The organism is Roseibium algicola, assembly GCF_001999245.1.
Taxonomy (GTDB): domain Bacteria; phylum Pseudomonadota; class Alphaproteobacteria; order Rhizobiales; family Stappiaceae; genus Roseibium; species Roseibium algicola.
The window spans coordinates 5,826,821-6,057,506 of sequence record NZ_CP019630.1; the positions used below are offsets into that span (position 1 = coordinate 5,826,821).

The window sequence follows — 230,686 nt, forward strand, 5'->3', positions numbered from 1 at the left end:
CATCAGCCGGCGGAATGCTGTCCGTCTTCATCCGTGAGCCTGAATTCGTCGGCCAGACCAAAGACAAACTGGCGACCAACGAAGCCACGCGCATTGCGGAGACGGCTGTCCGTGATGCATTTGACCATTGGCTGACAGCCTCCCCCAACCAGGCAAACAAGCTTCTGGAGTGGGTTATCGATCGCGCGGATGAGCGCTTGCGCCGTCGCCAGGAAAAAGACGTCGCCCGCAAGACAGCTGTGCGCAAGCTGCGCCTCCCGGGCAAACTTGCCGACTGCTCGGCAAACCAGTCCGATGGCACCGAACTCTTCATCGTGGAGGGTGACTCGGCAGGTGGCTCGGCCAAACAGGCGCGCAACCGTTCCAACCAGGCCGTCTTGCCGTTGCGCGGCAAGATCCTGAACGTCGCAAACGCCGGCCGCGACAAACTCGTTGCCAACCAGCAGCTCGCCGATCTCATCCAGGCCCTTGGCTGCGGCACGCGCTCCCAATACCGGGAAAGTGACCTGCGGTACGAGAAGATCGTCATCATGACGGATGCTGACGTCGACGGCGCCCACATTGCATCACTTTTGATTACTTTCTTTTACCGCGAAATGCCGGAGCTAATCCGTGGCGGCCATCTCTTCCTGGCCGTGCCACCACTCTATCGTCTCAGCCAGGGAGGGAAGACCCTCTATGCACGCGACGATGCCCATAAAGACGAATTGATGGACACCGTCTTCAAGGGTAAATCCAAGGTGGAAATCGGCCGTTTCAAGGGTTTGGGTGAAATGTTGCCGGCTCAGCTGAAGGAAACGACGATGGATCCGTCCAAGCGGACCATGCTGAAGGTCGTTGTCGAAGAAGAAGCTGTAACAGACACCAACGACACAGTTGAACGGCTGATGGGCAACAAGCCGGAAGCGCGCTTCCGGTTCATTCAGGACAACGCTGAATTCGCTGAGGATCTTGATATTTAGCCGCAACAGCAGGTATTTTGATCTATATCTTTTTTTGAAGAGGTTGGGCGGGCGTATATTTTTGCCCGCGCTGCCTATTTGACCGGTCGGAAACGTAGCATGTTAAACCGGATGTATTCGATACTGGACAGACGGCTTCGCCCCTTGCGAAATCATGTCTTCCTGGCTTTTCCCAAGCACAAGATCGCCTTTGCCCGTATCGCAGAACCTGCTTTTCAACTTCTGCGCCCGGTTCTTCATTGCCTTGCCGGTACCGACAAGCTCAAGGCCCTTTCCGGTTTTGATCTTCGGACCGCCGCCACGGAACGGCTGCTCTTCCATGGGAATGTGGAGCTACTTACAGCACGCGAACTCAAGCGGCGGCATCCCGAAATGAAAGTCGCAGCCTGGGTCCAGGATCCGATGCATCGGTTGGCCTACTGTTATGAGAAAGTCATCCTGAGTGCCGATCCGCTTCCTGCCTATTATGAAGAGCGCCAGTTCAATCAGGACATGACACCTCAGGAGTTCGTGTCACACGTTGCGTCGATCTCGGACCTGGAAGCAGACAATCTGTTTCGCAGCCAGACAGCTGCCCTCACCTACAAAGGTATGTTGACGGCCGATCTGATCTTGCAGCTTGAAGATTTCGACCAGTCATTCGCAACTTTTCTTTCGGAAAGCTCTCTCAGGTTCCGCACGAAATCTCCTGTCGCGTATCACGTGGACAATTTTGTCGGCAGGGACACGCTGTTGTCCTTTACCGAAGACAGCCTGGTTCAGCAGCTGCGGCGGCGCTACAAGTCAGACTACGACCTGTTCTACAAACCGGCGGCTCTTTCTGCCTGACGCTGCGCAATTTTACGTATCGAATACCGGCTGAAGCGATACTTTCGGAAACACATACCTTCGTTTGCGCCTGCATTTTGGGCAACGCATACTGATTTTCCAGCCGATTTCATGAACCAACTTGGTTGCACTATTAACTGAGATGGCAAATCGTACTCGGAATTACTCGATTTTCTTGAGATTTTACCTCTCAAGCGCATTGACACCTGAGCGCATGAATGTAGGGTGTGCGCACATTGGCACCGGCGGTTCCCACGGCGCCGCCGATTAACAATCACAACATTCGGGCAAAGCGCTCCATGGCATTTAATACTCTCGGTCTTAGCGAGAAGGTCCTCGCTGCAGTTGAAGCAGCAGGTTATAAGGAACCCACGGCAATCCAGTCGGGCGCCATTCCGCAGGTGCTTGAGCGCCGCGACATCCTTGGCATTGCCCAGACCGGAACCGGCAAGACCGCAAGTTTCACACTGCCCATGCTGACGTTGCTCGAAAAAGGCCGCGCTCGTGCGCGGATGCCGCGCACGCTCATCCTGGAACCGACGCGCGAACTCGCTGCGCAGGTTGAAGAGAATTTCGCCAAATACGGCACCAACCATAAACTCAATGTCGCCCTGCTGATCGGCGGCGTCTCCTTTTCCGACCAGGACAAGAAGCTCGACCGTGGCACAGATGTTCTGATTGCGACGCCTGGCCGTCTGCTTGATCACTTCGAGCGCGGTAAGCTGTTGTTGCAGGGCGTTGAAATCCTTGTCATCGACGAAGCCGATCGTATGCTCGACATGGGCTTCATTCCGGATATCGAGCGGATCTGCAAACTGATCCCGTTCACCCGTCAGACTCTTTTCTTCTCGGCGACGATGCCACCGGAAATTCAGCGTCTGACCGAAACGTTCCTGCAGAATCCGGCCCGTATCGAAGTCGCTCCGACCTCGTCGACGGCTGAAAACGTCGCTCAGTTTCTGAAGGCAGCCGAGTCCAAGGACTACGAAAAGCGCGCAGCCCTGCGCGAACTGCTGGAAGGTGCCGAAGACCTCAAGAATGCGATTGTCTTCTGCAACCGCAAACGGGACGTGACGACGCTTTACCGGTCTCTGGAGCGTCATGAATACAACGTCGGCGCTCTCCATGGCGACATGGACCAGCGTACACGTATGATGATGCTGGACAATTTCCGGAAGGGAACGATCAAGCTCCTTGTCGCGAGTGACGTTGCCGCGCGTGGCCTCGATATTCCCGAGGTCAGCCACGTCTTCAACTTCGATGTTCCGAGCAATGCCGAAGACTATGTCCACCGGATCGGCCGGACGGGCCGCGCCGGACGCAAGGGCACAGCCTTCACGCTCGTAACCGGTGAAGACCAGAAATACCTCGATGCCATTCAGACATTGATCAAGAAGGACATCGACTGGCTGGGCGATGCGATCGACTTCGAAGCTGCCGCACAGGAACGCAAGGCACGCCGCAAGGCCGGCAAGCCTTCCAGGAACGCACGGTCGAGCAACGACAACGAGGCTGCAGAACAACCCAAGCCTTCCAATCGTCGCCGGTCGCAGAGCAAGCCACGCGAAGTCGTGGAAGAGCAGATGGAGGAACTCCCGGAAATGCTGAACCCGACACCGGTCTCAAACCTGCCGCAACGGCAGACTGGCAAGCGCTCCAGAAACGATAAACTGGAACCTGCCTTCGGTGTTGGCGTTCACATTCCTGCGTTTCTTCTGCGTGAACCGCGGCCTAAAAAGGCCTCGTAACGCCGAATTCTCTCCAGGTTTTGCCTTAAGCTTAACGGCTCCTTAAACCTTCCAGCCGAGTTTAAAACCTAGTTCTTGTGTCCGTGTGGGGCGGATTCGCAAGGCATGGGTGAGAGAAACTTGATGGCGGATGAAGACGACCATAAGCGGACTATCCAGTATGGAGAGTCCGCAATCAGTTACATCAAGAAGAATGTACTGCCAGCCTATCCTCGTTCCTACGAGCTTTGGTACACTTACGCGGCTGGGTACAATCAAGGCCTGAACAGGGCCGTCAATGAATCCATAAAGTCCAACGGCAGGATCAGCACTGACGAGATGCTGACCCTTTACGGTCGTTTCCTGTCGCCGACGAGGCTCGGTGATCGTCTGGATGAAGTTGGCTCCAAGGTTTCCCGGGAAGTTGAAGAACTTGTCGACACGCTAAAACTGAGTGCCGACGCCACGTCCGATTATGGCACCGCGCTCGAGCAGGCAGGCGAAAAGATCAGGTCAGTTTCCGATCCGGAGAAATTACAGAACTACGTCACACATCTGGTGAAATCGACCCAGAATGCAGTTGCGTCCAACCGCAAGCTGGAGAGCCAGCTGCTTGAGTCCAAGAAACACATTGAGAACCTGCAGTCGTCACTGGAAGCGATCCGCTACGAATCCCTCACGGACGAGCTGACAACACTCAACAATCGCAAACACTTCGAGAACTCGATTGAACGTGTCATCGATCAATCAAAGGAGAGCGGTCGTGGCTTCTCCTTGCTGATGACCGATATCGATCACTTCAAGAAGTTCAACGACACCTATGGCCACCAGACTGGCGACCAGGTTCTGCGACTTGTCGCACTTGCGGTTAAACAGAACATCAAGGCACAGGACATCGCCTGCCGGTATGGCGGTGAGGAATTTGCGATCATTCTGCCACATGTCGGGCTCGAAGATGCCGCCGAAATTGGTGAGAACATCCGAAATGCGGTGATGTCCAAAGAACTCGTAAAACGTTCAACGGGAGAAAATCTCGGCCGTGTGACCATCTCTGTCGGCATCGCAACCTACGAGAACATTGATACGGTCCATTCCATCGTTTCGCGCGCGGACGAAGCGCTTTACCTTGCAAAAGATGCCGGTCGAAACCTTGTGAAGACTGAAAAGGATCTAGCAGGGGTGGATCAACGGGAAGACGTTGCCTGATCCAAGGCATCGTCCCTGATCAAGTATCAAGTTTCTAAATTCATTGAAAAAACAGGGGCTGAGCAGAAAACTGTCTCAGTCTTTTGCATTCAGCCCCATTTGCCAGAAATCACTTTCCAGACGGCAGGCCTTCTCAAATATGGACAGGACGCGCGGATAGCGATGCTCCGTCAACGTCTGGCCTGCAGTTCCGTCTAGCCAGGCGATAAAGCCCTTTGCGAGTTCCTGATAGCCTTCACTGGCGTATTCCCGGATCCAGCGTGCGTAGGGATTGCCATCGGTGTCGCAGCCTTCCTCGGCCAGCCTGGCTCCAATTTCCGCATAACCAATCACGCAAGGTGCAAGAGCTGCCTGAAGGTCCAGGAGATCACCAGCCATACCGGCATCGAGCACAAAGCGCGTGTAAGCCATTGTGGGCGTGTCTTCTGGTGCCTGCTCGATCATGTCACGCTCCATGCCCCAACTGCGGCACATCTCGACATGCAGATCGAGTTCATCATCCAGGATCGCCTTTACCCCGTCCAGTGACTGACGCATGTCGGCGACTGACGGGCTTTTGTAGACGCCAAGCGCATAAGCGCGGGCGAACTGGATGAGAAACAGATAGTCCTGAACTAGGTAGTGCTTGAAACAAGATAACGGCAGCGTTCCCGCGCCAAGCTGCTGAACAAATGCATGACGGGTGTAGTCGGACCATTGCGGGCCGGCGTCGGCCTTCAGCCGCTCGAAAAGGCTCATGAAAATCTCATCGAATAGATAGAAAGGCGCGATCAGCGTGCCAGGGCATTCAGGTCCGCAGCCTGAAGCGAAACGGATTCCCCACAGCCACAGGCGGACACTTCATTCGGGTTCTTGAAGATGAAGCCTGAACGGAACTTGGTCACTTCGAAGTCCATTTCCGTGCCGAGCAGAAAGAGCACAGCAGAAGGATCCACAAAGAGTTTCGCCCCCTTGTCTTCAACGGCATCATCACCTGGCCGTGCCGCATCCACCATTTCCATGGTGTATTCCATACCGGCACAGCCGCCTTTCTTGATACCGACACGCAAGCCAATCGCATTCTTGTCGGAGTTATCGACAAGTTCCTTCACGCGCTCGGCGGCGGCGTCAGTCAGGGTCATCACCTGGAATTTAGCGGCGGAAGCCATATGATCCTCGTTCAGTGCAGCGAATGCTAAACCTGATATGGGGTTTCAGCTTATCCGATTAAAGGCTTGAAGCTCAATACCAGTTGAGCGCAACCTTCGCTTCGTCAGACATGCGATCGGGCGTCCAGGGAGGATCGAAGACCATATCGACGTTGACCGGCCCTACCCCTGCGACCGCAGAAACGGCATTTTCCACCCAGCCCGGCATTTCGCCAGCCACAGGGCAGCCAGGGGCCGTCAGGGTCATGTCGATGTTGATCGACCTGTCATCCTCGATATCGACCTTGTAGATCAGGCCAAGCTCATAGATGTCACACGGAATTTCCGGATCGTAGACCGTCTTCAGAGCACCGATGATATCGGTGGTCAGCTGGTCGAGTTCATTTGCCGGAATGGCGCTCTTGGCCGAGACTTCCGTCTGCAACTCTTCGCCGTCCGCGCCGGTATCGATTGTGGTAGCGTTTTCCATGGGGTCCGTCCTTACCCGAAAAAGCTCTGAGCCTTCAACAGGGCTTCATACAGCGCGTCCACTTCCGCACGCGTGTTGTAAAGCCCGAAGCTTGCCCGACATGTAGAGGTCACACCATATCTTGCCAAGAGCGGCTGTGCACAATGGGTCCCTGCCCGGACCGCCACCCCTGCCCGATCGATGATCGTGGCAACGTCATGTGCGTGAGCGCCTTGCAGTTCGAAGGAGACGATTGCGCCCTTGTCCGGTGCATCCCCGAAAATCCGCAGCGAGTTGATCTCGCGCAGCTTCTGGTGGGCATAGTCCTTCAGATCCGCCTCATGGCGGGCAATGTTCTCCCGCCCGAGTGCATCCATATAGTCGAGTGCCGCACCGAGGCCGATTGCCTGGACGATCGGGGGCGTGCCGGCCTCGAAACGATGTGGCGGCTCGTTATAGGTAACAAGGTCCTCGGTCACGTCGAGGATCATCTCGCCGCCGCCATTGAAGGGGCGCAAGGCTTTCAGCCGATCCGGCTTGCCCCACAGGACCCCGATGCCCGACGGCCCATAGACCTTGTGTCCCGTGAAGACATAATAGTCGCAGTCGATGTCCTGTACGTCGACAGGAAGATGCACGGCCGCCTGGCTTCCGTCCACAAGCACCGGGATGCCCCGTTCATGCGCGATCCGGCAAACTTCCTTCACCGGAACGACCGTGCCCAGAACATTCGACATGTGCGTGAGCGCAACAAGTCTTGTCTTGTCCGTCAAGGTATCAGCGAAGGCATCAAGATCGAACGAGCCATCCTCGCGAACATAGACCCATTTCAGCTTCGCACCGTGACGCTCCCGATGGAAATGCCAAGGCACGATGTTGGAGTGGTGCTCCATGATCGACAGAACGATTTCACCGCCATCGGCAAAATAGTCGGGCCCGAGGCCATATGACACCAGGTTGATCGCTTCGGTCGTGGACTTGGTGAAAACCACCTCATCGACGGATCCGGCATTCAGGAAACGGCGCACTTTCTCGCGCGCGGCTTCATAATTGTCCGTTGCGGTATTCGACAGGAAATGCAGGCCACGATGAACGTTGGCGTACTCCTCCGAGTAAGCCTTGGTCACCGCATCGATCACCTGCTGGGGTTTCTGGGCGGAAGCACCGTTATCCAGATAGACCAGCGGCTTGCCGTAAACCTCCCGCGACAGGATCGGAAAATCCCGACGGATGGTTTCGACGTCGTAACCGGTGTTGCCGGTTGTTTCTTCTGCGGTCGCGACCGTCATGCGGCGCTGCTCCTTATTCCCGTTCGCTTCAGATGTCAGTGATTGGCAAGCCAGTCACGCACGCGCGCTTCCAGGCCTTCGGTCACATCGTCCTCGCCGTATTCTTCAATCGCTTCGGACAGGAAAGCGAGTACCAGAAGGGTCTTTGCCTCGTCTTCCGGAATGCCACGGGCACGAAGGTAGAAGAGCAGGTCTTCATCTATCTGTCCGCTGGTCGCACCATGGGCACATAATACGTCGTCCGCAAAAATCTCCAGCTCTGGCTTGTTCGCCATTTCCGCATCCTCGGAAAGGAGCAGAGCCTGGGTCATCATCTCGCCATCGGTTTTCTGCGCATGCTGGGCAACGTTGATGCGACCCTGGTAGACACCCCTGGCCTCGCCGTCCAGCACGGTCTTGAAGAACTCGCGGCTGTTGCAGTGTGGCACAGCATGATCGACGATCAGCGTCTGATCAGCCAGCGATTTACCGCCAGCCATGGTCACGCCGTAGATCTTCGCTTCGGAGTTTTCACCGGTAAAGTTGATGAATTGCTGGTTGCGCGTGAACTGCGGTCCAGCGATGAAGCCAAGCGATTTCAGCTCGGTTTCAGCGCCAAGCGTTGCGATTGTCGTAAACAGCTGCGCGGCGTCCGTCTTGCCGACGATCAATCGCGTGGCAGCAAGCGCTGCCTTGTCGGCGAGATCGTAGTCAAACACCGTGTTCAGTTCGCCTTCACCGGTATCTCCGACAAAGGTTTCCAGAAGACGTAATTTTGCGCCTTCGCCAAGTTCGATGCGGTTGCGGACGGCCTGCGCGCCCGTGGAAGTCGCCACCTGAACCAGCTCGACCGGCTTGGACACTTCCACGCCCGCCGCGACTGTCATGACGACGCCGCCTTGGAGGAAGGCAGTGTTCAAGGCAACGACACCGTCGGACGGTCCCGTCTTTGGCGACGCAATCAGCTGGGTGCCTGTTTCGCCGGCAAGAGCATCGGCAACGTTTGTCAGGGTTACACCTTCGCCTGCGAGCGCTTCCACGTCGGAAAGCGCGGCAAGATAGGACCCATTGGCAACGACGATGCGGTACCGGTCGAGATCTCCGAAACCGTCCTGTGTCTCGATCAGGCTTCTGGCCGCGGCTTCATCAGCCGATCCTGCAAGCGGGGCTGCTGACTTCATGTAGGCGCGCAGGTCGGAATACTTGTATTCCTCTACCCGGCGATGCGGCAGTCCACGGTCCCGAATCTGGCCGAGCGCCGCTTCGCGCAGAGCCTTGACGGCAACCGAGCCGGCCAAACCGTCTTTCGCGTTGTCGAAACGCTCCAGCAGGTCGCTTTCCGCCTGGGTGTGTTTGATGGGTGCGCTGGCGTTCATATCGCTTTGCTCCCTCAGGCGGCCGTGTCGATGTAGTCGGCGTAACCGTTCTTTTCCAGCTCCAGCGCCAAGTCCTTGTCGCCGGTCTTGACGATGCGGCCCTTGGACAGAACGTGGACGACATCCGGAACGATGTGGTCGAGCAGACGCTGATAGTGGGTGATCACCACCATGGCGCGATCGGGACCGCGCAGCTTGTTCACGCCTTCAGAAACGATCCTGAGCGCGTCGATGTCGAGGCCGGAATCGGTCTCGTCGAGAACGCAGAGTTTCGGTTCAAGCAAGGACATCTGCAGAATTTCCGCACGCTTCTTCTCGCCACCGGAGAAGCCCACATTAAGCGGGCGCTTCAGCATGTCCATGGAGACGTTCAGGTGGCCGGCAGCCTCCTTGACGCGCTTCATGAAGTCCGGGATCGACAGCGTGTCCTCACCGCGCGCCTTGCGCTGTGCGTTCATCGCCGTCTTGAGGAATTCCATGGTGGCAACACCTGGAATCTCGATCGGGTACTGGAACGCCAGGAACAGGCCCGCAGCAGCGCGCTCATCCGGCTCCATCTCAAGAAGGTTCTCTCCGTTGAACAGGATCTCGCCGTCGGTAACCTCGTAGTCGTCCTTGCCGGCCAGGATGTAGGACAGCGTCGACTTGCCGGAACCGTTCGGGCCCATGATGGCGTGTACTTCGCCTGCATTGATGGTCAGATCGATGCCGCGCAGGATCTCTGTTTCGTCTTCCGCAATGCGGGCATGCAGGTTTTTGATCTCAAGCATTGAGATTGTTCCTCGTATTTCGGCGGGCATTCAAGGCCCAAATCAATTCGTAACTTTGCAGGCCCTCTAGCCCACGGATCCTTCCAGGCTGATCGAGATCAGCTTCTGTGCCTCGACGGCGAATTCCATCGGCAGCTGCTGGATGACGTCCTTGACGAAACCGTTGACGATCAGCGCCACGGCTTCTTCTTCGGAAAGGCCGCGCTGCAGGCAATAGAACATCTGGTCGTCCGAGATCTTCGAGGTGGTCGCCTCGTGTTCGAACTGGGCCGAGGCATTCTTGCTCTCGATGTAAGGCACGGTGTGAGCACCGCAGTCCTGGCCAATCAACAGTGAGTCACACTGGGTGAAGTTGCGTGCATTCGAGGCCTTTCGGTGAGCGGAAACCAGGCCACGATAAGTGTTCTGGGACTTGCCTGCGGAAATGCCCTTGGAAATGATCCGGCTGGAAGAATTCTTGCCCAGGTGGATCATCTTTGTGCCGCTGTCGACCTGCTGGTAGCCGTTGGAAACCGCGATCGAATAGAACTCACCACGCGAATTTTCGCCGCGCAGGATGCAGGACGGGTATTTCCAGGTAATCGCTGATCCGGTCTCGACCTGCGTCCAGGAGATCTTGGAATTCTTGCCGCGGCAATCGCCACGCTTCGTGACGAAATTATAGATGCCGCCCTTGCCGTCCTTGTCGCCCGGGAACCAGTTCTGGACGGTGGAGTATTTGATCTCCGCATCATCCAGGGCCACCAGTTCAACGACAGCGGCATGAAGCTGGTTCTCGTCGCGCTGAGGTGCCGTACAGCCTTCCAGGTAGGACACGTAGGCGCCCTTCTCGGCAATGATCAGCGTGCGCTCGAACTGACCGGTATTCTGTTCGTTGATACGGAAATAGGTCGACAGTTCCATTGGGCAGCGAACGCCTTCAGGCACATAGACAAAGGATCCATCCGAAAAGACGGCCGAGTTCAGCGTCGCGTAGTAGTTGTCGGTCACCGGAACGACGGAACCGAGATACTTCTTCACCAGATCCGGATATTCGCGCAGTGCTTCGGAAATGGAGCAGAAGATGACGCCGGCTTTCTTCAGCTCTTCCTTGAACGTGGTCACGACGGAAACGGAATCGAACACAGCATCGACCGCAACCCGGTTCTTCGGCTCGACACCGGCCAGGATTTCCTGCTCGCGCAGCGGAATACCGAGCTTTTCGTAGGTCGCCAGCAGTTCCGGATCGACTTCGTCCAGGCTTTTCGGGCCTTCGACGGATTTCGGGGACGCCCAGTAATAGAGGTCGTCGAGATCAATCTTCGGGTAGGAAACGCGCGCCCAGGTCGGCTCTTCCATCTGCTGAAAGCGGCGGAGCGCATCAAGGCGCCATTCGGTCATCCACTCCGGCTCGTTCTTTTTAGCCGACAGAAAGCGAACGGTTTCCTCGGACAGGCCTTTGGCGCCTTTTTCCGACTCGATATCGGTCACAAAGCCGTATTTATACTGGTCGACATCGATGGCTTTCACCGTATCGATGGTTTCCTGTACAGCTGGCATGTCTTGCCTCCATTCAACAGGCCTCGTGCCTGCTTTTGTTATTTCCTGCAGGGACCTTGTCACCTGCGCCATGTCTGGCAGCGAAGCTGCCTAAATCTTGTCGTCAAGCCGCCTGATGACGTGCTTGCGGATTGAGCCTGCCGACGATTTTCGGCCACAGCTCAAGGAACCTGTCGATATCGGCGCCGCTGGTATTCCACCCCATGCTGATACGCAAGGCGCAGCGGGCAAGATCTTCCGGAACGCCCATGGCTGTCAGCACATGAGACACGGACACCTTGCCGGAAGAACAGGCTGAACCGGATGAGACCGAGATATGGTCGAGATCGAAGGCGATCAGCGCGGTTTCTGCCGGAATGCCCGGAACGGCAAAGCAACAGGTGTTGGACAGTCTTTCAGCCTTGTCGCCAAAAATAACTGTCGAAGGACAAATCGCGCACAGCCCGGCTTCGAGCTTCGCCTTCATATCGCTCAGATGGCGCGTATCGGCCGATTCTTCAAGAGCGGCCTTGCTGGCAATGCCGAAGCCGGCGATTGCCGAAACGTTTTCCGTTCCGCCGCGGCGCCAGTTTTCCTGACCACCCCCAACCATGAGTGGCGCAGGTACACGGGCCGTTGAACGCACCACAACCGCGCCAATGCCTTGCGGACCACCGAACTTGTGAGCAGACAGCGTCAGGACATCTGCCTTCCAGCTTTCCAGATCGATCGGCATCCGGCCGGCAGCCTGAACCGCGTCGACGTGAAAGAAGTGGCCGTGTCTTTCGGCAATGGCACCGATTTCGGCCAGAGGCTGGATGACACCGGTTTCATTGTTGGCAGCCATCACGGAAATGAGGCTTGGCCCGGCGTCCTTGACAGCCAGTTCGAGGGCACCGAGCTCAACACGGCCATCGCTGTCGACAGGTATGACCACTTGATCGGAAACCGCAAAGCGTCCGCCAGTCATCACGGAAGGATGCTCGATAGCGCTCCTGAACAACTTGTCGAGGTAAACGGGCGCTCCCTGGTCTTGCCAGGCCGGTGATAGCGCCGTCATGTTCGCTTCCGTTCCGCCGGACACAAATGTCACTGCACGGTTCCTGGCGTTGCAAAGACGGGCGACCTGTTCGCGTGCAGTTTCAATGCGTCCACGCGCCTTGCGGCCGTGAGCATGAACGGAGGATGCGTTGCCTGCATCATTCAGCACCTCGACCATGACCTCACGCGCGGTTTCGCGCAAAGGCGCGCCGGCGTTGTGGTCCAGATAGATCGGGGCTGACTGCTGCTGCATAGCGCCTCTTACGCTTGAACTCGAGTTTCGCAAAGAATCGAATTTTCGCTTTACTATCAGCTACATGTGCGAAAAACCTTGAATTTTTCCGCCATGATGACGATAACTGCCCCCAACCGGTCGAACCGAGCATCGTCTGCCTGTTGAGGGATGGTGCGAACTTTCGAATAATTCTAAACAGGGTTCTAGAAACTCGGAGACAAAGAGTCAAGTTTAGACTTACGGGAAACCACGTATCGTGAGCCCAAATTACCGCGCGATCTTCTTCTGCGCGACAAAATGACAAGGACATAGCGTTTCATGCCTGAGGTGATCTTCAACGGTCCCGCCGGCCGGCTTGAGGGCCGGTTCCATCCCGCCAGAAAACGCAACGCGCCCATTGCCCTGGTTCTGCATCTGCATCCGCAATTCGGCGGCACGATGAACAACCAGATCGTCTACCAGATGTACTATATGTTCGCCCGGCGCGGATTTGCAGTGCTGCGTTTCAACTTCCGCGGCGTCGGCCGGTCGCAAGGCTCCTTCGACCATGGCCAGGGCGAACTGTCCGATGCAGCGGCGGCTCTCGACTGGGTGCAGACCGTACACACCGACGCCCGCGCCTGCTGGATTGCCGGTTTCTCGTTCGGTGCCTGGATCGGCATGCAGTTGCTGATGCGCCGCCCTGAAGTCGAAGGCTTCATCTCGGTCGCCCCACCGGCAAACCTGCACGACTTCTCGTTCCTGGCCCCCTGCCCGTCCTCCGGCCTGATCATTCATGGTGATAACGACAAGGTCGTTCCGCAGAAGGATGTGCAGACGCTAGTCGATAAGCTGAAAACCCAGAAGGGCATCGTGATCGATCACGAAACCATTCCGGGAGCCAACCATTTCTTCGAAAACGATATGGACGAGCTCATGCAGCGTTGCGGCACCTATGTGGATGGGCGGCTTGGGCTGACGCCATCCGATTACGTCGACATCGACTGACACGACACCGAAGCCCGCCACCCGGCGGGCTTTTCATTTGTCCGAACGCCTGCAGTTCTCATGCCCGCCTCAACAGACAGTCTCGTCATCCGCTCAGCAAAGTCCGAAGATTTCCAGGGACTTTGCGCGCTCTATGCCCAACTGATTTCCAACGACATTGCCGCTGATGATGATTTTCGCCTCGAAACTTTTCACCAGATCCTGACGCAACAAGGTGTCGATTTGCTTGTCGGAGAACTGGCAGGCACATTGGTTGCGACCTGCATGTTGATTGTCGTGCCTAATCTGACGCGTGGCTGCGCACCATTCGCCCTTGTTGAAAATGTCGTTACACATGCCGACTGGCGGGGCAGCGGAATTGGAAAGGCACTACTTCGTGTTGCCACCGACAAGGCGTTTTCGGCCGGATGTTTCAAGGTGATGTTGCTGTCGGGTTCAGCCAACAAGGACGCTCATCGGTTCTACGAGAACCTCGGGTTCACCACCTCCAAGACTGGCTTTGAATTGCGCGCTCCAGGGTACCCTGCACGCAATTGAGAGCAACCGCCAAGTCCCTGTAACAATTAGCAGACTGGACAGACCGGTATTTGCCTGCCTTGATTTCCCAGATTGAGAACCGGGAGGCGTGAACACGATGGCCGGCTATTTCGGGACAGAACAGCAAATCAAGCTCCAGCAACGAGCGGAAGAACGTTACGGCTGGACCATGAAGACGCCCGGAGCCTGCTGCAATGTACGCACGCTCGGTACGGACGACCCTGATGCCCTGGGGCTCGACACCATCTTCGAAGTACTGGCAGAAGATGGCGTGTTCGGGTTTCGTCTGCTTGAGAAAGCCCGTCAGCCCGACCTGGAAAACGCTCTGACAGAAAACGGCTACCGGCTGGACACCTGGGATGTCTTCGTGGGCGACACAAATGCGATCCGCGACGCAACAAGGCCGACCCTTTCAACCGCCCTTCCAGGCGGCATTCGCGCATTTTCAGAGCTTGACGGCGCAGAGGGTCCGCTGACGCGTTCGTTCCAGGAATTCATGGCAGCGGCTGGAATCGCTCCGTTCTCAGGATCGTTCCTGAATGGCGATCATGGTGCGGTTGTTTCCGTCGGCTTGATGGATGACGCAGGTTGCCTTGCCGCTTGTGCCCACGCCTATCTGCCGCACAATCATCACAGCCCCTATCACAATTATGCCTGGGGTGGTCTCGTTGCCGTTGCGCCTGAACATCGCGGTAAAGGGCTCGGCACTTACGTCAATGCGCTGATGGCGGACGCAGCACTGACACGACTTTCAGCGACACATGTCTATGAACTGGTCGCGGCAACGAACACAACATCACGCCGAATGGTCGAAGGTTGCGGGCTGTCTTTGTCGCAAGAACTCTATTCCGCGCTCGCGACAAGGGGGGCTGAACGGTTTACGCGATAAGACCCAAAGCCGTTTTCCGACTTCTGCCTACCCCTGGAAGGGTTTCGGACGCGGCACGCCTGGACCAGTATCCAGGCCGTCGTCAGGTCCAGCCAATGGGTCTTCGCCCTCTGCAACGGTGCCTTTAATCGGAGGACCGGCATAATCTTCTGGCGGCGGAACGCTAGAGGCAAGTTTACAATCGGTCAGCCAGATATCGTACACGGGGTGCTCAACCGCGTGGAGGCCCGGGCTGGCTGCAAACATCCAGCCGGAATATATCCGCCGCACTTCGTTGTTGAGCGTGATTTCATCGACCTGAACAAAACCGGTCGTGAGAGGCGATTCTGTCTGAGGGCGCGTGTGACAGACCCTTGGCGTGACCTGCAGCGCACCGAACTGGACGGTTTCACCAATGTAAACATCGAAGGAGATGATACGTCCGGTGATCTTGTCGAGGCCCGAAAAGACGGCGACCGGGTTTTCGATCTTTTGAGCGTGTGCAGAAACCAGGGGCATGACCATCGCCATCGCCGCGATTCCAAGGCCTGCGCCCAGGCGATTTACCGCTTTCATCGTGTCAAACTGGTCCGCCATCAGCTTCAATTCGATTCCTCAGGTGCTAAGCATACGTGTGTTCTTTTATGCGGCGCTAGCACCGAATTGCGGCCCGGAAAAGACAAAGCTCGTTCCGGGCCGAGAAATGATCTAGCCGATTTCCGCCAGACGACCGAGCGCCGTCTGGACCTTCTCCAGCTTTTCCTTGGATTCGGCAACTTTTTCGCGTTCGCCGTCAACAACCTCTTCGGGGGCCTTGGCAACGAATGCCGGGTTGGAAAGCTTCTTCTCGATCTTCGAGATCTCACCTTCCAGCTTGCCGGCTTCCTTCTGAAGTCGGGTCTTTTCTGCACCAAGGTCGATGACCCCGGCGAGTGGCAGACAGACCGTGGCTTCGCCAACAATAATCTGGGCCGCTCCGGAGGGAGCTGCATCAGCCAGGGAAACGGTCTCTGCCCTTGCCAGACGAAGAATGGCAGATTCGTGGGTCTTGAGCCGAGCCTTGGTCTGTTCGCTGGCCCCTGTGACGACCACGGAGACCTTCGCACCTGCCGGAATGTTCATTTCCGCGCGAACCGATCTGATTTCGGAAATCAGATCCACGAGCCAGTTGATCTCACCAGCCGCAGCCTCATCGGAAACCTTGGGCTCCGGCCAGGCAGTCAGCATCAGCAAGCCATCATGCGCGTTGCCTTCGTTTCCGAGACGCTCCCACAGTTCTTCCGTCAGGAACGGCATGATCGGATGCAGGACCTTCAAGATTTCGTCCAACGCCCATGCTGCCGTTGCCCGGGTTTCAGCCTTGGCAGCTTCATCATCACCGTTGAAGATCGGCTTTGCGAGTTCCAGGTACCAGTCGCAGAACGTGTTCCAGGTGAACCGATAGGCAGCACCGGATGCATCGTTGAACCGGAAGTCCTCGAGTGCCGTGGTCACCTCGGCGATACAGCGGCTTGCTTCCGTTGCGATCCAACGGTTGAGCGTGTGCTTGGTTGCTGCCGGGTCGAACCCTTCCATCCGGGCACAGCCGTTCATTTCGGCGAACCGGGCAGCGTTCCAGAGTTTGGTGGCAAAGCGCTGACCGCCTTCGGCTGCCTGGTCGGACATCCGAAGCATCCTGCGGGCCTGAACCTCCTGGCTCGCAAGCGCAAACCGGGTGGCATCGGCGCCGAAACGGCCGATCAGATCGAGAGGATCGATCACGTTTCCGGTCGACTTGGACATTTTCTTGCCCTTGCCGTCAACAACGATCGAGTTGAAGTAAACCGTGTGGAACGGCACTTCGTCCATGAAATGAATGCCCTGCATCATCATCCGGGCAACCCAGAAGAAGATGATGTCGAGACCCGTGATGAGCACGTCCGTCTTGTAGTAGCGCTCGAGTTCCGGCGTCTTGTGTGGCCAACCAAGCGTCGAAAACGGCCAGAGCGCCGAGGAGAACCACGTGTCCAGGACGTCCTCGTCGCGCGTCAGCGCCTTGCCGCCCGCCATTGCAACGGCCTCGTCCTCGGAATGCGCGCAGTATTCCTTGCCATCTTCATCATACCAGACAGGGATCTGATGGCCCCACCAGAGCTGGCGGGAAATACACCAGGGCTGAATGTCGTTGAGCCAGTTGAAATAGACCTTGTCGGCGTTGCCGGGAATAAGCTTGGTCGTGCCGTCCTGAACGGCTTTCAAGGCGGGAGCCGCCAGTGTCTTGGCATCGACAAACCATTGGTCCGTCAGCATAGGCTCAATGACGACCTTGGAGCGGTCTCCGAACGGCTGCATGATCTTCTTGGATTCAACCAGCGGCAACCGCTCCGGTGCTTCCGCGCCTTCCTCCAGCGGACGAACGACGGCCCGGCCAAGCGTGTTCCATTCAGGGGCCTGCCCCTTCATCCAGGCGACGTCCGGATGATCCGCCGGCGCCGTAACTGCCAGACCTTCCGCCGTGATCTGTTCGATAACGCGTTTGCGCGCCTCGAACCGGTCAAGTCCACGCAGATCGTCCGGAACGATGTTGATGAGATCGACCTCTTGAATGGTCATCTCTGCGCCATCGATGATCGCCTGGGCCTTGGCGGCCTCTTCGACATAAGGCGCACCATCGGCGCGCATCGCACCCTTGGTGTCCATCAAGCGGTACATCGGAATCTTGTTGCGCTGAGCGACACCATAGTCGTTGAAGTCATGTGCACCGGTGATCTTGACCGCCCCCGAGCCGAAATCCGGATCCGGATATTCGTCGGTGATGATCGGGATCAGACGACGATGTTCCTTCGGCCCGACCGGGATTTCGCAGAGTTTGCCGACTATTGGCTTGTAACGCTCATCGTCCGGATGAACGGCAACGGCACCGTCACCCAGCATGGTTTCCGGCCGCGTCGTGGCAATCGAAATATAGTCACGGGTCTCGCGAAGGGTGATGTTCCCCTCTTCGTCTTTCTCGACGTATTCATAGGTCGCGCCACCAGCAAGCGGGTAGCGGAAGTGCCACATGTGTCCATCGGTTTCGATGTTCTCGACCTCGAGATCCGAAATGGCTGTCTCCATCTTCGGATCCCAGTTGACGAGCCGCTTGGACTTGTAGATCAGGCCCTCGTTGTAGAGGTCGACAAAAACCTTGCGGACGGCCTCCGACAGGCCTTCGTCCATGGTGAACCGCTCACGCGACCAGTCGCATGATGCGCCCAGACGCTTGAGCTGAGCGATAATCGCGCTGCCGACTTCTCCCTTGTAGCGCCATGCACGCTGTACGAATGCCTCGCGGCCGATCTCTGTGCGGCTCGGCTCGTTGCGTTCGGCCATCTGTCTTTCGACAGCGATCTGAAGCGCGATCCCCGCATGGTCGGTGCCCGGTTGCCAAAGGGTGTCGAAGCCCTGCATGCGCTTCCAGCGGATCAGGATGTCCTGGAGCGTGTTGTTGAGAGCATGCCCCATGTGCAGCGAACCGTTTACGTTCGGCGGCGGAATTACGATGGAAAAGGAGGCTGCACCCTCTTTGGCACCAGCTCCGGCCTTGAAGGCCTCCGCCTTTTCCCAGGTTTCGTAAATCCGCGGCTCAACGCTGGCCGCATCGTAGGTCTTATCCAGCATCAGGGTCACTCAATGGGAGAATGAATTTCGATTTTCGTGAAGCACCGTGTAAATCGGATGCGCTGCCGCAAGTCAACCGCCTATGCGGGGCAAACCTGCTGCCCGGTAGCGCTTTTGATAGGTGAAGTACCGGTCTGCCGATCAGAACTTGGGTTGAATGACGTTTGCTGCGATAAGCGGGTCATGACCGTTTCAATCCGTCCGCACCACCTGCTTTGCATGCTGACCTATCTGGGCAAAGGCTATACGCCGGCCTTTGTCCAAAATTACAGCACAATCGTTCAGCGCCTGAATGAAGGTGAACCAATTGAGCTGGTAGAAGGTCCAGACACTTTGTGCCAGCCAATGTTGGACGAACCGGGGTGCCATTGTCGAAATGAAAGCGTTCGCGACAGGGACCGGACAGCGGCCGCTGATATTGCACTGGCGCTCGGACGCCCTCTTGAAAAGGGCAATTCCATCGTTTTGGACCGACAGACCCTGTCTTTTCTGAGAGATGCGTTCGCTAACGGCTCAATCCGCAAGGCATGCCAAGGCTGTGAATGGCAGAATATGTGCTCAGCGATTGCCAGAAACGAATTCAGGGGATGCCATCTGACACCCCCTGACTGAAATCTTCGGACAAATCCGGCCTAGCGCCGGCGCGTCACGCGCTGAATTTCCTTTTGAACCATCTGCTCGACCATGCCAGGCAGGTTCTGGTCCAGCCACGCCTTCAGCATCGGCCGCAGCATTTCCTTGACCAGCTCCTCAACCGTCTGCGCCTGCGAGCCAACAAACATGTTCGACAGGTTGTCGAATGCCGCGTGAACGGCTTCACCGGTGTTCTGCGATGTCAGAGGGGCATCGTCCGCCACATTCGGCAAATCGTCAGGCACCGGCCGAGCGGCCATCACAGGCTCAGGGTCGAAGACAGGTTCCGGTTCGGGATCAAATTCAGGAGCAGGTGGAGCCGCGAAGGAAATGTCTCCTTCGTCGCCGTCCAGGTCCTCTGCCATTCCTTCGACAATGTCCATCGCATCATCGTCAGGAATCGCCAGTTCCTCGGTCAGCTCAAGAACGTCTTCGCCTTCGTCTTCTTCGGCATCCGCAGCCATGGCTGCAGCCATGTCATCCGCGTCGTCATCTTCTACCGGAAGGTCGTCTTCATCATCGTCGCTGCTCATGTCGAACAGCTTGTCGAGATCGTCCTGGGACATTTCGGAGGCATTGCCCATATCGTCCGCCGCCTCTTCTTCTACTGGTGTCTCTACGGGTTCGCTGCTGCCGCTTTCGCCGTCTTCGGCTCCCTGGGAGTCCTCATCGGATATGATTCGGCGGATCGACGCGAGGATTTCCTCCATCGACGGCTCATCAGCCTTCTTCGCCTGCGCCATGACTTCCCCCGTACTTACCGGCTACGCTCAGGAACAGTCTGTTCCATCAAAATGATTCGTTAACCGAAATTATGCGGGTCAATAAGAAACGCGCAAAGTGAACGCGCCCCGAAGCATCGCCTTATCCCCTTTTTAGTCGGGAATTACCGATCAAGGGTGGAATTCGGCCAGGCGTTTCACGTCATCCTTCGTAAATTTGTCAGGATGTTCAGCCGAATAACAAAAGCGGCTGAAGATCTTTCGACCGTCAGCCGCCATCGTGAAGAATATAAGTTACCAGTTTCTTACCGGCCATCTGGAGTGCGCAGACCAAACCACTGGTCCCGCACAGCCTCGTAATGCTGCTTCGGATTGTAGCGGGCAACGTTGAGGCCAAGTGATTCAGCGTCCAACCGGCCAATCGAAGCAACCAGCTGATATCCGCTGACAATCCGGTTGCGCTGCGCTGTTACGAGATTGGACTGCTGAATGACCAGTTCGCGCTGAGCGTCAAGAACGTCGAGCGTGGTGCGCTGACCGACGCGCTGCTCTTCAATAACGCCTTCCAGAGCCAGCTGCTGTGCTTCGACGGCGGCCTGGGCTGCAACGATGGAAGCTTCTGCCGCCTGGTAGTTACCCCAGGCGGAAATGACGTTGGCGCGAATCTGATCGCGCGCCACATCCAGCTGCAGACGGGTCTGGCCCAGTTCTTCCTTGGCCTGCCGCACACGCGACGACACGCCACCACCCTGGTAGAGCGGAATGCTGACGTTACCGAAGATCTGCGCATTGTCGCTGTAGTCGGTCGTTGCAGACGGGTTCCACGATCTGGAAATGCTGCCATCCAAGGTGACGGTCGGCAGAAGTTCACCTTCGATCGTCTTGGTGTTGAAAATGGCGGCATCGACAAGGTGTTGTGCCTGACGGATCAATGGCTGATGTGTTTCACTCAGCTGCATCGCCTCGTCAATGGACTTGGGAACGTAGCGGCTGATCGACGTATCGGCCGACAGGCTGCGTGCCTCAACGCCGATCACCTGACGGTAGATGGCGCGGCTTGTATTCAGGTTGGCCATCGCGGTGTTGAGGCTGGCGCGGGCTTCGGCAGCGCGGGCTTCCGCCTGGCTGACGTCCGTCCGGGTGCCCTCACCTACGTCGAACCGGTCACGTGCGGCTCTTACCTGTTCCTGAAGGAAGGCAAGGTCGCTGCGCTGAAGCGATACCAGAGCCGTATCCCTGATCACATCCACGTAGGACGTTGCCGCATCCAACAGCGTGTCCTGCTCCGTCGACATCAGGCTTTCACGCTGAGCACGCACTACAGCTTCTGCCTGACGGGTGGAATTGATCGTCCGGAAGCCACGGAACAGGGTCTGACTGATCGTCAGCGAGATCGACGCGTTGTTGCGATAGTCGATCGCCGAGTCGGCCCCGGCTGCGAGGCGTCCGGCCGCTGCGGATGCTGTAACGGTTGGCCGCCAGCCCGTCAGTGCCTGAGGCACATTCTCATCCACACCACGAAGCTGCGCACGCGCCGCGTTCAAGGTGGGATTGTTCGAATAGGCAAGCGCCAGCGATTCTCTGATGGTTTCAGCATCAGCGGGAGACAGGGAGGCACCGGTCAAGGCGGTGGCGGAAACGCCACCCAACAGGCCAATAGCAATGGTCAAAACTTTTAGAGTTGAACGACCAGACACCCCACACTCCTTCCGGGTCAACCTATTTGATCCTGTTGAGTAAACTGATGGGTGTTATTCTTCAACCGTTTGAGAGCGGATAATTGCGAATTTCCGCGAGTGCGGCTTAATGGCAACAAGTTATCGCTGCGTTAAGCCATTTCTCGGCTTTTAAAGCAAAAACCCGCCATCATTCGGCGGGTTTCTGTCAGTCCGGACCAAATTGATCACTCAGAAAACGAATTCGTCAGCCTTGTCGAAGCCAGGAAGCACGCTAACGGAGGCATTGAAACCGAATCGGCTGCTCACCGCAGAACCCGATTTCTGGTAGAGTTTGGCGACGCCAGCACCACCGCGTCCTTCAATCACTGCCAGACGTCCTGTTGGTTTCAGCTGGTCAGTCAGAGCCTTTGGCAGCACTTCGACGGCTCCGTCCACGAAAATGACGTCGTAAGGGCCTTCGGAAGAATAGCCTGCTGCCAGTGCACCTTCCACGACAACCGCATTTTCGATGCCGAGATCGACCAGAACCTCGGTTGCCGTCTTGGCAAGGTCCGGATTTTCCTCAAGAGCCACGACGGAAGCAGCAAGTTTGGAAACGACTGCAGCGCTGTAACCGGTGCCAGCTCCAATGACCAGAACGACATCGCCTTCCCGGATATCCGCCAGTTGAACCAGCTTTCCGAAAATATGCGGCTTCATCAGCATGCGGCCGGTTTCGACTGCTCCAATCGGCAGATCTTCGTCGATATAGGCAACGGCACGTTTGGATGCCGGAACGAAGCGCTCGCGCGGCACCACTTCCATTGCGTCCAGGATCCGGTGATCGGTCACATCGTTGGTGCGCAGCTGGTTATCCACCATCTTGCGGCGGGACTGATTAAAGTCCGTCATATCGGCCCTCACTTTGACATGCCGGATTACCGGCGCCTCTTGAGAAACGTTCATTAGCGATGCAAAGGCTGCCTGACAAGTATCCGCGCGAGCAGATCCTGCGATGGCACCCGGTTTCTGCCGAAAATAAGCAGCAACTCATGGCTTTCCTCAAATCGATAATCGGCAACGGTGGAAATGTGTACGACGTTGAAAACAGGGCTTGACCAAATCGCGCAACTGTTTGATAAGGCGCGGCACACCACCTAGGGGCCCTGTGGCGGAGTGGTGACGCAGCGGATTGCAAATCCGTGTACACCGGTTCGATTCCGGTCGGGGCCTCCAGACACTTTTTCAGATCATTGCATGTTTTCAGGCGTTCGTTGTCTTGAACGAAGCCGATGCTACATCTTTCCCTAGCGTCATGTTAGTTTCCGTCCAGAAGCCTTGAAAAAGGGGATGTGCCATGAAAACACCAGGTGGAAGTCCGCCAGCGCCAGGCAAACCGGCGCGAGTGATCACGACATCAACCATGAAACGCGTTGAACCGCCCCGACCGCGCAAGACACCGCACGCGGTTTCCGCCAGCGACAATACCGCGGCTCTTGTGGAAGCCTTGCGCCAGCGCATCAATGACCTGGAAAACCGAATAGCTGATCTGGAAAGCGTGATTTCGCTACAGAACCAGGATGTCATCATCAGTGCGCCGAAAAGCGTGCTCATCCAGGGCATGGACACTGTCGAGATCTCGGCCGGAAGCAAATTCAAGGTTTCTGCCAGCATGACCGAGACAAGCACTCCCATCGCCAGGTTTTCCGGCATTCTTGAGTGCGACATCGTCAAGGCGAACACGGTGATGGGTGCTGCCTATACACCTGGCGCGGGTAACATCTGGTAGTTTTTGGCAAGGATCCGGGTGTCGATCATTTCTCAGGTGCTCCATCCGCATTTATCCTGCCTTGACCGAACGCTGTAACAGCACGGAAGCTGCCCAACATGAAGGAACCGAGTTTCAGCATTGGCGTCGAGGAAGAATATCTCCTCGTCGACAGATCGACCCGCATGTTGGCGAGTTCGCCACCACCGGAACTGTTCAAGGCCTGCGAAACCGCCCTTGAAGGACGAGTCAGTCCTGAATTTCTGAAATGTCAGATCGAGGTCGGAACACCGGTATGCTCCAGTCTGCAGGAGGTACGCACGGAACTCGGCTATTTCCGCAAGACCATTGCGCGCGAGGCGGCAATGTTCGACCTGGCGCCGATTGCGTCTTCAACCCACCCGTTCGCCGACTGGACGGACCAGCCGCACACAGACAAGGAACGTTACAACGAGATCGCCAGGACCATGCAGCTCGTGGTCAAGCGCATGGTGATCTGCGGAATGCATGTTCATGTCGGTATTGAAGACGAAGAACTGCGCATCGAGCTGTTCAATCAGCTCGCCTATTTCCTGCCGCACCTGCTCGCACTCAGCACTTCATCCCCGTTCTGGCGTGGTCGGAACACCGGCCTGAAGTCCTATCGTCTATCGGTTTTCAACGAAATGCCGCGGACCGGCCTGCCACCCGGATTCGACAGTTACTTCGACTATCGGCACACGGTCGACATTCTCGTTCGCGCCGGTGTCATCGAAGATGCCACCAAGATCTGGTGGGACCTGCGCCCCTCCGACCGGTTTCCGACACTGGAAATGCGCATTACCGATGTCTGTCCGTTGCTTGACGACGCCGTCGCCATAGCAGCGACTTTCAGATGCCTGTGCCGCATGCTTTACCGCTTGCGCCGCGCCAATCAGGGTTGGCGGCAATATTCACGGTTTCTCCTGGCGGAAAATCGCTGGCAGGCACAACGACACGGCACAAATGCACAACTGATCGATTTCGGCCGCAACAAAACGGCAGCCTTTCCGGACATGATCGAGGAACTGATTGAACTCATTCTTCCGGACGCAGTTCATTTTGACTGCGTGTCCGACGTGAGCCATTTGAGGGAGATCGCCGCCAGAGGCACCTCCGCGGAACGCCAGCTGGAACTGGCTGGTGATATTCCTGAAGACGGTCACCTGCGCCAGGACATTCTCGACAGGATTGTCGACCAGTTGATTTCCGAGACCCAACGAGGGCTTTGATCAATCCAATCGTGGGTCGGCTCTCGCCACGATCAACCGGGTTGTCTTGGCGGCGTTCCGTGGGCGCCTGTGTGAAAAAACTCGGTCGAACCGGTCAGCACAAAGGCAAATTCGTCGATCTCCTCTATCACCGCGGCGGCAGAGCGTGACAGCCCGGACCTTGGGCGCATGCCGCGCTGCGCCTTGATCAAGGCCTGCCGCGCCAGCGCAAGCTGAGCCAGCAGGGCGTCGCGTTCCACGTCCTGCAATGGTGAATGGTGGCTGGTCTTTGCCATCAGGGCGTCCTTCGGTGCACATTGTTCTTCTTTTGTTCTTTTTTCTGCACTTTGACGGATCTGTCAATGCGCCCAAAGTTGCGTCGCTTTACGCCGTACCCGCCTCCCTTGCACCCTAATGACAGAAGTGTAGTACCGAACCCTGATAAATGTTTGAAAAGGCAGGCAACATGCGCATAACAGCTTTTGGGACAGGACGAACCAAAGCGCAGGACGTTCTTGCGGCAACGCATGTCGGGAACCGTCTGTACTTTTGGCCTTCCTACCGGCTAGATGAGTGACGAAAGGCAGATCGGCCGACCTGCCAACTGCAAGAGGCATTTTCATGGAACACGGCGGGGATTTGACCCTTGCGATTGAGCGCTTTGGCGGAACGCATGACGACTGGCTGGATTTATCAACCGGGATAAATCCATACAGCTATCCCGTGCCTGACGACCTGCCGCTGTCCACCTGGACCAGCCTGCCGGCACGCGGCGCCGAAGAACACCTGATTGCAGCTGCTCGCCAAGCTTATCGCATTCCCGACAATCTCGCTGTCTGTGCAGCGCCTGGAACACAGGTCCTGCTGTCGCTTCTACCGACCATCCTTCCTGAAGGGCCGGTCGTTCTCGCCTCGCCCACCTATACCAGCCACAGGGATGCCTGGACGCGGGAAAGCCGAGCACCTATCGAAGTATCCAGCGTCTACTCCCTGCCCGCTGATGCAAAGATCGTGGTTCTGGTCAATCCGAACAATCCGGACGGACGTCTGATAGATGTCAAAAGCTTGATCGAAATCGCGCGGACACTGAGCGCACGCGGCGGTTATCTGGTGGTGGACGAAGCCTTTGCCGATGTCGTACCGGGCGCGACCTTGCTGCCGCACATCGGAACCGAAAACGTTGTCGTTTTGCGGTCCTTTGGAAAGTTCTTCGGTCTTGCGGGACTGCGGATCGGCTTTCTTGCAGGCGAAAAAACCGCCATTTCCAGAATGTCCGGCCTGTTGGACAGCTGGAGCCTCAGCGGACCGGCGCTGGAAATCGGGGCCAGGGCACTGCGTGACAGCACCTGGCAGGATCGGACAACCAGGCTGTTGATCGAAGACATGGCGGACCTGACAGTCGCGCTTTCCGAGGCAGGTCTCAGTGTCTTCGGCGGCACCCCTCTCTATGCGCTTGCCGGTCTGCGCAATCCCAAGGGCCTGCATGAGGCCCTTGCCCGCAGAAGGATCTGGACGCGGATCTTCGACTACGCACCAACCTGGATCCGCTTTGGCCTTCCAGGAGGACCGGAAAATCTCAAACGTCTGACAGACGCTCTTGCAGAAGCGCTAAAAGAGGTCTGACGGACCGGGATGCTGCTTTACGACCACGCTCTCTGGCTGCTTCTCGCCGCGCTGTTGCTGGACGCCCTGATCGGTGATCCCGACTGGATGTGGCAACGCGTGCCGCATCCGGTTGTCTGGATCGGCAAGTTGATCGGCCTGTTTGACCGGCATTTCAACAAAACGGAATTCGCACCGGCGACACGCAAGCTTGGCGGCGTGCTGACACTCCTGGCGCTGCTTGCCGGCGCCGGACTTGCCGGTGTCGTCATTGAGGCAGTTGCGAAGTGGTTGCCATATGGCAGGGTGCTTGAGGCCGTCGTAGCTGCGGTGTTTATCGCTCAAAACAGTCTTTACCGTCACGTGGCAGCCGTGCGTGATGGCCTGTTGAAGGACGGGTTGGAAGGTGGCCGCAAGGCGGTTTCCATGATTGTCGGACGTGACCCGAACCGGCTGGACGAAGCCGGTGTCTCGCGGGCAGCCATCGAATCCTGCGCCGAGAATTATTCCGACGGTATCGTGGCGCCGGTCTTCTGGTTCGCCGTGCTCGGCCTGCCCGGATTGATCGTCTACAAGGCGGTGAATACAGCCGACAGCATGATCGGCCACAAGAACGAGGTTTATGCAGACTTTGGGTGGGCGGCTGCCCGTTTCGACGATCTGGTCAACCTGCCCGCCTCGCGCCTGGCAGGGCTGTTTATCGCCCTGTGTGCGCCCTTGTCCCGGGGCTCGGTCCGAAAGAGCATTGCCTGTATTCTGGACGACGCCCGCAAGCACCGCTCGCCAAATGCCGGTTGGCCGGAGGCGGCCATGGCAGGCGCATTGAACCTGGCTCTTGCAGGACCGCGGATCTATCCGGGTTACACCGTCAATGACCGGTATCTGAATGCGAGTGGACGAAAGGATGCGAGGGCAGAAGATATTTCGCGCGCCTTGAGGATCCTCATTGGCTGCTACGCACTCGAGGCGTTGCTGATTGCAGGTCTGGCGCTATTGCTGGCCTTCTAGGTCAGGCGTTTTAAGCAGCGCCGCGTGCGATCTTCAGGATGGCCTCCACATCGAGGACGCTGTCCAGATGCCCTGCAAGATCATCCAGAATCCGGTCGATGTCCTGATCGTAGCTGAGGTCGGAGCGGACACCGAAGGCATTCAGGTAAGCCGTCCGGAACGCATCGTCGGTGAACAGGCCGTGAATGTAGGTTCCGTACACTCGGCCATCCGCTGAGACCGCACCATCGGACCGACCATCATCAAGGCGCATCATGGGATTGGTACAGTCTGGCCCGGACGTTCGGCCAACATGAATTTCGTAGCCGGAGACAGGGGCTCCGCTGGCAACATGGGTCGCGCGTGCGGCAACGGTCGATTTATCTGCCGTCAGGATGGTCTCGACATCCAGATATCCCAGGCCTTCGACCGTTCCGGGGGATCCCTCGATACCGTCCGGATCCGAGATGACCTTGCCCAGCATCTGATATCCACCGCAGACGCCCAGGATGTGCCCGCCCCGCCGGTGGTGTGCCTTGAGATCTATGTCCCAACCCTGTCTGCGGAAAAAGGCGAGATCACCAACAGTGGACTTCGACCCGGGCAACAGCACGACATCGGCGTCTCCCGGCAAAGGGGTGCCGGGTTGAACAAGCTCAAGCGTTACACCCGGTTCAAGCCGGAGCGGATCCAGGTCGTCGAAGTTCGCGATCCGCGAGATCACGGGAACAACGATCTTGAGCCCCCCGTCACCAAATCCGTCCGCCAGACCGAGCGCATCTTCTGCCGGAAGTTTCGCAGCATCCGCAAACCACGGGACCACACCGAGACCTTGCCATCCGGTGCGCTGCTCGATTTCTCGCAAGCCTTCGTCGAACAGGCTCGGGTCTCCCCGAAACCGGTTGATGAAGAAGCCCTTGATGCGCTGCCGTTCCTTTTCTTCCAGCACAGCACAAGTTCCGACGACTGATGCAATAACCCCGCCGCGATCTATGTCCGCACACAGGATCACTGGCAGATCCGCCGCCTCGGCAAATCCCATGTTGGCGATGTCTCCAGAGCGGAGATTGATTTCCGCAGGGCTTCCTGCTCCCTCGACAATCACCAGATCAACACCTGAGGCGTTTATCGAAAAACTCTCCATAACCTTTGGTAATAATTCAGCTTTCTGCTTTCCATATTCGCGCGCCCGCATCGTGCCATGTCGCTTGCCCTGCACGATTACCTGAGCACCGGTGTCGGTTTCGGGCTTCAACAGAACGGGGTTCATGTGAACACTCAACGGAACGCGGCAGCCCATGGCCTGAAGCGCCTGGGCCCTGCCGATTTCGCCGCCGTCGGCTGTTACGGCAGCGTTGTTTGACATGTTCTGCGGCTTGAAGGGGCGAACGTTCAGGCCGCGGTTGGCAAAGAGACGACACAGACCGGCGACGATCAGGCTTTTGCCAACATTCGAGCCTGTGCCCTGAACCATGATCGCCGGTACCTTGCCGGCCGCTTTTGCCTCAACCATGCAACGTCAATCTTTGCCGAATGGTGCTGCGCCATATGGCCGAAATTCGCTTGGTACCGGAAGATTGGCGAGCCGCAGTTCCAGCATCAAGCGAACCGTCGGCCGAACGGCAAAGAGAACGGATCCGATCACGAACAACCATGTTCCTGCATACATCAGGCTGTCGTAGAAAAAGAAGACGCTGCCGACGAGAAACGTCAATGCAGCCAGAAATTCGACAACGGTTCGGTACAGTTCGTATTTCCGGACCGTTTCAACATGCGCCTGCGAGGCCGTGCGAAGACTGTGGTCGAATAGCTTGCTCATCCTCGATCCCCTTTGATTACCTCTGGGTTTCGTGATCCAAGTGCCCGGGTTTAAAACTCGATGCCTTCCTGTGGTTTCACACCAGACCGGAAGGGGTGTTTTATCTGGGTCATGTCGGTGACAAGATCTGCAATGTCGATCAGCTCGTCCTTGGCATTGCGCCCCGTGATGACGACATGCACATCGTCCGGTTTTTCGTTCTTAAGGAAATCGACCACTTCGGCGATGTCCAGATAATCGTAGCGCAGAACGATGTTGAGCTCGTCGCACAGGATCAGGCGATATTCACCGGATGTGATCATGTCCTTGGCGGCTTGCCAGGCTTCGTTCGCCGCATCGATATCCCGCTGCCGGTCCTGAGTTTCCCACGTGAACCCCTCACCCATCCGTTTGATCGTGACGAGGTCAGAGAACCGTTCCAGAGCCATGCGCTCACCGGTTTCGATCCGTCCCTTCACGAACTGCACCACGCCAACCTTGTGGCCGTGACCGAGAGAACGGAACACCATTCCGAAACCGGCTGTCGACTTGCCTTTGCCCTTGCCCGTGTGGACGATCAGCAAGCCCTTTTCGATGGTCTTGGTCGCCATGATCTTGTCACGTGCGGCCTTTTTCTTGCGCATCTTCTCGGCATGGCGGGCATTGAGTTCTTCTTCGGTCAGTTCCGGCTTGTCCTTGTCGGCGGTCACGATGCGTCCGTCCCTTCCAGTCTTGTTTTCAAATCATTCAGTGCAGCATGGGTCGAATTGCGCCGCGGCGTCCAGAGGCCGCGTTCAATTGCTTCATGAAAGCGGTCCAGCATTTCGTTGAGACCCGCCGGATTGGCATCCTTGAGGAAATCCAGAACTTCTTGGTTATCCACGTAGGCATCATACAGCTGGTCAAAATGGTGATCTCCCACGGCCCGGGTGGTCGCGGCAAATGCGAACAGATAGTCGAGCGTCGCAACCATCTCGAACGCGCCCTTGTAGCCATGCCGCATGACACCTGCGATCCACTTCGGATTTGCCGCACGAGCGCGCACCACGCGGCCGATCTCTTCCGAAAGGGTGCGGACCACCGGACGCTCAGGCCGCGAATGGTCGTTGTGGTAGACCGTCGGTGCTTCGCCTTTCAGTGCTTCGACAGTCGCTGCCAGTCCGCCCTCGAACTGATAATAGTCGTCACTGTCCAGAAGATCGTGTTCGCGGTTGTCCTGATTGTGCAGGACTGCGTCCACGGTTTTCAGCCTCGTTTCGAGATCGTGCCTGGCGAAGGAGCCTTCCGCACCGCCACCGTAGGCGTAACCACCCCATGTCAGAAAGGCATCGGCAAAATCCGAACGTTCCTCCCAAAGCTTCTCGTCAATCAGCGCCTGTAGACCAGCACCATAGGCACCCGGTTTTGAGCCAAAGACACGAAACCCGGCCCTGCGTTTGGCTTCGTTCTTGTCCAGGCCTTCAGCCTGAAGCCGTGCACTTTCCGATCGCATTCGTGCGGCAATCGGATTGGCTTCGTCCGGTTCTTCAAGCGCACCGACCGCACGGGCGGCGCTGTCAAAAAGATCCATTTGATGCGGGAAGGCATCACGGAAAAACCCGGAAACCCGCAAGGTAACGTCGACACGCGGTCGTCCAAGCTCTGAAAGCTTCAGAATTTCGAACCCGGTGACACGGCCCGAACCCTGCTCCCACACCGGACGAGCCCCTATAAGCGCCAGCGCCTGGGCAATGTCGTCACCTCCGGTTCGCATGTTGGCAGTGCCCCAACATGTCAGGACCAGCGATTTCGGCCATTCGCCTTCTTCCTGGAAGTATCGTTCTGCAACGAGAGATGCGGATTGCCAGCCGAGCCGCCACGCGGTTTCGGTCGGCACCGCACGTACATCGACGGAGTAGAAGTTCCGGCCAGTGGGCAGCACATCCGGACGCCCACGCGAAGGCGCGCCGGATGGCCCGGGGGCAACGAACCCACCTTCCAATGCCGTCAGCACCGCGCTTGTTTCTGCGTGTCCGGAGCCGGTTACAGCCGGTCGCAGAACCTGGTTTAGATCATCCAGAACAGCAAGGGTCGATTGCCACGCCTCAGGCACTCCGCGATTACCCGCAACGATTTCGCGGGCAAGAAGCTCGATACGTTCGACCGTATCGCCTTGCGATCTCCAGGGAGCCTCCAGAACATTTGCAAGGAGCTCAGGTCGACCCTGCTGCCAGGGGGCAGCGAAATCGCAATCCAGTGGATCAAATCCTTCAAAACCGAGGTCCGAAGCGATAGCCCTTTGCAGGCTCTGCTGTTCCGGCCTGTTGCCTCGCGGTACCCTTGCCAACGCAACCAGCAGATCCATCAGAAGATCGCCTTCGGGACTTTCGCCAAGAATATGCAGCCCGTCCCTGATCTGCAGTTCCTTCAGGTCGCACAAGTGAGCGTCGAGGCGCGCAAGGCGGGTTTCCTCGTCCATGGTCTCGGTAATACCGATATCCTTGTCCAGACCATGCCGCGCAGCAGTGTCCAGGATGTCCCGCGTCAATGCCTTCAGGCGGCGCGGGTCAACGCCGCTCGCCAGATAATACTCATCAAGCAGCGTCTCCAGCTCTTCGGCGACGCCATGGCTCTCCGCCCGGGCCAAAGGCGGTGTCAGGTGATCGACGATGACGGCCGAGGTCCGTCGCTTGGCCTGCGCCCCCTCGCCTGGATCATTGACGATGAACGGGTAGATGTTCGGAATTGGCCCCAGAACGGCTTCCGGGAAACAGCTTTCAGCCAGGGCCAGTGCCTTGCCGGGCAGCCATTCCAGATTGCCGTGTTTGCCGAGGTGAATGACGGCATCGACAGCGAATTGTTCCCGCAGCCAGATGTAGAAGGCGAAATAGTGGTGCGGCGGTACCAATGCCGGATCGTGGTAGGTTTCCTTCGGATCGATGTTGTAGCCACGCGCCGGCTGAATACCGACCACCTGATTGCCGAACCGGTGCAGGGCCAGGCGGAAATGGCCATCCGTTACATGAGGATCGTCCGACGGTGCTCCCCAACGATCAACAACTGCTGACCGAACAACGTCGGGCAACGTGTCGAAGGAGCGCTCGTAGTCCTGAAGCGACAAAGCCTGATATTCTTCCCTGGCTGACCGGCCCTCCAGGGCATTGGTTACGCCCGAAGTCAGGATTTCCATCAGATCGGCGGAGCTTGCTGGAACCTTGCCGGCGTCATAGCCCGCGGCGGCCATTACCTTGAGCAAATGAACACATGACGCAGGCGTGTCGAGCCCTACGCCGTTGGCAAGACGCCCGTCCCGGTTCGGATAGTTTGCCAGGATAAGGGCCGACTTCTTGGCTGCAGCCGGTTTCCGACCGAGTTTCCCCCAGGCAGCCGCAAGCGCCGCGGTAAACATGATCCGATCCGGAACAGGCGTAAAGGCAACCGGCGTCGACTGGGTGGCCTCATCGAAGACCCCTTCTTCCTTGAAGGAGACAGCACGGGTCAAGATCCGGCCGTCAATCTCCGGCAAGACGACATGCATGGCGAGGTCACGTATCGACAAGCCCTGATCACTGTCTTCCCAGCCCTCTTTGGAGGAAGACGAAAAGACGACCTGCAACACGGGTTTGCCGGGTCGATCGAGCGGTGTCGGCTGATGGGCTGCGCCGGCCTTCGAGACGGCGAAGGCAGTACCGTTCAACACGACATCAGGCGGTGCCTCATCGAACAGGCTTTCCAGAACGGCGACGGATTCCGCTTCCTTCAGGCTGGAAACATAGATCGGCAGTGCATTTACGCCGGCTTTGTCGAGAGCAGCGATCAACGCATCCAGTGGTGCGGTTTGGGCACCTTGCACCAGAGCGCGGTAGAAAGTGATCGCTGCAACAGGTCTTTCAGGATCCCGCCAGGAGGCCTTCAGTTGCGCTATATCGGGGGCGGCCTTGCCAGCAAGATAGATACCCGCGCGAGGAAGAGGCACCGGATGCGCGGGCTCTTCTCCCTTTCCGATCAGATGCGCTGCATATCTCAAGGCATTGGCGTAATTCTCCGCGCCGCCTTCCACACAGTATCGCCAAAAGCGATGCACTTCCGCTGGTGATCGGGTGGAGCGAGACGTCAGTTCTTCGTCCCACTTGTCGTCACCCGGAATAACGATCAGATCGATGCCATTCGCGCGGACTTCTTCTTCAAACCTTTCCAGGCCGTAGCGCCAGTACTCCACTCCACCCAGAATTCGCAGAACGATCAGCCGAGAGCCACGGACGGTCTGTTCGGCATAAAGGTCGACCGAATAGGGATGCGACAGGGCCATGAGATTGGCGAGCCGCAGGTCTGCACGGGCTGTTCCAAGCCGTGATTGCGCAGCGGCAAAGCTTCCCAGTTCGGTGTCTGCAGCTGACAGGAACAGAATGTCGGCAGGAGACTGGCCGAGGTCGACCGCGTCCCCACCGTCATCGATCCGGCGCGTCTGGCTGGCGAGAATGTGCATGCTTGGTCTTTATTTCCAGCTTCTATCCAGCGTGTCAGGCAGCAGCCGTCAATTCACCCAGCAGGCCACGAACCGCAGTCAGGTCGAGGCCTTTCAAACCGATCACGACCAGTCTGCCGCTGCTCTCGGCGCCGGCGGCGAACCAGGTTTCGACACGCGGTCCGACAGCTTGAACCATTGCAGGCGCTGCCTTGCCCTCGATTTTTACAGCCCCCTTGATACGCAGGACGCCTTTTTGCGCCATGGCTTCCAGAACCTTTGCCTCTGCATCTTTCAGGCTGGCGAAAGACGAGACTGCCAGCACGTGACTTTCAAAATCGTCGTGATGGTGATGATCGTGATGATGGTCGTCATGGTGATGATCATGATCATCATCATCGTGATCGTGGTCGTGGTCATCATGATGGTGGTGATGCTCGTGCCGATCAGCCATGTCGTCCTCGGCAGCAGAGCCCCTGCCGAGCAGAACTTCAATCGGAAGCGTGCCTTTTTCGGATGTCACCACATGAACCGCCGGACGAACATCGGCGGCGATTTTCTCATGCACCTGCTTCAAGGCGTCTTCAGAGACGAGATCAGCCTTGTTCAGAACGACGAGGTCTGCGCAACGCAATTGGTCGTGGAAGAGTTCTTCAACAGGACTGTCATGATCAAGAGCCTCGTCGGCGGCACGCTGCGCGGCAAGTGCATCTTCATCAAGTGCGATCCGGCCTTCGGCGAGTGCTGCAGCATCCAGCACCGTGACAACACCATCTACCGTTACCTTCGGCTTGACGCTCGGCCAGGAGAAGGCCCGAACGAGCGGCTGCGGCAGAGCCAGGCCGGAGGTTTCGATAACGATATGCTCCGGCGGATTGTCCCGCGCGAGCAGCATTTCCATGGTTGGCAGGAAATCGTCGGCAACGGTGCAACATATGCAGCCATTGGTAAGCTCAACCACTTCTTCCGCGGCGCAATCGGGATCAGCGCATCCATTCACCAGGGAACCGTCGAAGCCCATGTCCCCAAACTCGTTGACGATAAGGGCAATGCGTTTGCCATTGGCATTGGTAAGCAAATTGCGGATCAACGTGGTCTTGCCTGCTCCGAGAAACCCAGTGACGATCGTTGCCGGAATTTTTGCGCCCGGCTGCAGGGATGAAGTGGTCATAATTTGATATCCGGTTGTGATGTGGGTTTCAAAAGTATCGGCAGGCCCGCAGCAACGAAGACGACCTGTTGGCACCTATGCGCCATATCCTGGTTCAGTCGTCCCTGCACATCGCGGAACGACCTCGACAGACGGTTCTCCGGCACGATACCCATACCTACTTCGTTGGAAACGAAGACGCACGGCCCTTGAAGATCCTTCAGAACCGCGCAAAGCCGCGCCGTTTCGGCGGGGATGTCCTTGCTTGCAAACAGCAGGTTCGACAGCCACAGGGTCAGGCAGTCAACAAGAACCACCCGGTCTTGCCTGCATTCGTTTTCAAGCACCGCTGCAAGTTCGAGCTGTTCTTCCACGGTGAGCCAGGACGGGCCGCGTTGATCTTTATGAGCGGCGATCCGGCTGGCCATTTCATCGTCGTGGGCAGCACCAGTCGCGATATAGATTTTTTGCAGACCGGTTTCATGGACAAGCTTTTCCGCGAACCGGCTTTTTCCGGAGCGGGCACCGCCGAGGACCAGCGTTGTCCTCTCGCCGTTTGAATGCGTCATTCCTTCTCCCAGCCGTCCGCCCGACAGCGCCATAGGGTTGACAATGTGACGGCCGGTCTCCTGGCTTGCGGCTCAGCGCGGTCTGTACCCCTTCCCGGCCCCATCAGGACGCCAGTGGTTTTCGTACAGCCACTCACCGCTCACAGTTGCGGGGGCAGCTCCGGATCTGGACTTGAAAAAGACCGCACCGGATTCCCGTTTCATCCGGATCAGGCAAGGCCTTTTCCGGAACCGTCAGTTTCTTCCTAAACGTATCTTGAGGCCGACACAAGCAGCAGAAAGTCGCTGACGGCTAACCTTGAAAATCGGCCAGGCAATCAAGACGGACGCCTTCTTGCGCCAAAGTCAGAAAAAGGCACAGCCGATTTAGCCTGCGCGGGGTGTTCCAATCGTCGCGAAACGTAGGGTTTTCCAAGCTCGACAGAACGCCTAGCCATCTGAAATATATCGAGTTTTCCACACCGAGATCAAAAAAATGACGGCTTGATGAAAAAAACGCCCTCGGGGGCTTGGCAAACGGATCAAGCCTTTGATATACGCATCTCCATCGACGGGGCGGCAACGCGCTGGCCCCGAGCGTGGTGATCCCCAGTAGCTCAGTTGGTAGAGCAAGCGACTGTTAATCGCTGGGTCGCTGGTTCGAGTCCGGCCTGGGGAGCCATCACCACCTCTTATTAATCCTCCCGAATGCTGCATTTCTGAAGACCGGAACGCTGTTCAGTGTTCGGGTTGATCTTATTCTCGGGTGATCTTGCAGCAATCTGCACCGCCTCAATAATCGACAGCCATTTGATGCGAGCGCGTCTTTCGCAGCAGTAACGTTCCGTACCATCTTCCTAAAGAACATTTCCTGGCTACGTATAAAACGAAGATCGCTCCTCCATTGGCTCTGCGTTGTTGAATAGCGCTTCTTGATAAAGCTCCAGGTTGCTCCTATCGTGATTTCTCCTAGGGGAGCATCATGAAGAAACGCAGCTAAATCCAGCGCCCCTGAACCCGCAAATCTTCAAATGCGTGGTACCTTTTATGAGCGGCGACAACACGCACACCATTGCCACCGTAACCGCAGCGCCAGGTTATGCCGAATTTCTTGAAGCCTACTGCGACAAGGAACAGCCCCTGCTGATCAAGGGATTGGCGAAAAACTGGCCCGCGCGGGAAAGGTGGCAATCCGGCCGATTACGAGCAGAGCTTCATACGCTGCCAAAGGTCCGCGACAGAGGTGTCTTTTTCGTCAGCCGCTCACCGGTACTGGAACAAGATATCGAGATGCCGGAATTCCTGAAGGAGATCCTCGCATCCGACCGGATAATGCAAGATTCCGTTGCCTGGAGATTCTGGATCAACAGCAGGAACAACCGGACTGAGTTTCACTACGATACCAACGCCGAGAATGTCATCACCGTTCAGGTGAAGGGTCGTAAGGAATGGGTACTGGTTTCCCCCGAAACACCGTTACCGTGCTACCCGTTCACCAACTTCTCTCTGCTGAAAGACGAACAGCGACTGCTGCGAAACAAGCGATTCTACAAATTCGATCTGGAGGAAGGTGATCTTCTCTATCTGCCTCCCCATTGGTACCACCGGGTGGTTGCCAAGGAAGACGAGAACATCAACATCAATTGGACTTTCACGAAACGCGAAACCTCGGTCATCTCGAAGGAATTCAAGCGTGACATGGAGCGGTGCGGCCTGCTGCATTCATTCAAGAACAGTGATTCCGCGCTGGTTCGGCGCTGTTACGAAACCGCTATCCGCGCCCTTCCAAATGTTGGCGGTATTGGCTGGGGTCTCAAATCGTTCATTTCATCGCCCTACAAGCCAAGCCGCGGAACATTGGTCAGCCGCTTCTTCAAGGAATTGCTGCAAATACCGAATACGCTGCTGACACTTCCAAACGTTCGCTCAACGCTGAAAAAGGTCGACAAGACCTAACCGGCGAACGCGCAGCCACCAATCCCACAAGTTCGGCGCGGTATGTAGACCACCAGCGTATATGCCGGGCTACATATTCGAGAATTGTTCTCCCGCAATCCATACGCCCTCGACCTCATAGGCTTTGCCAAGCTGTACGAAGTCAGCCGGATAGCCTTCTTCGAAACGACCGAGTGGGCGCCCGAGAACGTCCGCAGGATCACTGGTTGCCATTGCAAGAGCAGATTCAACCGGAAGCTCGAGTGTACCGGTGAGAAACTTCAAGGACGCCGGCAAATCTATATCGGCGCCGGCAAGCGTGCCGTCTTCGAGGGTCAATGTGCCATCGCGGCGAAAGATTTCCCGACCTCCGAGAAAGAAGGACGTAACATCGGTGCCCGTCTGAGACATGGCGTCGGTAACGATAAAGATCCTGCCCGGACCGGTCTTTGACTTGAGCGCGACCCGCATCGCGACCGGGTCGACATGGACACCATCAGCAATGATGCCCACGTTGAGCGCGCCCAGATCGAGCGCGGCGCCCACAAGGCCGGGTTCGCGGTGTTGCAACGGGCTCATGGCGTTAAAAAGATGGGTGACCATCGAAGCACCCGCTTCAACCGCTGTCTTGCACTGCCGGTATGTGGCTCCGCTGTGGCCAAGACTGACGTGAATTCCCGCGTCAGCCAATTCCCGCATCTGTTCTGGCGGCACCGTTTCCGGCGCCACAGTCATGATGAGGCTTGGCAATTCCCGCGCCGCGCGCAGGTAAAGCGCCATATCTTCGCGGTTCAAAGGCCGGATCAGATTCGGGTCATGCGCGCCCTTGCGCCCCGCAAACAGATGCGGCCCTTCGAGATGCAGACCATGAAACCCCTTCACGCCCCGCGACCATGCGGCAATTCCCAGATCAACGACTTTGCGCGTCACCTCAGGCGTGTCCGTGATCAAAGTCGGTGTCAGGGCTGTTGTCCCGAGGCTGACATGGGCGGCACAAATACGTTCGATATCGTCGACTGTTTCCGCATCTCCCAGCATCAAGCCACCGCCGCCATTGACCTGCAGATCGATCAATCCCGGTGCGAGAATGCCGTCACCAAGATCGACAGTCTCTACGCCAACGGGCACCTGATCGGCCGAAAGAAGGCCAGCCACCTTGCCATCTTCGACAAGCAGGGCAGCATTCGCATGGATTTTCTCACCATCGAAAACCCGGCTGCAGAGGTAGGCGGTTGTGGAGGTCATACGGTCTGGGTGACTTTCTTCAGGTGCTTGGGAACGTCCGGATTGAAACCGCGCTGCCGTGCAAACCATTCGATGAAGGCGTAGAAAGAAACAATCTGCACCAAGGCGTCGGTCAATGGATGCCCGGTTGCCTGGAACGCCAGCTTTTCCGCCCGCTCCACGTTGTCGGTCGTTGCAAAAACACTTCCGCCCTGGTCCACCATGCGATCCGCAGCCTGGGCAAGCCCCTCTTCGGCTGCATCGCGCACACCAAGTGCCAGGATCGGGTAACCGTTTTCGACGATCGAGACAGGACCGTGCATTACCTCGGCGGAGGAATAAGCCTCCGCATGGATCTGGCAGGTTTCCTTGAATTTCAGCGCAGCTTCATTTGCGATTGCCAGACCAGGTCCACGTCCAATGACATAAAGCGAACCCCGCTGCTCGATCGGCTTGGCAAGCGCGCGCCAGTCCTTGTCGATTGCTTTTTCAAAGTGCTCCGGCAAGGCAGCCAACGCGTCGAGCAATTCCTTGTCAGCTCCGATTTCCGCCAAAAGCAGCAGGCCCGCCAAGACGGAATTGACGAAGGTCTTGGTCGCTGCGACGCTACGCTCAGGACCTGCGCAGATATCGATGGCGGCGCTGGAAAGCTTTGCCAGTTCACTTCCCGACGTGTTGGTAAACCCTACCGTGAAAGCCCCCTGCTCAGTTGCACTTTCCACAACCGAGAGACTGTCCGGGCTGGCACCGGACTGGGAAATTGCAATCACAAGAGCCTGGCCCAGCTTGACCTTGCCACCATAAACCGAGGAAACGGATGGGCCGAGAGAGGCCATGGCAAGACCAAGGTAGATCTCCGAGGCATACTTGAGAAACGTTGCGGCGTGGTCTGAAGAACCCCGAGCGACGCTTGCCAGGAACACCGGCGCGCCTGCCTTCTTTGCAATGTCGCGGATCAACGGGTGTCCATCGGCCAACAGACGGCGCGCAGCGTCCGGGATTTCTTCGATTTCCCGGCGCATGTGCGTCGGCGTGGCCATGGTACTTGCTTCAATCATCAGGATTAGTCTTCCGAAATCTGAAGTTCGGCGATGAAGTCATATGCATCGCCGCGGTAAACGGAACGGGTGAATTCGACGACATTTCCGGACGCGAGATAGGACACACGTTCTATTTTCAGCCCGGCAGACCCGGCCGGCACACCGAGAATGTCGGCATCGATAGGCTCAAGATTGCGGGCTGAAATGCGCTGGATAGCGCGGACAGGCTGCAAGCCGGCCGCGCGCAGGATGGCATAAAGAGACGTGGTGACCCGCTCCGGGTGAGGCAGGACGCTCTCGGAAAGGGAGGCACGCTCGATTGCCATCGGGGTGCCGTCTGCCTTGCGAAGCCTGTCGACGCGGGCAACGCGCTGGCCGGACGTGAGACCGAGCGTGAACATTTCTTCAGGCGAAGCTGGAAACAGTCCGCGGCGCAGCCACTCGCTGCTGGCGGAAAGACCACGGCGTGCCATATCCTCGGAAAAGGACGTCAGGCTGGAAAGGCGCTGTTCAACCTTGTGCACCTTGGGCGCAACGAAGGATCCGCTGCCGCGCTTCTGGACAACGACCTGATCCTCGACAAGACCTGCAACTGCCTTGCGCACCGTCACACGGGACAGATCCGTAATGGAGGCAATCTCGCGTTCAGACGGAAGCGGCTCATTCTCCTTCAGCACGCCGTCGTCAATAGCCTGCTGAATGCGCCGCCGCAGCTGCAGGTATCGGGGACCGCTGGAATTCGCCAACCAGTCACCATTTTCCAGCAAGGAAATGAAGTCAGTCATGAAAAGGGGCGCCTTAGGAGATGAAAATAATACCTTTCAGATACCAATTTAAACTCTATCGAAACCGAAAATCAAGTGTTAAAACAATTTCCGAACCTGCATCACCACCGCTGGAGCACCCAACGGAAACGTTCCCGGAGCGTGATTGCCTTGAGAGACTTAATTCCGCGATACGAAACTTGGTGTGCCTCCGAGTTCCTGAACCATGAATTTGCCGACGACCGAAGACCGCGATCCGATTTCCATTGGCCTGTCCAAAAAGTCTGATGAAGACGTCCTGTCGCTGCTGCTGCAACGGCAGAAAGATGCGCTGAATGCCACCGAAACGGCCATTCCGGAGATCGCAAAAGCCGCCGAAGCACTTCAGACAGTCACTGTTTCAGGTGGAAAAATCGGTTATGCCGGTGCCGGCAGTGCCGGACTGACAGCCCTGGCGGATTGCCTGGAATTGCCGGGAACGTTCGGCTTTCCCGTTGAGCGCATGCGCATGCTCTATGCCGGGGGGGCTGCAAACCTGCTTCACCTTGCCGGCACATATGAGGACGACGAGGAAGCCGGCTTCGCTGACTTTCAAAAATCAGGCCTTGGAGAAGGAGATATCCTGATTGCAGTTTCTGCAAGTGGATCAACTCCTTATACTCTTGGCACGTTCAGAGGTGCACAGTCGGCAGGCACAAAAACCGTTGCATTGGCAAACAATCCTGACACTCCCCTCCTCCGTCAGGCGGATTTTCCTATCTTCCTGAAAACGCCTCCTGAAATCATCGCAGGCTCTACACGTCTCGGAGCGGCAAGCGCCCAAAAAGCCGCACTCAACATGATCTCTACATTGGTGGCACTGAGGCTTGGACACGCAGTTCGTGGTCACATGGTCAACCTAGTTGCGGACAATGAAAAACTGCGCCAGCGCGCTTATCGCATCCTTCAGGATCTGACGGGCTGTACGGCAGAAACTGCAGCGGAAAAGCTCGAGCAGGCCCAAGGCAGAGTGAAGGTTGCGGTTCTCATGATTCGAGAAGGCCTCGACGCGGAAAGCGCCGAAATGTCGCTCAACGAACACAGCGGAAACTTGCGTCCTTTCCTTTGACACGTGCCCGCGCTTCCAATAGCCACCGGGCACACTTTCGAACATAATCCCGTCCGCAAATAGCAAGCTGAGCCTTCTCACGGCACTATTGAGCTTGAGCGATGTAGCCGTTGTTTTTGACAGGTGTCAGCGGCCCAATTCCTTTAAAAAATGATGCCAATTTCTTTTTTTGGTTTACTACCAATGCGATTGGTTGCATATTGGTATTATAACTGGACGTTAACAAATATAACCCAGAGGCGTTTGAACAGGCGATGACCACCTGTTTTGATATTGGCGGCTCCTTCATCCGACATGGAGAGCTCCAAGCGGATGGAACCGTTGCGGAAAAAGGCCGGGTAGCGACACCCGGAACTGACTGGCAGGCGTTTGTAGACGCGATTGCCGACTGCTCCGGGTCGGATGGATCTCCTATCTCGATTTCGCTTGCAGGCGCCTTTGATACCCGCAGCGGCATCGCGGATGTGGCCAACATCCCTTGCCTGCATAAACGACCCGTGCGATCGGATCTGGAAACCGCCCTCAAACGTCCCGTCGCCATTACAAATGACGCCAATGCTTTTGCGCTTGCCGAAGCCGTCGACGGCACCGGACGGGGCAAGCCGGTCGTTTTCGGTATTATTCTCGGGTCTGGTGTCGGCGGCGGGCTCGTCGTCAATGGCACGCTTGTTACTGGTTATGGCGGCATCGCGGGTGAATGGGGTCACGGCCCCATCATGGACCCGACAGCTGGCGGGCAGTTGAAAGGTATTGAGCACTATCCCTGCGGCTGCGGCCAGACAGGATGCATCGACGCGATCTGCTCGGCCCGTGGCATGGAGAAGATCCACCGGTCACTGCATGGGCTGGATCTGGCAAGCAAGGATATTACTGCTGCCTGGCACGCCGGTGATGCAGCAGCCACACAAACGCTCGACGCCTTCACCACTCTGCTTTCGCGAGCGCTTTCCGCTTTCGTCAACACACTTGGTCCGGATGTCATACCGGTGAGTGGTGGCCTTTCGAACGATCTTGTTCTTCTCGACGTGATCGATCGAAAGACACGTGACCTTGTTCTTGCCGACTATAGCGAGCCACTCGTCATCAAGGGCGAATTTGCCGCCAATGGCGGCCTGCATGGTGCCGGCATCGTGGCCCGTACGCTCATCAAGGAGGCGGCCCGGTGACCAGGATCCCCCTCGAGGTATGTGTAGACACCCTCGAAGGCGCCTGGACGGCAGCCGAAAACGGCGCTGACCGAATTGAATTATGCGCAGCTCTGTCCGAAGGCGGCCTGACCCCTTCCCAGGGGTTCATGGTGGCCGCGGCCAGACTACCGGTTCCCGTCTACGCGATGATCCGCCCCCGATCCGGTAATTTTGAGTACTCGGACCTGGAAAAGGCCTTGATGCTGCGCGACATCCACGCGGCTGAAAAAGCAGGTCTTGCGGGAATCGTGATCGGGGCAGTCGACAGCCAGCACAATCTCGATCGAGACTTTCTGGCGGCATCCATTAAAGGCACCAGACTGCCGGCAACTTTGCACCGGGCCATCGACACCGCACGCGACTACGAAAAAGCGATTGAAGACGCGATCACGCTCGGTTTCGAACGCGTGCTGACCTCTGGACAGGCCAGCAAAGCAGAACATGGCCTTTCACTGCTTCAGCAGGCGGTCAATGTCGCTGCAGGGCGGATTTCCATTATGGCAGGATCGGGTGTCACCGCCGCCAATGCTTCCCAAATTCTCAAACGATCCGGCGTGCAGGAACTGCATGCGTCCTGTTCTTCCGTGAAGCCCTTGCTGGATCCGCAGGACCTGGAAACGCGCCTCGGCTTCGTTTCCGAGGCAGGCATCAAGGACACCGATGGAAACGTCGTCCAGGCACTTCGCCGTGCCATGGACCAATTTACGGAGGCCGCAGCATGAAGACCGGCTATGTCGGACTGGGCGCGAGAATTGCCAATGTCAGCAACTGCCTGCAGGAGGTTTCAGGAGATCTTGATCCCTGCGCTTACGTCGACCCGACACCCGCCGGCCTCAAGCATGTCGAAGGCAAGTGCGGCCACAGTCTAACCGCCTACACTGATCTCGACAGGATGATCCGGCAGGAGAAACTAGACCTCCTGATGATCGGGTCTCCCAATTTCATGCACCTCGATCATCTGCGAACCGCGCTCAAATCCGATGTTCGCTACATCTTCTGTGAAAAGCCGGTTGTCGTCAGCGAAGAGGAAACCTTCGAACTCCTGTCCCTGATGAAGGAACATGGCGGATCGAAACGTGTCCTTGTCGGACTGGTGCTGCGATATTCGCCGCTCTACACCGAACTTCAGAAAAGTCTCAAGTCCGGCCAGATCGGCAAAGTGGTCTCGATAGAGGCGTCCGAGCACATCGGTCCGTACCACGGGTCATTCTTCATGCGCGACTGGCGCCGCTATGACCGGAATTCCGGCGGCTTCATGCTGGAGAAGTGCTGCCACGATCTGGATCTCTACCAGGGTATCACAGGTTGTCGGCCACGTTTCGTTTCCAGCTTCGGCGGACGGAAGAGCTTTGTTCCGGAGAACCGGCCGGATCAGGACCATACCTTTCCGACACCGAAAATCGAAGGCAGGGTCGATCCGTTCACACCACGCTGGGGTGGGGGTAACGCCGACTTCGACAGTGATGGCGACATCATCGACTACCAGACAGCGCTGATCGAATACGAGGACGGCGCGAACCTCTGCTTTCACACCAACATGTATGTACCAGACGAATTCCGGCGCTTTGCCGTCATGGGGACCAAGGGCATGGCGGAAGGAGACTTCATTCGGAATTACTACCGGGTGCATGACGCCCTGACATCCGCCTGCCTGATGGACAAGCCGCAGGTCGTTGATGCCAGCCGGCACGGCCACTATGGCGCCGATGAAGCCATGGCGCGTGACCTCGACCATTACTTCCGCAACGGCGGACATCTGCCGGTCAGCGTTCTGGATGCACTTGAGGCCGGTCTGACGGCGATCAAGCTGGACGAAGCGCGCCGGACGCGCAGCGTCATCGACCTTGCCGAAACCTGGCAGCAATTCGACAGCTACGGCGTGGCATAGGGGGCATCATGGCGCACTCGCCAAAGAAGACCGACTATTTTCCTTATCTGCTTCTGGTGCCGGCGTCCCTCGTCATGCTGGCTATCGTCGCCTATCCGCTTTTTGAAACATTCCGGCTTTCCTTCACCAACACGAGCATGAGCCCGAACTACGAATACGTAGGGCTGGAAAACTACGAGAAGCTCATGTCGCGCCGCTTTCCGGAAGTGATTGCGCGCACCTTCTACTGGATGGCTCTCTCTGTAGCGCTGAAAATGCTGATCGGAACCCTGGGAGCCGTGCTTCTCAACGCGATGGTGCCGGGTCGCACCCTGTTTCGCGTGCTGGTCATGCCGCCGTGGGTGATCCCGATTGCCATTGGCGTCTTCATCTGGGGATGGATGTACAACGGTCAGTTCGGAATGATTTCCGGAATGGCCCAACGGCTCGGCATTCTGAGCGGGCCGTTCGAATTCCTCGCCTACAAGAACTCCGCCTTCATGTCGACCATCGTGACGGACGTGTGGATCGGTGTTCCAATGGTGACGCTTTATCTGCTGGCTGCCATGCAGTCCATTTCGAAGGACCTTTATGAAGCGGCCTGGGTGGACGGGGCCTCTCGGCTCTACAGGTTCCGCCGCATTACCTTGCCACTGATCATTCCCTCGATCGCGACGATGGCGCTTCTGTCGGCCATCGCGACCTTCAACTCCTTCGACATCATCTGGATCCTGACAGAAGGCGGTCCGCGCGGCGCAACCACCACGATGATCATCGACACCTACAAGACCGCGATCAGCCGCTTCAAATACGGCGAAGGCGCCGCCAGAACGGTGATGATCGTGGTGTTCTTGGGCTCGTTCATGCTGGTCTATTTCATGCTGCTGTCGCGCCTTGCCAAAAGGAGCCCGCACAATGCTGCATAAGTATCGCTGGTACGAATATGTGCTGATCTATCTCGGTCTCGCGGTGTTCCTGACCTTCGTCCTGGCTCCCTTCGTCGAAGCCTTCGTGGTGTCGCTGAGGCCGCTCAGCAGCCTGTTCTCGATCCCCTACAAGTTCATCACCGACAAGATGAGCTTCGATGCCTACATCACCATGTGGCAGAACGTGCCGCTGTTGTGGGTCTACATGCTCAACTCGTTCTTCATCGCCACGGTGGTGACGGTCCTCGGCCTGTTCTGCATCATCCCGGCTGCCTATGCCTTCGCCCGGTTCGAGTTTCCAGCGCGAAACTCGCTGCTCGGCATCTTCATAGCGGTGAACATGTTCTCCGGTGCGGTGCTGATCATTCCGCTGTTCAAGCTGATGCAGCAATACGGGCTGCTGAACACCTACTTCGCGATGATTGCGCCAGGAACGGCCTTCGTCATTCCGACAGGTATCTGGCTTCTGCGCTCCTATCTGATCCGGATCCCCAAGGAGCTTGAGGAAGCAGCCTGGGTGGATGGCGCCGGCAAGATCTACACGCTCTGGCGCGTGATCATTCCCGTGGCGTTGCCGGGCATCGTGGTAGTCACGATCACCGCTTTCATCACCGCTTATGCGCAGCAATTCATCTATGCGCTGACCTTCAACTCCGTGAACGAACTGAACCCGCTTCCTGTGGGGCTGTTCCAGTTCTTCGGACGCCAGACCGTGGTCTGGAACGAACTCATGGCCGCCAGCCTCGTGGGCATCCTCCCTGTGCTGTTCGTCTATGTGTTCCTGCAACGTTTCATCGTCGCCGGTCTCACGGCAGGCGCCGTCAAAGAATAACAAAAAGAAGAAACCAACCAGAAAAGGGAAAACAGATGACACTTAAATCAGTGCTATTGGGAGGGGTCTTCGCGCTCTCTCTCGTCGGAGCCTCCCAGGCCGAAGACAAGGTCATTCACATGATCAACTGCGGCGACAACACCGGCGCCGGAATTCCATTGCAGGATGAGTTGATCAAGGGTTGGGAAGGCGAAAATCCTGGTTACAAGGTCCAGCTTGAGTTCGTTCCCTGGGGCCAGTGCCAGGAAAAATCCACGACGCTCGCGTCCGCCGGGAACCCGCCGGCTGTTGCCTACATGGGCTCGCGCACGCTGAAGCAGCTCGCGGCCAATGACCTGATCATTCCGGTCAACATGACAGAAGAAGAAAAGGCCACCTACGCGGCCCCGATCCTGGCAACGATCACTGCGAACGGTCAGCAGTGGGGTCTGCCGCGCGCCTTCTCCACCAAGGCACTCTACTGGAACAAGGATCTCTACGAGGCTGCAGGCCTGGATCCGGATACGCCGCCGAAGACCTGGGACGAAATGTACGATTTCGCCAAGGCTATCAAGGACAAGACCGACTCTGACGGTTTCGGTCTCGCGGCCGCGTCCTTCGACAACACCATGCACCAGTTCATGAACTACGTTTATACGAACGGTGGTCAGGTCATCAACGAAGACGGCGAAATCGTCTTCAATTCCCCGAACAACGTTGAAGCCCTCGCCTTCTACGGCAAGATGGCCGAAGTCTCGCAGCCGGGCCCGATCGCCTATGACCGCGCGAAGCTGCGTCCGCTGTTCTCCGAAGGTAAAATCGGCATGTTCATCTCCGGTCCGTGGGAGCGCACCCGCGTGACCGACGTGAACTGGGGTGTCGCACCGATCCCGGTCGGTCCGTCCGGCACTCCGGGCACTTTGCTGATCACAGACTCCCTGGCCGTTTTCAAGGGGTCCGGCGTTGAAGAGCAGGCGCTTTCGCTCGCAAAGCTTCTGACCAACCCGGAGAACCAGATGGCCTTCGAATTGGCTGAAGGGTTCACGCCGCTGCGCGATCTGCCGGAAGTGCGTGCGCTGGTTGAGAAGGACCCGACCTGGTCTGCTTTCCTCGATGCGATCCCGACCGGTGGTCCGGAGCCGTTCGTCACCGATTACGTCGGCCTTCAGGATTCGATCAACGAAGCCGTTCAGGGTGTTGTCCTTGGTGAAGTCGATCCGGCTGAAGCCGTCGAAATCGCCGCGGAACAGCTTGAGGACTTCAAGTAACACCTTGAGCACTGTCCGGGCCCCCTCTCCCACTTTCGGGGGCCCGGTCACCTCTTCAAAAAAGGAATGACCATGGGCGAGTTGCAGCTGCGCGACGTACGCAAAAGCTATGGCCATATGGAAGTCATCAAGGGTGTCAATCTTGATGTGGACCATGGCGAATTCATTGTTTTTGTCGGTCCGTCCGGATGCGGAAAATCGACCTTGCTGCGCATGATTGCAGGGTTGGAGGAAATCACGGGCGGCGATATCACGATCGAGAACAAGGTCGTCAACGATCTGCCGCCGGTCAAACGCGGCATCGCCATGGTATTTCAGTCGTATGCGCTCTATCCGCATATGTCTGTCTACGAGAACATCGCCTTCCCCTTGCGCGTCGAACGCCTTTCCAAGGACAAGGTGGAGGAGAAGGTTCTAGCCGCTGCCGGCATTCTTCAACTGAAGGAAAGACTGCAGCACAAACCGGGCGAGCTCTCCGGCGGGCAACGCCAGCGCGTCGCCATCGGCAGGGCCATCGTGCGCGAGCCTTCCGTTTTCCTGTTCGACGAACCCCTGTCCAATCTGGATGCGGCACTACGAGCGGAAATGCGTGTTGAACTTGCCAAGCTGCACACGGAACTTGACGCGACCATGATCTACGTCACCCACGACCAGGTTGAAGCCATGACCATGGCGGACCGGATCGTGGTGCTGGATCACGGTATCATCTCCCAGGTCGGTTCGCCGCTGGAGCTTTATCACAAACCGCAGAACACCTTCGTTGCCGGCTTTATCGGCAACCCCAAAATGAACTTCATCGAGGTGTCCGGAAAAAGTTCCGGTCCTGAAGGCGTTGTCGTCACCTTGCCATCAGGCAAGGACCTGACAGTCAAGGTAGATGCCGCGGAAGAAGTTGCAGGAAAGAGCCTTACCCTTGGCATTCGCCCGGAACATCTGACACTAGGCGCTGCCGATGCCTCCATAGAGATTGTTCCGACCGTCGTTGAACATCTCGGCATTCACACCGTCACCTACAGCACGGTTGCCGGTGCCAAGTCCACTTTTTGCAGCGTCTTGCCCGGATCCGCCCCGGCGAAAGTTGGTGTGCCGGTTTCCATGGGACTGAAGGGTGTGGATTGCCACCTGTTCGACGGTAACGGAAACGCTTTTGACCGCCAGCTTTCGCTTGAAGAACTGGATGCTGCGGACATGCATATCTGACACTTGGCATCAAATGCCCCAAATGAAAACGGCCGCCCGAAAGGCGGCCGTTTGAAATTTCGGGAAACGGCGGGCAAGCCGTCTGGAGGACTAGACGACTTGCCCACGGGCGGCGACCGTCTCGATGCGGGTCACCACGCCGTCTCTGTGAAACACCAGGCGGTCGAAAAGGTTTGAAACGACGCACGTATGGTTGGGAATGATCCGGACCCGTTCGCCGATCTGCGGTTTTTTGCCGGACTTCGTCAGATCGACGACGGCATGCTCCTCGCTGAGCGCGGCAATGGACGCCTCCGGATAATCGATCAGCAGGCCGTGGTCGGAAAACCCCAACAAATCGGACGTCAACGCTTTCGATCCCGCATCCAGAACCGCCCGGTTTTCGGTCGGCCTGGAGACGACTGTGGCCAGCACATGCATGGCGCAATCGTCAAAATCGCACATACCGGCACGCACCATCGAGCGGTCGTTGAAGATATAGGTTCCGGCCCGGTGCTCCGTCGCGCTAGGCACAAGATCACTGTCGAACAGGCTCGGTGAACCTCCATGCGAGACGACGGGGCACTCAAGAGCTGCCTGTTTCAGAAGTGACAGTGTTTCGGAAAAAAAAGTCTCAACCGCCGTTTCGGAGGATGCCTTCGGATAGGTAAGCAGACCATGGAATACCAGCCCGGGCGACGCATCGATGCGCTTGGCCAGCGCGACCGCAGCATCCGGACTTTGCACGCCGTTGCGTCCGGCCCCTGTATCGCATTCGACCAGAACCTTCAGCGGTTGATCCCCCGAAAACGCGCTCGCCAGACCGTCGACGACAACTTCATTGTCGGCAACAACCTGCAGATCCACCTTGGTATTCAACAACTTCAACCTGTCGAGCCGCGATTTGCCGAGCATATTGAAGGTGATCAGGATATCGGTGAAGCCTGCGTCGGCGAACACTTCCGCTTCGCTTATTTTCTGGCAGTTGATACCGCGTGCACCATAGGCCAGCTGCAATGCGGCCAGCGCCGGGATCTTGTGTGTCTTGATATGAGGCCGGAAGTTCCGGCCAATACGGTCGAAATACTCCTGTGCAACCTTGATGTTAGTCTCCATGACCGTTTCATCGATCACGGCGACAGGGGTCAGAAGATCCTGCACTGACAGCCCGACACTCATCGCTTAGCCTCCCTTGCGGCCGGCGGTGCCGGCACTGGTATCGGTTTCATGCCCACTCGCAGTGGCTGCCTCGTTGATTGGCCAGATATCCCTCGGTGCTTTCTTGTAAGGGGTTACCCTCGGGTCGTTGGGATACGGACGTCCGGCGGCGCAATAGAGGATCAACGGACTGATGCGGGCAAACGATTGATGAAAATGGTTCGTCGACTTGACCACCAGGATCTTCCTTTTGGTCGGATCGATACCGAAGTTGGAAAACAGGCTCGTGTCGAAGCATTGGGCGCGGGTCGAATTCAGGATCACTTCGATTCCGCCAATCCGGATCAGACTTGCGTCACCGATGGGAACGATGCTTTGGCCAAAAAACTGCTCTGCATTCCGGATGTTGCGGAGAATTTCAACTTCGGCGTCGATCGGGTCACCGGTTTCCGGTGCTGATTTAGCTCCGAACCGCAGCATCATCCGAGCCCCCTCGCCCGCTGCATGACAGAGCTGGACTGCTACCGGATCCCAGATTGAACCGAAGGCAATATTCTCGAGCTTGCCGGCAATGGCTTCTGCCAGCAGGACGGTCGCATCCCCGGCCGTTCCCCCGCCGGGATTGTCCCACATATCAGCGATCGTGACCGGACCACCTTCACAGGACAATGCCTTGGCGTAGGCTTCGGCCGGAGCAAGTTCAGCACTTCGAACCTTGCCGCGCAGCTTGAACAGGGCTTCTCCAAGGTCACGGGCAACTTCGAACCCAAGTGCCGGATCGTTGTTTGTCACTGCCAGCAACTTGGTCCCCATTTCGGGGACGTCGCCCGCCATGAAGCCATGGATGACCGAGAGAGACAAAAGGCCCGGCGTTTCCTGCTCCCGGCGGATCATGTCATCGACAAACCGGCGCATAGGCTCGGATGTTGTCGGGAAGACGTCAATCATCTTGGGATAATAAACGCTCATTACAGGTTTGACTTCGCCTGCAACCGCTTGCCCCGCAATACGCCATGCATCCTCGGCCCGATCGACGAAATCGATGTGGGGAAATTCCTTGAAGGCGATGAGCGCATCAGCCGCGGCAACACGTTTTGCAGTCAGATGACTGTGCGGGTCGAACGTTGCAATAACAGGGACATCCGGGCCGACCACGGATCGAATTCGGCTCAGTAGATCCCCTTCCGGATCATCATACCCGTCAGCCACCATCGCACCATGCAGGCCAATGACGACAACGTCAAAAGGTCCACCTGCCACGATCTGATCCAGAATTTCGTCACGCAAGCCCTCAAAGGTCTGCCGCGAAACCAATCCGGCCGGATCTGCCCACGCCGCGGTACCTTCAACCAGTTCCCAGTCGTTTTCACAAGCAAACCGGCGCCCAACGGTGACGACGGCAGAACACAGGGTCGGGGTTTCCGGATGCTCCCCCGGCCTCGCCAGCAGCGACGCCCTGAATGCGTTGATATCAATCCGGATCGGTGAAAACGTGTTGGTTTCTGTTGCCAGAGCTGCCGTAAAAGCGCGGGGCTTCGTCATGATCAGGACGCGGCTCCGAGAGGATTGGGCAAATATCCGGCAAAGCCGCAGATCTTCCAGCGCCCCTCCCTTCGGACACAGAAATAGAGCGTCTGCCACAACAAGCGATCCTCGCCGCCATCTGCTTTCCGGATGCGGCCGTCGAATTTCTTGTGCGCGATCGCCCGGTTTCCGTTGATGTCGATCTCGGTCAGGCAAGTAGCGTCGAAAATGGCGGCACGCGCGTCTTCGGCGAATTCCGTCGCTTTGAAAAGTTCCGCCTGGCTCAACCAGCGTTCCTTGTAGGAGCCGAGATCCGGAAACCCGAGTTTCCAGTCGTCGGGATTAGGTACCTTTCCACCGTCTACGCCAAAAAAGGCAGGTTCGTCGAAATCATCGGCCACCTGCTCCCAGTCTGCTGCGACGAAGGCATTGATGTCCCGCATGACAAGCATGTCCCAGATCTCGGAGCGATCTTCGTCTTTTCCTGCAAATGGATTTGTTTGGCTGTCTGAAAGGGCCTGCATATCGGAAACCATTTTCATTTTGACGGTTGATTTTTGAAAAATATAAGGGTGAAATAAAACCAATGTCAAACCACTATGTAAATCATTTTCATTTTGGAGCCAAATATGTCTATCAAACGCTATGGTGCTGAAAAATCAGGTGCCGGCGGCCAGAATCTGCCCTTCGCTCGAGCCGTTGAAGCTGACGGCTGGCTTTATGTCTCCGGCCAGGTACCGATGAAGGATGGTGAGATTGTCGGCACGGGGATTGTCGAACAGACTCACCTGACCATCAAGAATGTTGTCGCGATCCTGGAAGAGGCCGGGTACGGCCTTGAACATGTTGTCCGCGTCGGTGTCTGGCTCGATGATCCGCGCGATTTCTGGTCGTTTAACGGCGTCTATAAAAGCTATTTCGGTGAACACCCACCGGCACGCGCCTGTGTCCAGTCAACCATGATGGTGGACTGCAAGGTCGAGATTGATTGCGTCGCTTACAAGAAGCCGGCCTGACCCCATGCGGGATATCCTGTCCGTTCTGCAACAGATCGAGCCGGAGCTGTCCAAGTCGGAACGGATCCTGGCTGCATTGTTGCGCAACGATGCCGAGTTCATCGTCAATGCCGGCATTACCGATGTTGCCGAACGTGCAGGTGTTTCGCCGCCGACCGTTACCCGTTTTTGCCGTCGGCTTGGCTGCGAAAGTTACACCGCCTTCAAGGTGCAGGTTGCCCAGGTCACCTTCGCCGGCACCAGGTACCTGACCGCTAATGCGGCTTCTGACGCGCCACGCGATATTGCCGACAGTCTTCTGGCCCAGTTTCAGGATGCAGCGACCAGTACGCGCAAAGCGCTGGACATGGAGTCGGTGCTTGCGGCTGCAGATGCGATCTCGACCGCCAACCTGCTGGCAGCGTTCGGCGCGGGCGGGACCTCCTCGATGATTTCGGACGAAATGCAGAACCGGTTTTTCCGCCTGGGTCTGCGTACGGTGAGCGTGACGGATCATGCCATGCAGCTGATGCAGGCAGCCACCATGAGGACCGGCGATGTCATCATTGCGTCGTCTGTCTCTGGCCGGAACCTGCAGATGGCACGTGCGCTGGAGGCAGCGAAGACCTACGGGGCAATCGTAATCGCCCTCACCCGCCCGGGTCGGCCCGTCGCCGATCTGGCGGATATCACGATTGCCATCGATCTGCCCGAAGGTGACAACATCCTGCGGCCAAGTACCAGCCGCTACGCCTTTCTGTTTGTGACAGATCTCTTGGCAACGCTTGTCGCCATGCGGCGAGGCGACGAGGCTCGAGAAAACCTCAGACGCGTCAAATACCAGCTCAGCAACACGCGCGATCCGGACGACAAGGAAGCCCTCGGTGACTGATCAAACTCCGAAACCCGTTGCGGTGGTAACGGGCGCAGCCGGCGACATCGGCATGGCCATTGCTGCCCAGCTGTTAGCAACCCACATCATCGCCGCTGTCGACATCGACATGATTGCCCTCGAAGGCGCGGTGGAAAGTCTTGAAAACCACGGTGCTGATATTGCTGCGATCCAATGCGACCTGACCAAGGCTGACGACCTAGCCCGGCTTGCCAAGGAAGCTGCCAGACTGGGGCAGGTCAATACAATCATCAACAACGCGGGCGCCGCTGCGGCACTTACGTTGCATCAGATGACTGCCGAAACGCTGTCCAGGGATCTCGCCCTCAATCTGGAAGCCGCGCTCAACTGCTTCAAGGCCTTTGAACAAGCCTTGATTTCAAGCGGTGCCGGCAACGTGGTCAATATTGCCTCTGTCAACGGACTGTCTGTCTTCGGTCACCCAGCCTACAGCGCTGCAAAGGCCGGCCTGATCCATGCAACAAGGTCCATCGCAGTCGAATATGGGAAGTATGGCATTAGATCGAATGCCATCGCGCCTGGTACTGTTAAGACCCAGGCCTGGAAAATACGGCAGGCTGCCAATCCGGACGTCTTTGACGAGGCCCTTTCCTGGTATCCGTTCAAATCCCTGCCTGAACCGAACGACATTGCCTCGGCCGTCTCATTCCTGATCAGTCCGGCGGCGCGTTGCATCACGGGTGTTTGCCTGCCTGTCGACAGTGGGCTCACTGCCGGGTCACCTGCCCTTGCCCGAACCTTCACTCAATCTCCCGACTTCGACGGATTTTAAGTCATGACCAAGTTTGTGCTCGATTGTTTCTACCGCCCTGCGGAGGATCTTGCTGCGTCTCGTCAGGAGTTTGCACTGACCAATACAAGCTCCAGGCCCCTGAAGGATTTCACGCTGGCCTACACGGCGGTCAACCGGGCCACGGCAAATGCCAAGCTTGAAAACGCAGCGAGTTTCAGCCGGATTGCGAATTTTCACGAAATCACGCCAAACACTGGCGAAACGATCGAACCAGGCGAAACCTGGACCTTTGCCATCACCGGCCTGGCGAACGTGGCAAGACACCGGCTTGATGGTCCTAAGTCCGCCTATGTCAGCACCGGTGGCAGCGTCATCGAGGTGCTGTGCAATGATCTTGAAGCGCCGGAAGAGCTGGACAGCGGAGAACGCCGCAGCATACCGGCTGGACACCTTTCTGAACCGCTGCATATCGTTCCCTGGCCCCAGAAAGTGGAAGTAACGGCCTTTGCGGACGACAAGACAAGCTTCCTAGTTGCCCAGGGCTCTGCAGAGGAAAAGGCGGCGGCGGCCAAGATCAACGCGCTCGCAGCAAGGCTTTTTCCAGGAGCGCCACATCCATTCCGGTTTACTCAATCGCATCATCAAATCGCGATTGAGTTCCAGCAGGACGATAGCCTTGCAGCTGACGGTTACCGGCTCGAATTTGACCAGGCGAAAGCAGCCTTGCGCTACAGCGGCCCCGTCGGCCGTGACTATGGCCTGACTGTACTCGCCCAGATGGCCTACGGCACCTATGAGGCACCCGGTACATTCAAGTATCCTGCACAGGGCGTGATTGAAGACGCGCCAAGATTTTCCTGGCGTGGAACGCATCTGGATGTGTCACGACATTTCCGTGGCCCCAAAGACATCATGCGCCTGCTCGACGTTCTCGCCTGGGGTCGGATGAACGTCTTCCAATGGCATCTGACAGACGATGAAGGCTGGCGACTTGAAATCAAGGCCTATCCCGAACTGACCGTGGGCGGCGCGCGGCGTGGCCCTGGGTGCCAGCAGGTGCCCCAGCTTGGCTTTGCCGCTGAAGTCTACGAAGGAGCCTATTCGCAGGACGAGGTTCGCGAGATTGTGGCCCATGCCACCAGCCTGAACATAGATATCCTGCCGGAAATCGATGTTCCGGGGCATTCAACCGCCGTTTTGAAGACCTACCCGCGCTTCACCGATCAGGCGGAGACCCCGGAGAGCTACCATTCCATTCAGGGCTATCCGAACAACGCGCTTAACCCGGCGATGGATGAAACCTACGAGTTTCTGGAAAAGGTCTTTGCGGAAGTTGCAAGCCTGTTTCCATTCGACTTCATCCATATCGGCGGCGACGAAGTCGACGTCAATTCATGGCTTGCCTCGCCGAAGACCCAACGCCTCATGGAGGAAAAGGGTCTTGCGGATACAATGGAAGTGCAAGCCTATTTCATGGGCCGCGTGCGCGACATCCTGAGAAAACTCAACCGGAAACTTGCCGGCTGGGACGAAGTCTCACACGGTGGTGGCATCGACCCGGATGGCGTGCTTCTGATGGCCTGGCAAAGACAGGAAGTCACCAAGGACCTGATCGATCAGGGCTACGACGTCATCTGCACCCCGGGACAGCACTATTACATGGATATGGTCCAGGCATCTGGCTGGCATGAGCCGGGTGCGGGTTGGGCCGGCGTTTCGACACCGGAAGACTGTTACGGCTACGAAGCAGCTGCCGGTCTCAGCACCGGCAGTGAAGAGCGCCTCAAAGGGGTGCAGGCCTGCATCTGGTGCGAGCACATGACCGACAACGTCATCTTCAATCATATGGTCTTTCCTCGGCTTTATGCGGTCGCTGAAGCCGGCTGGACCGATCCCGCCAGCAAGGCCTGGCTGCGATTTGCAGCACAGGCCCCTTTCTTCCCCCAGCTTTGAATGCGTGACGAGGCAGGAAGATGAAAATTGCAGTTGGCGGCATTCATACCGAATGCAGCACCTATTCACCGGTCCAGCAAACCGCATCAGACTTCACGGTCACCCGTGGCAAGGACTTGCTGGTACAGGCAGGCGTCGACGGCGGCAGATTTCCTGACGTCACCTTTTGTCCATTGTTTCACGCCAGATCCATTCCGGGCGGACCGGTGTCTGCGGATTGCTATGCGAGCTTCAAGTCTGCCTTTCTTGCCGAACTTGAAGCCGAGAAGCCATGTGACGGTGTTCTCTTGATTATGCATGGCGCCATGCATGTGATCGGTCTGAGCGATGCGGAAGGGGACTGGATCTCTGCCGTTCGCCAACTTGTCGGGCCGCAAGTGCCAATCGCTGTCAGTTACGATCTGCACGGCAATGTCACGCAAACCATTGTCGATCAGATCGACATCTTCTGTGCTTATCGCACTGCCCCTCATATCGATGTGACCGAAACCCACCGACGTGCCGCGGCAAATCTTGTCGATCAACTGGGTGGCGGTCCCAAGAGGTACGTGGCCTGGGCTCCTGTACCGGTTCTCCTGCCCGGGGAACGAACCAGCACGGAAGATGAACCGACAAAATCGCTTTATGCAAGGTTGCCGGTATTCGATCAGAGATCCGGGGTGACCGATGCCAATCTTATGGTGGGGTATGTCTGGGCTGATACGGCAAGAGCCACCGCAGCTGCCGTGGTGACGGGAACAGACCTGGATGCCATTCAACAGGCGGCTTCCGAAATTGCTGCGCAGTACTGGTCCGCAAGGCAAGACTTCGAGTTTGGTGTCCCCACGAAGCCGCTCGAACTGTGCCTGGGCGATGCTGCAACAGAAAGCTCGTCTCCCCTCATCCTTGCCGACAGTGGCGACAATCCGACAGGTGGTGGTGTTGGTGACAGATCCGATGTCCTGGCGGCCTGGTTGGAGCGAGGCTTGACTGGAGGTGTATTTGCAGGGATCGCTGATCCGGTTTCGGTCGATAAACTCTGGGCATTGCCGGAGGGCTCTTCGTCCCGCCTCACAATTGGTGGTGCATTGGGCAGCGATTGCAAGGTCGTTAGCACGGAAGCTGTCTTGCTGTCTAAACTAGGCAGAGAACAGGATCATAATCGGGAAGTGTTGACCAGGATCGCAGGTAATTTGGTGATCCTGACGGAACACAGACGCCCCTTCCATCAATTGGAGGATTTTCGGCGCTTTGCCATTGAACCATCCACTGCAAGGTTCTTGATCGTGAAATCCGGATACCTTTCGCCAGAGCTGGCCCCAATCGCCAATCCCGCCCGCATGGCCCTCACAGATGGTGCGGTTAACCAGGACATTGAGGCGCTCACAAACCAACACCGCCCTGTGCCGAGCTACCCTTTTCAGCGGGTCTTCGATTGGAAACCGGTTACAAGTCTATCTCGCAGGGCGCCCTCTTGAGTATTGCGCGCTCTTTCGAGCGGCATGAGTAACTGACGAATCCAGCCGACTAAAAGGGGTGCATTGCTTACCAAGCGCGTCCTGAATGCACGGATAATTGGCATTATGCTTGCAAATACAAGCACTCGCAAAGTTTTATTTCTATTATTTTCAGTACCGAATTTAAAATCGGTCATCCGCCTGCATTTGCATTTCTCAAATCAATCATAGTCTTACATGGGATCTTGAGCTCAGCAGCGCCCCTTCAAACACACTAATTGTTATTTTTACCAAGGTTGAATGTGAATGGTCGGTCAGTATCAATTTATGAGACGATCGAAACCCAGCCTTCAGGACCTGCGCCGATCTGCAGATCCAACGGCAAACTAAAACGGCCTGATCGCTGCAAGGATTTGATCTGTAGGGAGATTTGCACGTACCCCATCAACTGTGCCGATCCCATAAAGCTCCGCCGGACCTCTGCCGGTGGAGCTTTTTAATTGGAACTTCTGTCAGGTAGTTACTTCTAGCCGCGTTGAGCAAACCGGCTTTCTGACCTCGAGTTTAAGGCAAGTGCACAGGCGATAGCGGAAACCGATCAAAATCATCGAAAAACATCGACAAAATTACCACAGTCAACAAACTTACTCTACGTTCATTGTTAGTTATGACGATGGCTTTGCGTTCACGAACTGGTGATTGGCCTTGAACTTCGTAGTTCAACCCACATTTATTACCGAAATATAACTGAAAAAGCCCGGATTTGTGATCTTTGTTACACGCATTCGGGAGATTGTGGTGCGATAATGGCAAAATCGTGACCGCACGAACGGGGCGCAAAAGCGCGGAAGACCTGAAAAGTCCTACAATGGACCTCCGTTTACAGACCCCACGCGCGGTAAATTAAGTTGTATTAGCCTTGGGAGGCGTACATGCAACGGAATACCAGAGCAGGAACTCTTGCGCTTGGCCTCATCCTTGCCTTGGCGGGAAGCGCTGCTGCGGCCCCACTGCCTCAGGAAACGATAACGTTGCCTGAGGATCGTTTGGCGGTCACAGTCGCGTCAGCGTCACAGGATCAGGCCGATCCGCTGGAAAGTGAGCTCACGATATGGGTGGGCGAAATCGAGCTTGAAGGCCGGAAAGCGATCTGGGTAGAACTGATCGATTCCTTCGGCGAAGTTATCTATGACAGTGAAGTGAACACCAACGAAACCCATCTGCTTCCAGATGGCCGGGCCGTTGTCGTTCGCGCCATGGATCAGGATACGGTTGTCGCCGGCAAGGATGAATCAAGACTGGTCAATGAAGGCACCCTTACGGTCACGCGTCGTGTGGTCAATGAAGGTGTTGATGCGACCACAATTGAACTTATCGAAACCGGCCAGCAACCCTCGCAGAAACGCGGCACCATGCTGCAGGTCGCAGATTTTGGCGAATTGGTATGGCAGAAGGTCGTTGCCTTCTTCGATGCCGCACGCACACGCGTCGAAATCGCATGGAACTGGATTGTCGACACGATCCAGGCCTGAGGCTTGTTTTGGCGCAATTGCCTTGCAGACTTGCGACACGCCATTCGCTTGCCCGGCTTTTTTGCCGGGCAGCGGCGACGCGCGTGTGAGACTTTCCGCTCTTCCGAGGTCGCAAAACCTCGGATGGCGCTGGCTGAAGTCGCGCCAATGGGTTTGCGTCAAAAATAATCCATAAAATTCATCGCCCTATGTGATCCGCCCTCCAAGGCGAGGCGTAACCGCTGCACATCAACTGGAAAACTTGGCGTCCGACCAGGTTTCCCGCGGTAACACCGACGCCCCGAAGGATATGATATGCGGATTGCCGTAATCGGCTCCGGAATTTCCGGAAACAGTGCAGCCTGGGCCCTTAATGATCTTCATGACGTTGTTCTCTACGAGCGGCGCGAACGGCCAGGTGGTCACAGCGCCACGGCGGATATCGACTATGATGGCGCCCGGATTTCGGTGGACACCGGTTTCATCGTCTACAACGAGCTCAATTACCCGAATTTTACTGCGCTGCTTGACCATCTGGGGGTCGCCAACGAGATAAGTGACATGAGTTTTGCCTTGTCGGCGGACAACGGCAAGCTTGAATGGTCAGGCCATTCTCTGAACGCGGTCTTCGCACAACGGCGTAATCTGGTCTCACCGCGGTTCCTGCGCATGTTGCGGGATATCTTCCGCTTCAATGGCAAAGCCGTTGAAGATCTGAAGGCCGGACGCCTCAGCGGACAAACGCTCGGTGGCTACCTGGAGCGTGAACACTACTCTTCCGGTTTCATAAACGACTATCTGCTGGCGATGGGCGCTGCCATCTGGTCGACGCCGATCAACGAAATGCGGGACTATCCTGCGGAAAGCTTCGTGGCTTTCTTCGAAAATCATCGCCTGCTTTCATTCGATCGGCCGCTGTGGCGTACCATTTCCGGTGGCAGCCGCAACTACGTGGAAAAGCTGCTGGCGCCGCTTCAGGGAAAGATCAGGCTTGGCAAGCCGGTCACAGAAGTTCTTCGGCAAAACGGTCAGGTCATCGTGCGCGACGCATCCGGCCACCAGGACGTCTTCGATCATGTGATCCTTGCCAGCCACACGGACCAGACCCTTGCCATGTTGGGTGATCCATCCCCACAGGAGCGCGATATTCTTGGATCCATCCGGTATCGTCCAAACGAGGTTTACCTCCACCGCGACGAGGCCCTGATGCCGAAACGCAAAAACGTCTGGGCTTCCTGGAATTACATGTCCGATCGCGAAGCCGGCGAAACACGGGACGTAACCGTCAGCTACTGGATGAACCGGTTGCAGAACTTCGATCACTCCAAACCGGTCTTCGTTACATTGAACCCCTATGCACCACCTCAGGAAGACAAGACCTTCGCAAAGTATGTTTATGATCATCCCCAGTTTGATGCCATGGCTCAGCAGGCCAAGAACCGGCTTGGGGAAATTCAAGGCGTGAACAACACATGGTATTGTGGTGCGTGGCGCGGTCACGGCTTCCACGAAGACGGACTTTCGTCCGGACTTGATGTTGCCCGTTCGCTCGGTGCCCGGCTGCCATGGGAAAAAGACGTGGCTGGCGATACCTATCTGGAGGCTGCCGAATGAAGGCAAGGCCGAGCAATTGTATGCATGACAATGGACCGCCCCCTGATCTGGCGGCATCCCTGTTCATGGGCTCGGTCATGCATCACCGCATGAAACCCCGTGAGCACAGGTTTTCCTATAAGGTCTTTTCCGTGCTGCTCGATCTGGATCGGCTTGAAGAAGCTGCGCAGTCCAGCCTGTTCTTCTCCGTCAACCGGTTCAATTTGCTGTCGTTTCATCAGAAGGACCACGGCCCAAGGGACGGGTCTGACTTGCGGCTCCATGTCGACCGATTGCTCGCCAAGGAAGGACTAGAGGCACCTGCTCGGGTCCTGCTGCTCGCATATCCGCGGATGCTGGGGTACGGCTTCAACCCTCTCAGCGTTTATTATGCCTATGACCGGTCGAACCAACTGATTGCGCTCGTTTACGAGGTGCGCAACACATTTGGCGGCATCCACACCTACGTCGCACCTGTAAGAGCCGGCCAGTGCAGTGATGCAGGCATACGCCAGGATCAGAAGAAGCTATTCTACGTGTCGCCCTTCGTCAGCATGGAACAACACTATTTCTTCCGCATGATGCCGCCGGGAAAAACCGTCCGCGTTCGCATTCTGGAAAAGGATTGCGAAGGCCCGCTTTTGTCGGCGACATTTTCCGGCACACAACGCCCCCTGTCCAACGGCTCGATTCTGCAGGCCTGCCTTCAGGTGCCGCTGCTGACGTTCAAGGTCATCGGCGCCATCCATTGGGAAGCCTTTAAAATCTGGCGCAAGCGTGTACCATTTCACGCTCGACCCGCAGAAGATGCAGGGAATGACGGGTTGCCTGGGCAGACAGGTTCTGTCTTGCCAGTTTCAAACAACTGACGTTTCAAGAGGTTCTGCTATGAGTGAGCCGATTGTTCTGACCAAGGAAAACTTCCGCGCGGAGTTGAAGGGTACTCCACGCCTCGCCAAAATGGCGGCCGGCCTTGCCCTCAAAATCCGCTACGGGTCTCTTGAAGTTCAATTTCCAGACGGTCGAAGGTTCCATATCAAAGGGCAGGAAGATGGCCCACACGGTGTTCTCAAGATCCATAACTGGGCGTTTTTCCGGATGGTCGTCCAAGCAGGCGACGTTGGTGTCGGAGAAGCCTTCATGGCGGGGTACTGGTCGTCGCCCGACGTGACCACATTTCTGGAAGTTTTCTGCATAAACCAGGAATCGACGCTGGAAGCTCTCCAGGGGAAGCCGTTTACACGTTTTTTGATGTCGGTACGCCACTGGCTGAACTCCAACACCAAACGCGGGTCGAAGCGTAACATCTCGGCGCACTATGACCTCGGAAATGCATTTTACCGGGAATGGCTCGATCCTTCGATGACCTATTCCTCGGCGATCTACAGCAACGAAACCAACAATCTGGAACAGGCCCAAACCGAGAAATACGCTTCTCTGGTACGGCAGACGGGCATTACTCCCGATCACAAGGTTCTGGAAATCGGGTGTGGCTGGGGCGGTTTTGCGGAATATGTCGCAAAATCGGTTGGTGCCAACGTGCGAGCATTGACCATCTCGCAGGAACAATTCGATTACGCGCGCGAGCGGATCTACAAGGCCGGCCTCAACGACAAGGTTGAAGTGGTCTTCCAAGACTATCGCGACGAAAATGGCGTGTTCGACAGGATAGCCTCCATCGAGATGTTCGAGGCCGTCGGTGAAAAATACTGGCCGACCTACTTCCGGCAATTGTCGAAGTGCCTCAAGCCGGGTGGCAAGGCGGGCCTGCAGATCATCACGATCCAGGACAAGATGTTCGAGGACTATCGCAGAGGCACAGACTTCATCCAGCGTTATATCTTTCCAGGTGGAATGCTGCCTCCGCCCGGTCGTCTGGCGGAAATCGGCAAGTCCCTGGGCCTAGACCTTATGGATCAGAAGATCTTCGGCCAGGACTATGCGAGAACGCTTGCAGAATGGCGGCAGAGCTTCCGACAGGCCTGGCCAAGGATCAGTCCGCTGGGTTTTGACGAGCGCTTCAAGCGCCTCTGGGAGTTTTACCTGCATTATTGCGAGGCAGGCTTCCGGTCCGGCAATATCGATGTTCGCCAGATGGTCTACGTCAAATCTGCCTGAGCAAGGCACTGACCTTGAAGACACATTTCAAAGGCCGGGTCACCCGGCCTTTTTCTTGTTCCAACCCGTGGACCGGGCGACCAGCGCGAAATAGGCACTGTACGGCAACCAGCGCAAGAGCTTCAGTTGCCGAACAAATTTACGCGGAAATGCAATCTCGAAACGGGCTGGATGGGACAGGCCTTTCCTGATTTCCTCGACAGCCTCTTCCGGAGACATCAGATAAGGCATTGGAAACGGATTGGACTTTGTTGCCGGCGTATCGACAAAACCGGGACTGATGATCTGAATTCGGATCCCGGCAAGGTCCAGATCGAATTTCAAGGATTCAACAAGGTTGATCAGCCCCGCCTTGGTGGCACCGTATGCAGCTGACGTCGGCAAACCGCCATAACCTGCCACAGACGACACCACTGCGATCTGCCCCCTGCCCGCCGCCTTCATGGCTGTGATTGCCGGCAGAAGCACATTGACCGTCCCCATGAGGTTCACATCAAAGCTTTTGCGAAATGCGTCTGCTTCGGCATCGAGGCCATCCTGCGGCAGATAAATGCCCGCATTTGCCACGAGCAGGCTCAAACCGCCGAAGTCCTGCTGAATCTTTTTCACGTGGTCGGACATGAGGTCCGTCTTCGTGACATCCCCTGGCAGCGCATGAATTGAACCGGCAAGCGTCTTGGACTGGTTCTCCAGCTCCGCCAACTCCTGCTCAGAGCGGGCAGTTACAATGACCTTCCAGCCCGAACGGGCGAGGTCAAGTGCAAGCTCCCGACCGATACCGGAACTTGCTCCCGTGATCCAGGCGCAACCGTGATCAGCTTGGGCAATATAATTTGTCTTGGGCAATTCATTCTCCCGGTTCGTTTGCCTCTTTACGCAAACAGACCGGGTGTCGGATTGAATTTTAGCGGATAAAGGGTGCGAACCAGCGGCCAACAGGGCCGGTCAACTGCAGGCGTCCTGCTGTCACCGCAAAGCAAATGCAGTCTTCGCCCTCGTCAGCTATAGGTTTGTGGTCCACATCGCCATCGGCAAAGGCAACATCACCAGCCACATAGTGGCCGTCTTCGTCCTTGAACCCGCCCGTCAATACGAGCGTAAGCTCAGTGCCGTGGTGCGTATGGGACGGCATCGCTCGACCTGCCCGCACCCAAAGAAGACTGCTTGCGCAGCCGTCAATTTCACCGAACTTGCATTCCTTGACGCCAGGAAGGAGCGTTTTCCAGGGGAGCTGATCCATCGAGGAACCGATAATCGACTGCAGCGATTCGGGAACGGCCGGTCCGCCTTTCTCAGACAGTTCGGCGGCAGGCGCGTTATCGTTCAGGTCATCAACGTCGCCACTGAATATCGATCCGAGAAATTCGTCCCGATTGGAAATGGAGACCGGTTCGGCGTCTTCCAGTTCAAAGCCGGCAAGAGTTTCAAGTGAGTTTACATATGACCTGTTGCAGTCGCTCATTTCGAGATGAGCACCGACCAATGCCTGCGCCGGATAGGTCAAGGTCCCGGCCGCATATCCGGCCAGTAACTCGTCCATTCCGGTCACGTTTTTTTCCATTACCGCTCTCATTTGGCTATAGAATCCCAAGTTGCCTTACCGGCGATACGACAGGCAACAAAAATCGGATCAACAATTACACCAGAATTGTTAGAAATAGAATTTCAGTGAGCTGATTTCACGGAACAACTGATGGCGTGTTTTTGACACCAGAGGGAAAAAGGAACCTGATTGGCCTCAGGTGCTGGCATTCCCCATTTGAAGCCTTACATTGCGACCTTGATCAAGGCCCTTCAGACCTTTAGCGTCCGGGGCTTATCAGATTTCATCTGGCCGGTCAGCGCCACCGGACCAGATCAGCCGGGAAAGAATAAATGTCTGTGTCCGCTTCTGTTGTCGATGCGATCGGTAACACGCCCCTCATCCGTCTGAAAGCTCTGTCCGAGGAAACGGGTTGCGAAATTCTCGGCAAGGCCGAGTTCATGAACCCCGGTCAATCCGTCAAGGACCGCCCTGCCCGGCAGATGATTCTTGAAGCCGAAGCCCGCGGTGATCTCAAGCCCGGTGGTGTGATTGTCGAAGGCACAGCCGGAAACACCGGTATCGGACTGGCGCTGGTAGCCAGTGCGCGCGGTTACCGGACCGTGATCGTTATCCCGGAAACGCAAAGCCAGGAAAAGAAGGACATGTTGCGCCTGTGTGGTGCTGAACTTGTCGAAGTTCCGGCCAAGCCTTTTTCCGACCCCAACAATTACCAGCACGTCGCCCGCCGTCTTGCAGAAGAGATGGCACGGACTGAACCTAATGGCGTTATCTTTGCCGATCAGTGGAACAACCTCGACAACCGCAAGGCTCATTTCGTAACCACAGGTCCTGAAATCATGGCCCAAACGGGTGGCCGTGTTGACGGTTTCATCTGTGCGGTCGGTTCCGGCGGCACGCTGGCTGGCGTTTCAACCTATCTTCAGGAGAACAAACCGGGTGTCGTCATCGGCTGCGCCGACCCGCGTGGCGCTGCGATGCAATCGCTGTTCACCACCGGCAAGGCTGTCGCCTCCGAAGGTGGATCGGTTTCCGAAGGCATCGGCCTTGGCCGCAGTACCGCGATTGTCGGCGATCTTAAAATCGATCACGCCTACACAATTCCGGACGAAGAAGCCTTGCCGTTGGTGTTCGATCTCGCAGAAAAGGAAGGGCTACTGCTGGGTGGCTCGACCGCTATCAACCTGGCCGGCGCCCGGCGCCTCGCACGCGAGCTTGGGCCAGGCAAGACGATCGTCACGATCCTGTGCGACCACGGCACCCGCTACCAGTCCAAACTCTACAATCCGGACTTCCTCAGATCAAAAAATTTGCCGGTTCCGGAGTGGCTGGAGCGAAAAGTCACGATCCAGCCGCCCTTCGCCTGATCGATTGACACCGGGGGGCATTACATGAGTTCAGCGGATCAAGCATTGGCGCAAGGCGGTGACGCGGCCGAAGCGGTGATCCGCGATGCCGTCACAGATGCCGGCGTTCTGGATGTCATGGCAAACAATCTCGGACTGGTCGCGGCATTTGTCGCGATCATGTACGTGACGGCAGGCATCTGCGCCGTTCGTGAGGTGATGAATTCAAGAACTTCCCAGGGGTCTGTCGCATGGCTGCTGTCCCTGTTTTTTCTGCCTTATCTCACGGTGCCGCTCTATTTCGTTTTCGGCTGGCGATCGTTTTCCGACTACGAGAAGATTCAAGCGACCCTTGGCCGGGCAGAACGGGCAAGGCGTGCAGACGAACTTGGCCTGACCGATCACGAGGAAACCAGAGACTGGCCGGTTCTTTCCCGCGTTGCCGGGGTTCCCTTCATGGCCGGTAACAAGGCAGACCTTCTCATCGATGGTGATGCGACGTTCACAGCCATCAAGAATGAAATCGCAAAGGCCAGAAACGTCATATTCTTCCAGTTCTTCGCAATCCATGACGACGAACTGGGACGTGACATGGCTGACGCCCTGATCGCCCGTGCCAAGGATGGCATAACGGTTTATTTCCTCTACGACGATGTCGGCAGCCATTCTCTGTCAAAAGACTATCTGACCCGCTTGAAGAGCGCCGGTGTCAAGGTTTGCGGTTTCAACGAAAACCACAAGTTCCTGCGACTGCTTGGACCGATGCGTCTCAACTATCGCAATCATCGCAAACTGGTCGTGATCGACTACCGCGTCACATTTGTCGGCGGCCACAATGTTGCGGACCAGTATGTCGGCCGGGACAACTGGTTTGGCCACTGGCGCGACACCCATGTCCGTGTCGAAGGGCCTGCTGCCGTTGCTTGCGCACTCTCCTTTGTCGAAGACTGGCTCTGGGCGAGCGGTGAGCGTATCGAACTGCCTCAGGTTGGCGAAATACCGATGCCTGGTGACGAAGCCGTTCTGGTGATGCCGACAGGGCCAGCAGACAAGCTGGAAGAATGCGCACTGGCATTTGTCGAAACGGCAGCCCGGGCACGAAAGAGGCTATGGATCACCACACCGTACCTGGTGCCGTCTCTCGACATTCAGACAGCACTTTGCTCGGCAGCAATGCGCGGTGTGGACGTACGCGTTCTGATGCCGGAAAAACGTGATCATTGGACTGTCTGGCTCGCAAGCCACGCCTATGAAGACACCCTCGTGCAGCGCGGGGTGAAGGTTTACCGCTATATCGACGGTTTTCTGCACCAGAAGGTTACACTGATGGACGACGAACTCGTTTCCATCGGCACGGTCAACTTCGACAACAGATCATTCCAGATCAATTTTGAACTGACCCTCTGGTTCACCCATCCGCGCATGATCGACAATGTCGAAAGCATGCTGGAAACCGATTTCCAGAACTCCCGCCTGACCTGGCCGGACGCGTTCCAGTCCCGCAGTTATGTTTTTCGTGTCCTGGCTCAAGGCGCCCGGTTGCTGTCTCCTATTCTTTGATCAGTGTTCGGGACATATTCAGTCCCTGACTGCGCGGCCATGCAGAGCGCCTCGTGCAGCTTGAAGGCAAAATCCAGCATCTGTTTTCTGAAACCGATGGAAGAGTGCCCCCTTCCGGACTGGTGCCGTCGAGGCGAATGATCTAAACCTCTATCAGACCAACTTCTCCGGCATCTGCAAACCATGGCTTACATACCCGACTACGCGACCCTGCTTGCCTTTACGGCCGCAGCACTGGTGCTGACCGTTACGCCAGGACCAGACATGACACTGTTCATGAGCAAGACGCTGACACAAGGCCGACGCGCCGGGCTTGCTGCTGTGTTTGGGGCAACCTGTGGTCTGGTCCTGCACACCGTGCTTGCTGCGATCGGTGTTTCCGCCCTTCTTTCAGCATCGGCACTTGCATTTACAGTTCTGAAGATTGTCGGCGCCGCCTATCTGATTTATCTCGCAGTTCAAGCCGTCAGGAACGGGTCCAGCCTTGCGCTGGAAGCAGCCTCCGTGAAGAAGCAACCTATTCACCGGGTCTGGCTACAGGCGCTTGGGATCAACATCCTCAATCCCAAGATCGTCTTGTTCTTCGTGACCTTCCTGCCTCAGTTTGTCAGCGCGGCGGATCCGAACGCGACAGGAAAACTGATGTTCCTCGGGTTTTACTTCGTCGTTCTGGGAATGCCCATCTGCGCTGCGATGGTTCTGGGAGCCAGTGCGTTTGCCCGTTTCCTGAAGTCCTCGCCGAAATTCATGCGTGCCTTCGACTGGGCTTTTGCGGGCATCATGGGCACCTTCGCCCTAAAGCTTCTGGTGGCCAAGGCAAACAGCTGAACCGGTTCCTTTGGCTGCCGGTGACCCGTGGTGACTGAGCGTCCAAAACCAGTCTAGCGTGCCAGCAGCTCTCTCAGGCCGGCGGGGGTAACTTGGGCCATCTTGCGAAAGTCCCGGCTCATATGGTGGCGGTCCGAATAGGACGCCTGGTAGGCAATCTCATCGAGACAGCAGTCGCCCGACGCCATCATACGCGTCGCCTTTCGCAAACGGACGAAACGAGCGAGCCTGGCGTAGCCCAAACCCGCCTCCGATAGTCGCCGGGAAAGACTTCTCGGCGATAAACCGAGTCCCGCCGCTGTTGACGACAAGCCAGGATGCTCCCCCACTGAAAGTTCGAGAACGCCGACGACCCGCGCAAGAAGTCGGTTCGTACCCGGCCCCTGCGGCCTGTTCAGCAGGTGATGAAAAGACAGGCTTGAAGCAGAAGACATCATTCTGATTTCGGATTTGAACCCGGAAGTTTCTTCTGCAGGAATAATCAGGATATCGCTGTCGAAGTCCAAGTTGCCGTCGACGAAATTGCCAAACCGATAGATCGGCCGGGAAGCACTGCCGCGGCTAACCGCCCAGATGTCCTGAATGTGTATCCCTGCGCTTTCAAGCGTTCCGGTCACGACACCGGCCAGCATTGCCGGTCCGAATGGTTTCTGGTTCGCGGGACGTACTTTGTAGGGAGACAGGACCAGTGAATTGCGCTGGACGGAGGAAATAAAATCCTTTCCTTGACCGTTCTCGTGAAACCGAAAGGACGCCTGCAGTGCCAGGACACCCGACCATCTGTTCACCAGGTCAGGCATGCTCGGCGCACTCGTCAGGAGATGACTGATCACATCGAAACCGGCTGGGCGACCTAGAGCACGCGCCAGATTGAAAACCGCTCCGCATCCTCGTGAAGCGTAGAGCATTCCGATACGGGACAGCGGATCCCTCGCCTCAGCGCCATGCAAAACGGAATTCCCATAAATTGCGGGAAACCGTGCCTCGGCCTGCTTCGCAAAATGCCTCAACCACCAGTTCCAATACGCCGAATAGGCTTCTCCGAGCGGCTCGTTGACACGCACGTTCTCCGCACCGTGTTGCGGCTCAATGGAAATTTTGGCGTCGATATTCACAGGTCTTCTTTCGACCGTGCTGCAGGATGAAGTGTGCCCTGGAACGAAACCAAGGGTTTAGCGCAAATGCAAGCATCGAAATCGAGGGGAACATGCGCAACTTGAAATCTCAGCTACGACTTCTTGCACTGACGTCGCTGGCAACACTGACGGGCAGCTTTTACGCACTGGCTGATCCGGCCAACCTGACGGCAGACGAGATCAACGACATGATGTCGGGAAACTCCATCCATGGTTTCTTTCCCGACGGCGTGACGGAGTACAAGCAGAACAACCACGCCGACGGCTTCGCCGTTGTCGTGGTCAAGGGCGACAAGATCCGGAACATTCCGTGGGAAGCCGTCGAAATTAACGGGACTGGTCAATATTGCGAAGACTGGAGCGGCGATGGCTGGGGCAAACTCTGTTTCACGGTGACGCGCGAAAACCCCGCCAAGCCGATCTTCACAAATGCAAAAGGCAAGGCAAATGCACAGAACTGGTCTGAAGGTTTTGTGGATCTGAATTTCGCCGACTGAACTTGGTCCACATCATTGTTATCGCCCGCGGTCCGGCCGGATTGCGGGCGTTTGTTTTTCATGACCCCAGTTTCCTGCAAATAGGGCCTTGCACCGCATGCTGTTCGTTGGTCAATTCGACGCTATTCGTTTCAGGGAGTTCCGGATGACCACGCCTTTGTTTCGCGACGATGCCTACCTCAGAACATGTGAAGCCGAAGTGACCGGCATCAACGAGCGTGGCGGCATCGTGCTTGATAGAACGGTTTTTTACGCGACCGGTGGCGGTCAACCGGGCGACAGCGGCACATTGGAGCTGGAAGACGGCACGAAGATCGAGATTGCCACCACGGTCTATGATGACGACAAGAAAACCATCGTCCATGTTCCTTCAGAAGGACAAAACCTGCCTGCCGCCGGCACAAAAGTGACCGCCCATCTGGACTGGGCAAGACGGTACCGGTTGATGCGCATGCACACGGCCTTGCATCTATTGTCCGTGGCCCTGCCCTTTCCCGTTACAGGTGGTCAAATAGGGGATCCCGAAGGACGGCTTGATTTCGATATGGGCGAAGAAACAATCGACCGGGATGCGCTTCTGGAGAAGCTCAATGCGCTGGCTTCTGGTGATCATGAAGTAACCACGCAATGGATCACGGACGAAGAACTCGATGCCAACCCGGGTCTGGTCAAGACCATGTCCGTCAAGCCGCCACGCGGGTCTGGCAGGGTAAGACTGGTCAGGATCGGCGACGATATGGACTTGCAGCCTTGCGGCGGTACGCATGTAACGAGAACCTCTGAAATCGGCCTGCTTGAACTCGGCAAGATCGAAAAGAAGGGCAAGCAGAACAGGCGCGTGCGGATCCGCCTGACCGACTGACAAGCAAACGGGGGAAGTTGAAATGAAACTGTCAGGTGGCTGCCGGTGTGGAGCTGTTTCCTTCGAAGTGGAAAGCAGAACCCCCTACCCCTACATGCGCTGTTACTGTTCCATCTGCCGTAAGACAGGTGGCAGCGGCGGTTATGCAGTCAATCTGATGGGAGACGCCGGCAGCCTTGAGGTATCGGGTGCGGAGACGAAGTCGGTCTACAACGCTGTCATTGATGGAAAGACCAGTCCTGCGGAACGTCATTTCTGCAAGGCTTGCGGATCTCACCTGTGGCTTTGGGATCCGCGTTGGCCTGAACTGGTGCATCCACATGCGGGAGCGGTCGATAGCCCCTTGCCAACACCGCCGGAGATTGTCCATATCATGCTGGCGTTCAAGCCTGACTGGATCGAGGTGCCGAGCGGTCCCGGACACGTTCATTTCCAGAACTATCCGGACCTCTCCATCGAGGACTGGCACAAGTCCAAAGGCTTGCTGGAGACCTAAGGAGCCGTAATGACCGACCATCCCCTCGTATCGACCCAATGGCTGGACGATCATCTCTCCTCGCCTGATCTGATTGTCATCAATGCCTGGATGCCGCCGGTCACGCATCCAGATGCTCCGCCTGTCTATCCGAACGCGCACATTCCGGGTGCCGTCTTCTTTGACGTCAACGAGGTCTGTGACAAGACCAGCGATCTGCCTCACATGCTGCCAGCTCCACATGTGTTTTCCTCAACCATGAGGAAAATGGGGATAGGCGACGGTCAGACACTGGTGGTCTACGATGATTTTGGTTTCTACTCCGCGCCACGCGTCTGGTGGACGCTGCGCAGCATGGGCGCGGAACGAGTTTATGTTCTGGATGGTGGTTTTCCGAAGTGGCGGGCAGAAGGCCGTGCCTTTGACGACGATACGCCCCGCAGAGTTCAAAGCCACTTCTCGTCCCGTTTGAACCATGGCGCCGTTGCCGACCTCGACCAAATCCGCTCCACAATCGCAAATGGTTCACGGCAAATACTGGATGCAAGGTCTGCCGAACGATTTGCCGGAGAAGCACCAGAGCCGCGTGCCGGACTGAAGTCGGGTCACATGCCGACCGCGCTCAACCTGCCCTTCACCCAACTCATCGCGGAAGACGGCACATTCTTGCAGAAGGAAGACCTGGCAAAGGCTTTTCAGGATGCTGGAGTGGATCTCGACAAGCCCGTCACGACCTCTTGCGGCTCCGGTGTCACAGCGGCGATCCTGACCCTTGGCCTTACCGTGCTCGGTGCTCGGGATCTTTCGCTTTACGACGGGTCCTGGTCGGAATGGGGAAGCCGGGACGACACGGACGTCGTCACCGGCCCAGCTTGAGAGATCAAATAGCGCCTTGATCAGGTGCCAGTCTTCAAGGTTTCAAAGAAATCCCGGATCTCATCCGAGATCGAACTGGTGCTTGAAGACATTCTGCTGGACGCAGCCAACAGACTGTCGGCCGCCTGATCGGTTGCGGTGATTGCCTGTTCGACACCGCCAATGTTCTCATCGAGGGTCTGCGTTCCCGAAGCAACCGTCTGGATGCTGTGGGAAATTTCCTGCGTTGCAGCACCCTGCTCTTCAATCGCCGCTGCAATTGATGACGTCATTTCGTCAAGTTGCTTGACCACTTCGGAAATCGACTGGATGGAGGCCACGGCATTGTCCGTCGAACTCTGGATTTCGGTGACTTGCTGGCTGATTTCCTCGGTGGCCTTCGCAGTCTGTTCTGCGAGGGTTTTCACTTCGCTTGCGACCACCGCAAAGCCTTTGCCGGCATCACCGGCGCGGGCGGCCTCGATCGTTGCGTTCAGAGCCAGCAAATTGGTTTGTTCGGCAATCGCCTGAATGAGACCGATCACATCCCCAATTTTCTGGGCTGCACCTGCCAGGCTCGCCACCTGAAGACTTGATTGTTCTGTGCCGCCTGCCGCCTGGCTGGCAATACGGGATGCACCGGAGATCTGCTTCGAAATTTCCTGGATCGAACTGGAGAGCTCTTCCGTTGCAGAGGCTACGGTCTGGACGCTGACGCTGGAGTCTTTTGAAACATGACCGGCGTTCTCAACCTGGCTTCTCGCGGTCTGCGATACACTCGTCAAATGCTCGGCTTCACCCGCAACGCTGCGAGCACCGGCCTCAACGTCGGCCAGCGGTTGCTTGACGCTGCTCTGGAACTTTTCGATAGCCTTGTTCAACCGTTCCGTCTGCGCTGCGCGCTCCAGAAGAAGTTCTTCTTCGTAGGTTGATATGGCAAGGTCCATGTCAAGGAAGACGGCCGCCGTGACATCGTTCAACAAGACGGCAAGGTTTTGAAAAGACCGTCTGTATTTACGGGTCAGATGGGCATGCAGATGGCGCAGGACATAAAGATACCCGGCAATGTACCAACGCGGTTCCAGCCCGATGCGGCAATGCACATGACCGATCTGGTTGATGCTCTGCTGGTAGCTCTGGTCGAAGCCCGACGTGAACAGCTTCTTCCAATGGCCCTTTTGAGCTGAAACAAGTCGGGGCTGATGCGAGCCGACGAGTGCAGCCAGATTTGGCTGGGTGTTGATGTGAACGTAAAAACCCGCCAGCACATCGTCCAACACGGGCTCGATTACCGGCCAGAGCTTTCTGAGATTTTCGATTGTGGAATGATCAATTTGGGCGAATTTCAAACGGGATTGGAAGTCGTATTCCTGATCGCTCATGGCAGGTCACCTTGATAAAAACTGACCCTACGTGACCCGACAATTCTAAATAAACCATAAATTGTATTTTTACGTACGACATAGTGACAATGGCGCGTTGAGCCACAACGAAAACGAAATAGGAATAATTACCAATCCCCCGGTTTTTGGCCGTTTTTTAGGCAATAAAAACGCGACATCCGATTCTTTCCGATGGGAGTGGCGAACACAACCTGAAAACGAAGGTAGCGATACTTTGGTCGTATTCCGGTTGTCCAACACAAGGCTCACTCTCCCGGCTGGGGTCTTGCCTTCAACCCATCCGGTTTCTTGCGTGAAGGCTCCAGACTGATCAGAAAGTCGGCACGTGTGCCGGCAAGATGATGGCCTGGCCAGATCTCCAGAGCATCGTTCAGTTTCCCTTTCGGGTATCGAGCGAAGATGTCCTTGCGAACGTTCTGCGCGATCCTGCGCTGCCCCATTCCGAACACGTCACACATTGCTCCTCGCGAAATAAGATGTGCTTCTGCACCATATCTTCTGGCAGACACATACCCGTTAAGGTGCAGTCCGATGGCATCGGCAATCCGATGTACCTTTGCCCGGTCATGTCCCTGGCCGACAAGGTGGTGCTGGCAGCGTTCCGCGCCATGGACCACGAAACAGCAATCCCGCGGCTCGCTGGTCCGGCCTGACGCCAGGCCTACGTCATGCAATATGGCTGCACAGAAGAGGATTTCCTTGTCTACAGTGAGCTTACGATAGCCACCTAACAACAGGCCAAAGTAATAGGTGCGCCAACTGTGCCGCATCAGGTCCAAATTCTGGACTTCGTCGGCAAAGTCCAACGCATCCCGGACCAATGCGGTCTCCGGTGGCTGCAGTCCTTCAAGGTCTGCACCGAAGGTGTTGATCAGGCCCAGCTTTCCTCTGAAAGCGTCCAGCGCTTCAAGCATCCCCATACGGCCAAGATTTGTAAGCACCTTCAGCTTTTCAGTTCTTGTCAGTCGCCCATTGCCAAACTGACCAGACCTTCGTCCCCAAGCCACCGTTCCCATGTCTGCAGTGTTTTCCGGCATCTCCCAAAACGTCTCCATTGATTGCTCCATTTTTATGTACCGTATCGCATAAAAATAGACATGTCGATATTTATGTGCGAATTGGTATAAAATGAAAGCCGAAAGCAAACGCGGCCGTCCGCGCAAATTCGACGAAGACATCACGCTCGACCGCATCATGCTGGTGTTCTGGCAGCACGGCTATGCTGCTACCAGTCTCGACCAGATAGCAGAAGCAACCGGCCTGAACAGACCCAGCCTCTACGCTGCATTCGGCAGCAAGAAAGACATGTATCTGAAGGTGATTTCAAGGTTCGCGGACCAGATGCAGGCCCACCTGAAGGCGGCAGGACAGACAAAAGCAGGGCTGAAACCCCGGCTCAAGGCCATCATGACAGCTGCTATCGATCTTTATTGCGGCAGGTCGACATTTGGTGATGCGGCCTATGGTTGCCTGGCCATCTCCACACTGACGACTGAAGCTGCTGATGATCCTGACTTCAGATCAATGCTGGCGCATGTCGTTGAGCGAATGGATCGAGGGTTCGCCGGTCTGATTTACGCGGAGATGAAAGACTCGGTTCCGGAAGCAAGCGTCCAGTTCGCCGCCCAGCATCTGTCTTTGATGCTGCACGGTCTTTCGGTTCGCGCCCGCGCTGGGGAATCTCGCGATATCCTGGTGGAACTGGCAGAGGCTGCTGTTGACCGGCTTGTACCGGACCCTGCTTCAGCGCCCGTTATGTAGATCCAGCGACCAGTCAAGCGTCAGAGGCAGCGGCGTCCACATGCCGGTCTTCACCCCTGCCCGCCTCAACATGTCGGCCGTCCACGTGTTGCAGCCCATCATCGCGTTGAAGCCGCCAACTGCCGGAAAGAAAATGTCGTGTGCGTCGTACGCCACGCCGGGAATTGCCGTCGGAGGCGCTGTGCCATCTGACTGGAAACTGGTCCTGATATCATTGACCAGTTCCTCAAATTCCATCTGGCTCAGTTCAACTACGCGGACGCTTTCCTGTTCAAGCGGAATATCGCCGGTGCGACGGACATGCATGACCGAGGCATCCCAGGTCAACGCGTCTATTACCGGACCCGGTTTCAAATCGCCCCACGTTGGCGTTTCGATATAGAAGGACCGCCCACCCCAGCCGAAAGCAATCCAGAAAACACCCGGATAATCCAGCTCCAGCCCGCCATCCGATACGAATCCGAACGCCTCCAGCACGTCCGGATCGGCCGGGAGAGCGATATCAGTATGGATGGGATTGTTGAGTATCAGAATACGCCGTTTCTCTGCGAAACTTTGCGCAACTTCCATAACCGGGTTGGAATCGAACAAAGGCCTCGGAACGAGTGCTCCGAGGCCCAGTGCTACAACAGCAGTGAAGACAACAAGGCAAATTCCAATCAGGAACCTGCGCAGCAGTTTCATCATCCGCAGTCTTTAGCCGATCAGTGGTGCAGGATCTGGCTCAGGAAAAGCTTGGTACGTTCATGCTGCGGATTGGTGAAGAACTCTTCCGGCTCGTTCTGCTCCACGATCTGCCCCGCATCCATGAAGATAACGCGGTTTGCAACCTTGCGGGCAAAGCCCATTTCGTGAGTGACGCACAGCATGGTCATGCCTTCTTCGGCAAGTCCGACCATCACGTCCAGAACTTCCTTGATCATTTCCGGGTCGAGTGCCGAGGTCGGCTCATCGAACAGCATGATTTTCGGGTTCATGCACAAAGACCGTGCAATAGCAACGCGCTGCTGCTGACCACCGGACAGCTGCCCCGGATATTTGTTGGCCTGCTCCGGGATCTTGACGCGCTCGAGATAGTGCATCGCGATGTCTTCGGCTTCCTTCTTGGGCATCTTGCGAACCCAGATTGGAGCCAGAGTGCAGTTTTCCAGAATCGTCAGATGCGGGAACAGGTTGAAGTGCTGGAAGCACATGCCGACTTCGCGGCGAATTTCGTCGATCTTTTTCAGATCGTCCGTCAACTCGATGCCATCCACAAGGATCTGTCCAGCCTGATGTTCTTCCAGACGGTTGATACAACGGATCATCGTGGATTTGCCGGAACCTGACGGTCCGCAGATAACGATACGTTCTCCGCGCATGACCTTCAGGTTGATGTCGCGCAGAACGTGGAAATCCCCGTACCACTTGTTCATGTTCTTGATTTCAATAGCCACGTCCGTATCGGAGATGGTCATTCTGGAACGGTCGGCTGCGAGTTCCTCGTCGCGTACAGCGTTTTCAGACATAGTTTTTAACTCCAAGAGTGTCCTGTGGCCGGGGCGCTGCGGTTCATCGCGCGCCCCGGAAGCGGTTTGCTAGCGTTTGTGTCCTGTATGAAGCTTCTTCTCCATGAAGATGGAGTAGCGCGACATGCCGAAGCAGAAGGTCCAGAACACCACTGCAGCGAACAGGTAACCCGTGTGACCGGTGCTGGGCGTCGACCATGTCGGATCCGTGAAGGACGACTGGATCTGGCCGAGAAGGTCGAACATGCCGACGATCAGAACCAGAGTCGTATCCTTGAACAATCCGATGAAGGTGTTGACGATCCCGGGGATCACGAGCTTCAGAGCCTGCGGCAAAATGATGAGATACATCATCGGCCAGAACCGGAGCCCGAGCGCCATGGCACCTTCATATTGCCCCTTCGGAATGGCCTGCAGGCCACCACGGACCACTTCTGCCATATAGGCGGCAGAGAACAGGGTCACGCCGATCAGAACGCGCAGCAGCTTGTCGAAGGTCACGCCTTCCGGCAGGAACAACGGCAGCATCACCGACGACATGAACAGAACCGTGATCAGCGGAACACCGCGCCAGAACTCAATGAAGATAACCGAGACAAGCTTGATGATCGGCATTCTTGATCGACGTCCAAGCGCCAGCGCGATACCTAGCGGTAGCGAGGCCACAATACCCGTGACCGCGATGACAAGCGTAACAAGCAAACCGCCCCAAACCGCTGTTTCAACGATCGGCAGGATTACCGCATCTCCGATGACCAGGCCGGTCAGCAGGAAGTATGCGATGATCGGGAAGACGACCAGAAACAGGATTGCGTTGATTTTCTTGAACGGCGCGCTGGGGATTGCCAGCGGCACGAGCAACACCGCGAACAGGAAATAGACGATGTTCACCCGCCAGATTTCCTCGGTCGGATACCGGCCATAGATGAACTGCGGGAAGTATGCTTCCACGTAAGCCCAGCAGGCACCGCTATGGCCGCCGTCCTGCGGCAGACACGCTTCACGATTGTCGCCGCTCCAGACAGCATCGATAAATGCGAACTGGATCAAAGGCGCGATAAGTGAGTAGGCGATCAGAATGCCGATTACAGTCAGAACGGTGTTGCCGATGGACGAAAACAGGTTCTGACGCATCCAGCCGATGACGCCGGTGGTCGAGATCGGCGCCGGCAGTCGCGGCGCCTCCTCGGTTCTGATTTGGAACATATCAGTGTTAGCCATTTTGCGCTCCTTACCGTTCCACGAGCGCCATGCGCTGGTTGTACCAGTTCATGAAGGCCGATGTGATGAGGCTGAGCGACAGATAGACAACCATCCAGATACCGATGATTTCAATCGCCTGGCCGGTCTGGTTGAGCACCGTTCCACCCATCGAGACGAGGTCCGGATAGGCAATGGCAACTGCCAGTGAAGAATTCTTGGTAAGGTTCAGGTACTGACTCGTCAGCGGCGGAATGATCACGCGCATCGCCTGGGGAATGACCACCAGTCTCAACGTCGGTCCGTTCCTCAAACCTAGTGCATGCGCAGCTTCGGTCTGACCATGGCTCACCGCCTGAATACCAGCACGTACGATCTCTGCGATGAACGATGCGGTATAGATTGCCAGGGCTGCGGTAAGAGCCAGGAATTCAGGAATAATATTGAGCCCGACATTGAGTTCGAACCCCTGACGCAGGATTGGCCCGGTTTCGACGAAGTTCGGATGTTCAAGGGTGATCGGCATTCCGGTTGCAAAGTACGTCAGCAAAGGCAGGCCAAAAATAAATCCGACCCCCGTCAGGAATGACGGGAACGGTTGCCCTGTGGCCTCCTGACGCTTGCGCGCCCAACGTGCCACGAGGAACGCTGCTGCTATCCCGATCAGGAACGCATAGCCGATCCATTCCGATCCGGTCCCCATGATGGGTTTGGGAAGCCGAAGACCGCCAATGTTCAGGTGGAATGTGTCGAACAACGACCATTTTTCACGCTTGCCGGGGATCGATCGCAGCACCGCGAAGTACCAGAAAAAGATCTGCAGCAGCAGCGGGATATTTCGGACCAGCTCGACGTAGCAATACGCCAGACGGCTGATGACCCAGTTGTTCGACAAGCGGGCGATACCGATGATGAACCCAAAGATCGTGGCGAAGAAGATACCTACGCCCGCCACAAGCAGAGTGTTCAGGAAGCCGACATAGATCGCTCTTCCGTAACTTGATGTCTCAGAGTAGGAAACCAGTGACTGGTTGGTTCCAAACCCGGCTGTATTTTCTAGAAAGCTCCAACCGGAGGCGATGTTCTGCCTCTCCAGGTTGGCTATCGTGTTCGAAACGATGACATATCCCAAAGTCACCAGCGCGACGACCAGCAGCAGCTGGTAAAAGATGCCGCGCGCTTTGGGATCGTTCAACAGCGAAGCACGCGCCGGCGCCCCCGCCGAGTCCTGCTCCATTACTGACATAGAACCTCGCCCAAGTTTTCACGAAAGAGCCCGGCACGCAGCCTCTCCTCAATCGTGTCTGACCTGCTTCCCTGGCCGAACTTCGTCGGCACTCCCCTATCGACGGAAGCAGTCTGTTCCCCCACGCGGTTGCCGGGTATGTTGTCCGGTTTTTATTGCGTGGAATTTATTGAGGGTTCCGGCAGAACAACCGCCGGAACCCCTTCAATCCTCAATCAAAGAAGAGGATTAGCGGACCGGCGGTGCGTACATGAAGCCGCCGTCGTTCCACAGAGCGTTTACGCCACGGGAGATGCCGAGCGGAGTGTCCGGACCAACGTTGGCGTTGAAGGACTCTTCGTAGTTACCGACGTTTTTGATGATCGCATAGGCCCAGTCGTTCGGCAGGCCGATAGCTTCACCAAATGCGCCCTCAACGCCCAGAAGACGCTTGATGGACGGGTTGTCGGAAGACTTCATCTCGTCAACGTTTTCAGAGGTCACGCCGAGCTCTTCTGCGTTGAGCATCGCGTTCAGCGTCCACTTTGCAATGTTGAACCACTCATCGTCGCCCTGACGGACAACCGGACCCAGAGGCTCCTTGGAGATGATTTCCGGCAGGACCATGTGGTCGCCCGGGTTGGTCAGCTTCAGGCGCTGTGCGTACAGGCCGGATGCGTCAGTGGTGTAAACGTCGCAACGGCCGGCGTCGTATGCAGCCACAACTTCGTCGGCCTTTTCGAAGGCGACGATTTCGTACGGCATGTTGTTGGCGCGGAAGTAGTCGGCAACGTTAAGCTCAGTGGTCGTACCGGTGTTGGTGCAGACCGAAGCGCCGGACAGTTCCAGTGCGGAAGTCACGCCCAAGTCCTTGCGAACCATGAAGCCCTGACCGTCATAGTAGTTCACACCAGCAAAGTTCAGACCCAGCTGAGTGTCGCGGGACATGGTCCAGGTGGTGTTACGGGACAGAACATCAACTTCGCCGGACTGAAGCGCGGTGAAACGCTCTTTTGCGGACAGCGGAGTGTATTTCACAGCGGACGCATCGCCGAACACTGCTGCAGCCATAGCGCGGCAGTAGTCAACGTCGATACCGGTCCAGTTCCCCTGAGCATCCGGGTTCGAGAAACCCGGCAGACCCTGGCTCACGCCACACTGAATGAAGCCCTTTGCCTTGACGTCTTCCAGCGTCGTTGCACCAGCAGCCGTCGTCGCGGCGACTCCCATAGCAGCGCCGATTACGAGCGGAAGGAATTTATTGGACATGGATATGCAGCCTTTATTTGTTACCCATACTTTTATTATGCCGGGTTTGTTCGAAAGACATCTTCTCCGTCTCTTGTAACCGGACGGATGCCAGCCTTGACGGCTGCTTCCTCCAGATATCTTTCGTCCCACCCAACGGTTCCATACGATGGCATTTAGCTGTTCGGGTCAAGTACTTGCTGCAGATATCTCGTCAAATTTCTCGAGCTATCCGCCATTTGCCATCAGGTTGGATGCACAAACAGCGAACATGTCTAAATCGAATTCATTCAATGCCTAAAAAGGGTTCAATGCATTTAGCGGAGACCTTGCGAAGGTTAACGCTAATCGAAAAATTCTCCACACAAAGACCCGCGCACAACACGTGAAATGGCGGTTGCGACCATGACGCGAATGACTAAAGTGAGCGCTCGGCGCTCGGCAGTTCAATGTCGCGCCGCCTCTCGCAAAACACACACCCAAGAGCCTTCATGTCTTCCACCAATTCCAAGCCGCCGTTGAGGCAGGATACCAAACTGGCGCATGCTGGGCGTGACCCGCTTGCATTTCACGGTTTCGTCAATCCGCCTGTCGTGCATGCTTCGACTGTTCTCTACCCCGACACCAAAACCATGGTGACGGGTGCCCAGACCTATTCCTACGCCCGCAGGGGCAACCCGACCACGGACTCCCTTGAAGGTGCCATGAAGGAGATCGAAGGGGCAGCCGGGGTCAAGATCGCGAATTCGGGTTTGAATGCCATTGCATTGGCCATCCTGTCCTGCGTGAAATCCGGTGACCACATCCTGATTGTCGATACGGCTTACGGACCGACCCGCCATTTCGCCGACACTGTTCTGCCAGGCATCGGGGTTTCCGTGACCTTCTACGATCCGAAGATCGGCGCCGATATCAAGTCACTGTTCCAGGAAAACACGACAGCCGTGTTCACCGAAGCACCCGGCTCCCTCACCTTCGAGATGCAGGATGTTCCGGCGATTGCCGCCGAGGCCCGTGCCATCGGCGCGACCGTTCTGATGGACAATACCTGGGCGAGCCCGATTTACTGCCAGCCACTGTCCATGGGGGTCGATCTGTCGATCCAGGCGGGCACCAAATATCTTGTCGGACACTCCGACGCTATGCTCGGTACGGTCGCTGCCAGCGAACGCGCCTGGGAAAAACTGGATGCGTTCTGCGGTGCCATGGGGTGTCACGTCGCGCCGGATGACATCTACCTCGGCCTGCGGGGTCTCAGAACTTTGTCCGTGCGCCTTGAACGGCACCAGCGCAACACGCTAGCCGTTCTTGGGTGGCTGAAGGACCAGCCCAACATCGATCGCATCCGCTATCCAGGCCTTGAATCGGATCCTGGTCATGCTCTCTGGAAACGAGATTTTTCGGGAGCCTCAGGCCTGTGCGCCTTCGACTTCAGTGAAAGCACGACACAGGAACAGGCCTACGCCTTCCTGGATGCGCTCACGCTTTATGGTCTCGGGTATTCGTGGGGTGGTTTTGAAAGCCTTGCCATTCCGGTTCGCCTCAAGGGCAGCCGCACAGCAACCCCGGTAAACCTGGATCGCCAGTCGGTTCGCCTCCACATCGGCCTGGAAGACCCGGAAGATCTGATTGCCGATCTGGATCAGGCACTGGCGAAGGCATTCGGCTGACAGACTGTCGAGCGAACGGCGGAACGGCTCAAATCGTAGGGTCGTTCCGCTTTTCCTTGAAAATCAGCCACAGGTTCCGGAAATAGATTAGCAGACCCAGTCCCTGACCGGCGATGAAGACCGGATCCTGTCGTTGAATGGCATAGATCAGCAGCAGCGACCCACCCGCAACGGAAAAGAACCAGAAAGCGACCGGCACGATTGAGCGGCCAACGCGCTCGGATGCGATCCATTGAATGACGAAGCGCATCATGAACATGGCCTGGGCGAAGAAACCCAGAATGATCCAGAAGTCCAATTGCGCGATGAAAACCGCATGGATCCATTCGTATAGAGCGCTCATGTCTCAGGTCCAGTCAGTGTTTTTGAAAGGTCGGCGGGCTTCTCCACCCGGATTGGGGCATTAATCAGGTCAGTGGCCGAACATCCGGAATTTTTTTACGGCGGCGGCGCAGCCACCACACTCCGAACAGATCCAGCACACCGACCAGCGCCCTGTCAAAGATCCCGTATTTAGACGTTCCATGGCGCCGCTGCCGGTCCTGAACGTCGATATGGGTGACACCGTAACCCTCGCGGATCACGAGTGCGGGCAAGAACCGGTGCCAGCTGTCGAAGTATGGCAGTTGCAGGAACACTTCCCGGCGCAGGGCCTTCAGGCCGCAACCGCTGTCACGAGTGTTATCCCGCAGGATCGCGCCGCGCAGCTTGTTGGCAAACTTCGACGCATAGCGCTTGGCCAGGCTGGCCTTGCGGCCGAGTCTTTGCCCGGCGGCAAGAGCAACTGCCGGGCCGGCAGCGTCGAGAGCGTCCAGAAGCGCCGGAATATAGGCGGGGTTGTTTTCGCCATCGCCGTCTATGGTCGCGACGACGTCGCCCCTCGCATTCAAAAGACCAGTGCGCACCGCGCAGCTCTGGCCACAGGACTTCTCGTGCCTGACCGGCCGCAGCCAGTCATGGGTTGCCGCGTAATCCTGCAACACGATATCCGTGCCGTCGGACGAGCCATCGTCGATGACGATGACCTCGAAACGCCTGCCCTGCAATGCTGCCTCGATTTCATCCAGCAGGATGGGCAGGTTTTCCGCTTCGTCCTTCGCGGGAACCACGACCGTGACGGCGAGCGCGCCCTTGCTGGCCGCAACAGCTTCCAGATAGCTTTGTGTCATGCGCTTGTCCGTTCTGTCGTGTCTGCCGCAGGGGCCTCGGCTTCCACACGGTCGGCGCCACGCTGGCCGCGCAGAACCTGCCAGACAGCCCGCACACAGGCCTTGGCAGACAGGACATTCATGTTGGGTACAATCTTTCCGGAGGAAGACAGGTGAAAGCCGATCCGCCGCCGGGCCATGGCACGAACCGTGAAAAAGGTGAACGTCATCCCCAATAGCGTACCTGCGATGACGTCGCTGGGGTAATGCGCCCCGACCATGACGCGGCTGAACGCAAGCCAGAAGCCCGCAACAATGATCAGCCACCGGTAGGCCGGGAAAATAAAGGCCAGCGCAGTTGCAAGCGCAGCGACAGTGGTCGAATGACCAGAGGGGAAACTGGTGAAGGTGCCGTCGAAGGCCAGAAAGTCGAAGCGGACCGGACCAACTTCCTCGTAAAGCTTGGGACGCGCCCGGCCGAGCGACCACTTGAATGCTATGGCCAGAAGCCCCGTCGCGGCGACTGAATAAAAGATGAAGGCCGCATAAGTGAACACTGCGCCGATTGCCATGCGCAGGCGGAATGCGTAGCGCCCGGCATCCAGCGCCAGCAGAAACAAGCAGCACAGACCGGTAGAAACGAGGATCCAGTCGGCCTTGCCGATATCGGTAAAGGTTCGGAAGGCGGCCCGGTATTCGCCCGGGAGGGAGCGCAGCCACGGATAGGTCGGAACATCGAACGCAACGACTGCAATGCCAACCGTCAACAAGAGGACTGCAAGGATATCCTGCGGCCGCTGCCCGGGAGGAAGCGGATCCCTGTTGTGGCGCGCACGTTCCCTGCGACCGGAAAACAGTATTGCAGCCCGCCGAGAATTCCCGCGCATGCGCGCCAGAACATGCCAGACAAATTTACTGCTGTTGCTCATTGCCGTCTTCTGAAACCGTCGTCGGCACGGACTTCTCATAAAGCCCGATATCGACATCGTCCCCGCCATTGATATTGAGGCCGTCTACCCTTTTTACAGCCTCCGGCACAAGACCAATCTCCTTTGCGGCGGCCAAAAACGCGGCTTCTTCCCGGCTTTCTATTGCCGCGATACGGCAGGTAGCTGGATTCGCGGCTTCATCGGCAGCAAGAAAGGCGGCGGCATCCTGCGCGGAAACGATCTTTGTCGTCGTGCCTTCAAGGAATATGAAACTGGGTTCGTGAAAGCCGGTGGTCACGACCAGACGGTTCGACTTGTCTGCACAACCGGGGATTTCGTCCATGGCCGCGACAAGGCGCGGACTGACCCAGATCGGCGTAAGAGCTGGGCCGACAAAGCCCCAAAACCCGATGCTGACGCAAATCGCTGTCAGGCAGATGGCGGGGAAAGCATAGAGCGCCGGTCCACGCAGAACCCGGGATGCTGCCGCAATCGCAAAAACAGCTCCCACTGCAAGCAGAACGGATCCGGGAGGTGACGGCCAGACACCCAGGGCAAAAGGACCGGCAAACGCGGCGACGGCCAACCCCAACGCAGGCACCGCCAGCAGCACTGCCGCTACCCAACGCAGCCACGTTCTCGTCGTGGCGCCAGCCCCCTCCATCAGCGCAGCAGCAACAGGAAGTGCTAGGGCAGGCAGCAGCGGCATTGTGTAATGCGGAAGCTTCGTTGCAACCAGTTCGAACACGATCCAGCTTGGGACGAACCAGGCGACGGCAAACGTCACCAGCGGACTTTTTCGTTCATGCCAGATGAGCGGCAAGGCAATCACGAAGAATGCAGGCAAAGGCCAGAATATGCCGAACATCGCCCCAAGATGGGTAAGCGGGGGTGCTCCATGACCTTCCTGCCCCTGCCCGACCTTGCCAAGCAGATCCTTGCCGATGGCTTCAGTAAAGAACGTTCCGTCCGTCGCGATCCAGATTGCCACGAACCAGGGTGAGACGAGCAGCACGAACCACAGCAGACCCGCGATTGGCGCCGTTCCCTTGAACCATGCAGCTTTCCGTTTCATGGCCATGAGGCCAACAACCGTAAGGCCAATCACCATGGGTCCAACCGGCCCCTTGATGAGCACACTGCCCGCAAGTGCAGTCCAGAACAGGAACCCAAGACCCCATAGCCGCTTGTCCGGATCCTTCAACCAGACCCGCGCCAGGGCACCTTGCGCTATTATGATCATTGCAAACAGCGCGGCATCAGTTTTTGCCAGTCGCGCCTCGACGCCGACAATGATCGCCAGCGCCACGAAACCTGCCGCCAACAGCGCACCGGCAGGCCCCATGAATGCCCGTGCAAGCCAGAAGGTTGCCAGAACGCTGATTATCGAGGCTATGACGGAAGGCAGTCGATAAGCCCAAAGCGGAGCGTCCGCCCCCTGCCCTGTCAGCTTTACGGCAGCTGCCTGAAGCCAATAGATCCCGACTGGCTTTTTGTGACGTGCCTGATCCTGAAAACGAATGTCGATGTAATCGTTCGTTTCCAGCATCTGCTTGGTTGCCTGGGTAAAACGCGGTTCGTCCCTGTCCAGCGGAGGTACCGTCCATTGACCTGGTACGAACAAGGCAAGCGACAGGAGCAACAGAAGGAACGGTGCAGTGATGTCGTGGCCGAAGATATGCAACCAGACCGGTTTTCGAACCGGGGCAGCCGACGGGCTATCCACCTTGTCCTTGCGTTCGGATTTCTCGGTTGCCTTGCCTGCCGCCTCGGGCTTCTGATCGTCGCGCGTGTCCGACATCAACTTTCTGTCCAGTTCCTGCGTCCGGTGTCCTGCGCCCGGTGTCCTGCGTCTGGGCGGTCGCCCCTGCCCGCCCGTTTCTGAACGCTTCTCCTACATGAGCTTTTCAAAAAGGGAAACTAGTGCTTGCCCTCTTCGAACGCACGGTTATCGTCCGGGCAGATGATCCACCTGACGAGTCACAAGGTTTTCCATGACATTGATTGCTCATATGACGGACCTGCATTTGCGTCCGCGAGGTTTGCCCTGCTATCGCGTTTCGGACACCAATATGCTCGCCGAGCGCGCGATCAAGTCGCTGAAGAGTCTCACGCCGAAACCTGATGCTCTCGTTATAACCGGCGATATAACCGACAGAAACGATCCAAGGGAATACGCGCTCGCCCGCTCCATCCTCTCGCGCGTCGACATGCCTGTCTATCTTGTGCCCGGGAACCACGACGGCACAGAAGTCATGCGCCGCGAGCTCGGCAGCTTTCCAGGTCTTTCAGGCAGCCTTGAAGACAAGATCTGCTATACGGCGGACATCGGCGACATCCGCCTGATTGCGCTGGATACCCATATTCCGGGTGATCCGCGTGGTCGGCTCGGTCAGGCACAGCTTGACTGGCTCGACAGCCGGCTGCGCGAAAGCGCCAAGACAACGCTGATCGCCCTCCACCACCCGCCTGCACTTTCCGGGATCCGACACATGGACGACATCGGACTTGTGGATGCCGATGCGCTTGCAGAAGTTGTTTCGCCGCACCGGCATGTTGCGCGCTTCCTGTGCGGTCATCTTCACCGTCCGATCATCGCGAGCTTTGCCGGAAAGGTGATGACGCTTGCTCCCAGCACCGGACACCAGGTCGTCCTCGACCTGACGGAAGACGGTCCCGCCATGTTCAACTTCGAACCCGCAGCCTATTTTCTCCACTATCATTCGCCGAAAACCGGAGTGGTGTCACATATGGCCTACGTGGAAGCGTATCCTGGCCCGTACCATTTCTTCGCCGATGAAGGCGTCGTCTGGCCGGGAGATGAAACCTGATGTCCGTAATCGCCCTGCCCAAACGCCTCCTGGCGCTGTTGCTGCTTGGCCTTTTCGCGGCCTCCCTCAGCGCCTGCGGCGCTTTGCCGGGAAAAAGCGACCTTGAAGACAAGACAGTGCTGACGGACCAGCCGGTCGACAAGGCGCAGATGCTGTCGATGATAAACGCCTACCGGCAGCAAAAAGGCCTGCCCGCATTGCGCCACGACCCGGAACTGGATGTCGTTTCCCAAAAGATGGCACGCCATATCGCCGAGCGCGACAGTATGGACACCTGGGCTCACAGTGCCTTCGGTCTGTCACAACGGCTCGACAAGGCAGGGTACGCAAATTACGCAGGCGCGGAAAACCTGGGGGCGGGATACGCTGATCTGGCAGCAGCCTTCCGTGGCTGGCAAGGCTCAGAAGGCCACAACAAGAACCTTCTCAACCCCTACGTGACACGGGTAGGTATTGCCAGAACCAACCGCAACAATGGCAAATGGCGCAATTTCTGGGTGATGACACTGTCCCGCCCTTATGCGGACGGCCGACCGACCGTCCGATAACAAGGCACCTGGAAAAAGGGCGGAGCCAAGCTCCGCCAAAAGGCTTCTTCCAGAGATCGAATGACCCAGTTGTCATCCGGACGCCTCGCAAACAAAACATGAATGCTTGGCTCATATTTTATTAAGGCCGGCGCATCAGCCTGTCAATCGTTCAAAAGGGAAATGGTCGGACGGCAAATTCGGCTTCGGACGCGGGGACGTCTCGCAAACCACGCTCTACTACCCCGTCGAACAACCTTTTTTTGCCGAACTTTGGCTCCCAACTGCATAGCTCAGGGGACAACAGCTTGACGCAGGGAATTGCAAGGTCTTGGCGGGTCGCATCAAACTCCCAGAGGCTGATCCCGCGGTCGAAACAACCCTGAAGCAGGGTTTCAAAAGTCGAGGTCTTCTCCAGAACCTCAAGACGGGCGGCAACCGCCCCCCGCAAAGGCAGATCCTCGAATATCACGCGCTCTCTGGCATACGCCAGCTGCCTGGGTAGCGACCTCAGTGCTTCTTTTGTGCCGTGACTGGCGGGATAGGATTTGTCCATCAGAGACAGCGCGTTTTCCGATTGCAACATTTCCTGAATTGCACTGGTGCAGGCCTGTGCGGTGTCCCAACCGGCGGATGATCCAAACGCACACCCCCGGCCGTAACCGTCATGAGAGACACAAATCACCACCTGGACCGGCAGGTCCGTGTCGACGTGCAAGAGCTCCCATTCCCGAGGCTGGTCATCGAGATATTGGACCAGATCAGGAGGGAGCATTTCCCTCACATAGCCTTCAGGTAGAGAAGTTATCCCCAGGCGGTTGTACCAGGCCTGCGCAACTGCATCACGCTCTACAAGCTCAAGAAGCGCGCGCGCGCGCGCTCCCTCAAGATCATGCCAGACAGCGCATCCTGCGCTCGAAGCAAAGGGCAAACGCAAGCCGGTAACGTCATCGGCTTCGTTAAACAAAATTCCCAAACTAAGGCACTGCGCCTCTTCATCAGTCTGCAGATTTCGCAACCGGACACGCCTGGCTGAAAGAGAAGACCAGTCTGAAGAGTTGACGCGTGAAAGATCCCGTCCGAGACGGAGCCTGCCGAGAGCGACACTTGCCTGGGCTTCACTCAATCCAAGCAATCGACCAAAATCTACCTGAGGTTGTTTTTTGTCGTAATTGAAAATCCTATTGTCACTAATCCCGATACTACAAAGGGTTAGCCTTTCGGAAAGCTCCCCAATACAACTAATAGCTGCAATTGATGCGATATCCCCCTGTCCACCGGCAGGAATTGGTGCCCCTGCAGCAGGTACTTCATTTGCATCAGTTTCAGATGACTTGAGCAACCCGGTGCAAAAATGCACCGGGCATCCGGGGCGTGTCATCGGGACCAGTCTTGGGGAGAATGACGAAAGCAGCTTCAGGAAAAGACGAAGGTCCGGCTCCAGCAAGCGCACACGATCTCCCTCAACGCCCGGCTCCACCGCTATCAGGCCCAAACGCGACAGGTCCGCAAGTACGTCGTCCGCAAATCCACTTTCAACGATCATAGAAGAGACACCGCCGCCAACAGTGAGGATGCGGGACGGCTGCTTATGTTTTGATATGGCAATTTACTTCGCCTCACCCTGCAATTGCACACAACGTAGATTAACAAAACTGCCATTGAGCGAGTTCATTTCCTCGTTCTACATTCTATTCGAAAGCAGTCGATCAGTAGTAAACAGTCTCAATACATAACTATTTACTAAAGTTTGACCGAATTTCAAAAAGCCAGGTGACCATCCCACCACCAGGCAGGACACATTGCAACTCAACCTATCGGAGGCTCATAATGCACGCTGACACAACTTCCCGGACTGAACTGGAAATTGGCGCGAAACTTGGCGCGATCATTCAGAACGCCACAGCACGTGAGCGGCTGGTTGCCAACCCGGCTGAAGTCCTGGCTGAAGTTGGCATCAACTCCGATGCCGCAATCTTCGCCGACACTGCTGACCTCGTCCATCTCGTGATTCCTGCACAAATCGACGCTGAACGCGTTGCAGCCGGCGATGAAAGCTATTTCGAAGAACTCGGTAAAGCAGCTCTCGGCAATTGCTTTTACGAAGACGTCCCGGAGTAAGCCGGTAAGGTCGTCACGATACGTCTCCGGCCTTCTTGCTTCGCGCAGGAAGGCCGTCGTTCTTTCCGATTGGGGTAACGATGGCCAGATTTCCCTACTACCAGAGCAACGTCAAAGACCTTGGCAAACTTATCGCCAGGGCAGCGATCGACGAAAACTTCCGACGCGAGCTCGAGCGAGACCCATTAGCTGCAATTTCCAATATTGGCCTGCCGAAAGAGACGGTGGCGCTCATGCGGTTCAAGATCGTCGATCAGAAAAACAATCCGAACGCCGTAGCTCTTCCTTTTCGTCTGAACGAAGAAAAGCTGAACAGCGCCAACGAGGAGTATCTGAAAGCTCTGTCTTCGACGTTCGCGCTAAATTGAACCGGAACCGTCGAACAGGAACCGCTGCACCAAGGCTGCGCCCTTGTCGAAATCGTTTCGCACTTTCTCGTTCTGGAAGAAATTGATCTTCTTTCTCCAGCTTTTGGGGTCCTGCGCAAGCTCGGGAGAGTTTTTCAGCAAGGCAGCACGGTTTTCACCAAAGCGTTCAAGCGTGTGCATGGCTTCTTCTTCTCGCCCGGCACAGACCAAAGCGGCCACACGAGTGGTCAAGCCACTGATACCAACCCCGGCGCCCCGCTCTATCTGCTTTATCGCGCTGTCGTAGTCTTCCGCGGCAAAATAGATGTTCGCCAGGTACTCGTAGAAAACGCGGGGCACAAACGCGAAGAGAGAAAAAGCTCTTTCGGCCGTAACGCGCGCTTCGTTGATGTCGCCGGAAAAAGCCAGGCCCTCGGCAACGGACATCAGGTTGGCTGGATCAGCCGAGCTCAGACGTCCGGCGTTCTGGAACGCTCTTCGCGCCTCGTCAGGCATATTAGACAGAATAAGTGCCCAACCATAAACACGCTGATTGACCGCCTGCCAGGGGTCAAGCCTGATCGATTTTTCAGCAAGGTTCAGAAGATTGTTTTCTTCACCGGAAAACGTCTTGTCCATGAGCGGGAAATGCAGTTCCTGCTTCATGATGATCGACGCCTTGCCAGCATACGTCATCGAGAACGAACGATTTGTGCGCTCCAGATCATCCAGCAAGCGCATCGCTTTTTCGTCGGATTGCGGCGTGAAATCCCACAACAGGGCTTCAGCCTGACACCAACGGGCGAAAACGGATGTTTTCGCGGGGTTTCTTAGTCTGCTGGTCGCGTGGTTATGGATGCGGCTCACAATCTGGCTCGCAGCCGGCACCAGACCGTCCCAGTATTGCAGGTCAATTATCTCGTTAAAGACAATCTGACCGTTGCCCCTGTCCTCGAACTGGACAACCACTTTGCCCGATCGCTCGTCATGCCGGAACCTGAGCAGATAACAGCCAAGTTCGTGACCTTCCATCAAGGTTGGACGTGGCACGTTTTCTTCGCCGAAATACTCAGATTCAAACAGCTCGAACGACCGAAACGAAGAAAGGCCGGAGACGATTTCCTCTCTCAGATGGATCGCGTCGTTCAGCCCCTTTTTCAACAGGGATGACGAGACAATGGAAATTTCTGGCAAGGGAACGAAGTCATCGTAATTTGGCAGGAACCCTCGGTTTCCACCGCTGTTGCCATCACTTCTTCCAACCGGCACCGGAGAAGGTTCGACCTCCGATACGATCAGCAGCTTCCGCGTCTCTTCATCAGGCTCAGCATCCAGATGGAGCCGCATTTCCCTTTCGCAGGATCTGAGCTGCTGTTCGGCGCGCTCGGGCTGACCCAGATTCATGTAGAGACGAATAAGAACGCGATGGGCCGCCTCAAACGCAGGATCGAGCTTCAGGACAAAACGCGCCCCGGCCTCTGCCTGCACACCCCCGTCTTCCGTGGATATCCTGTTCAGATGCTTGAAGGCGGCGCTGATGAGTTCTGAGCGCACCCGTTCACGCTCGACCGTCAGCCACTCGGAAAATTCAGAATCGATATCGTCGTAGCCGGTCAGGAACTCGCCGCGCCACAGTTCCCCCGCATTGCGGAAATCCGCTGCCTGCCCACGTTCCAGAAGCGTATTCATGGCCATGAGATCAGACGCAAACGCCGATGGGTCGAGTTGAATGTGACCTGGCGCTGAGCGCACTACATCGATACCGGCCGTTTCTTCGGCGCTCTTCAACTGGCGCAATGCCTGACGCAAGGATTGCATTGCCTTGTGGCGGTCTGTCCCGCTCCAAAGCAAATCCGCCAGTGCTTCCCGGGGCGACGCCATACCGCTCATGCGGCTCAGATAGCCCATGATCGCCAGAGCCTTGCGGGTCTTGACCGCCACAGGTTCCTGGTCGCTATCAAGGAGCAAAGGCCGCCCAAGGCATGCAAAGCAGGACGCGATTGCCATCAATTCCCCGTATTTGAAATGCACGCTTCAGCCGTCGCCTTCGCGCAACCGCGAATATCACGCAACCTGAAACACAACAGCACCTTATCACGCTCATTTCACGCTGCAACAGCATGCTTTAATCGGATGGTCACAGCAGCGACGCTGCAATCGGCAAATCAAATACTGGTGGGTAGTAAAATGTCTAAGACCGTTAGCAAATCGGACCGCACTGAACTCGAGCAGGAGCCTGCAATCGAGGCGATCAAGCGCATGATCCGCTACACGAAAAAAGAATCGGACAAGGACGGCCGTACGTTCTGTTCCTATTTCCTGGATATGGCTCTTCAGTCCCTGGAAGATGGTTCCGAGGACGTGGACATGATCCTCAAAACAAAGATCACGCCGCTCATGGTTGGCCAGAAGGTGGAATCGGGAAAGTCCGAGACGCTCTGACCTTCAGGCGAATCGCGGTCTAGAAACACCGCCGTGCTCCTATATTGCAGGGGCCGGCGGTTTTTGTTTTTTGCAGGCTTTTTCCAAGTACCTGACTTGAACATCCAGTTTAGGACATCTGCACGGCAGGAAGCCTTTCCACGCATGGTAGAGGCATCGAAGCTCAGGACTTATTCAAAAAAATCAGGGAGATGGCGACTCCGGCAGGATTCGAACCTGCGACCATTCGCTTAGAAGGCGAGTGCTCTATCCAGCTGAGCTACGGAGCCAATTTCTCAGGAACGCAAACCGTTCCCAGATGAGACTATCAGGCAGTATCTCTGAGGCCTGCCAGACGTTCATGCAAACTTGGATCGAGACCAAACGTCCGGAGGCAACCCGATCCGGCGATCGCCTCCACTGCCCTAATGCGTCAAAAACTCGGCTCGTGTCGATTCGAAATCGGCGCTTTCAACAGACAATCCGATCTCTTGCCGAACAGGGCAGAAGAGCCGAACGTTCTTGTTCAGTGGGTCCAGGGCGCAGACCGGTTGAATTTGAAATTGTCCGCATAGGCAGACCCGCGCACTTTGCGTTCCTGGGCTTTCTCAACCCTGTGCGGAATGCCATGGCGCTTCGCATATGCGACAGCTTCTTCAGAAGTCTCGAAATAGAGCCGGATTTGCTGCTTCATGTCGGAAGACGACGTGTAGCCCATCAAAGGTTCGACGGACTTGGCGACCTCCGGCTCGTAATCCAGCACCCATCTCTGGGTTTTCGCCTTGCCTGACTGCATGGCGGTTTTCGCCGGACGGTAGATACGCGCAACCATGTGACAGTGCCCTCAAGTCTGAATATGTGAGATGCAATTCCTTACAGCAGCTTTTTCCCGCCTTTGCCGCCGGTGTCAACACCGATATTGGCCGCAACCCGCAATCTTCGGTTCGTCGGCGACTCATTTAACAGCACAAGTATGTATTAACGGTGTTGGTGGAGAGGCGAATTATGACATTCACGTAACATGACATGGAGGCGCAACTCATGCTATTAACTACCCTAACGTGAACTTGTCTGGAAGACGCCGATTTTCGGAACGCAGTGCAGGTTCAAAAAATACAGAATCGCAGGGCCGGACAGCCTGAAAGGGCCGATCCAAAGATCAAAACGATAAGGCTTTGACATGCATTACGAATTTCTGAAAAGACTGGAAGGGTATGTTCCGGAACATGTTCGGCCGGTTACCAGAGCGCCGGAAAAAATTGCGCCGGTCGAACTGAAAGCGGCGATCGACGACGCCAATCTCACTGAAATGTGGGACATGATCCTGACGCTGGACTATTCGGTATCCGACCCCACCGATCTGTCACCGGAAAAACGCGACGAATTCCTGAATGTCATGTCGCTGTTGTTGAAAGCCTTCGACCGGTAGAAATGGTTATTGGCAAACGGCGAAAGATTTGCGGTGTCGCTGGTCGTTTTTTGCCGGATGGAACAAATCAAAACATGAGAGAGGACCGTGCTAACACGCCCTGATACTCATTTTTCGGAACTCGGCACACAGGCCATTGAAAAAGGGCTTGCCGACCCGGCTGTGTCTGCGTTCTACGACAGCATCATGTCGACCGATGCGGTTCAGATCCAGCAATGCCTGAAACCGTTCCTGCCTCATTTGAGCCTTTGCTCGGACAAGATGCCCGGCAACGCTCCTCCTCCGATCTTCTATGTCGGTAAGGAAAGTGGGCAGCGACACCTGTTCGGCGAAGACTGGGCAAGCCCGGCGACACCCGCTTGCGGTCTGCGCACACCTGATCCGGACCTGGAGAAGGCTTCGGCGGAAGGTTATCGCAAGGCATTGGAAGGCACGCCTTATTACGGCTACGCCCACACGAAAATTCAGGTCAATGGCGAATTCTATGAAGTTGCGTTCGAGCGGTTGATCGTCGCCGTGCGACCTTCGTTGCAATCCGATCTTCGCTTCTGCGCCTACCTGGGTGTCATTCAGGATCTTCAGCGGACGTCCTGAGGATAAGTTTTACAAGGCCGTGTAGATCGCTTCTGGTGGCATAGACCAGCCAGTCATCCGGCCTGATATGTCCAGGCGCAATCTCCCAATGCGTTCCGCGTGGCACGAACCTGCGGTAACCGACCCGGATGCCAAAGCCTTTTTCTGCGCTTTTTGCAGCCATCAGGCCATAGAGATAATCCGGCGACCACTTCAATAGTGAGAGCAGAAACCCCAACTGGGTCAAAGGCTCGGCAAGGCCCTGCCCCCGGATGTCCCGTCTCAGCCAGAGATTGCCGTGATAGACGATACGCCCGCGCATGAAATAGGCGTCATGCGCGTGCTCTGTCCCGAAGCGAACCTGAGGGTTTGGATCGACAAAGATCCTGCGTTGCTGCTGGTGCCAGTGCTCGGCAAGGCTCCTGTCTTTCAGGTCTTCCACCTTTGCAGCTTGCACAGACACGACGTTACCATGGCTGTTGACGGCCCCTACCCAGAACGCAGTCGTCCCGTGCAGGTCGAAAAACCGCGGTGAAAAATCTTCCATCAGGTATTTGTCTTCGGTGCTCCGGACGGTCTTTTCGAAAAGCGCAAAATCCGCGCTTTCCTTCAGAGAAAGCCCGGCCTTTTCAATTCTGGACTGCAGCACGGCTATCGCCGCCGATACATCCAGCGTCGCCTGGTCGTCAGGATCCGGTATCATCAGCCCCATCCGGCGCGGCCTGCATGCCGTCGCAAGCGGCGTCACTCCCAAAGGCATTGGAAACGCCCGTCTGACCAGTCTGTTATGCGGCGATAAGTTGCACAAGACACCAGCGTAGCTTGGCCCTAGTTATCCCGGCCTTTAGGCACGGAACCACAGCAAGCGCATGGATTTGCATTGCAAAGTCCCAAGTCACGCGCACCGCATCACATCGATTTTCAGGAGAATGAATGGTCGGGGCAGCAAGATTCGAACTTGCGACCCTCTGGTCCCAAACCAGATGCGCTACCAGGCTGCGCTATACCCCGAACAGTTGATGCGCTCGGATTTATAGGCCACAGACTCTATCGTCAAGCTAGAACAAACCAAGAATATCCGAGTTTTGTGGGCAAAACCTGACAAACATGTCCCGTACTTTGTTCTCAGTTTGCACACAAAAGCAAAACGGCACGCCCGATGACCGCGAACGAGCCTCGTAAACGCGACGGCCAAGGCATCGTGCCGTCACGGTCTTTGAAAGTGCAAACTGAACTTCAGTATATTTGCTTGATCAACCAGATTACTGGCGGCATTCTCCCGCATGAAAAGTATCCAAGCAATTGAATGAAATACCAAAACGTTTACATCAGCCAAATTACAATTTTTGATATAGATTTCAGGAAAAGAAATAGATGATCACCAAAGATGACTTCACAAAGGCATTAAAAGATTTCGGTGGATCCGAGTCCCAGAAAATACTTCAGGATCCACAAGCATACCAAGCTACCTTTGACCTGCTGATCACCGTCGCAGAAGATTCGTCAATCTTCCAAAAAAAGCTGTCGATCGCCAATACAGCAGCGGGTGTAGCCAATATGGCCGTTGGACACTCCTCTGCCGACCGTCGGACAAAGAATGCCGTTCGCGCGGGATCTTTTGCTTTGAGCCAATTCCAGCAGACAGCGAATCTAGCAAGTGTCACCAAGTTATCGCCAGGAGCCGCGATGGTTGCTGTCAGTGCCACAGTCGTCAACAAGACAGGTATTATCGTGTCCTTTGCAGGCGGAGACAAAAAGAAGGCTCAGTGCATCGGTGCGGTGATGGAGCTTTCTGCTTCCGCGGTAATCACCGCCGTGTCTGCACCAACAGGCGTCCTGCTGGTCCTGTCGGTCGCCAGTCTGGCCGCCTCATCGGTCAACGCATATAATTCATGTTTTTAGAATTTTCGGGCAGGCTGGAATAGGTGCAATTCGGTTTCATTTCAGCCCCATGGACGGGCTGCTGACCTTGTCTCCGGCCGAGATATCGAGTTTTTCCGACAGACCGGCGTTTATTTCGAACACGTACTTCGCCGGACCAAGCGAGGGAATGACGTCTTCGGAAAAAGGCGTGGTGTTGTCGGCGATGCTGACGATGGCCCCCTTCGCGTCAATGAAAATGATGTCGAGCGGCAGAGGTGTATTTTTCATCCAGAAGTAACGGTCGCCCTCCCCTTCGAAGAGGAACAGCATGCCGCGTTCCGCCGGCATCTCTTTGCGGAACATCAATCCCATCGACCGTTGCCGGTCCGTTGCCGCAACCTCCGCCTTGAACTGGTGTTCCTTGTCTCCAGACCGAATGAGAAGATCTTCCACCGGCAGGTTCAACTGCGGGTCCTGCGCCAGCGCCTGTCCTGGCGAACCCGCGAGCGAAATCCAGAGTGTTGCAGCAAAAAGCGAGAGGCACAGAAAGAAAGGACGCATTCTGAAAACTTCCTGAAAGGCCCGGCAGAACCGGTTTGGGAAACTGGCAGTCAAAGGCAAGACCGGAATATCACTTCCCGTCTGCCGAAGAAGATTGCCTGAAGGTCGGCAAACAAAAAGGCCGGAACATGTCCGGCCGAGTCAATGTGCAGAATGACGGAAAGTGGGGTCAGTGAGAGGCAGGTATATGGGTGCCTGTCCCGACCGGCCGGATTTCAGCGGCCATGCGGCCTTTCGGGCCTTCGCCGAAGCGCACCAGCACATCCTGGCCGGGACGCAATTCAGTGATGCCGAAGCGTCGCAGCGTCTCCATGTGAATGAAGATGTCTTCTGAACCTTCACCCTGGGTCAGAAACCCGAAGCCCTTGACGCGGTTGAACCATTTCACGGTCGCTTTTTCGAAACCGCTTTCGGGGACAACCTGAACATGGGTGCGCGACGGAGGCAGCTGCGACGGATGGGTCGCGGTGCTTTCGTCCATCGACAGGATGCGGAAGGCCTGAAGACCGCGCGGCCTGTCGAGTACTTCGCAAACAACCCGCGCGCCTTCATAAGCAGTCTGGTACCCGTCTCGCCTGAGGCAGGTGACGTGCAAAAGGATATCACCGTCGCCGTCGTCCGGGACGATGAAGCCATATCCTTTCCCGACGTCGAACCACTTAATCGTTCCGGCAATCTCGAGAACATCAACGGCGACTTCGTCCGTCAATGTTTCGAGTGCGCGGGGCTCCCGTGCGGTTTTAACCCCCATAGCCTTTTGTCCCGTCTCTGGTCCGCATCATTAAGCTGAAGGCAAAATTCGACTCACCAGCCAGCTGATTCCTAACAAAAGGATAACATTGTGCTTTCTGGCGAGAAGGGAAATTGTCGGACTAACCACAGACCATTTACGGAAATCAGGCCGGTTATTCGCCAAATCTCGCAAATGTTTGAGCTAAAGGCGTTCGAATGACTGTTGACGCATAAGAATCGAGCGGCGTTTCCTGGCCGTTTAGAATCACTAGGTCTGCACCGCCACGAACGGCGATGGCCGGCAGTTGTGCAGCTGGATGCACGACAAGTGACGAGCCCAACACCAGAAACAGATCGCAAGCAGCAGCAGCCTCCGCTGCCCGCTCCAGTTCCATTTCCGGCATCTGCTGCCCGAAACTTATGACCGCCGCCTTCAACAGTCCGTTGCAATCTGGACATCTCGGACTTTGCCCGGCGTCAACAATCGGCTTCTGAGCTTCCAGTTCAGCCCGCGCCCCGCAGGAAAGACAGGTTGCGAATGTGGAATTGCCATGGATCTCGACAAGCAGGTCTTCCGGAAACCCTGCTCGCTGGTGCAGGCCATCGACATTTTGTGTGATGAGGCAATGAAGCTTGCCGGCCTGCGCCAGGCTCGTCATTGCCAGATGTGCTGCATTCGGCTCCGCTCTTGCGAAATAGTCCATCATTTCGAACCGGCGTTCCCAGTCTTCCAGGCGGCAATCCTCATCGGCGACAAAGTCCTGGTATTGAACAGGCTGACGTTTGGACCATATCCCGCCAGGTGAACGGAAATCCGGAATTCCGGAGTCCGTCGATATCCCCGCCCCGGTCAGGGCAACGATCTGCCGGTAGGAACCTTCCTTGAACTGTGCCACAAAGCGCTGAGCTTCGGGCAAGGTATCAATGCACTTCATCGGCCGGTCCGGTGCCCGTTTGGAAAATCCCTCGATTGAGGAAAAGGATAGGACATGCGTTATTTGCACACGATGGTCCGCGTGACCAACATTGAAGACTCACTTGATTTTTATTGCAACAAGATGGGCATGACGGAAGTCCGTCGCTACGAAAACGAAAAAGGCCGGTTCACCCTGATCTTCCTCGCCGGATCCGATGATGTCGAAGCCGGAAAGGCAAACGCTGCGCCGCTTCTAGAGCTGACCTACAATTGGGATCCGGAAACCTACACCGGCGGCCGCAACTTCGGCCATCTCGCCTATGAGGTCGATAACATCTACGAATTCTGCGAGAACCTGCAGAACAAAGGTGTCACCATCAACCGTCCTCCACGTGACGGCCGCATGGCCTTCGTTCGTTCGCCGGACAACATCTCCTTCGAGCTGCTTCAAAAGGGTGAAGCGCTTGAAATCAAAGAACCCTGGGCCTCCATGCCCAATACCGGCGAATGGTAAAACCGGACAGTTTTCAACAGGCGCAGGCCCGGGATTCCGGGCTTGCAAAAAATTGTCGCAAAGGCTCTTGCGGGCTGCTCCAATCCCGCCTATAAGCCTCCCCACGACGCAGCCGCGTCGACCGCGCGCCCATCGTCTAGCGGTCTAGGACGCCGCCCTTTCACGGCGGAAACACGGGTTCGAGTCCCGTTGGGCGTGCCAACTTCTTCCCTTCCGGTTCAGAAGCAGGCACCTGGCATTGGCGTAAGCTACTGGTCAAAGTGCACCTGGCGATACGTAACTGCCTTTTATATCCAGGGCAGGTTCGTCCTTGCGGAACAATGTCCGCCCCGGAAATTCCTTTTTGTAGTATGCTTCGATATCTGCGGCTGCAGGGCCGGCATACTCTATCCGTCCGCTTGGGAAGAATATGTCCAGGTCGTCATCCTTGTGCTCCGTCGCATAGGTTTCCTGCGATCCGTGCAAGACCATGGCAATGCCGAGCCGGTTGTTGACGAAATGCTGCACGTCAAAAAACTTTGGCGAGCGCGTGTGCTTCTGACCCAGGCGATCCTCTCTGACGCGGATCAACTGGTCAGGAGCGTCCATATCGACGATGCCGTAGAGATCGAAGTCTCCGTGTACACACTTGGCCGCGGTGATAAGCGAACTGGACGAGAACTTCACACAGCCGAAATAGGGGTCTTCTGGATTGCGTTCGACGAAATAAACGCCTCCACGCGGAATGTAGGTCAGTTTCCGTTGCTGTTCGAAGGTTGCCATTTCAGGTCGCAACTGTTTTTGAAATTCCATCCATTCCTCGATCACCTTTGCCATCTTGCTCGCCTTGAAGGCCTTTTCGCCAACGATTTTTGGATCGACTACCAGGCCCGCAAAGTTCTTGCGCTGCGCGTCCGGACACTTGCTTCCGACGGGCTTAACATCGAAATCCGCAGTCTTGGCCTTGCAATCCAGGCGCTTGGGCGTGGCGTAGGGTTCGCCAACGTGCTCAAGGGATGCTGTGTTTGTCCGTCGTACCAGAATCGCAACGTTGTAGAGCCGGGCTGCGGACTGAAATACGCCGACATGCTTGGCTCTCATATGTTTGAGAATATCTGCTCTTCCGGCCATAATGTGTTCTCCGCTGAGTGCAGGCTTCAACCGGGCCTGCGAAAACGCGCATTTGCAATGAAACCAGATTACCAGACAGTCTCCCAAACTCGGTGATTCAAGTCACAAAGCGTTTTTTCAGGTCGAAAAACCCGGTCCGTTTTCAAGTTGTGGCCGGCAAAAAATCCGCTACCACCTTCCCTAACGTCCTTTCGTGTTAACGTAACTCGAAAAATGGCAGCAACTGTCTGTTGAAAAGTGGTTTTTAAAAAAAGGATTGGCTATAGTCTGCAACTGATTTTAGTGGGGTCATCAACGGACCGTTGCGGTCCGGATTCAGTTGGTTGCAGGGACAGCTTCTTCTATTTGACGTTCCTGTGACGCGTATTACAGAAACATAGTGCCATCCGGGGTACCTGTTCCTCTCAAGAGGACAAAGACCTCGTGTAAAGATCGGTTCAACCGACAGGCAACCATGATCTACGAGAGGACAGGATATGTTCAAACGAATGATCGCCGTGCTGGCAATAATTCTCGCAGGGACGGCTCCGGCACTGGCTAAGCGCGTTGCCCTCGTACTCGGCAACGGCGCTTACGAGCACACAGTACAACTTCCTAATCCGGCAAATGACGCCGAGCAGATGGCCGCCAAACTCAAGGCCCTCGGCTTCGAAGTCGTCGCCGGGCAGGACCAGACTTATGGCGAAATGCGCAGATCCGTCATGGATTTTGCGAAAAAGGCATATGGCGCGGATATCGCCATTCTCTTCTACGCCGGCCACGGCCTTCAGGTCGCCGGTCAGAATCACCTGGTACCTATCGACGCCACGATCGAGGATGAAACCTCGCTCGACTTCGAAACCATTACCGTTGATTTCATCATGCGCCAGATGTCCAAGGACGTGAAGGTTCAGATGGTGTTCCTGGATGCCTGCCGCGACAATCCGCTGGCCCGCACCCTCGCACGCCGCATGGGACCGAGCCGCTCCGGCAGCATTGGTGCAGGTCTTGCTGAAATCAAGATTCAGGAAACCGGCGGAGAAGGCTCCGTGATTGCATTCGCGACCAGCCCGGGAGATGTTGCCCTGGACGGCGACGGTGCGAACTCGCCCTTCACCTCTGCGTTGATCAGACATATCGACACGCCGAACGCTTCCATCCAGACAGTCATGACTCGCGTTACCGGTGAAGTCTATGAAGAGACGGAAAAGAAGCAGCGCCCGTGGGTGAATGCATCTCTGATCGGCGAAGTGTTCCTGAACAAGCAGGCCGCACCGGCCGCGACGACCACTGTTGCCTCCCTTGGCGACACCGCGACGTCCGCTCCGCAGCAGCCGGTTGTCAACAATGCAGCAACGACCTCCCCCAGCCAGTCGGCAATTGCATGGGAACGTGAGAAGCTCATCTGGGAAACTGCCAAGTCCAGCAACACCGTTGCTGACTACAAGGCTTACCTGGATGCCTACCCGTCAGGCCTCTTCGCGGACTTTGCGCGCAATTCCATCAAGCGGCTCGAAGCCGGCAGCCAGGTTGCTTCGGTCAATCCGACCGTCGTCCCAGGTGCAGCAACGGCTCCTGCCGCCAGCACCACGGGCGTTGTGGCGACCCTGCCGGACCCGCAAAAGGCCGTTCCGGGTAATGAGGCGACCGAAGCATCACTCGGCTGGAACCGTACTGCCCGCCGCGAAGTTCAGACCCGTCTGAACCTGGCTGGTCAGGATGTCGGCCGCCCGGATGGTGCCTTCGGTCCGAAGACCCGCGCCGGTGTGAGTGCATGGCAGGCTGCCAACGGCATCGTCGCCACGGGTTACTTCACCGCCGCCCAATACGCCTTGCTGACTGCACAGACGGCGACGCAGTATTCGGTCTACCAGGCTGAAGTGAACCGCAAGCAGCAGGCTGCCGCGAGCGCCTCTCGCAGTGCGACTTCCACGCGCCGCACCAACAACACCACCACTCACCGTGCGAACAACAACAACAACAACGGTGGTAACTTCAACCCGGCTGGAGCCGCTTTCATCGGTGGCGTTGTGGGTGGCATCATCGGCGGTGCAATCGGTCGCTGATCAACCGACCTGTAGTCACATGTCAAACCAGAACGGGCCGGTTCTGGCAACGGACCGGCCCGTTTTTGTAGCCACAGACGGGGTTTTGCGTACGAACGGTTCGTTTGCATTGCAGGAACGCCTTGTGTTCCTGTCAATCGAGATGCAGCCGAACGCTTGTCAACTTTGACGTTCGGGCTTCGTCCAAAATCCGCACGACCTGCTGAAAATCGGTTCCCTTGTCAGGTAAAAGAACAGCGTCCCTGGCACCAGCTTCTGCCAATCGGTTCAGTTCCTGTGCCAACCCTGCAAGTGGCAGTGCATTTCCATTAACAGTCACGGCGGACAGATCTTCACCGGAAACAGACTTCACGACGATCAGGACTGCGGGAACGCTGGCGTTCGAGTGTGCCTCTGCCCCCCCTGCCGGCGCACCACCACCAAGCGCAACTTCCATCGGCCGCCAGACACCAAATGTGGAAGACAAAAGAAAGAACATGATCAGGATAAAGATCACATCGATCAGCGGTGTCAGCGGAATGCGCTTTCGCCTTGCAAGCGGTGTTTCGATGGAGATCATGGCTCAGGCCATCCCGGCTCTTCAGGTCATTTCGAAAATCGAGTTTCGCCGAAATAGGACTTCAGCTCAATCGACTTTCCTAAATTGACCGCGGGTTCGCAATTCCTTAGCGTATTTAGCAGGTTGGCAAACTGGAAACACGAGCATGAAAACGGACCGCGACAGCGGCAAGGTTAGGCAAGGACGCCGGATCGGGTTACGCGGGATCGCGTTATTCGGGGCGGTGGCGCTGTCTGGAATTTTGTCGACCTCTGCTGCTCACGCGGGCCTGCGTGTTTGCAACGGGTCCGTTGATCTCGTGAACGTCGCGATCGGCTATGAAACCGACGAAGGCATGCGGACTGAAGGCTGGTGGACAATCACTGCCAACGCCTGCAGCCAGGTGCTGCAGGAACCTCTCGAGAAAGCACGCTACTATTTGCACGTGGCAGACGGGTTTGGCGAAAGCCGTCTTGGAGGCGATATCACGCTTTGTATTCGCGAGGAAAAATTCGTTCTTTTCGATGGCGATCAGTGCTGGCAACGCGGGCTGATCGAAGCAGATTTCTTTCAGGTCGAAACCGAGGGAAAACAGGATTGGACGGTCCTATTGTCTTACGATTAGGAACGGCAAAGACCGGCATTCACAATCCTTTCCAACATTCATTGACGCATTAACCGGGGGAACAAGATGCGGATATTGGTTCAAAGAGTTTTTATAGCGATTGCAGTTGCCATTTTGGCGGCACCCGCACAGGCACAGCAAGTGACGGGTAAAATCAGCCTCGAACTCAACCAGTTGCAACCGACAGCGGACGGCGGCTGCCGCCTTTCGATCATCGCGACCAATGGCCTTGAACGCCCCATGGACAAGCTCGGCCTGGAAATGGTTGCCTTCAACAAGGACGGCCTGGTGGATCAGTTTCTGCGTCTTCAGTTCTCCCGCATATCCGCCGGTAAAACCAAGATCCTGCAATTCGACCTTGCCGGGAAGGCTTGCGACAGCCTTTCGCGGCTTCACATCAACGACGTCATGAATTGTGTGCCTTCCAGCATTACCGATGTCTATTGCCCGGATCTGCTGGACCTGAGCAATCGTACACCCATCGAATTCGGCGATTGACCCTACCCTTGAACGTCTGATGGAGCGTCTTTCGCATGGTCGAGACATCTTCCTCCCTTCTGGAGCTTGGCGGGCCGGTCGTGCTCATCCTGCTCGCAATTTCCGTTGCAGCGCTTGCAGTCATCCTCGCCAAGACCGTTCAATTCTCCACGGCCCGTGTTGGCCGTCACGGACTTGTTCGTCAGGCTGTCACCCAATGGCGAAGTGGTGAACGCACCAAAGCCGCGCAAAACCTTTTGAAGGACAGATCCTTGTCGGGTGCACTGGTGCGCAGCGCCATGGACGCCATCCAGATGCTGGATCAGCAGCCCCTGTCCTCTCAAGTGCGCGACATCAGGGAAGAACGACTACGTGAGGAAATTTCTGCCAGGGCTGCCGACCGTCTCTTCGGCCTCGCCAGTTGGCTGAAGGCGCTTGATCTGGTGACGCAGATTTCGCCCTTGCTCGGCCTGTTCGGCACGGTTCTCGGGATGATCGAAACGTTCCAGACCCTTCAGGAATCGGGTGCGTCCGCCAATCCTGCCACGCTTGCCGGTGGCATCTGGGTAGCGCTCCTGACAACTGCCTGCGGCCTTGCCGTTGCAATGCCGGTATCCATTGCCGTCACCTGGTTCGAAACGAGGCTGGAAAAGGAACGGGCCGCGCTGGAAGTTCTCCTCACCGGCGTCTTCACTGCCGGTGCTTCATCATCGCAACCCTCAGCGTGACACCTTGAACGCCGTCAGCGAATAGACCCCAGGCTCTGCCAGTATCTCGGCCACCCGTTCGGAAGGAAGCCGTCCGAATCGAGAAGGCTGCCGCTCTGAAGGGCGGTTCCAGATTGCGAGCACGAGCGCTGTCTCGTCACTCTTGTCGCTGGCAATCATCGTCACCGGCACCTTGAAGCGCCAGCCGCCTGCCGTCTGACTGTTCGATGCAGGCAGAAGAAACTCCCGGCCGTCATGGATCTGCCCGGCATCATCGATCAGGTACAGTTCAGGTGGCCCCTTGCCGCTGAGATCCAGTCCCGACTGTTCCGCGCTTGCGATCCGCTCAATCGGCAAGTCACGCTGAATCACTCCTGAAACAGGGGTTCCGCTGCGCACGACCGTCCGGTCCAGTTCGACCAGACCGGCAGCTTCAATGCCTTCAGAAACGCCAAGGGCATCCAGCAAGGCGCATTGCCTGCGCGTCACCAGTCGGACTTCGATCTTTGCCTCGAAACCCTGATCAGCCTTGAAGCGCTGATCGAAGATAGCGAAAGGCGCTATGCCTGCGCCAAAGGCCGTAACTTCCGCGGTATCCGCACCAGCTGCAAGAACAGACATATGTGTGCATTCACCGAACTTGTAACTGGCAACATAGTCCGACACCTTTGCCAGTGGATCTATGGAAGCGACCGCGACGGGCGGCACGTTTTCTGTCAACTCCCCTTGAGGCTGCATTGCGGGGACCGTTGAAGAGACCGGGACATTGGGCGCTAGCTCGGGCGTTTCCGTTTCTGTGGGCTGCAGGGCAGCAACCTGTTGTTCCGCTGGCAATACCGCATCCACCTCCGCAGTAACCACCGGATCGACAGTAACGCTGGTATCGGGTGCAACAATGCCCGGGCTTTCAACGGAAGGCTGCGTTTGTGGAACAAAGACCTCAGACACGACTTCGTTGCCAGTGGGTTCGGCAGGTGTCTGATCGACTGCGAGCGGAGCCAGAACAGGACTTTCCTGCACAGCCGAAACGAATGTCTGCGTCTCACCTGCGGCGGCAACCTCACCGATATCCGTTGCAACCGCTACCGAAGGCACCACTTCCACCGTGGCAGGGACTTCGGCACCGGAAAGAGTGACTTCAGATCCGGCAACAACGCTTGGCGCGACGGGCGTCACAGCGACAACGGCATCCGGTACAGGCGTGGCGGCGACAACGGTGGAGGCGGTTTGCGGAACAACAGAAGGCTGAGTCACCTGAAGCTGCTCCGGTGGCGTTGCGGTGACCGGGTTTGTTTCGACAGGGCTGACTTCTAGCGCTTCAATGATAGGCGTGTCGTCCGAAAGCGATTGATCCAGAACCGTTACCGGAACGGCTTCAACCAGTGTATTAATTGGGCTTTCGGTGACCACCGGCTCAGACAATACCGGCTCCAGGATCTCCGCAGTCTCGGAATTGACAACCGTTTCCACTGGCACAGAAGTCTCGACGGGCAAGGGAGTGTCCGGTTCGAGCGGTTGTGTGATTTCAGTTTCGACACTTGCCAGATCCTCAAATGGCAGACCACCACTTTCCAGGATCACTTCGGTCTCGACCGGTGGCACGGGGGCTTCTTCCGTCCAAGGCAACGCTGGCAGGCCGTAGATCAGCGCGGAAACATGCAAGGCAACCGAAACGCCCAGAACAGCCGGCCAGACGTACCCCGGGATATCCCATTGCCGGTCCTGGTTATAGGCGACAACGGTCAAGGTGCACCTGCCTCAACAGTCATCAGCGTCAGGCGTTTCACACCGCCAGCTTTCAATCTGTCGGCAAGCGCAGAAACGGCTTCCATTCTGGTTCGCTTGTCGACCTGAACCACCATGTGGGGCCTGTCGGATTGCCGAGCTTCAAGAAATGGGCCCAGATCGTCGTAAGCCAGAACTTCACCGTCGAACCAGACAGTCCCTGCCCTGTCCAGCACAAGACTGCCTTCCAGTTTGCCGCTGCCATCGTTCTGTTGCGTTTCCGCCCAGTCGAACCCTTCAGGCAAGGGTGGTCGCAGCGTTCCGGATACCAGTAGAAACAGCAGCAGCAGGAACACCACGTTGATCAATGCAAGGGAGCTGTCCGCACGCCGGTGCGGTTTCAGCTCCTGCAAATGGATCGGTTTGGTGTAGCGTTTCATGGTTGGCCAGAATATCCGCTGCGCCAGGTCTCTTCCCGGTCAGGGCACCACTTTGACCGTGGTTGCCGTTGCCCGCAAGACCGGACCATCCTGCATCAGCTTTTCGAAATAGTCTTCCGGATCGTTTTCGCGGCGCTCAGAAAGCGTCTTGGTTATGTCCGGGCCCACCATGGCAATGATCAGGCCGGTTTCTTCAGTAGACGTTTTCAAGGTCAGCGGCACAACGAAACCGGCGCCCCGGTCGTCCGTCTGCAGATATGGGGACAGATTGACCGTCTCCCCCTTGCTGTTGACGAATATAAGCCCGAGCCCACCCGTTGATGGTTCATAACCGGAAATGCGTCCGGCCATGTTGCTACCGTTCGGCACGACCGTCCGCTGCATGTCGAGACGCAGTTCGGTCTTGGCGTTTCCCTGTGGTGTTCCTCTCAGAAAAGCTATAGCCGGACATTGCGCATCGCTCACCAGGTTGACCTGGATCTTCGCTTCAAACCCCTGTGACTGGGTGAAGTCGCTGTCGAAACTGATGAATGGCGGCGTCCTGGAAGCAAATCCCTCAATCTCTGCGGAACGGCTCGCGATCTCTATCGGCTGCAAGTACATGCAATCGCCCGCCTGGTAACTGCTCACGAAGTTCCGGATCCGGTCTTCAGGGGTCACGTTTTCAGGCGTCTCTTGCGGATCGGTTGCCACCGGTGGCCGGGTAACGGTTTCGGTCGGTTCCGGTTTCGTGTCGACGGTCTCCTCTGGAGGCGTGGTCGGAATTGTCGGCACGGTGTTGTCCGGCGTCGTCGGCGCCTGCGTTTCCGGCGTTTGTGTTGAAGGCGACTGAAGTGCAGTTGTTTGCGTTTCAGTTGGCTGCTGGGACACTGGTTGCTGCGTTGCCGGTTGCTGGGTCGTTGGCGTCTGCGTTTGTTGTGTCACATTCGTCTGCTGCGACGGTGCGTCCGGCGCATTCGGTCGTGGCGGTGCCACGAGCACAGGTTTCTGGTCCTGCTCGGGCACGGATTGACCGACCAGGAAATAGACACCCCCGGCACCGACACCGGCGAATCCGAGCAGCGACAAGGCGACCAGAATGCGCTTGCCCCAGTTTGCCTGAGGCGGCGGTTGATCCAGTGCGGATTGTTCCGGCGGTGGCGCAGAAGATGGCCGAATGATCGTGCGGTCCTGGTCCTGCCGCCCCATCGGAGCACCTAGCGTCCAGTCCGCAATTTCCTTCATGCTGGCCGGACGGTTTGCCGGGTCGGGCTGTAACATGGCCTCCAGCAACGGACGGAAACGATTGTCGATACCTTCCAAGGGAGGCGTCTGCCGTCGTTTGTCGACGATCTGCACCTGCGTGCCGCCCATGTCGATCTGTTTGCCGGTCAGGGCTTCCGCAATGACCAGGCCAAGCGAATAGATGTCGCTGCGCGCAGTCACCTTGGCATCGAAAATGCCGACCTGTTCTGGCGAAACATAATTGACCTTGCCTGCAAAGCCGTCACCGATAATGGTCGGCCCGCCCGTGTTTGCCCGCGAAATACCGAAATCGATGATTTTAGCCTGCGCGACATCGCCGTTCTGGAGAATGACGTTGTCCGGCGAAAGATCCCGGTGGATCACTTCCCGGTCGTGAACGGCCTGCAGGGCTTCAGCCAGACGTTTGATCAACCGTGCCACCGCCTCCGGCTCAAGCGGACCGGATTCAAGGCGCGTGCTCAATGACGGGCCACTGACGAACTCCATCGCCAGGTAATAAATCCCGAGCGTAGGCTCCTTCGCGAACACGTAGTACTGGGTCAGTGCGTCGTGTTTGAGTTTGCGAAGGATCTTTGCTTCCCGCTTGAACAGATCCAGGATCATCGGGTCGCGCGAGAAGGTCGCGAGAAGGACCTTTACGGCAACCGGATCCCCGCTTTCCACGTCCCTTGCCTTGTAAACCGTCCCGATACCGCCATCGGCAATATGTTCTTCAATCTCATAGAGATTGTTGAGCCGGGTTCCGGCAGGCAGCAGGTGGGCACCAACGTTCATCAGTTGCGAACTCCTTCGCGCGCAGACATTGCATCGATATCGACAATCACGACAGTCACGTTATCCGAGCCGCCCTCTTCGAGCGCTCCATTGATAAGACATTGTGCCGTCGGCTTCGGCGCGCCGTTCATCAGGAAAGTACCAATCACACTATCGTCCAGATGTCCGGTCAAGCCGTCCGAACACAAAAGAAACCGATCGCCCTGACGCAGATTTCCTGAAACCAGTTCTAGTTCAAGCTCGATCCCGGATCCGATCGCCCTGGTGATGACATGCCTGCGGGCGAACGTCCTTGCTTCTTCAGGCGTCAGCACGTTCTGGTCCACCAGTTCCTGCGCCTCGGTATGATCTGTCGTCAATTGTTCGAGACGGCCATTGCGCAGACGGTAGACACGGCTGTCGCCTGCCCAAAGGCACGCAAAGTTTGATCCGGAAATCAGAAGCGCGGCGATCGTTGTGCCCATGGCGGCACCGTTCGCCTTGGCCGCGGCCTGTTCGATCCGGTCCTTTGCAGTAATCAACCTGCTTTCGAACTGCTCCAGAAGGTCTTCCGCGCTGCGCGGTTGAGCGATACTGGCAAGGGCCTCACGCACGAGACTGGATGCCATCGCACCGTCATGCATGCCTCCCGCTCCGTCCATCACTGCGAAAACGCCCTTGCTCTCGTCAACGTAGAACGTGTCCTCATTGTGCTGCCGAACCCGGCCAACATGGGTCAGTCCAATCGCAAAGCCACGCATAGAGGCTTCCATTTGTTCGATCATGTTCGATGATCCTCCGGATGAAATCGCCCATGACTATTCCCTGCCACGTCCTGTCGAGCTTCCGAACCGGCGTAGGTTTCCGGGAGCAGCAGCCATTGAAAGGCGCTTGCGTCCGGCAGGCCTGCACACGAAAACTCAAAACCCACTTCTCCTGCACGGCACCAGAATTCGGATGACAGAACATCCGTTCCTGGCATCGTCGGTAACTCGGCATCCCTGCCCTTCTTGCCGCTTGCCTCCACCGCAATTGGCGTTTCCAGACTTGCGACAGCCTGTTGAAAGTCTTCCAGGCTGGCATCTTCCTGCAAGGTGTCACGCAAGATTATCTCGGCACGGTCATACCAGGTCTCCTCCGGTCGACCATTCTGCGTTTCCAGTCGGATGTCGCAGGCAAGTGTCAATGGAAAGGTCCGGCCGACCTTGTCGACATTTGGCATGAAAGCACCGGCGACGGCCTGAACAGGTTCGCCCCCCTCTGAAGCGTGCAATAGCCAGAATCGCCACACCGGCATTGTCATGAAGGCTTCCTCCCACCCCGCGCCCAGATCCAGACGGGATTGAGCCAGTCCGGTCATCAGGAAGGCCTCCCAGCTTTTCAGAAAGCCGGCTGGGCACTGCCCGATGACAAAATCCGCTCGTGCCGGCAGTTTGCCGAAATAACCGGTTCCCATTCTAGAAGCTCGTAGGGCAACTGAAATCGCCGACTGCAGACAGGAAGAACGGGTTCGGATTCGTTCTAAGCGTCACCGTGAAGGCAACCTGTCTGCCGCCAAGCGTTTCGCGCACGACGAACTTGTTCTGACCGGAACTGACCCTGTTATCGCGAACGAAGCGATAGAAGGCCCAATCTCCATGGATTTCACGACGAGATCTGTAGCCAGGCACTTCCGGCTGAATCACCAGTACAACGCGCGGGGTAGCCGTGTTGCTGGGCCAATCAAAATTGGCCGGCAACGGTTCGATTTCCGCATTGAAGCCGGGACCACGCGTCACCAGTACGAGATTGCCGTTCACTTCAAGGCTGGCCGCGTCAGCCTGCTGAGACAGGGCGCGCGGAACCACCTGAAGTCCGACGGACGGAAACGCGTTTCCTGTCGGGAAGAAGGCCTGCTTGATCAGGTCTGCACGTTCGAACTGCCGAAGCGTTGCGTTCGACAGACGGTCCGCCTGAGACACTTCAGGCTTCCAGTTCCAGGGGCGCGTCGAGGTATCGACAAGCGGCTTCAGGTTTTCATCGAAAAACCGCTGCATGATTCCCGTCGGTGCGAACAGTTTGGCAAATTCCGTCATCGGCACTTCGGAGCGACCGTTTTCAAACGGGTAGTTCCGGGCGACGATCCTGCGGCATTCACCAACAACCTGGGTGCTCAGCTTCTCGTTCAGCTGCGTGATCGAGGTTTCCTTGAACTCCTCGTCAAATTCCTTCGCAGCCTGGATAATCAGTTTATCGAAAGGCGGCGGGAAACGCGTCGCGTTGCTTCTCAGCAGAGACGCCTGAATTTGCACGTTGGAATTTGCAGTTTCGCTCTGCAGCGGGTTGTTGGCCACGATCAGAAGGTTGTCGAGGATGTTCTTGAAGTTCAGCAGCAAGGCATCGATCTTGCGGCTGTTCTCGCCTTCCACAAGTACATGGTAAGGACGGAAGTGATCCTCGATCGCCTTGCCCGGAATAATGGTTGGACCTCCGCCACCAGCGGCAGTTCCAAGCGCATTGGACAAACCTCCCGGCGCGATTGCCTGAAGTCCGGCTTCAAGGCCGATACGTTTCAATCCACCGGACGAATCCAGCACGTAGCGCTGGAAGATCTTCTGTGCAGCGTCAGTGCCGGCATCTTGCGCATTGCCGCCTGTCAGGTTTCCGGCAAGGCCTTCACTCGACAGATCCTGGGTGAGCAGGGTTTCGCGCCGAATGCTCTCAAGAAGCTGCACGACGGGTGATGTTGGTGCCGAGACGGCCTGAAGCGTCGTGTAAAGCGGCTTGTCGTTGCGCATCGACTTGAATTTCAAGTTGCCGAGCGCCTCTTCCCAGGCTTCGATGAAATCCTTGGTGTAAAGCGCCAGGATCTCGCCGGGAAGCGACTGATATTGGTCGGAAAAGGCATCGGCTTCCCCGACGTCTCCAAACACCCACTTGTCCCGTTCCAGTTCTTCACGAATGCCGGCAAGGTTCGGCAGAACGGAAAGGTGGAAGCCCGGATAGGTGAAGAACTTGTCGACCGCGACCGTGTCCAACGTGTCGCCATTCTCCGTTTCGAAAACGGTCTCCATGTCGGAGCCGCCACGTTGTTCAGCAATCCAGTCTTCGCTGGCAAGACCCTTGGCACGAGACTTGAGAAGTGCATACCCACGCTCGGCGAGGCTGACACGTCCGAGCTCTCGCTGGACCTCTGCAACCAGAATGCCGTCAAGCTGATCGGTCAGGACGTTGCCACCGAAATCGAGATCGAGCATCGCGGCAACGTGGTTGTTGAGCTCGTTGCGCAAGATCTCGCCCTGAGGACCAGGGAAGCTTTGCAGGAAGTCGGCGCGGAACGAATTCTTGATCTGCTCCTTGTCGATTTCCGGCGCATCCCCCGCCACCATGCGGTACAGCTTTGCCAGATTATAGAGCGTATCGACGTCCTGTCCGCCCGGACCGGTGCGATTGTCGAGCACCTCGGTCATCTGCTCTTCGATCCTCAAGAGCAAACGCGGCCGCAACAACCTTTCCAGACCACTTCTGTAGGACGTCACGCCAGCTGCTTCCAGACGATCGCGTTGGCTTAGGCCGAACTGTTCCATGACAGGCGTTGGCGTATCGCGGCTGTCGTAACCGGCCGGCAAGCCCCGCAACATCGACAGGATGTAGGCGGTATCCGCCAGATTGTCGTCGCGTACAACCCGCTCCGCCAGAACGGTTTCGCCGTTTACGCGCACCGTGTCCACAGCCTTGGCGGTTTCGTCAATCAAGGCCTTGTTGTTGAGATAACTGATCCCCCACAAGCTGCCGAGGCCCAGGGTCACGAGGGCAATGGCTGCGTAAGCCGCAATGCGGGTTGCGGTCGCAACTCTGACGGCCTGCCGGTTATGGGTTACCCAGCCGGCTTCTCCGATAATCACCTTGGAAAGAAGATCACGCAGGAAGTAGCTCTTGCCCTGACCGGATAGAGCGGCCGCCTGATAGGCTGTCCCGAAGGCCTGGCTCATTGAGCCGATGACCCTGTCGATGGCCGTGCCTTTTTGGGTGCCGGAGGTAAAATAGAAACCGCGCAGAACAGCATTCGGATAATACCGGCTCGGTTCGAAAATCGCATTCAGGAAACCGGTCAGACGATCCTTCAGAGCAGCGACCTGTGTCGGGAAGCCATAGAGCATCAGCCGGGCGCGCGGATCCGGTTCTTCCTGAAGACGATCCGCCATCTCCTCGTTGAGACGCTCCACCAGAAGATCAAACTCGGCGGGCGCTTCCGACACCATGTTCTTGGTTTTTTCGCGGGTCTGGAAGGTCGCTCCCCAGACCAGGTTGCGACGGGTTTCGGGATAGGAGCCGAAAAACTCCATGAAGCCCGCAACCGTGTCGGCCTTGGTGAAGATCACATAGACCGGGAAATCGATTTTCAAGGTCTTGTAAAGTTCGATCAAGCGCGTGCGGATCGCATCGGAATGCTGTTTCAACTCATCGTCAGACAGCGTCATCAGGTCTTCAAGACTGATTGACACCATGACGCCGTTGATTGGCTGACGCGGTCGGGCTTTGCGCAGAATATTGAGGAACCCGTGCCAAGCTTCGCGATCATGCTCTTCGTCGGAATCCTGCGTGGTGTAACGCCCTGCCGTATCGATCAGCACAGCCGTTTCAGCAAACCACCAGTCGCAATACCGGGTTCCGCCGAGGCCCTCCAGCTTCTGGGCCTCTCCCTTTGCGCGCGAACCGGCAAACTTCAAACCGGAGTGCATCAAAGCCGTGGTCTTGCCGGCGCCCGGAGGGCCGATCATCAGGTACCAGGGCAAGTCGTAAAGATAAGTGCTCGCGTTTCCGCTGGACGTCTTGAGCGTCTTCAGAGCGTCCTTCATGCGCTCCGACATGATCTGCAGGTCGGCATCACTTGCCTTGGGCTGCAGGATCTCACTCTCGAGTTCCCGGTTGGCCTTGACGCGTTTGTAGATCCGGTAGCCGGTCCAGCCGCCAACGATCAGAAGGACAAGCGCAACCAGCGACAACCTTACCCAGAGAGGTTCGAAGGGCCTCACACCGGCGATCGACAGGAACGGCCCGCCAAACCAGATCAGACCGATCAGGGCGAGTATGCCGATGACGATTGCCGTTATTCCGAGCCAGAATTTCATAGATACAGCCTTGTTCTGCGGTTGCCCCGGATATCAGTTGTTTATCACCAGCCCTTTGGCCGGTGGCTTCAGGAAGACTTCCACACGTCTGTTGAGCGCCTTGCCTTCCCTGCTTGTATTGGGAGCGATCGGCTCGTCGGCGCCACGTCCTTCCACCTGCACCCGCCCCGGTGTCTGGAGGACTGATTCCATGACGGCAGCAACTGCCTTTGCCCTTTCAACGGACAGGTGCCAGTTGGTCGGGAACCGCGGATTATTGCGGATCGGGTCGCTGTCCGTATGGCCGACGACCAGAATTTCACCTTCCACCTGATCGAGGGTCTGGCTGACCTGCTCGACAAGAAGCTGGAATTCAGGGCGCAGCGTGGCAGCTGCGACGTCGAACTGCGCGCGCATGCGCAACATGATCGCTGGTCCCGCCTGCGAAATTTCCAGGCCATCGATACCTGCCAGCTGTGCGGAGACAGTATCGATTGCCGCATCTTCCGGCGGTGGTGGCGCGGGTGGCGGTTTGGGTTGGTAGCCCTCGCGCGCCAGTTCAATCGGGCCTAACGGGTAAAGCGCACTTGCGCGTCCAGCGACAACTTCGCTTCCGCTCGACAGAAGAAGCATCAAGGTGACGTAGCCCCCAAGAAGCAATGCGCCTGCAACGGCCGCGACCGACCAGATCGGTACCGAGAACCCTGCCCGCTTTTGCAGGAGTTCCAGTCCGCGCCAATGGGGAGAGAGATCGTCTCCAGGCCGCGGACGAACACGACGCAGAATTTCATGCAGGTCGCGTCGTTCGCGCTCCAGGCCCTGCTGGCCACCCTGGATCGCACGGTACTTGCCGTAAAAGCCGAGTGACAGACAGGAATGCATGACCTCCAGAACACCGTAGTTACGACCGGGATCCTGCTTTGCCTTTTCCAGTAGCTGATAGAACTCGACACCGCCGGTTGCCTGACCGAAGAACTGGGTCAGCATGGAGTATTGCGTCCATTGGTGACGTCCGGCAGACGGCAGGTTCTGAACGATATCGTCTGATGTCGCACAGAGCGCATAGGCGGCGGAACGGATCTGGTCGTCCGTGATTCCGGCGCTCCGCAATTCTTTCTCGAACGTCTTGATGGCGCTGTAGACATCGCGCATCAACTGGTCGAACTGGGCGTCCGTCATTGTCAGGTGAAGCCGGCCCAGAAGCAGAAGCAACGGGGCAGCCGCACGGGAAATCGGATTTCGATTGGCAACGCGGATCTGGTTGATGTCCGGCATATGCGCCAGTTTACCGGCACCTTGTGCAGGTGCGGCCGCCGGCTGTGGCGCAGCGCCTTGCGGTGCCTGGTAGCCGCCTGGCGGGGTTCTGAGATCCGGTGCCTGCTGCTGGCCATACTCATACCCGGCTGGCGTCGGAGCGTAAGGATCACGTCCTCCGCCGCCTCCCCCGCTTTGCCACGGATCCGAGCCACCGGAAGGCGGATTGTGTGGCGGTGGCGGAGCTGCCTGTCCAGGAGGCGGCTGCCCGGGTTGTCCTGGCTGGCCTTCGCTCCATCGCCCGCCCGGATTGGGCATTACAATTGTCTTTCCCTTGCGTTTGGAAACGCCAAAGGGATCGTCATTGTCCGACATCAGCGACCCTCCCGGACGGCATAGAACTCAAGCTGCAGATCCGGCCAGTTGCCTGAGAATTGCAGCCCGATCGCCGAGTCCTGGCTAAATTCGCGCCAAAGCGGGGTCGTCTTGTCCAGCCGGAAGTAGACCCGGTCCGTGAGAGCCCGGATCTGTGCCGGTGGTACCGGCATGTGGATCAGCGGAATACCCGGCAGGTTGGAGTAGACGATCTGGCGCATCTGACCGAAGGGGCCAACCTTGAAGAGCCTTGGAAACTCGTTCTGAATTTCCGTCAAAGGCCTGCGGGCAGCCACTTCGATGACAAAGCCCGCCTGCGAGAACAGGTTGCGATCGACGATGGTCGACTTGAACGCATTCGGCGCCAGCTGTTCCAGAGGCAAGCGGATTGCCCGCCGGTCATAACCGGCCGACAGGAACGCCTGTATGTCGGCCAGGACCGGCTTGAAGATATCATGCAGCTTGTCGTGGTCATAAACGGGATAGTTGCGCGCTCGGCGCTCTTCCGTTGCGAACGTTGCAAGCTCCCCCGCCAGCTGCAGGAACAGGATGTACAGCCGCTCCGGATGCACATAAGCCGATTTGCGCAAGTGCATCAGCAAAGGATAAGTGCGGTTGAGCAGCTGCAACGTCAGATAATCGAAATTCTGCAGCCCGCCCCCCGCGGACGTATCGGCGGCGTAACGCGCCAGTTCGCTCAGTTTTCGCTCCACCCAGCCAATGACGGAGTCAATCCAGCCGGTGATGACCGGATGCACATGACAGGCAAGTACCGGTGGTGCAAAGGAACCATCGGTTATGACAATGCGATCCTTGATTTCCGTGATACGGGCGACCGGCAGGCAGACCTGACCGGGATGGGGTGTCGAGCGGATCGAATACTGCAGGCGCGGATGCGCAACATCGATCTCCTCCTCCTGGCGGATGGTGGAGGTGGAATCGATGATCGTCTCCCTGCCCTGAATATATCTCGTGGCGGCATCGTCGCGGCCATTGGCGACTTCCACCGCATTGACGGTCGTCTCGGGAATTCCCAGCCAGACGATTTGTCCTGCCGCGTCCTCCGGAACGTCGATTGCAGGCGGCGGCGTGCCGTCGGCCGGGAAGTTGAACACCGTTCCGTCGGAGAATATGCCTCGGCCATAGCGAAGCGCGAACCGGCATTGCTGTCCTACGTCCTGATCTATTTCCAGCTCGGAAAAGCCCCAGGGATAGGGAGAGGCAAAACGGACCCGTTCGTCCAGCATATGCTCCGCGTACCGGTCGCTCTGCTGGAGATGATGAGGCCGCAGAAACAAGCCTTCGGTCCATGCAACCTTGCTATACCACGACATAAAGGTACTGCTCCCTTAACACTTTCGCGCCTTCGCGCTCTTAAAACTGGCAAATGTCTTAATTCATCAGTCCGGAGCTCTGCTCCGGATCGTCACTGCTCAATTCTTCATAACCTTCGGTAAAGTATTGCGTGAAAAGCCCGACCACGCCATCGTCGTACGAACCGGACAAGGAACTCCAGCGTTCCTGAATCCGCTCCCATAGCTTGGCCTTCTGGTTACCGAATGTACTCTTGGCGATCTGGCCTTCTGCTTCGATCGCCTTGGGGGAAAGCTTTTCTTCAAATCTTCCTGCAGCCTTCTGCATGGCTGCATAAGTCCAGACATGATGTTTCTGGATGTCCTTGAAAGCAGCCTGCATGGCCTTTGAAATCGGCAAATACCCGTTTTCTTCCGCTCCTGGGGCCAGCATCGTCTGCAATGCCATTTGCGGTGTCGGCGAAAACTTCAGGGCATTGTTCCCGCTGCGCATGATCAGCGTGCGGTTGGCGTTCCGGGTCATGGCTTTCACCTGACTGCGTGCCTGCAAAAGACCCATCAAGTCGCCGGTGATGCCTTGCAATATGGCCCCGACTTCCCGGGCAAATTCTTCCGGATCGCGGCCGGCAAGCGTTGCAGCCGGGATACCGGCTCCTTCGGCGAAAGCCTTGATAAAATCAACAGTGGCCGCCGGAATATTAGCCGGCTCAACATCAACCTTTGCAACCGCCGCTGTGTCTGCCTTCGCTGGTTCTTGCGGGGCAACAACAGGCATGGCCGCAGGTGCAGCTTGCTCCACAGGAGCCGGTTGTTTAGGCTGTGGTTCCTGGACCGTTGCCGGCTGTGTTTCCTCTGCCTCCGGCGCGCTCCAGACAGGCGCTTCGGGAAACGGCGACGCTGTGGGCTCTCCTGCAGGTGGCGGAGCAGATTCGGCCGCCGGTTGCTGGGTTGGTGCCTCTGGTTGAAGATCCGGCATCTGGAAAAGCGGCTCAGCACTTTCCTGCGCCGGGTTTTCAGACAGCGCCGGAAACGGAGATTGAGCTACAGGTTCCGGAAATCCAAAAAGCGGCTCTGCGGGTGCGGCTCCGGCAGATTGAAGATGCGGTTGCTGGGCAAGATGATCCAGCGGGTCCGCCTGGGCCGGTCGAGGCGCTTCCCGTTCGCCGATGTGCGCATTCGGATCGTACAGCGAAGGATCCGCCGTACCCCAGCCGTGTCCTTGCTGGCTCCAGACATCATCTGCCGGCGTGCCTATGCCTGGATTGGAGGAAGGCGGAGCGTGTCGCCCTTCCATGCCCGCTCCCGGTGTAGCCCAGGGCCCACCCTGATTTTCCATTGGATAGTGACCGGGTGCCGCGCCCGCCGGACCAGGCCCCGTAGGCCAGGAGGAGCCACCGGGTGTAGACGAGGTTTGCGGTGCGTCCCAGGGCTGAGGAGCAGCGGCGGCGACTGGTGCTGCGGACATGGCTGGCTGCCCGGATCCGGCTTCCAGCGATACGACGATGATGTAATCGCCAATCATCAGCCGATCGCCGGAGCGCAGCACATGTGCCTTGTCCATGCGGGTCTGGCTGCCATTAAGGAAAGTGCCGTTTGTCGAATAGTCGTAAAGAACGAAATTCCCGCTTTCAAAGCGCACTTCGCAATGTTTACCGGAAATCATCCGCTGGGGATCGGGCAGACTCCAGTCCAGATGTTCGTGCCGACCAATGTCGAAGCCTCGGTCGGCACAGCTGTAGGACAGCTGACCGCCGGTCTCCAACCGGTCAACATTTTCAATCTGGAGCGTTATGCGCATTCCCACGTTTCCTCTTTGCGCTTAGGAAAAGGCTGACGAAGAGCTGCTGACGGTCACCGCGGGCATCGCCCCACCTCCGGCGAAGGACAGCCCGGCAGACAGGCAAGATTTCAGGGCCTCATCCCGTTTGGCAGGCTCAAGTGTTCCAAGCGCAATCAACACAGCTGTATTTACGGCCTTGGCCGTCAGGTCGTCCGGCATGTCCACCCGGTGCTCGGGGCTCGGCGAGAGGGATCCGCCAGACCAGCCTGCAGCAAGACCGATCCAGACGGACGCGCTATCCTTCTTGGCGGCCTCAGCCGCCGCGTGAACCGCAACACGGGCATCTTCATCCCCCTCGCGGACCCAGGTCTCGCTGAGTTTAAGAACCTGCCGGTCATCCTCGTTCTTGGCCTGATCCAGACCGGCAACGCAGTTCATGCCCCACCAGACCGATTCCCGTTTCGGCAGGATATGAGCGAAATAGGCGATCGCCGACAGCGGTGCCTCGCTTTTCTGCAATTCCAGAGTATAGGCGTCCGGAGCGATATCCGTGGCCGGTTCGCTTACCGTTTCCGACAACTCCGGAAAAGTTTCAAATACCTGTCTAGCCTTTGTAAAGCGGATACGTGATCCCATCTGCTCTACTCCGTTTTTTCTCTTGGCCGCATTCGTTCAAGAACCGCAGCATCAATTGATCAGTACAAGGCCGCCCTTGAGTTTCAGCAACGCACTGCCTGTCACATTGGTCATTGTACCCTTGGCGTTGAGCATGCCCGAAGCCACGATATCGATTTTCACCGACTCGATCTTGATCGAGGCAGGCGTCATGGTGATTTTGCTGGCGCCGCAAATAAACTCGATCTTCGCTCCGGCAGTTACCTTCCAGTTCATGCCGATATCTTCAGTCGTGTTTCGGCCAACCGATTCCGTTCGGTCAACGTCGATCTGGGTCTCGCGGCAGTTTTTTACATGCAGCATTTCGTTATTCTCGATAACGGTCTCCATGTCTTTTTGGGCATGAACCCCAACAAGCTCATTCCCTTTGGTGTCGTCGAGCACGAACTCGTTGTAACCGCCGCCGCCTACCGTTGAATCCGACTTGATGCCAGCTTTGTTTTTCTCGCCTGGCAAAGAGTAAGGCGGCATGTTTTCCGCATTGTAGACTGTGCCGACGATGATCGGTTGATCCGGATCGCCTTCCAGAAACTGAACAATCACTTCCTGGCCGACACGAGGGATATAGATGCCACCCCAGTTCTTGCCTGACCACACTTGCGCCACACGAACCCGCCGAGACGCTGTCTTGTCGCGGTCCCAGTGAAAGGCGACCAGGATCTGACCGTATTCGTCCACATCGATTTCGCCTTGCCCCACGACTTTTGCCGTTTGCGGGCCGGGTATTCGAGGTTTGCGGGTGATGGCCGGTGTGCGGAACGTTATACTGGAAGGCAGAACGTCATATGTCCCGGTATAGGCTTCTCCCTGGGCCCCACCACCACCGGATCGATATGCCTCGGTGATGATCCGATGGCTTGCACGCACGATCAGGTGCTCCACGTTCTGCGGTTTGTGGGGATGGTTGAATAACGTGAACAACCCACCTGCAAAGAACCGCGGCACTTCGCCGGCTGTTTCAATTCGCTTGTCCGCAGCCTGTTCGGCTTCCATACGAATCTTGCTGAAGGTGCTGCCCTTGTCTTTTTCGGTGTACCTTCCCGGATAGTCATAGTTTTCCAGAGACCCAGCCCGATATTTAGTACCTGCATCACGCTCTGCTTCCAGCAGCGCACTCGGTTTCTCGAAATCATAATCATTGACTGCAAACTTGCCGGTCCGAAACTTGCGCGTCGGAATCCAATGGTAAAGATGCTCCTTATCCCTTTGACTGTCGCCGCCAAGAGCAATGTAGGGAATGGAGCTGTCACCAACGATCGGGCTGTAGGACGATTTGGCGTCCGCCAGAATCATGATGTGCTTGCCGTCCTTGTGTTCGAAGAAATAGGAAATTCCGAATTCTTCCATCAACCGGCAGCAGAAATCGTAATCCGATTCCCTGTACTGGACGCAGTAATGAATCGGATCATAGGATTCAGTCAGCTTGATCTGGAAATCGGCGAAGTCATGCTCATTCAGGACGTTCTGAATGATTTCAGGCGCGGACATGTCCTTGAAAATTCGACAATTTGAGTTCTTGGTGAGCAGCCAGAACCAGGGGCGTAGCGTCAATTTGTAGATGTAATAGGAATCGCGATAGCCCATCCATTTCGCATCGGTCAGAAGACCGTCGAAATGCCGCGTATCACCATTGTTGGTGACAACCTTCACCGTCATGGAAGTCGCTATGGCCTGGTCGAAATCCAGATCCTCTTTCTGACTCAGAACCTCAAGCCTGATCTCAAAATCTTCGCTGAGACCCTCGTCGCACTCGATGGTGACAACGGAAAGCTCATCCTTGCCAAAGACCGATGTCAGCTCGGCCATTCGGTTAGCTTGTTTAAGTTGTCCTACGGCCACGAAAGATCTCCTCGGAAATAACGCGGTTTTCTGCAAAAAGGCAGCCTGGCGGCTACCACGTTTCAGACACTAAGGCGTTTCCGGCAAAAATAGTGTGCTCAAGAACACACTTGATGCAAATACTTTGAACTTCAAACTCTTTTGTGAAGGAGGCGGCACTTGCCCCTTCCCCAAGTGCGGCTAAAAAACACCGCCTGCTGCTTTTAAATACCAACCCTGCTCACCGACGTCACCCCAACAGCTCTCCTCTTGCTTATTGCCGATAAAACGACATACTGACATCAAATCGCACTTTAGTGACTTTCGCCACACTATTATTCTTATCCATATGGCACGATCCATTTCGAAGCCCAAAGCGACATCGCTTTTGAACACTCCACAAGGGAGGATTGAAATCGTGACCCCTACTGTATTTTCGCTCGACCGGAACAATGCCGCTCGGACCGGCCTTCGCCGCGCTCTCCTGGTTGCTTCCGTTTCTCTCGCCATTGCCTTGCCGGCACTTGGAACCGCTCCGGCTTTTGCCCAGGACGCCACCTATTCGGCCGATGAAGTCAGCAAGCACTTCAAGCAGCTCAAAACGCGTTCACTGAAGCCGGCTGGCGGAACACGAGCTCTTTGTATCGGTACTCGCGACGAATGTAATCCGAACGCCAAACCGGAAGAAGGCGGTCAGGTCGCAGTCTCCCAGGACGGTGCAAAGACCGAAGGTGGTGAAACGGAACAGACCCTTGTGGTCGATCCGGAAACCAACGCCATCGACGCTGCCTTCAACCTGCTGGTTTCGTTCGAATATGCTTCGGCCAAGCTCAGCACGTCCGCACAGGCCAACCTTCGTGAGTTTGCCAAGGGCATCAATGATCCCGATCTGGCCAAAGCCACATTCGTGATCGAAGGCCATACCGACGGAATTGGCTCGACCAACTACAACCAGCGTCTTTCCGAAGACCGTGCGCAAGCGGTTACCCAGTATCTTGTCAACCTCGGCGTCAGCCGGGACCGCCTGAAAACTGTTGCCTACGGCGAATCCCGACCAAAGGTTGCTGATGTAAACGATCCGGCAAACCGCCGCGTTGAAAGCAAGCTGGTACTCGAGCAATAAAAATACACACACCAGACATGCCGGACCGGAGCTTTTCCCGGTCCGGGTCTCCTGAACAATAACCGGGACCGATCCCGGACATACCACCGGAATGCATACCGGGCTGGGGAGCACGAATGAATTTCGATCCGGAAACCTACGGCACTGAAGTAGCGCCGGGTGCTGGCTGCGGGCCGGACCTCTATGATACCGAACCCGCATTTGCCGCGCTTCTGGATTCGTGTGAGGAATTGCTGCCGGAGCGGTTCAGCGAATTCGACCGATCCGAGATCGACTTTACCGACCTCTTCAAGCAGATGGACGGCTTCCTGAAGCAGTCCAGAGACTTGAGACTGCTTGTCATTCTCGCGCAGTTCGGTCTGCTGAGCGGTCAAGTCCATACGTTTGCGAACTCGATTCGCATCATTCGCAAACTTTTGGAGAACCATTGGGACGACGTCCATCCAAGCGATGCCGACTTCGGCCACATGGAACGAATCGGAGCGCTCGAATCCCTCAACAACAGGCCCACGGTCGTTCTACCGCTGGAAGCAGCGCCCCTGCTCAAAACCAGACGGACAGGGCCCATCAGCTATCGCGCCATCCAGATTGCGGCCGGCGATGCCACGGCACGTCCGGATGAGCATACAATCTCACTTGGCGCGATTGAGGCGGCACTGACATCGGGCGAACTCGAGCAGGACGCTATCGACGAGATCCTCAAGGACCTTGGAGACCTGCCGGACGAACTTCAGACCATAGCCGAGTTGTGCACCGAAAAGCTCAAGGAGAGCGGTGCGAAAGCAGCTCCTCCCAATTATGAGGCCTTGTCCACTCTCCTGAAGGAGATGAATGCCGAACTGAACAAGCGGCTCGGACGCCTCTCCCCTGAAGAGACGGAGGCCTCTTCGTCTGAAGATACTGCAGCAGAGGCAGCAGTAGCCGACACGTCGCAGGCGTCTCAGTCAGAAATCAAGAATGCCGCCCAGGCAAAACTGATTCTGGACGCTGTCGAAGACTATTTCGCCAGCCGCGAACCGTCGCATCCGGCGCTGTTTCTGGTGCGTGAGGCTCGCGGCCTCGTCGGCAAGTCCTACCTGGATGCCTTGAAAATACTGATGCCACGCAGGTTCGACGACGTAGCGCTGATTCTGGGTGCCAGCGGTTTACAGCTTTCCAACGATCGGCTGATCGACCTGAACGACGGTGGTGACCGGGAACTGGGCGAAATTGACGATTTCGCAGTGATGGTGATCGAAAGCCGAAGTGACGCAATGAAGGGTATTGCGGCGGTCAAGGGTTACTATTCTTCCAATGAACCCACCAGCCCGATCCCCCTTTTGCTGGATGAGGCGCAGAATATGAGTTCCGGTTCATTCACCGGTCTTCTCAACCTCTTCCTGAGGCCAGAGGAGGACTGATTCAACTGCCATTACAACCCCTATGTTACCTAGGGTTTTCAGCTTCTTACTTGACACCAATGGCCAACGGGTCCTCAATATTTCGAGAAAAAATAAACCATCGATCATGTGACCGTGATCACTTCCCGTTCCCCAGAAACGCAGTACATAGATATCAACGAAACGCAGCGCCGACCTAAGTACAGCAATTAGCAAACAAGAGTTACGCGCTAGTATTTGACTAAAATTGACCTTTATTCTTCTGGGTCATGAAAATGAAAGGCAAGTACAATGGCATCGAACAGTGGGCAAGGCTTTATCAAGCGCAACAGACCTCCGCGGGTCCACATTTTCTATGAAGATCCGTTTGACGCGGAACAGAAGGTGGAACTGCCATTCGTCATGGGCATCATGGCCGATCTTTCCGGCGACAACCCTGGCGTGGAAAAAGCCGATATCGATGACCGCAAGTTCCTCGACATCGACATGGACAACTTTTCCAAGCGCATGGAAGCAATTGAACCTGGCACTTCCTTCACCGTGAAGGACAAGCTGTCCGGCGAAGAAAACTCCAAAATGAGCGTCCAGCTGCGTTTCAAGAGCATGGACGACTTCACCCCGGGACGCGTTGCCGAACAGGTTCCGGCACTCAAGAAGCTGCTCGATGCACGCCGCAGCCTGGCTGCATTGCGCACCATGATGGACGGACGTGTCCAGGCGATCTCCCAGCTCGAGGAGCTGACCCGGGACCCGGCCCTGATGCAGGCACTTGCTCAGAAAATCGAAGCCGACAAGGCATCGTCCGCCGACAAGCAGGCAGACGGCGACGGCACGGAGGAGGCATAAATGAGCAGCACCGATACCAGCGCCCAGGCAAGTGGCGCAGCAGCCGGCGAAGTTGCGGTTGAGAAGAGCCCCGAGGAGTTCGCTTCGATCCTGAAACAGAATTTCCGGATCAAGAACGAAAACGATACGGCCAATCAGCTGGTTGACAACGCCATGTCGACCTTCCTCGCCGAAGCCCTGTCCGATCAGGCGCTTATCAAGGAAGACGTCTACGACACGATCGATGAGATGATCGCGAAGCTGGACGAAAAACTGACGGCTCAGGTGAACGAGATCATTCACGCCGAGGAGTTCCAGACACTTGAAAGTGCCTGGCGCGGGATCGATTACCTCGTGCACCAGTCTGAAACCGACGCTTCGCTCAAGCTTCAGTTCCTGAACATCTCCAAGAAAGAACTTGCAGGCGTGTTCAAGAGCTACCGCGGCGCCAAGTGGGATCAGAGCCCGCTGTTCAAGCAGATCTATGAAGCCGAATTCGGCCAACTGGGTGGTCAGCCCTACGGCTGTCTCGTGGGTGACTATGAATTCTCCTACGACCCGCAGGACATCACCGTGCTGCGCGGCATGGCAAAGATCGCTTCGGCAGCCCATGCACCGTTCCTGGCAGCGGCCAATCCGCAACTGATGCAGATGGATAGCTGGACGGAACTGCCGGCCAAGCGTGATCTGTCCAAGATCTTCGATACGGAGATCCATGCCCAGTGGCGGACGCTGCGGGAATCCGAGGACTCCCGTTACCTTGGTCTGACAATGCCCCGCGTGCTGGCTCGCCAGCCCTACGGTGCGAAGTCCGACCCGGTGGAAGAATTCGCCTTCGAAGAAGAGTTCGGCGAAGACAGCCACGAGAATTACGCCTGGATGAGCTCGGCTTATGCCATGGCAACCAACGTCAACCGTGCCTACAAGGAATTCGGTTGGACTGTGCGCATCCGCGGCGTCGAAAGCGGTGGTCTGGTGGAAAACCTGCCGACCCACGTCTTTGAAACCGACGATGGCGGTGTGGACCAGAAGTGCCCTGCGGAAATCGCGATTTCCGACCGGCGCGAACACGAGATCTCCCGTCTGGGCCTGATCCCGCTGATCCACCGCAAGAATACGGACCAGGCAGCCTTCCTTGGAGCTCAGTCCGTCTTCAAACCGCGCCAGTTCTCCGGACCGGACGGCAAGGATGCAACGGCATCGGACAACCTGTCTGCCCGCCTGCCCTACATGTTCGCGACCACTCGTTTCGCCCACTACCTGAAAGTGATGGTGCGCAACAAGATCGGTTCGACCAAGGAATCGGCGCAGCTGCAGCGTTGGCTGAATGACTGGATCATGGACTACGTCGATGGTGATCCGGACAACTCGACCGAGGAAACCAAAGCGCGCAAGCCGCTGCGGGAAGCCAAGGTCACTATCGTGCCCGACGAGGAAAACCCCGGATATTACCGGGCTCAGTTCTTCCTTCGTCCGCACTATCAGCTGGAAGGCATGGACATCGGCATGAGCCTGGCGTCCCGCATTCCGCAAGACGGTAATTGATTTCACAAATTGCCGGCGGGGCGGCAGCCTGCCCCCCGGCATGCATCCCACGGGATGCAGCCCGGTTTTCCCGGGCGGAGGTACAAACAAGGTGCGCAAGCGCCTAGGGGTTTGGACCGCGAGGTCCGAGGTAGTTGTCAGGAATAGCAGAGTTTGAGCCAGGAACATTTACCTGGCCCTCAACAACCAAGAGGATCTATTAAAATGGCCGTCGATTTTTATCTGGAACTTGAAGGTATCAAAGGCGAAGCACAGGACAAGACCCATAAGGACAAGATTGACGTCCTTTCCTGGTCCTGGGGCGCTTCCCAGTCCGGCACCACCCACATGGGTTCGGGCTCCGGCTCCGGCAAGGCACACTTCCAGGATCTGAGCATCACCAAGTTCGTCGACAAATCCACCCCTGTGCTTCTGCAGCACGTGTCGACTGGCAAGCATATCACCAAAGGCACTCTCTTTGTTCGCAAGGCTGCCGGTGATAACCCGCTGGAATACATCAAGCTCGAAATGAAGGACATTATCGTGACCAACGTTTCGACCGGCGGCAGTGGCTCCGACGATCGCATCACGGAGAGCGTCACGCTGAACTTCGGTGAGTACAAATACATCTACACCGAACAGAAGCCGGACGGCTCCAAGGGCGCAGCCCCCGAGTTTGCCTGGGACATTGCAGCAAACGAAAAGAAATAAGGCTTCGGCCTGCAGGGCTGCCGCGCTTCGGCGCGGCAGCCTTCTTTGGTTTGGACCGGCGATGCAGACTTTCAACTTTTGAAGCGGCACCGCCACGGTCATACTTAGGAATTTCCGGGGCAGCAGTCAGCGTGGGCTTGGCCGATGGCTAAATCAAATGTGAAAATGCACTCCCCGCTGATGTGGGCCTTCCGTGCAATGGACGACCCAGACTACAAGGCCGCTCAGGACAGGCAAAAAGAAGCACAGAACGGCGCCAACCTCAGATCCGGTCGGCGGCTTTCCAGATCCTACGGGGTCTCTGAACACACCCTGCTTTCCGAAGTACGGCAAGACCTGCAGGCGCTCCTCAATACGGTCAACCTCAATTCCACTCAGGACCTTTCCGATTTTCCGGAAGTTGAGAGCTCGATCATCAATTACGGATTGCCGGACCTTTCTGTCCATATTGTTGACAGCGTTCGCATTGACCGACTTGCCGAAGACATCCGACAGGCCCTCATCCATTTCGAACCGCGCATGGACCCGCGCACGCTCAAGGTCGAGCGCGACGACAAGGTCGAAAGCGATACCTTCAAGGTAAGATTTCTCATCAAGGCAGAAATACGCTGCGATCCGATCCGGGTCGCGAGTGAATTCGTAGCCGACGTCGACCCTGCTTTCGGCCGTATCAAGATCATCGGGGCAACTGCATGAACCGGGAATTTCTCGACCTCTATAATCAGGAACTCACCTACCTGCGAGAACAAGGGGCGTCATTCGCTGAGGCCTATCCTGCTGTAGCAGAACGCCTGGGTGGGCTTCTGGAAGACCGTTCCGACCCCATGCTGTCCGGATTGCTTGAAGGTACTGCCTTCCTGTCAGCTCGCGTGCAGCTGAAAATGAAGCATGAGTTCGCCGAATTCACTTCCAACCTGTTCGAACAACTATATCCAACCGCGCTGGCGCCCATTCCCTCTCTGGTACTTGCCCGCGTGACGCCGAAATATGGCGACGCGAATTTGCGCAACGGCATAAAGGTCGATCGCCATGCTCCCATGGAGGCCGTCTTCCGTGAACGCCAGGGAGAGGTTCGCTGCAGGTTCACTCTCACCTCTCCTATTACGTTGACACCCCTGGAGCTGACAGCTGCAAAGTACCTGAGCTCAGCTGCGCAGGTCTCCGGTCTCGGTGCGGAGATGGCTGAAGACAGACGCACGCGCGCAGGTCTGTCCATCACGTTCACACACCGCATGTCCGAGGATCCGGAAAACGAGGTTTCAGCCGAAGAAGCCTTGAAGAAACCAGAATACCAGGTGGCCGGCTGTCGGATCGATTCACTTCCCGTCCGATTGATCGGACCTCTGGATCTGGCTGCGAAGGTCTATGAACAGATCTTCGGACATACAATCGCGCTCTACATCCGTACCGAAGACGCCTTCGGTCAGGCCAGCCTGCAGCGCCTGCCCGTCGATGCCATAGAGCAGCTGGGTTTCGATGAAGAAGATTCCCTCTTGCACAACGACTTGCGCCTGTTCACCGGCTTTGATCACTTGCGCGACTATTTCAACTTTCCGCGCAGCTTCCTCGGGATCCGTCTGACGGGCTTGCGCCGTTACCTGGATAGGGTCAAGGCAAAAGCATTCGATCTGGTCTTCGTGTTCGATGAAGCAGAAAACCGGTTGCCTGCTCACGTTGAACGCAAGATTTTCGCGCTTCACTCAGCGCCGGCCGTCAACTTGTTCGAAAGGCAGACTGACCGGGTGCCGATCAAGAAAGGGCAGCACGAGTTTGCTGTCATCACGGATCGGACACGGCCACTGGATTATGAAGTGCATGCCGTCACTGAAGTTTCCGCCCACTTCTCAGGAGGCGAGAAACGACCGGTTGAACCGCTCTACAGCGTTGCACCAGACACTGAAAAAGCCGGTCACGAGTGGTTTTATACCATTCGCCGTTTGCCGCGACGCCAGTCGTCTTCTGAAATCCGGCGCATGCAGCCGAGCCACTACATAGGCACAGAAACCTTCATCTCTATCTCAAGCGGAGCACAGGCTGCCGCCCTGCTGCAAACCGGCAAGAAACGTCTTTCGGAATTATCACTGAAAGTATTGGCATCCAACCGGTCGCTGGCCGCAGACCTCCCCGTGGGAACCAACCCGGACAAGTCCGAGATTGGGGATTTCCGCATACTGGAGGATATCGGCCTCAAGGTAGATTGTGTTGCCGGCCCGACATCGCCAAGGCCGCCGCTTCTTTCCTACAATGAAAGACTAGGCGAACAGGGTCACGCCGGCGCCATTGCCTGGCGGCTCATTAACATACTGGCCTTGAACCATACCGGCCTTGTACACGATGCGGCAGGTCAGGACGGTCGGTCTTTCCGCGATGTGTTGAGCGTCTTCGCGCCACTTTCCGACAGTTCAGCAGACCGGCAGGCCCAGTCTGTTCGGTCGGTTTCGACAAGGCCAGTTGTACGCCGCCTGCAACAGAAGTCCGGCACAGGTGTCGCCAGAGGTCTCGAAATCACGATCACGCTCGATGACAAGGCTTTTGAAGGGGCGAGTGCCTTTCTGATGGGGGCTGTCCTCGACCGGTTTGTCGCCGAATACGCTTCCATCAATCACTTCACGCAGTGTGTGATCGCAACGACAGAGCGCGGCGTTATCATGAAGTGGCCTCCGCGGATCGGCGCGAAAGGAATTCTATGAGCGGTCCGGCAGACAAGGATCTGACGAAAACCCGTGTTGCACGGGACAAGACCGTTGTGCCTTCATCCTCCCGGAAGGCCCCGGCATGGCCGACCAAAGAGGAGACGGAGACTGCAATCGAGTCTGATGAGAAGGCCGACGCTGACGATATCTGGACCGTAAAACCGCAGGACAACAACACACCTGAGGACGAGACAGAAGCGCTCGCGGTCAAGTCGCCCGCGATTGAATCTGCCGCGATCACATCGCCCGAACACGCCACTCCCTCGCCTGCCGGATCCCAATCAGAAACGCCTGCACAACAAATCGATCCTCCAGCGGAAACCTCTGTCGAGGGAACGGAAGAGGTGATTGAAGCGCAGACCGAAGAGACTGCGTCTGATCCAGCAGCTGAGGAAGCAGTTCCGGAAACCCCGCGTATCGAGGTGCCGGTCCAGCAGCAATACGCGTCGTTGCTTGCAGCCCTCGGAGACCGCATCGAGAAGCATCCAGGTGGACATGATCTGCTGGCGGTGCTGAGAATGCTCGAAGGCCAGACCGCTCCGGGAATTTCCGAAACCGGAATAAAGCCGAAGAACGCCGATGAGCCCGCTCCACCCAGGATCGGCAAAAGCCGGCGCATGATGGAAGACATCGTTCGCTTCGGTCAGGACCCGTCCAGCGAATTCGCTACATCGACAATTGAGCGTGCGACAAAAGACGGTGACGGCGGCCTGGTCTTGCTGGAACGCTTCCTTGGTTTGCTTGGGCCGCAAGGCGCTCTGCCTTCCGCCTATACCGACGAAGCGATCATGCGCGGGCTCAGAGGCGATGACAGTTTTCCGAGATTCCTTGACCTGTTCAACAACCGCTTCGTGCAGTTGTTCTACCGCGCGTGGGCCGATGCCAGACCGATCGTTCAACATGACCGGCCGGACGACGACCGGTTTCTCGCCTATCTCGGGTCGGCGATCGGCATCGGCACCCCGTTTTACCGGGACCTCGACAGGATCGATGATCGGCTCAAGCTGCTCTATGCGGGCCTTATGGCCCCCAAGACAAAGAGCGCCGCTCGTTTGAAGGCCCTCATCACGGGCGTTTTCGATGTCCGGGTAGAGATTGATCAATGTGTCGGGACGTGGCTGCATCTGGACAAGGACGATCAGCTCAAGCTTGGTGGTTTCGGGCCAAGCGGAGCCGGGCAACTTGGCGCCGACACGATCGTTGGATCAAAGGTCTACAGTGTGAGTGACAAGATCCGGATCAGGATTTTCACGAGCAGTCTGGAGGAATATCGGCAGTTTCTCCCGCCAACCCGGGCAAGACCCAATCCCTGGACAGAGAAGCTTTTCGACCTCATCGATTTTTATCTGGGTCTGGAAATTGAATATGAAATTGAACTTGCGCTGCCGAAGAGATGCGCATCCGCTGTCCGGATGGATGCCAACAACTCCGCAACGCTTGGACATATCGGCTGGCTGAAGCCGGCCGCTTCCGGCCCCGACGTCGATACTGACCTGGAGGCCGAAGAAGAAGAAATGCTTACCGACACCCGTTTCCGGCCTGTGCGTCGCCACACCACAGTCTACCAATAGGTCTCAAGTCTGAAGGACCGATATTATGAATGACATTACGGTTGAAAAAGTTGTCAACAAGACCAACTCAACTGCCTACGACAGCCTGGACAAGGCCATGAGGCTTACGAAGGATGCCGGCCACCGGCATCTCGAGCTGGTCCACTGGTTTTACTATCTGATCCGCAACGAAAATTCTGATGTATTTCATATTCTGCGGCATTTCGACGTCGATCTCAGCACCCTGGACAAGGACCTGCAGGCCGCGCTTGCAGAGTTCAAGATCAACCAGACCGAACTTCCGTCCATGTCCAAGCCTTTCCGTGAAGCGCTGGAAGGAGCCTGGTTCGTTGGCACGCTGACATACGGCGACTACAAGATCCGCACAGCCTATGTCCTTCTTTTCATGCTTGGCGAAGAGAGCACCCGGACGCAGCTTTTCCAGCTTTCGAAGGCTCTCAACAAGCTCAAGCACGATGAAATCGCGAACAACCTGGACGCCATCGCCGGATCATCCGGTGAAGTGCGAGCGAGACCCATCGACGGTTCAAGTCCAGCCTCCGGTAGCGCAGCAGGTGAACCGGGCGCAGAGCCGCTCGCGGCAGGCGGCCCCGGGGAAGATGCACTCAGCCAGTTCACGGTAGATTTCACAGCTCGTGCGCGGGCAAAGGAATTCGATCCGATCGTCGGTCGGGACGAAGAAATCCGGCAAGTCATCGACGTTCTGATGCGCCGCCGCCAGAACAACCCGATCCTGACCGGCGAAGCCGGGGTCGGCAAAACGGCTATCGTCGAAGGCTTTGCGCAGAAAATCGTTGCCGGTGATGTTCCGCCCGCGCTTCTGGGCACGCGCCTTTGTGCGCTGGATCTCGGCTTGCTTCAGGCCGGCGCATCGATGAAAGGCGAATTCGAGAAACGTCTGCGCGCGGTCATTGATGCCGTCCATGGTTCCATCGTGCCGACGATCCTGTTTATTGATGAAGCCCATACGTTGATCGGAGCCGGCGGCGCTGCCGGAACGGGCGATGCGGCTAACCTTCTGAAGCCTGCCCTTGCCCGCGGCACACTCAGGACCGTCGCGGCTACGACGTGGTCGGAATACCGCCAGCATTTTGAAAAAGACCCGGCCCTGACACGGCGCTTCCAGCCCGTGCAAGTTGACGAACCGGATGAGGAAAAGTGCTTTGCCATGGTGCGCGGCCTGCTTGGCCCGATGGAAGATCATCACCAGGTTCGCATCCTCGATAGCGCTGTGCGGTCGGCGGTATCTTTGTCACATCGCTACATTCCAGCGCGCCAGCTGCCGGACAAGGCGGTCAGCGTTCTCGACACCGCCTCGGCACGCGTCAACATCTCGCAAGCAGCACAGCCAGCCCGGTTGCTGGACCTGGTTGCCCGAAAAGGTTTTCTGGAGACAGAGAAAAAGGCCCTGACCAACGATGCCGAACTGGGCATGGAGCATCAGGAACAGCTCGAGGCACTGTCCAAAGCGATTACAGAAACCGAAAGCGACATTGAGACTGTCCGCAATCAGTGGGAAAACGAGCGGAAACTGGTAGCCGGAATCCGGCGTTTGAATGCCGCTCTTGCAAAGCTTCGCGGTGTTGAACCTGCGCCTCATCCGGAAAGCGAGGCGATCGAAGATCCGCAGCACGACAAGCCCGCTCTAGTTCCGATCGATGAGATCGAGCTTGAACTTGACGTGGACCTGACCAACGAAGACGCCATTCGCGAAGCGCTCCAGGCGATGCGCACGGAGCTTTCCGAGATCCCTGAAGACGATCGCATGGTCTATGCCTATGTCGACGATGAGGCTGTTGCCAGCATCATTTCCGACTGGACCGGCATTCCGGTCGGCCGGATGGTGCAGGACGAAATGCAGACGATCCTGACGCTGACCGACAGCCTCAACAAGCGCGTGATCGGTCAGGCCCATGGCCTGGCAATGATCTCGAAGCGCATCGAGACCAGCCGCGCCCAGTTGGGCAATCCGGACAAGCCCATCGGCGTGTTCATGCTGTGCGGCCCCTCCGGTGTCGGTAAAACCGAAACCGCTCTGGCCCTTGCCGAGACCCTTTATGGTGGTGAGGAAAGCCTGATCACCATCAATATGTCCGAATTCCAAGAAGCGCATTCCGTTTCCGGTCTCAAAGGCGCTCCTCCGGGATATGTAGGCTATGGCGAAGGCGGCCGGTTGACCGAAGCCGTGCGGCGCAAGCCTTACTCGGTCGTCCTTCTGGACGAAGTCGAAAAGGCTCATCCGGATGTTCACGAAATCTTCTTCCAGGTCTTCGACAAGGGTTGGATGGAAGACGGCATGGGTCGGAAGATCGACTTCCGCAACACGTTGATACTGCTGACCTCGAATGTCGGCACCGACATCATCATGAATGCAGCAAGTCACATGCTGGATGCGCCGGTTTCCAGTGATCCGGATCTTGCGGCAACTGACCCGAACGCACCGGATCCGGAGAAGCTCGCGGAAACCTTGAGACCAGCATTGCTCGACGTGTTCCCGCCGGCCCTGCTCGGCCGTATCGTGACCATCCCCTACTATCCGCTGTCGCCATCCATGCTCGGGTTCATCGTCCGGCTTCAGCTCAACCGTATTGTCAAACGGGTCAAGCAGAACCGGGATGCCGTGCTGAGTTATGGCGACGACGTGGTGAGCCATATCGTTTCACTCTGCCGCGACCCGGACAGCGGTGGCCGCATGATCGACAACATCCTGACCAACGACCTTCTGCCGAAGCTGTCGCGTGCGTTCCTCACGGCGCAAATGAACGGCGAAGAACTGAAGGGTGTGACCTTGAAAGCGACGGAAACCGGTATCGAAATCGAGCCGGCCAGCTGACATCAACCAACAAAAAAACGCCGGACAGGTTCTCCCACCTGTCCGGCGTTTCGAGTCCTACCGGAAATCCGGCTGATTGTTGCAAGTCCTGGTTCAGCCCCCGATAAGAACGGTAAATTCCCCTGTCGTGATCGCGCCACCCTTGGCTGTCGGATCGCCAATGCGGGCCGCGGGCAAACTTCCGATAAGAACAGTCAGCGACCCCATGATAATGGGGTCGACATTTGCCGGCGGAGGCCCGACACACACGCAAAGGTCCGTCATTCTGGCTGCAGGACGCTTGCCGATCAGGACGTTGATCTTGCATGGCGGCGCAATTGGCAACCCCGGTGGAATGGGTGTCATCGGGCACATATGAAAATCGCCCAGGCGGGCAGCTGGTCTGGTCATGGCAGCCTCGTGCGTTGTTACACTCTTGCCAGAATGAACGTTCCTGCGACAAATACTGGGACCTGGATCACAGTCTGGCGTATTTCAGCGCTTCCGCAAGTCCTGTTTCACTGCACGCTCAAAATGTCGGCAATCACCGTCCGGTATTCCTGCAGATCCTTGCCCCCGACAGACTGCGGTGCTTCCGCTCCCGTCTCCATTTCAAAGGCCAGCGGGTCTGTCGGCTCTCCCCTGTGCCTGATTTCGAAATGAAGGTGCGGTCCGGTGGAAAGCCCCGTAGTTCCGACGTAACCAATCAGATCACCCGCCTGAACCACAGACCCTAGCTGGATGCCATCGGCGTATTCATGCATATGCGCGTAGCGGCTGGTAATTCCGTCCTTGTGGGTGAGTTCAATGAAATTGCCATACCCGCCTCGAACATCGCGATAGGTGACCTTTCCGGAAAAGGCCGCGTGGATCGCGGTTCCAGTGGGGGCCGCCCAATCGACACCGGCATGCAGGCGTTCCGTTTTCTTGATCGGATGAAATCTCATGCCGAACTTCGATGTCAGAACACCTTTGACCGGGACAAGCATGGCGCCGGACAAGCTGACCTTGCCGCCTTCGTTCACACAGGCAAAACCGCGATTCCCCGGCGCTTTGAGCACGTAGCAGCGAACGGACCAGTCGTCCCCGCGCCGAACACCGGCAAAGAGCACCCTGCCACCGCCACGCTTCTCGTCTCGAGCACTGTCCGTGAATACCAGAGTAACTCTCTCATCTGGTTTGATTGACCGCTTCAGGTCGGTCATGGGCGCCAAATATGCGATTGCCTCGCCCACGATAGAAGCGGGCACGGCATTGCGGACTGCAGTGGCATAAACACCGTCGATCAAGCGATGCGAGTTGGCAGGTTGAGTTGCCTCCTCACCCGCGATCTTCTGTTCCACGATCGTCTTGCCAAACCAGGGATCGGCGCCGGCTACGTACCCGTCTCCGTCTCTCCCAACCGAATAGGCGGCTGTACCGATATACCCTTCACGGCCGTAGATCGAAATCTGGACAGGCCGATAATAATCGCCAATCCGGCCTACCTTGTTCGGCATGCGAACACCACGCACCGCGATCTTGTCGCCTGCGATCAAATCGCTTTTGTCAAAGTTGTCCTTGACGAATTCCACCAGCGAATCCAGGACTTCCTCGTCGAAGCCTTTGCCTTTCAGGAAATCCTTGAGCGGAGCCGCTTTTGCTACCTCCTCGCGTACTTCGACCCGGCTGGGCCCCTGACCGATGGGACGCTCGGTGAGATAGAGGTTCAACGTGTCCGTTGACGGTTTCAGAAACACCGGCAAATCGGGAGAACCATCGTCCCCGGGCCGCGCATCTTCTTCAACGACTATGCCCTCGGCCTCATCCCCGCCCCCGAAATTGCCGAACTGAAAGTCCGCCTCACTACCTGGTGCGCGTATAACAAGGTTGCCGTCATCGTCCAGCATCTGGCTGTCCAGCACGTAAGCGGCAACAGACGGTACCGACGCAGCACCGTCCCCGATCGCAGCGGCTGGCACTGGACGCTCCGACAAGTCTATCCGCCGATTGGCGGCACCATCCTTCAAAAGGACCGGGTCGCCCGCCAACGGAATGACAGCAGAGAGGGCCATGTCGAAAAAAGGATCGGCCGGAACATCGAGATCCTCTTCGTTGGTCAACGCAGTGTCATCAACATCCTGTTCCAGGGCTTGGTCATTGGCGGCGGTTTCGTCGGGATCTTGCTGCGGAGCATTTTCCGGAGAGGCGCTGTCCGACACCGCTTCGGCGATATCCTGTAAGCCGATTTCCTCGGGAGGTGACAAGGATATCGCGCCGGAGGAGATCAGATGGGCAATGCCGCCAGCAGCACCACCCAGCACCAGGAACCCGATGGCCATTGCAGCATAAAGCACAATGGGTGACCGTTTCGGAGCTGCCACCTTGGCCGGCGCAGCTCCTGGGTTTGGCGGTGATGTAGCGGTAGGGCCAGCTTGTGGCGCCTTTTGCGACGGACGGATCACGGTCCTGTCAAACTCTGGGCGATGAGCACCCGGATTTTGGTTGTCAGGCCATTGGACCATTGTGAGACCTTAAGCGCAGCGTCGCAGCTGCTCAGGCTGCTGAAAATCAATACCCCGATCATGCCGGATGATTGGGAAAGATGCAAAAAATGCTGTGTTTGAAAGCGCTTCGTCAGGAGCGCGGAAACGTGACCAGCTTACTCCTGTCCTGTTCCTGCCGCGCGATCGTCCGTTTTTCTTCCGGTTCCATGTACATTTCAGGTAGATCCAGAGTGTAAACGATGATGTCGGAACTGAGACCGCGCAATTGTCCCTTCCAGATCTCAGCAACCGGATAGGACGAAGGCAGTTTCTCGGCGACCGATTGACTGACTGCGAGACGAACCTTGTGGTCCTTGGCAACGGATTCGACCCGGCTTGCCGTGTTGACGGTGGTGCCCATGACTGTGAAGGAACGGCGATGCTCACCACCGATGTCGCCGACCAGAACCGGTCCGGCGTTAAGGGCTATGCGCAGGTCCAGCGGCGGTTGTCCGGTGATTTCGCGCAATCTGTCTAGCAGGTTAATGATTTCTGTTGCGGCATCGACAGCCGATTTTTCGGGATGCTCAACCGTATTGGGTGCGTTCCAGACCGCCATGATCGCATCGCCGATATACTTGTCGATATACCCTTGGTGAGCAGTGATCACCTGTCCGATTCTGTCAAAACAGGAATTGACCACGCGTACCACATCCTTATCGGCGAGCTTTTCCGACATCTTGGTGAAGCCCACGATATCGATGAAGGCCACGACGACATGCCGGGTTTCCCCACCAAGCGCCGGCAACTGTTCAGAACTCGCCATCAGCTTGATGACATCCGGGGCAAGGTAGTGACCGAAGAGCCTCACCAGAGACCTCTGCCGGCGCTGCAGGATGCCAACCTTCCCGACAGCCGCGATGATTGTCGCGGTGACGAAGGCAACCGGAGCAACGCCTGGCGAAGGAAACATGCCGAGCTCCATACTGCCAAGGCTCACCCCCAGTCCGCAAAGCACTCCGCCGACAGCCACAACCGGTAAGACGACCAGCGGAAGCGACAGACCTGCGAGCGCGCCAACCACGGCAAAGATGACTGCAAATGCGGGGACAAGGCCAGCGGGGGGCTCGGTCACGATCCTTCCGGCGATAGGCGAGCCGATGAAATCGGCCAGTACAAATACACCGGCGGTTTGCGGCTGTACGCGTGGTCGCCCGCTTGGCCCCGTTTCCGCTAGTTCTTCCGGCAGATGAGGCAGGAAACGGTCTGAAAAAAGATGCTCGTCTTCATAGGGCAACAGCCCGCCGAACAGTACGATGCGGCCTTCTGCAAAACGGGCAAGCTCTTGCCTGCCCTCTTCACTTTCCAGAAGCTGTAGAACGTCGATAAGCGAAAGATACGGAACGGACGTCGCGAGGCGGGCGGATGGCACCGGAATGTAGGTTTCAGCTAACTCGACACCTGCGATACCCAAAAGCGCATCGATCAGATGTGGAGAAGCGGTGAGAGGTGAATGCGGCTCGTGTCGTCGCACCACACCGTCGCTGTCAGTTGAAACGATAACCGACCTGACACCGCCCTCACCGGCTGCAGCGGAAAACATGCGTTGAGGGACGCCTATTTCGGTGTGAGCAATGAACACCTTGCCGCGGTTCTGATAGAGGAATCGCTGAAATGCCAGGTCAAAGCCTTTCAATCTGGCTTCGCCGGTGCTGGGATCCACAAAGCCGTCCGCACTATAGGCAAATACAAAGTCATAGCCCAGCGCCACCGCGCCGGCATTCAACATGGCTTGTCCGGCCTCTGCCAGAACCGGGGTCATCAGAACCCGCGGTATTGGTGCCAACCGGTCGGAGTTAAGCGCTTTTTGATCAAGACCGACCACGACAACAGGTGCAGGACCTGCCTGCTCCTTGTTGTCCATGAGGGCCTTGATCTGGAACAGGCGGTCTGTCACCCACCCTTCCCAGATGGCCTTTTGAGCGGATAAACCGATGGCGATCCCAGCCCCTACCGCAACGAGTGCGATGAGCAAGATGAGCTGTTTTCGTCCAATGGCTGCGTCCGCGAACCGGCCGCCAAATATCATTTCACGATGACGACAGCGGTTTTCCGTCCAACCTGGACCGGGTCAATGGTGATCGTGCGCATGACGACACCATAGTCTGGCGCCTTGCCTTGCAGGAACAGCTCAACCTCAACGGCCTCGTCTTCCGGCTCACGGTTCGGCATGTCGGTCAGAATATTGTCGAGCATGTCGAAGCGCTTGGGTTCACCGCCCCCAAAGGAAACAAACACCGTGTCGTATTGATCGCGCAGCTTGTTGTCGAACCGCAGCATCAATGACGCAGCTTTCTTGTTTTCCAGTGTAAGGCCACGCAGCGTGACGGTCAGACCTTTGTCAGCCTTTTCGCTGTCGGTTCCGCTGTCTGCCTGCAAGCAGTTTCCCGCTCTCAGAACTTTCTGTTCAGAACCCTCTGCTGTGTATCCCTCGGAAGATACCTTGAGCACACCGGCCTGAATCCTGACTTCCTGACACGCGGAATAGTCCAGCAGGTCAACATGTCCGGTAGCGCCGAGATCGACTACGTCACCAGGCATTAGCTCGGTAAACGCGGACACATCAACACCTTCCGACTTGTCCAGCACCAGCGCAATCGGATCCGCTAGTGCAGATCCGGCGGACAGCGCAAACATCAGACCAGCGATAGCACTCGTGGCCTGCAAACTTCGCCTTGAACAGGCATGCTTCAAAATCCGTTTCATGAAGGGCTCCTGATTCCCTGGTCATTCCAAATACGCCCGGCCTTTTCGACGCAGCCCAGCGCTGACTATGGTTCGATATTACCAGAGGATGGCGAAATGAGTGTGGCCATGGTCACAAAAATTCTTTTCAAGCGCAACAAGATAGAAGGAGACCTCGCGTGTCAGCCGGCAGGCTCCGTGTAGACACCGGCAATACCCACGGCATCTGCATACTGGCCAATCAACTCAAGCAATTTTGGTGTCAGCTCGGCGCTCAGAGGTTTGCCATCGAGTGCAGCCAATACGCCGACCAATTGAGGCATCGGTTTGGCCGCCCGTACCATAACGATATGGTCCGCACCGAACGGCAGGGCAGCCCTCAAGTTCAACACGTAAGGCTTGGCTGCCTGAACCGTGGTGTCCTTGCCAAGCGGATCCGCTTTCTTGTTGGGGGCAAGCAGACGAAGCGTGCCGTCTGCTTCCAGCGCGAACACGGCCATATTGCCTGACTGGTCCGATTTAAGACCAACCTTGAACGCATCTCCTTCAGGGATATGCCCGACTGACGGCTGGAGTGTTCCTTCAATAGGCTGGCGCTCACGCGACAAGGCATAAAGATCGGTCAGAAAACCCCATTTGGTCACAACATCGGAAAACCGGTCGATGTTGGTCGCCTTGCCGCGCAGCACCACGTCGCCAAATTTGGTCAGGACGTCGCCTTCTTCCACATCCCAGAACAGATCCGCGGTCCCATCTTCAACGACCTTGAGGCGGCCCTCCTGTTTGCCGGCCAGCTGCTGCAATACCGGTGTGGCAGCATTGGTGCTCGCAGACAGGGTCAAGACGCCGTTTTCATGTGCGAATATCTGCTCGTTGACACGCGGCAGGACAGCGGCGCGGCTGTCACCGCTCATGGTCAGGCTGGGCGACTGGCGTCCCTCCGTTGCGACCCGCACGGTTTCCTTGAGAAACAGGCTGAGCTCCTCCATTGAGATACCGCCATCGCGATCCAGATCCGCCCTTCCCTCGACACCGCGCGCAAAGGCCCAGCTCAAGGCACCGCGCGGTTCACCGGCAATCATAAGCTCCGGGATGACCTGTCCATCGACAGTAGCGCCTACGTAGATAACGTTGGGAAGGTCCTGGACATCGCCTGACTGCTGCGCGTTTCTGGCCAGCATGGGCGGAAGAGGTTGAGAGCGAAGGGCGTCGTTCTCGAACGGTGGTAAACCAACCAGCCGCGTCCCCAGCCGCGTGATACGCGGGTCCACGGATCGGGTCATTGTGCCTGAGTGGCAGCTATCTGCCAGAACCAGAACACTGCGTCCACCAGCAGCCCGGAGCATTGCGGCGATGTCATCGTCTCGCAGTCTCTCGCCATTACCCGGAGCTGCAATATCGAAACCGGCCAGAAGGAAGACTTCGTCCATGCCGTCTTCTTCCGAACCCTTTACCCACTCGGGCTCCTGCGCCCCGTGCCCAGCATAGGACAAAACAAGAACATCATCAGCGTCCGCGCGGGAAATGAGATCCTGCCACGACGAAAGGATTGCCTGCCTTGACGCATCGGCATCGTATAGCGTGGTCAGGTCGGTAACACCGGCAGCTGTCAGTGTTTCGGCGATGTCTCGCGCATCATTGACCGCCCCCTTCAAGGGAGAAACGTGCTGATAGGCGTCGACGCCCACAACGAGTGCTCGCCACTGTCCGGCTTCCGCTGTCGAGCCAAAGCTCACCGCAATAAGAAACAGGCCGCACATTCTGGCCCAGAAATATCGTCCGGACGCCAGGCCAAATGGAACATTCATCGGTGTTACCTTTTCTGTGCGAGGTTAGCCCCAGCTACCGCCGCCGCCGCCACTTGGGCCACCGCCGCCGCCACCTCCACCATTATCCCGATCCCGTAAACTAGGATCATTGATGGGATCGTACACAGGCGAAGAAGCTGGGCTTGTTGTCGTCTTTGTCCGTGTTACTGGTTTTGCACTTTGTGGGGGTGAGACTGCTTGCGGAGCCGGATTTTGCTGTGTCTGGCATCCTGCCACCATCAGCGTCAGCAGTCCTGTGACTGGCAATAAGTACAAGAACGATTTCATCTGAATATCTCCCTCAACGATTAAAACAGATCATATCTGGGACGGTTCTGTTCCCACTGATGCTTTACCAGTGCAATCAGGGCCTCATCGCCTTCGGAAGGCGCCCGTCCAGAGGCTTCAAAGAAGTCGGCCAGGGCTTCACGGGTTTTCCGTCCCGGCTGCCCGTCAACCGGTCCTGGATCGAAACCGAGATCGGTCAGGGTCTGTTGCAACACCTTTGCCTTGAGGTTTTTCCGCGCATCGCCGAGAGCGGTCTTTGCCTGCTCGGCAGCCTGCGAAGACGGTTCAACAGCCACAGCCATGGCAAGCATGCGAACACGGTCCTGGCCTGCGGCATCGCCATCTTGCTGGCCAAGCATCCACGCGGTGTTGAATGCACCCCAGGGATCTCCGCGCTGGGCACTTTCACGGAACCAGCGAGTTGCCTCTTCCGCGTTTTTCTCAACACCCTGGCCATTGTAGTAAAGCAGTCCGATGGCCGTGCCTGCGGCGGGGTGCCCGCCTTCATGTGCTTTCATGAACCAGCCAAGCGCTGCTTCATAGTCCTGCGGCACACCTTTACCATCGCGGTACAGCGTCCCCATGTTCAGGTAGCCATAAATGTCGTTCCGCGATGCCGAGCGATTGTAGTAATAAACGGCGCGGTCGATGTTTTCTTCCACGTGCTGGCCATTCAGGTAGAAGCCACCAATGGCATTGAACGAGAACGTGTGGCCTGCCTCCACCGACTGCAGCAGTTTGTCCAGGCCGTCCTTTTCGTTCTGGGCCGTGCCTTCGCCCTTGATCTCGGCCATACCAAGCGAATGCAGAGCATAGGCGTCTCCCCGCTCCGCAGCCTTGCGGTATAGGTCGACAGCCTTCTCACGGTCACGATCGATCCCGGCACCCAGGAAATACATGCGCCCCAGCACCTGGCCGGCACGAACATGTCCCATCTGGTAGGCTTGTTCAAAGTAACCGACAGCCTGTTGCAGGTTACCGGCGGCAAATGCTCCACGACCGCGCTGGAAGACGAACCGGCCGATCTCCGGGTAGGCAGCCATCGCTTCGGCGCAGGCCGTATCCACAGCCGCCGCATCAAGATCATTGGCGAGCCGTCCTTCCGTAACCGCCTGCAAATCGAAAGGCTGGGTTGCCAGGCGATCGCACTGCGTTACACGGGGTTGAACGATCTGCGTGATGGTTCTGGCGGGCGTTCCTTCGACAGCCGGCAATTCCAGAGCAAATTTCCGCGCTTCGCTTTCGCTGCCGATCTGCGGACGGACGGTCAACGTCGCGAGCGCAGAAACAGGAAAACGGTCGCCGGCCTGCAGCAATCGGTTGTCGGAAGCAAGCTGCAGGTCCGTATCGACAGAGACAACCTTCAGCCAATCGCTTGTTGCCGGCAGATCCTCGACAGGCGCATCCGGATAGACGTTTACGGGGCCGGTGCCGATATCAGCTTCTACCGCTCCCTTTGAGGCCGTGTTGCCCAGCCATGACAGGAGAGCTTCAAGCCGCTTTGTGCGGTTTTCCTCCACCTGCTCGTTTTGCACCGGCGTTTCGGCCTGTGCGACCGTAATTGAGGCGATCGCGGATGCAGAACCACCCCATTGGTCCTCTACCTCGTAGGAGATCAGTTCCACGTCGCCGGGTTGGGTGCCTTCCGGAAAGAACTCGAGACTGGCAAGCTCTGCCGCATCTATCACGTCCCCTTCGGCAACGGCCCGGCCTCCCGGCAGCTTCAAGGTACCTTTTTCAGGTAGCAAGGTGAGCTTCGCCTTCAGCTTTCCACCTTCCGGCTGAACCGGTTCGGGGATGCTGATCGGGACGGATTCAGCCGATGCAGATACACTGACCCTGTGATGAGCAGTCACGATCGGAGCCGGTTTGGGCGGTACGAAATAGAAGCTGGTGACGAGCGTTGAATCCTCATATGGGATCTGCTGGCCGCCGGTCTTGCGAACCACGTCATCGCGAACCTTGGTCATCAGGTCCTTGATCTCGAGCGCCGGATCAAGAGCATTTTCGACCACAGAAGAGGTGAACGGGCTCATCGGCCCCTTGCCGTCGTAGGCAACCTGACCAGGACGTGTGGCATAGGAGATGAATGTGCCGAGCTTGTTCGGAATCCGGCGCAGCCCTCTGGTCTTTCCGAGCGAATATTCTTCCTCGCCCCAAAACAGGCTTGCGATTTCGAACGGGTTGTCCCGGCAGGCGTCAAGCATGACGATCTGCAGGCTGGAAGCGGCCTTCATGTAGTCCAACAGATGGGACACCTTGAGGCTTTCGAATTCCAGGTCGTATTGAGAGGACAGTTTGGCGTCGACAGGAAGAATGAAATTGGATTCGCCAACCTGAAGCGCATGACCGGAATAGTAGAACAGCGCCGTGTCGCCGTCGTTCAGTTCCCGCAGGAACCGGCGTACGACCTGTTCCAGATCCTTCTTGTTGAGGTCCGTGCCGATCGTCACATCAAAATCGGCCTCCCGAAGGATCCTGGCGATTTCCGTCGTGTCCGTAACGGGATTTTCCAGCGGGGTCACATACTGGTATTCCTGGTTGCCGATGACCAGCGCAACCCTGCGCCCGTCCTCGGTCTGTGCCATCGCCTGGGCGGAAGGCAATGCAAGAGCAGCCCCCACCGGCAGGCTCAGAAGGCCCATCCTGACAGCTTTCCTAAACCGGCCAACAGGCTTGGTGGAGGTCATAGATTTGCCAACTCGTGTGGCAAGAGGTCGATAATCCCGTTTCTGCATAACGTCCTCAGCGCTTAAATCCGCGTGTAACTATCGCGCTAGAGCTGCTGCCTGTCTGTGATGGAACTCACACGGAGGCACTTCCGGCTCCAAAGCGTCCGGCGCCCCCGTCGATCAAATACCCTTAGGGAAAGTGATGCACACTTGTGGTTCCGACGCAAGGGAGACGACATCAGCAACCGTCAGCTGTTCAGGCAAAGCCGAGGGAATGCCACCTCAGGCAAGTGTTTCTTTTCATTTCGAGTCATCCTACGCTGCTGCAAAAGCCTGCAAATGCTCGGGAGGTCAGATGACAGACGCGTTCAGGATTCGCCAGCTGAAGGAAAGTGAGATTCACATTCCACTCGAATTGGCGATGGAGGAAGGTTGGAACCCCGGGATTGAAGACGGCCCAGCATTCTTCACAGCCGATCCGAACGGGTATTTTGCCGGCGAAATAGACGGAAAGTTGATCAACGTTATTTCGGCAGTCCGCTACGGCGATACATTCGGCTTCATCGGGCTCTATATCTGCAAGCCCGAATTCCGGACCATGGGATACGGCCACCGGATCTGGGACCATGCAATGGCATATCTGGGGTCTCGGGTCATCGGTCTGGATGCGGTAAATGAGCAGACTGCGAGTTATGCCCAGCACGGGTTCAAATCTGTCTACCGGAACATCCGGCATGCCGGCATCTCAATGTGCGATACGCCCATGGACCCGCGCCTTGCACCACTGGGTCATGGCCTTTTTCCCGGCATACGTGATTATGACCAACGCTTCTTTCCGGCTGAACGCACGCAATTCCTGAAGACCTGGGCCGCCCCCATGCTGGAAACACGTCGCGGCTTTGCCTTTGTCGAAGATGGTCATGTCAGGGGCTACGGCATTATCCGCCAGTGCCATGAAGGCTACAAGATCGGGCCCCTTTTCGCGGATGAGCCGGAAATTGCCGATACCTTGTTCCGCACACTTGCCGGTCAGGTCAAAGGACAGACCATTATCCTCGACACGCCCGAACCCAATGCGGCAGCATTGCTGATGGCGGAAAAATACGAGCTGTCACCGGAATTTGAAACCTTCCGCATGTATCGCGGCCTGGCACCCGATCTGCCTTTGGACCAGCTCTACGGCATCACAACATTCGAATTGGGCTGAGGCGGCAGTCCGCCCCGCGCCCTGTGTGTTTCCAATCAATGCTCGACTGACTGGTAGGCAAGAATGGCGCCGGCAAGGTCTTCCAGCGCTGCCCCCACCGACTTGAACATGGTGATGGCTTCTTCACTCTGCCGGCCAGGATGGTCACCCCGACAAAGCTCATACAGGTCAGCCTTGATTTCGCCTGGCGACAATACCCCGGCCTTGATCGGCTGAACGATATCTCCACCTTCGGAAAGGCACCCATCGCGGGTGTCCACGAAGATCTCTGCCCGCTTGACAAGATCGTCGTCACTCTCGCGCATGCTGGGCTTGAAGGCCCCCACAAGATCCACATGCGTTCCCGGCTTCAACAAGGCACCCTTGATCAAGGGTTCGGAAGAGAGAGTTGCGGCACTGACGATATCCGCTTCCCCAAGCGCTTCCTTCAAACTTGTTGCTGACTTCAGTTTCACCGGGAACTGGTCGGCAAGCGAGCGCACGACTTCTTCCGTCTTTTCCCTGGACCGCCCCCAGATGGTGACTTCGTCAATGGAACGAACGGCCATATGCGCGGCGATCAGATTGGGAGCAAGGCGCCCGGTGCCGAGTACCAGCAGATGCCGCGCGTCGGAGCGAGCCAGGTAGCTGGCCGCAAGTGCGGAGGCCGCTGCGGTGCGCCTGGCTGTCAATTCGCCACCGTCGATAAGCGCGAGCATCTCTCCGGTTCGTGCATCCGACAAAAGGTATTGCGCAGAAATTGCGGGAAGATTGCGCTCCGAATTGCCCGGAACCACATTGACCACCTTTACGCCCGCATATCCGCCCGGCACCCAGGCCGGCATCAGCAGCACAGTCGCATCGGGTTCACCGGGTATTTCCATGTCATGATGGTGGCGGGTTGGCATCACGCAGCCAGACCGGAACATCTTTGCCAAAGCGTCTATCAGATCAGGATATGGCAACGCATCGCGGGTCTGGTCTTCGGTCAAAAGCAGCATGTTGGGCCAATCTGTTAAGTGTTAACTTTATTGATACAAATCATATTCCCCGGAGCAGTCCAAGCATTTGCTCGGACGAAAAACTCCAGGAGAGCGTAATTTTCAGGACAAGTCGAAGATCATCATTACATAGGCGGCGAACAGTGCCAGATGAACCGCGCCCTGGAGATAGTTCGTCGCCCTGCTGCCGAACGTCAACAGGCTTATGAACAGGGTCAGCACGAGCATGATGATGTCGGCAGGTTCCAGGCCGAGCTCAATCTTGAGTCCTGTCACCCAACTTACGAGAAGAACGGCTGGCACTGTCAGACCAATGGTCGCCACCGCGGATCCAAGGCAGATATTTACAGCGCGCTGAAGCTTGTTATCACGTGCAGCCTGCAAAGCGCTGAGCCCCTCGGGCATCAGCACAAGTGCCGCAACAATGAACCCGCTCAAGGCCAGCGGTGCTCCCAGCCCCTCGATACCGAATTCCACATAGAGTGCGAGCTTCTTCGACAGGAGGATGATCGGAAGAAGTGCCCCGAACAGGCCAATGATGTGAAATGGCATCGACCGGACGACCACGCCATGATGCCCTTCATCATGGCCGTCGTCGTCGGGCTGCCGAAAGATATCGCTGTGCGTTACCGTCTGGATCGCCAGAAACACGCCATACAGCAGCAGGCACATGACGACATCGAACGCTGACTGTAGCGGAGACAGCTCTCCGCCAGGAGCCGAGTGGGTGATGCGCGGCAACACGAGTGCAAAGATTGCCAGAGGCACAAGCACCGACAGGAACGCATTCGCGCCTTGCAGATTATAGGTCTGGTTCTTGTGGCGCAGACCGCCTGCCAAAAGACACAGGCCAACCAGCCCGTTCAGGACAATCATCACGACCGAGAACATCGTGTTGCGTGCCATCGTCGGAATGGCGTCGCCCGACAGCATGATCGCAACAATCAGCGCAACTTCGATCCCGATGACCGCCAGTGTCAGGATCAAGGTACCGAAGGGTTCGCCAAGCAGGGTTGCCAGGCATTCCGCGTGCCGGACGACCGAAAAGGCGCACCACATAACCGTGACGAATATGACCGCCAGTAGCAACAGCGACGGGACAATCCCGATCGTTTCCGGTTTCAAGGCATCGCCCGCGAAGGTGAAGGCGGCAAAGACCGCAAATCCAGTGAAGCTCGGCAATTCCGATTTGAGGCTGGTCACAAAGAAACCCGATAAAAAATGAAAACAGTCTGGACAGACTATAGGCCGCCGCCGCCGCCTTCAACCAATGCCGGCAGACAAAAAAAGGCCGGCGCTTGGCACCGGCCTTCAGCTTCTGAAATGTCCGCAGGGTCAGATCGCCAGGTATTCCTGACGTAGCTGCGGATTGTCGAGGACTTCCTGTGCAGATCCGTCGAACACGACCTCTCCCATGTCCAGAATGACCGCCCTGTCGGCAAGGTGAAGCGCCGCGATTGCGTTCTGTTCAACAATGATGGTCGTGATGCCGAGATCCTTCACGCCTTCGAGGATGCGCTCGATCTCCTGAACGATCACCGGTGCGAGGCCTTCATAGGGCTCGTCCAGCAACAGCAGTTTGATGTCGCGCGCGAGGATACGTGCAACAGCCAGCATCTGCTGTTCGCCGCCGGACATGGTGATGGCGTCCTGCGACCGTCGTTCGGCCAACCTCGGGAAATGCTCGTAGATACGCTCGATCGACCATCCGACCGGCTCGGCAATCTGCGAAAGCTCCAGGTTCTCCTGAACCGTCAGTCCCGGAATGATGCGTCTGTCTTCCGGAACGAGGCCGACGCCCTGGCGGGCTGCCTGAAAGCTCTTCATGGTGTGAAGCGGCTTGTGATCGAGCCACACCTCGCCATGTTTCAGCTGCGGATCCTCCATCCGGGCGATTGCACGCAACGTCGATGTCTTGCCTGCGCCATTGCGGCCCAGAAGTGCAAGGATCTCGCCCTCACGAATGTCAAAACTGACACCCTGAACGATATAGCTTTCGCCGTAATAGGCATGCAGGTCCCACGCAGAGAAAAATGCGGGGGCGCCGCCTTGAGATTTGCGCGGCGGGACGCCGGGAGCGGACCGGCCGCTGAACTGATCGTCAAGTAGGGTCACAGATGCGCTCCTCCGAGATAAGCTTCCTGTACGCGCGGGTCGCCCTTGATCTCTTCAGGCTTGCCTTCCGCGATGATCGTTCCCTGTGCGAGCACGGTGACCTTGTCGGCAAGCGAGAACACGACATGCATGTCATGTTCGATAACCACCTTGGTGATACCGCGTCCGGCAATCCGTTTCAGAAGATCGATCGTGTTGTTGGTATCGGCGCGGGACATGCCCGCGGTCGGTTCATCGAGAAGCAGCAGCTTCGGATCCTGCGAGAGGCACATGGCCAGCTCGAGCCGGCGCTTGTCACCACGTGACAGGGAACCGGAAATAACGTCTTTTTTCTCCGCCAGGCCGACGTCCTCCAGCATGTGAAGTGCCTTGTCCTGGATTTCCGCATCCCTATCGAGCCGCTTGAACGGACGCAGTGAGAACTGTCCGTCGCGCTTTGCCATGGTGGGGATGATGACGTTTTCCAGCAGGGTGAGTTCTGCGAAAATTTCAGGGGTCTGGAACACCCGAGAAACGCCGACCTGGTTGATCTCGTAGGGCTTCATGCCTGTGAGCGAGATATCACCGAACTTCACCGTGCCGGTATCCGGGATCAACCGGCCGATCATGCAGTTCAGGAAGGTCGATTTACCCGCTCCGTTCGGCCCGATGATCGCGTGAACAGTGCCCTGCTCCACCGAGAAGTTGACATTGTTGAGGGCTCTCAGACCGCCGAACGACTTGTTGACGCCCTCTACACGTAGGATTTCCATATTCTTGTTCCTTACTCTGCAGGGGCAGTTGCACGGTTCGGTTCGGACTTGCCGGACGACCGCTTGAACAGCTTACCGATCCGGGACACGCCTTCCATGATGCCACCAGGCAGGAAGATAACGATCAGCATGAAGAGAACACCGAGCGTAAGATGCCAGCCTTCACCGACGAACAGGCCGGCAACGGAGATGACGGGGCCTTCGATAAAGTCCGGAAGGAAACCGAAAATCTCATGCAGGGTCTGCTCGTTGAAGGCAGAGAAGATGTTCTCGAAATACTTGATCAGCGCCGCACCGAAGATCGGGCCGAGCAAGGTGCCTGCGCCGCCGAGAATGGTCATGAGAACGACCTCTCCCGACGCAGTCCATTGCATGCGTTCAGCACCCGCCAGCGGATCGGTGATGCACATCAAAGCACCGGCCAGACCTGCATACATTCCCGAGATCACGAACGCCGCCAGTGTGTAGGGACGCGGATTGAGGCCGGTGTAGGTCATACGGTTCTGGTTGGTCTTCACGGCGCGCAACATGATGCCGAAAGGCGACCGGAAGATCCGCTGTGCAACGAAGAAGCCGATCAGAAGGATGACCGCACAGAAGTAGAACCCGCCCCACCCGGTCATTTCAATGCCGAACAGGTTCGCGATCAGCGGGCCTTCCTGACCGCCATTGCCATCGAACAGACGCGGGTCGCTGCGCAGAACACGCAAGCCGGTCTCCCCGTTGGTGATTGGCGTCAGAACCGAATAGGCCAGGTTATAGGACATCTGAGCGAAAGCGAGCGTCAGGATCGAGAAATAGATGCCCGACCGGCGCAGCGACACATAGCCGATGGCAAGTGCGAAGATGCCGGACGCGATGATTGCCATGATCACGGCGGGGATCGGGTTCATGCCAAGCAGCTTGAACGTCCAGACTGCGGTGTAGGAACCGACACCCAGAAACGCGGCATGGCCGAATGACAGGTATCCAGTCAGACCGAACAGAATGTTGAAACCAGTCGCAAAGAGACCAAAGATTGCAAACTTCTGCAGAAGGTCGGGATAACCGGCACCAATCGGCTCAAGCCAGATCGGCATCGTAAGCACCGCGACAGCAAAGATCGCAAAGAAGATGTAGTCGCGTGCAGGAGATGTTTTTGTAGACATTTTTTTAGTTCTCCATGACGCCCTTGCGGCCCATCAGCCCGCGCGGACGCACGAGAAGGATGACCACAGCAACGAGATAGATGATGATCTGGTCGATGCCTGGAAGAATGGCCTTGATTTCATTCATCGATGCGAAGGACTGCAGGATGCCGAGCAGGAAACCTGCCGCGACGGCTCCAGGCAGCGACCCCATGCCGCCAACAACCACCACGACGAAGCTGAGCACGAGGAAGTCCATGCCCATGTGATAGTCGGGCGGCAGGATCGGCGTGTACATGACCCCGGCTAGACCGGCGACCACTGCGGCAATCGCGAAAACGATGGTGAAACGGCGCTCGATGTTGATGCCCAACAGCCCGACCGTATGACGGTCTGCCATGCCGGCCCGGACAACCATGCCGAAGGTGGTGAATTGCAGGAAGGCGAAGACGGCTGCGATGATGGCGCCTGCGAAGGCAAGGTAGACCATGCGCCAGTACGGATAGACGATCACGCCAGGATCCAAGCCGAGGGCAGCTCCGATGTCGGCTGCTCCGCGTACGGCATCTGGCGCGGTTTGCGGGATCGGGTTGGCGCCGAAAATCGACTTGATGATTTCCTGAAGAACGATAGCGAGGCCGAAGGTGACGAGGATCTGATCGGCGTGCGCCCGGTTGTAGAAGTGCTTGATCAGGCCGCGTTCCATGATGAAACCGAAAAGCAGCATGACCGGAATGGCAAGCAGGATGGAAACCGGCACCGAATAGTTGAGCACCCAGTGACCGAAGTCTCCGAGGTATGCCTCGATGTAGGGTGTACGGATTTCGAGGGGAGTTCCCCACGCCGTCGTCTTGGTCGGATCCGTCGTCACGATCTCCAGGCTGAGAAGCTTGTTGAACGACACCGCGCAGAACGCACCAAGCATGAACAAGGCACCATGCGCGAAGTTGACGACCCCAAGGGTCCCGAAAATCAGGGTCAGTCCCAAGGCGATCAGCGCGTATGCTCCGCCCTTGTCCAACCCGTTCAGCAGTTGAAGAATAATCACATCCATGGTCTTGCCGCTATTTGCTGCGTCACTTGCGTCCTGATAAGCAGCAGCCGCCGGCGGAGATCCTCCGGCGGCTGCCGACGTTCAAGAGCTTATGCGCCGTTGTTGCACGCGCCGAGTTCGCCACCCAGCATGTCTGCCGGGTATTCGACCTGCGAACGCGGAGTGACTTCCACCACTTCGAGAAGGTCGAACTGGGAGCTCGGGTTTTCTTTACCCTTCACGACCAGAACGTCCTTGAAGCACTGGTGGTCATCTGCACGATAGAGGGTCGGACCATTGCCCATGCCGTCGAACTCGAAGCCTTCGAGAGCTGCGGCGATCGCGCAAGGATCGAACGTGCCAGCCCGCTGTGCGGCATCGGCATAAAGCAGGGTCTGGACGTAGCAGGTGTGCGCAGCCTGGCTCGGCGGGAAGCCGTATTCCTGACCGAAGGACTTGACGAAAGCCTTGGAGCCTTCGTCCTGCAGCGACCAGTGCCAGTTGGTGGAGCCGAAGATACCCTTCACGTTTTCACCGGCACCCTGCGCCATCAGACGAGAGTACAGCGGAACCACGATCACGAAGTCCTTGCCGTTGACCTGCTTGTCGCGCAGACCGAACTGAACAGCCTGGGTCAGGGAGTTCACCATGTCCTTGCCATAGTGGTTCAGAACAAGAACGTCAGCACCGGAGTTCAGAACCGGCGTGATGTACTGCGAGAAGTCACCAGCGCCAAGCGGCGTACGAACGGCAGCTGTTGTCTCCCAGCCCATGCCTTCGGTGTACTTCTTGATGGATTCTTCCTGAGACCAGCCCCAGGTGTAGTCGGCGGTAAGGTGATAGGCCTTGCGATCGGTGCCGTAGTTGTTCTTCAGAACCGGAGCCAGCGCAGCGCCGGACATTTCGGTGTTGAAGAAGTGACGGAAACCGTTCTTGCGCTTGTCCTTGCCGGTGGTGTCGTTGGAGTGGGTCAGACCCGCCATGAAGATGACGCCTGCTTCCTGGCAGAGCGACTGCACGGCGATCGCCACACCGGAGGAAGAACCACCGGTAATCATGATAGCGCCGTCTTTTTCGATCATGCGCTTTGCGGATGCACGGGCTGCATCAGACTTGGTCTGCGTGTCACCGGTCACGAAGGCGACCTTCTTGCCGTTGACGCCGTTGCCCTTGAGTTCCTTCGACGAGAAGGTGTTCAACAAACCGCCGTCGCCTTCACCGTTCAGGTGCTTGACGGCAAGCTGATAGGCGCGCAGTTCGTCTGCCCCTTCGTCGGCATATGCGCCGGTCTGCGGAACGTTGAAGCCCAGAACGACTTCAGCGCCTGTCGGTTCGTTGAGATAACCGGCAGACCATGCGCGGCTGGTGAAAATGGTCGGCGTTGCCAATGCGGCACCGCCCAATGCGCCAGCGCGCAAAATGGAACGACGATTGAGGGGTTTACGAATTAAGCTCATACTTTCCTCCCAGAAAGGCGTCGCGTACCCACCTCGGGCACGCCTGCAATAGCTGTACAGCTGCAAGCAATTCCGGCTTGTTCCCCGTCCGGGATCCCGGCTCCTCCGCACCAAAACTGCAAGCTGCAACGACTGTAAAAAAATCATCTGCAAAACAGCAATACGACTATCGGATCGCTCACCCTCACCAACTCATTATACTTTCGAAGTAATCACGGCTAATCTTCGAATTTTCTCGCGATTTTTATTGCATTGCGTCATTTTGTTTCTTTTTGATTTTCAGCCACTTACTTCTCACGCATACCGCAACGCGAAATTACCTTGACGTAAAGGTTCAAAAATCCGGAATTTCAAAACGTTAGACCAAAGTGCAAGATCGGACGGAGCTCAAAGGACGTCCGCGGCGAAATTGACGGAGACGGATACGGGCGGATAAGCTGCGGCTCTCGCCTTCGTCCCCGTACACCCGCCCGGAATCATTTCAATGAGCATCCTCACTTCCCTTGAGGACCTTCACGCACACTACGGTACTGCCGGAGAAGCGTCCTTGATCAAGGAAATCGATCATCTGAGCCCTGCGTATCGCAGGATTGTCGAGGCTTCCAACTTCTGCACACTTGCAACCTGTGGACCAGAAGGGCTCGACTGCTCTCCGCGCGGCGACGACGGCATGGTTGTCAGGATACAGGATGACCAGACGCTGCTGATGCCCGACCGGCGGGGCAACAACAGGATCGACTCGCTGCGCAATATTGTTCGCGACCCGCGTGTCTCGCTCATGTTCATGATTCCCGGCTGGAACAACGTTCTGAGGATCAACGGCAAGGCAGTACTTTCCGTCGAGCAGGACCTTATTGCCAGCTTCGAGAAAGAAGGCCATTTGCCTCGTTCGGTGATCGTGGTCACGATCGGCTCGGTCTACTTCCAGTGTGCACGCGCCATCATGCGTGCCGGCCTCTGGGAAACCGAGAACAGGACCGGCAAGGGCGACTTGCCGTCACCAGGTGAAATCATGAAGGAAATCAAGGCAAGTTTCGATGGTGAAACCTATGACCGCGAATGGCCGGAGCGTGCCAAGACTTCGATGTGGTAAGCGGTCTCCAAGGGATGCCAATGACATCGAACGACCGATACAAGACATCATGAGGCAAGCGATTGCCGTTGCCTTCCTTACCCACCAAACAGTAACACCGGTTGCCATATCGCGTTCTGCGGCCTGACCGGCTTCAAGGCGCTATTTAGCCGCAGAGTGCTTGGAACCGATCCCAATCTGCGCCATATGTCGCTGACATCCTTCAAGATACCTTCCGAGGCACAAATGACCGTCAATCCGCTTCTTTCCGACTGGACCACGCCGTTCGACCTGCCTCCCTTCGAAACGATCTCTCCCGAGCATTTCGAGGAAGCATTCGACGCCGCCATGGCGGAAGCCAAGGCGGACACTGACAGGATCGCCGATCATGAGGTGGCGCCGACTTTTGAAAACACGATTGTTGCCCTGGAGACGTCAGGAAAGACGCTCACCAAGGTTGCAAGGACGTTTTTCAACCTGACCGGTGCCCATACCAATGAGGCCCTGCAAAAGATCGAGCGCGACGTTGCACCGAAGCTTGCCAAACATTCCTCGGAAATGCTGCTGAATTCCAAGCTATACGGCCGGATTGCTGCATTGTGGGAACAAAGGGATTCGCTTGAACTCAATTCCGAAGACGCACGCGTGCTCGAGCGGTATCAGAAAATGTTCCAGCGGGCCGGTGCAGGCCTTGACGATGCCGGCAAGGCGCGGATGGCTGACATTTCGCAAAGACTTGCCACCCTCGGCACCAGCTTTTCCCAGAACGTACTCAAGGATGAGTCGGATTATCAGCTTGTTCTGGAAACCGAGGAAGACCGTGCCGGCCTGCCTGACTTCCTGCTGACGTCGGCTGCCGAAGCTGCAAACGAACGAGGGCTTGACGGAAAGCACGTCATCACGCTTTCCCGTTCCTCAATCGAACCTTTCCTTCAATTTTCCACGAACCGGCGTTTGCGTGAAGAAGCCTTCAAGGCATGGTCCGCCCGTGGAGAAAACGGCGGCCAGACCGACAACCGGGCAATCATCAGCGAAACCCTCAAACTGCGGGACGAGAAAGCCCGGATGCTCGGTTTCAAGAACTTTGCGGAGTTCAAGCTCGACGACACGATGGCCAAGACGCCTGACAACGTCAGAGGCCTGCTTGTGAAGGTCTGGGAACCGGCGGTCGCTCAGGCGCGGGAAGAAGAAGCCAAGCTGGCGGATATGGCGCGCAATGCCGGCGAAAACCATTCTATCGAGGCATGGGACTGGCGCTTTTATTCCGAAAAAGTCCGCAAGGCCGAACACGATCTGGATGAAACGGAGCTGAAGCCTTACCTGCAGCTTGAAAACATCATCCAGGCTGCCTTTGACACGGCAACACGTCTCTTCGGGCTTACTTTCAAAGAACTCAAGGGCATGCCAGTCTACCATCCGGATGTCCGGGTGTTTGAAGTACTCGGCAAGGATGGCAATCACGTCGGTCTCTTTCTGGGAGACTATTTCGCACGGTCGTCAAAAAGATCCGGTGCCTGGATGAGTGCATTCCGGTCGCAACACAGGCTGGAAGGCGACGTAACGCCGATCATCGTCAATGTGATGAATTTCTCCAAAGGTGCCAAGGGTGAAGCCACACTGCTGACGTTCGATGATGCCCGGACCCTGTTCCACGAGTTTGGCCATGGCCTGCACGGTCTTCTTTCGAATGTGACCTACCCCATGATCTCGGGCACCAGCGTCTCGCGTGACTTCGTCGAGTTGCCCTCTCAGCTGTATGAGCACTGGTTGTCTCAACCCGAAGTGCTTTCAAAATACGCCGTTCACTACAAGACCGGCGAACCGATGCCCGAGGCACTTCTCGACAAGCTGCTTGCTGCCGCCAATTTCAATCAGGGATTTGCGACGGTAGAGTATACGGCTTCCGCACTGATCGATCTCGAACTCCATCAATTGGAAGATCCGGCAGAACTAGATGTTGCAGCCTTCGAAAATGAAGAACTCGGCAAGATCGGCATGCCGCAAGCCATCACGATGCGTCACCGTATCCCGCATTTCCAGCATGTCTTTTCGGGCGACGGCTACGCGGCTGGATATTACAGCTACATGTGGTCGGAAGTGATGGATGCGGACGCGTTTGAGGCATTTGAAGAGAAGGGCAACGTATTTGATCCGGAAACGGCTGGAAAACTGTTGACCTACATCTATTCAGCCGGTGGCCGGCAGGACCCGGAAGCCGCGTATCTCGCATTCCGGGGGCGTGCGCCACGGATCGATGCTCTTCTTGAAAAGCGCGGCTTTGCTGCCTGATCCGACCCCTTCTCCAGGCCTGCCGGCTTGCGCCGGCGGGTCAAACGTTTCCAGGACAAACCGGATGACCCACATGCAGCCTCAGGCGACCCCGACCGCTCCTCTTCTCAGAACGGGCATGGCCATGGCCAGTGTCTCAGGTGCAGCCGGCGTCGTAAGTCTGGCATTGTCCGCGCACGCCAGCGCGTCAAGCCTGATAGAAACCGCTGCACACATGCTTTTGTTTCACGCGCCTGTGTTCCTGGGCATCGGCCTTCTCGCCCAATTGCGGAGAGTGCCGCTCCTTCCCGTCGTTTTGATATTCCTTGCCGCAGGACTGTCCCTGTTCTGTGGTGACCTGTTGATGCGGGCTTTTCTGGAAAGGCGCCTGTTTGCGATGTCGGCGCCAATCGGAGGCATGATGGTGATCCTCGGATGGCTGATGCTCGCGCTCTGTGCTTTACGTGTTCGGCCCAAGTGACTAAAAGCCATCTGACAGGTTATTCCGGTAAAACCAGAACCAATTCGGATTTTTTTAGTGACTGTTTCCGCACAAATTTCAGGCGACACCCAAAAGGCCGAACCGACAGCCACCAAGGCTGAAGACTTCGTGCCGCCCTACCCGTTCCGCTATGAAAAGATGCCGCCGGTCTGGAGCCTGATCGGCATGGCCAAGCGCAATTTTCTATCTATTTGGGGCGTTGATGATTTTCAAAGCCGCCTCAGAAGCAAAAAGATCTTCACTCGTGAACTGGTGATCTGCAACCGGCCAGACGTGGTTCGTGAAGCATTCCAGACCAATCACGAGGTCTTGCAGCGCAAAAGCCCGCAAATGCGTCATGCCTTGCAGCCTCTTCTCGGCGACGGTCTTTTTATCAGTGATACCGAAACCTGGGCGAAACGCCGCAAGGTGGTAGCACCGATCATCCACGGCTCGCGCGTCAAAGGATTCGCGCCGATCATGATCGAAACCATCGAGGAACAGCGAGCCGACTGGGCATCGCAGGGCGAAGGCGCTGAGGTCGATGCGCTCGCCGATATGGCACACCTGACAGCAGAGATCATTTGCCGGACCATTTTTGGACGCCAGCTGGGCAAGGATCATGCTGCCGAAGTCGTTCAGGGTTTTTCGGATTATCAGCGCCATATCGACCAGGTCGACATCCTCTCCCTCTTCGGACTGCCCGAATGGCTGCCACGTTTTCGTGGCCGTGCGATCAAGAAACCTGTCGAGCGCATCATGACGGTGCTCGACAAGATCATCGCCAACTACGAAGCGCAGAAGGAAAAAGGCGAAGCATCCGTCATTGGCGGTTTGCTGGAAGCGAGAGACGAGAACGGCGAACCACTGAGCCGTGAGGCAATCATCAGCGAAGCTGCCGTGATTTTCATGGCCGGCCATGAAACAACTGCCAACACACTGGCCTGGGCCTGGTTCCTGCTGTCCCAATGCGACAAGAGTAGGGCAAAATTGCAGGCCGAACTCGACACGGTCCTCGCCGACCGGTCACCAACATTCCAGGACGTTCCCAACCTGCCCTACACCAAGGCTGTCATCGAGGAAACCTTGCGGCTGTATCCGCCGGTCCCGATCCTTGCGCGAGAGGCAATGGCCGACACAAGCATCGGCGGCAAGTCAGTGCCAAAAGGTTCGCTGGTCATGGTGGTGCCATGGCTTATGCATCGCAATCCGGTGCTATGGTCGAAACCGGACGTTTTTGATCCCGGCCGTTTTCTCAATCCGAAATCGAAAAAACCCAATAAATACGGGTATGTCCCCTTCAGCATCGGCCCGCGCATTTGCGCCGGACTGCAATTCGGCATGACAGAAGCAATTCTCAGCCTGGCCATTCTCGCCCAGGATTTCGAACTCAAGCTGAAAGACGGCACGGACGTCCAGCCGGTAGCGCGGTTGACCTTGCGCCCTGGTGAAAACCTGCCAATGACGCTGCACCCGCGCCATTCATGACCAAACAGACGCGGCTGGAAGATATTCCCTTCGCTGAAACTCTTGCAGAAGAGCCCGCCGCTCCTCGTCTACGGGACCTCTTTTCTCAACAGGAGGCAGAGCGGGAGGCAGCTCGGCTTCACTGGTTCGTTCATGTCAAGGACGGTGTCCTGAACACCCTTTTTCATCATTCGCTGAAGCTGTGCCCACCAGCATTCGCATCGGCTTTCGGCAATTTGCTCGTGCCGGTAATGCGCTGGTCATATCGAGACAAACTGTTTCCGCAGCGCATCAGCCGTAATTTTGAAACGCTGACCGTCAACCGCTGGAACACCGACACGGGCCGGAAAGCGGGACTGAAACGATGGTGGCACAACATCGGCCGAACGATGTCCGAGTTCTGCATCGTCAACAAGTTATGGAAAAGTGCTCGTATTGAAGTTGAAGGGCTGGAACATCTGAAAGCGGCGCAGGCCAAAGGCGCACCAGTGATCTTCACATCCATGCATCTTGGCACCTGGGAAGCACTTTTCGTGGCGATACACGAGGGGCTCGCCGGACCGAGCATCGGTCCATTTCAACCTGAACCCAACCGGTTCAAGAACCGCATTGTTCATGCGATCCGCAAGGAGCGAAACCAGTATCTTTTCCCACCGGGTCAAAGAAGCGCGTATCGGCTGCACCGGTTGATGAACAACGGGCAGTATTCCATGACCATTTTCGTGGACGAAGTTCGCGACAAGCAGGTCCATCTGCCCAGTTTCGGTCGACCATTACCGAAAAAAGGAAATGCGACCGTCGCGGTAAAGATCGCCAATTCCTGCGGCGGCACAATTATCCCGACATATCTTGTGCGACTGGGACCGGCCCGTTTCAGGATGGTCCTTCTGCCACCTCTGCAAAGACCTGAAGAAACCACCGGCTATGATCTACAGGAAACAATCCGGGCCATGAACGATGTGTTCGAACCGATCGTTCTCGAACACATCGAAGAATGGTACATGTTAGGCGAATTGAGATTGCCCAGAAAATTCGCCCAAAGCGCCTACGCGAAAGCCTTGAGCGAAAAGAACCAAGTCCGAAAGTGGTAGATTAACCCTTCAGTCGCTCGGCATGCCAGGCGACGTGGTCGCGCGCGAACGTTGACACGAAATAATAGGAATGGTCGTAGCCTGCCTGCAAGCGGTAGGTGTGAGCCGTCTTCGTTTCGGTCAATGCATCGATGAGTGCAGCGGGTTTGAGCAGTTCGTAGAATTGATCGCCTGCACCCTGATCAATCAGAACATCACCGGCCCAGCCCTTTTCCTTGACCAGAACCGTCGCGTCATGCGCTGTCCAGAGTGTCTCATCAGCTCCGAGATAGGCCCCAAGCTGTTTGCGGCCCCAGTCGGAAGCCGTGGGGTTTGCGATCGGCGCAAAGGCTGACAATGACTGATAATGCCCGGGATATTTCATTGCCAGCGTCAACGCGCCGTGCCCGCCCATGGAATGCCCGGTGATCCCGTGATGCACGGAAACTGGGAAGTTCTCGGTCACCAGATCGCGCAATTCGCTGGCAATGTAGGTCTCCATCTGGAAATGCGGCGCCCATGGAGTCTCTGTCGCGTTGACGTAGAAGCCCGCCCCCTGCCCCAGATCATAAGCCTCATCATTGGCAACGCCCTCGCCACGCGGGCTGGTGTCCGGAAAGACGACGGCAATACCAAACTCGGCGGCATGGGCCTGCAGCCCGGCTTTGGTCATGGCGTTTTCATGGGTGCACGTCAGACCCGACAAATACCAAAGACATGGCACGGGGCCGTCCTTGGCCTGCGGCGGAATGTAGACCGCAAAAGTCATTTCACAACCACAGGCTTCCGACATGTGGCTATAGACACCTTGGGTGCCGCCAAAGGACTTGTTTTCGGAAAGGGTTTTCATTGTCAGTCAATTCCAATCTCTGAATAGCCGCCTATCCAAAAGGACTTCTCCGGCCTTGCCTTGCCAGACCGGAGAGACGCAGCATGCGCGTCCCCGCTTTCGCAGGGACGACGCCTTGGCAAAATGTCGGCGGGGTACGCCTGACGTTCGATCAGTAAACCACCACCGAGCGGATCGATTCACCGGAGTGCATCAGATCGAACCCCTTGTTGATGTCTTCGAGAGGCATCGTGTGGGTGATCATCGGATCGATCTCGATCTTGCCGTCCATGTACCAGTCAACGATCTTCGGAACGTCCGTGCGGCCACGCGCGCCACCAAATGCGGTGCCTTTCCAGACGCGGCCGGTCACAAGCTGGAACGGACGAGTCGAGATCTCAGCACCAGCCGGAGCAACACCGATGATGATGCTCTCGCCCCAGCCCTTGTGGGCTGATTCAAGCGCCGTACGCATGACATTCACGTTGCCGGTCGCATCGAACGTATAGTCGGCCCCACCTTTGGTGAGGTTCACAAGATACGGAACAAGGTCGCCGTCTACTTCACTCGGATTGACGAAATCGGTCATGCCGAAACGCTCCGCCATCTCTTTCTTTTCCGGGTTCAGGTCAACGCCGACAATCTGGTCGGCACCGGCAAGACGCAGACCCTGGAGAACGTTCAGACCGATGCCGCCGAGGCCGAAGACAATCGCACGCGAACCGATTTCCACCTTTGCGGTGTTGATCACCGCACCGATGCCGGTCGTAACACCACAGCCGATGTAGCAGACCTTGTCGAATGGCGCGTCCGGACGGATCTTCGCCAGAGCGATTTCCGGTACGACCGTGTAGTTGGAGAAGGTCGATGTGCCCATGTAGTGCAGGATCGGGTCACCATCGAGGGTCGAGAATCGGGACGAGCCGTCCGGCATCAGGCCCTGCCCCTGTGTCGCGCGGATCGACTGGCAGAGGTTTGTTTTCGGATTGAGGCAATATTCGCAGGTCCGGCATTCCGGCGTGTAGAGCGGAATGACATGGTCGCCCGGCTTCAGGGTAGTCACACCCGGGCCAACCTCGACAACGACACCTGCCCCTTCGTGACCCAGAATCGCGGGAAACAGACCTTCCGGATCCGCACCCGACAGGGTGAATTCATCGGTATGGCAGATGCCGGTTGCCTTGATTTCCACCAGCACTTCAAAAGCGCGCGGGCCTTCAAGCCTTACAGTGGTGACTTCAAGCGGTTTTCCGGCCCCAACGGCCACAGCGGCGCGAACTTCCATGAAGGATCTCCTGATGTGTGTTTCCCGGGGAGAGTTAACGTCCATATCTGCAAATGCAAGAACCGATGCGGCATCCGCTGTCGGGATTGCGCTATTCGATGAAATCTACCCCGCCCGACACCTTGCAGGAAGCGCTGAAATCCATTGTTTCTCCGAGGGTTTGGTTAGTCTGGCACAATTCATCGCAGGCCGTAAGACACCCATGTCGCATTCAGACAAGCATGCGACTGAAACCTTATACGCAACCTCGACCCCAATCGCGAATATGCCTCCCAATGGACGAGACTCCGGCCGTGTCGCTAAAGTCGTCGTTCAATTGCGTATTGACCCTGACGGCCGGCCGAGCGGATTTATCCGATTTGCTTGCCGGCAACGTGCGGAGCCGCTGCTTCATGAAGCGATATTCCTTTCTGGAACTGGCGAAAAACGCCTTTTCCGCGCACCAGAACTGGGGCCGCCAGTGGCGCGCTCCGGAACCCAAGGCCGAATATGACGTCGTGATTGTCGGCGCCGGCGGGCACGGTCTGGCAACTGCCTATTACCTTGCCAAGGAACACGGCATCCGCAACGTCGCGGTCATCGAAAAAGGTTGGCTCGGCGGTGGCAACACCGGTCGCAATACGACCATCGTGCGCTCCAACTATCTGTGGGAGGAAAGCGCCGGGCTCTACAATCACGCAATGGGCTTGTGGCAGAACCTGTCCCAGGAACTGAACTACAACGTCATGTATTCTGCACGTGGCGTGATGATGCTCGCGCACACGGTTCACGACGTTCAGGTGGCACAACGCCACATTCACGCCAACCGTCTGGCAGGCGTTCAGAATGAGTGGCTGACGCCGGAAGAGGCAAAGGAATATTGCCCGCCTCTGAACATTTCAAAGAACATCCGTTATCCGGTCATGGGCGCAGCCTTGCAGCGCGTCGGCGGCACCGCCCGTCACGATGCGGTCGCCTGGGGCTATGCCCGCGGTGCTGATGCCCTGGGTGTCGACATTATCCAGAACTGCGCCGTCACCGGCATCCGCCGCGGCCAGAATGGGGCCATCGAGGGTGTGGAAACGGTCAAAGGTTTCATCAAGGCCAAGAAGGTCGGTGTCGTCGCAGCCGGTCACACGTCTGTCGTCATGGACATGGCCGGCGTCCGGCTGCCGCTGGAATCCTTCCCCCTGCAGGCACTGGTCTCCGAACCCGTGAAACCCGCCTTCCCGTGCGTGGTCATGTCAAATACGATCCATGCCTACATTTCGCAGTCCGACAAGGGCGAGCTTGTGATCGGTGCGGGCACTGACCAGTTCGTGTCCTATTCGCAGGCTGGCGGCATTCACATCACCAACCACACAATCGACGCGATCTGCGAACTATTCCCGCATTTCCGGCGCATGCGCATGCTTCGCAACTGGGGTGGCATCGTCGACACGACGCCTGACCGTTCGCCCATCCTGTCGAAAACCCCGGTTCAGGGGCTCTACGTCAACTGTGGCTGGGGCACAGGCGGCTTCAAGGCGACACCCGGATCCGGCCATGTCTTCGCGCATACGATTGCCAAGGATGAGCCGCATCCGATCAACGCACCTTTCACCATCGACCGGTTCCGGACCGGCCGCCTCATCGACGAAGCCGCTGCAGCGGCCGTGGCCCACTAGGGGAGATCACAAGAATGCTGCTGATTTATTGCCCCTACTGCCAGGTCGAGCGTGCAGAAACGGAATTTGCCTGCCGCGGTGAAGCCCATATCGCGCGACCGGCCGATCCGAGCCAGGCCACGGACGAGGACTGGGTGGAGTTTTTGTACATGCGCGACAATACCAAGGGTGTAGCCGCCGAGCGCTGGCGCCATATTCACGGCTGCGGACGGTTCTTCAACGCTGTCCGCGATACCGTCAGCGACAAGTTCCTGAAAATCTACAAGACCGGCGAACCGAAACCGGATCTTGAAGCGATTGCCAAGGAGGCCGGCAAATGAGCCAGCCATTCCGTACTGAAAAAGGCGGCCGGATCGACCGCGCCGAGCAACTCACCTTCACCTTTGACGGCGAGGAAATGCAAGGCCACAAGGGCGATACCCTTGCCTCTGCGCTGCTTGCCAATGGTGTTCACCTGGTCGGTCGTTCGTTCAAGTATCACCGTCCGCGCGGCATTCTGACTGCCGGTTCGGAAGAACCGAACGCGCTGGTCGGGGTTTACCGCAACGGCGATCAGACGCCGAACCTGCGCGCTACACAGGTTGAGCTTTATCAGGGCCTTGAAGCCGTTTCACAGAACCGTTTTCCCTCGCTCGGGTTTGACATCGGCGCCGTGAACGATCTGCTTTCGCCGCTGTTTCCGGCCGGGTTCTACTACAAGACCTTCATGTGGCCGCATGCCTTCTGGGACAAGGTCTACGAGCCGATCATCCGTTCTGCGGCCGGTCTCGGCAAACCGCCGAAAAACCCGGATCACGACTTCTACGGCAACATCTACGCCCACTGCGACGTTCTTGTCGTCGGCTCCGGACCAACCGGACTTGCAGCGGCTCTGGCTGCGGCAGAGACCGGTGCCAAGGTGATGCTGGTCGACGAGCAGGCTGAATTCGGCGGTTCGCTGCTTTCTGAAGTCAGCGCAAGCATCGACGGAAAGGATCCTGCGGAGTTCGTTTCGGAAACCATCGCCAAGCTTGCCGCGATGGACAATGTCACACTCCTGCCGCGCACAACGGCCTTCGGTTATTTTGCGCATAACTTCATTTCGCTGGCAGAGCGCATCACCGAACATTTGCCCAACCCGGATCCCAAACTGCCGCGTGAACGACTGTGGCAGGTGCGCGCCAAGGAAGTGGTGATTGCAGCCGGTGCGATAGAACGTCCGATGGTGTTTCCGGAGAATGACCGACCGGGCATTCTGCTTGCGGAAGCTGGAAGAACCTACCTCAACCGCTATGGCGTCAAAGTCGGCCACAAGGTTTTGGTGGCGACGGCCTGCGACAGTGCGTGGCAAGCGGCATTCGACCTTGCGGACCATGGTGTCGACGTTGCCGCCATCGTGGACATGCGCGAAACGCCGCCTGAAAGCCTGGTTGCAATCGCTGAAGCCAGGGGCATTCGTGTCGAGGCAGGATGCGTTGTAACAGGAACTCTCGGTCGCAAGCGTGTCAAAGGCGCCTTGCTCGGCCGGATGATGACATCGGGACAGGTTGCCTCCGGTGGCCAGATTGCGTGCGACGCGCTTTTGATGTCCGGCGGCTGGACTCCGACCGTCAGCTTGTATTCCCAGTCCCGCGGCAAGGTCGTCTGGGACGCGGACAAGGGGGCCTATGTTCCCGGTATTTCCGTTCAGAAGGAACGTTCGGCAGGCGGCTCCAAAGGCCTTTACGGCCTGCAGGCAACGCTTCACGACGGCTATGCGGCCGGTGAAGAAGCAGCCAGGGCCGCAACCGGCAAGTCCGCCAAGGTGACCTATGTCACGGCAACAGGTGGAGAAGCCGGAACAGGCGGTATCCTCGGCGCCCTGCCCCACGATCGGAACGCTTCACGGGTCAAGGCATTCGTCGATTATCAGAACGACGTTACCGCCAAGGACGTCAAGCTGGCCGTGCGCGAAGGCATGCAGTCCATCGAGCATATCAAGCGCTACACCACCACCGGCATGGCCACCGACCAGGGTCGTCTTTCGAACATGAACGCCCTGGAGATCGCGTCAGGGGCCTTGCAGAAGCCGGTAACGGATGTCGGGCTCACCACATTCCGCCAGCCCTACACTCCAACGACATTCGGTCTCTTTGCCGGTGTATCGCGTGGCGACTTCTTCGACCCGGTTCGCAAGACACCTTCCCATGACTGGGTGGTGGAGAACGGCGGCGTCTATGAGGACGTTGGCCAGTGGAAGCGCACTTGGTACTTCCCGAAGAACGGTGAAGACATGCATGCGGCGGTTGCTCGCGAATGCAAAACCGTCCGCGAAAGTGTCGGGCTGTTCGATGCCTCCACGCTCGGCAAGATCGAAATTGTCGGACCGGATGCGGCCGAATTCCTGGAGCGGATGTACACCAACCCGTGGAAGAAGCTGGCGCCCGGCCGCTGCCGCTATGGCCTGCTGCTCAATGACGCCGGTTTCATCACCGACGATGGTGTTATCGGACGCCTTGCGGAAGACCGTTTCCATGTAACCACCACGACCGGCGGCGCGCCGAGTGTGTTTGCGACCATGGAAGACTACCTGCAAACAGAATGGCCGGATCTCGATGTCTGGATCACGTCGACCACCGAACAGTTTGCGGTCGCCGCGGTTCAGGGGCCGAAGGCTCGGGAGGTAATTGCGCCCTTTATCGAAGGTGTCGATCTCTCCGCCGATGCCTTCCCGCACATGAGCGTCAAGGAAGCGACCTTCTGCGGCGTTCCCTGCCGGCTTTTCCGGATTTCCTTCACCGGTGAACTCGGCTTCGAAATCAACGTTCCCCGCCGTCATGGCAAGATGATGTGGGAAACGCTCGCCAAGGAAATCGAGAAGCACAACGGCACCGTATACGGAACGGAATCCATGCACGTTCTGCGCGCCGAGAAGGGTTACATCATTGTCGGTCAGGACACGGACGGTACGGTTACCCCGCAGGATGCCGGCATGAGCTGGGCGATCGGCAAGAACAAGTTCGACTTCGTCGGCAAGCGTGGCCTGGCCCGTACTGACCTTGTTGCAGAAGGTCGGAAGCAATTCGTGGGCCTTCTGACGAAGGACCCGAAAGTGAAGCTGGAAGAAGGTGCCCAGATCACGACAGCCGAGAACCCCGCCACCGGCACGCCTGCGGAAGGTCATGTCACCTCGTCCTACTACAGTCCGGCGCTCGACCGTACGATTGCCCTCGCGATCGTGAAGAACGGGCACGCACTGGAAGGCAAAACGCTCTATGTGCCGATGCCGACCGGAAGCATTCCGGTCGAGGTCACGAGCACGGTGTTCTATGACAAGGAAGGAGCACGGATCAATGTCTGAACTTCTGGCAAACGATCTGATCACGCCGGACGCAGGTGAAACACCGCTTCTGAGCCTACCGTCGGTCTCCATCCTGAAAGCTGCGCCCATGACGCGACTTTCCCTGCGTTGCCGTGAAGCTGCGCAAAAGGAAGCAGGCTCGGCATTTGGCGCCTCACTGCCGCTTTCTCCCTTGTCGAACTCCACTTCCGCCAAGCGGGCAGCGCTCTGGATGGGGCCGGACGAGTGGACATTGCTTGCACCTGAAGAAGACCTCAGGGCGGTGTTCGACGGCATCGAGGAAAAACTCTCAACGCATCCCCACGCCCTGGTTGATATCTCCGACCGTTCGGAAGCGATCATCGTCAGTGGCGACAAGGCTGCCTGGTTGCTCAACACCGGGGTCTTCATCGATTTCTCGCTTGAGGTCTTTCCGGTCGGCACAGTGACAAGGACCCTGTTTCACAAGTCTCCGGTGATGATCTGGCGGACAGGTGCGGACACATTTGTGGTGGAAGCCTGGGTTTCCTTCATGGACTACGTGGCAGGTCTGCTTGTCCAATCGGCTACAGAGCTGGAAGCAGCCTGACCGGGGTCGGTGAAAACACCTGATTTTAACGAAACTTTGCGAGCCTCGCGGAACACATCGTTGCGCGAGGCTCGCTCTTATGTCCGAACAGGTTTCCAGAAAACTCCGGCTGGCGGAGCTGCTCGGCGCACTCAGTCACGCTTTGGACATCACGGAAGGCCAGCCGCGTGGTCACTGCGTTCGCTGTTGCTGGATCGGCATTCATATCGGACGGCAAGTCGGGCTGACTGAAGCGCAACTCAGCGATCTCTATTACACGCTGCTTTTGAAGGACCTTGGCTGTTCAAGCAATGCAGCGAGGATCTGCGAGCTTTATCTCACCGACGACCTGACCTTCAAACACGACTTCAAGACGATCAGCGACAGTCTGCCTGCGGCCCTGCGTTTCGTGCTTTCCCACACCGGGTTGAAGCACGGCTTTGCAGAACGTGTGCGCGCCATCGTCAATATTCTTCAAAATGGCGGCGACATTGCCAACGAGATGATCGAAACACGCTGCACACGCGGCGGCGACATTGCCCGCCAGATGCATTTCTCGGAAACTGTCGTATCCGGAATTTACAGTCTGGATGAACATTGGGACGGCAAAGGACGGCCTCACGGCATCGTGGGCTCCACCATCCCGGTATTTTCCCAGATCGCCTTGCTGGCACAGGTCATGGATGTCTTTCAGATCAATGCAGGCGTACAGGGGGCCTTGCAGGAATTGAAGGAACGGGCTGGCAGCTGGTTCGACCCCGCCTTAGTGGCTGCAGCAGAAACCGTCGCAAGTAGTCCCCAGTTCTGGAACACCTTGAAGTCGGACAACCTCGACAAGATCGTCTACGGCCTCGAGCCAGCGCAGAACATTCGTTTTGCAGATGAGGAGCAGCTCGACGACATAGCCCACGGCTTTGCGTTGGTGATCGATTCCAAAAGTCCCTACACCGCCGGACACAGCGAGCGGGTAACGCTTTACACCGACATGATCGCAGAAGAGTTGGGTTACGGAATGCGTGACCGGCAGCTGCTGAGACGGGCGGCTCTCCTGCACGACATCGGCAAACTCGGCGTCAGCAACTCTGTCCTCGACAAACCCGGAAAGCTCGACGACCTGGAGTGGGAACAAATCCGCATGCATCCCGTTTACTCCGACGAGATCCTCTCCAGGATCGATACGTTCAAGGACCTGTCGCCGATCGCGAGGGGGCATCATGAAAAACTGGACGGCCGCGGATATCCGGACGGGCTGACCACAAGCAGGATTTCGATGGAAACGCGCATCGTCACGACGGCGGATATTTTCGACGCATTGACCGCAGAACGGCCTTATCGTGGACCGATGCCGTTGCCCAAGGCACTCGGCATCATGGAAAGCGAAGCCGGCACAGCCCTGGATGCAAAATGCCTTGCTGCGCTCAAACGGGCGACGGAGCGCATGGAGCAGACCAAGGCTGCCTAAATTGGTCGCAAAGGCGACCAAATCAACCTATTCCCCTTGCAACTTTTAACGTGAGGCCTTCACTCTGCGCCCATGCTGAAAATCGGTTCTTACAACATACAAAAATCAATAGGCGTCGATGCGCGCAGGCGGCCTGACCGGACGCTCAAGGTAATCCAAGAACTGGACTGCGACATCCTGGCCTTGCAGGAAGCAGACAAGCGCTTCGGACCACGGGAAAGCACCCTCGACAGAGACACGATTCTTCAGGAAACGGATTACCGCCCCGTCCCGTTCGCGACGGGCGACAAGAGCCTGGGCTGGCACGGCAACGCTATTCTTGTTCGAAACTCCATCGGCATTCTCGACCATCGCCGACTAGATCTGCCGACGCTGGAACCACGTGGTGCGGTTGCTGTCGACCTTGAAGTTGCCGGTGAAAAAATCCGTGTGGCAGCCATGCACCTGAGCCTGATCGGTCACTTTCGAAAAAAGCAGATAACCTCGCTGATGCATCAGCTGCACGAGCATCTGGATTATCTGCCGACAGTGCTGATCGGAGACCTGAACGAATGGCGAGACACGGCAGGCAGCATCAAGCTGTTTGAAGAACGCTATGAGGTGACGACGCCGGGACGGAGCTTTCCCAGTCCCCTTCCCGTCGGCAGCCTGGACCGGATCATAACCAGCCCGGAATTCATCGTCAGGCAGGCTGGCGTCCATAAATCGAAGACAGCACGCGTTGCTTCGGACCATTTGCCGGTCTGGGCCAACCTCACCCTGGAGCCAGCCGGACATCTACCCGGTTAGAGATCGCCTTTATCAGGCAATCAGCTTGACCATGACGAAGTAAAGCCCGGCGGACAGGACGGCAGCAGCCGGAACGGTGACGACCCAGGCGGCGACGATGGTCATGAAATGCGCCCGGCGTACCAAGTGACGGCGTGCCTGCTCCTCGCGATTGCGGACAGGTCGCACCACGTTGCCATTGCCTTGTTTCTGGTTCACGAAATCCAGGCGGCGCTTTGAACGTTCCGTATACCACTCCCGGAAGAACCCAACACCGAAGACAGCTCCCACGGCGATGTGCGTGGAACTCACGGGCAATCCGAAACCCGAGGCAACAATCACTGTGATGGCAGCTGACAGCGAAACGCAGTAGGCCCGCATCGGGTTGAGCTTAGTAATCTGTTGGCCGACCATTTCGATCAGGCGCGGGCCGAACAACAAAAGACCGAATGAAATGCCGAAGGCACCGACTGCCATGACCCAGAGCGGAATGCTCACCTTGGCTGCGACGTCTCCGAGTTCCGCCGTGTGAACGATGGCGGCAAGTGGTCCCACAGCATTTGCAACGTCGTTGGCTCCGTGGGCGAAGGACAGAAGAGCCGCCGAACAGACAAGCGGCACGGAAAACAGGATGCGGAGAGACTGGTTGCGATTTTCCAGCCCTTCAGACTGACGCCTGATCAGCGGTCGCACGATTGCCCAGACCGCAAGCCCGACAACAACCCCAAGCAACAATGACATCGGCATATCGATATGCACGATCTTCTTCAGGCCCTTGAGTGCCAGATAGCTGGCAAAGGTTCCCGACATGACACCGATCAGAACCGGAACCCATTTGCGGGCAGCGGCGATTTTGTCGTCCTGATAGATGATGAAAGTCTTGATGAAGGCCAGGAAACCTGCAGCAACCAGACCGCCGAGAAAAGGCGAAATGACCCAGCTTGCTGCGATACCGCCCATTGTCGCCCAATTGACCGCGCTGAAGCCTGCCGCCGCAATGCCAGCTCCCATGACGCCGCCAACGATGGAATGCGTTGTCGAAACCGGCGCACCGATCCAGGTGGCAAGGTTGATCCAGAGGGCGGAGGACACCAGAGCCGCCATCATCGCTGCCATGAAGACATTGGCATCGGCTACCGAAGCGGGATCAATGATGCCCTTGGAGATGGTGCTGACGACATCCCCACCTGCGATCAGGGCCCCTGCACTTTCAAAGACGGCGGCAATGATCAGCGCCGTCAGCAGAGTCATGGCCCGTGAACCGACGGCGGGGCCAACATTGTTGGCAACATCGTTGGCACCGATATTGAGTGCCATATAGGCGCCGATGGCTGCCGCAGCGACGATGATGACCGTTCCCGGTGCTCCCGACATGGAGGCACCGGCGCCAAGGGCGCACAAGACGATAAAGACCAGCGCGATACCCGGTGCAATCAAGCCACGTCCAAGAGACCCGGCGGCCTCTTCCATGTAGCTCAGCTTGTCGAGATCCTTGTCGAGGGTCGGCTTTTTCAAATTCGGCATGGGCGTTCCAGTCGGGAAGTCCTTTGAAGGCAAGTCTTGCAAGCCAAGCGTCATCTGGCGCCTGCCTTAAACAATCGTCCGAAAAGGTCAACCAAAACGGCCCTCATTGGCCAAAATTTCTTAGTTGGGTAAATTTTCCAGTTTGCGAAGCACCTTCACGAGGCCCGGATCGCCGGCAAGCCGCATGGCTTCCTGTATCGGAAGCCACCGGACATCTCGCTCGTCCTTGTCGGGAAAACTGCTTGTCGTGCTTTCCACGTCGACAAGGAACACAAGAACTTCCGTCCTGAGCTGTAAGCCGCCTTCGCCGCCTTTGTGCGACTGAAAGCTGGCAAAGGGTTTCTTCTGCGCATTTCCGATAACGCCTGCCTCTTCGAAAGCCTCTACCGCTGCGGTGTGGTGTGCTTTCAACGACATGATCGGCCAGCCTTTGGGAAGAATCCAGCGATGCGTGGATTTGGTCGTCACCAGCAGAACTTCCCGCTCCCCGTCGCGCAAACGATGGCACAACGCTGCGATCTGCAATCTCGAAGGGCGCCGGAACAACAGAAGCAGGTTCTGAAACCAGGAAGTCCGGGTGTCGATTGCTGAATAAAGCTGCGCCATGGTGCCCTTTCCGAAATACTGGTGACACTCGGAAGATAAGGCCGGAACTCAGGCTTGTCCAGAAAATGCGCACTGTGTGCTGCTTGTTATCCGTCGAACTTATTAGGTTCGATCGGAGTTCTCATGAGAGGACAAGCTTGAGCACCGTAAAAAGGCCGGCGGCCAGCAAGGCAGAGGCGGGAACAGTGACAACCCATGCTGCGATGATGGTGATCAGGCTGGATCGACGCACCAGGAGGCGTCTGCGACGCTCTTCCCTGTTTTTCATCATCTTGCGCGGTTTCATGACCCCGCCTTCCGCAACATACTTGTTGCGATACCATTCCCGGTAAAAACCCACGCCGAACAGCGCACCAACCGCGATATGGGTGGACGATACCGGCAGCCCCGCACCAGAAGCCGTCAGCACGGTCGCGGCGGTTGCCAAGGTGATGCAAAAGGCACGTACGGGGCTAAGTTTGGTGATCTTCTTGCCGACAACAGTGACAAGCCGTCTGCCGAACAGCAAAAGGCCGGCGGAAATCCCGCATGCGCCGACTGCGCTCACCCAGATCGGCACTTCGGGATTGAGCGCCCCCAGATACCAAAATACGAGATCCGGAAAATCATTCGATTGGCTGAGAACGATGGCTGCCAGCGGCCCGATGGCGTTTGCAACGTCGTTGGCACCATGGGCAAATGAAAGCAAACCTGCCGCGACCATAAGCGGTACTGCAAACAGGTTGCGCAAGGCGCGCGCACTGTTTTCCAGCGTAAGCGTTTGGGCGTGGATTACCCGGCAATAGATCCGCCAGACAACGAAGCCGACGGTGAGCGACAGCACGATGGCGAGCCATTCAGGAACAGAGATGAGCCGGTCGGACGTTTTCAGCAGAATGTAGCCGGTGAAGGTCGCCCCCATGAGGCCCAGCAGTATCGGCAACCAATATCTGGCAGCTTTCAGCCGGTCCGGCGTATAGACGACCCTTGAATTGATAAAGGCCATGATCCCGGCCCCGACAAGACCGCCGAGCACTGGAGACAGAACCCAGGAAGCAGCAATTGTCGAAATGGTTGTCCAGTTGATGGCTGCAAAGCCGCTTGCCGCGATCCCGGCGCCGACAACACCGCCTATGATCGAATGGGTGGTCGAAACAGGTGCGCCGATCACAGTCGCGAAATTGATCCACAAAGCTGAGGCAGCCATGGCCGTCAGCATTGCCAGCATGAATTCCGAACTGTTTCGGACATCGCTGGGGCTCAAGATATCGCCAGAAACGGTCGAGACGACATCCGCTCCGGCAAGCAATGCGCCCGCGCTTTCGCAAACGGCCGCAATCAGCAAGGCGCCGGTGAGGCTGACGACGCGCGCGCCCACGGCAGGACCGACATTGTTGGCAACGTCGTTGGCGCCGATATTGAGCGCCATGTAGCCGCCAATTGCACTGGCGGCCACAAGGATGAGCATGTTGGAAAAACCGCTGGAAGACACCTGGAATGCGGCCACGCAGGCGCAGATCACGAGGAACACCAGGGCAAGACCCGGTCCGACAAGACGCCGGCCCATAGCCTCCGCCGCCTCACTGACAAAGCTGATCTTGTCGAGATCCTTGTCCAGAGCCTTCTTTTTCAGGTCCTTGTTGGTGAGCACCCGAACACGCCTCGCTATCCCTCAGGAAATGTCTAACAGATTTGCGATTTGTGCTGCCGCAAAAACCGTCTCAGCGCCGGCTCTTCGGCGGCCTCGATTGCCTTCGAGAAGGGCAGCCAGACCCTTTTGCGTTGCCCGAGTTCAGGAAAGTCTTTCAACTGTTTTTCAAAACGGATCTTGAAGACAATCACCTTGGTACGGATCTTCAATCCGTCCGCAAGGCCCTTGTAGGACCGGAAGCTGCCAATGGCCCGCGGGTCGGCCGTGCCGACAATACCCGCTTCCTCATAGGCTTCGATCAACGCCGTTTCAAATGCAGGCTTGTCCTTTTCAGGCCAGCCTTTCGGCAAGATCAACCGGCCGGTCTCGCGGGTCGAGACCAGGAGAATTTCAGGCTCCGCCTCGCCCGGACGCACGCAAAGAGCCGCGATCTGCAGACGGAGCGGTTTGACAAACAAACCTGCAATACCGTGCAGCCACGATGCATCCCGCGCTGTCAGTGCCTTAGCGAATCCCATCTCCACACCTGTTGTTCTGGAACAGCAGGTGTATAGGGAGTTCCCTTAGGGACGTCTAGAGAAAAGTGCACTCGGTGCGCGCACATTTTTATTACAAATATTACAAGTCCGCTTCAGGCCGCCGAAACGGAAACGTGATCGGCTGTCCAGGCTCCCGGCCAAACTTCCGCTTTGCCGGACTTCAGGTCTCGAAGTTCGCTAAGGGGCACCGAAACGACAAGGAAAGGTTCTTCTCCATTGCTTCCGGAGGTCGCGTCTACCTCTGCGGCAACACCTGTAAAACCGAATTCCTCTTCGCACGGCAGATACAGCGCCGCCCCGGAAACGTTGGTGTCGTTCTGCGTTGTGCCCTTTGATGTGCCGACAAGACCGCAAACGGCGACCGCGCACATGAGCTCAACCGCACGTGCCTTGGCACAGCCGAAGACACGGTGATAGCCGGAGAGTTTTTCCGTCATTGAAGGCACTAGCAGAAGATCGAGATCCAGCTTCGCCAGCAGGCTGCTGAGCGCCGGCATTTCGACATCCAGACAGATCAGGATCGCCATCTTCAATCCGTCGAGCTCGAACGTCTTCAGATCAGCTCCAGGCACCAGATGCCAGATCTCCGGATCCTGCTCAAACGGTGTGAGGCACAATTTGTCCTGACGGATCTCGCGCCCGTCGGCTGTCAGCAGAACGGCTGTGTTGGTGAAACCCGCAGGCGCCTGAACAGGCATCGATCCAGCCAACAGCGACACACCATACCTGGCAGGTAGCGGAGCAAGTATCGCGAGCAAGTCGGTGCCCACGTCCGCCAGGAACGCCATTTCCTGGTCAGGCAGCAGACCTTCGGGTTTGAACGCCAGGCAGCATTCCACAAGATATTCAGGAAGCATCAGGAGCTTTGCGCCCTCTCCCGCGGCGCGCTGCATTCCCTCTTCTATCTGTGCAGCAAAAGCTGCCACCGAAGCTGGAGCGCGGCTCAGGTTAAAGGACCAAAGTGCAATGGGATAATCTGTCATGGTGCCCGACGTCTCGATAACTAAGACGCAAGACTTAAAGGCAGCACGCAGAGCGTTTCAAGCCCTTGTCTGTCTTTCGTTCACCTGAACGTGGCTCGTCCGGTATTTCCAGAAGGTTCAATCGATGAACAGTCCGAGAAATCCTACCAGAACCATCAGAAATCCTGTTCCGACAAAGGCTGCTTTCGGCTCTTGCGGCAGGGCGGTGAGTTTTGCTGAACGTCTGACTTCCCGAATCCCTTTCAGGGCCCGGTCCGTACGCCTGTCTATTTCTTCGAAATAGGGCGAAAGCTCATTCTGAGCACGCATGCCTGATCCTCACGATTCCTTCGTGGGTTCAAACCTTATGCCCGGAGACTTAGCGTTTGGTTAATTCACGTTTACCTGCGCCGCATCAAAGGCGGGTTTTCTGCGGATCCGCGACATCGAGGATGCGCAGTTGCACCTTGGGTGTCCCCTGCCAGGTGTCGATTGACAGCGTACCTGCCACATGCAGCGACTGTCCCCGGCCCTGCAAAAGCATCTGACCGTGCGGTTTGTCGTCCGCCTTGAAGCAGATTGCCTTTAACGCAGTCCCGTCACCAGAAGTGATCGAGGCTCGGACATGTCCCTTACCGACCACATCGGCGAAGGAAATCCGGTGGGCGGGAAAGGCAAACACCGGTTCAGCATGACCGGCACCATAGGGCCCCGCCTTTTCCAGCAACTCCAGAAGATCGAGATTTGCGCCCGTTGCCGTCAGCGCGGCATCAATCTTCAGTTCCCGGTTCGCACTTGCCGCCTCGACGTCGTCCTTCAGCACATCGTTGAAAAACGCTTCCAGGTCGGCGGTCTTCTCCCGCAGAACCGTGAGCCCTGCCGCCATGGCGTGCCCACCACCCTTTTCGAGCAAACCTTCGTCAACCGCTCTGCGAACGGCCTTGCCAAGGTCAACACCGGGGATGGAGCGCCCGGAACCAGTCCCCTTGCCGGTTTCATCAAAGGCGACCGCAAAGGAAGGCCTGCGGTGAGCTTCCTTGAGCCGAGAGGCAATCAGTCCAACAATCCCGGGATGCCAATCGTCGGAACCGGTCAGGAGAACCGCCGGATCACGTGCCTGGATCGCCATTGCGGCTTCTGCGCCGGCCTGTTCCAGCATCACTGCTTCCATGGACTGACGTTCGGTATTGAGCTGGTCCAGCCGCTCGGCGATTGCCCGTGCTTCGTGCGGGTCTTCCGTCGTCAGAAGGCGCGCGCCCAGTGCAGCGTCGCCAATACGTCCTCCCGCGTTGATCCGCGGGCCTATCAAGAAACCCAGATGATAAGGCGCCGGCTTTCCGCTCACGCGCGCAGTGTCCGCAAGCGCAGTCAGCCCGTAATTGCGGCGTTGGTGCATCACCGCAAGGCCACGTGTCACATAGGCCCTGTTCAGGCCCTGCAAGGGAACGACGTCGCACACGGTACCGAGCGCCACCAGATCGAGCAGCGCCATGAGGTCCGGCTCCTGCCTGCCCTGGAAAACCCCGCGGCGTCGCAACTCGCGGTTCAGGCCGACAAGAAACAGGAACGTGACGCCGACAGCTGCCAGATGCCCCTGCCCCGACAGATCATCCTGCCGGTTCGGGTTGACGAGCGCCTCAACCGCCGGAAGCGTTTCGCCAACCTGGTGGTGATCGATGACCACGACGTCGAGATCAAGTTGCCGGGCAGTTTCAAAAGCTTCAAACGACGTGCTGCCGCAGTCGAGCGTCACCAGCAGATTAGCCCCGCCATGGCGTAGATGTTCGATGGCCGGACCGTTCGGTCCGTATCCTTCGATGATTCGATCCGGAATATGGATCACAGGGTCAAGGCCGAGCCACTGCAGGTATTTGGCGAATATCGCCGAGGATGTCGCCCCGTCGACATCATAGTCGCCGAAGATCGCAATCTTTCGACCAGCCTGGACCGCATCCGCGACCCTTGCCACGGCGGCGTCCATATCGACCAGACCGGAAGGATCGGGCATCAGCAGCTTGAGTGACGGTTCCAGGAAGCCGGTTGCCTCGTCCGCCTGAACGCCGCGCGCAGCCATGACACGCGCCAGCACGTCCGGCAGTCCGTGAACCTGCGAAATCGCCATCGCGGTTCGCAGGTCAGCGCCGCTCAGGCGCTCGCGCCAGGCGTTGTCGTTTGCGGAACGGGCGACCCCAAGTACGAGCCGCCTGTCGTCTTCCCCGGATTGTCCCAGCATTCAGCCGCGCTTAGTCCAGATGAAACTTCTCAAGATCCGTGTGCTGGGCCTTGATGTAGCGCACCGTCCCAGTGGAGGACCGCATGACAACGGTGTGCGTGGTGATGTGATGACGGCCGAAGCGGACGCCCTGCAGGAAGTTGCCGTCGGTTACACCCGTTGCGGCAAAAAGCACGTCCGGCCCGGCCATTTCTTCAAGCGTGTACTTCTTCTTGATGTCCTCGATGCCCATGCGATGCGCACGCTCGACCTGCTCGTCGCGCGTGATCACAAGGCGAGACTGCATCTGGCCACCGATACAACGAAGAGCGGCCGCTGCAAGCACACCTTCCGGGGCACCGCCGATACCTGCGTAGATATCGATGCCGGTTTCGTCCGGATCGGTCGTGTGAATAACGCCGGCGACGTCACCATCTCCGATCAGGCGGATTGCAGCACCGGTCGCCCGGATTTCTTCAATCAGGCGGGCGTGGCGCGGACGGTCGAGCACGCAGGCGGTGACTTCACTGACCTTGACGCCTTTTTCCTTGGCAACAGCAGCAATATTTTCGGCAATCGGTGCGTCCAGATCGATCAATCCGGCCTTGTAACCCGGCCCGATGGCAATCTTGTCCATATAGCTGTCCGGAGCGTTCAGAAGATCGCCCGCCGGTGCCAATGCGATAACCGCCAGGGAGTTCGGCAGGTTCTTGGCGCAGATGGTCGTGCCTTCCAGCGGGTCGAGAGCGATGTCGACTTTCGGCCCCTGCTTCGTGCCGACGTTTTCACCGATGTAGAGCATCGGAGCTTCGTCGCGTTCCCCCTCACCGATAACCACGGTACCGTCGATAGGCAGGCGGTTCAGTTCGCGCCGCATTGCGTCCACTGCCGCCTGGTCCGCGGCCATCTCGTCGCCGTGACCGCGCAACCGGGCTGCCGACACAGCCGCTCTTTCACTGACGCGGGCCAGCTCGAGCGTCAGAATACGGTCCAGGCCGCTCGACGGTTGTTTATCAGTATTGGACATCAACATCTCCAGTCTCTCCCTCCGCAGGACGCCTCGGCGGGCACTCACTCGTCAGTTCAGTTTTTCAATGCGGATCATCTGAGGCTGTTCGGAAACTACCCCCTTGGACATGATCACGTCCAATGCCTCTTTGATTGCCACTTCAGTCGTTTCATACGTGATGAGGATGACAGGTTGAGGCAGGTCCGCATCAAATTTCACAGGAACGTCCTTATTTGCATGACGTTTCTGGACAATCGATTCCAGTGAAATGCCGGCATCGCCCATGCATCTGGCGATTTCGGCGAAAGCACCCGGCCGATCGAATACGGACAGGCGGATGTAATATCCGCCTTCATGAAGCCGCATGCGGGCACGTTGATAGCTGTTAAGCTCTGCAGCGGGCATGCCAAGAACAGGCGTTTCGTCGCCCCGGGCAATATCGGCGAGATCGGCCACGACGGATGACGCCGTCGCATTGCCGCCGGCACCCGGTCCGACGAGCACGATTTCACCAACGAAGTCACCGTCGACAGCCACAGCATTCAGGACGCCGTCGATCCGCGCAATCGCAGAGGACTTCGGCACCATGGTCGGATGAACACGTTGCTCGATGCCCGTATCAGTGCGTTGGGCAACGCCCAGCAGCTTGATGCGAAAGCCGAGTTCGTCCGCAGCCTGAATATCGGCGGTCGTAATCGAGGTGATGCCCTCGACGTAGATGTCGTCGCTCGAGATTTCCGTGCCAAAGGCAAGACTGGTGAGGATGGCAAGTTTGTGGGCGGTGTCGTTACCTTCGATGTCGAAGGTCGGATCCGCCTCCGCATAGCCGAGGCGCTGTGCATCCGACAGACAATCCTGAAAGCTGATGCCTTCTGCCTCCATCCGGGTCAGGATGTAATTGCAGGTGCCGTTCAGGATACCGTAGATGCGGCTGATGTCGTTGCTGGCCATGGATTCGCGCAGCGTCTTGACGATTGGAATGCCTCCGGCAACGGCTGCCTCGTAGTTGAGGCAGGCGTCGTTGGCCTCCGCCAGCACTGCCAGCTCAACGCCATGGCGCGCAAGCAGCGCCTTGTTTGCTGTCACGACATGAATGCCACGCGCCAGAGCAGCACGCACGCTTTCCTCAGCGGGGCCGTTGTCGCCGCCGATCAGTTCGACAAAAATATCGACATCTGCCGTCCGGGCCATTTCCACCGGATCGGTGAACCATTCGAATGCCGAGACATCGATGCCCCGATCACGGGTCCGATCACGTGCACTGACCGCTGTCACGGTCACTGCTTGCCCGGTTTTCGTTGCAATCTGTCCGCCGTGTTTTGAAAGGAGCTGCACCACGGCCGCCCCCACGGTGCCAAGGCCAGCGATGCCTACCTTCAATGCGTCTGCCATACGGAAATGAGTCCAGTTCTTATCAACCTTTGGTCCCGAGCGGGATGACGTTGTGCAGCTTTTGATCCGCAGTTTCAAGGAAGCGGCGGATATTTCTGGCTGCCTGACGCAGTCTTTGTTCGTTTTCCACCAGTCCGATGCGGACGTATTCGTCTCCGTGTTCACCGAAACCGATACCTGGTGCGACGGCCACTTCCGCCTTTTCCAGTAGCAGCTTGGAGTATTCCAGACTGCCGAGCGCCCGGAACTTTTCAGGGATCGGTGCCCAGCAGAACATGCTGGCTTCCGGTGCCGGAATATCCCAGCCAGCCCTGCCGAAACTGTCGACCACCACATCGCGGCGCTTCTTGTAGATTTCGCGGGTTTCACGGATGCAGTCATCCGATCCGTTCAGGGCCGCGGTTGCTGCAACCTGAATGGGTGTGAAGGCGCCGTAATCGAGATAGGATTTCACTCGCGACAACGCAGCAATCAGCCGCTCGTTGCCGACAGCAAAGCCCATGCGCCACCCCGGCATGGAGAAGGTCTTCGAAAGTGACGTGAATTCGACGGTGACATCCATGGCACCAGGCACCTGCAGAACAGACGGCGGCGGTGTCGCACCGAAATAGATTTCGGAGTAAGCCAGGTCAGACAGGATGAAGATGTTGTGCTTGCGAGCGAATGCGACCACATCCTTGTAGAAGTCTAGATCCGCGCAATAGGACGTCGGGTTTGCCGGGTAGCAAAGAATGATCGCAATCGGCTTCGGCACGGAATGGATCACCGCGCGCTCAAGCGCATCGAAGAACGCCGGACCCGGTTCCGCCGGAATGTTGCGGATCGAGGCGCCAGCCATCAAGAAGCCGAAGGTGTGAATCGGATAGCTGGGATTGGGGCTCAGAATCACATCCCCGGGTGCGGAGATTGCCTGCGCCATGTTGGCGAAGCCTTCCTTGGAGCCGAGTGTCGCGATCACCTGGGTGTCGGGATCCAGTTTGACGCCAAACCGGCGACCGTAATAAGCCGCTTGTGCCTTGCGCAGGCCTCCGATGCCCTTGGATGCGGAATAACGGTGCGTGCGTGGGTCCTGCACGACTTCGGTCAGCTTGTCGACAATGTGCTTCGGCGTCGGCAGGTCAGGGTTGCCCATGCCAAGATCGATAATGTCCGCCCCCGCCGCGCGCGCCTTCGCCTTCAAACGGTTCACCTGTTCGAATACATACGGCGGCAGCCGCTTGATCTTATGGAATTCCTCCATGACGCGAATCCTTGCGAGTTGACAGTATCATCTGCGCTCCCTTGCCGGGCGCGGCGACGGCGCAGCGGGGCTCTTTTAGCAGTCCGGATAAAAATACGCACCCGTCTTTGCGTCGCTAGCCGACTAAATTTGTAGCGTTTTTTAGAACATGATTGCTTTGGCAGTAGTCCTCGCCTGCCAGAGTTCCACTAACGACTTAAATGTCCTACAAATCGCGGTGTGCAGGAGCAAAAATCTGGCGAGGAGTGAATGGCAAGTGAGCAGTAAGCGGACCGCCTTCCGGAGCCTGATCCCTCACTCCACTGTGCCCGGCGCGTCGCGACAATCAAAGAGAGTAGGAGATCAGGCCGCCTTTTTCCGAAGCACGGAAAAACCGGTCCTTTTTGCGTCCTTGATAAGCCGGCCATTGGGCGCAAGATCCATCGTGACGATTTGTGCGCGGCCCTGTTTCTTTGCCCTGTGCAGGCCACCTTCGGCAGCTTCCATCGCACGCTCCAGCGGAGTCGAAACGCTGGCACTGACCAGACCGACGCTCGCGGTCACCATCAGCCGGCCGCCAGACGCTTCCTGACATTCCAACCCGAAACGCCTGCAAATTCTCTGGGCGGTCAAATGGGCGAGTTCCTTGTTGCCCTCCGGCAGAAACACAGCGAATCCGGCACCGCCCACACGCCCTGAAATGGCGTTTTCGACCAGCGTATCCTTCAAGATGCGCGCGAAAAGCTGCAGGAGCGCATCTCCCATCGCCTGACCGAAACGCTCGTTCACCGATTTGAACTGGTCCATGTCAAACAGGATGAGGCTGTAAAGGCCCTTTGGAGAGGAGTTAGAAGCGATCCAGTCCTCAGCATCGTTGAGAAACGCCCGTCGGTTCGGCAGAGCTGTCAGGTCGTCCTGAAGAGCCTGCTCCCTGAAACCGTGCAAGGATCGTTCGATGACCATGGAAGCCGGCAGGACGATCGTCATGATGATCGAAAACAGAACGGTGATCAGGTAGGTGCTCATGAACCCTTCCGTGAAAGTCGACTGGAAGGACGGGAAGAGCAGTATGTTCTGGTGAAAGGTAAACCACATGAAGCCCGCGGTTTCGACCAGCGTTGTCATGCCAAGCATACGGGCTGAATAGAGTTTCTCCCGATTTTCGAAGAACGCCATCCACACGACCCAGAGACCACTCAGGATCAGCACCGACTGAACATAATTCACCCGGGTGAGGAAGTTGTCCTGAAATTCGGGAAACTGGCATAGAACGAGCCAGGCAAACGCTATCGTTGCGAACACCCAGACATGACCGCTGCGGCCCAGGAACACGGCGAAGCCGCTTCGCCTCAGGCCGGTCCCGAGAATGACCAGGAAATTAGCGGCAACGATACTGAAAAGGTCCGGAATTGTTCCGCGAAATGCAAGGAGAACCGTCCCGCAAGCCGCCAGAAACATTCCTGCAGACCACAGGGCGAGGCTTCTCGAACAGGCAACGCTCCGCCCTGGCCAGAACATGTAAAAAAGGAACAGGATGACGCTACCGGCAAACTCGGCAATCATAATGCAGGTAAACAGTGTCGGTGTATCGAGCGTCATGAAAACAAAGGCCTTGCGATCAAGGCTTGCAGCCTAGACCGCCAGTCGTAAAGGAAAGATTTAATCCGTATATTTATCAATATTTTATCTTCTTTAGCCACCTCACATCATCCGCATATGTATTGGGCATCGTCCCCTGCGTCACTCAGACGCAAGTGTTTCCAGATAGGCCTGCGTCTCTTGCCTCTCCTTCGGATTGATGAGGCCGGAAGACTCGCCGGGATTGACGATTGCACCATAGCCTTTCGGCGCCGGGACGTTGCCCCTCCCCTGCCCGGGTTCGGTTTTCAGCGCATCAAGCAAGGGTGTCCCTGGCCCGACGGCGCATGCCGACAATCCAAAGGCGAGAAGCAGGCACCCACCCAGTGCCAGCACGTTCCGCATGCAGCTCAACCGATCCTCCACCACTTTGTTTCCTCATCCATCCGATCGTCACAAATTTCCACTAGCCAGAGGGCCTGAACGTGGATTGAAATCCAATCGACGGAGACGTTACCTTGTGTCATAAATAGCCGATAGTTCAAAATATCGGCGAAAAAATAACAAGATAACGCGATTGAACAACAAGGGCTCACAGGCCTTTCGTGGGCTGAATGGGGCAAGATAACCGGAGGAAATCCCTGCCTATGGCTGATGACCGCGACCATCCCATGTTGCAGTATATCATCAACAACCCGGAAGCCTTTGCACAGAATCTTGCAAAGACGCTCGAGCAGGCAGGCAAGGCACTGGCGGCCTATATCGAGCCCCGGGAACAGGGCAAGATCACCCACGATTCGACCGACGAACTGACTGGTGTCGTAAAGACCCTCGCTCAGGTTGGCGAATACTGGGCGTCCGATCCGCAGCGCGCCGTCGAGGCCCAGTCGCGCTTGTGGAGCGGCTATATCGATCTCTGGAATTCCTCGCTGAAACGGATGATGGGCGAACCGTCGACACCGGCGATCGAAACGCCGGCGCGTGACAAGCGCTTTGCCGATCCGGACTGGCAAAAAAACCAGTTCTTCGATTTCATCAAGCAGCTCTACCTGATCACCAGCAAATGGGCGGAGGACATGGTCCACGACGCCCAGGGACTGGATGAGCACACACGCCACAAGGCCGAATTCTACGTTACCCAGATCGCCAATGCCGTCTCCCCGTCCAATTTCGTGCTTACAAACCCCGAGCTGTTACGTCTGACACTGGAAAGCAACGGCGAAAACCTGGTCAAGGGCATGCGGCACCTGGTCGAGGATCTGAAAACCGGCAAGGGCGAGCTGAAGATCCGCCAGACCGACCCGACAAAATTCAAGCTCGGCGAGAACCTCGGCACCACGCCGGGCAAGGTGATCTCGCAGAACGACGTCTGCCAGGTAATCCAGTATTCGCCATCTACCGACGAGGTCCTGAAACGTCCTCTCCTGATCGTTCCGCCGTGGATCAACAAGTTCTACATTCTCGACCTCAATCCGGAAAAATCCTTCATCAAGTGGGCGGTCGACCAGGGTCACACGGTGTTTGTCATTTCCTGGGTCAACCCGGACGAACGCCAGGCTCAAAAGAGCTTCGAGCATTATATGAAGGAAGGCATCCTCAATACGCTCGACGTAATCAAGCGGGTAACGCGCCAGGAAGAGGTCAATTCCATCGGTTACTGCGTCGGTGGCACATTGCTGGCGGTCACGCTTGCCTATATGGCAAAGATCGGCGACGACCGCATCAAGACCGCGACCTTCTTCACCACACAGGTCGACTTCACTTTCGCAGGGGACCTGAAGGTGTTCGTCGATGAAGAACAGATCTCGGTCCTTGAAAAGAGGATGGCCGAGCACGGCTACCTGGACGGCTCCAAGATGTCGTCCGCCTTCAACATGCTGCGCTCCAACGATCTGATCTGGTCCTATGTGGTCAACAACTACCTGAAGGGCCAGGACCCCTTCCCGTTTGACCTGCTCTACTGGAACTCGGATTCCACACGCATGCCCGCCGCGAACCATTCGTTCTATCTGCGCAATTGTTATCTGGACAACAAACTGTCCAAGGGCGAAATGGAAATCGCGGGCGAGCACCTTGATCTCTCCAAGGTAACCATTCCGATCTTCAACCTGGCAACGCGTGAGGACCACATCGCACCGCCGAAATCGGTCTTTCTGGGGTCAGGCTGTTTTGGTGGCCCCGTCGATTACGTGCTGGCCGGTTCCGGGCATATTGCCGGTGTGGTCAACCCGCCTGCAAAGAAGAAATACCAGTTCTGGACAGGCGCGGAAGCCAAGGGAACGCTGGAAAACTGGCTCAAGAATGCCGAGGAACACCCCGGGTCCTGGTGGCCTTACTGGGATCAGTGGATCCGCTCGCATGACGACGCCAAGGTCAAGGCCCGCAAACCGGGTGCGAACCGGGTCAAAATCCTTGAGGATGCGCCCGGCTCTTATGTGATGACCAAGGTGTAACGTACTGCGCCAGGACACATCCCCGGAGCTCCATTCTCCCGGCGCTGACTACGGCTGTTTCCGAAGCGCATATCTCAACCGAAATGTGCGTCCAGAGGCGTCAATGTCATGGCCAGCAGCTTGCCGAACTTGCGGGCGGCCATCGGGCGACCGAAATGATAGCCTTGGACGACTTCACAACGGCAGCTGGCAAGAAAGGCCTGCTGCTTTGCGGTTTCCACGCCCTCTGCCACGACACAGAGCCCAAGTTCCCGCCCGAGGGAAATGATGGCCTTTGCGATACACCGGTCGCTTTCGTCGAAATCCAGATCGCTGATGAAGCTGCGGTCGATCTTGAGCCTTGTCAGCGGAAAGCTTTTCAGCGCGGCGAGACTTGAATATCCGGTGCCGAAATCATCTATGGCGAGCTTCACGCCCAGCCGGCGGAAATCGTCCATCAGTCCAACGGCCTGATCCGCATTCTTGATCAGCAGGCTTTCGGTCAGCTCCAGCTCAAGGTAGGTCGCGGCAAGTCCGGTTTCCTCGAGTGCATCGCGAACATCCGAAATCATACCGTCGTCACGGAACTGGCGGGCGGAAACATTGACGCCAACCGTAATCGGCATCAGGCCACTTTCCTGCCATTCCTTGTTCTGCCGGCAGGCTTCGCGCGTCACCCATCTGCCCAGAGGCACGATCAGGCCGCTTTCTTCCGCCAGAGTGATGAACTCGCCCGGCATCATGCGACCAAGTGCCGGATGTTGCCAGCGCACCAGCGCTTCCGCACCTACGATACGGCCGCTAACCAGATTGTATTGCGGCTGGTATTCCAGGAAAAACTCGCCGTTCTCGATGCCGGTCCGCATTTCCTCCAGAAGTGTCAGCTTGTTGACCGAACGTTCCGGACGGGTCTGCTCATAGACCTTGAAGCTGTCACGTCCTGCGGACTTTGCTTCGAACATCGCCTTGTCGGCATTCCGTAAAAGCTGTGCCGCACTGTCGGCATCCTGCGGGTAACAGGCAGCACCAATGCTGCAGGTAACATGGAACGACAGGTCATCGATCTGGATCGTTTTGGTGATCTCGTCCCGGAGCCTTGCCATGAATTCGTAGAGGGCAGCTTTCTCTGCCGTGTCTCGGTCGACAATCAGGACAAATTCGTCGCCCCCAAAGCGGATGGCCTGATGTGCACCGTCGTGGACGGACATGATCCGTTCCGCGACGATCATCAGCACCTGGTCGCCAATCGCATGTCCGAAGCTGTCGTTGACGAACTTGAAATTGTCGAGATCAACAAAAACGACGGCAACAGGCACGCCGGTCCTGTCACTTTCGGACACCTTTTCTTCCAGCTTGGTCTTGAACTCCTGCCGATTGGGCAGGCCTGTCAGGACGTCATGATTGGCCAGATAGCGGATCTTGCGTTCGGCTCGGTCACGCTCGACCGCTACGGACGCAAGCCGGGCAGCTTCCAGTGCAAGCTTCAGCTCGTGATCCGTCGGGCTGCGCGTTGACTTGGTGTAGAGCCCAAACGTGCCCAGAACCTTGCTGTCCTTGCCGAAAAACGGCACCGACCAGCAGGACCGCAATTCGAAAGGAGCAACAAGGTCGCGTACATCCTCCCACAGTCGGTCCTTCTGGATATCTTCGACGATGACACTCTCGCGGCGGAACACAGCGGTTCCGCATGAACCCATTTTCGGGCTCACAGGTATACCGTCGGTGATGTCCAGGTAGTCTTGCGGCAGGTTGGGACCGACAGTCGCCAGAAGATGCTCGCCTGTGTCATCCACAAGCATGATCGACCCCATAACTCCATCGAGTTGGTCTTCAATGGTCAATACGAGTGTCGTCAACACCTCGTTCAAGGGTCTGCCCGCAGCAATTTCCTGAAGGACCTTGTTCTGCCCCTGCTGCAGCAGTAACGCCCGTTTGCGCTCGGTGATGTCCCGCGAGAGGCCAACAATGCCGACGACTTCACCCTTGCTGTTTGTGACCGGGTACTTGGACGAGGAGAACCATTTCCGCTTGCCGTTCGCCAGAATTGACGGCTCCTCGAAATCGATACGCGGAATATTCGAGGCCATGATCTCCTGCTCGATCGCATGGAACTTGGACCCGGTCTCTTCTGGATGCAGCTCCAGATCGGTCTTGCCGATCAATTGCGAAGCATCATCGAGACCGACATCAAGCGCGACCTGCAAGTTCGCCATGACGAAGCGCGAGCTGCGGTCCTTCACATAGAGATAATCGGAAACCTCGTTAAGCAGTGTATGAAGCCAGTCGCCGCTGAGGCGAAGTTCGTCACTTCTTGACAGCTTCGTGATGTGGTTAAGCCGATCCAGCTCGGAGGCCAGGGACGAAACTATTTCGCTATTTTCCGCGTCCCCATCATCCTGGCTTGTTTGTAAGACCATGCTCCAGTCCAATTGATTGGATTTATCACTCTCAAGTATTTGGCTATTTTTGCCGATTTCAAACTAAAAAACAATGAACTGAACAGAACGCAGGCCTTTTTACTCATTAGTGTTTTATTATTCATCGAACGAACTAGCCCATCCGGGCAAACACATTGAAACTACACCAAAATCTCCAGGAGATATCGATTCAAATACTTAGTGATACCGATCTCTGACATAGGTATTTTTCACGATCTTTACTGTTGCTTGCGACAGAATGTTGTTTGCCAAGTCCCCGTTTCGCCGGGTAAGATTGCCGAATATCCGAAAGGCTGGCTTCAGCATATGCAAACCACGCAACGTCACCCGAGCCCCCTTGCCCGTCCGGCATTGAAAGATGCCAATGGCCTGAGAGCTCCCGTTCTTCTGCCCAAAGCAGCGACCGGCAAGCCAGCGCCTGCGCTGGCAACTTTCATGAAGATACTCGCACCCGGCATGTTGACCGGTGCCTTGTGGACGCAAGCCTGGCTTGGTGTCTGGGGCGCACTTCTGCTCGCTTTTGCGGTACTGGCAGGCGTGATCGCTGTCCCCAGGCTTGTCGGGGAAACCGGCAAGGCCTCCAGTTGGGCCAAACGCGTGAGCTTTGGAGAAAAGATCTGGCTCAACAGATTGTTCCTCCCCGTTCCCGCCACCGACAGTGCCCGGATTACAACGCTTTATCTCGTTTTCTGGATGGGTGGGCTGATTGCGTTGCTCGGCGGCTTCCTGTCATCGCCAATCCTGTCGCTGACAGGTCTGGCCGTTGCGTATGCGGCCCAGTTCGTCAGCTTCGGCAAGTTGATCCAGCTTTACCAGACCATGAAGGACAAAACCCCGCTCTACCGTTTCTGGACTGCTGTTCCGCACAACGACAACCTTCCCGGGAAGGCAGTGCGCAGCAAACACGGCTGATTTCCTTTGAATGTCTCCTTGAAGCGGGTCGCTGTTCAGTCGGCTGTGCTCAACTCCAGACTCACGATGGCGACCAGACCAAGTGCGGCAAGCGCAACTTGCTGCTCCTGCCCCGCGATCTTGCTGCGCAAATCCGGCTCGTGAATGTCGAGCACCCAATCCCTGCCCGTCACGAATCTCTTCAAACCTGACAGCAAACCGGCTTTCTTGCCTTCTGCCTGATCCCGATGTTTGCGGACCAGCGTCCCCACTGGATTGCCGTCTGCCAACAGCACCAGAGCTTCCGTGTCGCCACCAAGCATCGTGCGGACGGTTTGTTTGGCAACACTGTCAGGGTTGGCAAGGCTGAACTGAACATTGCTTCCAGGCACTTCCAGTTGCCAGCCCTGCTTCAAAGGTCCTCGTCCCCCGATTTGTCCGATGCTGACGTCCGCATCGGTCCTCAGTTGCCAGCTGCCAGTACCGGACCTGGATTTGCACTCGAGTGCCCAGGCAGTCTGTGGGCCGATGCGAATGCTTGTAACGCCTCTCATGTGCGGCTTGTCCAGTTCGAACACCATGGCAGGTGCTTCCTCGAGACTTTGCCCGGTGCCAAACACCTTGAACTGCCTGGCGACACCGGGCGGCAACGGCATGCTGCCCGGCGTTTTGACAAATCGGAAGCTGAGGTTCGTTTCCATGTTGCGCCTGTTCTGGCCTCAGCCTGCCTGTTTCCGCTTTTCGGCAAGCAGGCCAATGTAGGTCAGCGCGACGCTAGCGCCGGCAATCGAGGTGATATCGGCATGGTCGTAAGCCGGTGCGACTTCGACGACATCACCGCCGACGAAGTTCAATGACCCCAGCCCACGCAGAACCGACAATGCCTCGCGAGAGGACAGGCCACCGGAAACAGGCGTACCGGTACCGGGCGCAAACGCCGGGTCAAGGCAATCGATGTCGAATGTCATATAGGCCGGGCCATTGCCCACCCGGGCCTTGATCCTGTCGGTCACGCCGCCGATACCCAATTCGTCCATCTCGTATCCATGAATGATTTCCAGCCCGCAAGTTTCGGGAGCATGGGTACGGATGCCGATCTGGATTGAACGGTCTGGGTCGATAAGGCCTTCTCGCACGGCGCGTCCGGTGAAGGTGCCGTGGTCGATCCGGTCGCCTTCATCGTTCCAGGTGTCCTGATGGGCATCGAATTGCACCAGGGCGAGCGGGCCATGTTTGGCCACGTGCGCCTTGAGAAGCGGATAGGTGACGAAATGATCGCCACCGATGGAAAACAGATGCGCCCCGGAAGCCAGAATATCAGAGGCCTGAGACTGGATGTGTCCGGGAATATCAGCGTTGCGGCCATAGTCGAATACACAGTCGCCGTAGTCCACGCAGGCAAGAACCTCAAAAGGGTCCATTTCGAACGGGTATTGCGGGTCGCCGTCGAAAATGGCGGATGCGCGGCGCACCCCCTGAGGACCGAACCGAGCCCCCGGACGGTTGGAAACAGAGGCATCAAACGGGATGCCCCAAACCGCCAGGTCAATCCCGGTCAGATCGCGGCTATAGCGGCGGCGCATGAAGGACAGCGCGCCTGCATAGGTCGGTTCATGCGAACCGCCCTTGACCGATTTACCCAGAAATGCGTTGTCGGTTTCCCGCGGCAATTCTGCTGACATGACAATTTCCTTGAAGTCTGGTGTGGCAGGATTTTTGCGCCGCTCCGGATCAAGCGGCACGGACTGCCGGGTGTGTCATTTACCGGACACCCGAGGACGGTCTTTCAGGTTTTACCAGTGATGGATCGTCCCGCCAATCCCGAGCCGCAAGGCCCGCTACAGAGTGCTGAACCAGCACTTGTCCCCCATGTCTTTGGTGCTGTTCCAGTTCCGCTTCTTGTCAACCGTGGGGATATGTCGAAAGATCGGGGCGCCCACCTCTCCGTGCAAAGGAAGGATCACAGCCATGAGCGACAGCGGCCATCACGACCATGCCGGCGGCGGTGCGCACGGCCATTCTCACGACCATGATCATGGTCAAGGGCATGACCATGATCACACCCCTGAAGTGACGGACAAGAACGCCCGCGCTGTTGCGTGGGCAGGTCTTTTGATTGCTGCCTTCATGTTTGCGGAGCTGATCGGTGGCTGGCTTTCAGGGTCTCTGGCGCTGATGGCGGACGCCGTCCACATGGTTACGGATGCCGCATCGCTGGGGTTGGCCTGGTGGGCCTTTCAGCAATCCAAGAAACCTGCAGATGCCCGGCTAACATATGGCCGCGACCGGTTACCGGTACTGATTGCCTTCGCCAATTCCATATTCCTGCTGGTGGTGACAGGCTGGATCTGCGTGGAAGCTGCCGGGCGCTTCATGGAGCCGGAGACCGTGCTTGCAGGCCCGATGTTTATCATTGCCGTTATCGGCCTTCTGGTGAATATCGGCGCCTTTTTCATTCTGCAGCGTGGCGGTGACGGATCGCTCAACATGCGCTCTGCGATCCTGCATGTGCTCGGCGATCTACTCGGCTCAGTTGCGGCCATCGCGGCCGCTATCGTCATCTATTTCACGGGTTGGTATCCGATTGACCCGATCCTGTCGGTTTTCGTCGCTGTGCTGATTGTTCGTTCTGCGGTCGCGGTAATGCGCCAGTCCGCGCATATCCTGCTGGAAGGTGCACCGGCAGACATCGACAGGGACACCCTGAAAACCGATCTGCTGAATGAAGTCCCTGGCCTCGCCGACGTTTATCACATCCATCTCTGGTCGCTGGCCGAAGGCAAGGTGAATGCCACCATGCATGCCATCTTGAAACCGGAAGACAGTCCGGATGCCGTTTTGCAGCAGATCCGCGAACGGTTGAGGACAAGGCATGGCATCGGCCACGTGACGATCGAGGTAACTGAAGGCTCCTGAGTTTCTGAGATTTCTGAGGACACCCTTCCCGATCATTGCCGCTGTTTTGAAGTCCCCAACCGTTTACGCGAGATTATCTCTTGCCGGTTAGCCTGAAGTCAGGATGGCTGGCTATGACAGAAATTCGGCGCAGGACCCGGCACCAACGGCCTGGAACGCCAGAAACGAAAACACTGCACCTCCGGAAGGTGCGGCCACCATTTTCACGTTTTATGCCTGTCTTGCCATTCTCGCCACACTGGCAGCCCTGGGTGGAGCGCTATTTTCCCTAACAGGATCCGGGCAATAAAGTCGGCTTGCCTCACACACAGATTTTGTCCTCGGGATTATTTCCCGTCTTTCTTCGGATTGCGCGGCGATCCACGGGATACCGTCACGGGACCGTTGTCGCCTTGCGCCTCCGGGACTAAAACGAGGAACAAACTGGCAATTGCCGGTCCATCTCCATGAGGAATTCCTGCCTTGGCAGACATGACCCCGAAGATCCTGCGCGGCAGGCTGCTTTCTTTCTCCACCGCCCCCAAAGGGCCGGATGACACGGACGCTTACAGCTATATCGAGGACGGTGCCCTTCTGCTTCGTGGCGGCAAGATTGCTGCTTGCGGCGAGTTTGCGGACGTTGCTGCTTCCGCAGATGAAGGAACGGCCATCATCGATCATCGGCCACATCTGATCCTGCCCGGTTTCATCGACACCCATATCCATTTCCCCCAAGCACAGGTGATTGCGTCCTGGGCGGACCAACTGCTGGACTGGCTGAACGACTATACGTTCCCGGCAGAAATGAAGTTTGCGGACAAGGCTCATGGGGAACGGATCGCCAAGGCCTTTTATGACGCGCTGGTTGCCCACGGCACCACGACGGCCTCCGCCTATTGTTCCAGCCACCCCGCCTCGGTCGACGCCTATTTCGAAGAGGCGGAACGGCGCGGCATGTTGATGCTGGGTGGCAAGACGATGATGGACAGGAACGCGCCTGCCGATCTGTGCGACACCGCTCAAAGCGCCTATGACGACAGCAAGGCTTTGCTGAAAAAATGGAATGGACGCGGACGGGCGCATTATGTCGTCACCCCGCGCTTTGCAATCACGTCGACACCCGGGCAGCTTGAAGCTGCTGGAACACTGTTGAGGGAATATCCGGACTGCCATTTGCAGACCCACATCAACGAAAACCACAACGAAATCGCCTACACGCTCGAACTCTACCCGGAAGCGGCAGACTATCTTGGCGTTTACGAAGGGTTTGGCCTGCTCGGCCGCAAGACCTTGCTCGGTCACTGCATCCATATGAACGACCGGGAACTGGGTGTCATGCGGGAAACCAGCTCCGTTGCCGTTTTCTGTCCGACGTCCAATCTCTTCCTTGGCAGCGGTCTCTTCAACAAGGCCGGGCTGGAGCAGGCTGGCGTTCGCACGGCCATCGCCACCGACGTTGGCGGTGGCACAAACTATTCCATGCTGCGCACGCTCGACGAAGGCTACAAGGTTCTGCAGCTCCAGCGCCAGCGACTCCACCCGCTCGCCTGTTTCCACTGGATAACGCTCGGCAACGCCGAAGCGCTTTCACTGCAAGACAGGATCGGCACACTGGAGCCGGGCACAGATGCAGACCTTGTGGTCCTGAATGCGCGTGCGACCCAACCGATGGCCTTGCGGATGGAAACCGCCGAATCTCTATCGGAAGAGCTTTTCGTGCTGCAAACCCTTGGCGACGATCGTGCTGTCGTTGAAACCTATGCAGCGGGTAAAGCCTTGAAGTCCTGACACCTTGGCCGGGGCACACCTAAATGCCCCGGCTTTTGGCCGCCTCAGCCAGCGTGCCTTGGCCTGAACGGGCGAAACAGCAACAAGCTGAACCCCGCAGCGGCAAACAGGACCAACGCCAGCGCCGTTCCCCGGTAGACAGCGGCAAAACCGAAGTCCTGAATGGGCATTGTCAGGACTAGCGGCGAAACGACCTGGCCCAGAAACATTGCTGTCGTCACGATGCCCGAAACGCTGCCACGCCGTTCTTCCGGTGCGACTTGCAACGCAAGCAGCAGAAACGACGGCTGCACGAGAGAATAACCCGCCCCGACCAGCGCAGCACCGCCGAGGATGAGCGGCCAGACCGCGTCGATAGAAAGAATGGCGAACCCCAGCCCCATCAACACAAAGCCGATGCCGAAAGACGCAGACAGGCCGACAAGGGAGCTGATCCTTTTGTAGGCAATCGCAACCAGGCCTCCGGTCAGTGTCAATGCACCTAGCCCCATTGCCGTTCCAGAAGCGCTATCGATGCCGTTTTCATCCAGATAATACGGCAACTGGCTGGGCATCAGGAAAAAGAACATGACGGTGACCATGGTCAGCAGGCCAACAGCCAGTGCGGGCACAAGCCATCCTTTTTGCGGGGCAAGGTCTGCATTTTCGGCTGTGCTGGCCGCACTCTCGCGCCGAGTGTTTCTTTCCTGTTGCAGGATCGGCAGCAACAGCGGCACCAGCAGAACAGGCAACATATAGACCAGGAACGGCAAACGTGGAGACAGGCCTGCAAGCCAACCGGCAAAGCCGATGAACAGGAAGCCACTGAAATTGATCGCCGCCGTCTGCCATCCCATGAAGGCACTTCGGCGCTGACCGGAAAACAGGTCCCCAACCAGCGCAACTTGCGCAGTCATCGTCATGGCGACCGCAACACCCAGCAAAAGACGGCTCACCAGGATCGACTGCAGGTCCGGCAGGTAGGCTCCAGCGCTGCCGGCAAAGGCAAAAAGAAGAACGCCAGCCAGCAGCAGCGGACCTCTTCCGAACCTGTCTGCCGCCAGCCCGGCGAACGGTGCGATCAGAACAACGGACAGCGACGGCGCCGCGACCAGGAAGCGGGTCAGATAGGCCGCCGCGGGTTCATCCGGAAAGCTTGCCTCGAGCGCCGGAAGCGCCGGGCTGATGGTCGCATTTGCCATGATTTTCAAGGTTGCCGTCATCAGCAGCGCGATTGCTGCTGTTTCCAGCCAGAGCGGTCGACCTGTTGATCGAGGTTGAGAAGACATAGTGGTTTTTCCTTGCCTTTTGAAAGCCAGGAGCACAGCCTACAAATTCAAGTCGACTTGAGGTCAATAGATGAAATTAATGGATATTTCCGAAGTATCGAAGCAAACGGGCATCGCTGCATCGGCCATTCGCCACTACGAGGAAAAGGGTTTGATCACGTCCGTCGGCCGCCGGGGGCTGAAGCGCCTGTTCGGACCGGAGGTACTGGACCAGCTTGCCCTGATCACGCTTGGCAAGACGGGTGGCTTTTCGCTGGAAGAGATCAAGTCAATGTTCGGCTCCGACGGCCGCCCTGCCCTCTCACGGCCCGGTCTTCACATGAGAGCAGATGAACTCGACAGACAAATCCACACGCTGGAAGCACTTCGCGACATGATCCGTCACGTCGCCGACTGTCCTGCACCGTCACACATGGAATGCCCGAAGTTCCAGCAACTGATCCGTATCAGTGGTCGAAGAAGCCGAAGTGAGCGCGTCACACAGAAGTTGCCTCCGGTCAAACCGGGTCGAATGTGATTGCCCAGCTACCTTCTTGAAAAGAACAGAATGACCTGACGCGCCTGACGCTGAAAGAGCCCCGGTTCTCTCGGTTTCTCATGATGCTCCTCGACGGAGCGAATGACACCACGCACGATGAGGATGGCAGCGACACCGAACAAGACGCCTCCGGCTGCCTGACCGATCAGGACACCAGGCGCCCCATACAGCGCTCCCCCGATCCAGACGAAGGGAATCGTGCCGACCGTGTGCCGTCCCCAGTTGAGCATGGTTGAATAGAAAGGCCGGCCTAGATTGTTGAAGCAGGCGTTCGCAACAAAGATGGCGCCGTTGAAAAAGAAGGCCAGCGCCAAGGGACCGCAGAAAAGGAAAATCAGGGTCAGGGCAACGCCTTCGGCCTCGAACAGATGCGCGATCGGTTCACGAAGCATGAACAGGACCAACGCGGCCAGGCCGACCACAAGTGCCGTAAACAGAAGCGCTTCGCGCAGCGTGTCACGCACCCGGTCGAACCGTCCCGCCCCATAGTTCTGCCCTACGATGGGGCCCACGGCTCCGGACAGCGCAAAGATGGTTGCAAAGGCCAGAGGCGACATTCTCGCGACAACCGCCATGCCTGCGACGGCCTCTTCACCGAATTCGGCCATTGACCGGGTTACCCAGGCCTGCCCCACCGGTGTTGCGAGTTGGGTGAGAATTGCTGGACAGGCAATCGCGGCAATTGGCGACATGTCCCTGAAAAGAGCCTTCGAGCGCGGCAATGTCAGGCCGCCGTGGTAGCGGAAGATCGGTACCAGCGCGAATACGGCAATGGCGACGCGGGATGCTGCGCTGGCTATTGCTGCCCCTGTCAGTTCCAGGTCGAAGCCGAAAATCAAAATCGGATCAAGCACTGCATTCACCAGCCCGCCGACAATGGTCGACATCATCGCCCACCGGGCATCGCCATGCGCTCTCAGCACGGCTCCGCCTGCCATGCCGAGCAATAAAAGAGGCAACGTCGGAACGATGATTGCCAGGTAATGAACCGCGAGATCATGGGTCTGACCTGTAGCGCCGATCAACGTGACAAGCGGCCCGAGAGAAACCCAGACGGCCAGTGCAAAGACAGCGCTGAAAAGGAAACCCGCCGTAAGAGCGTTGGAAGCCTGTTGCCGTGCCTCCTCTTTGTCCCCTGCCCCCAGTGCCCTGGCCACCAGCGCACCGGCGGCAATGGCAACACCAATGTTGAACGAGGTGGTGAAGAAAAGGATCGCACCGGCATATCCGACTGCCGCCGCCAGTTCCGCCTTGCCCAACATGGAAATGAAGATCATGTCGACAAAATCGACAGCAAAGATCGCCATCAGACCGATAGACGCGGTCAGGGACATCACGGTCACATGGCGAAACAGACTTCCAGACAGAAATTTTGCCTGGGTTGCAGATGCCTGATCTTTCACATTCGAACTCAGCGGATTGTCCTCCTCACGGGTGGCTGCAAACGTGCCAAAGCCATAGCAGGCATTGATGCCAACAAAAAACCCGCCGGATCGCTCCGGCGGGTTTTTCGAACTGGTAACTTCCAGATCCAGCGATTAACGCTTGGAGAACTGGAACGACCGGCGTGCCTTGCGCTTACCGAACTTCTTACGTTCGACAACGCGGCTGTCGCGGGTCAGGAAGCCGTTCTTCTTCAGAACCGCACGCAGTTCCGGCTCATAGTGGGTCAGAGCCTTGGACAGGCCGTGACGCACAGCGCCAGCCTGACCGGACAGACCACCACCGGTAACCGTTGCGATAACGTCGTACTGGCCTGCACGGTCGGTCAGCATGATCGGCTGCTGAAGGATCATCTGAAGAACCGGGCGAGCGAAATACTCGGTGTAGTCCTTCTTGTTGATCACGATCTTGCCGGTGCCCGGCTTGATCCAGACGCGGGCAATAGCGTCTTTACGCTTGCCGGTTGCATATGCACGGCCATTGGCGTCCAGCTTCTGGACATGGACCGGAGCTTCGGGGGCAGCGGTTTCGACCGCACCGCCCAGTTCTTCCAGGGATTGCAGCTCAGCCATCGTTAAGCCCTCTTGCCGTCATTCTTTGCGTTGAGGCCCTTAACGTCGACGAGTTCCGGCGACTGAGCTTCATGCGGGTGGGTCGGACCAGCGTAGACCTTGAGGTTCTTCAGCTGCTTGTTGGACAGAGGACCGCCCGGCATCATGCGCTGAACGGCTTTTTCCAGAACGCGCTCCGGGAAACGACCTTCGAGGATTGCACGTGCTGTGCGCTCCTTGATGCCGCCCGGGTGACCGGTGTGCCAGTAGTACTTCTTGTTGTCGTACTTGCGGCCGGTGAACACAACCTTGTCGGCATTGATGACGATGACGTTGTCACCGGTGTCAATGTGAGGCGTGAAGGTCGGCAGATGCTTGCCACGCAGGTGATTGGCGATGAATGCGGCGAGACGGCCGACAACCATTCCTTCTGCGTCGATCAAGATCCACTTTTTCTCGACCTCAGCCGGCTTGGCAGAGAAGGTCTTCATGAGATTGATCCGTACTGGTCGGTTAAAGAAAAGGCCCGCGCGGCCTGTAACAAGCCAGCGAACGGACCGAAATTTCGTTCGGGGGCGCTTATACGCTCACGCAGAATAAGCGTCAAGCACGATATTTTCACCACTCCTCTTATTTCCTTATATTTTTCAATAACTTAAAAAAACGGTATTATAATACCGCAAATTAGAACCCATAAATTCGTGCCAAACCTGGCCAAGGTGCTGATCATCCAGACAACGGTGATGCTTGCATTCCCCGTATCAGCCAATGTCTATCGCCCCAACAAGATCAGGAAAAATGGCCAAAAGCTTCCCGATCTAAAAAGATTCGATCAGTTGGCCGGCACAATGAACCGGGCCTCCATTTCAGCAGTCCCGAAGGAGAAACTCGTAATGCCGTAAGGCGCAGCAGGCAATCAGCCTGACATCGAGGCCGCCAGTCCGGATACTATCAGCGGGGAGGAACGGAATAGGTCGCCGTGGCATGAGCCACGAGTTCTTCCTGTCCCTCACCAGCAATTTCGCAATCGACAACGGCAAGACGCTTGCCGAGTTTCAACAGGCGGCACGTGGCGAGAAGATCTCCCGCCTCAGGTTTCCGCAGAAAGTTGATGTTGAGATTTGTGGTCACGGCAAGCGCAACCGGGCCAATATGAGCCAGGATCACGACGTAAGCGGCCAGGTCGGCAAGCGCCATCATGGAAGGACCGGAGACTGTGCCCCCCGGGCGCAGGTGCAGCTCGTTGGCGGAAAGGCGCAGGACCGCTTTCCCGGGTGAGACGCTGTCGATCGCATAAACACGACCACCTGCATGGATTTGCGGAAATTCCTTGTCCAGCATTTCCATGATTTCGGTCTCAGTCATAACCGGTGTCATGTAGCCTCCCCTACCACTTTCTTTTTCAATCCATAATCTGATTTCATCTTACGTTCACGTCAATTCGTTTCTTGGGCAAAAGCGGATCCAGACACACAAGGGCCTCACTTCAGTCCTCTGTCAGGTTTTCGTTTTTGAATAGTGAGGGTCTTCAATTGATCAGACTGATTGCAGCCTTGTGCAAAGTATTTTCCGCTCGCAGCCTTCGCCCCTTGCCGCCGCTTGTTGTGGCTGCCTCGATAATGACGTTCCCCGGCATCGCCGTGGCCGACGTCAAACATTACCTCTACACCAGTACAGGTGCGTTTTCCGAGACACGTGAGCTATTGCACAATCCAGCGATTTCCGGCGTTCAGATCCTCTACAACTGGCGAATGCTGGAACCGGAAAAAGGTCGTTATGACTTTTCCGCAATCGAGCGGGACCTCGCTGTAGCCCAAAAAATCGACAAGGCGTTTTTTCTCCAACTTCAGGACCGCTTCTTCTGGGAAGGTGCTCGCTTTGTGCCGGACTATTTGCTGAAGGATCCGCTCTATGCAGGCGGCCTTGCCCGGCAGGTGGACGACAGTGAAGCCGAAACCCCGACACCAGAAGGCTGGGTAGCCGTTCAATGGAACGACTCGGTTCGCTCCCGTTACCAGGCTCTATTGATCGCTCTGGCAGACCAGTTCGATGGCCGCATCGAAGGCCTCAATCTGCCGGAAAGCTCGATCGACGTTGACAGACGTAAGGACGAGACGGGCTTCAGTTGCGACGCCTATTTCAACGCGACATTGGAAAACATGGTCCATGCGCGCAATGCGTTCCAGGCGTCCCAAGTCGTTCAATACGTCAACTTCTGGCCATGCGAGTGGGAAAACAGTGAAGGCTACATGCAGCGCAGTTTCGAAAAAGCAGCCGAACTCGGAATCGGTCTGGGCGGTCCCGATATCGTTCCGCACCGAAAGGCACAGATGAAGAATTCCTACCCCTTCTTTCACCGGTACCGGGACAAATTGCCGGTCATCGCGATGGCGATCCAGGAGCCCACTTTGGAGTACATCAATCCGGAAACGGGCAAGACCTTTACCCGTTCCGAATTTATCAAGTTTGCCACCGACTATCTTGGCGTTGACATCATCTTCTGGAGTGCGTCAGCCCCTTGGCTGCAATAAGCCCGCCCCGCACGAAGCGGGCTATCGCAGGTCGGAGGCCCTATTCTGCTGGCTGTGTCTTTTCGGCGCGGCGTTTTTCGATGGCGTAAATTCCCCGATCCCAAAGCCAGACCGCCAGTCTGCCCAGGCCAATACCGGTTCTCATCTGAAACTCCTCGAAGTGAAACCGGCTGGCTCTCAAGCCTTTCAGCACGAGGCTGTTCTTCAGTGTCTTGCGAAGGGGCGCAGGCCCGCAAAAGAAAACGTGGGCATTGCGTAGATCGCCCTTCAGGTCTTCGACAATCCGTTCGGGCGTCAGCCTGACGCCTTCAAGCGAATTGACGATCATCAGCTCAAGCTTGCCGGTTTCTTCGGCCAAATGCTGAAGGTCAGCCACATATGGAATGTCGCCACGCTCGCGCACACAATAGTAGAGCTTTATCGGCCCGCTCTCCCGGTGTTTCAGCGTCTGCGCAAACGCAAGGAAGGGTGTTATTCCGACACCGGCGGCAATCCAGACTTGAGGATCCCGTCCAGACGGCATCGAGAAATTGCCATAAGGACCGGAAACCGTAGCCTCCATACCTACCTTCAGCTCGCGGTACAGGCGGCTGGTGTAGTCGCCGAGATCCTTTATCGTGAAACGCAGCGACCTGTCATCGCGTGGCGCGGCGCTGAGTGTAAACGGATGTTCCTCCGTCAAGCCTCCTCCCATTACCGAAAGGAAGGCGAACTGTCCGGCCACATGTTTCAGCCCTCGCCCCCTAGGCTCCAGGAGCACTTCCGTCAGGCCATTGATGTGACGAACGGAGGCAACCTTGTAGGCGTGGCCACGTGGTGCCAACGGCCGCAGAACAGACATCCAGACATAGGAAACAAGGCCGAGTATACAGAACGCAGAAACGTAAAGCCCGAGCGGGTCTGCGTTCGCAAACGGCTTTTCAATGAAGAAGTAATGGAATGCTCCCATGAAAAAGAAGACGCCGATCAGCCGGTGGCTCCACTTCCACAAGTGGTAGGGAATGAAGGTGATGACGGATGCCAGCACCAGGATCAGAAGACCGTAAAGGCTAACCTCACCTATGTCTTCAGCAGCGTCGGCCAGCGGCCCACCACGCAAACCGTCCATATCCGCATCAATGATGTCGTGCAGTCCCAGGCCCACCATCGCGATAATACCGAGCCATTTGTGCAAAACGTAGATCCGGTCGAGCGGCCCGAACACCAATTCCAGCCCCGGTACGCGCGTCGCCAGGAATTGGTTGATGCCCATCACGATCAATGCAGCGGTTCCAAGATACTGGCTGAAAAGCGCCACCGGATCTCGCGATGCAGCCAACGGGGCGAACCAGAAAAGAGGGATCAGGGCAGCCAGAGCAATCAGTGCAAGTCCAACAGGGCGCAAAACATGTGTCCGTTTCTGGCTTCAGGCTCGAAGCGGTTCCGTTAGCTTGCGGATCGGACGGCGCGCAGTTCCTGCTCATGCAGCATCGCGACTTGCCGACCTTCCGCAAAACGATCGGGATGCGTTAGAGGGCTTACGTGACAGCTGCAACACTGTTGCAGGACTATCGACGAAAAAAGGCGCCTATTGGCGCCTTTTTAAAACCCTGACTTGTGGCTTGAGCGCAAGATCTAGCTGCGCCTGCGCCCTCTGCGTCGGCCGGAGCCCGAACCGTCGTTTTCTGCGCGGGCGGCATCAGCTTCCTTGTTCGGAGGCGAAACAAGCGGACCGATTTCGGCAATCACCTCGTTCAGCGTCGGCCGGGCACCCGCCTGGTGGGCATCCAAGGCTGCGCGCATTGCAGCCAGATGGATCGGCGACGTGCCGCAGCAGCCACCGACAATACGCGCACCTGCATCAAGGGCCATATGTGCGTATTTTGCCATCAGCTCCGGCGTTCCGGTGTAGACCACTTCATCGCCCTTGATCTGAGGGATGCCGCAGTTGGCTTTCGCCACGATTATCGCATCAGGATAGGCTTCGGTGATGTCCATGATCGCTGCCAACAGATCCGACGCACCGACACCGCAATTGGACCCGATCGCGACGGGCGTGCAGGCAAACTGGCTCTGAAGGTCGCCAAGACCCTTGGGGGAAAGACCCATCATCGTCTTGCCGGCTGTATCGAAACTGGCAGTAATGACCAATGGCAAGTCGAAATTCTGCGCTGCTTCAGCGGCAGCCTTCATTTCTTCGACGGCTGACATGGTTTCGACCCACAAAATGTCGGCACCACCTTCAACAAGGCCTTCCATCTGTTCCTTGAAGGCTGCAACACCCTCTTCATAGCTGAGTGCGCCAAGAGGTTGAAAAAGTTCGCCGGTCGGTCCGACGGAACCTCCGATCAGAACGGTCCGTCCGGAAGCTTCGGCCACATCGCGCGCCAGCTTGACGGCGGCAATGTTGAGTTCCCTGACGCGCCCCTCCGCCTTGTGCAACTTCAACCGATGACGATTGCAGCCGAAGGTATTGGTCAGAATGATATCGGATCCCGCATCGACAAACGACTTGTGAAGCGCAGTGATCTTTTCCGGTTCATCCGTGTTCCATAATTCCGGAGCGTCACCGGAAACGAGACCCATTTCGAACAGGTTCGTTCCGGTTGCACCATCGGCAAGCAACGCCCCCTTCTGGGCAAGGAGCTCTTCCAGCTTGGACATTCAGCAGTCTTTCGTCTTGTTGGTGTCGTCTTCGCCCGTTTTCAGGCCTGTTTCTGCAATAGCAGACCGCACCGGGATATCCATGTGCGCAAATTATCTTCTACGAAGCCCTGGCCTGCGCGGTTAGGCGTAAAGGTGGTATTTCTGTACGGCAAGGTGACCTCGACCTTCACTTGGTCGCCAATTCCGAAACCACTTTTCACTGTGCGAAGTCAATGGACTTTCCGGCGAAAATGAAGCAACAAAGCGCCATGACGCTTTTACGGTATTGTGCGACGGTTATGGAGCCGGGTTGTCAGGGCTCCTGATAAAGACTACGCGCAACCAAAATCATCTTGGGAGCATAAGATGTCAGACGCCGCCCCATCTGGCCGTCGAGGAAGAAGCGCCCGCCGCGAGCGCCGGCAAGCCGGACCTGCCGGCCTGGCCATTCCCTACATTTCGCGCAACATTCCGAACTTCGACATTTTGAGCGATGAAGGCGCGGAACGGATCGAAGCCAATACCGACCGCATTCTCGCTGAAATCGGCCTTGAATTCCGTGACGACCCCGAAGTTATCGGTATCTGGAAAGAAGCCGGTGCGGAAGTCGACGGCGAACGTGTCCGCTTTCCAAAGGGCATGCTTCAGGAGCTGGTAAAGACGGCCCCTTCCCAATTTACCCAGCATGCCCGCAACCCTGCGCGCAACGTTGAAATCGGCGGCAACAATCTTGTCTTTGCTCCGGTCTACGGCCCCCCTTTCGTCACCGATCTCGACAAGGGCCGGCGGTACGGCACGATCGAGGACTTCCGCAACTTCGTGAAGCTTGCCTACATGTCGCCGTGGATGCATCATTCCGGCGGCACCGTCTGTGAGCCTGTCGACCTTCCGGTCAACAAGCGGCACTTCGATATGGTCTATTCCCATATCAAATATTCCGACAAGCCGTTCATGGGGTCGGTCACCGCACCGGAACGCGCCGAAGATTCCGTGAAGATGGCGCAGATCACCTTCGGTGAGGACTTCGTCGATCAGAACTGCGTCATGATCCAGCTGATCAACGCCAATTCGCCTCTGGTTTTCGACGCCACCATGCTTGGTGCTCTCAAGGTTTATGCCAAGCACAATCAGGCTTGTATCGTTTCGCCGTTTATCCTGGCAGGCGCCATGAGCCCGGTAACCGTTGCCGGTACGCTGTCGCAAGTGCTGGCAGAGGCTCTGGCCGGCTGTGCCCTGACCCAGTTGATTCGTCCCGGTGCTCCGGTCGTTTTCGGTGCCTTCGTCAGTTCGATCTCCATGCAATCCGGCGCCCCGACTTTCGGCAGCCCGGAAGGCTCCCTACTTCTCAACGGGGCAGCAAAACTCGCCCGCAGGCTCAACCTGCCGTTCCGTTCAGGTGGCTCGTTCACCGCATCCAAGAGCCCGGATGCGCAATCTGCGCAGGAATCCGCGCAGACCATTCTGGCCACCTTGCAATCAGGTGTGAATTTCTGCCTTCACGCAGCCGGCTGGCTGGAAGGCGGATTGTGCTCTTCCTACGAAAAGTTCGTCATGGATGCCGACCAGCTCGGCATGATGCATGTACTTGCCAAGGGCATCGAAATCTCTGATGAAACTCTGGCGATGGACGCGCTTCAAGAAGTCGGTCCCGGTGGCCATTTCCTCGGCGCGGCGCACACGCAGCGCAATTTCGAGAGCGCTTTCTTCAGGTCCTCGATCGCCGACAATAACTCCTACGAGCAATGGCTCGCAGACGGGCAACTGGATGCCGCACAACGTGCCAATGCCCGCTGGAAGGAACAATTGGCGGGTTACACGGGCCCCGAACTTGACCCGGGCATCGACGAGGCGCTGCTGGCTTTCATGACCGAACGCAAGGCGTCTTTCCCGGACAGCAACGTCTGATCCGCAGCCGAACACCAAAAAACGCCCCGCCCTCGTGCGGGGCGTTTGTTTTTCAAGAGATTTTCAAAATCTGTTCTTGCAACGCATCGACGCTTCTTAACAACACTCAGAAGAAATACGATTTTTTATGTATCTAGCCTTTTCCAGCATTTCTCCATGGGATAAAGGTTGCCAAACCCTGCGTTTGCAAGGTAGCTGGAAACGCTGTTTGGCATGGGATAAGCTTACGCATGGCAGCACTGGGACTGGGTCGCGCCGGTCTGCGATTTATCTCGAGGGAGCATGCGGAAATGACTGTTTATAAACTGTAAGTTTTCTTATGAAAATCAATAGCTTGACTGTACCCAACTAATAAAAACAGGTTGTTCTGTGGCGTCGCTTACATCAAATATCGATATTCTTGGTTATTCTACCCGCCTTCCCGGCGCCAACGATTCTGCCGAATTCTGGTCATTGCTGAAAAACGGCGAATGCGCCGTTACGTCTGTCTCCAAAGACCGCTGGCCGCTGGCCCGCTTCGGACACCCGGTCCAAAGCACGTCTGGAAAGACCTACACCTGGGCTGCCGGGCAGCTGGATGATGTGTGGGGATTTGACCCCTCTTTTTTTGGTGTCTCTCCGCGTGAAGCCGTGCAGATGGATCCGCAGCAACGGCTGCTGCTGCAACTGGTCTGGGAAGCTCTGGAACACGCCAATATCCGCCCCAGTGACCTGGCCGGCTCGAACACCGGCGTTTATGTAGGTGCGTCGTCTCTCGATTACCACCATCGCTTCCTGGTCGATCCGGCCATGGCCGACATGCAGTTCATGACCGGCAACACGCTGTCGATCGTTTCCAACCGCATTTCCTACATTTACGACCTCAGAGGCCCGAGCTTCACGGTCGACACCGCCTGCTCCTCTTCCATCGTCGCATTGCACGAAGCGGTTTCCGCCATCGAGTCCGGCCAGATCGATACCGCGATCGTCTGCGGCGTCAGCCTTCTGCTCAGCCCGTTTGCCTTTGTCGGCTTCTCCCGCGCCACAATGCTGTCGCCAACAGGCCTCTGCCAGGCATTCGACGCCAATGGCGATGGGTACGTGCGCTCCGAAGGCGGCGCAGTAGTCGTTCTGCGTGCTGCGCGTGCTGGCATTCCGGAAGGTGCAAAGAGCCACGGCAAGCTGCTTGCAACCGGCATCAATGCCGACGGTCGCACTGTCGGCCTGTCGCTTCCGTCCCCGTATGCGCAAGCAGACCTCTTACGTGAAATTTACGAAGGCCTGGAAATCAACCCGACGGATCTTGCCTTCGTCGAGGCCCACGGCACCGGAACGCGCGTTGGTGACCCTGCAGAAGCGGATGCGCTTGGCAAGGTTATTGGCCAGAAACGCGACAAGGCGCTGCCCATCGGATCCGTCAAGACCAACGTCGGTCACCTTGAGCCTGTTTCCGGTCTGGTCGGACTTCTGAAATCCGTAATGGCGCTGCGAGAAGACCTCCTGCCGCAGTCGCTGCACTTCAGAAATCCGAACCCGGATATTCCGTTTGACGAGCTGAACCTCAAGGTTGCCGGTGAAGCCGTTTCCCTGGAGCGCAATGGCACCCGCAGACTTGCAGGGGTCAATTCCTTCGGTTTCGGTGGCACGAACGCTCACGCCGTCATAGGCGATCCCGATCCTGAAACCGCCGAAGCTTCGACAGCACCGGTTGACGCACCGCTGGTCATCAGTGCCCGTTCCAAGGAAGCCCTGCAGCAACTTGCCGGCAAGTTCGCCGAACGTCTCGACAACGAGGCGGATGAAACAGCCGGTAATGTGATTGCCTCAAGTGCCCACGGCCGCGATCTGCTTTCAGAGCGTCTTGTTGTTCTCGGCAAGACCAAGGCGGAAAAACTCGACGCACTGCGTTCATTCGCAGAAAGCGGCGATGAAAACGCAGATGTCGTTTCTGGCAGCGTCATCAAGTCGAACGCGAAGGTCGGGTTTGTCTTTTCCGGAAACGGGTCTCAATGGGCGGGTATGGGCCAGGAAGCTTATCAGGCCGACACGCCATTCCGGACCGCATTTGACAAGGTCGACAAGATCTTCATGGGTTTGAGCGGTTGGTCGCTCGTCACAACGCTTTTTGCAGAAGACCTTGAAGCCGATCTTGAGCGCTCCGAAATCGCGCAGCCGCTTCTGTTTGCAATTCAGGTCGGCATTGTGGAATCACTGCGCCAACGCGGCATTACTGCTGCCGGGACCGCAGGTCATTCGGTCGGTGAAGTTGCCGCAGCCTGGTGTGCAGGCGCCCTGAACCTCGAACAAGCAGTCCGCGTCATTCGCGCCCGTTCCAGTGAACAGGAAGTCGTCAGGGATCTCGGGTCCATGGCTGCCTTGCTTCTGCCGGCAGATCAGGCAGTTGCCGCCATCGCGGAAAGCGGACTGCCGAGACTTGAACTCGCTGCCGACAACAGCCCGCGAAGCGTCACAATTTCCGGAGACAGCGAAAGCCTGGATGCTTTTGCGAAGTTTGCCCGCAAGAAAAAGTGGGCCATGCGGCGCCTGAACCTGGCGTATCCATTCCACAGCGCTCTGGTTGACCCGATCGAAAAGCCTCTGCTTGCTGCATTGGATGGTCTTTCGCCCACAGACGTGTCGCTTCCATTCTATTCGACGGTTACGCCGGATGAACGCGATGTCCGCGTCGATGCAGAATACTGGTGGCACAACGTTCGTCAGCCAGTCCGGTTTGCCGCCGCCATGGAAAACATGGCAGCAGATGATTTCTCTGTCCTGATCGAAATCGGTCCCAAGCCTGTTCTCGGCACCTATGTGAACGACGTCCTGCGGGCCAAAGGCAAGAAGGCCAAGGTTCTTGAAACGCTCAAGGAACCTTCCAAGAAAGCAGCTGCCGCAGCAGGCAATCCGCTTGACAGGATCGCCGCATCCGTTGTGGCACATGGCGGCCAGACCGACCTGATCCGGTTTGTCGGCGAACGCCCAGGGCATCTGGTTCCGCTCCCATCCTACCCCTGGCAGAACTCCGAGTATCGCCCGGAAAACAGCCCTGAACGCGTCGATTTCATGTTCGGTCAGACCTGGCCGCTGCTGGGATACCGTCTGCGTCAGGACACTGCGGAGTGGTTCAACCACATCGACAGCGGTTCCCTGCCCTTCCTGCAGGATCACAAGGTTGAGGAAAGCATCGTCTATCCGGCCGCGGGCTATATCGAGATGAGCCTGCGCGCAGCGCTCCGGTGGAGCCGGAGCGACCAGATCGAATTGCGCGACTTCGACATTCTTCGTCCGTTGGTAATCGAAGGCGATGAAGTCTGGGAAACCCAGGTCCGTATCTCGCCTGACGATCATGTGGTTGAGATCCTGTCGCGACCGCGCCTGTCCGACAACGACTGGTCCTTGAATGCCCGGGGAACATTCCTGACGCCTTCAACGACTTCCAGGACCCCATGGGCGAAACCCGGCGACAGCGTTCTGTCGGAACTCGATCACGAAACGCTTTACACGGTCACCAAGAGCTTTGGCCTGAATTACGGTCCAGCTTTCCGCCGTGCCGATAAAGTGGTCAAGCACTCGAATACCAGCGCGACCGTTATGCTGTTGCCGCAGGACGAGAGCCTCGCAGATTACTCGTTCTCGCTCTGCCCGACTTTGGTGGATGCCGGTTTCCATGGCCTGTTTGCGCTCCTGGATGGTGTCGAGGACGTTCCGCAAAACACATCCTTCCTGCCGATCCGACTTGGCACCTTGCGTCTTCTGGCACCGGAAACCCTGCCGGCTTCCGTGCGTATCGAAGTCACAAAGGCGTCTCCGCGCTCGATCGAAGCAAGCTTCGAGTTCCTGGATGCCGAAGGCCTGACGATCGCCCGCTTGACCAAGACCCGGTTCAAGGCGGTTACCCTTGGACAGGACACACGTCCCGACGATCTGGTCTACCGCCAGATTGCGACGCTTCTTCCTGCGCAGGACCGTATCTCGCCGCTTCAGGAAACCTTCGAAGGCTTGCCTTCATTGGCAGGCAATCTGGACCTTTTGGGCGCCGACGACCAGGAACTCGACGACAGCCGTGTTCTGATCGAAGCGCTGGGTCGCACGATTGCGCACAAGACTCTTTTCGATCTTTTCGCAGATCGGAAAATTGAACTGGCGTCGCTTGTCGCGACCGGCGATCTGCATGAAACGGCAGTGCCGCTTGCAGCAAGTCTCTTTGGCTGGCTGGCCGAGAGCGGGCTGTGCACGGAAAGTGACGAAGGTTTTGAACTCACGGACCCGTCTGGCAATCCAGATGCATCGGCGCTTCTGCAAGCCCTGACCGATGGCGGCGGCGAACATATCGCCGAAGCAGCATTGTTGGCGCGACTTTGGACGGGTTTGTCCGATATCCTGAAGTTCGGCCTTCAGGAAGCTTCCGGCAAGGAATATTCTTCCAGCCTGTTCGACGCCTACCGCTCCTCCTCTCCTGGCAAGCGGGCCCTGTCGTCGGCCCTGCAGTCTGGTGTGCAAAGCCTGATTTCCAGCTGGCCAAGTGACCAGGCACTAAGGGTCCTTCTGGTTGGGGCAAACGGTGGCCTCGCTGCGGCGATCGATGCTGCGCTTGATCCCACCTACATGGCGCTGACCGTAACAGATGCAACGTCCTCCGCAGTTGGCAGGGGCGAGCGTCTGTGGCAGGGCAGTTCGGCGACCGAGTTTGTTGAACCAGGCGAAGTATCCTTTACCTTCGACCGGCATTTCGACATCGTGCTGTTCGATACGTCTCTTGCGGAAATCGATGCAGACACGCTGAAGCGGTTTACGAAATCCATGGTTCCAGGCGGGCTGGTGCTTGGCGCAGAACCGCTGCCTCATCCGCTCACCGACCTAATCATGGGCGTCGGCTCGTCCTGGTGGGACGAAGGCGCAACTGCCGAGTTCCCGATTTCCAGGCAACAGGCAGACTGGACCAAGACGCTGGAAGCTGCCGGTTTGGCCGAGGTCCAGACAGTACCGCTGAAGAGCACTTTGATTGAAGCCGATCTCCTGTGCGCGCGTGCGGGTGATCGCGCTGAAGAAGCATCGGACACCGACGAAGAAGCACCGGAAACTGAAGTCGAGAAGAAAAAATATCTTCTCCTGACCAGCTCCGAGGGCGCGTCTCACCGCCTCGCCGAAGGTCTGAAGGCTTGCCTGACCCGAAAAGGGCACACAGCCACCCTTCTTGTTCCGGGTGAAGTTACCGAACAGCTCGGCGACGACATCTGGAGTGTTGCGCTTGGCGACAAAGTTGAGGCCCAGGTGGCCGACGAAGCGCTCAACGCGCTTGTTGCCGCACATAACGGCCGGGTCGTTCATTTGCTCGGCGCCTATGCTGCCCCGGCCGACGCTCTCGCATCTGTTGATAGTCGTGCCTTCAGCCTGATGACACTTCTCAAGGCGTTGGGACCAAACGGCGGCGAATTCACGGTTCTGGCACCAGCCGGCGCGCAGGATATAGCCGGTGGCAAGCCAGCCGCTCCCGAGCAAGCCGGGATCTGGGCGTTTGGCCGTGTGGTCATGAACGAATACCCGGACGCGAACCTGAAGCTGATCGACGTCTCACCGGATCTGGAGCCAGGGATAGCTGCTGCACGTGTGGCCGACGAAATCCTGGTAGCCAATTGCGAGCGGGAAATCGTTCTCGACAGCAAAACCCGTTCCGGTATCCGCCTTGTAAAAGGTGGCGTCCTATCAAGCGTCACGTTGCCGGAAGGCGCCAAACCCGCCATGCGGCTGGATATCCTGCGCCAAGGCTCCCTGGACCAGCTCTCCTGGCACGCAGTTGAGCGCAAGCCGCTTGAAGGCAAGGACGTGGAAATCGCCGTTGAAGCCAGCGGTCTCAATTTCCGCGATGTGATGTGGGCACTTGGCCTGTTGCCGGAAGAAGCTCTCGAAGATGGCTTTGCCGGACCGACACTCGGCATGGAGTGCTGTGGTCATGTTGTGGGCTGTGGTCCGGACGTGACCCGCTTCCGACCGGGTGACAAGGTCATCACCTTCGCCCCGGCCTGCTTTGCATCTCATGTCACGGTCGACGAAAGTGGCTGTGCGCCGATGCCGAGCACAGTTTCCGCGGAAGAAGCTGCAACGATCCCGGTCACCTTCCTCACTGCCTATTATGCCCTTGTGCATCTGGCTGCTCTCTCTGAAGGGGAAACGGTCCTGATCCACGGAGGCGCCGGTGGCGTCGGCCTGGCCGCCTTGCAGATTGCCAAGTGGCGTGGTGCGAAAATCATTGCGACTGCAGGGTCCGAAGACAAGCGCAACACCCTGAAGCTGCTCGGGGCAGATGTTGTTCTGGACTCCAGAAGTCTGGCTTTCGTTGACGCCGTCATGGAAGAAACTGCCGGCGAAGGCGTCGATGTTGTTCTCAACTCGCTGTTCGGCGAAGCCATGGAACGCAGCATTGAGGTTCTGAAACCGTTCGGCCGCTTCCTGGAACTGGGCAAACGCGACTACTACGGCAACACCCGGATCGGCCTGCGTCCGTTCCGTCAGAACCTGACCTACTTCGGCATCGATGCCGACCAGCTTCTGACCCGTCAGCCAAAGCTGGCCGTCGACCTGTTCGTCAAACTTGTCGAGCTATTCGAAGCGGGCACGCTACGTCCCTTGCCGCATCGCCTGTTCGAAGCCGCAGATGTGGTCGACGCCTTCCGGCTGATGCAGCAGGCGGGCCATATCGGCAAGATCGTGATCCGCCCGCCCGCGGTTCCCGAAAACGTGCCGACCAAGCGCGAGATCTCGTTTGACGGTGAGGCTGTTTACGTCGTTGCCGGTGGCTTCGGCGGCTTCGGTGCAGCATTGCTCCACCGCCTTGCCGATCACGGTGCCAAGTCGCTTGCGGTTCTCAGCCGCCGGGGCGCTTCAAGTGAAGACGCCCAGGAGGTTCTCGCGCAACTGACCAAGCGCGGCATCTCGATCAAGGGTTATGCCTGCGACATCACCAACGAAGCAGCAGTCAAGAAAGCGCTTGCAGAGATCCGGTCTGAAGGACATCAGATCAAGGGCGTGTTCCACACGGCGATGGTGCTGAATGACGTGCTGATCGCCAACATGGATCATGACGGTCTGACAAAAGTGCTGGCGCCCAAGGTCCGCGGCGCGGAACTGCTGGACAAACTGACATCCGACGATCCGCTCGATCATTTCGTGTTGTATTCGTCCGCCACGACCATTGTCGGCAACCCTGGTCAGGCCAACTACGTCGCCGCCAACGGCTACCTGGAAGGCCTTGCACGCAAACGCAGGGCCGAAGGCTGGCCGGGCCTTGCTGTCGCCTGGGGTGCAATCTCCGACGCCGGGTATCTGGCCCGCAACGAAGATGTCAACGAGATGCTGTCCCGCAAGCTCGGACGCCATGCCCTGACTGCCAAGGAAGCGCTCGACGGGCTCATGGCCCTTATGGTGCAGCCTTCGCAGGACGACGTTGGCCTTGCGGCGCTTGGATATGCGCGTATCGACTGGCAGGCGGCACGCAAGGATCTGGCACTGGTCGGCACACCTCTGGTCGGTCTGCTTGGCCTTGGTGACGAGGACGAAACCGGTGCGGACGGAGCGATCGACCTTGCAGCCATGCTGGAAGGCATGGATCAGGTCACTGCCGCACAGACTGTTGCCAAGCTTCTGGCTGCCGAAATCGGCAAGATCCTGCGGATTGCACCTGAAGAGATCGATCCGCACAAGCCGCTGTCGGACATCGGCATGGATTCCCTGATGGCTCTCGAGCTGCGCATGAGTGCGGAACGGCAGCTGGGGATCGACATTCCATTGATGTCTCTCGCAAACGGAGCGACGTTGATCGACCTGTCCAGCCGTGTTGCAAACCGGGTTCTGGGCGAAGAAAATGCCTCCGGAATTTCGGATGAAACGCAGCAGCTCGCCAGCTTGCATGTGGATGACCAGCGTCAGGAAACGGAAGATCTTTCCGACATTGCTGCCGAAGTTGAGAACAAGAGCCGCGAACTTGGTTCCTTCCTGTAAGCGGCATCATAAAAGGATTGACTGGTATGGGCGCTGATGATCGCGCCAAGCTGATGGACAGCTTGAAAGCCAACCGCCGTTCTGCGCGTGGACGGGCGACGTCTTCGTCGGCGCGTCCACAAGCGGCAGCCCCGAAGCGCAAGGTCTATGACTTCAAGGAGCTGCCGCAGGTCAAGCAATTGCAGATGCACAGAGCTGCGGCAGACATGATGGGGATCGAAAATCCGTTTTTCCGGCCTCACGACGGGCTGGCAGCGGGTACAAGCGTCATCAACGGCAGCAACTACGACAATTTTGCTTCTTACAACTACCTCGGCCTGAACGGGCACACCAAGGTCAACGAAGCCGCAAAGGCCTATGTCGACAAATTCGGCACGAGCGTTTCCGCAAGCCGTATTGTTGCCGGCGAGCGCCCTTTCCACGCAGAACTGGAAGCAGCGCTGGCGAGGATCCACGGTGTGGAATCGTCGATCGTCATGGTGTCCGGTCATGCCACCAACGTCACGACGATCGGCCATTTGGTCCACAAGGGTGATCTGGTCCTGACAGACTCTTTCGTGCACAACTCGATTGCCGAAGGTGTTCGCCTGTCCGGCGCGACCCGCATGAACTTCCCTCATGATGATCTTGATGCTCTGGAAAAGATGCTCGCAGATCATCGACACAAATTCGACAAGGTGCTTGTTGTTGTGGAAGGTCTCTATTCGATGGATGGAGATTTCCCGGACCTGAAGCGGGTCGTGAAGCTCAAACAGGCTTATGACGCCTGGCTGATGGTCGACGAAGCACATTCCATCGGTGTCCTCGGCAAGACCGGCAAGGGCATCGCCGAGCATTTCGGAATAGACCCGACTGAAGTCGAGATCTGGATGGGGACGCTGTCCAAGACCTTCTCATCCTGCGGTGGCTATATCGCCGGATCCAAGGTCCTGTGCGACTACCTCAAAGTGTCTGCGCCGGGTTTCGTGTTTTCCGTTGGACTTTCCGCCGCGCTCGCAGGCGCTGCCATTGCGTCTGCCGAACTGCTCGAGCAGGAACCTGAGCGAGTCGCAAAGCTTCAGAAGAACGGAGCACTCTTTCTGGAGCTCGCGAAGGAAGCCGGACTGAACACTGGCCCCAGTGCCGGCTACGCGGTGGTTCCGGTCATTGTCGGCGATTCTGCAAGTGCCGCAACACTTTCCAATCGTTTGCTCGCAAAGGGAATCAATGCCCTGCCGATCATTTTCCCGGCCGTGCCTGAAAAATCAGCGCGCATTCGGTTCTTCATTACGAGCGAACATACCGAAGACCAGATTCGGCGTGCTGTAGAGACAACGGCTTCCGAACTCGACGCCATGCGCGCGGACGGAACTGCCGTCGACAGGCTTATCAAGGCTACGCGCTAACAGATTTGGGCACTATGCCTCCCGCAATTGCCGGACACGGATATGCTGTCGTGTCCGGATCAGCGGAAGCCTACCTGTCAGAGTTCTCTCGATAACGCGGATCCTGATCAATCGTCACATCAAAACCGCCCATGAAGAGATCGCCGATTTTCGTCGGCAACAGATTTTGAAGGCGAATACCCCAGGCCAGCAAAAACGGAAACGCATAGAACGGCTTGCGACGGTCGATGGCCCGTCGCATCAATGTGGCTGCTTTTGAAGCCGGCATTTCGAATGGTTTGGCACCGTTGTGGCGCGCAGACATCGGTGAAGTGATGAACCCCGGACAGATGATCGTCACGGATATGCCGAAGGGCTTCAACCAACCGCGAAGGGAATGCCCGTAGGCAATGAGTGCCGCCTTCGTGGCGCTGTAGCTCGGCATATCCGGCAAGGCACGCATTCCGGCCAGAGACGAGATAAGCACCAGTTGCCCCTGCCGGCGTTTTTGCATGTTGTCGACGAGGCCTGTGAGAGTGTTGACCACGCCTCGATAATTCACATCGATCTGCCGATCGCTGTCGGCATTCGTTTCGCGCGTTCGGTTGGGGCCGAGCCCTGCAGTCACACCAGCATTTGCAATGACCAGATCGACAGGATGCCGTGCATCCAGATCACTGAGGTAGCCATGCAGTGCTTCGCGATCACGAATATCGATGGCGCTGATTTCACCGTCTGCGCCAAGCTCGCGGATTTCCTTCAGCAGAGCTTCCAGACGCGCCTCGTCCCGGGCAATGAGGGCGAAATAGATGCCAGGACCAGCGTATTCACGAGCAAGCGCCTGCCCTATGCCGCCACTGGCACCGGTCAACACGATGACCTTTTGTGTTTCGCCTGCCATTCTTGCCTCTCCCATGAGGGTTAGATTCCAAGTTTTCTGCCTAGCCAGGACGAGTGCCGCTTGATCGCGGTCACCAGAAGGTGCCGCTTGTCTGTCCGCTGCTCCGCTAGCCGCGCAACCAAAAACTCCGGTGAGCATGGCAACAAGGAAACCGGGTCAATTGTGCGGGCATACTTCACGAGAGCCAGATAGACCAGCTCCGGCAAGGTGCGGCTTGTGCCCCTGCCTTCAATCTGGGTCAAATCCTCACAAAGGCCCCAGCCGGCATAAAAGGGCGCTCCGTGGACACACACCTTCTTGCCCCGCAGCAAAGCTTCGAACCCCGATAACGAAGAAAAAGTCTCGACACAATCGACTGCCTCTATGAGGTCGATGATATTCGCATCTTCGGCAATTTCATCGGCGTATTCCAGCGCGGTTTCACGGGGTACCTTGCCTTTGCGCAAACCGGTCTCAACATCGGGATGTGGCTTGAAAACCAGAAACGCCTCGGGATGACGGGCACGGGCGAGGCGAAGCAGATCGAGATTCACGTTCGGTGTGTTGGCGCAATCGATTGTCGCAGATCTGGATTTTCTGATTGCCGCATCGTCCGCAACCTGCCCCGGTACAAGGATCTTATCCTTGTTGGCCGGATAGGCAAATGAACGCGTCTTGCCGAAATTGTATTTGGAGACCCTGGCGCGAATGATCAGGTCGATCAAAGCTTCGCCCCGGTTCCGTTCTTCCGGTGAAAGCACGTACTCTTTCAGTAGCACCTCAAGCCGGCTGGGCCGAGAGGGGTCGTAGTAGATGCCGAGGTCATCGACCGCAAGCATAGCCCCTCTTGCAAGGCCTGCACCAAGACCGACGGAGCGCAAGAAACCGTCTTCTATGCGCGACAACTGAATCCCGTTTTGTATGCAGATCTGCTCGAACGCGGGATCGGTGCGCCCTGCCCAGGAATATATCCGCCCGCCGTCACTCCGTGCGGCTGAGACAGCGTCCTGTTGGGTTTCGTGAAACGTGACCGCCCCGCCTTTTCCGGAAAAGGTGGCGTTGATCGAAGGATGGTTCCAATACTGCGCGCCGTAACAATGGCCGGGCATGGCGTTGTCCTGCCACTGCTCCTGCATAAGCGAGTGGATCTCCAGCGCATCACCTGGGTGCAGAAGATCGCCTGTATAAGGTGAGAACCATGCAGTCCGGCAAGACAATATCCAGTTCAGCAGATCGTCGGTGGCTATCTGCTCAAGAGCGGCCCTGTTTTTGAGCTCGGTCCAGAACAACGCTCCCTCTTGTCGGACGTCGTCTCCGGCCAAAAGCCTTTGAAGCGAAAGACCTTCGGCTCCAGCAACCGCAGTTTCGCCCGCCGCGGAACAGGAGAGCGACTGCTCACGCCAGGTGCCTGCAAAATCGCAAACCGACGCAATATTCCGACCATGTGTGACGAACTGCCGGATTAACGTGTCACAGGCGACGCTCATCAAAGACCGTTCTTTCAGCTCAGTGCGGCTCACTGGCAAAAGAATTAAGCTGGAGGGCAGCCGCCGGGCTTGTGCAGGGGTCGGTCCTTCCAGGACCAGAAGAAGGCTACCTGTGACAGGCTTCATTCCGCTGAACGTATTAGCGTTTTTCAGCCAAACTGCCTGATAGGGATTGGTATCTGAACTCTCAAGGATCCCGCCCTCGTGAGCCGCCTGAAGCCGGGCTTCCAAAGGCCGAAGCTCCGGGTCGACAATCTTCAACGCCGATTTATGCCCCTTCAGCCAACCGATCACAACGGCACTCCGAGCGCACGTGCCCTGGCGAGCCTGGGAGGAGGATCGACATAGGCTCCGAAGGCGTTCAAGTCTCTATTGGCAATCTTTTCGGCAATGTTTTTCGCCGCAACTGCGACGCCTTCCGAATTGTGGATCGACCCTCTCACCTGCGTTGAAGCTGCCAGCGCTTGAACGTAAGTGAGGAGAAGGTCACGATCCGGCTGATCTGGATTATTCCAGAAACTCGCCAGATCACCCTGGTGGGTCAGGCCGGCAATATCGTAGTGGGCCGGCACCAGCGTCTTCACCGGCACGCCAGCTTGCAAGGCTTCCAGCCCGGCAGTGGAATTCAGCGTCACGACCCCGAGCGCCTGCTCGAACGGCTTTGCAAGGCCGCCGCCATCGAGAAAATGCACCCTGTGCTGCAAGCCGAAGCGGTCTGCAAGTTGATTGGCAACACCCGGCCAGTCTTCGAAGCCGACATCGAGAGGGTGGCTCTTCAGAACCAGATGAACGTCGTCATCTGCCACTTCGGTCAAGGAGCGAAAAACGACTTCCAGAACCTCTTCAAAACTGTGGAACGGAGAATGTCTGCGTAACTGGAAATCTCCCTCCAGCTGCAACGGCAGCACGTAATAGCGAACCGCCTTCTCCTGCAATTCCGCAAGCTGGTGTTCTGCTGCCCTGTTCCTCCGCTTTTCCGTCAACAGCCTGACTGCTCCGCGCAGATATTCCGCGACCGGGGAATAGATCGTGTGCCGCTGATAGGCTGGATAGAGCGGCTTCAGGAAGACATTCGTCAGGTTATAAACCACGTCAGGCGCTGTCTGGAGCCAGAAGCTGGAGGGATAACGCGGGGAGAGATCCATCGGCCCTGCTGTCTCGGCTATGCGCCTTATCGCAGCCGGTTCGGAAGGAAAGTGACTGAGCGTGGACAAACCGGTTCGCTCCAGCGTCATCCAGCCGGGCCGCAATGCCCCAAGTTCTGTCACGGCAACATAAACGCCTAACTGGACTGCCTTTTCGATAGCAAGGCGATGGTAAAGGCGCTGATCCCCATGAAGAACGAGATCTGTAATCTCGTGTTTGCGCAGATAGTCTTCTATGTAAGCCGGCCATTCGGATGGCTGCCCCTTGAAACTGACACAACCCTTTCCGTGCCAATGTAGCCAGTCACCAGCGCAGAAATTGATCCGGTGAACATCAAACCCGAGGGCTTTGAGGCAATCACCCGTTTGCTTGTAGAGCGGAGATAACGGTCCCTGCAGAAATAAGACCCGTCTTACGACGTTTGGGCGAGTTTCCGTTGCCACAGACGGCTCAACCGCGCCAGACATGTGTCCACCGTTCAGTTTTGCCGCGCCGTTCCAGTTGTTCGGAGAAGGTCGTCGCGATCCCTCTCGCCTGAGCCTTTTGCAAACGAGGCGGCATTTCACAGAAGGCTTGCGGCAAATTAACCGTGTCCGCAATCATCCGTTCCGCCATCATGTCGGCAGCCGCCTCTCTGCCTTCCTTGGTGTAGAAACATCCCTTGACCTGAATGGACGCGGCAAGCAACCGCTCAAGCGCATCCAGCAGATCCTGATCGGGCATCGTCGGGTTGCGCCAGAAATCATCAAGAGGATTCTGGCACGTCAGCCCTGCGATATCATAAAGTGCGATGCCGAGAACCTTCGTGGGGCAATTCGCCCTGAGGGCATGAAGACCGGTGGTGCTGTTGATCGTCAAGGAGCCTGCTGCGTGTTCCAGTAGCCGGTTCAGGTTGCCACCATCCACCAGAACCACACGCTTCTTGACCCGGTATTTCTTGGCGAGCGTCCGCAGGATTCGCCCCCAAGGCTCCATGCCATTGTCCAGAGGGTGGACCTTGAAGACAAGGCGCGCCGCGGCAGGTGCGTTTTCTGCAAACGACTTGATAACCTCCTCCGCAGCATCCGCAATATGGTCATACTGGGAGTTATAGCGCAGCTGATAGTCGCTCTGAAGCTGAAGAGGAAAGACGTAGTATGGCAGGCCAGTCGCAATAATGTCGTCAATCACGTGGTGGGCGTGCCTGTTGCGGCTTTTGGCGAGCGAGAATCGCGGAATATTGCTCAGGTAGTCGATCAGCGGATGATAGAGCTTGTCACGGACATACCTGGGATATGACAACGCGAAGATCACGTTGGACATATTGTAGGTTACCTCGTTCACCGCTTCGTTGATGAACGGATACTTGTAGAGTGCCTGCCGGTCGATATCCGGAAGGCTGCTACCTACCTTCATGATGAGTTCCGGATCATCCGGAAACCGGGAGTGCGCGGACATTCCGCAATGCTCGAGCGTTATCCAGTCCGGACGCAGATAGCCGTTCTCAAAGGTCAGACACGTTATGCCGAGTTCCGCTCCCACTTCCGCCGCTGCGACATGATAAGGCACACGATCCGCGTAATAGACGATGTGGGTAATCTTCTGGTCGAGACAGTAGGCTCGAAGCCAGTTGGGCCAGTTTCGCAAGGAACCGCGATAGGATGTACATCTGCGGTCGTGCCAACCGATCCAGTCGCCGGCACACAGGTTCACCCGGCGTGTGGACGCCCCTGCTTTTTCAAGGCTGTCGGCAATGGTTCGCGCAAAAACGCCAGGCGGCCCTTGCAGAAACAGCACCACCATTGAACTGACTGAAACCATGCAATCTGCCAACCTACCGGCTTTAACGGCCCACGATGTTTATCTGAGCCGTTAAATCTTCGTACGGCAACTGTTAATCCGTGATGTTACTTACCACAGAGTAGTTGCTGATGAGCGGAGCGATGATTTGCAGGAACTTGCCAAGCTCAGCAGTCGGATGGTTCGAAACGAACAGGATATCCTTGTCCCGCATTTCGAATTTCTGCGACATGAAGAAACCCTTCGGATCGCGAAGGCTCAGCTTGTAGACAAGAGGAACGCTCTGACCCGTCAGCTTGTCCGCAAGAAGAGGCTTGAGCTTTCGCACAAGCGCAGCATCTTCGAAGCGGAACAGGAACACACCGTTTGCATCCGCGCGGTCATCCCGCAAACCACCCACCGTCGCCAGGGCCTCGGCCATCGTGACGGTCTTCGTCCTGAACGGAACGAGCTGGTTTGCCTTGAGGGCACCGAAAGCAGAGAAAGTACGCGGGCGATGCGACAGAAGAATGTTGTCGTTCGGCGCGATCAGAACGTTGTTTTCCGGATAATCGATCAGGTCTTCCAGACGGGTGGTACCGGCGCGGTTGCCGCGCTTCAGCGTAACCACGGTCTCATAGGTCGCGTCGCGCGCGCCACCTGCCTGCGCAACGAGGTCAAGCAGGCGAGTATTTCGCAGCGGCAACGGATAAACGCCGGGCTTGGCGACATCGCCGACGACAACCGCGGTTGAGCTCAGCTTGTCTCTGAGGGAAATCAGAACCTGCGGCTCAACGGCCTTGCCAACGAGTTTCTGCTGCACCGACTGGCGCAAGCCCTCAATGCTGAGGCCTGCCGCCCGTATACGGCCAGCGTACGGCACGAAGATATAGCCGCTCTCGTCAACAACGGATGGAATGTTGCTCGACCCGCCACCGCCACTGCTGAACAGGCCGTCTGGCGACGCTTCCCAGATAGTGACATTCAGCGTGTCGCCAACGCCGAGGAGTGTTGAAGACCCGCCACTCCCCACTCCGTGGAACTGGTTGGCGAAAGCAAGTGGGCGGTAATTCTTGATGGTGTCAATGTTGGACGGCTCGACAACGACGACGGTGTAATCCCCCGTCTGCGCGCTGGTTTCTACATCTTGCGACGAAATATTTATCGCAGCCGGGCCCTCGCCCGGCAGGGCGGAGCATCCAAACAGAACTCCGGCAGCCGCCAATACTGACAAAAAACGCATTAGTACCCAATCCACCCAAATTGCTGCCAAGTCTGGTAACACCCTCTTGCAAGGTTGTCCAAGACGCATCGCAGCTTTCCCCGGGAGAAACCTCCCAGCTGTGACTTTGCTGTAACACTACACCGTCTTTTCCTAGTGAATTGATAAATTTCCAATTTATCGTCTTCTGTTCGGCATGTGAGCGTCGATAATCGAATTCAGCGTCAGAGCTTCCAACATCTGTCTTCGGGGTATCTTATGACCGCCAGCAACCGGCATAACGACATTAAAAACATTAAAATTCTCTCGTCAGAATTAACAATCTGGCTGCGGGATTCGGCCTTGCCGCTCTGGTCAACTGCCGGTATCGACTCGCAAACAAAAACCAGTCTTGACGTTATCGACCTCAAAACTGGTGCCGGCCTTCCGGTCACGCGGCGCGCGCGGGTCGTAAGCAGGCAGATCTATTCCTTTCTGGAAGGCAAGAAGCTCGGGTGGACAGGACCAGCCGAGGAATTAGCAACCGAACTTTATGGCTGGTATACGAGCACGTTCCTGATGCCGGACGGACACTACGCCTCTTGTGTTGACACGAATAACACCGTCACAGACACGAGTTTCGACCTCTACAATCAGTCTTTTTCCCTCTTTGGCTTCGCCAAGCTGGCAGCGGATCTTCCCGCCTGTAAAACCAGCGCAAGCGAACACGCCGACAAGCTGCTGGACCATCTGATGACGGCCTATCGTCATCCGGAAGCAGGATTTCAAGAAGCCTCTCCCGCGAAGAAACCGCTTTGCTCCAATCCGCACATGCACATGTTCGAAGCGTGCCTCGCATGGGAAAAAGTCTCTTCGGATACGGCCTGGGCAGACCTTGCTGATGAAATCGCCGAACTTGCCCTGACGCGTTTCATCGACCCGGTTTCAGGCGGGCTTCGAGAATTCTTCAACAGCGACTGGACCCCGTTTGACGGTGACAAGGGCCGTGTCATGGAGCCCGGTCACCAGTTCGAATGGGCCTGGCTCCTGACAAGATGGGGGCAATCGAGAATGGATGCGGGCGCCCTGATTGCAGCGCGGCGCCTCTATGACATTGCATGGACCTACGGCATAGATGAAAGCCGCGGTGTCGCCTTCATGGCCTTGAACGACGATTTTTCCGTCCGTGACCCCATGGCACGCCTGTGGGGACAGACGGAATGGATCAAGGCCGCCGTCGCTCTGGCAGAAGTTTCAACCGGCGCGGAAAGGGATGCCTACCTGTCGGATATTCCGGAAGCCGTCCAGGCACTGAAGGTCTATTTTGCAGATGTCCCCGCCGGCTTGTGGCGAGACAAGCTTTCTCCCAACGGAACCTTTGTCGATGAACCCGCACCGGCAAGTTCGCTCTATCACATCGTTTGCGCCATCTCGGAACTTCACGATTTCGCAGAATCACTTTGACCGGGCAGTCCGCGTCAAAAAGGCGTGCATGGCGAAACCAGAGCAGTAAAAGACGCATTCGGCCTTTTTCATTTCGATACAGAGCTCTATAGCTTGTCGCCGGTTAAAGAAGACGTGCGACCAATGAGGAGGCCGAATGCCCAAGGCTCAGATCATCGATGGCAAGGCTATCGCGGAAAGTGTCAGGCAAGAAATCACCAACCGGGCAGCCAAGCTGCTGGAAACCAGCGGCAAACGCCCCGGTCTGGCGGTCGTCCTGGTGGGTGAGGATCCTGCCAGCCAGGTCTACGTACGCAACAAGGACAAGGCCGCCGAAGCTTGCGGTTTTCACTCCGTGAAACACACGCTCGCTGCCGACACCAGCGAGGACGCTGTGCTGGCACTTGTCGACCAGCTCAACAACGACCCTGATATTCACGGAATTCTGGTGCAGCTGCCTTTGCCGGGACATATCGACGAGAGCAAGGTGCTGCGCCTCATCCGTCCGGAAAAGGATGTCGACGGTTTCCATCCTGTCAATGTTGGACTGCTGACTGCCGGAGAACGGGACAGTGCGCTGGTGCCCTGCACACCTGCCGGTAGTCTGGTGCTGTTGAAGCGCACACTCGGCGACACGCTCTCGGGTCTCAACGCAGTCGTGGTGGGCCGATCCAACATCGTCGGCAAACCCATGGCGAGCCTTCTGCTTCAGGAAAGCTGCACTGTCACGATCGCTCACAGCCGCACCAGAGACCTGCCGGACGTCGTGCGTTCCGCAGACATCGTCGTCGCGGCGGTCGGTCGGCCGCAGATGATCAAGGGCGATTGGATCAAACCGGGCGCGACCGTTATCGATGTCGGCATCAACCGAATCCCGGCTCCGGACCTGGGTGAAGGCAAGGCTCGCCTGGTTGGCGATGTGAACTTTGCAGAAGCAGCAGAGGTTGCAGGTGCCATAACACCGGTTCCCGGCGGCGTTGGTCCAATGACGATTGCCATGCTGATGGTCAACACCTTGACGGCTGCTCGCCGTCTGCTTGACCTTCCGGAGGAAGAAGCGCTTTTTTGAGTAATAACCGGCCGGCACGAAAGCGCGCGCAAGAATATTTTCGCGCGTTCTTGCGGCACATTCACTAAAGTCTTGTGCCACCTTCTCTCTTGAACTCGTTCCGGCGCCATGGTCTATCGTGTTTGTATTCGCTTAACCATGGCCCTTTAAGGTGCGTAACGTAGGGGCTGCAAACGCAGATGGTTGAATTGCGCTGTTATCAGATGCAATTCGGCTGACCAATTAAACAGGCGGCAGTGAGTGAAGGGTCTACCGTCTTGCAAGTCCGGCAGGTTCGCCGGCAAGCGTTTCAACGCATTTTCCTCATTGGCAGCCTGGTTGGCTGGCGGTGTTTCTTTTGTTGCCTTGCGCCCGGCTGGTGCTGGGTTGGCCTGTGCCCTTCTTCTTGCTGCTCCCCTTCCCGCAAATTCCTTTGAAATATTCGGCTGGAAGTTTTTCGAATCGGCGGAAGACGAAGCCAACGCTGTTCCCGATCCCCTGCCCTACGAGGCAGACCTGACAATCTCCAATGGTGCGGATGATCTCACCAAGGAATTGAAAGACGCCTCGCTGCTGGTACAGCAACAGGAAAAGCCTCCCTCCGGCGAGGCAGGCCTGCTCGCACGCTCTCTTTCTGATCGTGAACGGCTGATCGCCCAGCTTTATGCCGATGGCCGCTACGGTGGAACTGTCGATATCACGCTTGCGGGCATTCCGCTTGAAACCGCTCTTGAACAAAGTGATTTGCCTGACGCTCGGCCGGTGAAGGTTGAGATTCTGGTCAATCCGGGGCCGGTCTTCACCTTCAGCAATATCGACGTTTCGTCCCAGGACGGCGATCTGTCCACCGACCCGTCCTTCTGGGGCCTCGCGAAAGGCGAGGTCGCTGCTTCCGGCAAGATCCTGACGGCGGAAAAGCGCATGATCGCGGTTCTGCGCGATCGCGGGTATCCGAAGGCGCGGATTGCTGAACGCCGGATAACGGCGGACCATAGCACCAACACCCTCGCCGTGGCGCTGATCGCCGATGCGGGCCATCAGGCACGTTTCGGCCCGGTCTCGGTCAAAGGTACGGAAGTCACTGACCCGGATTTCGTCGTCCAGCAGGCAATGCTTCCGGTCGGAGGCGTCTATTCGCCTGAAGACCTGGCCCGTGCACGCAAACGGCTCAACGAACTCGGCATCTTCTCGTCCATCCGGCTCGTGGAAGGGGAAATCGAAGGCCCAGACGGCACCATGCCGGTCACCATCGAGGTGAGCGAGCGCAAGCGCCACGTGATCGGTGCCGGTGCTTCCTGGTCCAGTACCGAGGGCTTTGGTGTCGAATCCTATTGGCGCAGAAGAAATCTCTTCGGCCGGGGCGAATTGCTCTCTGTTGAAGGGTCCGTTGGCAGGATCGGCAACGAGAGCGTCCTCGACATGGAGTACTCGGCGCGGATTGCCTTTGAAAAGCCAGGCGTTTTCGGCCCGCTTACCAGCTTTTCGACCAGCCTGCAGGCACGCCAGGAACATCCCGACGCCTACAAGAGCCGGTCGATTACCTATGACGCCTATCTCAACAGGGAATTTTCCGAGCAGCTGAAAGGCCGCGCGGGCGCCGAGGTCTTTTACGCCAATGAAGAAGACGCCTTCGGCGATGGCGACTATCTGCTGGTTGGACTGCCGGCGGACCTGACCTTCGACAACCGTGATGACAAGCTCAATCCGTCCAAGGGGATTTTCGCAGCCCTGTTTGCGGAGCCCGCTTACGATACCCTGAACAGCAACGCGATGGGTTTCATCAAAGGCACTGTTTCCAGTTACTATGCGCTCGATCAGGCCAAGCGTTTCATTCTTGCGGGCCGCGTCTCCACAGGGTCGATCCTGGCGCCGTCCGTGGAATCGGTTCCCGCCAGCCGGCGGTTCATCGCCGGTGGTGGCGGGTCCATCCGTGGCTACGCCTATCGCAACGTCGGTCCACGCAAGGATGGTGAAGTTACCGGTGGACGCTCAATTATCGAGCTTTCCGGTGAAGTTCGCGTCATGGTAACCGAAACCATTGGAATCGTTGGATTTGTTGATGCAGGTAATGCATACGAAGACAGCATTCCCGATTTTTCCGAGAGCCTGAAGGTGGGCGTTGGCGCTGGTCTGCGCTACTTTACTCCAATAGGCCCGCTGCGAGTCGATGCTGCGGTGCCGCTGGATCCGGGACAGGATGACCCGGACTTCGCCCTTTATGTAGGTTTGAGCCAGGCGTTCTAACGCAGATGCGTTTTCTGAAACTTTCCTTGCGAATCTTCGGATTCCTGATCGCGGTTGCGATTGCTATTCCCGTCCTCGCGCTTTGTGCCCTGCAAGTGCCGGCGGGCCGCACCTTTGTGTCCAGCGTCGTCAGCACGCTTGCCTCGTCCGACAATCAGACCATCACGATTGAAGAATTGTACATCAGCTTTGGGCTGAAGGCTGAAGTCGGCAAGGTCTCCCTGGCCGACAAGGAAGGAACCTGGCTGAACGTCGAGAACGTTGCCGCCGACTGGCATCCCATGCGGCTCCTTGCCGGCAATCTCGATATTTCTTCTCTCACCGCATCCCGGATAGATCTGGAAAGAACACCTGTCCAGCCACCGGCTGAAGAGGTGGCAGTGACCGAGGAGAGCAACTCATCGGGCGGTGTATCGCTGCCATTTAACGTCACTCTCGAACGTCTGGGCTTTGACGAAATCAACCTCGGTGCTCCCCTGCTGGGAGTACCTGTCTCCCTGACGGCCGCAGGATCAGGCTCTTTCGCGCTCGACCCGGCACTTGTCACTGCCGATCTCGACCTGCACCGGATCGACGGCATAGAAGCCGGTCTTGTGGCCAAGGCACAGTTTGAACCCGCCGCCGAAACGCTTGCCTTCGATATTGAAGTGTCCGAACCGCGCGGGGGCCTTGCCGCACGGCTTCTTGAAGTTCCCGACCTTCCCGCGCTGGATCTGTCGCTCAAAGGTGATGGTCCCCTGACCGACTGGGCAGCCAACCTGAGTGTGGCTCTCGATGGCAGGACCACCGTCACCGGTTCGGCAAAAATCGAGGAAAATGCATCCGAACGGCATCTGGCCTTCGATCTGGACGGCGATCTCGCGCCGCTTGCACCTCCCGCGGCACAAGCCTTTCTGCTCGGAACGACAAATGCCAAAGGAGCTGCCAGGTTCTCTACGGAGTTCGCCCCTCTTTCGGCCAACCTGACCTTGAAAACACAAACGCTTTCTCTGGAAGCAAAGGCTGATCTTGAGAACGATGCCGTCAACGCCACGGCGGATCTTGCCGTAAGTGCCGGGAATGACGCGCTGATTGCGCTCGACCTTGGCGAGAGGCGCATTGCCTTTGGTCCGTTGACCGGAACGGTACGTGTTTCCGGACAACGCTCCGCGGTCGACTGGCAAACCAAGATTGACCTGAAGTCGCTGCAGACAACGGAAGCCAGGACTGGAGCCATCACGCTGTCGTCCTTCGGAAATGGAGCAGATCTCTCCGAAGGAACGCTGACGTCACCCTTCTCGCTGTCGCTCGCCATTGACAGGCTGGAAGGCATTACCCCGCAAACAGAGCCTTTGACCGGTTCACTTGAATTGAAGGCTACGGGCGCCGTGAACGGCTCAACCCAATCGGCCCAGATCAAGGATCTGACCCTTTCAACCGCTGTCGCCTCGCTTGCTCTGTCGGACACGAACCTGTCAGCCGACGCTGTCAACGGATCGGGCAGGCTTTCGCTCGCCGACCTTTCCCGTCTGGCGGGCCTGGCAGGCCGCGATCTGGCCGGTGCTTTGAACGGAACATTTTCGCTGGATCTTGATCCAAGCCAACTGTCGGGCACGATCACCAGCGCTCTCGTCACCAGGGATGTCGGGACGGCAATTCCTCAGGCCGACGCGCTTCTTGAAGGTGAAACACGCATCGACGTATCTGTCGATCTTCAAGGCGTGGACGATATTTCCGTCACCAGTCTCGCTGTTTCGAACAAGGCGCTGGATGCGAAAGGGAATGCCCGTTACCAGCAGAATGAACTCAGTTCCAGCCTGACGACCAGCCTTGCCGATCTCGCAAAGGTCGATCCGCAACTTGCCGGTTCGCTGGAACTCGAAGCGAGCACGGAAGGTCCGATCGACGCGCTTGAAGTGCAGGCGGTCGCCTCTTCAAAGCAGATCATGCTTGCAGGCACACCACTGGATGACTTGAAGCTTTCTGCACAGGCAACGGCCAACCCCGCCGCGCCTACAGCCAAGATTACCAGCAGTGCCAGCCTGAATGGCCAACCCATTGCCGTTGATGTCGAGCTTACCAGCAAGGACGGTGGGGCAAGTGTCAGCCCGCTTTCCGTCAAACTGGCCGGCAACACCGTGACCGGTGAACTTTCTCTGGCAGACCTCGACAAGCCTGTTGAAACGCTCAAGGGCACGTTGAACATCGATGCTCCGGACCTTGCTTCGCTCTCTCCGCTCCTTCTGACGGAAATCGCCGGACGTGTTCAAGGCACAGTGACAGCCAATCCGGAAACGCGGCAACTCGCACTCGACGTTACCGGAAGCGATATCAGCGTGCCCGCAGTCAGTCTCGGCAGCGTAAAGCTCAAGGCCAATCTTACTGCCCCATACGAGCCGGAAACCGTTACTGCGGACATTCAGCTTTCAGACATCCTGACAGATGCGACCCCGGTTCATGCGGTCAGCCTTCAAGCCCAGCCTCAAAATGGCGGCACCGCAATCACGGCAGACGTCAAGCTGGACAAGAACGGCAAGGATGGCGTGACGCTTGCAGCGCAGGTAAACGAACCGGAAGCTGGCTCCTACGTTGTCGCCCTGTCCGAGCTTGCCATGCGATATCAGGGTATCGCCAGCCAGTTGAAGCAGCCGACAACCATTTCCTATGCGGCCGGTGAAGCGACGATCGAACCACTGGAGCTTCAGCTTGGCAATGGCTCGCTTGCGGTGTCCGGCAAGGCCGGCGAGACGCTTGACCTGAACGCCAACCTGACATCCATTCCGCTCAATCTTGCCAACGCCTTTGTACCCTCACTTGGTCTCGGCGGTGCTCTTTCCGGGAAAGTATCTGCCTCAGGCAGCTCATCGGCTCCCGAAGCGACCTGGTCGATCTCCGGAACAGGTCTGACGGCTAACGAGTTGCGAAACAACGGTCTGGCCGCACTCAGTCTGTCGACCTCAGGCACATTGAAGGACAACCGGATCGACCAGACGACCAAGGTCAGCGATCCGAATGGACTGAACCTCACGGCTGCGGGAACGGTCGGGCTGCAGAAACCCAATCCGATTGCTCTTACCCTGAATGGCAACGTGCCGACTGCGGCTCTTAGACGCCCCATGATCGAGGCAGGTTTGCGCGGTGAAGGTACAATCGCCCTGAGCGGCAATGTCGGCGGTTCGGCAGCAGCCCCCACTTACCAGATCACCGCCACGCCCAACGGTTTGAAGATCACCAGCCTGTCGACAGGTATCACTGTTCAGAACATTCGCGGCACGGCTTCTGTCAGCCAGAACGAAGCGTCGCTGAACGGCATTGCCGGTGACCTCGCGACGGGTGGCTCCATGTCTGCGTCAGGCACTGTTGGCATGAAGGACGGATTTCCGGCGGATCTCAGCCTGAAACTGGACAATGGGCGCTACGTCGATCCTGGCCTGGTGACTGCGGAAGTGGATGCGGATCTCAAGGTTTCCGGTCCGCTTGCTTCTACCAGCGCATCTGCCCTTATCAGCGGTCAGGTATCGATCAACAAGGCGGACGTCTCAATTCCCGAGTATCTGCCCGGTGCGATACCTCCCGTTGATGTTCGGCATATCAATGCTTCCAAGGCGATCCAGCAGCAGGTTGCAGAACTTGGTGGCGAAGTCTCCCAAACACAGACCCAGCAAAAGACCTTCCCGCCGCGTCTGGACATCGTCCTGTCCGCACCGGGACGGATCTTCATTCGCGGGCGTGGTCTTGATGCGGAACTACAGGGCAATCTCAAGATCGTCGGCACAACGGCCTCGCCGCAGGCAATCGGAGCTTTCGGACTGAAGCGTGGCCAGCTCGACATTCTCACACGCCGCCTGATCTTCTCTCGCGGCAACGCCACTTTCGAGGGCTCACTGACGCCTGTCCTCGACTTTGCGGCGACGACAGTCGTGAGCGACACCACCATCACCGTTACCGTGAGCGGCGAGGCAGACGATCCCCAGATCGCGTTCTCCTCGTCCCCCGAACTTCCGCAAGATGAAGTTCTGGCACTGCTTCTGTTCGGCAAGAGCGTCGGCAACCTGTCGCCCACACAGGTGGCACGGCTTGCGGCGGCCATAGCCACCCTCACCGGGGGCAGCGACAACGGACCGCTTGCCACGATCCGGAAGTCTCTGGGCCTGGATGCCATCGACATCAACACGGACGGGGACAACGGCCCTTCTGTCGCTGTCGGCAAATACATCAATGACAACATCTACGTCGGCGTTGAACAAGGCACGGGTACCGGTTCCAGCCGGGTGAAGGTCGACATTGACCTGGACCGCGGCCTGAAGGTCCGTGGTGAAGTCGGTGCGGACGGATCTTCTAAGGCCGGTATCTTTTTTGAACGCGAGTATTGAGCCTACTCCCGTTCCCGGCAAATCTGACAGGGGCGAAGCGTGTAGCCGCCGCTGGAAACCGCGATTGCGACAAATTGCCCGCCAACGGTTGCGGTGCACTTGTGTCTCGTGCGAGTGTGCCCGCCATGACCAAACAATTTATGAGAAATACTCCGTCCCATCCGGAGGAAACCGTTTTTTCGGTGACGGAGACAGCCGTGAATGACGGGGGTGCAATCATGTCGGTGAACAGCAGTGACTACACTCTGGGTGAACGGATCTGCAAGGCGCGCGATGCCTCCAATCTTTCGACCGCCCAGCTTGCACGTCGGCTGGGCATCAAGACATCCACCCTGCAGAGCTGGGAAAGTGACCGGTCCGAGCCGCGTTCCAACAAACTCGTTTTGCTTGCCGGTATCTTGAATGTAAGCCCGACGTGGCTGCTGGTTGGCCGGGGGACACCGCCGGTTTCGGAAAGCAGCACGACCTCCGATCTCGACAGCATGCGTGTTGCCCTCGACAGGGTTCAACGCCAGGCTCAGGCACTTGCCGACGAGATTGCCACGCTACAGGATCGTCTTGAAGGCTGATCCATTTCGCTGACTAACCAATCTTCTTGTGACGGCCGCCAATAAAAAGGTGGCCGTTTTCAAGCGCTTGATTTGCTTGGCTCAAAATTCTGCAAAGCAAGGGGACTGGCGTCCTTCGGCGCAGGCGTTAAGTGCATCATCCGCATCCCCGCCCCTCTTGGGTCGCCAGACCATGGCCTGACTGCTTGTTTGTCTGCCCGCTATTTTCCGGCACTAGTACGCTTGACTGGGAAAAGCGCTTGCCAGACCTCGCGCCTCCCCCCTATCTCTAGGTCAACGATTTCCTGGCCGGAATCGAGCGAAGGCCCGAAAGCTGGACCCTCCAGCCTTTCTGGCTCCGCTCCTCGCGTTCGTCAGAATGCACTCTCTGCCGGGCGATCCGTCAGACCACCAGCGTCTGCCCCTCTCACGGTTCAGGAAACTACCCATGTCATTGAATGCTGCACTCTTGAAGGAAAAAGTGTTTATCGGCGGCGCATGGAGCGATGCGGACAGCGGACAGACCGTCGCCGTAACCAACCCTGCGACCGGAGAGACGATCGGAACCGTTCCCTTTTGCGGGCGTCCTGAAACCGCAAGGGCGATTGCGGCTGCCGAGGCCGCGCTTCCTGCCTGGAAAGCGCTGACGGCGGAGGCACGGGCCAACCATATGCACGCTCTCTGCGATGCCATCATGGCCGACCTGGACGACCTGGCCGCCCTCCTGACCACGGAAATGGGCAAGCCGCTTGCAGAAGCCAAAGGCGAAATTGCGCTTGGTGTGAAATACATCCGTTTCTTTGCCGAGGAAGGCAAACGGGTTTATGGCGACACCATCCCCTCGCCCTGGGCAGACCGCCGCATTCTGGTGACCAAGGAACCCGTCGGGGTCGTCGGCTCTATCACTCCCTGGAATTTTCCGAATTCGATGATTGCCCGCAAGCTTGGCGCAGCCCTGGCCTCCGGCTGCACAATGGTGATGAAGCCTGCAGAATTCACCCCTTATTCGGCGCTGGTCTACGGGGTGATGGCGGAGAAGTCCGGTCTTCCCAATGGCGTGATCAACATCATCACTGGTGACGCTCCGGCGATTGGCGAGGAGATGTGCGAGAACCCCGTGCTGCGGAAACTGACGTTCACCGGTTCAACCCGTGTCGGCAAGCTGCTGGCCGGGAATGCTGGCCGCAACATGAAGAAGATCTCCATGGAGCTCGGGGGCAACGCGCCTTTTATCGTTTTCGACGATGCCGACCTCGACAAGGCCGTCGAAGGAGCAATTGCCAGCAAGTTTCGCAACTCCGGGCAGACCTGTGTCTGTGCCAACAGGCTCTATGTGCAGGCCGGCGTCTACGACGCTTTTGCCCAGAAGCTGAAGGACGCGATGGCAGCGCAGCTGAAGGTCGGCAACGGTCTTGAAGCCGGAACGACCCAAGGCCCGCTGATCAACGAAGCTGCTGTCGAAAAGGTCGCCGATCACGTGCAGGATGCGCTGTCCAAGGGTGGTGAACTGATTACTGGCGGGCATCGCCCCAACGGCCCGGGAACGTTTTTCGAGCCGACACTGATCACCAAGGCGACGTCCGATATGAAGGTGGCGCGCGAAGAAACCTTTGGTCCGCTTGCCGTTCTGTTCAAGTTCGACACTGAAGAAGAAGCGGTGCGACTTGCCAATGACACCGAATTCGGCCTCGCCTGCTACTTCTATACCAAGGATCTTGGCCGCACTTTCCGCGTCATGGAACAGCTTCAGTACGGTCTTGTCGGGGTCAACGAAGGCGTCATCACGACAGAGGTTGCCCCCTTTGGCGGCGTCAAGGACAGCGGCATGGGCAACGAAGGCTCGAAGTACGGCCTGGACGATTATCTGAACGTGAAATACAGCTGCATCGGCGGCCTCGGCATGTAATTGCCTTGCGTCCCGGCCCAACGCCGGGACGCATTACGCTGCGTTGAGCAATGTCGACTGGAGATTGGCGGAACTCATGGGCCGCCCGAAAAGGTAGCCCTGACCGTACTTGCAGCCCAGTTCGCGAAGCCGCTCTGCCTGTTCACCGGTTTCGATGCCCTCGACAATGACGGACATTCCATAGCCCTTCGCCATATGCAGCACTGCCTCGATCACGGAGATGTCCTGTTTGCTGGCGATCGACTGGCGAACAAACGTCTTGTCGAGCTTGATCTTCGAGAACGGATACTTGGGCAGGTAGCCGAGTGAAGAATAGCCGGTCCCAAAGTCGTCCAGTGAGAAGCTGCAGCCGAACGCCCGCATTTCTTCCATGGCAAACTTCAGGTCGAGCGTTTCATCGATGAACAGGGATTCCGTGATTTCCAGATCCAGTAGGTCCGAAGGAAAGCCCGTTCTTTGCAGCGCCTCGCCGACAGTGGCAACAAGATTGCCGCGACTGAACTGTATGGCCGACACATTGATGGACAGACGGAGGTGGCTCGACCAGGTCAGCGCTTCCTTCATTCCCCTGTTCAATGCCCAGGCACCCAATTCCACGATATAACCATTCTCCTCGGCAATCGGAACAAACTCGGCGGGTGAGATCGGTCCCAGTTCCCGATGGTCCCATCGCAGCAATGCCTCCACACCGAAGATCGACCGGTCGGCCAGGTTGGTGAGTGGCTGATAGACCATGTGCAGTTCGTCGCGGACGATTGCCTTGAAGAGTTCCGTCTCCAGTTGGCGCCGACGCTGCAGCGCTGCGTCCATCTCCGGCAGAAAACGCAGGACCGGCGACCGGTTGTTTCGCCGGACTTTGGCAAGGGCATTGCCGGATTTCTTCAAAAGATGCTCGGGTGTCATGTCTCCACTGGAAACGATGTACCCGAACTTGAGCTGCACCGAGATCCTGGCGCCTTCGATCTTGTAATCCTCGCCGATCACTTCCTGGAGTGACTCGATCAGCGCCAGATCCTGATCCGGCTCACAGCGAAATACGCCTGCAAAAACATCTGCTGTAATGGCTGCCCATGTCGTGCGAGCGGAAAGATGGCTTTTCAGACGCATCGCGACCGTTTCACGAAGCTGGTCACCGTAGGAAAATCCGAGCGAAGCAACGATCTGATCGAAATTGGCAATCGCGAACTGAACCAGACACACTTCCTGGCCCGTGCCGCGAGCCAGCTTAAGCGTTGCGGCAACTTCTTCTTCAAAACCGTTCCGGTTGAAAAGCCCGGTGCTTGGATCGAACCGTGCGAGATAAGCAAGGCGTTCCGCGGATTCCTTTTCTTCCGTCACATCCCGACATGTCAGACAGGCGACCGCTTCGATTTCCATATCGCGCAGTTTCTTAGATTTCGCGACCGTGCGCTCCGAGCGCGTGACGACATATTCGATAAACCGGCGTCTTCCGTCATCCAGGCGCATGTCCAGGATCTTGGCCACCGGCTGACGGTTTCCGGGGTCGGCAAGAACT

General features: G+C 57.2%; 191 protein-coding genes, 5 tRNA genes and 1 riboswitch (2 of these 197 cut by a window edge). Of the genes, 91 read left to right on the forward strand and 105 right to left on the reverse strand.

Annotated elements, in window-relative coordinates; all coding sequences use genetic code 11:
- The 4 genes from parE to B0E33_RS26990 all read left to right on the forward strand — a co-directional run.
- Positions 1-962: the 3' end of a DNA topoisomerase IV subunit B gene (parE, locus tag B0E33_RS26975; protein ID WP_077292915.1), read on the forward strand. It extends 1,084 nt beyond the left edge of the window; the window shows 962 of its 2,046 coding nt (coding positions 1,085-2,046); its start codon lies off the left edge, out of view; it ends in the stop codon at positions 960-962.
- 99 nt (positions 963-1,061) lie between these two features.
- Positions 1,062-1,790 (forward strand): sulfotransferase family 2 domain-containing protein, encoded by a 729-nt coding sequence (locus tag B0E33_RS26980; RefSeq protein WP_139314249.1) that lies wholly within the window; start codon positions 1,062-1,064, stop codon positions 1,788-1,790.
- Between the two features lie 299 nt (positions 1,791-2,089).
- Complete coding sequence (locus B0E33_RS26985) at positions 2,090-3,538, forward strand: DEAD/DEAH box helicase (RefSeq protein WP_077292916.1); 1,449 nt, start codon at positions 2,090-2,092, stop codon at positions 3,536-3,538.
- A 123-nt stretch (positions 3,539-3,661) separates the two neighbouring features.
- Complete coding sequence (locus B0E33_RS26990; RefSeq protein WP_022998740.1) at positions 3,662-4,723, forward strand: GGDEF domain-containing protein; 1,062 nt, start codon at positions 3,662-3,664, stop codon at positions 4,721-4,723.
- Positions 4,724-4,798: 75 nt separating this feature from the next.
- Here B0E33_RS26990 and tenA read toward each other — a convergent pair whose 3' ends face one another.
- From tenA to B0E33_RS27030, 8 genes are all read right to left on the reverse strand, one after another.
- Entirely contained in the window at positions 4,799-5,461 is a 663-nt protein-coding gene (gene tenA, locus B0E33_RS26995; RefSeq protein ID WP_077292917.1) for a thiaminase II, read from the reverse strand.
- Between the two features lie 32 nt (positions 5,462-5,493).
- Complete coding sequence (gene sufA / locus B0E33_RS27000) at positions 5,494-5,871, reverse strand: Fe-S cluster assembly scaffold SufA (RefSeq protein ID WP_077292918.1); 378 nt, start codon at positions 5,869-5,871, stop codon at positions 5,494-5,496.
- A gap of 73 nt (positions 5,872-5,944) precedes the next feature.
- Positions 5,945-6,340, reverse strand: a complete 396-nt coding sequence (locus B0E33_RS27005) for an SUF system Fe-S cluster assembly protein (RefSeq protein ID WP_006933232.1) — start codon at positions 6,338-6,340, stop codon at positions 5,945-5,947.
- Positions 6,341-6,351: 11 nt separating this feature from the next.
- Positions 6,352-7,608 carry a cysteine desulfurase gene (locus B0E33_RS27010; RefSeq protein WP_077292919.1) on the reverse strand — a complete coding sequence of 419 codons (1,257 nt, stop codon included), beginning with the start codon at positions 7,606-7,608 and terminating at the stop codon, positions 6,352-6,354.
- Between the two features lie 35 nt (positions 7,609-7,643).
- Positions 7,644-8,963, reverse strand: coding sequence for a SufB/SufD family protein (locus B0E33_RS27015; RefSeq protein ID WP_077292920.1), 1,320 nt, complete (start codon positions 8,961-8,963; stop codon positions 7,644-7,646).
- Between the two features lie 14 nt (positions 8,964-8,977).
- Positions 8,978-9,733, reverse strand: coding sequence for a Fe-S cluster assembly ATPase SufC (sufC, locus tag B0E33_RS27020; RefSeq protein ID WP_077292921.1), 756 nt, complete (start codon positions 9,731-9,733; stop codon positions 8,978-8,980).
- A 66-nt stretch (positions 9,734-9,799) separates the two neighbouring features.
- Complete coding sequence (gene sufB / locus B0E33_RS27025) at positions 9,800-11,272, reverse strand: Fe-S cluster assembly protein SufB (protein ID WP_031268546.1); 1,473 nt, start codon at positions 11,270-11,272, stop codon at positions 9,800-9,802.
- A 103-nt stretch (positions 11,273-11,375) separates the two neighbouring features.
- Entirely contained in the window at positions 11,376-12,545 is a 1,170-nt protein-coding gene (locus B0E33_RS27030; RefSeq protein WP_077292922.1) for a cysteine desulfurase family protein, read from the reverse strand.
- A gap of 300 nt (positions 12,546-12,845) precedes the next feature.
- On the opposite strand from B0E33_RS27030, the gene B0E33_RS27035 reads away from it, so the two are divergent.
- The 3 genes from B0E33_RS27035 (at position 12,846) to B0E33_RS27045 (ending at position 14,940) form a co-directional block, all read left to right on the forward strand.
- Positions 12,846-13,514, forward strand: coding sequence for an alpha/beta hydrolase (locus tag B0E33_RS27035; RefSeq protein ID WP_022998747.1), 669 nt, complete (start codon positions 12,846-12,848; stop codon positions 13,512-13,514).
- A 60-nt stretch (positions 13,515-13,574) separates the two neighbouring features.
- Complete coding sequence (locus B0E33_RS27040; protein WP_077292923.1) at positions 13,575-14,051, forward strand: GNAT family N-acetyltransferase; 477 nt, start codon at positions 13,575-13,577, stop codon at positions 14,049-14,051.
- 97 nt (positions 14,052-14,148) lie between these two features.
- The gene (locus B0E33_RS27045; protein ID WP_077292924.1) at positions 14,149-14,940 is read left to right on the forward strand and encodes a GNAT family N-acetyltransferase; all 792 of its coding nucleotides are present in this window, start codon (positions 14,149-14,151) and stop codon (positions 14,938-14,940) included.
- 27 nt (positions 14,941-14,967) lie between these two features.
- Here B0E33_RS27045 and B0E33_RS27050 read toward each other — a convergent pair whose 3' ends face one another.
- Entirely contained in the window at positions 14,968-15,516 is a 549-nt protein-coding gene (locus tag B0E33_RS27050) for a DUF2155 domain-containing protein (protein ID WP_439126674.1), read from the reverse strand.
- A gap of 111 nt (positions 15,517-15,627) precedes the next feature.
- Positions 15,628-18,558 carry a valine--tRNA ligase gene (locus tag B0E33_RS27055; protein ID WP_077292925.1) on the reverse strand — a complete coding sequence of 977 codons (2,931 nt, stop codon included), beginning with the start codon at positions 18,556-18,558 and terminating at the stop codon, positions 15,628-15,630.
- A gap of 183 nt (positions 18,559-18,741) precedes the next feature.
- On the opposite strand from B0E33_RS27055, the gene B0E33_RS27060 reads away from it, so the two are divergent.
- The gene (locus B0E33_RS27060; protein ID WP_167579604.1) at positions 18,742-19,170 is read left to right on the forward strand and encodes a DUF1284 domain-containing protein; all 429 of its coding nucleotides are present in this window, start codon (positions 18,742-18,744) and stop codon (positions 19,168-19,170) included.
- A 20-nt stretch (positions 19,171-19,190) separates the two neighbouring features.
- Here the strand turns inward: B0E33_RS27060 and B0E33_RS27065 are convergent, their stop codons facing one another.
- From B0E33_RS27065 to B0E33_RS27075, 3 genes are all read right to left on the reverse strand, one after another.
- Positions 19,191-19,934, reverse strand: coding sequence for a PopZ family protein (locus tag B0E33_RS27065; protein WP_022998753.1), 744 nt, complete (start codon positions 19,932-19,934; stop codon positions 19,191-19,193).
- Between the two features lie 284 nt (positions 19,935-20,218).
- The gene (locus B0E33_RS27070) at positions 20,219-21,610 is read right to left on the reverse strand and encodes a TolC family outer membrane protein (RefSeq protein ID WP_228148040.1); all 1,392 of its coding nucleotides are present in this window, start codon (positions 21,608-21,610) and stop codon (positions 20,219-20,221) included.
- A gap of 210 nt (positions 21,611-21,820) precedes the next feature.
- Complete coding sequence (locus tag B0E33_RS27075) at positions 21,821-22,483, reverse strand: protein-L-isoaspartate O-methyltransferase family protein (protein WP_031268553.1); 663 nt, start codon at positions 22,481-22,483, stop codon at positions 21,821-21,823.
- 250 nt (positions 22,484-22,733) lie between these two features.
- Between B0E33_RS27075 and B0E33_RS27080 the strand changes: the two genes are divergently transcribed.
- The 3 genes from B0E33_RS27080 (at position 22,734) to B0E33_RS27090 (ending at position 24,589) form a co-directional block, all read left to right on the forward strand.
- Positions 22,734-22,807: transfer RNA gene (locus tag B0E33_RS27080), tRNA-Cys, on the forward strand.
- A gap of 187 nt (positions 22,808-22,994) precedes the next feature.
- Positions 22,995-23,360: a hypothetical protein gene (locus B0E33_RS27085; protein WP_077292927.1), complete on the forward strand. Its 366-nt coding sequence runs from the start codon at positions 22,995-22,997 to the stop codon at positions 23,358-23,360.
- A 98-nt stretch (positions 23,361-23,458) separates the two neighbouring features.
- Positions 23,459-24,589, forward strand: coding sequence for a carboxylate-amine ligase (locus B0E33_RS27090; RefSeq protein WP_077292928.1), 1,131 nt, complete (start codon positions 23,459-23,461; stop codon positions 24,587-24,589).
- 32 nt (positions 24,590-24,621) lie between these two features.
- Here B0E33_RS27090 and B0E33_RS27095 read toward each other — a convergent pair whose 3' ends face one another.
- Entirely contained in the window at positions 24,622-24,864 is a 243-nt protein-coding gene (locus tag B0E33_RS27095) for a hypothetical protein (protein WP_077292929.1), read from the reverse strand.
- Between the two features lie 325 nt (positions 24,865-25,189).
- Here B0E33_RS27095 and cobD point away from each other — a divergent pair, with 325 nt between their 5' ends.
- On the forward strand, positions 25,190-26,191 hold the full coding sequence (gene cobD, locus B0E33_RS27100) for a threonine-phosphate decarboxylase CobD (protein ID WP_077292930.1): 1,002 nt from the start codon (positions 25,190-25,192) through the stop codon (positions 26,189-26,191).
- Between the two features lie 9 nt (positions 26,192-26,200).
- Positions 26,201-27,178, forward strand: a complete 978-nt coding sequence (cbiB, locus tag B0E33_RS27105; protein WP_077292931.1) for an adenosylcobinamide-phosphate synthase CbiB — start codon at positions 26,201-26,203, stop codon at positions 27,176-27,178.
- A 10-nt stretch (positions 27,179-27,188) separates the two neighbouring features.
- On the opposite strand, the gene B0E33_RS27110 is transcribed toward cbiB, so the two are convergent.
- The 6 genes from B0E33_RS27110 to cobU are packed head-to-tail and all read right to left on the reverse strand — an operon-like array spanning position 27,189 to position 35,118.
- Positions 27,189-28,670 (reverse strand): cobyric acid synthase, encoded by a 1,482-nt coding sequence (locus tag B0E33_RS27110; protein ID WP_077292932.1) that lies wholly within the window; start codon positions 28,668-28,670, stop codon positions 27,189-27,191.
- 6 nt (positions 28,671-28,676) lie between these two features.
- Entirely contained in the window at positions 28,677-28,976 is a 300-nt protein-coding gene (locus B0E33_RS27115; protein WP_022998763.1) for a YrhK family protein, read from the reverse strand.
- A 50-nt stretch (positions 28,977-29,026) separates the two neighbouring features.
- Positions 29,027-29,665 (reverse strand): cob(I)yrinic acid a,c-diamide adenosyltransferase, encoded by a 639-nt coding sequence (gene cobO, locus B0E33_RS27120; RefSeq protein ID WP_022998764.1) that lies wholly within the window; start codon positions 29,663-29,665, stop codon positions 29,027-29,029.
- Positions 29,662-33,420, reverse strand: coding sequence for a cobaltochelatase subunit CobN (gene cobN, locus B0E33_RS27125; protein ID WP_077292933.1), 3,759 nt, complete (start codon positions 33,418-33,420; stop codon positions 29,662-29,664). Before cobN ends, cobO begins: the two co-directional genes overlap by 4 nt.
- Positions 33,421-33,454: 34 nt before the next feature.
- Entirely contained in the window at positions 33,455-34,570 is a 1,116-nt protein-coding gene (gene cobW, locus B0E33_RS27130) for a cobalamin biosynthesis protein CobW (RefSeq protein ID WP_062488829.1), read from the reverse strand.
- A complete protein-coding gene (cobU, locus tag B0E33_RS27135) occupies positions 34,567-35,118 on the reverse strand; it encodes a bifunctional adenosylcobinamide kinase/adenosylcobinamide-phosphate guanylyltransferase (RefSeq protein ID WP_077292934.1) in 552 nt (183 codons plus the stop codon). The genes cobW and cobU overlap by 4 nt, the downstream gene beginning before the upstream one ends.
- Positions 35,119-35,151: 33 nt before the next feature.
- Positions 35,152-35,369, reverse strand: a riboswitch (cobalamin riboswitch).
- 334 nt (positions 35,370-35,703) lie between these two features.
- Between cobU and B0E33_RS27140 the strand changes: the two genes are divergently transcribed.
- A tRNA-Asn gene (locus B0E33_RS27140) sits at positions 35,704-35,779 on the forward strand.
- 365 nt (positions 35,780-36,144) lie between these two features.
- A complete protein-coding gene (locus B0E33_RS27145) occupies positions 36,145-37,053 on the forward strand; it encodes a cupin-like domain-containing protein (RefSeq protein ID WP_077292935.1) in 909 nt (302 codons plus the stop codon).
- A 69-nt stretch (positions 37,054-37,122) separates the two neighbouring features.
- Here the strand turns inward: B0E33_RS27145 and nagA are convergent, their stop codons facing one another.
- The 3 genes from nagA to B0E33_RS27160 are packed head-to-tail and all read right to left on the reverse strand — an operon-like array spanning position 37,123 to position 40,081.
- On the reverse strand, positions 37,123-38,277 hold the full coding sequence (nagA, locus tag B0E33_RS27150) for an N-acetylglucosamine-6-phosphate deacetylase (RefSeq protein ID WP_077292936.1): 1,155 nt from the start codon (positions 38,275-38,277) through the stop codon (positions 37,123-37,125).
- On the reverse strand, positions 38,274-39,314 hold the full coding sequence (locus tag B0E33_RS27155) for an SIS domain-containing protein (protein ID WP_077292937.1): 1,041 nt from the start codon (positions 39,312-39,314) through the stop codon (positions 38,274-38,276). Before B0E33_RS27155 ends, nagA begins: the two co-directional genes overlap by 4 nt.
- 5 nt (positions 39,315-39,319) lie before the next feature.
- The gene (locus B0E33_RS27160) at positions 39,320-40,081 is read right to left on the reverse strand and encodes a GntR family transcriptional regulator (RefSeq protein ID WP_075283015.1); all 762 of its coding nucleotides are present in this window, start codon (positions 40,079-40,081) and stop codon (positions 39,320-39,322) included.
- Between the two features lie 205 nt (positions 40,082-40,286).
- On the opposite strand from B0E33_RS27160, the gene B0E33_RS27165 reads away from it, so the two are divergent.
- From B0E33_RS27165 to B0E33_RS27200, 8 genes are all read left to right on the forward strand, one after another.
- Positions 40,287-41,168, forward strand: coding sequence for an N-acetylmuramic acid 6-phosphate etherase (locus B0E33_RS27165; protein WP_077292938.1), 882 nt, complete (start codon positions 40,287-40,289; stop codon positions 41,166-41,168).
- A 254-nt stretch (positions 41,169-41,422) separates the two neighbouring features.
- A complete protein-coding gene (locus B0E33_RS27170) occupies positions 41,423-42,334 on the forward strand; it encodes an ROK family protein (protein ID WP_077292939.1) in 912 nt (303 codons plus the stop codon).
- Complete coding sequence (locus B0E33_RS27175) at positions 42,331-43,077, forward strand: copper homeostasis protein CutC (RefSeq protein ID WP_077292940.1); 747 nt, start codon at positions 42,331-42,333, stop codon at positions 43,075-43,077. Before B0E33_RS27170 ends, B0E33_RS27175 begins: the two co-directional genes overlap by 4 nt.
- A complete protein-coding gene (locus tag B0E33_RS27180) occupies positions 43,074-44,243 on the forward strand; it encodes a Gfo/Idh/MocA family protein (protein ID WP_077292941.1) in 1,170 nt (389 codons plus the stop codon). Before B0E33_RS27175 ends, B0E33_RS27180 begins: the two co-directional genes overlap by 4 nt.
- Before the next feature lie 8 nt (positions 44,244-44,251).
- The gene (locus tag B0E33_RS27185) at positions 44,252-45,148 is read left to right on the forward strand and encodes a carbohydrate ABC transporter permease (protein WP_077292942.1); all 897 of its coding nucleotides are present in this window, start codon (positions 44,252-44,254) and stop codon (positions 45,146-45,148) included.
- Complete coding sequence (locus tag B0E33_RS27190) at positions 45,138-45,980, forward strand: carbohydrate ABC transporter permease (RefSeq protein WP_022998786.1); 843 nt, start codon at positions 45,138-45,140, stop codon at positions 45,978-45,980. Before B0E33_RS27185 ends, B0E33_RS27190 begins: the two co-directional genes overlap by 11 nt.
- Before the next feature lie 35 nt (positions 45,981-46,015).
- Complete coding sequence (locus B0E33_RS27195; RefSeq protein ID WP_077292943.1) at positions 46,016-47,227, forward strand: ABC transporter substrate-binding protein; 1,212 nt, start codon at positions 46,016-46,018, stop codon at positions 47,225-47,227.
- Between the two features lie 72 nt (positions 47,228-47,299).
- Positions 47,300-48,427, forward strand: a complete 1,128-nt coding sequence (locus tag B0E33_RS27200) for an ABC transporter ATP-binding protein (RefSeq protein WP_077293729.1) — start codon at positions 47,300-47,302, stop codon at positions 48,425-48,427.
- Between the two features lie 90 nt (positions 48,428-48,517).
- Here B0E33_RS27200 and B0E33_RS27205 read toward each other — a convergent pair whose 3' ends face one another.
- The 3 genes from B0E33_RS27205 to B0E33_RS27215 are packed head-to-tail and all read right to left on the reverse strand — an operon-like array spanning position 48,518 to position 51,630.
- Positions 48,518-49,585: a D-TA family PLP-dependent enzyme gene (locus B0E33_RS27205; protein ID WP_077292944.1), complete on the reverse strand. Its 1,068-nt coding sequence runs from the start codon at positions 49,583-49,585 to the stop codon at positions 48,518-48,520.
- Between the two features lie 3 nt (positions 49,586-49,588).
- The gene (locus tag B0E33_RS27210; RefSeq protein ID WP_077292945.1) at positions 49,589-51,106 is read right to left on the reverse strand and encodes a M81 family metallopeptidase; all 1,518 of its coding nucleotides are present in this window, start codon (positions 51,104-51,106) and stop codon (positions 49,589-49,591) included.
- A 2-nt stretch (positions 51,107-51,108) separates the two neighbouring features.
- Positions 51,109-51,630 (reverse strand): hypothetical protein, encoded by a 522-nt coding sequence (locus tag B0E33_RS27215; protein WP_077292946.1) that lies wholly within the window; start codon positions 51,628-51,630, stop codon positions 51,109-51,111.
- Positions 51,631-51,717: 87 nt separating this feature from the next.
- Here B0E33_RS27215 and B0E33_RS27220 point away from each other — a divergent pair, with 87 nt between their 5' ends.
- The 9 genes from B0E33_RS27220 to B0E33_RS27260 all read left to right on the forward strand — a co-directional run bounded on the left by B0E33_RS27220 (position 51,718) and on the right by B0E33_RS27260 (position 62,340).
- Positions 51,718-52,104: a RidA family protein gene (locus B0E33_RS27220; protein ID WP_077292947.1), complete on the forward strand. Its 387-nt coding sequence runs from the start codon at positions 51,718-51,720 to the stop codon at positions 52,102-52,104.
- 4 nt (positions 52,105-52,108) lie between these two features.
- Entirely contained in the window at positions 52,109-52,975 is an 867-nt protein-coding gene (locus B0E33_RS27225; protein WP_055654096.1) for a MurR/RpiR family transcriptional regulator, read from the forward strand.
- Positions 52,968-53,768 carry an SDR family oxidoreductase gene (locus B0E33_RS27230; RefSeq protein WP_077292948.1) on the forward strand — a complete coding sequence of 267 codons (801 nt, stop codon included), beginning with the start codon at positions 52,968-52,970 and terminating at the stop codon, positions 53,766-53,768. The genes B0E33_RS27225 and B0E33_RS27230 overlap by 8 nt, the downstream gene beginning before the upstream one ends.
- Before the next feature lie 3 nt (positions 53,769-53,771).
- Positions 53,772-55,682, forward strand: coding sequence for a beta-N-acetylhexosaminidase (locus B0E33_RS27235; protein WP_077292949.1), 1,911 nt, complete (start codon positions 53,772-53,774; stop codon positions 55,680-55,682).
- A gap of 20 nt (positions 55,683-55,702) precedes the next feature.
- Positions 55,703-57,139 carry a M81 family metallopeptidase gene (locus B0E33_RS27240; RefSeq protein WP_077292950.1) on the forward strand — a complete coding sequence of 479 codons (1,437 nt, stop codon included), beginning with the start codon at positions 55,703-55,705 and terminating at the stop codon, positions 57,137-57,139.
- 911 nt (positions 57,140-58,050) lie between these two features.
- Positions 58,051-58,650 carry a hypothetical protein gene (locus B0E33_RS27245; protein ID WP_208997721.1) on the forward strand — a complete coding sequence of 200 codons (600 nt, stop codon included), beginning with the start codon at positions 58,051-58,053 and terminating at the stop codon, positions 58,648-58,650.
- A gap of 294 nt (positions 58,651-58,944) precedes the next feature.
- Entirely contained in the window at positions 58,945-60,243 is a 1,299-nt protein-coding gene (locus B0E33_RS27250) for an NAD(P)/FAD-dependent oxidoreductase (RefSeq protein ID WP_075283021.1), read from the forward strand.
- A 20-nt stretch (positions 60,244-60,263) separates the two neighbouring features.
- Entirely contained in the window at positions 60,264-61,091 is an 828-nt protein-coding gene (locus B0E33_RS27255) for a DUF1365 domain-containing protein (protein WP_208997722.1), read from the forward strand.
- Between the two features lie 19 nt (positions 61,092-61,110).
- On the forward strand, positions 61,111-62,340 hold the full coding sequence (locus tag B0E33_RS27260) for an SAM-dependent methyltransferase (protein ID WP_022998800.1): 1,230 nt from the start codon (positions 61,111-61,113) through the stop codon (positions 62,338-62,340).
- A 39-nt stretch (positions 62,341-62,379) separates the two neighbouring features.
- On the opposite strand, the gene B0E33_RS27265 is transcribed toward B0E33_RS27260, so the two are convergent.
- Complete coding sequence (locus B0E33_RS27265; RefSeq protein ID WP_077292952.1) at positions 62,380-63,186, reverse strand: SDR family NAD(P)-dependent oxidoreductase; 807 nt, start codon at positions 63,184-63,186, stop codon at positions 62,380-62,382.
- 58 nt (positions 63,187-63,244) lie between these two features.
- Positions 63,245-63,901 carry a ChrR family anti-sigma-E factor gene (locus tag B0E33_RS27270; RefSeq protein ID WP_077292953.1) on the reverse strand — a complete coding sequence of 219 codons (657 nt, stop codon included), beginning with the start codon at positions 63,899-63,901 and terminating at the stop codon, positions 63,245-63,247.
- A gap of 314 nt (positions 63,902-64,215) precedes the next feature.
- Between B0E33_RS27270 and B0E33_RS27275 the strand changes: the two genes are divergently transcribed.
- From B0E33_RS27275 to B0E33_RS27285, 3 genes are all read left to right on the forward strand, one after another.
- A complete protein-coding gene (locus B0E33_RS27275) occupies positions 64,216-65,250 on the forward strand; it encodes a cysteine synthase A (RefSeq protein ID WP_062488848.1) in 1,035 nt (344 codons plus the stop codon).
- A 24-nt stretch (positions 65,251-65,274) separates the two neighbouring features.
- A complete protein-coding gene (cls, locus tag B0E33_RS27280) occupies positions 65,275-66,789 on the forward strand; it encodes a cardiolipin synthase (RefSeq protein ID WP_077292954.1) in 1,515 nt (504 codons plus the stop codon).
- 183 nt (positions 66,790-66,972) lie between these two features.
- Positions 66,973-67,617 (forward strand): LysE family translocator, encoded by a 645-nt coding sequence (locus B0E33_RS27285; RefSeq protein ID WP_077292955.1) that lies wholly within the window; start codon positions 66,973-66,975, stop codon positions 67,615-67,617.
- Positions 67,618-67,670: 53 nt separating this feature from the next.
- On the opposite strand, the gene B0E33_RS31180 is transcribed toward B0E33_RS27285, so the two are convergent.
- Positions 67,671-68,249: an AraC family transcriptional regulator gene (locus tag B0E33_RS31180; RefSeq protein ID WP_167579605.1), complete on the reverse strand. Its 579-nt coding sequence runs from the start codon at positions 68,247-68,249 to the stop codon at positions 67,671-67,673.
- Between the two features lie 575 nt (positions 68,250-68,824).
- Here B0E33_RS31180 and B0E33_RS27295 point away from each other — a divergent pair.
- From B0E33_RS27295 to sseA, 4 genes are all read left to right on the forward strand, one after another.
- The gene (locus B0E33_RS27295) at positions 68,825-69,250 is read left to right on the forward strand and encodes a hypothetical protein (protein ID WP_139314165.1); all 426 of its coding nucleotides are present in this window, start codon (positions 68,825-68,827) and stop codon (positions 69,248-69,250) included.
- A gap of 145 nt (positions 69,251-69,395) precedes the next feature.
- Positions 69,396-70,112 carry an alanyl-tRNA editing protein gene (locus B0E33_RS27300; RefSeq protein WP_077293733.1) on the forward strand — a complete coding sequence of 239 codons (717 nt, stop codon included), beginning with the start codon at positions 69,396-69,398 and terminating at the stop codon, positions 70,110-70,112.
- A 22-nt stretch (positions 70,113-70,134) separates the two neighbouring features.
- Positions 70,135-70,608 carry a GFA family protein gene (locus tag B0E33_RS27305; RefSeq protein ID WP_077292957.1) on the forward strand — a complete coding sequence of 158 codons (474 nt, stop codon included), beginning with the start codon at positions 70,135-70,137 and terminating at the stop codon, positions 70,606-70,608.
- Between the two features lie 9 nt (positions 70,609-70,617).
- The gene (sseA, locus tag B0E33_RS27310; RefSeq protein ID WP_077292958.1) at positions 70,618-71,463 is read left to right on the forward strand and encodes a 3-mercaptopyruvate sulfurtransferase; all 846 of its coding nucleotides are present in this window, start codon (positions 70,618-70,620) and stop codon (positions 71,461-71,463) included.
- A 20-nt stretch (positions 71,464-71,483) separates the two neighbouring features.
- Here the strand turns inward: sseA and B0E33_RS27315 are convergent, their stop codons facing one another.
- Together B0E33_RS27315 and B0E33_RS27320 are read right to left on the reverse strand one after the other, a co-directional pair.
- Positions 71,484-72,824, reverse strand: a complete 1,341-nt coding sequence (locus B0E33_RS27315) for a globin-coupled sensor protein (protein WP_022998811.1) — start codon at positions 72,822-72,824, stop codon at positions 71,484-71,486.
- 266 nt (positions 72,825-73,090) lie between these two features.
- Entirely contained in the window at positions 73,091-73,900 is an 810-nt protein-coding gene (locus tag B0E33_RS27320; RefSeq protein WP_077292959.1) for an HD domain-containing protein, read from the reverse strand.
- Between the two features lie 73 nt (positions 73,901-73,973).
- Here B0E33_RS27320 and B0E33_RS27325 point away from each other — a divergent pair, with 73 nt between their 5' ends.
- Positions 73,974-74,606: a TetR/AcrR family transcriptional regulator gene (locus B0E33_RS27325; protein ID WP_077292960.1), complete on the forward strand. Its 633-nt coding sequence runs from the start codon at positions 73,974-73,976 to the stop codon at positions 74,604-74,606.
- Here B0E33_RS27325 and B0E33_RS27330 read toward each other — a convergent pair.
- The 5 genes from B0E33_RS27330 to B0E33_RS27350 all read right to left on the reverse strand — a co-directional run bounded on the left by B0E33_RS27330 (position 74,589) and on the right by B0E33_RS27350 (position 79,808).
- The gene (locus B0E33_RS27330) at positions 74,589-75,293 is read right to left on the reverse strand and encodes a TIGR02117 family protein (protein WP_077292961.1); all 705 of its coding nucleotides are present in this window, start codon (positions 75,291-75,293) and stop codon (positions 74,589-74,591) included. The genes B0E33_RS27325 and B0E33_RS27330 overlap by 18 nt on opposite strands.
- 17 nt (positions 75,294-75,310) lie before the next feature.
- Positions 75,311-76,114 (reverse strand): amino acid ABC transporter ATP-binding protein, encoded by an 804-nt coding sequence (locus B0E33_RS27335; RefSeq protein ID WP_022998815.1) that lies wholly within the window; start codon positions 76,112-76,114, stop codon positions 75,311-75,313.
- Positions 76,115-76,183: 69 nt separating this feature from the next.
- Positions 76,184-77,335, reverse strand: coding sequence for an amino acid ABC transporter permease (locus B0E33_RS27340; protein WP_031268584.1), 1,152 nt, complete (start codon positions 77,333-77,335; stop codon positions 76,184-76,186).
- Positions 77,336-77,345: 10 nt separating this feature from the next.
- Positions 77,346-78,551 (reverse strand): amino acid ABC transporter permease, encoded by a 1,206-nt coding sequence (locus B0E33_RS27345; protein WP_206051478.1) that lies wholly within the window; start codon positions 78,549-78,551, stop codon positions 77,346-77,348.
- Between the two features lie 237 nt (positions 78,552-78,788).
- A complete protein-coding gene (locus B0E33_RS27350) occupies positions 78,789-79,808 on the reverse strand; it encodes an amino acid ABC transporter substrate-binding protein (protein ID WP_031268586.1) in 1,020 nt (339 codons plus the stop codon).
- 470 nt (positions 79,809-80,278) lie between these two features.
- Between B0E33_RS27350 and metC the strand changes: the two genes are divergently transcribed.
- Entirely contained in the window at positions 80,279-81,457 is a 1,179-nt protein-coding gene (gene metC, locus B0E33_RS27355; protein ID WP_077292963.1) for a cystathionine beta-lyase, read from the forward strand.
- A 28-nt stretch (positions 81,458-81,485) separates the two neighbouring features.
- On the opposite strand, the gene B0E33_RS27360 is transcribed toward metC, so the two are convergent.
- From B0E33_RS27360 to B0E33_RS27375, 4 genes are all read right to left on the reverse strand, one after another.
- Positions 81,486-81,800, reverse strand: a complete 315-nt coding sequence (locus tag B0E33_RS27360) for a lipid-A-disaccharide synthase N-terminal domain-containing protein (RefSeq protein WP_022998819.1) — start codon at positions 81,798-81,800, stop codon at positions 81,486-81,488.
- Positions 81,801-81,864: 64 nt separating this feature from the next.
- The gene (locus B0E33_RS27365) at positions 81,865-82,626 is read right to left on the reverse strand and encodes a glycosyltransferase family 2 protein (RefSeq protein WP_022998820.1); all 762 of its coding nucleotides are present in this window, start codon (positions 82,624-82,626) and stop codon (positions 81,865-81,867) included.
- Positions 82,623-83,534: a phosphatase PAP2 family protein gene (locus B0E33_RS27370; protein ID WP_062488857.1), complete on the reverse strand. Its 912-nt coding sequence runs from the start codon at positions 83,532-83,534 to the stop codon at positions 82,623-82,625. Before B0E33_RS27370 ends, B0E33_RS27365 begins: the two co-directional genes overlap by 4 nt.
- On the reverse strand, positions 83,518-85,335 hold the full coding sequence (locus B0E33_RS27375) for an ArnT family glycosyltransferase (protein WP_077292964.1): 1,818 nt from the start codon (positions 85,333-85,335) through the stop codon (positions 83,518-83,520). Before B0E33_RS27375 ends, B0E33_RS27370 begins: the two co-directional genes overlap by 17 nt.
- A gap of 193 nt (positions 85,336-85,528) precedes the next feature.
- On the opposite strand from B0E33_RS27375, the gene B0E33_RS27380 reads away from it, so the two are divergent.
- Positions 85,529-86,365, forward strand: a complete 837-nt coding sequence (locus B0E33_RS27380) for a phosphodiesterase (protein ID WP_208997723.1) — start codon at positions 85,529-85,531, stop codon at positions 86,363-86,365.
- Positions 86,365-86,913 (forward strand): CAP domain-containing protein, encoded by a 549-nt coding sequence (locus B0E33_RS27385; protein WP_077292965.1) that lies wholly within the window; start codon positions 86,365-86,367, stop codon positions 86,911-86,913. Before B0E33_RS27380 ends, B0E33_RS27385 begins: the two co-directional genes overlap by 1 nt.
- 151 nt (positions 86,914-87,064) lie before the next feature.
- On the opposite strand, the gene B0E33_RS27390 is transcribed toward B0E33_RS27385, so the two are convergent.
- The gene (locus B0E33_RS27390) at positions 87,065-88,438 is read right to left on the reverse strand and encodes a YcaO-like family protein (RefSeq protein WP_077292966.1); all 1,374 of its coding nucleotides are present in this window, start codon (positions 88,436-88,438) and stop codon (positions 87,065-87,067) included.
- A 284-nt stretch (positions 88,439-88,722) separates the two neighbouring features.
- Between B0E33_RS27390 and B0E33_RS27395 the strand changes: the two genes are divergently transcribed.
- On the forward strand, positions 88,723-89,013 hold the full coding sequence (locus B0E33_RS27395) for a hypothetical protein (protein WP_077292967.1): 291 nt from the start codon (positions 88,723-88,725) through the stop codon (positions 89,011-89,013).
- 80 nt (positions 89,014-89,093) lie between these two features.
- Entirely contained in the window at positions 89,094-89,381 is a 288-nt protein-coding gene (locus B0E33_RS27400) for a hypothetical protein (protein WP_055654042.1), read from the forward strand.
- Here B0E33_RS27400 and B0E33_RS27405 read toward each other — a convergent pair.
- Positions 89,373-91,367, reverse strand: a complete 1,995-nt coding sequence (locus B0E33_RS27405) for an AfsR/SARP family transcriptional regulator (RefSeq protein WP_077292968.1) — start codon at positions 91,365-91,367, stop codon at positions 89,373-89,375. The two genes, B0E33_RS27400 and B0E33_RS27405, sit on opposite strands and share 9 nt — an antisense overlap.
- 180 nt (positions 91,368-91,547) lie before the next feature.
- On the opposite strand from B0E33_RS27405, the gene B0E33_RS27410 reads away from it, so the two are divergent.
- Positions 91,548-91,802, forward strand: coding sequence for a hypothetical protein (locus B0E33_RS27410; protein ID WP_022998829.1), 255 nt, complete (start codon positions 91,548-91,550; stop codon positions 91,800-91,802).
- A 192-nt stretch (positions 91,803-91,994) separates the two neighbouring features.
- Here the strand turns inward: B0E33_RS27410 and B0E33_RS27415 are convergent.
- Both B0E33_RS27415 and B0E33_RS27420 read right to left on the reverse strand, forming a co-directional pair.
- Positions 91,995-92,071 (reverse strand) — tRNA-Arg (locus B0E33_RS27415).
- A 236-nt stretch (positions 92,072-92,307) separates the two neighbouring features.
- Positions 92,308-92,613 carry an ETC complex I subunit gene (locus tag B0E33_RS27420; RefSeq protein ID WP_022998830.1) on the reverse strand — a complete coding sequence of 102 codons (306 nt, stop codon included), beginning with the start codon at positions 92,611-92,613 and terminating at the stop codon, positions 92,308-92,310.
- Between the two features lie 348 nt (positions 92,614-92,961).
- Here B0E33_RS27420 and B0E33_RS27425 point away from each other — a divergent pair, with 348 nt between their 5' ends.
- The gene (locus B0E33_RS27425) at positions 92,962-93,210 is read left to right on the forward strand and encodes a hypothetical protein (RefSeq protein WP_055654038.1); all 249 of its coding nucleotides are present in this window, start codon (positions 92,962-92,964) and stop codon (positions 93,208-93,210) included.
- 87 nt (positions 93,211-93,297) lie between these two features.
- On the forward strand, positions 93,298-93,804 hold the full coding sequence (locus B0E33_RS27430) for a hypothetical protein (RefSeq protein WP_077292969.1): 507 nt from the start codon (positions 93,298-93,300) through the stop codon (positions 93,802-93,804).
- Here B0E33_RS27430 and B0E33_RS27435 read toward each other — a convergent pair.
- A complete protein-coding gene (locus tag B0E33_RS27435; protein ID WP_055656487.1) occupies positions 93,776-94,486 on the reverse strand; it encodes a hypothetical protein in 711 nt (236 codons plus the stop codon). The two genes, B0E33_RS27430 and B0E33_RS27435, sit on opposite strands and share 29 nt — an antisense overlap.
- Positions 94,487-94,717: 231 nt before the next feature.
- A tRNA-Pro gene (locus B0E33_RS27440) sits at positions 94,718-94,794 on the reverse strand.
- Between the two features lie 363 nt (positions 94,795-95,157).
- On the opposite strand from B0E33_RS27440, the gene B0E33_RS27445 reads away from it, so the two are divergent.
- Positions 95,158-95,685 carry a hypothetical protein gene (locus B0E33_RS27445; RefSeq protein ID WP_055654034.1) on the forward strand — a complete coding sequence of 176 codons (528 nt, stop codon included), beginning with the start codon at positions 95,158-95,160 and terminating at the stop codon, positions 95,683-95,685.
- A gap of 36 nt (positions 95,686-95,721) precedes the next feature.
- On the opposite strand, the gene B0E33_RS27450 is transcribed toward B0E33_RS27445, so the two are convergent.
- The 3 genes from B0E33_RS27450 to B0E33_RS27460 all read right to left on the reverse strand — a co-directional run bounded on the left by B0E33_RS27450 (position 95,722) and on the right by B0E33_RS27460 (position 97,874).
- Positions 95,722-96,207 (reverse strand): DUF192 domain-containing protein, encoded by a 486-nt coding sequence (locus tag B0E33_RS27450; RefSeq protein WP_077292970.1) that lies wholly within the window; start codon positions 96,205-96,207, stop codon positions 95,722-95,724.
- A 169-nt stretch (positions 96,208-96,376) separates the two neighbouring features.
- On the reverse strand, positions 96,377-96,958 hold the full coding sequence (locus tag B0E33_RS27455) for a cold-shock protein (protein ID WP_022999344.1): 582 nt from the start codon (positions 96,956-96,958) through the stop codon (positions 96,377-96,379).
- 154 nt (positions 96,959-97,112) lie between these two features.
- A complete protein-coding gene (locus tag B0E33_RS27460) occupies positions 97,113-97,874 on the reverse strand; it encodes an SIR2 family NAD-dependent protein deacylase (RefSeq protein ID WP_077292971.1) in 762 nt (253 codons plus the stop codon).
- A gap of 54 nt (positions 97,875-97,928) precedes the next feature.
- Here B0E33_RS27460 and B0E33_RS27465 point away from each other — a divergent pair, with 54 nt between their 5' ends.
- Together B0E33_RS27465 and B0E33_RS27470 are read left to right on the forward strand one after the other, a co-directional pair.
- On the forward strand, positions 97,929-98,369 hold the full coding sequence (locus B0E33_RS27465) for a VOC family protein (RefSeq protein ID WP_022999346.1): 441 nt from the start codon (positions 97,929-97,931) through the stop codon (positions 98,367-98,369).
- Between the two features lie 125 nt (positions 98,370-98,494).
- Positions 98,495-98,570 (forward strand) — tRNA-Glu (locus B0E33_RS27470).
- A 54-nt stretch (positions 98,571-98,624) separates the two neighbouring features.
- On the opposite strand, the gene B0E33_RS27475 is transcribed toward B0E33_RS27470, so the two are convergent.
- Positions 98,625-99,509 carry a hypothetical protein gene (locus B0E33_RS27475; RefSeq protein ID WP_156912493.1) on the reverse strand — a complete coding sequence of 295 codons (885 nt, stop codon included), beginning with the start codon at positions 99,507-99,509 and terminating at the stop codon, positions 98,625-98,627.
- A gap of 446 nt (positions 99,510-99,955) precedes the next feature.
- Here B0E33_RS27475 and B0E33_RS27480 point away from each other — a divergent pair, with 446 nt between their 5' ends.
- Positions 99,956-101,524, forward strand: a complete 1,569-nt coding sequence (locus B0E33_RS27480; RefSeq protein ID WP_077292973.1) for a caspase family protein — start codon at positions 99,956-99,958, stop codon at positions 101,522-101,524.
- Between the two features lie 133 nt (positions 101,525-101,657).
- Here the strand turns inward: B0E33_RS27480 and B0E33_RS27485 are convergent, their stop codons facing one another.
- The gene (locus tag B0E33_RS27485) at positions 101,658-102,083 is read right to left on the reverse strand and encodes an ExbD/TolR family protein (protein ID WP_077292974.1); all 426 of its coding nucleotides are present in this window, start codon (positions 102,081-102,083) and stop codon (positions 101,658-101,660) included.
- A 145-nt stretch (positions 102,084-102,228) separates the two neighbouring features.
- On the opposite strand from B0E33_RS27485, the gene B0E33_RS27490 reads away from it, so the two are divergent.
- The 3 genes from B0E33_RS27490 (at position 102,229) to B0E33_RS27500 (ending at position 103,892) form a co-directional block, all read left to right on the forward strand.
- Positions 102,229-102,687, forward strand: coding sequence for a DUF1036 domain-containing protein (locus tag B0E33_RS27490; RefSeq protein ID WP_077292975.1), 459 nt, complete (start codon positions 102,229-102,231; stop codon positions 102,685-102,687).
- Between the two features lie 141 nt (positions 102,688-102,828).
- A complete protein-coding gene (locus B0E33_RS27495) occupies positions 102,829-103,185 on the forward strand; it encodes a hypothetical protein (RefSeq protein WP_022999351.1) in 357 nt (118 codons plus the stop codon).
- 35 nt (positions 103,186-103,220) lie between these two features.
- Complete coding sequence (locus B0E33_RS27500) at positions 103,221-103,892, forward strand: MotA/TolQ/ExbB proton channel family protein (protein ID WP_022999352.1); 672 nt, start codon at positions 103,221-103,223, stop codon at positions 103,890-103,892.
- Here the strand turns inward: B0E33_RS27500 and B0E33_RS27505 are convergent.
- From B0E33_RS27505 to B0E33_RS27555, 11 genes are read right to left on the reverse strand one after another with little or no spacing between them, the layout of a single operon-like run.
- Positions 103,884-105,617: a hypothetical protein gene (locus B0E33_RS27505; protein WP_077292977.1), complete on the reverse strand. Its 1,734-nt coding sequence runs from the start codon at positions 105,615-105,617 to the stop codon at positions 103,884-103,886. The genes B0E33_RS27500 and B0E33_RS27505 overlap by 9 nt on opposite strands.
- Positions 105,614-106,036 carry an ExbD/TolR family protein gene (locus B0E33_RS27510; RefSeq protein WP_055654016.1) on the reverse strand — a complete coding sequence of 141 codons (423 nt, stop codon included), beginning with the start codon at positions 106,034-106,036 and terminating at the stop codon, positions 105,614-105,616. The genes B0E33_RS27505 and B0E33_RS27510 overlap by 4 nt, the downstream gene beginning before the upstream one ends.
- Before the next feature lie 39 nt (positions 106,037-106,075).
- On the reverse strand, positions 106,076-108,055 hold the full coding sequence (locus B0E33_RS27515; RefSeq protein ID WP_077292978.1) for a serine/threonine protein kinase: 1,980 nt from the start codon (positions 108,053-108,055) through the stop codon (positions 106,076-106,078).
- Entirely contained in the window at positions 108,055-108,819 is a 765-nt protein-coding gene (locus B0E33_RS27520; protein ID WP_077292979.1) for a PP2C family protein-serine/threonine phosphatase, read from the reverse strand. The genes B0E33_RS27515 and B0E33_RS27520 overlap by 1 nt, the downstream gene beginning before the upstream one ends.
- Positions 108,816-109,490, reverse strand: coding sequence for a type VI secretion system-associated protein TagF (tagF, locus tag B0E33_RS27525; RefSeq protein ID WP_077292980.1), 675 nt, complete (start codon positions 109,488-109,490; stop codon positions 108,816-108,818). Before tagF ends, B0E33_RS27520 begins: the two co-directional genes overlap by 4 nt.
- Before the next feature lies 1 nt (position 109,491).
- Positions 109,492-113,145, reverse strand: coding sequence for a type VI secretion system membrane subunit TssM (gene tssM, locus B0E33_RS27530; protein ID WP_077292981.1), 3,654 nt, complete (start codon positions 113,143-113,145; stop codon positions 109,492-109,494).
- 33 nt (positions 113,146-113,178) lie between these two features.
- Positions 113,179-114,753, reverse strand: a complete 1,575-nt coding sequence (gene icmH / locus B0E33_RS27535) for a type IVB secretion system protein IcmH/DotU (protein ID WP_156912494.1) — start codon at positions 114,751-114,753, stop codon at positions 113,179-113,181.
- Positions 114,753-116,087 carry a type VI secretion system baseplate subunit TssK gene (gene tssK, locus B0E33_RS27540; protein ID WP_022999360.1) on the reverse strand — a complete coding sequence of 445 codons (1,335 nt, stop codon included), beginning with the start codon at positions 116,085-116,087 and terminating at the stop codon, positions 114,753-114,755. The genes icmH and tssK overlap by 1 nt, the downstream gene beginning before the upstream one ends.
- A 58-nt stretch (positions 116,088-116,145) precedes the next feature.
- Positions 116,146-117,864, reverse strand: coding sequence for a type VI secretion system-associated FHA domain protein TagH (gene tagH, locus B0E33_RS27545; RefSeq protein WP_077292982.1), 1,719 nt, complete (start codon positions 117,862-117,864; stop codon positions 116,146-116,148).
- 21 nt (positions 117,865-117,885) lie between these two features.
- On the reverse strand, positions 117,886-118,482 hold the full coding sequence (locus B0E33_RS27550; RefSeq protein ID WP_156912495.1) for a DUF6931 family protein: 597 nt from the start codon (positions 118,480-118,482) through the stop codon (positions 117,886-117,888).
- A 51-nt stretch (positions 118,483-118,533) separates the two neighbouring features.
- Positions 118,534-120,396 (reverse strand): type VI secretion system Vgr family protein, encoded by a 1,863-nt coding sequence (locus B0E33_RS27555; RefSeq protein WP_156912496.1) that lies wholly within the window; start codon positions 120,394-120,396, stop codon positions 118,534-118,536.
- Positions 120,397-120,757: 361 nt separating this feature from the next.
- Between B0E33_RS27555 and B0E33_RS27560 the strand changes: the two genes are divergently transcribed.
- From B0E33_RS27560 to tssH, 9 genes are all read left to right on the forward strand, one after another.
- Complete coding sequence (locus B0E33_RS27560) at positions 120,758-121,462, forward strand: OmpA family protein (protein WP_167579606.1); 705 nt, start codon at positions 120,758-120,760, stop codon at positions 121,460-121,462.
- Between the two features lie 116 nt (positions 121,463-121,578).
- Positions 121,579-122,862, forward strand: coding sequence for a type VI secretion system protein TssA (locus tag B0E33_RS27565; protein WP_077292986.1), 1,284 nt, complete (start codon positions 121,579-121,581; stop codon positions 122,860-122,862).
- A gap of 270 nt (positions 122,863-123,132) precedes the next feature.
- Positions 123,133-123,687: a type VI secretion system contractile sheath small subunit gene (tssB, locus tag B0E33_RS27570; protein WP_022999366.1), complete on the forward strand. Its 555-nt coding sequence runs from the start codon at positions 123,133-123,135 to the stop codon at positions 123,685-123,687.
- Positions 123,688-125,211: a type VI secretion system contractile sheath large subunit gene (gene tssC, locus B0E33_RS27575; protein ID WP_022999367.1), complete on the forward strand. Its 1,524-nt coding sequence runs from the start codon at positions 123,688-123,690 to the stop codon at positions 125,209-125,211.
- Positions 125,212-125,415: 204 nt separating this feature from the next.
- Positions 125,416-125,901, forward strand: a complete 486-nt coding sequence (locus B0E33_RS27580) for an Hcp family type VI secretion system effector (protein ID WP_022999368.1) — start codon at positions 125,416-125,418, stop codon at positions 125,899-125,901.
- A 144-nt stretch (positions 125,902-126,045) separates the two neighbouring features.
- The gene (tssE, locus tag B0E33_RS27585) at positions 126,046-126,597 is read left to right on the forward strand and encodes a type VI secretion system baseplate subunit TssE (RefSeq protein WP_022999369.1); all 552 of its coding nucleotides are present in this window, start codon (positions 126,046-126,048) and stop codon (positions 126,595-126,597) included.
- Positions 126,594-128,591: a type VI secretion system baseplate subunit TssF gene (gene tssF / locus B0E33_RS27590; RefSeq protein ID WP_077292987.1), complete on the forward strand. Its 1,998-nt coding sequence runs from the start codon at positions 126,594-126,596 to the stop codon at positions 128,589-128,591. Before tssE ends, tssF begins: the two co-directional genes overlap by 4 nt.
- Positions 128,588-130,165, forward strand: a complete 1,578-nt coding sequence (tssG, locus tag B0E33_RS27595) for a type VI secretion system baseplate subunit TssG (RefSeq protein WP_077292988.1) — start codon at positions 128,588-128,590, stop codon at positions 130,163-130,165. Before tssF ends, tssG begins: the two co-directional genes overlap by 4 nt.
- Positions 130,166-130,190: 25 nt before the next feature.
- Positions 130,191-132,998, forward strand: coding sequence for a type VI secretion system ATPase TssH (gene tssH, locus B0E33_RS27600; protein WP_077292989.1), 2,808 nt, complete (start codon positions 130,191-130,193; stop codon positions 132,996-132,998).
- A 93-nt stretch (positions 132,999-133,091) separates the two neighbouring features.
- Here tssH and B0E33_RS27605 read toward each other — a convergent pair whose 3' ends face one another.
- From B0E33_RS27605 to B0E33_RS27635, 6 genes are all read right to left on the reverse strand, one after another.
- The gene (locus tag B0E33_RS27605; protein WP_077292990.1) at positions 133,092-133,388 is read right to left on the reverse strand and encodes a PAAR domain-containing protein; all 297 of its coding nucleotides are present in this window, start codon (positions 133,386-133,388) and stop codon (positions 133,092-133,094) included.
- Positions 133,389-133,495: 107 nt separating this feature from the next.
- Entirely contained in the window at positions 133,496-135,340 is a 1,845-nt protein-coding gene (locus B0E33_RS27610) for a M23 family metallopeptidase (protein ID WP_167579607.1), read from the reverse strand.
- Positions 135,341-135,593: 253 nt separating this feature from the next.
- Positions 135,594-137,399: an adenylate/guanylate cyclase domain-containing protein gene (locus B0E33_RS27615; RefSeq protein ID WP_265733507.1), complete on the reverse strand. Its 1,806-nt coding sequence runs from the start codon at positions 137,397-137,399 to the stop codon at positions 135,594-135,596.
- A 128-nt stretch (positions 137,400-137,527) separates the two neighbouring features.
- Positions 137,528-138,208 carry a hypothetical protein gene (locus tag B0E33_RS27620; RefSeq protein ID WP_208993332.1) on the reverse strand — a complete coding sequence of 227 codons (681 nt, stop codon included), beginning with the start codon at positions 138,206-138,208 and terminating at the stop codon, positions 137,528-137,530.
- Between the two features lie 161 nt (positions 138,209-138,369).
- Entirely contained in the window at positions 138,370-139,995 is a 1,626-nt protein-coding gene (locus B0E33_RS27630) for a caspase family protein (protein WP_077292993.1), read from the reverse strand.
- A gap of 308 nt (positions 139,996-140,303) precedes the next feature.
- Complete coding sequence (locus tag B0E33_RS27635) at positions 140,304-142,928, reverse strand: caspase family protein (RefSeq protein WP_167579608.1); 2,625 nt, start codon at positions 142,926-142,928, stop codon at positions 140,304-140,306.
- 382 nt (positions 142,929-143,310) lie between these two features.
- On the opposite strand from B0E33_RS27635, the gene B0E33_RS27640 reads away from it, so the two are divergent.
- A complete protein-coding gene (locus B0E33_RS27640; RefSeq protein ID WP_022999381.1) occupies positions 143,311-144,162 on the forward strand; it encodes a GNAT family N-acetyltransferase in 852 nt (283 codons plus the stop codon).
- A 35-nt stretch (positions 144,163-144,197) separates the two neighbouring features.
- Here B0E33_RS27640 and lhpI read toward each other — a convergent pair whose 3' ends face one another.
- The 7 genes from lhpI to B0E33_RS27675 all read right to left on the reverse strand — a co-directional run bounded on the left by lhpI (position 144,198) and on the right by B0E33_RS27675 (position 151,626).
- Complete coding sequence (gene lhpI / locus B0E33_RS27645; protein WP_055653978.1) at positions 144,198-145,142, reverse strand: bifunctional Delta(1)-pyrroline-2-carboxylate/Delta(1)-piperideine-2-carboxylate reductase; 945 nt, start codon at positions 145,140-145,142, stop codon at positions 144,198-144,200.
- Between the two features lie 102 nt (positions 145,143-145,244).
- Positions 145,245-146,345 carry a calcium:cation antiporter gene (locus B0E33_RS27650; RefSeq protein ID WP_228148041.1) on the reverse strand — a complete coding sequence of 367 codons (1,101 nt, stop codon included), beginning with the start codon at positions 146,343-146,345 and terminating at the stop codon, positions 145,245-145,247.
- Positions 146,346-146,477: 132 nt separating this feature from the next.
- Positions 146,478-147,257 (reverse strand): ABC transporter ATP-binding protein, encoded by a 780-nt coding sequence (locus B0E33_RS27655; protein WP_022999384.1) that lies wholly within the window; start codon positions 147,255-147,257, stop codon positions 146,478-146,480.
- Positions 147,254-148,009, reverse strand: coding sequence for an ABC transporter ATP-binding protein (locus B0E33_RS27660; RefSeq protein WP_022999385.1), 756 nt, complete (start codon positions 148,007-148,009; stop codon positions 147,254-147,256). Before B0E33_RS27660 ends, B0E33_RS27655 begins: the two co-directional genes overlap by 4 nt.
- Before the next feature lie 11 nt (positions 148,010-148,020).
- Positions 148,021-149,157, reverse strand: a complete 1,137-nt coding sequence (locus tag B0E33_RS27665; RefSeq protein ID WP_075282584.1) for a branched-chain amino acid ABC transporter permease — start codon at positions 149,155-149,157, stop codon at positions 148,021-148,023.
- 4 nt (positions 149,158-149,161) lie between these two features.
- Complete coding sequence (locus B0E33_RS27670) at positions 149,162-150,190, reverse strand: branched-chain amino acid ABC transporter permease (protein ID WP_022999387.1); 1,029 nt, start codon at positions 150,188-150,190, stop codon at positions 149,162-149,164.
- Positions 150,191-150,279: 89 nt separating this feature from the next.
- Positions 150,280-151,626 carry a substrate-binding protein gene (locus B0E33_RS27675; RefSeq protein WP_031268785.1) on the reverse strand — a complete coding sequence of 449 codons (1,347 nt, stop codon included), beginning with the start codon at positions 151,624-151,626 and terminating at the stop codon, positions 150,280-150,282.
- A gap of 484 nt (positions 151,627-152,110) precedes the next feature.
- On the opposite strand from B0E33_RS27675, the gene B0E33_RS27680 reads away from it, so the two are divergent.
- The 5 genes from B0E33_RS27680 (at position 152,111) to B0E33_RS27700 (ending at position 158,005) form a co-directional block, all read left to right on the forward strand.
- A complete protein-coding gene (locus B0E33_RS27680) occupies positions 152,111-152,719 on the forward strand; it encodes a pyridoxamine 5'-phosphate oxidase family protein (RefSeq protein ID WP_022999389.1) in 609 nt (202 codons plus the stop codon).
- Between the two features lie 225 nt (positions 152,720-152,944).
- A complete protein-coding gene (locus B0E33_RS27685; RefSeq protein ID WP_077293742.1) occupies positions 152,945-154,987 on the forward strand; it encodes a M3 family metallopeptidase in 2,043 nt (680 codons plus the stop codon).
- Between the two features lie 64 nt (positions 154,988-155,051).
- Positions 155,052-155,447, forward strand: a complete 396-nt coding sequence (locus B0E33_RS27690) for a DUF423 domain-containing protein (RefSeq protein WP_228148042.1) — start codon at positions 155,052-155,054, stop codon at positions 155,445-155,447.
- 57 nt (positions 155,448-155,504) lie between these two features.
- Entirely contained in the window at positions 155,505-156,935 is a 1,431-nt protein-coding gene (locus B0E33_RS27695) for a cytochrome P450 (protein WP_077292995.1), read from the forward strand.
- Positions 156,932-158,005: a lysophospholipid acyltransferase family protein gene (locus B0E33_RS27700; RefSeq protein WP_077292996.1), complete on the forward strand. Its 1,074-nt coding sequence runs from the start codon at positions 156,932-156,934 to the stop codon at positions 158,003-158,005. The genes B0E33_RS27695 and B0E33_RS27700 overlap by 4 nt, the downstream gene beginning before the upstream one ends.
- Position 158,006: 1 nt before the next feature.
- Here B0E33_RS27700 and fghA read toward each other — a convergent pair whose 3' ends face one another.
- Positions 158,007-158,834 (reverse strand): S-formylglutathione hydrolase, encoded by an 828-nt coding sequence (gene fghA / locus B0E33_RS27705; protein WP_077292997.1) that lies wholly within the window; start codon positions 158,832-158,834, stop codon positions 158,007-158,009.
- A 151-nt stretch (positions 158,835-158,985) separates the two neighbouring features.
- Entirely contained in the window at positions 158,986-160,098 is a 1,113-nt protein-coding gene (locus tag B0E33_RS27710; protein WP_022999395.1) for an S-(hydroxymethyl)glutathione dehydrogenase/class III alcohol dehydrogenase, read from the reverse strand.
- 392 nt (positions 160,099-160,490) lie between these two features.
- Here B0E33_RS27710 and B0E33_RS27715 point away from each other — a divergent pair, with 392 nt between their 5' ends.
- The 6 genes from B0E33_RS27715 to B0E33_RS27740 all read left to right on the forward strand — a co-directional run bounded on the left by B0E33_RS27715 (position 160,491) and on the right by B0E33_RS27740 (position 167,861).
- Positions 160,491-161,744: a sarcosine oxidase subunit beta family protein gene (locus B0E33_RS27715; protein WP_077293746.1), complete on the forward strand. Its 1,254-nt coding sequence runs from the start codon at positions 160,491-160,493 to the stop codon at positions 161,742-161,744.
- A 14-nt stretch (positions 161,745-161,758) separates the two neighbouring features.
- Positions 161,759-162,064 (forward strand): sarcosine oxidase subunit delta, encoded by a 306-nt coding sequence (locus tag B0E33_RS27720; protein ID WP_077292998.1) that lies wholly within the window; start codon positions 161,759-161,761, stop codon positions 162,062-162,064.
- Entirely contained in the window at positions 162,061-165,063 is a 3,003-nt protein-coding gene (locus B0E33_RS27725) for a sarcosine oxidase subunit alpha family protein (RefSeq protein ID WP_077292999.1), read from the forward strand. The genes B0E33_RS27720 and B0E33_RS27725 overlap by 4 nt, the downstream gene beginning before the upstream one ends.
- The gene (locus B0E33_RS27730) at positions 165,056-165,631 is read left to right on the forward strand and encodes a sarcosine oxidase subunit gamma (RefSeq protein ID WP_077293000.1); all 576 of its coding nucleotides are present in this window, start codon (positions 165,056-165,058) and stop codon (positions 165,629-165,631) included. The genes B0E33_RS27725 and B0E33_RS27730 overlap by 8 nt, the downstream gene beginning before the upstream one ends.
- Before the next feature lie 79 nt (positions 165,632-165,710).
- A complete protein-coding gene (locus tag B0E33_RS27735; protein ID WP_077293001.1) occupies positions 165,711-167,072 on the forward strand; it encodes an HD-GYP domain-containing protein in 1,362 nt (453 codons plus the stop codon).
- A gap of 72 nt (positions 167,073-167,144) precedes the next feature.
- Positions 167,145-167,861: an endonuclease/exonuclease/phosphatase family protein gene (locus B0E33_RS27740; protein ID WP_077293002.1), complete on the forward strand. Its 717-nt coding sequence runs from the start codon at positions 167,145-167,147 to the stop codon at positions 167,859-167,861.
- 12 nt (positions 167,862-167,873) lie between these two features.
- Here the strand turns inward: B0E33_RS27740 and B0E33_RS27745 are convergent, their stop codons facing one another.
- From B0E33_RS27745 to B0E33_RS27800, 12 genes are all read right to left on the reverse strand, one after another.
- Positions 167,874-169,364 (reverse strand): inorganic phosphate transporter, encoded by a 1,491-nt coding sequence (locus tag B0E33_RS27745; RefSeq protein WP_055653956.1) that lies wholly within the window; start codon positions 169,362-169,364, stop codon positions 167,874-167,876.
- Between the two features lie 120 nt (positions 169,365-169,484).
- Positions 169,485-169,970 (reverse strand): NUDIX hydrolase, encoded by a 486-nt coding sequence (locus B0E33_RS27750; RefSeq protein WP_022999403.1) that lies wholly within the window; start codon positions 169,968-169,970, stop codon positions 169,485-169,487.
- 121 nt (positions 169,971-170,091) lie between these two features.
- On the reverse strand, positions 170,092-171,600 hold the full coding sequence (locus B0E33_RS27755) for an inorganic phosphate transporter (protein ID WP_062488905.1): 1,509 nt from the start codon (positions 171,598-171,600) through the stop codon (positions 170,092-170,094).
- 32 nt (positions 171,601-171,632) lie between these two features.
- On the reverse strand, positions 171,633-172,118 hold the full coding sequence (locus B0E33_RS27760) for an NUDIX hydrolase (protein WP_022999405.1): 486 nt from the start codon (positions 172,116-172,118) through the stop codon (positions 171,633-171,635).
- 113 nt (positions 172,119-172,231) lie between these two features.
- The gene (locus B0E33_RS27765) at positions 172,232-173,032 is read right to left on the reverse strand and encodes a nitrilase-related carbon-nitrogen hydrolase (RefSeq protein ID WP_208997725.1); all 801 of its coding nucleotides are present in this window, start codon (positions 173,030-173,032) and stop codon (positions 172,232-172,234) included.
- A gap of 207 nt (positions 173,033-173,239) precedes the next feature.
- A complete protein-coding gene (locus tag B0E33_RS27770; RefSeq protein ID WP_077293004.1) occupies positions 173,240-173,431 on the reverse strand; it encodes a hypothetical protein in 192 nt (63 codons plus the stop codon).
- A gap of 85 nt (positions 173,432-173,516) precedes the next feature.
- Entirely contained in the window at positions 173,517-175,334 is a 1,818-nt protein-coding gene (gene recJ / locus B0E33_RS27775) for a single-stranded-DNA-specific exonuclease RecJ (RefSeq protein ID WP_077293005.1), read from the reverse strand.
- 10 nt (positions 175,335-175,344) lie between these two features.
- Complete coding sequence (gene glpX / locus B0E33_RS27780) at positions 175,345-176,340, reverse strand: class II fructose-bisphosphatase (protein WP_022999409.1); 996 nt, start codon at positions 176,338-176,340, stop codon at positions 175,345-175,347.
- Between the two features lie 51 nt (positions 176,341-176,391).
- Complete coding sequence (locus tag B0E33_RS27785) at positions 176,392-177,714, reverse strand: homoserine dehydrogenase (RefSeq protein ID WP_077293007.1); 1,323 nt, start codon at positions 177,712-177,714, stop codon at positions 176,392-176,394.
- A gap of 22 nt (positions 177,715-177,736) precedes the next feature.
- A complete protein-coding gene (locus B0E33_RS27790) occupies positions 177,737-178,954 on the reverse strand; it encodes an LL-diaminopimelate aminotransferase (RefSeq protein ID WP_022999411.1) in 1,218 nt (405 codons plus the stop codon).
- Positions 178,955-179,296: 342 nt separating this feature from the next.
- Positions 179,297-180,532 (reverse strand): GGDEF domain-containing protein, encoded by a 1,236-nt coding sequence (locus tag B0E33_RS27795; protein WP_077293008.1) that lies wholly within the window; start codon positions 180,530-180,532, stop codon positions 179,297-179,299.
- Between the two features lie 141 nt (positions 180,533-180,673).
- Entirely contained in the window at positions 180,674-180,925 is a 252-nt protein-coding gene (locus tag B0E33_RS27800) for a hypothetical protein (protein ID WP_152506738.1), read from the reverse strand.
- A gap of 233 nt (positions 180,926-181,158) precedes the next feature.
- On the opposite strand from B0E33_RS27800, the gene B0E33_RS27805 reads away from it, so the two are divergent.
- On the forward strand, positions 181,159-182,964 hold the full coding sequence (locus B0E33_RS27805) for a PHA/PHB synthase family protein (RefSeq protein WP_077293010.1): 1,806 nt from the start codon (positions 181,159-181,161) through the stop codon (positions 182,962-182,964).
- Positions 182,965-183,038: 74 nt separating this feature from the next.
- Here the strand turns inward: B0E33_RS27805 and B0E33_RS27810 are convergent, their stop codons facing one another.
- On the reverse strand, positions 183,039-185,360 hold the full coding sequence (locus B0E33_RS27810) for a sensor domain-containing protein (protein ID WP_077293011.1): 2,322 nt from the start codon (positions 185,358-185,360) through the stop codon (positions 183,039-183,041).
- A gap of 327 nt (positions 185,361-185,687) precedes the next feature.
- Here B0E33_RS27810 and B0E33_RS27815 point away from each other — a divergent pair, with 327 nt between their 5' ends.
- Entirely contained in the window at positions 185,688-186,293 is a 606-nt protein-coding gene (locus tag B0E33_RS27815; protein ID WP_077293012.1) for a DUF6653 family protein, read from the forward strand.
- A gap of 35 nt (positions 186,294-186,328) precedes the next feature.
- Here B0E33_RS27815 and B0E33_RS27820 read toward each other — a convergent pair whose 3' ends face one another.
- Together B0E33_RS27820 and speB are read right to left on the reverse strand one after the other, a co-directional pair.
- The gene (locus B0E33_RS27820) at positions 186,329-186,973 is read right to left on the reverse strand and encodes a hypothetical protein (RefSeq protein WP_077293013.1); all 645 of its coding nucleotides are present in this window, start codon (positions 186,971-186,973) and stop codon (positions 186,329-186,331) included.
- Between the two features lie 18 nt (positions 186,974-186,991).
- On the reverse strand, positions 186,992-187,954 hold the full coding sequence (gene speB, locus B0E33_RS27825; protein WP_031268792.1) for an agmatinase: 963 nt from the start codon (positions 187,952-187,954) through the stop codon (positions 186,992-186,994).
- Positions 187,955-188,240: 286 nt separating this feature from the next.
- Here speB and B0E33_RS27830 point away from each other — a divergent pair, with 286 nt between their 5' ends.
- Complete coding sequence (locus B0E33_RS27830; protein ID WP_077293014.1) at positions 188,241-189,188, forward strand: cation diffusion facilitator family transporter; 948 nt, start codon at positions 188,241-188,243, stop codon at positions 189,186-189,188.
- A 471-nt stretch (positions 189,189-189,659) separates the two neighbouring features.
- Complete coding sequence (gene guaD / locus B0E33_RS27840) at positions 189,660-190,955, forward strand: guanine deaminase (protein WP_077293016.1); 1,296 nt, start codon at positions 189,660-189,662, stop codon at positions 190,953-190,955.
- 44 nt (positions 190,956-190,999) lie between these two features.
- Here guaD and B0E33_RS27845 read toward each other — a convergent pair whose 3' ends face one another.
- Complete coding sequence (locus tag B0E33_RS27845; RefSeq protein ID WP_077293017.1) at positions 191,000-192,223, reverse strand: MFS transporter; 1,224 nt, start codon at positions 192,221-192,223, stop codon at positions 191,000-191,002.
- Between the two features lie 70 nt (positions 192,224-192,293).
- Between B0E33_RS27845 and B0E33_RS27850 the strand changes: the two genes are divergently transcribed.
- A complete protein-coding gene (locus tag B0E33_RS27850; RefSeq protein ID WP_077293018.1) occupies positions 192,294-192,740 on the forward strand; it encodes a helix-turn-helix domain-containing protein in 447 nt (148 codons plus the stop codon).
- 8 nt (positions 192,741-192,748) lie between these two features.
- Here B0E33_RS27850 and B0E33_RS27855 read toward each other — a convergent pair whose 3' ends face one another.
- The 4 genes from B0E33_RS27855 to B0E33_RS27875 form a co-directional block, all read right to left on the reverse strand.
- A complete protein-coding gene (locus B0E33_RS27855) occupies positions 192,749-194,164 on the reverse strand; it encodes an MATE family efflux transporter (protein WP_208997726.1) in 1,416 nt (471 codons plus the stop codon).
- Between the two features lie 135 nt (positions 194,165-194,299).
- Positions 194,300-194,776, reverse strand: coding sequence for a 30S ribosomal protein S9 (gene rpsI / locus B0E33_RS27860; RefSeq protein WP_022999426.1), 477 nt, complete (start codon positions 194,774-194,776; stop codon positions 194,300-194,302).
- Between the two features lie 2 nt (positions 194,777-194,778).
- A complete protein-coding gene (gene rplM / locus B0E33_RS27865) occupies positions 194,779-195,246 on the reverse strand; it encodes a 50S ribosomal protein L13 (protein ID WP_006935155.1) in 468 nt (155 codons plus the stop codon).
- Between the two features lie 460 nt (positions 195,247-195,706).
- Complete coding sequence (locus B0E33_RS27875) at positions 195,707-196,132, reverse strand: PaaI family thioesterase (RefSeq protein WP_022999428.1); 426 nt, start codon at positions 196,130-196,132, stop codon at positions 195,707-195,709.
- Between the two features lie 155 nt (positions 196,133-196,287).
- Between B0E33_RS27875 and B0E33_RS27880 the strand changes: the two genes are divergently transcribed.
- The gene (locus B0E33_RS27880; RefSeq protein WP_156912497.1) at positions 196,288-197,286 is read left to right on the forward strand and encodes a hypothetical protein; all 999 of its coding nucleotides are present in this window, start codon (positions 196,288-196,290) and stop codon (positions 197,284-197,286) included.
- Between the two features lie 40 nt (positions 197,287-197,326).
- Here the strand turns inward: B0E33_RS27880 and B0E33_RS27885 are convergent, their stop codons facing one another.
- Positions 197,327-198,670 (reverse strand): ferredoxin reductase family protein, encoded by a 1,344-nt coding sequence (locus tag B0E33_RS27885; protein WP_077293020.1) that lies wholly within the window; start codon positions 198,668-198,670, stop codon positions 197,327-197,329.
- Positions 198,671-198,900: 230 nt separating this feature from the next.
- Complete coding sequence (gene bmt / locus B0E33_RS27890; protein ID WP_055653920.1) at positions 198,901-199,929, reverse strand: betaine--homocysteine S-methyltransferase; 1,029 nt, start codon at positions 199,927-199,929, stop codon at positions 198,901-198,903.
- A gap of 348 nt (positions 199,930-200,277) precedes the next feature.
- On the opposite strand from bmt, the gene B0E33_RS27895 reads away from it, so the two are divergent.
- The 3 genes from B0E33_RS27895 (at position 200,278) to B0E33_RS27905 (ending at position 211,178) form a co-directional block, all read left to right on the forward strand.
- Positions 200,278-201,816: a trimethylamine methyltransferase family protein gene (locus B0E33_RS27895; RefSeq protein ID WP_022999432.1), complete on the forward strand. Its 1,539-nt coding sequence runs from the start codon at positions 200,278-200,280 to the stop codon at positions 201,814-201,816.
- A gap of 369 nt (positions 201,817-202,185) precedes the next feature.
- Positions 202,186-209,793 (forward strand): type I polyketide synthase, encoded by a 7,608-nt coding sequence (locus B0E33_RS27900; protein WP_208997727.1) that lies wholly within the window; start codon positions 202,186-202,188, stop codon positions 209,791-209,793.
- A 26-nt stretch (positions 209,794-209,819) separates the two neighbouring features.
- A complete protein-coding gene (locus B0E33_RS27905; RefSeq protein WP_077293021.1) occupies positions 209,820-211,178 on the forward strand; it encodes an aminotransferase class I/II-fold pyridoxal phosphate-dependent enzyme in 1,359 nt (452 codons plus the stop codon).
- A 70-nt stretch (positions 211,179-211,248) separates the two neighbouring features.
- Here the strand turns inward: B0E33_RS27905 and B0E33_RS27910 are convergent, their stop codons facing one another.
- The 5 genes from B0E33_RS27910 to B0E33_RS27930 all read right to left on the reverse strand — a co-directional run bounded on the left by B0E33_RS27910 (position 211,249) and on the right by B0E33_RS27930 (position 217,671).
- Positions 211,249-212,058 (reverse strand): SDR family NAD(P)-dependent oxidoreductase, encoded by an 810-nt coding sequence (locus tag B0E33_RS27910; protein WP_077293022.1) that lies wholly within the window; start codon positions 212,056-212,058, stop codon positions 211,249-211,251.
- Positions 212,059-212,078: 20 nt separating this feature from the next.
- Positions 212,079-213,524, reverse strand: a complete 1,446-nt coding sequence (locus B0E33_RS27915) for a capsular polysaccharide export protein, LipB/KpsS family (protein ID WP_167579609.1) — start codon at positions 213,522-213,524, stop codon at positions 212,079-212,081.
- Between the two features lie 290 nt (positions 213,525-213,814).
- Complete coding sequence (locus B0E33_RS27920) at positions 213,815-215,137, reverse strand: capsule polysaccharide biogenesis protein (protein ID WP_077293024.1); 1,323 nt, start codon at positions 215,135-215,137, stop codon at positions 213,815-213,817.
- On the reverse strand, positions 215,121-216,470 hold the full coding sequence (locus tag B0E33_RS27925) for a capsule polysaccharide biogenesis protein (protein ID WP_208993338.1): 1,350 nt from the start codon (positions 216,468-216,470) through the stop codon (positions 215,121-215,123). The genes B0E33_RS27920 and B0E33_RS27925 overlap by 17 nt, the downstream gene beginning before the upstream one ends.
- A 73-nt stretch (positions 216,471-216,543) precedes the next feature.
- Positions 216,544-217,671: an SLBB domain-containing protein gene (locus tag B0E33_RS27930; RefSeq protein ID WP_167579610.1), complete on the reverse strand. Its 1,128-nt coding sequence runs from the start codon at positions 217,669-217,671 to the stop codon at positions 216,544-216,546.
- Between the two features lie 321 nt (positions 217,672-217,992).
- Here B0E33_RS27930 and B0E33_RS27935 point away from each other — a divergent pair, with 321 nt between their 5' ends.
- From B0E33_RS27935 to B0E33_RS27960, 6 genes are all read left to right on the forward strand, one after another.
- Positions 217,993-219,093: an AGE family epimerase/isomerase gene (locus B0E33_RS27935; protein WP_228148043.1), complete on the forward strand. Its 1,101-nt coding sequence runs from the start codon at positions 217,993-217,995 to the stop codon at positions 219,091-219,093.
- Between the two features lie 136 nt (positions 219,094-219,229).
- On the forward strand, positions 219,230-220,141 hold the full coding sequence (folD, locus tag B0E33_RS27940) for a bifunctional methylenetetrahydrofolate dehydrogenase/methenyltetrahydrofolate cyclohydrolase FolD (RefSeq protein WP_077293026.1): 912 nt from the start codon (positions 219,230-219,232) through the stop codon (positions 220,139-220,141).
- Between the two features lie 240 nt (positions 220,142-220,381).
- Positions 220,382-222,364, forward strand: a complete 1,983-nt coding sequence (locus B0E33_RS27945) for an autotransporter assembly complex protein TamA (RefSeq protein WP_022999443.1) — start codon at positions 220,382-220,384, stop codon at positions 222,362-222,364.
- A gap of 5 nt (positions 222,365-222,369) precedes the next feature.
- Positions 222,370-226,716 (forward strand): translocation/assembly module TamB domain-containing protein, encoded by a 4,347-nt coding sequence (locus tag B0E33_RS27950; protein WP_077293027.1) that lies wholly within the window; start codon positions 222,370-222,372, stop codon positions 226,714-226,716.
- Between the two features lie 197 nt (positions 226,717-226,913).
- A complete protein-coding gene (locus B0E33_RS27955) occupies positions 226,914-227,285 on the forward strand; it encodes a helix-turn-helix domain-containing protein (protein ID WP_228148044.1) in 372 nt (123 codons plus the stop codon).
- A 427-nt stretch (positions 227,286-227,712) separates the two neighbouring features.
- The gene (locus tag B0E33_RS27960; protein WP_077293028.1) at positions 227,713-229,170 is read left to right on the forward strand and encodes an NAD-dependent succinate-semialdehyde dehydrogenase; all 1,458 of its coding nucleotides are present in this window, start codon (positions 227,713-227,715) and stop codon (positions 229,168-229,170) included.
- A 33-nt stretch (positions 229,171-229,203) separates the two neighbouring features.
- On the opposite strand, the gene B0E33_RS27965 is transcribed toward B0E33_RS27960, so the two are convergent.
- On the reverse strand, positions 229,204-230,686 hold the 3' portion of the coding sequence (locus tag B0E33_RS27965) for an EAL domain-containing protein (RefSeq protein ID WP_208997728.1). 1,283 nt of this gene lie beyond the right edge of the window; only the last 1,483 of its 2,766 coding nucleotides appear in the window; the start codon falls outside the window, past its right edge; its stop codon occupies positions 229,204-229,206.

Coding starts and splice junctions, on each gene's coding strand:
- B0E33_RS27245 (WP_208997721.1), top strand. CDS start 58,051: ATGCAACGGAATACCAGAGCAGGAACTCTTGCGCTTGGCCTCATCCTT.
- tssK (WP_022999360.1), bottom strand. CDS start 116,087: ATGTCGTGGTATAGCAAGGTTGCATGGACCGAAGGCTTGTTTCTGCGG.
- folD (WP_077293026.1), top strand. CDS start 219,230: ATGCCCAAGGCTCAGATCATCGATGGCAAGGCTATCGCGGAAAGTGTC.
- cbiB (WP_077292931.1), top strand. CDS start 26,201: ATGCTGCTTTACGACCACGCTCTCTGGCTGCTTCTCGCCGCGCTGTTG.
- B0E33_RS27685 (WP_077293742.1), top strand. CDS start 152,945: ATGACCGTCAATCCGCTTCTTTCCGACTGGACCACGCCGTTCGACCTG.
- cobD (WP_077292930.1), top strand. CDS start 25,190: ATGGAACACGGCGGGGATTTGACCCTTGCGATTGAGCGCTTTGGCGGA.
- B0E33_RS27500 (WP_022999352.1), top strand. CDS start 103,221: ATGGTCGAGACATCTTCCTCCCTTCTGGAGCTTGGCGGGCCGGTCGTG.
- B0E33_RS27770 (WP_077293004.1), bottom strand. CDS start 173,431: ATGCGTGCTCAGAATGAGCTTTCGCCCTATTTCGAAGAAATAGACAGG.
- nagA (WP_077292936.1), bottom strand. CDS start 38,277: ATGACCTCCACAACCGCCTACCTCTGCAGCCGGGTTTTCGATGGTGAG.
- B0E33_RS27710 (WP_022999395.1), bottom strand. CDS start 160,098: ATGGAAGTTCGCGCCGCTGTGGCCGTTGGGGCCGGAAAACCGCTTGAA.
- B0E33_RS27720 (WP_077292998.1), top strand. CDS start 161,759: ATGCTGCTGATTTATTGCCCCTACTGCCAGGTCGAGCGTGCAGAAACG.
- B0E33_RS27035 (WP_022998747.1), top strand. CDS start 12,846: ATGCCTGAGGTGATCTTCAACGGTCCCGCCGGCCGGCTTGAGGGCCGG.
- B0E33_RS27145 (WP_077292935.1), top strand. CDS start 36,145: ATGAGCGGCGACAACACGCACACCATTGCCACCGTAACCGCAGCGCCA.
- B0E33_RS27700 (WP_077292996.1), top strand. CDS start 156,932: ATGACCAAACAGACGCGGCTGGAAGATATTCCCTTCGCTGAAACTCTT.
- B0E33_RS27680 (WP_022999389.1), top strand. CDS start 152,111: ATGAGCATCCTCACTTCCCTTGAGGACCTTCACGCACACTACGGTACT.
- B0E33_RS27065 (WP_022998753.1), bottom strand. CDS start 19,934: ATGGCGCAGGCGAAGAAGGCTGATGAGCCGTCGATGGAGGAAATCCTC.
- B0E33_RS27300 (WP_077293733.1), top strand. CDS start 69,396: ATGACCACGCCTTTGTTTCGCGACGATGCCTACCTCAGAACATGTGAA.
- B0E33_RS27365 (WP_022998820.1), bottom strand. CDS start 82,626: ATGACACAAAGCTATCTGGAAGCTGTTGCGGCCAGCAAGGGCGCGCTC.
- tssG (WP_077292988.1), top strand. CDS start 128,588: ATGAGCGGTCCGGCAGACAAGGATCTGACGAAAACCCGTGTTGCACGG.
- B0E33_RS27450 (WP_077292970.1), bottom strand. CDS start 96,207: ATGCGTCCTTTCTTTCTGTGCCTCTCGCTTTTTGCTGCAACACTCTGG.
- B0E33_RS27315 (WP_022998811.1), bottom strand. CDS start 72,824: ATGAGCGATCAGGAATACGACTTCCAATCCCGTTTGAAATTCGCCCAA.
- B0E33_RS27005 (WP_006933232.1), bottom strand. CDS start 6,340: ATGGAAAACGCTACCACAATCGATACCGGCGCGGACGGCGAAGAGTTG.
- fghA (WP_077292997.1), bottom strand. CDS start 158,834: ATGAAAACCCTTTCCGAAAACAAGTCCTTTGGCGGCACCCAAGGTGTC.
- B0E33_RS27455 (WP_022999344.1), bottom strand. CDS start 96,958: ATGGGGGTTAAAACCGCACGGGAGCCCCGCGCACTCGAAACATTGACG.
- B0E33_RS27605 (WP_077292990.1), bottom strand. CDS start 133,388: ATGACCAGACCAGCTGCCCGCCTGGGCGATTTTCATATGTGCCCGATG.
- B0E33_RS27255 (WP_208997722.1), top strand. CDS start 60,264: ATGCATGACAATGGACCGCCCCCTGATCTGGCGGCATCCCTGTTCATG.
- B0E33_RS27185 (WP_077292942.1), top strand. CDS start 44,252: ATGGCGCACTCGCCAAAGAAGACCGACTATTTTCCTTATCTGCTTCTG.
- glpX (WP_022999409.1), bottom strand. CDS start 176,340: ATGTCCAATACTGATAAACAACCGTCGAGCGGCCTGGACCGTATTCTG.
- B0E33_RS27515 (WP_077292978.1), bottom strand. CDS start 108,055: ATGAACGTTGGTGCCCACCTGCTGCCTGCCGGAACCCGGCTCAACAAT.
- B0E33_RS27565 (WP_077292986.1), top strand. CDS start 121,579: ATGAATTTCGATCCGGAAACCTACGGCACTGAAGTAGCGCCGGGTGCT.
- B0E33_RS27490 (WP_077292975.1), top strand. CDS start 102,229: ATGAAAACGGACCGCGACAGCGGCAAGGTTAGGCAAGGACGCCGGATC.
- B0E33_RS27295 (WP_139314165.1), top strand. CDS start 68,825: ATGCGCAACTTGAAATCTCAGCTACGACTTCTTGCACTGACGTCGCTG.
- B0E33_RS27090 (WP_077292928.1), top strand. CDS start 23,459: ATGAAGGAACCGAGTTTCAGCATTGGCGTCGAGGAAGAATATCTCCTC.
- B0E33_RS27845 (WP_077293017.1), bottom strand. CDS start 192,223: ATGTCTTCTCAACCTCGATCAACAGGTCGACCGCTCTGGCTGGAAACA.
- B0E33_RS27820 (WP_077293013.1), bottom strand. CDS start 186,973: ATGGAAACGAACCTCAGCTTCCGATTTGTCAAAACGCCGGGCAGCATG.
- B0E33_RS27240 (WP_077292950.1), top strand. CDS start 55,703: ATGAAAATTGCAGTTGGCGGCATTCATACCGAATGCAGCACCTATTCA.
- B0E33_RS27665 (WP_075282584.1), bottom strand. CDS start 149,157: ATGTCTACAAAAACATCTCCTGCACGCGACTACATCTTCTTTGCGATC.
- B0E33_RS27385 (WP_077292965.1), top strand. CDS start 86,365: ATGTCCGTAATCGCCCTGCCCAAACGCCTCCTGGCGCTGTTGCTGCTT.
- B0E33_RS27690 (WP_228148042.1), top strand. CDS start 155,052: ATGACCCACATGCAGCCTCAGGCGACCCCGACCGCTCCTCTTCTCAGA.
- B0E33_RS27110 (WP_077292932.1), bottom strand. CDS start 28,670: ATGGTTGAGGCAAAAGCGGCCGGCAAGGTACCGGCGATCATGGTTCAG.
- B0E33_RS27055 (WP_077292925.1), bottom strand. CDS start 18,558: ATGCTGGATAAGACCTACGATGCGGCCAGCGTTGAGCCGCGGATTTAC.
- recJ (WP_077293005.1), bottom strand. CDS start 175,334: ATGCTGGGACAATCCGGGGAAGACGACAGGCGGCTCGTACTTGGGGTC.
- B0E33_RS27235 (WP_077292949.1), top strand. CDS start 53,772: ATGACCAAGTTTGTGCTCGATTGTTTCTACCGCCCTGCGGAGGATCTT.
- B0E33_RS27735 (WP_077293001.1), top strand. CDS start 165,711: ATGTCCGAACAGGTTTCCAGAAAACTCCGGCTGGCGGAGCTGCTCGGC.
- B0E33_RS27200 (WP_077293729.1), top strand. CDS start 47,300: ATGGGCGAGTTGCAGCTGCGCGACGTACGCAAAAGCTATGGCCATATG.
- B0E33_RS27660 (WP_022999385.1), bottom strand. CDS start 148,009: ATGGAAATCCTACGTGTAGAGGGCGTCAACAAGTCGTTCGGCGGTCTG.
- B0E33_RS27345 (WP_206051478.1), bottom strand. CDS start 78,551: ATGGAGCAGGACTCGGCGGGGGCGCCGGCGCGTGCTTCGCTGTTGAAC.
- B0E33_RS27155 (WP_077292937.1), bottom strand. CDS start 39,314: ATGATTGAAGCAAGTACCATGGCCACGCCGACGCACATGCGCCGGGAA.
- metC (WP_077292963.1), top strand. CDS start 80,279: ATGTCTTCCACCAATTCCAAGCCGCCGTTGAGGCAGGATACCAAACTG.
- B0E33_RS27670 (WP_022999387.1), bottom strand. CDS start 150,190: ATGGATGTGATTATTCTTCAACTGCTGAACGGGTTGGACAAGGGCGGA.
- sufC (WP_077292921.1), bottom strand. CDS start 9,733: ATGCTTGAGATCAAAAACCTGCATGCCCGCATTGCGGAAGACGAAACA.
- B0E33_RS27085 (WP_077292927.1), top strand. CDS start 22,995: ATGAAACGCGTTGAACCGCCCCGACCGCGCAAGACACCGCACGCGGTT.
- lhpI (WP_055653978.1), bottom strand. CDS start 145,142: ATGCTGCTTTTGACCGAAGACCAGACCCGCGATGCGTTGCCATATCCT.
- B0E33_RS27250 (WP_075283021.1), top strand. CDS start 58,945: ATGCGGATTGCCGTAATCGGCTCCGGAATTTCCGGAAACAGTGCAGCC.
- B0E33_RS27260 (WP_022998800.1), top strand. CDS start 61,111: ATGAGTGAGCCGATTGTTCTGACCAAGGAAAACTTCCGCGCGGAGTTG.
- B0E33_RS27740 (WP_077293002.1), top strand. CDS start 167,145: ATGCTGAAAATCGGTTCTTACAACATACAAAAATCAATAGGCGTCGAT.
- B0E33_RS27305 (WP_077292957.1), top strand. CDS start 70,135: ATGAAACTGTCAGGTGGCTGCCGGTGTGGAGCTGTTTCCTTCGAAGTG.
- B0E33_RS27220 (WP_077292947.1), top strand. CDS start 51,718: ATGTCTATCAAACGCTATGGTGCTGAAAAATCAGGTGCCGGCGGCCAG.
- B0E33_RS27730 (WP_077293000.1), top strand. CDS start 165,056: ATGTCTGAACTTCTGGCAAACGATCTGATCACGCCGGACGCAGGTGAA.
- B0E33_RS27715 (WP_077293746.1), top strand. CDS start 160,491: ATGAAGCGATATTCCTTTCTGGAACTGGCGAAAAACGCCTTTTCCGCG.
- B0E33_RS27675 (WP_031268785.1), bottom strand. CDS start 151,626: ATGAGCTTAATTCGTAAACCCCTCAATCGTCGTTCCATTTTGCGCGCT.
- B0E33_RS27015 (WP_077292920.1), bottom strand. CDS start 8,963: ATGAACGCCAGCGCACCCATCAAACACACCCAGGCGGAAAGCGACCTG.
- B0E33_RS27915 (WP_167579609.1), bottom strand. CDS start 213,524: ATGAGCGTCGCCTGTGACACGTTAATCCGGCAGTTCGTCACACATGGT.
- B0E33_RS27095 (WP_077292929.1), bottom strand. CDS start 24,864: ATGGCAAAGACCAGCCACCATTCACCATTGCAGGACGTGGAACGCGAC.
- tssM (WP_077292981.1), bottom strand. CDS start 113,145: ATGAAATTCTGGCTCGGAATAACGGCAATCGTCATCGGCATACTCGCC.
- B0E33_RS27850 (WP_077293018.1), top strand. CDS start 192,294: ATGAAATTAATGGATATTTCCGAAGTATCGAAGCAAACGGGCATCGCT.
- B0E33_RS27030 (WP_077292922.1), bottom strand. CDS start 12,545: ATGCAGCAGCAGTCAGCCCCGATCTATCTGGACCACAACGCCGGCGCG.
- B0E33_RS27040 (WP_077292923.1), top strand. CDS start 13,575: ATGCCCGCCTCAACAGACAGTCTCGTCATCCGCTCAGCAAAGTCCGAA.
- B0E33_RS27180 (WP_077292941.1), top strand. CDS start 43,074: ATGAAGACCGGCTATGTCGGACTGGGCGCGAGAATTGCCAATGTCAGC.
- B0E33_RS27050 (WP_439126674.1), bottom strand. CDS start 15,516: ATGGCGGACCAGTTTGACACGATGAAAGCGGTAAATCGCCTGGGCGCA.
- B0E33_RS27335 (WP_022998815.1), bottom strand. CDS start 76,114: ATGTCTGAAAACGCTGTACGCGACGAGGAACTCGCAGCCGACCGTTCC.
- B0E33_RS27420 (WP_022998830.1), bottom strand. CDS start 92,613: ATGGTTGCGCGTATCTACCGTCCGGCGAAAACCGCCATGCAGTCAGGC.
- B0E33_RS27460 (WP_077292971.1), bottom strand. CDS start 97,874: ATGAAGTGCATTGATACCTTGCCCGAAGCTCAGCGCTTTGTGGCACAG.
- B0E33_RS27445 (WP_055654034.1), top strand. CDS start 95,158: ATGATCACCAAAGATGACTTCACAAAGGCATTAAAAGATTTCGGTGGA.
- B0E33_RS27215 (WP_077292946.1), bottom strand. CDS start 51,630: ATGAAAATGGTTTCCGATATGCAGGCCCTTTCAGACAGCCAAACAAAT.
- B0E33_RS27210 (WP_077292945.1), bottom strand. CDS start 51,106: ATGACGAAGCCCCGCGCTTTTACGGCAGCTCTGGCAACAGAAACCAAC.
- B0E33_RS27435 (WP_055656487.1), bottom strand. CDS start 94,486: ATGATACCGGATCCTGACGACCAGGCGACGCTGGATGTATCGGCGGCG.
- B0E33_RS26980 (WP_139314249.1), top strand. CDS start 1,062: ATGTTAAACCGGATGTATTCGATACTGGACAGACGGCTTCGCCCCTTG.
- B0E33_RS27640 (WP_022999381.1), top strand. CDS start 143,311: ATGACAGACGCGTTCAGGATTCGCCAGCTGAAGGAAAGTGAGATTCAC.
- B0E33_RS27400 (WP_055654042.1), top strand. CDS start 89,094: ATGGCCAGATTTCCCTACTACCAGAGCAACGTCAAAGACCTTGGCAAA.
- B0E33_RS27815 (WP_077293012.1), top strand. CDS start 185,688: ATGCAAACCACGCAACGTCACCCGAGCCCCCTTGCCCGTCCGGCATTG.
- B0E33_RS27465 (WP_022999346.1), top strand. CDS start 97,929: ATGCGTTATTTGCACACGATGGTCCGCGTGACCAACATTGAAGACTCA.
- B0E33_RS27075 (WP_031268553.1), bottom strand. CDS start 22,483: ATGACGGACTTTAATCAGTCCCGCCGCAAGATGGTGGATAACCAGCTG.
- B0E33_RS27425 (WP_055654038.1), top strand. CDS start 92,962: ATGCATTACGAATTTCTGAAAAGACTGGAAGGGTATGTTCCGGAACAT.
- tssC (WP_022999367.1), top strand. CDS start 123,688: ATGAGCAGCACCGATACCAGCGCCCAGGCAAGTGGCGCAGCAGCCGGC.
- bmt (WP_055653920.1), bottom strand. CDS start 199,929: ATGTCCAAGCTGGAAGAGCTCCTTGCCCAGAAGGGGGCGTTGCTTGCC.
- B0E33_RS27380 (WP_208997723.1), top strand. CDS start 85,529: ATGACATTGATTGCTCATATGACGGACCTGCATTTGCGTCCGCGAGGT.
- B0E33_RS27620 (WP_208993332.1), bottom strand. CDS start 138,208: ATGAAACGGATTTTGAAGCATGCCTGTTCAAGGCGAAGTTTGCAGGCC.
- B0E33_RS27550 (WP_156912495.1), bottom strand. CDS start 118,482: ATGGGATCACGTATCCGCTTTACAAAGGCTAGACAGGTATTTGAAACT.
- B0E33_RS26985 (WP_077292916.1), top strand. CDS start 2,090: ATGGCATTTAATACTCTCGGTCTTAGCGAGAAGGTCCTCGCTGCAGTT.
- B0E33_RS27195 (WP_077292943.1), top strand. CDS start 46,016: ATGACACTTAAATCAGTGCTATTGGGAGGGGTCTTCGCGCTCTCTCTC.
- B0E33_RS27790 (WP_022999411.1), bottom strand. CDS start 178,954: ATGGAGGAATTCCATAAGATCAAGCGGCTGCCGCCGTATGTATTCGAA.
- B0E33_RS27275 (WP_062488848.1), top strand. CDS start 64,216: ATGTCTGTGTCCGCTTCTGTTGTCGATGCGATCGGTAACACGCCCCTC.
- B0E33_RS27745 (WP_055653956.1), bottom strand. CDS start 169,364: ATGCCGAATTTGAAAAAGCCGACCCTCGACAAGGATCTCGACAAGCTG.
- B0E33_RS27390 (WP_077292966.1), bottom strand. CDS start 88,438: ATGATCGTTGAAAGTGGATTTGCGGACGACGTACTTGCGGACCTGTCG.
- B0E33_RS27920 (WP_077293024.1), bottom strand. CDS start 215,137: ATGTCTGGCGCGGTTGAGCCGTCTGTGGCAACGGAAACTCGCCCAAAC.
- B0E33_RS27330 (WP_077292961.1), bottom strand. CDS start 75,293: ATGATGAAACTGCTGCGCAGGTTCCTGATTGGAATTTGCCTTGTTGTC.
- rpsI (WP_022999426.1), bottom strand. CDS start 194,776: ATGGCTGAGCTGCAATCCCTGGAAGAACTGGGCGGTGCGGTCGAAACC.
- B0E33_RS27115 (WP_022998763.1), bottom strand. CDS start 28,976: ATGAGCAAGCTATTCGACCACAGTCTTCGCACGGCCTCGCAGGCGCAT.
- B0E33_RS27480 (WP_077292973.1), top strand. CDS start 99,956: ATGTTCAAACGAATGATCGCCGTGCTGGCAATAATTCTCGCAGGGACG.
- B0E33_RS31180 (WP_167579605.1), bottom strand. CDS start 68,249: ATGCTGGCCGGTGTCGTGACCGGAACGCTTGAAAGCGCAGGGATACAC.
- tssE (WP_022999369.1), top strand. CDS start 126,046: ATGGCTAAATCAAATGTGAAAATGCACTCCCCGCTGATGTGGGCCTTC.
- B0E33_RS27165 (WP_077292938.1), top strand. CDS start 40,287: ATGAATTTGCCGACGACCGAAGACCGCGATCCGATTTCCATTGGCCTG.
- B0E33_RS27810 (WP_077293011.1), bottom strand. CDS start 185,360: ATGGTCTTACAAACAAGCCAGGATGATGGGGACGCGGAAAATAGCGAA.
- B0E33_RS27630 (WP_077292993.1), bottom strand. CDS start 139,995: ATGAATGTTCCATTTGGCCTGGCGTCCGGACGATATTTCTGGGCCAGA.
- B0E33_RS27325 (WP_077292960.1), top strand. CDS start 73,974: ATGAAAGCCGAAAGCAAACGCGGCCGTCCGCGCAAATTCGACGAAGAC.
- sseA (WP_077292958.1), top strand. CDS start 70,618: ATGACCGACCATCCCCTCGTATCGACCCAATGGCTGGACGATCATCTC.
- cobU (WP_077292934.1), bottom strand. CDS start 35,118: ATGACGCATTCAAACGGCGAGAGGACAACGCTGGTCCTCGGCGGTGCC.
- B0E33_RS27190 (WP_022998786.1), top strand. CDS start 45,138: ATGCTGCATAAGTATCGCTGGTACGAATATGTGCTGATCTATCTCGGT.
- B0E33_RS27760 (WP_022999405.1), bottom strand. CDS start 172,118: ATGGGATTCGCTAAGGCACTGACAGCGCGGGATGCATCGTGGCTGCAC.
- B0E33_RS27805 (WP_077293010.1), top strand. CDS start 181,159: ATGGCTGATGACCGCGACCATCCCATGTTGCAGTATATCATCAACAAC.
- B0E33_RS27520 (WP_077292979.1), bottom strand. CDS start 108,819: ATGATCGAACAAATGGAAGCCTCTATGCGTGGCTTTGCGATTGGACTG.
- tssF (WP_077292987.1), top strand. CDS start 126,594: ATGAACCGGGAATTTCTCGACCTCTATAATCAGGAACTCACCTACCTG.
- B0E33_RS27750 (WP_022999403.1), bottom strand. CDS start 169,970: ATGGCGCAGCTTTATTCAGCAATCGACACCCGGACTTCCTGGTTTCAG.
- guaD (WP_077293016.1), top strand. CDS start 189,660: ATGACCCCGAAGATCCTGCGCGGCAGGCTGCTTTCTTTCTCCACCGCC.
- B0E33_RS27725 (WP_077292999.1), top strand. CDS start 162,061: ATGAGCCAGCCATTCCGTACTGAAAAAGGCGGCCGGATCGACCGCGCC.
- B0E33_RS27270 (WP_077292953.1), bottom strand. CDS start 63,901: ATGGAAAAAAACGTGACCGGAATGGACGAGTTACTGGCCGGATATGCG.
- B0E33_RS27950 (WP_077293027.1), top strand. CDS start 222,370: ATGCGTTTTCTGAAACTTTCCTTGCGAATCTTCGGATTCCTGATCGCG.
- B0E33_RS27340 (WP_031268584.1), bottom strand. CDS start 77,335: ATGGCTAACACTGATATGTTCCAAATCAGAACCGAGGAGGCGCCGCGA.
- B0E33_RS27205 (WP_077292944.1), bottom strand. CDS start 49,585: ATGAGTGTCGGGCTGTCAGTGCAGGATCTTCTGACCCCTGTCGCCGTG.
- B0E33_RS27010 (WP_077292919.1), bottom strand. CDS start 7,608: ATGACGGTCGCGACCGCAGAAGAAACAACCGGCAACACCGGTTACGAC.
- B0E33_RS27765 (WP_208997725.1), bottom strand. CDS start 173,032: ATGCAGCGCGCCGCGGGAGAGGGCGCAAAGCTCCTGATGCTTCCTGAA.
- tagH (WP_077292982.1), bottom strand. CDS start 117,864: ATGCGCATAACGCTCCAGATTGAAAATGTTGACCGGTTGGAGACCGGC.
- B0E33_RS27395 (WP_077292967.1), top strand. CDS start 88,723: ATGCACGCTGACACAACTTCCCGGACTGAACTGGAAATTGGCGCGAAA.
- B0E33_RS27580 (WP_022999368.1), top strand. CDS start 125,416: ATGGCCGTCGATTTTTATCTGGAACTTGAAGGTATCAAAGGCGAAGCA.
- B0E33_RS27875 (WP_022999428.1), bottom strand. CDS start 196,132: ATGACACCGGTTATGACTGAGACCGAAATCATGGAAATGCTGGACAAG.
- cls (WP_077292954.1), top strand. CDS start 65,275: ATGAGTTCAGCGGATCAAGCATTGGCGCAAGGCGGTGACGCGGCCGAA.
- B0E33_RS27785 (WP_077293007.1), bottom strand. CDS start 177,714: ATGGCAGACGCATTGAAGGTAGGCATCGCTGGCCTTGGCACCGTGGGG.
- B0E33_RS27925 (WP_208993338.1), bottom strand. CDS start 216,470: ATGGTTTCAGTCAGTTCAATGGTGGTGCTGTTTCTGCAAGGGCCGCCT.
- B0E33_RS27045 (WP_077292924.1), top strand. CDS start 14,149: ATGGCCGGCTATTTCGGGACAGAACAGCAAATCAAGCTCCAGCAACGA.
- tssH (WP_077292989.1), top strand. CDS start 130,191: ATGAATGACATTACGGTTGAAAAAGTTGTCAACAAGACCAACTCAACT.
- B0E33_RS27360 (WP_022998819.1), bottom strand. CDS start 81,800: ATGAGCGCTCTATACGAATGGATCCATGCGGTTTTCATCGCGCAATTG.
- B0E33_RS27350 (WP_031268586.1), bottom strand. CDS start 79,808: ATGTCCAATAAATTCCTTCCGCTCGTAATCGGCGCTGCTATGGGAGTC.
- rplM (WP_006935155.1), bottom strand. CDS start 195,246: ATGAAGACCTTCTCTGCCAAGCCGGCTGAGGTCGAGAAAAAGTGGATC.
- B0E33_RS27160 (WP_075283015.1), bottom strand. CDS start 40,081: ATGACTGACTTCATTTCCTTGCTGGAAAATGGTGACTGGTTGGCGAAT.
- B0E33_RS27795 (WP_077293008.1), bottom strand. CDS start 180,532: ATGACGCTCGATACACCGACACTGTTTACCTGCATTATGATTGCCGAG.
- B0E33_RS27225 (WP_055654096.1), top strand. CDS start 52,109: ATGCGGGATATCCTGTCCGTTCTGCAACAGATCGAGCCGGAGCTGTCC.
- B0E33_RS26990 (WP_022998740.1), top strand. CDS start 3,662: ATGGCGGATGAAGACGACCATAAGCGGACTATCCAGTATGGAGAGTCC.
- B0E33_RS27960 (WP_077293028.1), top strand. CDS start 227,713: ATGTCATTGAATGCTGCACTCTTGAAGGAAAAAGTGTTTATCGGCGGC.
- tenA (WP_077292917.1), bottom strand. CDS start 5,461: ATGAGCCTTTTCGAGCGGCTGAAGGCCGACGCCGGCCCGCAATGGTCC.
- B0E33_RS27510 (WP_055654016.1), bottom strand. CDS start 106,036: ATGAAACGCTACACCAAACCGATCCATTTGCAGGAGCTGAAACCGCAC.
- B0E33_RS27375 (WP_077292964.1), bottom strand. CDS start 85,335: ATGTCGGACACGCGCGACGATCAGAAGCCCGAGGCGGCAGGCAAGGCA.
- cobN (WP_077292933.1), bottom strand. CDS start 33,420: ATGCACATTCTCGCCAGCCAGACGCGCCGGATCGATGACGGTGGGGAC.
- tagF (WP_077292980.1), bottom strand. CDS start 109,490: ATGGGAACCGGTTATTTCGGCAAACTGCCGGCACGAGCGGATTTTGTC.
- B0E33_RS27905 (WP_077293021.1), top strand. CDS start 209,820: ATGGGCGCTGATGATCGCGCCAAGCTGATGGACAGCTTGAAAGCCAAC.
- B0E33_RS27930 (WP_167579610.1), bottom strand. CDS start 217,671: ATGCGTTTTTTGTCAGTATTGGCGGCTGCCGGAGTTCTGTTTGGATGC.
- sufB (WP_031268546.1), bottom strand. CDS start 11,272: ATGCCAGCTGTACAGGAAACCATCGATACGGTGAAAGCCATCGATGTC.
- speB (WP_031268792.1), bottom strand. CDS start 187,954: ATGTCAGCAGAATTGCCGCGGGAAACCGACAACGCATTTCTGGGTAAA.
- tssB (WP_022999366.1), top strand. CDS start 123,133: ATGGCATCGAACAGTGGGCAAGGCTTTATCAAGCGCAACAGACCTCCG.
- B0E33_RS27635 (WP_167579608.1), bottom strand. CDS start 142,928: ATGGGCCTTCTGAGCCTGCCGGTGGGGGCTGCTCTTGCATTGCCTTCC.
- B0E33_RS27910 (WP_077293022.1), bottom strand. CDS start 212,058: ATGGCAGGCGAAACACAAAAGGTCATCGTGTTGACCGGTGCCAGTGGC.
- B0E33_RS27830 (WP_077293014.1), top strand. CDS start 188,241: ATGAGCGACAGCGGCCATCACGACCATGCCGGCGGCGGTGCGCACGGC.
- B0E33_RS27060 (WP_167579604.1), top strand. CDS start 18,742: ATGACCGTTTCAATCCGTCCGCACCACCTGCTTTGCATGCTGACCTAT.
- icmH (WP_156912494.1), bottom strand. CDS start 114,753: ATGTCGGACAATGACGATCCCTTTGGCGTTTCCAAACGCAAGGGAAAG.
- B0E33_RS27320 (WP_077292959.1), bottom strand. CDS start 73,900: ATGGAGACGTTTTGGGAGATGCCGGAAAACACTGCAGACATGGGAACG.
- B0E33_RS27405 (WP_077292968.1), bottom strand. CDS start 91,367: ATGGCAATCGCGTCCTGCTTTGCATGCCTTGGGCGGCCTTTGCTCCTT.
- B0E33_RS27170 (WP_077292939.1), top strand. CDS start 41,423: ATGACCACCTGTTTTGATATTGGCGGCTCCTTCATCCGACATGGAGAG.
- B0E33_RS27485 (WP_077292974.1), bottom strand. CDS start 102,083: ATGATCTCCATCGAAACACCGCTTGCAAGGCGAAAGCGCATTCCGCTG.
- B0E33_RS27410 (WP_022998829.1), top strand. CDS start 91,548: ATGTCTAAGACCGTTAGCAAATCGGACCGCACTGAACTCGAGCAGGAG.
- sufA (WP_077292918.1), bottom strand. CDS start 5,871: ATGGCTTCCGCCGCTAAATTCCAGGTGATGACCCTGACTGACGCCGCC.
- B0E33_RS27285 (WP_077292955.1), top strand. CDS start 66,973: ATGGCTTACATACCCGACTACGCGACCCTGCTTGCCTTTACGGCCGCA.
- B0E33_RS27895 (WP_022999432.1), top strand. CDS start 200,278: ATGTCAGACGCCGCCCCATCTGGCCGTCGAGGAAGAAGCGCCCGCCGC.
- cobW (WP_062488829.1), bottom strand. CDS start 34,570: ATGACCACTTCATCCCTGCAGCCGGGCGCAAAAATTCCGGCAACGATC.
- B0E33_RS27370 (WP_062488857.1), bottom strand. CDS start 83,534: ATGAGCAACAGCAGTAAATTTGTCTGGCATGTTCTGGCGCGCATGCGC.